Annotated in this window: 191 protein-coding genes, 2 tRNA genes and 1 other RNA gene (1 of these 194 running past the window's edge); 96 read left to right on the top strand and 98 right to left on the bottom strand. The window is 59.9% G+C overall.

What is annotated here, in order from left to right; all coding sequences use genetic code 11:
* Positions 1-655, top strand: the 3' portion of a protein-coding gene (locus E8M77_RS07560; RefSeq protein ID WP_137130023.1) for a transcriptional regulator NanR. It extends 62 nt beyond the left edge of the window; 655 of the gene's 717 nt are visible here — the last part of the coding sequence; its start codon lies off the left edge, out of view; its stop codon occupies positions 653-655.
* Between the two features lie 7 nt (positions 656-662).
* On the opposite strand, the gene E8M77_RS07565 is transcribed toward E8M77_RS07560, so the two are convergent.
* From E8M77_RS07565 to E8M77_RS07605, 9 genes are all read right to left on the bottom strand, one after another.
* On the bottom strand, positions 663-2,621 hold the full coding sequence (locus tag E8M77_RS07565) for a hypothetical protein (RefSeq protein WP_137130024.1): 1,959 nt from the start codon (positions 2,619-2,621) through the stop codon (positions 663-665).
* Positions 2,618-3,652, bottom strand: coding sequence for a Gfo/Idh/MocA family oxidoreductase (locus tag E8M77_RS07570; protein WP_137130025.1), 1,035 nt, complete (start codon positions 3,650-3,652; stop codon positions 2,618-2,620). Before E8M77_RS07570 ends, E8M77_RS07565 begins: the two co-directional genes overlap by 4 nt.
* A gap of 5 nt (positions 3,653-3,657) precedes the next feature.
* Positions 3,658-4,722, bottom strand: a complete 1,065-nt coding sequence (locus E8M77_RS07575; protein WP_137130026.1) for an ABC transporter permease — start codon at positions 4,720-4,722, stop codon at positions 3,658-3,660.
* Positions 4,719-6,266 carry a sugar ABC transporter ATP-binding protein gene (locus tag E8M77_RS07580; protein WP_137130027.1) on the bottom strand — a complete coding sequence of 516 codons (1,548 nt, stop codon included), beginning with the start codon at positions 6,264-6,266 and terminating at the stop codon, positions 4,719-4,721. The genes E8M77_RS07575 and E8M77_RS07580 overlap by 4 nt, the downstream gene beginning before the upstream one ends.
* Positions 6,267-6,268: 2 nt before the next feature.
* On the bottom strand, positions 6,269-6,904 hold the full coding sequence (locus E8M77_RS07585) for a DUF2291 domain-containing protein (protein WP_137130028.1): 636 nt from the start codon (positions 6,902-6,904) through the stop codon (positions 6,269-6,271).
* Positions 6,905-6,972: 68 nt separating this feature from the next.
* On the bottom strand, positions 6,973-7,914 hold the full coding sequence (locus E8M77_RS07590; protein ID WP_137130029.1) for a D-ribose ABC transporter substrate-binding protein: 942 nt from the start codon (positions 7,912-7,914) through the stop codon (positions 6,973-6,975).
* A gap of 84 nt (positions 7,915-7,998) precedes the next feature.
* Complete coding sequence (locus tag E8M77_RS07595) at positions 7,999-8,826, bottom strand: phosphogluconate dehydrogenase C-terminal domain-containing protein (protein ID WP_137130030.1); 828 nt, start codon at positions 8,824-8,826, stop codon at positions 7,999-8,001.
* Positions 8,827-9,079: 253 nt separating this feature from the next.
* Positions 9,080-9,463, bottom strand: a complete 384-nt coding sequence (locus E8M77_RS07600; protein WP_137130031.1) for a branched-chain amino acid ABC transporter permease — start codon at positions 9,461-9,463, stop codon at positions 9,080-9,082.
* Positions 9,464-9,786: 323 nt separating this feature from the next.
* Positions 9,787-10,467: a 4'-phosphopantetheinyl transferase superfamily protein gene (locus tag E8M77_RS07605; protein WP_246659188.1), complete on the bottom strand. Its 681-nt coding sequence runs from the start codon at positions 10,465-10,467 to the stop codon at positions 9,787-9,789.
* A 292-nt stretch (positions 10,468-10,759) separates the two neighbouring features.
* On the opposite strand from E8M77_RS07605, the gene E8M77_RS07610 reads away from it, so the two are divergent.
* Positions 10,760-11,248, top strand: coding sequence for an Rrf2 family transcriptional regulator (locus tag E8M77_RS07610; protein ID WP_137130033.1), 489 nt, complete (start codon positions 10,760-10,762; stop codon positions 11,246-11,248).
* A gap of 83 nt (positions 11,249-11,331) precedes the next feature.
* Here the strand turns inward: E8M77_RS07610 and E8M77_RS07615 are convergent, their stop codons facing one another.
* The 6 genes from E8M77_RS07615 to E8M77_RS07640 form a co-directional block, all read right to left on the bottom strand.
* Complete coding sequence (locus E8M77_RS07615) at positions 11,332-11,859, bottom strand: Rrf2 family transcriptional regulator (protein ID WP_137130034.1); 528 nt, start codon at positions 11,857-11,859, stop codon at positions 11,332-11,334.
* Between the two features lie 133 nt (positions 11,860-11,992).
* Positions 11,993-13,345 (bottom strand): MATE family efflux transporter, encoded by a 1,353-nt coding sequence (locus E8M77_RS07620; RefSeq protein WP_137130035.1) that lies wholly within the window; start codon positions 13,343-13,345, stop codon positions 11,993-11,995.
* A 31-nt stretch (positions 13,346-13,376) separates the two neighbouring features.
* Positions 13,377-16,763 (bottom strand): non-ribosomal peptide synthetase, encoded by a 3,387-nt coding sequence (locus E8M77_RS07625; RefSeq protein WP_137130036.1) that lies wholly within the window; start codon positions 16,761-16,763, stop codon positions 13,377-13,379.
* A 10-nt stretch (positions 16,764-16,773) separates the two neighbouring features.
* Positions 16,774-17,841: an LLM class flavin-dependent oxidoreductase gene (locus E8M77_RS07630; RefSeq protein WP_137130037.1), complete on the bottom strand. Its 1,068-nt coding sequence runs from the start codon at positions 17,839-17,841 to the stop codon at positions 16,774-16,776.
* Between the two features lie 39 nt (positions 17,842-17,880).
* Positions 17,881-22,443 carry a type I polyketide synthase gene (locus E8M77_RS07635; protein WP_137130038.1) on the bottom strand — a complete coding sequence of 1,521 codons (4,563 nt, stop codon included), beginning with the start codon at positions 22,441-22,443 and terminating at the stop codon, positions 17,881-17,883.
* A gap of 41 nt (positions 22,444-22,484) precedes the next feature.
* Positions 22,485-24,764: an AMP-binding protein gene (locus tag E8M77_RS07640; RefSeq protein ID WP_246659168.1), complete on the bottom strand. Its 2,280-nt coding sequence runs from the start codon at positions 24,762-24,764 to the stop codon at positions 22,485-22,487.
* Between the two features lie 295 nt (positions 24,765-25,059).
* Here E8M77_RS07640 and E8M77_RS07650 point away from each other — a divergent pair, with 295 nt between their 5' ends.
* The 19 genes from E8M77_RS07650 (at position 25,060) to E8M77_RS07740 (ending at position 64,339) form a co-directional block, all read left to right on the top strand.
* Positions 25,060-29,628: a non-ribosomal peptide synthetase gene (locus E8M77_RS07650; protein ID WP_137130041.1), complete on the top strand. Its 4,569-nt coding sequence runs from the start codon at positions 25,060-25,062 to the stop codon at positions 29,626-29,628.
* Complete coding sequence (locus tag E8M77_RS07655) at positions 29,625-30,521, top strand: class I SAM-dependent methyltransferase (protein WP_137130042.1); 897 nt, start codon at positions 29,625-29,627, stop codon at positions 30,519-30,521. Before E8M77_RS07650 ends, E8M77_RS07655 begins: the two co-directional genes overlap by 4 nt.
* Positions 30,518-31,981, top strand: a complete 1,464-nt coding sequence (locus E8M77_RS07660; protein WP_137130043.1) for an aspartate aminotransferase family protein — start codon at positions 30,518-30,520, stop codon at positions 31,979-31,981. The genes E8M77_RS07655 and E8M77_RS07660 overlap by 4 nt, the downstream gene beginning before the upstream one ends.
* Positions 31,982-31,995: 14 nt before the next feature.
* A complete protein-coding gene (locus E8M77_RS07665; RefSeq protein ID WP_137130044.1) occupies positions 31,996-32,235 on the top strand; it encodes an MbtH family protein in 240 nt (79 codons plus the stop codon).
* Between the two features lie 11 nt (positions 32,236-32,246).
* Positions 32,247-32,765, top strand: coding sequence for a siderophore biosynthesis protein (locus E8M77_RS07670; protein WP_137130045.1), 519 nt, complete (start codon positions 32,247-32,249; stop codon positions 32,763-32,765).
* Entirely contained in the window at positions 32,762-33,325 is a 564-nt protein-coding gene (locus E8M77_RS07675) for a siderophore biosynthesis protein (RefSeq protein ID WP_137130046.1), read from the top strand. Before E8M77_RS07670 ends, E8M77_RS07675 begins: the two co-directional genes overlap by 4 nt.
* A 37-nt stretch (positions 33,326-33,362) precedes the next feature.
* On the top strand, positions 33,363-37,793 hold the full coding sequence (locus tag E8M77_RS07680) for a type I polyketide synthase (RefSeq protein ID WP_137130047.1): 4,431 nt from the start codon (positions 33,363-33,365) through the stop codon (positions 37,791-37,793).
* Positions 37,790-44,989 carry a non-ribosomal peptide synthetase gene (locus tag E8M77_RS07685; protein ID WP_137130048.1) on the top strand — a complete coding sequence of 2,400 codons (7,200 nt, stop codon included), beginning with the start codon at positions 37,790-37,792 and terminating at the stop codon, positions 44,987-44,989. Before E8M77_RS07680 ends, E8M77_RS07685 begins: the two co-directional genes overlap by 4 nt.
* 11 nt (positions 44,990-45,000) lie before the next feature.
* Positions 45,001-52,704: a non-ribosomal peptide synthetase gene (locus E8M77_RS07690; protein ID WP_137130458.1), complete on the top strand. Its 7,704-nt coding sequence runs from the start codon at positions 45,001-45,003 to the stop codon at positions 52,702-52,704.
* A 4-nt stretch (positions 52,705-52,708) separates the two neighbouring features.
* Entirely contained in the window at positions 52,709-54,388 is a 1,680-nt protein-coding gene (locus E8M77_RS07695; RefSeq protein WP_137130049.1) for a condensation domain-containing protein, read from the top strand.
* A gap of 14 nt (positions 54,389-54,402) precedes the next feature.
* Complete coding sequence (locus E8M77_RS07700) at positions 54,403-55,137, top strand: thioesterase domain-containing protein (protein ID WP_137130050.1); 735 nt, start codon at positions 54,403-54,405, stop codon at positions 55,135-55,137.
* A gap of 99 nt (positions 55,138-55,236) precedes the next feature.
* Positions 55,237-56,061, top strand: a complete 825-nt coding sequence (locus E8M77_RS07705; RefSeq protein ID WP_246659169.1) for a ferric iron reductase — start codon at positions 55,237-55,239, stop codon at positions 56,059-56,061.
* Positions 56,062-56,250: 189 nt separating this feature from the next.
* On the top strand, positions 56,251-58,629 hold the full coding sequence (locus E8M77_RS07710; RefSeq protein WP_246659170.1) for a TonB-dependent receptor: 2,379 nt from the start codon (positions 56,251-56,253) through the stop codon (positions 58,627-58,629).
* 54 nt (positions 58,630-58,683) lie between these two features.
* Complete coding sequence (locus tag E8M77_RS07715) at positions 58,684-59,604, top strand: iron-siderophore ABC transporter substrate-binding protein (RefSeq protein ID WP_137130052.1); 921 nt, start codon at positions 58,684-58,686, stop codon at positions 59,602-59,604.
* Positions 59,601-60,653, top strand: coding sequence for an iron ABC transporter permease (locus tag E8M77_RS07720; RefSeq protein WP_137130053.1), 1,053 nt, complete (start codon positions 59,601-59,603; stop codon positions 60,651-60,653). Before E8M77_RS07715 ends, E8M77_RS07720 begins: the two co-directional genes overlap by 4 nt.
* Positions 60,650-61,624 carry an iron ABC transporter permease gene (locus tag E8M77_RS07725; protein WP_137130054.1) on the top strand — a complete coding sequence of 325 codons (975 nt, stop codon included), beginning with the start codon at positions 60,650-60,652 and terminating at the stop codon, positions 61,622-61,624. Before E8M77_RS07720 ends, E8M77_RS07725 begins: the two co-directional genes overlap by 4 nt.
* Positions 61,617-62,411: an ABC transporter ATP-binding protein gene (locus E8M77_RS07730; protein WP_137130055.1), complete on the top strand. Its 795-nt coding sequence runs from the start codon at positions 61,617-61,619 to the stop codon at positions 62,409-62,411. Before E8M77_RS07725 ends, E8M77_RS07730 begins: the two co-directional genes overlap by 8 nt.
* 366 nt (positions 62,412-62,777) lie before the next feature.
* Positions 62,778-63,320 carry a sigma-70 family RNA polymerase sigma factor gene (locus tag E8M77_RS07735; RefSeq protein ID WP_137130056.1) on the top strand — a complete coding sequence of 181 codons (543 nt, stop codon included), beginning with the start codon at positions 62,778-62,780 and terminating at the stop codon, positions 63,318-63,320.
* Between the two features lie 59 nt (positions 63,321-63,379).
* Positions 63,380-64,339 (top strand): FecR family protein, encoded by a 960-nt coding sequence (locus E8M77_RS07740; RefSeq protein WP_137130057.1) that lies wholly within the window; start codon positions 63,380-63,382, stop codon positions 64,337-64,339.
* 79 nt (positions 64,340-64,418) lie between these two features.
* Here the strand turns inward: E8M77_RS07740 and E8M77_RS07745 are convergent, their stop codons facing one another.
* The 7 genes from E8M77_RS07745 to E8M77_RS07775 form a co-directional block, all read right to left on the bottom strand.
* Positions 64,419-65,195 (bottom strand): SDR family oxidoreductase, encoded by a 777-nt coding sequence (locus tag E8M77_RS07745; RefSeq protein ID WP_137130058.1) that lies wholly within the window; start codon positions 65,193-65,195, stop codon positions 64,419-64,421.
* 18 nt (positions 65,196-65,213) lie between these two features.
* A complete protein-coding gene (dgoD, locus tag E8M77_RS07750; protein ID WP_281408184.1) occupies positions 65,214-66,377 on the bottom strand; it encodes a galactonate dehydratase in 1,164 nt (387 codons plus the stop codon).
* 51 nt (positions 66,378-66,428) lie between these two features.
* The gene (locus tag E8M77_RS07755) at positions 66,429-68,057 is read right to left on the bottom strand and encodes a GMC family oxidoreductase N-terminal domain-containing protein (protein WP_137130060.1); all 1,629 of its coding nucleotides are present in this window, start codon (positions 68,055-68,057) and stop codon (positions 66,429-66,431) included.
* Between the two features lie 3 nt (positions 68,058-68,060).
* On the bottom strand, positions 68,061-68,999 hold the full coding sequence (locus E8M77_RS07760) for an aldose 1-epimerase (protein ID WP_137130061.1): 939 nt from the start codon (positions 68,997-68,999) through the stop codon (positions 68,061-68,063).
* Positions 69,000-69,004: 5 nt separating this feature from the next.
* On the bottom strand, positions 69,005-70,006 hold the full coding sequence (locus E8M77_RS07765) for an ABC transporter permease (RefSeq protein WP_137130062.1): 1,002 nt from the start codon (positions 70,004-70,006) through the stop codon (positions 69,005-69,007).
* Between the two features lie 12 nt (positions 70,007-70,018).
* Positions 70,019-71,545 (bottom strand): sugar ABC transporter ATP-binding protein, encoded by a 1,527-nt coding sequence (locus tag E8M77_RS07770; protein ID WP_137130063.1) that lies wholly within the window; start codon positions 71,543-71,545, stop codon positions 70,019-70,021.
* A gap of 126 nt (positions 71,546-71,671) precedes the next feature.
* Positions 71,672-72,655, bottom strand: coding sequence for a substrate-binding domain-containing protein (locus tag E8M77_RS07775; protein ID WP_137130064.1), 984 nt, complete (start codon positions 72,653-72,655; stop codon positions 71,672-71,674).
* Positions 72,656-73,028: 373 nt separating this feature from the next.
* Between E8M77_RS07775 and E8M77_RS07780 the strand changes: the two genes are divergently transcribed.
* The 6 genes from E8M77_RS07780 (at position 73,029) to E8M77_RS07805 (ending at position 79,257) form a co-directional block, all read left to right on the top strand.
* Positions 73,029-73,793: a FadR/GntR family transcriptional regulator gene (locus tag E8M77_RS07780; RefSeq protein WP_137130065.1), complete on the top strand. Its 765-nt coding sequence runs from the start codon at positions 73,029-73,031 to the stop codon at positions 73,791-73,793.
* A 431-nt stretch (positions 73,794-74,224) separates the two neighbouring features.
* Positions 74,225-75,061: a metallophosphoesterase gene (locus E8M77_RS07785; protein ID WP_137130066.1), complete on the top strand. Its 837-nt coding sequence runs from the start codon at positions 74,225-74,227 to the stop codon at positions 75,059-75,061.
* The gene (locus tag E8M77_RS07790) at positions 75,058-76,221 is read left to right on the top strand and encodes an ABC transporter ATP-binding protein (protein ID WP_137130067.1); all 1,164 of its coding nucleotides are present in this window, start codon (positions 75,058-75,060) and stop codon (positions 76,219-76,221) included. Before E8M77_RS07785 ends, E8M77_RS07790 begins: the two co-directional genes overlap by 4 nt.
* On the top strand, positions 76,214-77,131 hold the full coding sequence (locus E8M77_RS07795) for a sugar ABC transporter permease (RefSeq protein ID WP_137130068.1): 918 nt from the start codon (positions 76,214-76,216) through the stop codon (positions 77,129-77,131). The genes E8M77_RS07790 and E8M77_RS07795 overlap by 8 nt, the downstream gene beginning before the upstream one ends.
* Entirely contained in the window at positions 77,128-77,964 is an 837-nt protein-coding gene (locus tag E8M77_RS07800) for a carbohydrate ABC transporter permease (protein WP_137130069.1), read from the top strand. Before E8M77_RS07795 ends, E8M77_RS07800 begins: the two co-directional genes overlap by 4 nt.
* Positions 77,965-77,991: 27 nt before the next feature.
* Entirely contained in the window at positions 77,992-79,257 is a 1,266-nt protein-coding gene (locus E8M77_RS07805; protein WP_137130070.1) for an ABC transporter substrate-binding protein, read from the top strand.
* A 74-nt stretch (positions 79,258-79,331) separates the two neighbouring features.
* On the opposite strand, the gene E8M77_RS07810 is transcribed toward E8M77_RS07805, so the two are convergent.
* Entirely contained in the window at positions 79,332-80,315 is a 984-nt protein-coding gene (locus E8M77_RS07810) for a substrate-binding domain-containing protein (protein ID WP_137130071.1), read from the bottom strand.
* A 267-nt stretch (positions 80,316-80,582) separates the two neighbouring features.
* A complete protein-coding gene (locus E8M77_RS07815) occupies positions 80,583-81,317 on the bottom strand; it encodes a TetR/AcrR family transcriptional regulator (protein WP_170975784.1) in 735 nt (244 codons plus the stop codon).
* A gap of 88 nt (positions 81,318-81,405) precedes the next feature.
* Here E8M77_RS07815 and E8M77_RS07820 point away from each other — a divergent pair, with 88 nt between their 5' ends.
* The 3 genes from E8M77_RS07820 to E8M77_RS07830 are packed head-to-tail and all read left to right on the top strand — an operon-like array spanning position 81,406 to position 86,605.
* Positions 81,406-82,458 carry an efflux RND transporter periplasmic adaptor subunit gene (locus E8M77_RS07820; RefSeq protein ID WP_170975785.1) on the top strand — a complete coding sequence of 351 codons (1,053 nt, stop codon included), beginning with the start codon at positions 81,406-81,408 and terminating at the stop codon, positions 82,456-82,458.
* Positions 82,455-83,531 carry an efflux RND transporter periplasmic adaptor subunit gene (locus E8M77_RS07825; protein ID WP_137130074.1) on the top strand — a complete coding sequence of 359 codons (1,077 nt, stop codon included), beginning with the start codon at positions 82,455-82,457 and terminating at the stop codon, positions 83,529-83,531. The genes E8M77_RS07820 and E8M77_RS07825 overlap by 4 nt, the downstream gene beginning before the upstream one ends.
* Positions 83,528-86,605, top strand: coding sequence for an efflux RND transporter permease subunit (locus E8M77_RS07830; protein ID WP_137130075.1), 3,078 nt, complete (start codon positions 83,528-83,530; stop codon positions 86,603-86,605). The genes E8M77_RS07825 and E8M77_RS07830 overlap by 4 nt, the downstream gene beginning before the upstream one ends.
* Positions 86,606-86,787: 182 nt before the next feature.
* Here the strand turns inward: E8M77_RS07830 and E8M77_RS07835 are convergent, their stop codons facing one another.
* The 7 genes from E8M77_RS07835 to urtA form a co-directional block, all read right to left on the bottom strand.
* Positions 86,788-87,123 carry a zinc ribbon domain-containing protein gene (locus E8M77_RS07835; RefSeq protein ID WP_137130076.1) on the bottom strand — a complete coding sequence of 112 codons (336 nt, stop codon included), beginning with the start codon at positions 87,121-87,123 and terminating at the stop codon, positions 86,788-86,790.
* Between the two features lie 72 nt (positions 87,124-87,195).
* Entirely contained in the window at positions 87,196-88,428 is a 1,233-nt protein-coding gene (fmdA, locus tag E8M77_RS07840) for a formamidase (RefSeq protein WP_137130077.1), read from the bottom strand.
* A 48-nt stretch (positions 88,429-88,476) separates the two neighbouring features.
* Complete coding sequence (urtE, locus tag E8M77_RS07845) at positions 88,477-89,166, bottom strand: urea ABC transporter ATP-binding subunit UrtE (RefSeq protein WP_137130078.1); 690 nt, start codon at positions 89,164-89,166, stop codon at positions 88,477-88,479.
* Positions 89,167-89,175: 9 nt separating this feature from the next.
* Entirely contained in the window at positions 89,176-89,934 is a 759-nt protein-coding gene (gene urtD, locus E8M77_RS07850; protein ID WP_246659171.1) for an urea ABC transporter ATP-binding protein UrtD, read from the bottom strand.
* A gap of 11 nt (positions 89,935-89,945) precedes the next feature.
* Positions 89,946-91,073: an urea ABC transporter permease subunit UrtC gene (gene urtC, locus E8M77_RS07855; protein WP_137130079.1), complete on the bottom strand. Its 1,128-nt coding sequence runs from the start codon at positions 91,071-91,073 to the stop codon at positions 89,946-89,948.
* Between the two features lie 11 nt (positions 91,074-91,084).
* On the bottom strand, positions 91,085-92,011 hold the full coding sequence (urtB, locus tag E8M77_RS07860) for an urea ABC transporter permease subunit UrtB (RefSeq protein ID WP_137130080.1): 927 nt from the start codon (positions 92,009-92,011) through the stop codon (positions 91,085-91,087).
* Between the two features lie 77 nt (positions 92,012-92,088).
* On the bottom strand, positions 92,089-93,351 hold the full coding sequence (gene urtA / locus E8M77_RS07865) for an urea ABC transporter substrate-binding protein (protein WP_137130081.1): 1,263 nt from the start codon (positions 93,349-93,351) through the stop codon (positions 92,089-92,091).
* Between the two features lie 333 nt (positions 93,352-93,684).
* On the opposite strand from urtA, the gene E8M77_RS07870 reads away from it, so the two are divergent.
* Together E8M77_RS07870 and E8M77_RS07875 are read left to right on the top strand one after the other, a co-directional pair.
* On the top strand, positions 93,685-97,062 hold the full coding sequence (locus E8M77_RS07870; protein ID WP_137130082.1) for an ATP-binding protein: 3,378 nt from the start codon (positions 93,685-93,687) through the stop codon (positions 97,060-97,062).
* Positions 97,055-97,975, top strand: coding sequence for a DNA-binding response regulator (locus tag E8M77_RS07875; RefSeq protein WP_137130083.1), 921 nt, complete (start codon positions 97,055-97,057; stop codon positions 97,973-97,975). Before E8M77_RS07870 ends, E8M77_RS07875 begins: the two co-directional genes overlap by 8 nt.
* Before the next feature lie 13 nt (positions 97,976-97,988).
* Here the strand turns inward: E8M77_RS07875 and hydA are convergent, their stop codons facing one another.
* From hydA to E8M77_RS07900, 5 genes are all read right to left on the bottom strand, one after another.
* Complete coding sequence (gene hydA / locus E8M77_RS07880; RefSeq protein WP_137130084.1) at positions 97,989-99,395, bottom strand: dihydropyrimidinase; 1,407 nt, start codon at positions 99,393-99,395, stop codon at positions 97,989-97,991.
* Between the two features lie 18 nt (positions 99,396-99,413).
* Complete coding sequence (locus E8M77_RS07885) at positions 99,414-100,679, bottom strand: cysteine desulfurase-like protein (protein ID WP_137130085.1); 1,266 nt, start codon at positions 100,677-100,679, stop codon at positions 99,414-99,416.
* Positions 100,680-100,708: 29 nt separating this feature from the next.
* A complete protein-coding gene (locus E8M77_RS07890; protein WP_137130086.1) occupies positions 100,709-101,458 on the bottom strand; it encodes an amino acid ABC transporter ATP-binding protein in 750 nt (249 codons plus the stop codon).
* Positions 101,458-102,129 (bottom strand): amino acid ABC transporter permease, encoded by a 672-nt coding sequence (locus E8M77_RS07895; protein ID WP_137130087.1) that lies wholly within the window; start codon positions 102,127-102,129, stop codon positions 101,458-101,460. The genes E8M77_RS07890 and E8M77_RS07895 overlap by 1 nt, the downstream gene beginning before the upstream one ends.
* A 63-nt stretch (positions 102,130-102,192) precedes the next feature.
* Positions 102,193-102,990, bottom strand: coding sequence for an ABC transporter substrate-binding protein (locus E8M77_RS07900; protein ID WP_137130088.1), 798 nt, complete (start codon positions 102,988-102,990; stop codon positions 102,193-102,195).
* Between the two features lie 153 nt (positions 102,991-103,143).
* Here E8M77_RS07900 and E8M77_RS07905 point away from each other — a divergent pair, with 153 nt between their 5' ends.
* Positions 103,144-103,842, top strand: coding sequence for a FadR/GntR family transcriptional regulator (locus E8M77_RS07905; protein WP_137130089.1), 699 nt, complete (start codon positions 103,144-103,146; stop codon positions 103,840-103,842).
* 66 nt (positions 103,843-103,908) lie between these two features.
* Here the strand turns inward: E8M77_RS07905 and phnF are convergent, their stop codons facing one another.
* Positions 103,909-104,652, bottom strand: a complete 744-nt coding sequence (phnF, locus tag E8M77_RS07910; RefSeq protein ID WP_137130090.1) for a phosphonate metabolism transcriptional regulator PhnF — start codon at positions 104,650-104,652, stop codon at positions 103,909-103,911.
* Positions 104,653-104,727: 75 nt separating this feature from the next.
* On the opposite strand from phnF, the gene phnG reads away from it, so the two are divergent.
* The 22 genes from phnG to E8M77_RS08015 all read left to right on the top strand — a co-directional run bounded on the left by phnG (position 104,728) and on the right by E8M77_RS08015 (position 125,972).
* On the top strand, positions 104,728-105,198 hold the full coding sequence (gene phnG, locus E8M77_RS07915; RefSeq protein WP_137130091.1) for a phosphonate C-P lyase system protein PhnG: 471 nt from the start codon (positions 104,728-104,730) through the stop codon (positions 105,196-105,198).
* Entirely contained in the window at positions 105,198-105,806 is a 609-nt protein-coding gene (phnH, locus tag E8M77_RS07920; RefSeq protein WP_137130092.1) for a phosphonate C-P lyase system protein PhnH, read from the top strand. Before phnG ends, phnH begins: the two co-directional genes overlap by 1 nt.
* 4 nt (positions 105,807-105,810) lie before the next feature.
* Positions 105,811-106,917 (top strand): carbon-phosphorus lyase complex subunit PhnI, encoded by a 1,107-nt coding sequence (locus tag E8M77_RS07925; RefSeq protein ID WP_137130093.1) that lies wholly within the window; start codon positions 105,811-105,813, stop codon positions 106,915-106,917.
* Positions 106,914-107,807, top strand: a complete 894-nt coding sequence (locus E8M77_RS07930; protein ID WP_137130094.1) for an alpha-D-ribose 1-methylphosphonate 5-phosphate C-P-lyase PhnJ — start codon at positions 106,914-106,916, stop codon at positions 107,805-107,807. Before E8M77_RS07925 ends, E8M77_RS07930 begins: the two co-directional genes overlap by 4 nt.
* Complete coding sequence (phnK, locus tag E8M77_RS07935; protein ID WP_137130095.1) at positions 107,804-108,580, top strand: phosphonate C-P lyase system protein PhnK; 777 nt, start codon at positions 107,804-107,806, stop codon at positions 108,578-108,580. The genes E8M77_RS07930 and phnK overlap by 4 nt, the downstream gene beginning before the upstream one ends.
* Positions 108,581-108,590: 10 nt before the next feature.
* Positions 108,591-109,298: a phosphonate C-P lyase system protein PhnL gene (phnL, locus tag E8M77_RS07940; protein WP_137130096.1), complete on the top strand. Its 708-nt coding sequence runs from the start codon at positions 108,591-108,593 to the stop codon at positions 109,296-109,298.
* Positions 109,295-109,909, top strand: a complete 615-nt coding sequence (locus E8M77_RS07945) for a DapH/DapD/GlmU-related protein (RefSeq protein ID WP_137130097.1) — start codon at positions 109,295-109,297, stop codon at positions 109,907-109,909. Before phnL ends, E8M77_RS07945 begins: the two co-directional genes overlap by 4 nt.
* Before the next feature lie 145 nt (positions 109,910-110,054).
* On the top strand, positions 110,055-110,912 hold the full coding sequence (gene phnC, locus E8M77_RS07950; RefSeq protein ID WP_137130461.1) for a phosphonate ABC transporter ATP-binding protein: 858 nt from the start codon (positions 110,055-110,057) through the stop codon (positions 110,910-110,912).
* Positions 110,913-110,997: 85 nt separating this feature from the next.
* Positions 110,998-111,906, top strand: a complete 909-nt coding sequence (phnD, locus tag E8M77_RS07955; protein WP_137130098.1) for a phosphonate ABC transporter substrate-binding protein — start codon at positions 110,998-111,000, stop codon at positions 111,904-111,906.
* A gap of 108 nt (positions 111,907-112,014) precedes the next feature.
* Positions 112,015-112,977 (top strand): phosphonate ABC transporter, permease protein PhnE, encoded by a 963-nt coding sequence (gene phnE, locus E8M77_RS07960; RefSeq protein ID WP_137130099.1) that lies wholly within the window; start codon positions 112,015-112,017, stop codon positions 112,975-112,977.
* A 10-nt stretch (positions 112,978-112,987) separates the two neighbouring features.
* On the top strand, positions 112,988-114,484 hold the full coding sequence (gene phnE, locus E8M77_RS07965; protein ID WP_137130100.1) for a phosphonate ABC transporter, permease protein PhnE: 1,497 nt from the start codon (positions 112,988-112,990) through the stop codon (positions 114,482-114,484).
* A 50-nt stretch (positions 114,485-114,534) separates the two neighbouring features.
* Positions 114,535-115,671, top strand: a complete 1,137-nt coding sequence (locus E8M77_RS07970; RefSeq protein WP_137130101.1) for an alpha-D-ribose 1-methylphosphonate 5-triphosphate diphosphatase — start codon at positions 114,535-114,537, stop codon at positions 115,669-115,671.
* Positions 115,671-116,279: a phosphonate metabolism protein/1,5-bisphosphokinase (PRPP-forming) PhnN gene (gene phnN / locus E8M77_RS07975; RefSeq protein ID WP_246659172.1), complete on the top strand. Its 609-nt coding sequence runs from the start codon at positions 115,671-115,673 to the stop codon at positions 116,277-116,279. Before E8M77_RS07970 ends, phnN begins: the two co-directional genes overlap by 1 nt.
* Positions 116,280-116,540: 261 nt before the next feature.
* On the top strand, positions 116,541-118,370 hold the full coding sequence (locus E8M77_RS07980) for an iron ABC transporter permease (RefSeq protein WP_205910465.1): 1,830 nt from the start codon (positions 116,541-116,543) through the stop codon (positions 118,368-118,370).
* Position 118,371: 1 nt separating this feature from the next.
* A complete protein-coding gene (locus E8M77_RS07985) occupies positions 118,372-119,487 on the top strand; it encodes an ABC transporter ATP-binding protein (RefSeq protein ID WP_137130102.1) in 1,116 nt (371 codons plus the stop codon).
* Positions 119,488-119,576: 89 nt separating this feature from the next.
* Positions 119,577-120,689, top strand: coding sequence for an ABC transporter substrate-binding protein (locus E8M77_RS07990; protein ID WP_137130103.1), 1,113 nt, complete (start codon positions 119,577-119,579; stop codon positions 120,687-120,689).
* Between the two features lie 73 nt (positions 120,690-120,762).
* Positions 120,763-121,572, top strand: coding sequence for an inositol monophosphatase (locus E8M77_RS24020; RefSeq protein ID WP_205910467.1), 810 nt, complete (start codon positions 120,763-120,765; stop codon positions 121,570-121,572).
* A gap of 12 nt (positions 121,573-121,584) precedes the next feature.
* Positions 121,585-122,220 (top strand): dual specificity protein phosphatase, encoded by a 636-nt coding sequence (locus tag E8M77_RS24025; protein WP_205910468.1) that lies wholly within the window; start codon positions 121,585-121,587, stop codon positions 122,218-122,220.
* Positions 122,217-123,242, top strand: a complete 1,026-nt coding sequence (locus E8M77_RS08000; RefSeq protein WP_137130104.1) for a substrate-binding domain-containing protein — start codon at positions 122,217-122,219, stop codon at positions 123,240-123,242. The genes E8M77_RS24025 and E8M77_RS08000 overlap by 4 nt, the downstream gene beginning before the upstream one ends.
* Positions 123,243-123,401: 159 nt before the next feature.
* Positions 123,402-124,094, top strand: a complete 693-nt coding sequence (locus E8M77_RS08005; protein ID WP_137130105.1) for a fumarylacetoacetate hydrolase family protein — start codon at positions 123,402-123,404, stop codon at positions 124,092-124,094.
* Between the two features lie 29 nt (positions 124,095-124,123).
* Positions 124,124-124,657, top strand: a complete 534-nt coding sequence (locus E8M77_RS08010) for a gamma carbonic anhydrase family protein (RefSeq protein ID WP_137130106.1) — start codon at positions 124,124-124,126, stop codon at positions 124,655-124,657.
* 202 nt (positions 124,658-124,859) lie between these two features.
* Positions 124,860-125,972 (top strand): GGDEF domain-containing protein, encoded by a 1,113-nt coding sequence (locus tag E8M77_RS08015; protein ID WP_170975786.1) that lies wholly within the window; start codon positions 124,860-124,862, stop codon positions 125,970-125,972.
* A gap of 40 nt (positions 125,973-126,012) precedes the next feature.
* Here the strand turns inward: E8M77_RS08015 and E8M77_RS08020 are convergent, their stop codons facing one another.
* From E8M77_RS08020 to E8M77_RS08030, 3 genes are read right to left on the bottom strand one after another with little or no spacing between them, the layout of a single operon-like run.
* Positions 126,013-126,414, bottom strand: coding sequence for a Fur family transcriptional regulator (locus tag E8M77_RS08020; protein ID WP_137130108.1), 402 nt, complete (start codon positions 126,412-126,414; stop codon positions 126,013-126,015).
* Entirely contained in the window at positions 126,411-127,238 is an 828-nt protein-coding gene (locus E8M77_RS08025; protein ID WP_137130464.1) for an iron chelate uptake ABC transporter family permease subunit, read from the bottom strand. The genes E8M77_RS08020 and E8M77_RS08025 overlap by 4 nt, the downstream gene beginning before the upstream one ends.
* Positions 127,231-128,133: a metal ABC transporter ATP-binding protein gene (locus E8M77_RS08030; RefSeq protein WP_246659173.1), complete on the bottom strand. Its 903-nt coding sequence runs from the start codon at positions 128,131-128,133 to the stop codon at positions 127,231-127,233. The genes E8M77_RS08025 and E8M77_RS08030 overlap by 8 nt, the downstream gene beginning before the upstream one ends.
* A gap of 99 nt (positions 128,134-128,232) precedes the next feature.
* Between E8M77_RS08030 and znuA the strand changes: the two genes are divergently transcribed.
* Together znuA and zigA are read left to right on the top strand one after the other, a co-directional pair.
* Positions 128,233-129,267: a zinc ABC transporter substrate-binding protein ZnuA gene (gene znuA, locus E8M77_RS08035; RefSeq protein ID WP_137130110.1), complete on the top strand. Its 1,035-nt coding sequence runs from the start codon at positions 128,233-128,235 to the stop codon at positions 129,265-129,267.
* An 89-nt stretch (positions 129,268-129,356) separates the two neighbouring features.
* Positions 129,357-130,562 (top strand): zinc metallochaperone GTPase ZigA, encoded by a 1,206-nt coding sequence (zigA, locus tag E8M77_RS08040; RefSeq protein ID WP_137130111.1) that lies wholly within the window; start codon positions 129,357-129,359, stop codon positions 130,560-130,562.
* 71 nt (positions 130,563-130,633) lie between these two features.
* Here zigA and E8M77_RS08045 read toward each other — a convergent pair whose 3' ends face one another.
* The 10 genes from E8M77_RS08045 to E8M77_RS08090 form a co-directional block, all read right to left on the bottom strand.
* Entirely contained in the window at positions 130,634-130,966 is a 333-nt protein-coding gene (locus E8M77_RS08045; RefSeq protein ID WP_137130112.1) for an RcnB family protein, read from the bottom strand.
* Positions 130,967-131,175: 209 nt separating this feature from the next.
* A complete protein-coding gene (gene mgrA, locus E8M77_RS08050) occupies positions 131,176-132,219 on the bottom strand; it encodes an L-glyceraldehyde 3-phosphate reductase (RefSeq protein WP_137130113.1) in 1,044 nt (347 codons plus the stop codon).
* 135 nt (positions 132,220-132,354) lie between these two features.
* The gene (gene gndA, locus E8M77_RS08055) at positions 132,355-133,785 is read right to left on the bottom strand and encodes an NADP-dependent phosphogluconate dehydrogenase (RefSeq protein WP_137130114.1); all 1,431 of its coding nucleotides are present in this window, start codon (positions 133,783-133,785) and stop codon (positions 132,355-132,357) included.
* A gap of 156 nt (positions 133,786-133,941) precedes the next feature.
* Positions 133,942-134,871 carry a lipid A biosynthesis lauroyl acyltransferase gene (locus E8M77_RS08060; protein ID WP_137130115.1) on the bottom strand — a complete coding sequence of 310 codons (930 nt, stop codon included), beginning with the start codon at positions 134,869-134,871 and terminating at the stop codon, positions 133,942-133,944.
* A gap of 4 nt (positions 134,872-134,875) precedes the next feature.
* Complete coding sequence (locus E8M77_RS08065; protein ID WP_137130116.1) at positions 134,876-135,904, bottom strand: zinc-binding dehydrogenase; 1,029 nt, start codon at positions 135,902-135,904, stop codon at positions 134,876-134,878.
* Positions 135,905-135,971: 67 nt separating this feature from the next.
* Positions 135,972-137,261: a beta-ketoacyl-ACP synthase gene (locus E8M77_RS08070; protein WP_137130117.1), complete on the bottom strand. Its 1,290-nt coding sequence runs from the start codon at positions 137,259-137,261 to the stop codon at positions 135,972-135,974.
* 10 nt (positions 137,262-137,271) lie between these two features.
* The gene (locus E8M77_RS08075; RefSeq protein WP_137130118.1) at positions 137,272-138,477 is read right to left on the bottom strand and encodes a beta-ketoacyl-ACP synthase; all 1,206 of its coding nucleotides are present in this window, start codon (positions 138,475-138,477) and stop codon (positions 137,272-137,274) included.
* Positions 138,478-138,539: 62 nt separating this feature from the next.
* A complete protein-coding gene (locus E8M77_RS08080; RefSeq protein WP_137130119.1) occupies positions 138,540-139,010 on the bottom strand; it encodes a 3-hydroxyacyl-ACP dehydratase FabZ family protein in 471 nt (156 codons plus the stop codon).
* A gap of 190 nt (positions 139,011-139,200) precedes the next feature.
* Positions 139,201-139,485, bottom strand: coding sequence for an acyl carrier protein (locus E8M77_RS08085; RefSeq protein ID WP_137130120.1), 285 nt, complete (start codon positions 139,483-139,485; stop codon positions 139,201-139,203).
* A gap of 135 nt (positions 139,486-139,620) precedes the next feature.
* Positions 139,621-140,580: a nucleoside hydrolase gene (locus tag E8M77_RS08090; RefSeq protein ID WP_137130121.1), complete on the bottom strand. Its 960-nt coding sequence runs from the start codon at positions 140,578-140,580 to the stop codon at positions 139,621-139,623.
* Positions 140,581-140,762: 182 nt separating this feature from the next.
* On the opposite strand from E8M77_RS08090, the gene E8M77_RS08095 reads away from it, so the two are divergent.
* Entirely contained in the window at positions 140,763-141,548 is a 786-nt protein-coding gene (locus E8M77_RS08095) for a TSUP family transporter (protein ID WP_137130122.1), read from the top strand.
* Positions 141,549-141,556: 8 nt separating this feature from the next.
* On the opposite strand, the gene cobU is transcribed toward E8M77_RS08095, so the two are convergent.
* Positions 141,557-142,084, bottom strand: a complete 528-nt coding sequence (gene cobU / locus E8M77_RS08100) for a bifunctional adenosylcobinamide kinase/adenosylcobinamide-phosphate guanylyltransferase (protein WP_137130123.1) — start codon at positions 142,082-142,084, stop codon at positions 141,557-141,559.
* 972 nt (positions 142,085-143,056) lie between these two features.
* Between cobU and E8M77_RS08105 the strand changes: the two genes are divergently transcribed.
* The 5 genes from E8M77_RS08105 to E8M77_RS08125 all read left to right on the top strand — a co-directional run bounded on the left by E8M77_RS08105 (position 143,057) and on the right by E8M77_RS08125 (position 147,610).
* Complete coding sequence (locus tag E8M77_RS08105; protein ID WP_137130124.1) at positions 143,057-144,055, top strand: ABC transporter substrate-binding protein; 999 nt, start codon at positions 143,057-143,059, stop codon at positions 144,053-144,055.
* A 115-nt stretch (positions 144,056-144,170) separates the two neighbouring features.
* Complete coding sequence (locus E8M77_RS08110; protein ID WP_137130125.1) at positions 144,171-145,079, top strand: proline/glycine betaine ABC transporter permease; 909 nt, start codon at positions 144,171-144,173, stop codon at positions 145,077-145,079.
* Entirely contained in the window at positions 145,072-146,139 is a 1,068-nt protein-coding gene (locus E8M77_RS08115) for a glycine betaine/L-proline ABC transporter ATP-binding protein (RefSeq protein WP_137130126.1), read from the top strand. The genes E8M77_RS08110 and E8M77_RS08115 overlap by 8 nt, the downstream gene beginning before the upstream one ends.
* 94 nt (positions 146,140-146,233) lie before the next feature.
* Positions 146,234-147,247, top strand: a complete 1,014-nt coding sequence (bmt, locus tag E8M77_RS08120) for a betaine--homocysteine S-methyltransferase (RefSeq protein ID WP_137130127.1) — start codon at positions 146,234-146,236, stop codon at positions 147,245-147,247.
* Between the two features lie 12 nt (positions 147,248-147,259).
* Positions 147,260-147,610 (top strand): hypothetical protein, encoded by a 351-nt coding sequence (locus tag E8M77_RS08125; RefSeq protein ID WP_137130128.1) that lies wholly within the window; start codon positions 147,260-147,262, stop codon positions 147,608-147,610.
* Positions 147,611-147,785: 175 nt separating this feature from the next.
* Here E8M77_RS08125 and E8M77_RS08130 read toward each other — a convergent pair whose 3' ends face one another.
* Complete coding sequence (locus E8M77_RS08130; protein WP_137130129.1) at positions 147,786-149,357, bottom strand: trimethylamine methyltransferase family protein; 1,572 nt, start codon at positions 149,355-149,357, stop codon at positions 147,786-147,788.
* Between the two features lie 272 nt (positions 149,358-149,629).
* On the opposite strand from E8M77_RS08130, the gene E8M77_RS08135 reads away from it, so the two are divergent.
* Positions 149,630-150,328, top strand: coding sequence for a B12-binding domain-containing protein (locus E8M77_RS08135; protein WP_137130130.1), 699 nt, complete (start codon positions 149,630-149,632; stop codon positions 150,326-150,328).
* A 57-nt stretch (positions 150,329-150,385) separates the two neighbouring features.
* Here E8M77_RS08135 and E8M77_RS08140 read toward each other — a convergent pair whose 3' ends face one another.
* On the bottom strand, positions 150,386-150,499 hold the full coding sequence (locus tag E8M77_RS08140) for an entericidin (protein WP_246659191.1): 114 nt from the start codon (positions 150,497-150,499) through the stop codon (positions 150,386-150,388).
* Positions 150,500-150,562: 63 nt separating this feature from the next.
* Between E8M77_RS08140 and E8M77_RS08145 the strand changes: the two genes are divergently transcribed.
* From E8M77_RS08145 to E8M77_RS08175, 7 genes are all read left to right on the top strand, one after another.
* Positions 150,563-151,201 carry a DUF1638 domain-containing protein gene (locus E8M77_RS08145; RefSeq protein WP_137130132.1) on the top strand — a complete coding sequence of 213 codons (639 nt, stop codon included), beginning with the start codon at positions 150,563-150,565 and terminating at the stop codon, positions 151,199-151,201.
* Positions 151,202-151,260: 59 nt separating this feature from the next.
* Positions 151,261-152,037, top strand: coding sequence for a formyl transferase (locus E8M77_RS08150; RefSeq protein WP_137130133.1), 777 nt, complete (start codon positions 151,261-151,263; stop codon positions 152,035-152,037).
* A gap of 109 nt (positions 152,038-152,146) precedes the next feature.
* The gene (locus E8M77_RS08155) at positions 152,147-152,449 is read left to right on the top strand and encodes a virulence factor (RefSeq protein WP_137130134.1); all 303 of its coding nucleotides are present in this window, start codon (positions 152,147-152,149) and stop codon (positions 152,447-152,449) included.
* A complete protein-coding gene (locus E8M77_RS08160) occupies positions 152,442-153,032 on the top strand; it encodes a methylenetetrahydrofolate reductase C-terminal domain-containing protein (protein ID WP_137130135.1) in 591 nt (196 codons plus the stop codon). The genes E8M77_RS08155 and E8M77_RS08160 overlap by 8 nt, the downstream gene beginning before the upstream one ends.
* A 4-nt stretch (positions 153,033-153,036) precedes the next feature.
* Positions 153,037-154,167, top strand: coding sequence for a methylenetetrahydrofolate reductase (locus E8M77_RS08165; protein ID WP_137130136.1), 1,131 nt, complete (start codon positions 153,037-153,039; stop codon positions 154,165-154,167).
* A 95-nt stretch (positions 154,168-154,262) separates the two neighbouring features.
* Positions 154,263-155,225 (top strand): methyltetrahydrofolate cobalamin methyltransferase, encoded by a 963-nt coding sequence (locus E8M77_RS08170; RefSeq protein WP_137130137.1) that lies wholly within the window; start codon positions 154,263-154,265, stop codon positions 155,223-155,225.
* A 356-nt stretch (positions 155,226-155,581) separates the two neighbouring features.
* Entirely contained in the window at positions 155,582-157,612 is a 2,031-nt protein-coding gene (locus E8M77_RS08175) for an ASKHA domain-containing protein (protein ID WP_137130138.1), read from the top strand.
* A 27-nt stretch (positions 157,613-157,639) separates the two neighbouring features.
* On the opposite strand, the gene E8M77_RS08180 is transcribed toward E8M77_RS08175, so the two are convergent.
* On the bottom strand, positions 157,640-158,551 hold the full coding sequence (locus tag E8M77_RS08180; protein ID WP_137130139.1) for a LysR family transcriptional regulator: 912 nt from the start codon (positions 158,549-158,551) through the stop codon (positions 157,640-157,642).
* 202 nt (positions 158,552-158,753) lie between these two features.
* Between E8M77_RS08180 and E8M77_RS08185 the strand changes: the two genes are divergently transcribed.
* Together E8M77_RS08185 and E8M77_RS08190 are read left to right on the top strand one after the other, a co-directional pair.
* Positions 158,754-158,978, top strand: coding sequence for a hypothetical protein (locus tag E8M77_RS08185; RefSeq protein WP_137130140.1), 225 nt, complete (start codon positions 158,754-158,756; stop codon positions 158,976-158,978).
* A 269-nt stretch (positions 158,979-159,247) separates the two neighbouring features.
* Positions 159,248-160,267, top strand: a complete 1,020-nt coding sequence (locus E8M77_RS08190) for a GlxA family transcriptional regulator (protein ID WP_137130141.1) — start codon at positions 159,248-159,250, stop codon at positions 160,265-160,267.
* A gap of 8 nt (positions 160,268-160,275) precedes the next feature.
* On the opposite strand, the gene E8M77_RS08195 is transcribed toward E8M77_RS08190, so the two are convergent.
* The 4 genes from E8M77_RS08195 to E8M77_RS08210 all read right to left on the bottom strand — a co-directional run bounded on the left by E8M77_RS08195 (position 160,276) and on the right by E8M77_RS08210 (position 167,917).
* Positions 160,276-161,673 (bottom strand): diguanylate cyclase, encoded by a 1,398-nt coding sequence (locus E8M77_RS08195; protein ID WP_137130142.1) that lies wholly within the window; start codon positions 161,671-161,673, stop codon positions 160,276-160,278.
* Between the two features lie 18 nt (positions 161,674-161,691).
* The gene (locus E8M77_RS08200; RefSeq protein ID WP_137130143.1) at positions 161,692-162,549 is read right to left on the bottom strand and encodes a response regulator; all 858 of its coding nucleotides are present in this window, start codon (positions 162,547-162,549) and stop codon (positions 161,692-161,694) included.
* A gap of 145 nt (positions 162,550-162,694) precedes the next feature.
* On the bottom strand, positions 162,695-165,208 hold the full coding sequence (locus tag E8M77_RS08205) for an FAD-dependent oxidoreductase (protein ID WP_137130144.1): 2,514 nt from the start codon (positions 165,206-165,208) through the stop codon (positions 162,695-162,697).
* Between the two features lie 177 nt (positions 165,209-165,385).
* Positions 165,386-167,917, bottom strand: a complete 2,532-nt coding sequence (locus E8M77_RS08210) for a mechanosensitive ion channel family protein (protein WP_170975787.1) — start codon at positions 167,915-167,917, stop codon at positions 165,386-165,388.
* A gap of 197 nt (positions 167,918-168,114) precedes the next feature.
* Between E8M77_RS08210 and E8M77_RS08215 the strand changes: the two genes are divergently transcribed.
* Entirely contained in the window at positions 168,115-168,366 is a 252-nt protein-coding gene (locus E8M77_RS08215) for a GlsB/YeaQ/YmgE family stress response membrane protein (protein WP_137130146.1), read from the top strand.
* A 69-nt stretch (positions 168,367-168,435) separates the two neighbouring features.
* Here E8M77_RS08215 and E8M77_RS08220 read toward each other — a convergent pair whose 3' ends face one another.
* Positions 168,436-168,927 (bottom strand): heme-degrading domain-containing protein, encoded by a 492-nt coding sequence (locus E8M77_RS08220; protein ID WP_137130147.1) that lies wholly within the window; start codon positions 168,925-168,927, stop codon positions 168,436-168,438.
* 246 nt (positions 168,928-169,173) lie between these two features.
* Between E8M77_RS08220 and E8M77_RS08225 the strand changes: the two genes are divergently transcribed.
* A tRNA-Lys gene (locus tag E8M77_RS08225) sits at positions 169,174-169,249 on the top strand.
* 226 nt (positions 169,250-169,475) lie between these two features.
* Here the strand turns inward: E8M77_RS08225 and E8M77_RS08230 are convergent.
* Positions 169,476-169,742 (bottom strand): DUF6074 family protein, encoded by a 267-nt coding sequence (locus tag E8M77_RS08230; RefSeq protein ID WP_137130148.1) that lies wholly within the window; start codon positions 169,740-169,742, stop codon positions 169,476-169,478.
* A 131-nt stretch (positions 169,743-169,873) separates the two neighbouring features.
* Positions 169,874-170,554 (bottom strand): hypothetical protein, encoded by a 681-nt coding sequence (locus E8M77_RS08235; protein ID WP_137130149.1) that lies wholly within the window; start codon positions 170,552-170,554, stop codon positions 169,874-169,876.
* Positions 170,555-170,740: 186 nt separating this feature from the next.
* Between E8M77_RS08235 and E8M77_RS08240 the strand changes: the two genes are divergently transcribed.
* From E8M77_RS08240 to E8M77_RS08250, 3 genes are all read left to right on the top strand, one after another.
* A complete protein-coding gene (locus E8M77_RS08240) occupies positions 170,741-172,645 on the top strand; it encodes a diguanylate cyclase (RefSeq protein ID WP_137130150.1) in 1,905 nt (634 codons plus the stop codon).
* Positions 172,646-173,111: 466 nt separating this feature from the next.
* A complete protein-coding gene (gene glgB / locus E8M77_RS08245; RefSeq protein WP_137130151.1) occupies positions 173,112-175,322 on the top strand; it encodes a 1,4-alpha-glucan branching protein GlgB in 2,211 nt (736 codons plus the stop codon).
* A 233-nt stretch (positions 175,323-175,555) separates the two neighbouring features.
* Entirely contained in the window at positions 175,556-175,807 is a 252-nt protein-coding gene (locus E8M77_RS08250; RefSeq protein WP_137130152.1) for a hypothetical protein, read from the top strand.
* A gap of 426 nt (positions 175,808-176,233) precedes the next feature.
* Here the strand turns inward: E8M77_RS08250 and tig are convergent, their stop codons facing one another.
* Both tig and E8M77_RS08260 read right to left on the bottom strand, forming a co-directional pair.
* On the bottom strand, positions 176,234-177,715 hold the full coding sequence (gene tig, locus E8M77_RS08255; protein WP_137130465.1) for a trigger factor: 1,482 nt from the start codon (positions 177,713-177,715) through the stop codon (positions 176,234-176,236).
* 162 nt (positions 177,716-177,877) lie between these two features.
* Positions 177,878-177,962: transfer RNA gene (locus E8M77_RS08260), tRNA-Leu, on the bottom strand.
* A 674-nt stretch (positions 177,963-178,636) separates the two neighbouring features.
* Here E8M77_RS08260 and E8M77_RS08265 point away from each other — a divergent pair.
* Positions 178,637-178,783 carry a DUF1127 domain-containing protein gene (locus E8M77_RS08265; protein ID WP_137130153.1) on the top strand — a complete coding sequence of 49 codons (147 nt, stop codon included), beginning with the start codon at positions 178,637-178,639 and terminating at the stop codon, positions 178,781-178,783.
* Positions 178,784-179,051: 268 nt separating this feature from the next.
* The gene (locus tag E8M77_RS08270) at positions 179,052-179,195 is read left to right on the top strand and encodes a DUF1127 domain-containing protein (RefSeq protein WP_137130154.1); all 144 of its coding nucleotides are present in this window, start codon (positions 179,052-179,054) and stop codon (positions 179,193-179,195) included.
* 188 nt (positions 179,196-179,383) lie between these two features.
* On the opposite strand, the gene E8M77_RS08275 is transcribed toward E8M77_RS08270, so the two are convergent.
* From E8M77_RS08275 to E8M77_RS08315, 9 genes are all read right to left on the bottom strand, one after another.
* On the bottom strand, positions 179,384-179,611 hold the full coding sequence (locus E8M77_RS08275) for a hypothetical protein (RefSeq protein WP_137130155.1): 228 nt from the start codon (positions 179,609-179,611) through the stop codon (positions 179,384-179,386).
* 272 nt (positions 179,612-179,883) lie between these two features.
* Entirely contained in the window at positions 179,884-180,825 is a 942-nt protein-coding gene (locus tag E8M77_RS08280; protein ID WP_137130156.1) for a nitronate monooxygenase family protein, read from the bottom strand.
* Positions 180,826-180,992: 167 nt separating this feature from the next.
* Complete coding sequence (locus tag E8M77_RS08285) at positions 180,993-181,211, bottom strand: hypothetical protein (RefSeq protein ID WP_137130157.1); 219 nt, start codon at positions 181,209-181,211, stop codon at positions 180,993-180,995.
* Between the two features lie 381 nt (positions 181,212-181,592).
* Positions 181,593-182,510, bottom strand: a complete 918-nt coding sequence (locus tag E8M77_RS08290) for a PhzF family phenazine biosynthesis protein (RefSeq protein WP_137130158.1) — start codon at positions 182,508-182,510, stop codon at positions 181,593-181,595.
* A 166-nt stretch (positions 182,511-182,676) separates the two neighbouring features.
* On the bottom strand, positions 182,677-183,708 hold the full coding sequence (locus tag E8M77_RS08295) for an ABC transporter ATP-binding protein (RefSeq protein ID WP_137130159.1): 1,032 nt from the start codon (positions 183,706-183,708) through the stop codon (positions 182,677-182,679).
* Complete coding sequence (locus E8M77_RS08300; protein ID WP_137130160.1) at positions 183,696-185,390, bottom strand: iron ABC transporter permease; 1,695 nt, start codon at positions 185,388-185,390, stop codon at positions 183,696-183,698. Before E8M77_RS08300 ends, E8M77_RS08295 begins: the two co-directional genes overlap by 13 nt.
* A 12-nt stretch (positions 185,391-185,402) precedes the next feature.
* Positions 185,403-186,386, bottom strand: a complete 984-nt coding sequence (locus E8M77_RS08305; protein WP_137130161.1) for an ABC transporter substrate-binding protein — start codon at positions 186,384-186,386, stop codon at positions 185,403-185,405.
* A 105-nt stretch (positions 186,387-186,491) separates the two neighbouring features.
* Positions 186,492-187,394 carry an SHOCT domain-containing protein gene (locus E8M77_RS08310; RefSeq protein WP_246659174.1) on the bottom strand — a complete coding sequence of 301 codons (903 nt, stop codon included), beginning with the start codon at positions 187,392-187,394 and terminating at the stop codon, positions 186,492-186,494.
* 69 nt (positions 187,395-187,463) lie between these two features.
* On the bottom strand, positions 187,464-188,690 hold the full coding sequence (locus tag E8M77_RS08315; RefSeq protein WP_137130162.1) for a PLP-dependent aminotransferase family protein: 1,227 nt from the start codon (positions 188,688-188,690) through the stop codon (positions 187,464-187,466).
* Between the two features lie 281 nt (positions 188,691-188,971).
* Here E8M77_RS08315 and E8M77_RS08320 point away from each other — a divergent pair, with 281 nt between their 5' ends.
* The gene (locus tag E8M77_RS08320; protein WP_137130163.1) at positions 188,972-190,189 is read left to right on the top strand and encodes a GGDEF domain-containing protein; all 1,218 of its coding nucleotides are present in this window, start codon (positions 188,972-188,974) and stop codon (positions 190,187-190,189) included.
* 30 nt (positions 190,190-190,219) lie between these two features.
* On the opposite strand, the gene E8M77_RS08325 is transcribed toward E8M77_RS08320, so the two are convergent.
* From E8M77_RS08325 to E8M77_RS08355, 7 genes are all read right to left on the bottom strand, one after another.
* Positions 190,220-190,957: an amino acid ABC transporter ATP-binding protein gene (locus E8M77_RS08325; protein ID WP_137130164.1), complete on the bottom strand. Its 738-nt coding sequence runs from the start codon at positions 190,955-190,957 to the stop codon at positions 190,220-190,222.
* Positions 190,935-191,594 (bottom strand): amino acid ABC transporter permease, encoded by a 660-nt coding sequence (locus tag E8M77_RS08330; protein ID WP_137130165.1) that lies wholly within the window; start codon positions 191,592-191,594, stop codon positions 190,935-190,937. The genes E8M77_RS08325 and E8M77_RS08330 overlap by 23 nt, the downstream gene beginning before the upstream one ends.
* Positions 191,591-192,262, bottom strand: a complete 672-nt coding sequence (locus tag E8M77_RS08335) for an amino acid ABC transporter permease (protein WP_137130166.1) — start codon at positions 192,260-192,262, stop codon at positions 191,591-191,593. Before E8M77_RS08335 ends, E8M77_RS08330 begins: the two co-directional genes overlap by 4 nt.
* 347 nt (positions 192,263-192,609) lie before the next feature.
* On the bottom strand, positions 192,610-193,395 hold the full coding sequence (locus E8M77_RS08340) for a transporter substrate-binding domain-containing protein (protein ID WP_137130167.1): 786 nt from the start codon (positions 193,393-193,395) through the stop codon (positions 192,610-192,612).
* A 31-nt stretch (positions 193,396-193,426) separates the two neighbouring features.
* Positions 193,427-194,155, bottom strand: coding sequence for a GntR family transcriptional regulator (locus tag E8M77_RS08345; RefSeq protein ID WP_137130168.1), 729 nt, complete (start codon positions 194,153-194,155; stop codon positions 193,427-193,429).
* Positions 194,156-194,485: 330 nt separating this feature from the next.
* Positions 194,486-195,505, bottom strand: a complete 1,020-nt coding sequence (gene ilvC / locus E8M77_RS08350) for a ketol-acid reductoisomerase (protein WP_137130169.1) — start codon at positions 195,503-195,505, stop codon at positions 194,486-194,488.
* Between the two features lie 62 nt (positions 195,506-195,567).
* Positions 195,568-196,185 (bottom strand): TetR/AcrR family transcriptional regulator C-terminal domain-containing protein, encoded by a 618-nt coding sequence (locus E8M77_RS08355; RefSeq protein WP_137130467.1) that lies wholly within the window; start codon positions 196,183-196,185, stop codon positions 195,568-195,570.
* Between the two features lie 195 nt (positions 196,186-196,380).
* Between E8M77_RS08355 and E8M77_RS08360 the strand changes: the two genes are divergently transcribed.
* Positions 196,381-196,728: a DUF4087 domain-containing protein gene (locus tag E8M77_RS08360; protein ID WP_137130468.1), complete on the top strand. Its 348-nt coding sequence runs from the start codon at positions 196,381-196,383 to the stop codon at positions 196,726-196,728.
* A 17-nt stretch (positions 196,729-196,745) separates the two neighbouring features.
* On the opposite strand, the gene E8M77_RS08365 is transcribed toward E8M77_RS08360, so the two are convergent.
* Entirely contained in the window at positions 196,746-197,108 is a 363-nt protein-coding gene (locus tag E8M77_RS08365; protein ID WP_137130469.1) for a helix-turn-helix domain-containing protein, read from the bottom strand.
* A 183-nt stretch (positions 197,109-197,291) separates the two neighbouring features.
* On the opposite strand from E8M77_RS08365, the gene E8M77_RS08370 reads away from it, so the two are divergent.
* Together E8M77_RS08370 and E8M77_RS23865 are read left to right on the top strand one after the other, a co-directional pair.
* Positions 197,292-198,173 carry an SDR family oxidoreductase gene (locus E8M77_RS08370; RefSeq protein WP_137130170.1) on the top strand — a complete coding sequence of 294 codons (882 nt, stop codon included), beginning with the start codon at positions 197,292-197,294 and terminating at the stop codon, positions 198,171-198,173.
* A 120-nt stretch (positions 198,174-198,293) separates the two neighbouring features.
* Positions 198,294-198,431, top strand: a complete 138-nt coding sequence (locus E8M77_RS23865) for a hypothetical protein (protein WP_170975789.1) — start codon at positions 198,294-198,296, stop codon at positions 198,429-198,431.
* Positions 198,432-198,528: 97 nt separating this feature from the next.
* On the opposite strand, the gene E8M77_RS08375 is transcribed toward E8M77_RS23865, so the two are convergent.
* Positions 198,529-199,281: a pyridoxine 5'-phosphate synthase gene (locus E8M77_RS08375; RefSeq protein WP_137130171.1), complete on the bottom strand. Its 753-nt coding sequence runs from the start codon at positions 199,279-199,281 to the stop codon at positions 198,529-198,531.
* A gap of 261 nt (positions 199,282-199,542) precedes the next feature.
* Between E8M77_RS08375 and E8M77_RS08380 the strand changes: the two genes are divergently transcribed.
* Positions 199,543-200,223 carry a MerR family transcriptional regulator gene (locus E8M77_RS08380; RefSeq protein ID WP_137130172.1) on the top strand — a complete coding sequence of 227 codons (681 nt, stop codon included), beginning with the start codon at positions 199,543-199,545 and terminating at the stop codon, positions 200,221-200,223.
* A gap of 13 nt (positions 200,224-200,236) precedes the next feature.
* On the opposite strand, the gene E8M77_RS08385 is transcribed toward E8M77_RS08380, so the two are convergent.
* The 5 genes from E8M77_RS08385 to E8M77_RS08405 all read right to left on the bottom strand — a co-directional run bounded on the left by E8M77_RS08385 (position 200,237) and on the right by E8M77_RS08405 (position 203,705).
* Entirely contained in the window at positions 200,237-201,361 is a 1,125-nt protein-coding gene (locus E8M77_RS08385) for an ATP-dependent RecD-like DNA helicase (RefSeq protein WP_137130173.1), read from the bottom strand.
* A gap of 68 nt (positions 201,362-201,429) precedes the next feature.
* Entirely contained in the window at positions 201,430-201,801 is a 372-nt protein-coding gene (locus E8M77_RS08390) for a nitrile hydratase accessory protein (RefSeq protein WP_137130174.1), read from the bottom strand.
* Positions 201,788-202,447 carry a nitrile hydratase subunit beta gene (gene nthB / locus E8M77_RS08395; protein WP_137130175.1) on the bottom strand — a complete coding sequence of 220 codons (660 nt, stop codon included), beginning with the start codon at positions 202,445-202,447 and terminating at the stop codon, positions 201,788-201,790. The genes E8M77_RS08390 and nthB overlap by 14 nt, the downstream gene beginning before the upstream one ends.
* The gene (nthA, locus tag E8M77_RS08400; RefSeq protein ID WP_137130176.1) at positions 202,444-203,115 is read right to left on the bottom strand and encodes a nitrile hydratase subunit alpha; all 672 of its coding nucleotides are present in this window, start codon (positions 203,113-203,115) and stop codon (positions 202,444-202,446) included. The genes nthB and nthA overlap by 4 nt, the downstream gene beginning before the upstream one ends.
* Positions 203,112-203,705 carry a LysE family translocator gene (locus E8M77_RS08405; protein ID WP_137130470.1) on the bottom strand — a complete coding sequence of 198 codons (594 nt, stop codon included), beginning with the start codon at positions 203,703-203,705 and terminating at the stop codon, positions 203,112-203,114. The genes nthA and E8M77_RS08405 overlap by 4 nt, the downstream gene beginning before the upstream one ends.
* Before the next feature lie 196 nt (positions 203,706-203,901).
* On the opposite strand from E8M77_RS08405, the gene E8M77_RS08410 reads away from it, so the two are divergent.
* The 3 genes from E8M77_RS08410 to E8M77_RS08420 all read left to right on the top strand — a co-directional run bounded on the left by E8M77_RS08410 (position 203,902) and on the right by E8M77_RS08420 (position 205,390).
* Positions 203,902-204,153, top strand: coding sequence for a type II toxin-antitoxin system Phd/YefM family antitoxin (locus E8M77_RS08410; RefSeq protein WP_137130177.1), 252 nt, complete (start codon positions 203,902-203,904; stop codon positions 204,151-204,153).
* A gap of 1 nt (position 204,154) precedes the next feature.
* On the top strand, positions 204,155-204,427 hold the full coding sequence (locus tag E8M77_RS08415) for a Txe/YoeB family addiction module toxin (protein ID WP_137130178.1): 273 nt from the start codon (positions 204,155-204,157) through the stop codon (positions 204,425-204,427).
* Between the two features lie 117 nt (positions 204,428-204,544).
* Positions 204,545-205,390, top strand: a complete 846-nt coding sequence (locus E8M77_RS08420; protein ID WP_137130179.1) for an aldo/keto reductase — start codon at positions 204,545-204,547, stop codon at positions 205,388-205,390.
* 107 nt (positions 205,391-205,497) lie between these two features.
* On the opposite strand, the gene ilvN is transcribed toward E8M77_RS08420, so the two are convergent.
* Positions 205,498-206,070, bottom strand: coding sequence for an acetolactate synthase small subunit (gene ilvN, locus E8M77_RS08425; protein ID WP_137130180.1), 573 nt, complete (start codon positions 206,068-206,070; stop codon positions 205,498-205,500).
* A gap of 37 nt (positions 206,071-206,107) precedes the next feature.
* Complete coding sequence (locus E8M77_RS08430; RefSeq protein WP_137130181.1) at positions 206,108-207,886, bottom strand: acetolactate synthase 3 large subunit; 1,779 nt, start codon at positions 207,884-207,886, stop codon at positions 206,108-206,110.
* Positions 207,887-208,304: 418 nt separating this feature from the next.
* On the opposite strand from E8M77_RS08430, the gene E8M77_RS08435 reads away from it, so the two are divergent.
* Positions 208,305-210,350, top strand: coding sequence for an ATP-binding protein (locus E8M77_RS08435; protein ID WP_137130182.1), 2,046 nt, complete (start codon positions 208,305-208,307; stop codon positions 210,348-210,350).
* An 11-nt stretch (positions 210,351-210,361) separates the two neighbouring features.
* Here the strand turns inward: E8M77_RS08435 and miaA are convergent, their stop codons facing one another.
* Complete coding sequence (miaA, locus tag E8M77_RS08440; protein ID WP_137130183.1) at positions 210,362-211,273, bottom strand: tRNA (adenosine(37)-N6)-dimethylallyltransferase MiaA; 912 nt, start codon at positions 211,271-211,273, stop codon at positions 210,362-210,364.
* 1 nt (position 211,274) lies between these two features.
* Between miaA and serB the strand changes: the two genes are divergently transcribed.
* Positions 211,275-212,165 (top strand): phosphoserine phosphatase SerB, encoded by an 891-nt coding sequence (serB, locus tag E8M77_RS08445; RefSeq protein WP_137130184.1) that lies wholly within the window; start codon positions 211,275-211,277, stop codon positions 212,163-212,165.
* The gene (locus tag E8M77_RS08450; RefSeq protein ID WP_246659175.1) at positions 212,162-212,740 is read left to right on the top strand and encodes a GNAT family N-acetyltransferase; all 579 of its coding nucleotides are present in this window, start codon (positions 212,162-212,164) and stop codon (positions 212,738-212,740) included. The genes serB and E8M77_RS08450 overlap by 4 nt, the downstream gene beginning before the upstream one ends.
* A 9-nt stretch (positions 212,741-212,749) precedes the next feature.
* On the opposite strand, the gene E8M77_RS08455 is transcribed toward E8M77_RS08450, so the two are convergent.
* The 5 genes from E8M77_RS08455 to E8M77_RS08475 form a co-directional block, all read right to left on the bottom strand.
* Complete coding sequence (locus tag E8M77_RS08455) at positions 212,750-214,279, bottom strand: DegQ family serine endoprotease (RefSeq protein ID WP_137130185.1); 1,530 nt, start codon at positions 214,277-214,279, stop codon at positions 212,750-212,752.
* A gap of 188 nt (positions 214,280-214,467) precedes the next feature.
* Complete coding sequence (locus E8M77_RS08460; protein WP_137130186.1) at positions 214,468-215,424, bottom strand: protease modulator HflC; 957 nt, start codon at positions 215,422-215,424, stop codon at positions 214,468-214,470.
* Complete coding sequence (hflK, locus tag E8M77_RS08465) at positions 215,421-216,551, bottom strand: FtsH protease activity modulator HflK (RefSeq protein ID WP_137130187.1); 1,131 nt, start codon at positions 216,549-216,551, stop codon at positions 215,421-215,423. The genes E8M77_RS08460 and hflK overlap by 4 nt, the downstream gene beginning before the upstream one ends.
* A gap of 144 nt (positions 216,552-216,695) precedes the next feature.
* Positions 216,696-217,232: a dihydrofolate reductase gene (locus tag E8M77_RS08470; RefSeq protein WP_137130188.1), complete on the bottom strand. Its 537-nt coding sequence runs from the start codon at positions 217,230-217,232 to the stop codon at positions 216,696-216,698.
* Positions 217,229-218,023 (bottom strand): thymidylate synthase, encoded by a 795-nt coding sequence (locus E8M77_RS08475; RefSeq protein ID WP_137130189.1) that lies wholly within the window; start codon positions 218,021-218,023, stop codon positions 217,229-217,231. Before E8M77_RS08475 ends, E8M77_RS08470 begins: the two co-directional genes overlap by 4 nt.
* A gap of 136 nt (positions 218,024-218,159) precedes the next feature.
* Here E8M77_RS08475 and ssrA point away from each other — a divergent pair.
* The 4 genes from ssrA to E8M77_RS08495 all read left to right on the top strand — a co-directional run bounded on the left by ssrA (position 218,160) and on the right by E8M77_RS08495 (position 219,702).
* Positions 218,160-218,536, top strand: a transfer-messenger RNA (tmRNA) gene (gene ssrA / locus E8M77_RS08480).
* A 135-nt stretch (positions 218,537-218,671) separates the two neighbouring features.
* Entirely contained in the window at positions 218,672-219,178 is a 507-nt protein-coding gene (locus E8M77_RS08485) for an SspB family protein (RefSeq protein ID WP_137130190.1), read from the top strand.
* Positions 219,179-219,200: 22 nt separating this feature from the next.
* Positions 219,201-219,395: a DUF4169 family protein gene (locus tag E8M77_RS08490; RefSeq protein WP_137130191.1), complete on the top strand. Its 195-nt coding sequence runs from the start codon at positions 219,201-219,203 to the stop codon at positions 219,393-219,395.
* Positions 219,396-219,477: 82 nt separating this feature from the next.
* Positions 219,478-219,702, top strand: a complete 225-nt coding sequence (locus E8M77_RS08495; protein WP_137130192.1) for a ribbon-helix-helix domain-containing protein — start codon at positions 219,478-219,480, stop codon at positions 219,700-219,702.
* A 265-nt stretch (positions 219,703-219,967) separates the two neighbouring features.
* Here the strand turns inward: E8M77_RS08495 and E8M77_RS08500 are convergent, their stop codons facing one another.
* Both E8M77_RS08500 and E8M77_RS08505 read right to left on the bottom strand, forming a co-directional pair.
* The gene (locus E8M77_RS08500) at positions 219,968-223,615 is read right to left on the bottom strand and encodes an AsmA family protein (protein WP_246659176.1); all 3,648 of its coding nucleotides are present in this window, start codon (positions 223,613-223,615) and stop codon (positions 219,968-219,970) included.
* Positions 223,616-223,704: 89 nt separating this feature from the next.
* Positions 223,705-225,120 carry an FAD-linked oxidase C-terminal domain-containing protein gene (locus E8M77_RS08505; RefSeq protein WP_137130194.1) on the bottom strand — a complete coding sequence of 472 codons (1,416 nt, stop codon included), beginning with the start codon at positions 225,118-225,120 and terminating at the stop codon, positions 223,705-223,707.
* A 439-nt stretch (positions 225,121-225,559) separates the two neighbouring features.
* On the opposite strand from E8M77_RS08505, the gene E8M77_RS08510 reads away from it, so the two are divergent.
* Positions 225,560-226,126 (top strand): hypothetical protein, encoded by a 567-nt coding sequence (locus E8M77_RS08510; RefSeq protein WP_137130195.1) that lies wholly within the window; start codon positions 225,560-225,562, stop codon positions 226,124-226,126.
* A gap of 103 nt (positions 226,127-226,229) precedes the next feature.
* On the opposite strand, the gene E8M77_RS08515 is transcribed toward E8M77_RS08510, so the two are convergent.
* The gene (locus tag E8M77_RS08515) at positions 226,230-229,385 is read right to left on the bottom strand and encodes an efflux RND transporter permease subunit (protein ID WP_137130196.1); all 3,156 of its coding nucleotides are present in this window, start codon (positions 229,383-229,385) and stop codon (positions 226,230-226,232) included.
* A complete protein-coding gene (locus tag E8M77_RS08520) occupies positions 229,382-230,605 on the bottom strand; it encodes an efflux RND transporter periplasmic adaptor subunit (RefSeq protein ID WP_137130197.1) in 1,224 nt (407 codons plus the stop codon). Before E8M77_RS08520 ends, E8M77_RS08515 begins: the two co-directional genes overlap by 4 nt.
* Positions 230,606-230,686 lie beyond the last annotated feature (81 nt).

Here is a 230,686-nt window from a genome sequence, read left to right on the forward strand (position 1 = left end):
CAAATTTCTGATCGAAAGTGGCGAGTTGCGCGCCGGCGATGAAATGCCGTCCGAGCGTGAGTTGATGGAACGCTATGGCGTCGGTCGTCCGGCGATCCGCGAGGCCATGCAGGCGCTGGCCAGCAAGGGCCTGGTGGAAATCTCCCAAGGAGAACGCGCCAAGGTGCTGCGCATCACTGCCGAATCCATCATCCGCCAGGTCGATCTTCCGGCAAAGCTGATGCTTTCGGGTTCTGCCGATACGCTGGAACACCTGAAGAGCGCGCGGATCTTCTTTGAACGCGGCATGATCCGCGAAGCCGCCGTGAAGGCAACCCCGGACCATATCGCCGAACTGGAAGCGCTACTTCAGCGCCAGGTGCAGAATCTCGGCGATGCCGATGCCTTCATCGAAGCCGATATGGAATTCCACCAATGCATTGCCAGGATCTCCGGCAATCCGATCTTTGTTGCCGTCAGCGGCGCCATGCTCGGCTGGCTAAAGGCCTATCATTCGGAAATGCTGATCTGGACGGGCCGCGAGAACTTCACCCTCACCGAGCACGAGGAAATCATCCGGGCGATTGAATCGCGCGATGCCGATGTTGCCGAACAGGCGATGATCAAGCATCTGGAACGCTCGCGCGCACTCTATGCCCTGAAGAACCGCAAATAGCCGCAGTTTACGCCGCCTCCCAGACGATCTTCACCACGGCATAGGGCATCAGCGAAAGCTGCGAGGCCGGAACATTGCGCTCCTCAAGGCCATGGGATGCAGCCGCAACCATGCTGGCCTCATCCAGCATCACCATGCTTGCCATGTCGGTGATGCCAAGATCTTGGCAATCGACCTTCAGCGTAGATCCCGTGACGTTGACCAGCATGAGAGCGCAGCGGCCATCATCGCACCGCCCACCAAAGGCCAGAAGATCGCGCGATGAGCCGGCCCTGACCGCGCGCGCCTTCCAGCCGGCCATAGAGGCGAGCAGTTCGATACTGCGCCCGATCGGCCGGATGGTTCCCTCCGGCACCGGTTCTTGCGGTCCGGCAAAGAGACCGAAGGGGCCGGTCAGCGCAGCAAGCGTCAACTGCTCCAGCCCTGCGCCAACAAAAGCGGCCGCAGACCCCACGGCGAAGGCTGCGCCGAACAGGCCATTGTGGCGCGGATCGCGGCTGGCCATGGCAATTCTCTCGCCGTTTGGATTGTCCATCGTGCGGCTGCCATAGGGGTTCTGGCGCATGGCAATGGTAGACGGCCCCATACGATAGGGCTTTTGCCCATAGATGGCCCTCACCGACGCTCCGATGAACGGCAGCGCCTCCAGCGTCTGCATGACGCTTGTGTCATCGGCGGCGTGCACGATAGGGTTGGTGGCATGGCTGATGAAATCGAGTGGCTCGGCGGGAACGCGCTTGCGGTTGATTTCCGTGAAATAGCTCAGCATACCGCCGCCCAGTTGAACGTCCGGAAAGGCGGCTCTTGCCGCCGCATAAACAGCCTCGAGCGCCGGGCAATCCGGCCAGCGACTGCCGGGCGGCGTCGATTGCCGATCAACAGAAGGCGACACCATGACCGCATCGAGCCGCAGACCGGCATCGGCCACAAAACGGGCGATTTCGCCGAGTTCCTCGGCAAGCGGACGTTGGCAGGGGAGCGCAATCTCCAGGCTGGTGGTGCTGGAAAATGACGCGGCAAGCGTTGCAAACGCCTGTATATCCGAGAAGCCATGGCCCGCTTCCGGGTCGAAATGCAAAAGCAGGCCTGTCGCGCCAAAAGCGCCGTAGGCCGCTAATGCCGCGCACGCTGACTTCGCCTCTTCTGGCGTTACCACAAGCCCAATTTCCGGCAAGCGTCCCAGATCCTCGCCCCAAGTGAGGTGAATGGGCTGGTCCGCATGGCTCTCAGCCGGCGGCACCTCTCCTCGCGTGTCGGTGACCGTCAAGGTAACGGCCTGCAAGACGGTCTGCCCCACGGCAATCTCATAGGGCCACGGCAAAGCCAGTGGTCTCACATAGGTCTTGTAGGAGGCATCCGACCAGTTTCTCTGGTCCTCCATCTCGAACGTGTCGCCCTCCATCCGGCATTGCGCGTCAACGCCTGGCATCACCTGATGGGTGAGCGCGCGAATGTCCTGAAACGGCTGCCATGGCTCGATCAGGAATGGCAGATCGGCATTTTGCAGCCGGCCATCGACGTGCTCGACGATGACCGGCGAACCCGCGAGACCGAGGATCGGATGCAACACGCAAAAGCCGCAGCGATTGGTTTCAAAGCCGGTCGGCGTCTCGGCCTCGGCGCGAAAGGTAAGGCCGCCATGTGCCGCAAGCGCAATCGAAACGCTGATCGACAGCAGGGTGGATTCTGGGCCGTGGCAGAGCGCGCGGTAGGAGACGCAGGTTATCTGCGCACCCTCTTCAATCGTCAGATCCGTGATCGCCGGACTGTAGGTGCCCCAGTCGCGGTCGCGCACCACAAAGGCGATGGCGCGCAACACCTCTATGCCGTCATAGGCAATCTTCCGAAGCCCACCGCCGACCAATTGCACGCTCATCCGCCCGGCGCCAAGCACCTGGACCTGTGGTTCCGCAACCCTTGTCCCGAAAAGCCTGAAGGCGCGATCTGTTGCAGGGTCATGGCTCATGCGAGCAACGTCCCGATCTCCACCACCTGGCCGGATGCCGCACTTTGATAGGCCGCTTCCACCAGCGCGAATGTCTTCAGGTTATCGGCACCGGATGTCGACGTCTCGGTTCCTGCCTTCAGTGCATCCACCCAGTGCTGCTGGATGAGGAGCACGCTTTCCTGGATATTGTGCCAAGGCCGTGAGGCGAAGGGCAAAAGTGCCGGCGATACATCGGTCGTGACCGTGCCATTGCCATTCGTAACCGTCAGGCCGTAGCCTTGCGTCAGGCGCAGAGTTCCCTCACTGCCATCCAGCTCGATCAGCGTTTCAGGAAAGGGCTCCGTCTGCAGGTGCGTGGCATAGCTCACATCGACGATGGAGGTCGCGCCGCTATCATGATCGAGAAGAATGGTTGCCACATCCTCGCCCTTGATCTTCGGGTTGATCCGCCTTGTCCGCGCCGTCAAAGATTGCACATCGCCGAGGATATAGCGGGCAATATCCAATGTATGGATGCCGAGATCCTCGATGATGAAGCGTGGTGCTTCGCCAAGATAGGGTTGGGCGGCAAACACATCGAAGCCGGAGCGGAAGGAAAACCGCCCCCAGAACGGCGTGCCGATAGCGCCGCCGTCCAGCACCTTGCGCACCGCCTGGATCGGCGTCTGCCAGCGGAAGTTCTCGTGGATCATCAGGGCAATGCCGGCCGCCTTTGTCACGGCCACCATGGCCTTGGCATCGACAAGGCTTGGCGCAAAGGGTTTCTGGCAAATGGCCGGAACCTTGTGGGCCGCCGCCATCTCCACCAGCGCGCGGTGGCTCTGCACGGTCGTTGCAATATCGACGAAATCAAAGCCGCCATCGGCAAACATCGCGGCTGCATCCGTGTAGCGGCGCGCAATGCCGAACTGGTCGCCCACGATCGCCAGGCGTTGCGGATCGCGATCACAGATGGCGACAATATCGGCGCCCTGCACATGCGCCCAGCAATGCATCTGGTTGACGGCGAAAAATCCGCACCCGATCAGGGCTCCAAGAAGCTCTGCCATACCGCTTATCCCTGTTTTGCCATCTGCATCAATGTCACGCGGGCCTGCAGCTTGCGCTGCGCCTGGTCAACCACCACGGCGATGATGATGACAAGCCCCTTGATGACCATTTGCCAGAAGGAAGACACGCCCATCATCACCAGCCCATCCGACAGAATACCGATAACAAAGGCGCCGACGATGGTTCCGCCGATTGTGCCGCGCCCGCCGGACATGGACGTACCGCCCAGAACCGCTGCAGCAATGGCGTTCAGCTCCAGGTTGGTGCCGGTTGCCGGATGGGCAGCCATCAGTTCGGACGAAATGACGAGCCCGACCAGTGCGGCACAAAAGCCCGAGAACATGTAGACGAACATCTTCACCCGATCGACGCGGATACCCGACATGCGCGATGCCCGCTCATTGCCGCCCACGGCAAAGATATGCCGCCCCAGCGGCACGAAGCGGGCGAAATAGGCAGCGCCCAGCGCCACGACCACCAGCATCCAGATCGAAACGGGAATGCCAAGTAAGGTACCGGACCCGAAAATGGCATAGCCGGTATTGCCAAGCTCCGGTTTGCCGGCAAGGTTCGGCAGGGTCTGGCCATCGGAAAACAAAAGGGCGGCACCGCGCGCCACGTAAAGCATGCCAAGCGTTGCGATGAAGGGAGCCACATTGAGGCGCGTGATCAGCAGCCCATTCAGGGCACCGATGGCAATGCCGACCACGGTGACCATAATGGCCACTTCCAGAATGTTGAAATATACGGTGTAGCCCATCGGCAGGTCGATACCGTTGAGGATGAGCCCGCCGGCAATCATGCCGCACAATCCAACGATCGACCCAACGGAAAGATCGATGCCGCCGGTGACGATGACAAAGGTCATGCCGATGGCCAGAAACGCGTTTTGCGTCGCGTGTTTCGACATCAGGATCATGTTGGCCGTGGACAGGAAGTTCGGCGCAAAGATCGAGAAGAAGATGATCACCGCGATCAGCGCGATAAAGGTTCGCAGTTTCATCACGGTCAGCAGCAGCGAGCCGCTGCTGGACGGCAAAGCCGTTGCCATGGGGGTCGCCGTCGTCATCTCGCATGCATCCTTTTGGTCTTGTGTCCCTCACTCGAGGCTTTCACGATAATGTCTTCGCTGGCATCCGCACGATCCATGACGCAGACGAGACGCCCGCTGCTCATCACCGCGATGCGGTCGGACAGGGCCATAACCTCATCGAGATCCGAGGTCGAAAACAGGATCGCCAGCCCCTCGCCGGCAAGCTTGCGCATGGTGCGGAAAACATCGGCCTTGGCGCCAACGTCGATACCCCGACTCGGCTCGTCCATCAGCAGCACTTTCGGCCCGGTCATCAGTGCCTTGCCGATCACCACTTTCTGCTGGTTTCCGCCCGACATCGAGGTCACCTCGAAAGCCGGGTTGCGTGCCTTGATCGACAGGCTGCGGATGGCATTGGCAATGGCCTCGCCTTCCAGTGCCCGGTCGATATGGAAGCCGAAACGCACGAACTGGCCAAGGCTTGCCAGCGACAGGTTTTCGGCAATCGACAGGCATTGCACCAGGCCTTCCCGCTGCCGGTCCTCGGGGATCAGTGCAATGCCATGGGCGATGCGCCCGGTCGGGTCGCGGGCCAGAAGTTCCTTGCTATCGATATAGATCCGGCCCTTCGAATGGCTGTGGCGGCCGATGATGCATTCAAACAGCTCGCTGCGCCCGGCGCCCATCAGGCCGTAGATCCCGAGGATTTCTCCCTTGCGCACCGACAGCGACACATGATCCACGGCAAGCCCGCCGCTTGCCCGTGCCAGGCTGATATCCTCAAGGCGGATGACCTCATCACCCAGCGTATGGCTGACATCCTTTGCAAAATCCTTGGCATCCGAGCCAATCATCGAACGCACGATCCAGGCGGTATCAACGTCCCTGACCTTGGCATTGCCGGTGATCTGTCCGTCCTTCAGCACGGTAATGTAATCACCGATGCGCATCAGCTCTTCCAGACGGTGCGAGATGTAGACGATGGCAACCCCTTGCGCCTTCAATTCCGCAATGACGCGAAACAGCACGTCCACTTCGGCAGCACTCAGCGCCGAAGTCGGTTCGTCAAGGATCAGGATGCGGGTATCGAGCGAGACGGCGCGGGCGATTTCCACCAGCTGCTGCTGGCCGATCGGCAGGTCTTCCACCAACGTATCGGCGGCAATGCCCGCTTCCAGCCGATCGAGAAACTCATTGGCTTTCGTCACCTGCGCTTTATGATCAATGCCGAACAGGCCGCGTGTCAGCTCGCGGGTGGCAAAAATGTTTTCGGCAACAGTCAGGTTGCCGAACAGGTTCAGCTCCTGAAACACGATACCGATACCATGGCGCACTGCATCAGTTGGTGAGGCAAGCTGGATACGCTGACCATCCATCCAGATTTCGCCCAGCGTCGGGCGCTCGACGCCGGCAATGATGCGCATCATAGTGGATTTTCCGGCGCCGTTTTCACCGACAAGCACATTGACCGCGCCGCGCCTCAGCTTCAGATCGGCTTTTTTCAGGGCGACAATGCCCGAATAGGCCTTCGTCACATCGCGCAGTTCCAGAATGATATCGTCGTTTTCGGTTTGGCCCATTATCAGCCCCCAACCGTGATCGTGACCGGCACGAATTGCGGCAGTTCGCCGGAAGACGGCTGCGGGAAGGCACCGAGCGCGTCAAGTCGCTTGCCGACCAGGCCATCGCGCGGCAGCCTTTCCAGCACGTTTGCGTTCACATAGGTGTTGAAGGATTTGCCATATTGCGCCCAGTCGATCTGGTTCTTGAATTCATTGAAATTGACGAAGCCGAGACTGTCGCGCAAGGCGGTTCCGCGAATAGCCGGACCGATTGCCACGCGCAGGTCCGGCTTGCCGTCGCCATTGATGTCTACCTCGACATAAGCGGCTCGCGATTGCGTCTCCGCCGTAACGATCCTGCCCTTCACCGTCGCCGCATAGGTCCAGGGAGCAGTACCGCCCCTTTCCTTGTGGCCGAATTTCTGGGCGGCAGCATCCGGATTGGAGGCAATCAGCGCCGTGACCTCCTCAAACGAGCCGGCGCGCTCCTTGAGGTATGGCAGCACCTTGCTCTCCCAGGAGCCGGAGACCAGCCGGTCGGGATCAAAGGCTTGGGCGGCGGCCTGCGCCTGCTGGTCAGCCGTCTTGACGAATTTGCAGCCGGTCATCGCCGCGCAAAGCGCAAAGAAGACGGCGGCAGCACGCATCTGCAACATGAATTATCCTCGCTCCATGACCAGAAAGCCCGGGACCGCTAACGGCCCCGCGCCTGTTCTATGAAGGCTCACTGGCTGAGCGCGAAGGTCTCAAGCTTCTTGGCATTGGCGGCATTGATCAGAATACAATCCATCAGCCGCTTCTCATCGGCCGGCTTCTTGCCGGTGGTGATGAATGCATGTGCCTGTTCGACGGCCAACTGCGCCTGCGCATAGGCGGGCTGCATTACGGTTGCCTTGATGCCACCGGAGAGGATGGAATCGCGCACGTCGTTCGATCCATCAAAGCCCACCACGATGACATCCTTGCGGCCTGCAGCCTGAAGTGCGGCAATCGCGCCCATGGCCATCGTATCATTGCCGGCAATCACACCCTGAATATTCGGATTTGCCTGAAGGATGGTCTCCATCTTGGAATAGCCTTCCGTTTGGCTCCAGTTGGCCGATTGCTGGGAGACCATTTTCATCTGCGGATAGTCATCGATGACGTCATGATAACCCTTGGAGCGAATGCCCGCGTTGAGATCGGCTTCGCGGCCAAGAAGCTCGACGTAATTGCCTTTCTCGCCCATCAGCTTGACGAATTCTTCAGCGCCGAGCTGGGCACCCTGGTAATTGTTGGAGACGATCTGCGACACGGCAACGCCGGTCGCATTGATCTCGCGGTCGATGAGGAATGAGGGAACGCCGGCATCCTTGGCCTTCTGCACAGCGGCGATCGACACTTCCGAGCCTGCATTGTCGAGGATGATGGCCTTCGCACCGCGACCGATCGCGGTATCGATCAGCTGCGACTGCTTGTTGCCGTCATCATCATGCACCAGAACCAGGGTCTCATAGCCCAGTTCCTTGGCCTTCTTTTCGGCGCCGACAGCTTCCGCCTTGAAGAAGGGGTTGTCGTGTGATGGCGTGATGATGGCAATGAGATTGGCGGCAAAGGCCGGCATTGCGGTCGTTGCCGCAAGGGCTGCGCCGAAAGCAACCAAAGTGAGCCTGCGTGTGAGTTTCATGTTATCCTCCCAATGAAACGTTACCCCGCTCCCCGCGAGGTCATGCACCGGCCGGAAAGGCATGACCCCCGGCCGAAATCGAGATCAGGTGATGCGGCGAATGCTGTCGGCAATTTCCTGCGGTTCGAAAACCGTCTTCCAGTCGTCGCGCATCAGGGCCGGAATGCCGAATTCGATCGCCTTGTTGCAGGCATCGGAAAACACGCCGGGCGTTTCCTCGAAAATCACGGCACCCAGAACATTCATATGACCCAGAAGAAAATCGCGCGCCGCCTCCTTTGGCACGCCGCGGGCCACGCATTCATCCATCGCCTGGCGCATCACCACCAGAAGCGAGGCGCAGACCGTTTCGGAAAGGCCCGGCTCCAGCAGGGCCATCTGTTCCACGGTAACCCGGTGCGAACGCATGACCGGTGACCAGATCACCTTGGCAATCTCCTCACCCAGCGCATAGGCCTCCTCCGGCCCCTGCATCAGGGCAGACACAATGTGCTGCTTGGCAAACAGACCGCCGAAATGATCCTTCTTGGCCTGCATTTCCGTCTCATCATTGAAGATCGGCGGATGGCAGGGATGCGTGACGAAATAGGTCAGATCCGGTCGCTCAGGAAAATGGCCGGCAAACGGAGCAGCGGCATCCAGCGCCATCACCATCATGCCCGGCATTAGTCGGTCGGCAATCGAGGCTGCCACCTTGCCAATGGCCGTATCCGGCACCGCCAGAATGACCACATCGGCACCTGCAAGCGCCATGTCGGCGGATACGCAGTCAAGTTCAAGTTCGGCTTTCAGACGCGCTTTGCCCGCCTCGCCAACCTCGACATGGCGCACGTCAAACCGTGACCCTTTGAGGTTCTTGGCAAGCCGGTAGCCCATTTTGCCCCCAGCCCCGAACAAGGCAATTGCAGTCATCGGTTATCCCTCCTCAAGGCAGCAGACTGTCGGCCAAGGCTCCTGTCCCCGACGCTGGCGCAATTTCGAATAACTGGTATGATATGTCAATAGTCACTCAACATGATAAGATAATTAACACATGACCGACACTCTCTCCGACGGATCATCCTCGTTCACTGACCATCGGTCTGCCGGGTACTCGCGAAGCTGTCATGAGCCATTTTCGCCCTTTCATCGCGGCGAATGTCCTGACAGGCCCCATATCCGACAGCTATTCGCGCAGCAGGACGTAGACGAACGCGCCGGTGATCGGGCCTTCGATTGTGCCAAGGCCGCCGATAATGACGATGAAGATCACCATGGCCGTCCAGTTCACGGAGAAGGCGCAGGCCGGGGAGATATACATGCTTGAAATGTAATGGGCGGCGCCAGCGCAGCCTGTAATCAAGGTTGCAATCGCCAACGTAGTGTAACGCACGCAGGCAACATTTACCCCCACGGCCTCTACCGCATGCTCGCCGTCGCGCACGGTCCTGAGCGCCAGACCGAAGCGGGAGCGCATCAGGATCAGGCAGACGATCACCGCCACCATCAGAACGGCTGCGGCGGCAGAATAGTTGAACGTTATCCGCCAGGAGCGATCAACCTGCCGCATGACGCTCAGGTTCAAGCATCATGTTTAGCCCCGAAATCCGCAGCTGAGATCGCGGCGAAATCAACGCCTCTCATGGCCCCGCGTGAGCCGTTGCCCTGGCTGCGGGCTTCGTATTCCAACTGACCAGGAATGCAGAAACACTTGGCACCGGCAGATTGGAGAGCTACAATGCTCTCTTCTCTTTATGAATATCGGCAGCCGGCATTGGTGCACGGGCGCTGTTTGTCACAGGACGGCGACTTTTGATAGGCGCCCAGCGCGGCAGCGACTTGGAGATGATCGTAGCGTTCGGGCTTTTGAGTGCGTAGTTCATGATAAAAAAATCAAGACAGATCCAAAATGCGCTTTAAGATGCTGACGCTGTTACAGACACAAATCTCTACCATATTTCCGTCGGTTACCGTAGCCAGAACATGTGCCGCATCGAGCTGGCGCCAGGTTCCCGACAAACGCTCGGTCGGAAGGGCCGCAACAAAGGTCTCTGAATCTGTCGTATCGATGACAACCTCGGTAAGTGGAATGGCTAGACCCGCCCCATTGGCCTTGATTGCGGCCTCCTTTGCCGTCCACCTTTTCAAGAATCCGATGTTCTTCACGTCCATCGGCGCCATGATCGCCGAGGAGATTTCCTGCCAGAAATCGTCCTCTCTCTCAGATTCGACATCAACACCTATACGGCCGGTCCACGAAAGCGCGACGGCAACCCAGTCCCCCCCATGCGACAGATTGAAATCCAACGGGCCGGCGTTTAACAGGAAAGGCTTGCCGCCTGCTGCGCGCGCAAAATGCAGGTCTGCGGTTGCCTTTCCGACAACTGCACCGATCAGTATGCGCTTGAGCACATGCGCCGCCTGGAAGCGGAGACTATCCTCCAACTGATGGAAGCGTTGCGCCTGGGCCTGCTCCGCTTCATTGAGAAACGCTGCCGGATCGTAGACGGCAAGAATGTCCAAGACAGGAATTGCGACAACAATATCGGCTCCGGCCTCGCATTTGTTGAACATTTTCAAGTTTCGCTCACACCATCAAACTCATGGCAAAATCTCTCTTGGAAAAAAAGCTCTTGAGCTGCCATTTCACAGCAGACAGTGCCGGCCGTCATTCTTCTCACCTCTCACGACAACAATCGTCGCGGTTTCTGTGGCAGCGATAGTGAACCTTCAACACCAGATTCCCGAACCCGGTGTCCATCACAATATTTTTTCACGGCAAAGTCCCAAAGAACCGAGCCTGCTCGTCTAAACCAAAAAGAGGCAATTCGAATGCTTCCTTTCTCGGTTTGAGGAGACCCATCTGATGTATCTGACAAGGGAATCAGAGATCGCCATCGGCATCCTTACGAGCTTTGTCCATGAAGCAGAAGAAGCTCATACGACCAGAAAACTGGCGCATCGGCTGGGGATCACGAAAGAACATGCTGCCAGAGTGATCGCCCTTCTCGTGAGAAACGGTCTGCTACAGAGCAGGCGCGGGCGGACCGGCGGAATTGTTCTCAATGTGGACCCGGAAAGTCTTTCCGTCGGAGCGATCCTGCGGGCAACGCAGCCAGCTATCGTCAGAGGGCCGCGCACACGCAATGCCAATCCTTCCGGAACGTCAGGCATTTTCCACATGCTCGCGGAAGCAACATCCGAATATTTCATTGAACTTGCAGACACCTGCAAGATTACGGATGTCACCCCGACAAAGCTCAGCACTTCAAAGTGTCATAGCCAAGGACTGGCGCCACGTAAGCCTTCAGAGGCAGAGATCGAACGAAACGTCGCGCCTTCGACTTCTCTTTAGAACCCCTGCTCAATAGGCAAAATGCCGATGCGGAAGACGAGAGCGGCGCAGATCCAGCCATTGCTTGAAGGAATGCGCCGGTCCTAGAGAGGGTTTCGATAGGCAGGCTGTCTGGCGATCGATGGTATCGGCTGATCGTCATCTGTCATGGACATCGCAGCCTGATGGCGGGATGCCAGCAGGCCGCAATCCAGACAACTGACATGGACATTGCTCTCTGGCGCAATCAAGTCGGCAATCGTGAAGCGATCAAGAAGGCGGGCAAAGAAAGACGATGTTGTTGAGACGATGCGACCAAGAAATGCTTCGGCCTCCGACTGATGCAATGAGAGATTGCCTTCACCTTCCCCAAGCAATTCGGGCTGCATCAGCCGCAGCACCTCGGTCAGCTTCACCGTTTCCGGTTTCCTTGCCAGTTTCAGGCCGCCTCCAGGGCCTCGTTCGCTCACCAGCAGACGATTGCGCGTCAGCAAAGCGACAACCTGATAGGTGTGATCTTTCGTAGAGCCAATTTCCTGCGAGACCTTTTGAACCGATACGATTTCAGTCCCCTGTCTCGCGCATACGGCCAATATGCCAAAGGCGATTTCAGTCTGCCGTTTCAGATGCATCGTTTATGAAAGTCCTCATGACGAGTGTTGGGGTCGCCAGTCCGACACTTACACCAGGGTTTTGCATAGCTCCATTCAATTGTTGCAGAGCTATAGAGCAGGCCTCCGGCATCCGGGATGGATTATCCTGCCTTTATTCCCTTGCCTCGCGGGAGAGCCAGCGATGGAGGAACAGGCATCCCTTTAAGGTTTCCTCGATAATCAGCGACCACCATACGCCCGTCACTCCAAGATTCAAAAAACTGCAGAAGAACCACGCCATGGGAAGGCCGAGGCCCCATGTCACAGTCAGGCTGACGACGACCGGCCAACGAACATCTCCCACGGCCCGCAGCGATTGAAACAGGATCGTATTGAATGACAGTCCGGGCTGAATGAAGATCGTCAGGAACAGCAGGCTGCCGCACAATCCAACAATCGCCGGATTATCGGTAAACAACCGGGCATAAGGAACCGATGCGAGCCAGATCAGTGTGGCGAGCCCGGTTGTCACGATCGCTGCCAGGCTCGCTGACCGAAGAGCCTGACTGGTCGCCGCTTGAAGCTTCCCTTCCCCGAACCGGTAGCCGATCAGAACCTCGTTTCCCTGACTGATGGCCATAACGACAACGATCAGAAACGACATGGCGAGCATCGTATAGGTGCGCCCCAGCACGGCCTCGACGCCGAATCCGGCAACCAGTCCCAGCAGGATGATCTGGTAAAAGCTGTAAGCAATGTAATCGGTCACGCTTGGCAGAGCGATTGCGATCATCCGACGGGCCGTGGCCAGACGCGCAATCGTATCGGCAAGCGAAAAGCGCAAGCCGAGTTTACGCACAAGAACCGGCGTCAGAACGGACGCCGTCAGCAGGCGAACGCTCAAGGTGCCGATTGCCGCCCCAGTCACGCCCATGCCTGGCAGAGGACCGGCTCCCAGAACGAGAACCCATTCGGCAAGCAGATAAAAGGCCGACACTCCGACCCCGAAGGCCAGGATCAACCGGCTGTGGCCGAATGCACGCAGACAGGCCAGACCGGCAGCAATGAAACCATTGAACACCATGCCAACCGCGACAATGTTCAGGTAGAGGCCTGCTTCATCATTCAGAGAAGTCGATCCCGCCAGCAGTTCAAGCACGAAGGGACCCGCAACGATCAGTGACAGACCAAGCGCCACGCCGACAAGCGTGTTTGTCAAGAGCGCCACCGCCACCACCTGCCGCGCCGCCTGCACCTCTCCCCGACCGAGATGCCGGGAAATGACGATGACTGCACCAATACCGATCAGCCCAGACAATTCAAACGCGATCACCAGAACCTGTTTGGCAACCGCGACGGCGGCGGCCGCTTCAGCCGAATAGGCGCTTATGATTGCCGTATCAGCCAGATTGACGAAGAAGCTCAGCAGCGAATGAAGCAGGAGCGGAAAACTCAGTTGGAATAGGGTGGGCTTTCCGTGCGTGTTGATATCTTCTGTGCCGGCGGTTGCGGCGCCCTGTTCCATGGTTGTTGTCCTGATCATGTTCATGGACAGGTCAGGCGAAATTGCCTGACCTGATGCGCCGCTGCAATTGCCGTTCACGCCCCTGCACTCTGGTATCGCTTCGCCCACGCGCACTCTCCGATGGCGCGGCTTTGCCCTGCTGTAGATCCATGATGTGGCCAGCCAGCGTTTGCAATGTCGGGAAACGGAAGAAATCCGTGACGTCCAGCTCGACGCCAAGAGCATCGCGCACCCTGGCAGGCATGGCGACGATCAGAAGGGAATCGCCTCCCAGCTCGAAAAAATTGTCGCTGACGCCAATATCCTCGCGCTTCAGCATCTTTTTCCAGATGTCGTGCAATGCCTGCTCGACCCGGTTTCCCGGAGAGCTGATTTCAGAAGCCGCCCTCTCGGAGCGATCCGGCAGCGGCAAACGCTTGCGATCCACTTTGCCATTCGCATTCATCGGAAACTCTTCCAAAAGGATGAAATGCGAAGGCACCATATAACGCGGCAAGCGTGCCGAGAGCGCCCTGCTGAGCCTTATGCCCATGGCACCCTTGTCGATCTTGCCGGATCGATCTTCAAGCAGAACGTAGGCCAGAAGCTGCTCCTTGTTCGCATCGAGCAGAACGAGGACCTGGTCGACACCATCTTCTTCCTGAAGCAGACTTTCGATTTCTCCAACCTCGATGCGATAACCGCGCAGCTTGATCTGGAAGTCGGTTCGTCCGACGAATTCCAGAGTGCCGTCCGGCCGGCGTACGACGAGGTCACCCGTCTTGTAAAGCCGGGAGCCCGGCGTGACTGTGCGGTCATAGGGATCGGGAACGAATTTTTCGGCCGCAAGCGCCGGCCGGTTCCAGTAGCCTCGGCTCAGGCTTATGCCACCAATGTGCAGCTCTCCCGGCACGCCGTCGGGAACAGGATCCATATAGGCGTCGAGGACGAGGAACGAAGTGTTATCCAGACGGCCGCCAATCGGCACTTTGCCGCTTCTGGAATGCACTTCATCCACCAGCAATGCACCCGCCCAGATCGTTGTTTCGGTCGGGCCATAGACATTCCAGAGGGAACCGATCTTTTGAATAAGCCGGCCGGCGAGTTGCGCATCGAGGGCCTCGCCACCGCAGAGCCCAGTGAGAGAATTTTTTCCCTCCCAGCCACTGTCCAGCAGCATTCGCCACGTAGCAGGGGTCGCCTGAAAATGCGAAATATCATACTCGCCTAGCGTCCTTCCCAGCTTATCGGGCTGAAGCAAGAGATCCGGTTCGCGCATGACGCCTGTGGCGCCGACGCTGAGTGGCCAGAGCATCTCCAGAACGGAGATGTCGAATGCCGGCGTCGTCACCGAAAGCATTCGGTCTCCAGCCCCTATACCGGGGTGGCGCGCCATTGACTGGAATTGATTGAGCAGGCCCCGATGTGTAATCGGCACTCCCTTGGGCCGCCCGGTGCTGCCGCTCGTATAAAGGATATAGATGTCACTATTATCCGGCATTGCCGGAAGCTCGGCATCAGGCTGGTTCTCAAGGAAATGAACAGGATCAATGCAGGCAATACCGGGAAAAAGTCCCGCATCATTCGTCAGAACCAGAGCCGCTGCGGCATCCTCCAGCACGTAACCGATCCTGTCTGCGGGGTGACGCGGATCGATCGGAACATAAACCGCACCGGCCTTTATGATCGCAAGGAAAGATAGGATGCCGCTCGCCTGCCCCGGCAATGAAACGGCCACTCGCATTCCCGGCTTAACCGGCCGGTCGAGCGTCAAAAGCGCCCTTGCGAGATTATCCGATGCCTCTTCGATTTGACTGTAAGTCCAGCTCCTATCCGCGCACTCAATAGCAATCTTCTCGGGATGAAGACGTGCCGCGCTGCTTATAAGGTCATGCACACAATTGACCGGCAGAGGCCGTGCCACGAGCGCGCCCGACGACAGCAGTCCTTCGCGCTCTCCGGCGGAGATGTAATCAAAGGTGGGCAGAAGCGCATCAGGGGAAGCAAGGACCGACCGCAGCAGGTTTTCAAAATGCTCCAGCAGCCGCTCCATTCGCACCGCCTCGAACCGACCAGACCGGTACTCGACGGTGACAAGCGCACCCGATGCGCGTTCCATGATCATCCAGCTCATGTCGAGCTTTGCTTCCGCAACAGGTACGGCTTCCTGCACTACCCGCAGGCTGGAATTGCCCAGATCGAAGCCCTGCGCATTCTGCTGCCTGTAGCCCTGGGTCTGGACCTGAAAGGAGATCTGGAAGGGCGAATTCTCCACCCCTTCGCGATTGCTGCCCAGCACATCCATCAGTTCCGCAAAGGGGTAGTCCTGATGTTCCAGGGCATTGGCGAAGTCGTCCTGTACACGTCTCGTCCAGTCCCGAAAGGACAGGGCGGGGCTGAGATCGTTGCGCAACACGATCGTATTGGTGAACAGGCCAATCAGCCCTGCCATATCGGGATCGGTGCGACCGGCAACGGGCACGCACACTGCAAGGTCCCTGCGACCGGTATAGCGGTGGTGCAAAAGCTGGAAAACGGCGGCAAACACCACAAAGGTCGTCGTGCCGAGTTTGGCGGCCAGACCCGACACGTCCGCCATCAGATCCTGCGAAATCTCCTTGACCAGCGTCTCGCTGGCCATGTCCGCCGTTTCATGGCGGGGATAGTCTGCCGGAAACTCCTGCGGCTCAAGGCTTTGCAGCCGGTTGACCCAGTATTGCTTTTGCCGCTCATAATCCTTCGTGCCGGACCATTTTTGCCTGGCGCGGACAAAGTCGCTATAGGATCGCGGCAAGGGATCAAGGACCGGTTCCCGACCGTTCGCCACAGCAGCGTAACACAACGAAAATTCGCGCATCAGAATGCCGCGGGACCATCCGTCGGCGACCGTGTGATGCAAGACGAATACGAGAATATGCTCGTTTTCTCCAAGCTGCAGAAGATGGGTACGCATCAGCGGCGCTTTGGAGAGATCGAAAGGTGTGCGGGCGATCCGGCCTATCGCATCGTCGCAATCGAAAGCAGACATGTTCCGGCAATCGGAAATGACGAGTTCGGGCGCCATATTGCCGTGAACCTGCTGCCAGGGCCTTGCCTCTTCAAGCGGAAATGCCGTTCGCAGCGGTTCATGCCGCGCGACAAGAATTTGAAGCGTGCGGATGACGGCGTCGTGGTTCAACGGGCCTTCAATATGCCACCGGAACGGAATGACATAGGCCGAACTTTCCGGGAAGATCTTCTGCTGGAGCCAGAAATGCATCTGCGCTGGCGTCAACGGCAACCGCCCGGCAACACTGCCGACATCGCCATCATCCTGCGCAATTTCGTGCCAGGACATGCCGCGCGCTTCCAGCTGCGAACGCAGCCGTGCCCGCTGCTCGGGGTCAAGATTTGCGATGCGGGTACGCAATAGGGCAATTGTCTCGGCATTCGACATCATCGCAAATCCTTCAGACCGCTATGGCAATGCGCATCGGCGGACGGTTCGCTTCCACGAGTTTCAGCAGAAATGGCAGGCTGCCCATGACGAGGTCATAATCCTGGACGAAATCGATCAGGCAGGCGATTTCATCGACCCCCATCTCCGCCAATGTTTCGACCGTCGACTGGCAGCTTTCTGGCGTGCCGATCAGAGACCTGCCTTTCATGAAGCCCTCAATGCCGAATTCGATCAGGCTGTCGAGGTCGTCATCGCTGAAATTATCAAGCGTTATGTCAACGCCCATGCTCCGCCCCAGACCTTCGAGCAGATGATAATGTGTGCGAAGATAGTCTCCGAAAGGTTTGGTAACATTTGATTTTACTTTTCCGGCATCGTCGCCCAGAAACGTGTGAACCATCATACTGACGGTTCCCGCCGCCGGATCGTGCCCATGCTTTTCCCGCGATTTGCGGTAGGCCTCGATCTTCGGCGCAAGCGATTGTGTCGTCTCACCGAGCAGGGCCGTCAGAACATTGAGACCGCGGCGGCCTGCCTCGATGAACGTTTCCGTAGACTGGCATGCAACCCAGAAGGGGATGCACGACTGCACGGGCCGCGGCAGGGTTCTTGCCTCAACGATGTTGCCGTCCGCATCCTCGAATGCGACCGCCTCGCCGGCCAGAAGCCGGGTGATCTGTTCATAGGAGCGCCACATGGTGCTGCGGCGGTTCCCGTGCGGCTCCTTCGAAAAGACGAATTCATCTTTCGTCCAGCCGGCCGCAATCGCGATGCCTGCCCTGCCGCCGGAGAGATTGTCAACGACCGCCCATTCCTCCGCCACGCGCGCGGGATGATGCAGGGCGGCAACGACGCTACCGGCTCTCAATTGCACCTTGCGCGTGACCATCGCCAGCGCGGCACTCACGATCGAGGGATTGGGGTAAAGACCACCAAATGCGTGAAAATGCCGTTCCGGCACCCATAGGGCTTCGAGGTCATTTGCATCCGCAAACTGAGCGCTGTCCATCAACAGACGATAGTTTTCCTGACCCGGACGCGATCCGTCACCGTCAAAGTAAAAAAGGCTGAATTTCATCAGAATGATCCCGATTGTGTATGAGCGTTATCGGCGTCTTCACCGACCGGCCTCGACCTCATCAAGCATCAAGGCAAGGATATCCGCCTCTTGGCTGCGGGCGTCGAGACCCTCCTGAATGACCCTGGCAAGGCCGGCGGCCGTCGGTGCATCGAAAAGCAGGGCTCGCATTGGAATTTCAACGTCGAAGCGCTTTCGAAGCCTGGCGACGACCTGGATGGCGAGCAGCGAATGCCCCCCGAGTTCGAAGAAATTATCGGCGACGCCGATGCCATTTATCCCCAGAAGCTCCGCCATGATGGCCACGACCTCTTCCTCAAGCGGTCCCTGCGGCGCGGCATAGGCGGCCGATACACCGCTTCGGGCGGATTTATGGCTGTTGTCCGTGGCGCCATCGGTCCCCTGAACATCCGCTGCCGGACGGTTTTCGAGATCATAGGGCGTCACCACGATTGACGCCGGAGAAGCCTCAGAAAGGACCAGCGCCGTGACCTGCCAGACCTCTTCCGGGGTTATTTCCCTGTGGGCCGTCTGGCCAGCCTCCGTCGCATGGACCGACGCGCAGGCATCCCAGTTGACGGATTTCCAGACCGGGCCGGATCCCGGTCGTTTCGCGGAGACGAAGGCATCCAGATAGGCGTTTTCAGCGGCGTAATGACCAAGCCCCGTGCCGCCAACGATCGATGAGAGCGACGACTGGACGAGCACGAAAATGCCGCTGCGCTGCCCCAGAACGCGATCAAGAGCGTCAATGGTGCCGGATTTTACGGCTTGAAGGCTTTTGGTGTCGAAGTTTTCACTGCTTAGCAGTCCGAAATACTGGTCACCCATCGCGGCTGCGTGGAAAACACCCTTCACCGCGCCGAGACTTGTCTCCGCTTCCTCCAGCGAGGACCGAAGCCATTGCGCATCGCTGATATCACCGGAAAAGAGAAGGAAGTCCTTTCCAGGTGTCCCGAGCGACCGGAGCGTCTGGATGAAAAGGCTGACCGGATGGCGGGGGCTGTGGGATGCAAGCCAGCGCTCCCAGTCCGGCACAAGCGGAATTCCCGCGCGACCTGCCAAAATGACTTTCGCCCCCGACTTGAGAAGGGCGCGGGCATAGACGAGCGCCAGCCCTCCCAGAAGTTCGCCTAGGACCAGATAGGTTTCGCCGGGCTTTGCAACAGCACCGTCTGCCGCACCGCTGAGTTCGACCCGCTCATGGGAGAGCGCAAACAAAATGCCGTCGCGAAGCGCATAAATGTGTTCGCCTTCGACAAAGGGGGAGCATATGACGTGCCGCAGGGATTTTGCGTCATCTGCGTTCGGCAGTCCCTGAAGATCAATGCTGCGGCATGACAATCCGGGCAGTTCTTGCCCCAGCATGCGCGTGAGCCCGTTGATCCTGGCCTTGGCCGGTTCGACACCATCGGCGGCAAAAATCCCGTGCATGGACCTGCCGATGAATGTCACGTCCGGGCGTTGGCTGCCACCGGCAAGCGTTCGCGCAAGAGCAAGCGCAAACTTCCAGGCAGCGTCCGGCAGGTCCGCATCCGCCAAGCCAAAACCACTGATGATCTGATCCGGCGTCCAATTCCTTTTGGCGAGATCATCGAACACAGCACGGAGATGCTCGGCGCTCGCCGGATCAATTGTATAAGCTTTCTCCAAAGCACTGAATGCCGCTCCCTCACGCACAAGAACCGCATCGATGCCGTCTGGAATGTCGAAAAGAGCCTGCGCACCGAAAACGAGCCAGCGGCCTCGCGCGCTGGACGCAGCCCCGATCTTGAGCGGTCGTGTCTTCCACATGGCCTGATGGAACCATTCGGCCATCGGCCTGTGACTCGCAGGAACAGCCACATCCTGCCGATGTGTGGGCGGCGCGATCCAGCATGATTGCCGCTCAAAGTGATAGCCGGGCAAACCGACACGGCGACGCGGCGATCCGTCGTAAAGCGCCTCCCACTGGATATCTATGCCCGCCAACCAGAGCTGTCCGAACGCCAGCAGCGCGTGGTCGGCCGCGTCAGACGTTGCGGCAAGATCCGGCAATGACGTCACGATGCGGCAATCTTCATTCGCTTGCTGACGCGCTAGCCTTGAAAGCGTGGAGCCTGGCCCGACCTCCAGCAGAACGGGCGACGGAAGCTCGAGAATATGTTTGATACCCTCGCTGAAATTGACCGCCCTGCGAAGATGTTCGGCCCAATAGGCGGGATCTCGAGCCTCGTCCGCCCGCAGCCATTTGCCCGATAGATTGGACATCACATCGATTGCCGGCGCAGAGAGATCGATGCCCTCGATCAGGCCTGTAAACTCCTCAAGAATGGGCTCCATAGCCGCGCTGTGAAACGCATGGGATGTTCTGAGTGGCCGGCACCCAACACCGTCTTTCTCCAGGCGTTCGGCAAAACTCTGCAGAAGCTGAGTATCGCCAGCGACAACGCAATTGCCCGGCCCGTTCACCGCGGCGATTTCCAGCCGCTCGTCCAGCCTGGCACGGAGATCGGCCTCAGGCAGCATGACAGACAACATTCCGCCAGGCGTGCAAGCCTGCATCAACCGCCCCCGCGCCAGCACGAGGAACATGGCATCCTTCAGGGAGAAAACACCAGCGAGGCAGGCGGCGACATATTCGCCAACGCTGTGGCCAATCATGGCCCGCGGCTGCAAACCCTTTTGCATCCACATTCTGGCCAGCGCATATTCAACAGCAAAGAGCGCAGGCTGGGCACGGTCGGTGCGGTCCAGTCCCGCATCAGAGGCATCCGCCGCTGCAAGAAGCAAAGCCCGCAGTCCAAGATCGTCCGGTATCAATGACAGGCATTCATCCAGCGCAACCCGAAAGTGTTCTTCCCGCTCATAGAGCGAGCGGGCCATTCCGACATGCTGGCTGCCTTGGCCTGGGAACATGAAGACCAGACTTGGATCATGCGGCGGGATCTGGCCTGTGGCGAAACCGGGTCCGGAGGCGGCTTTCAGTCTCTCGGAAGCGTCGGATAGCGACGCCGCAACCATGATGGAACGATGACTGAAGGTCTCGCGACCCGTCTGCAGCGTATAGGCCACATCGGCAAGCGATACACCTTCATTGTCTCCAATTTTCGCGAGCGCATCCGAAAGGGATGATTGCATTGCCGCGAGCGATGCGGTCGAACGCGCCGAGAGCGGCAGCAGAACTGCCCGTGCATCACCCTCTGCCGGTTCCTGTCGCTCAGGTGCTTCCTCTATGATCACATGGGCATTGCTGCCCCCCATGCCGAAAGCGCTGATGGCGGCACGGCGCGGCCTGCCGGCATCGGCTCTCCAGTCGGACTTGCCTGCCACCACCCGAAAGGGACCGCTTTCAAAATCGCAGGCGCTGCTGGGCGTCGTAAAGTTGCCACTTGCGGGCAGGCATTCATGCCGCAAGGCAAGGACAGTCTTGATGAGCCCGCCAATACCGGCTGCGGCATCCATATGCCCGACATTTCCCTTGAGCGAGCCGATAAGGCAAGTCCGGCCTTCCGCACGAAGCGACGGCCCGTAAATACGGTTCAGAGCAGTCAGTTCAATCGGATCGCCGATCGCGGTTGCGGTTGCGTGTGCTTCAACATAATCCACCGCAGAAGGAGCGATGCCCGCATTGGCCAGCGCTTTTTTGAGAACCGAAGCCTGACCTTTGACGCTCGGAGCCGTCAATCCGACCTTGGATCTGCCGTCATTTCCGATCGCCGACCCGGCAATGACGGCATAGATCGTATCGCCGGCCGCCTTCGCATCGCCAAGACGCTTCAGGATCACCACACCAACGCCATTGGTAAATATGGTGCCGTTCGCGCACGCATCGAATGGCCGGCATTGGCCATCGGGAGCACCTATGCCACCCGCCTCATAAAGATAACCGGCAGGTTTGGGCTGGCCGACCGAGACCGCGCCGGCCACCGCCATCTCGCACTCACCCGAAAGCAATGCCTGAGCGGCAAGATGCACCGACACCAGGCCGGTGGCGCAGGTTGCCTGAACGCCCACACTCGGACCATCAAGATCAAGATGGTAAGCAACACGCGATGCGATCATGCCGGAAACATTGCCGAGCCCCGCCTGCAGCGGCGCCACGCTGTCGCGCAGGGACGGGTCGGAATGGATATGGGTGAAATGATAATTCAGCGAACCGCCGGCATAGACACCCGTGCGGCCCCGGCTCTTTCCGCTCCCATAACCGGCATGTTCGAGCGCATTCCAGGCGCACTCCAGAAACACCCGCTGCTGAGGGTCGAGCAATTGTGCTTCTCTTGGAGCATATCCGAAAAAACCGGCATCAAAAGCGGTCGGATCGCTGAAGCCGCCCCAGACCCTGACATAGTCAGGCTGTCCCGACAATTGCGGGTCGACACCGGCACTTTCGAGATCGGCATCCGTTACCGCCGTCAATCCCGAGCCGCCATCGGCAAGCAACCGCCACAAACCGTCAATGTCATCGGCACCGGGGAAACGACCTGCGAGCCCGATAATCGCGACGCGCTCATCCTGACGTTTCTGGAAAGTCTCCAGACGCTGGCGAGCATCCCGCAATATAGCGAACAATGCCGCCTGATCGGGCTGACTGCCGACCCCAGCCTGTTGGTTTACGTTCATCGGCGATGGCTCCGATCATCGATTGCATGAAAAGCGTGAGATTAGTGGCGGCCTGTTCCGGCCTGCAGAAGTGACGAAAGGGCAGCCAGTTCGGACGACAGGTCGCTTTCGTCCAGTGGTTCGTCCGGCGGGCAATTCTGCGCCGGCTTTTCCTGCACTTGCGCCGTCACGTCGCCGTGGAGGAGATCGCTGCACACATGCTCCACCAGAGCATCAATCGTCGCATGCTCGAAAAACAGCGTCGGATGCGTTCTTGCACCCAGTTGACGCTCCAGCGTTCCGGCAAGGCCGACAAGCGCCACAGAATCCAGTCCCAGATCAAAAAAACCGGCATTTGCAGCAGGCAGGGTTCCGGCGGGAAGACGCGAGAGCCATGCGACTTCCTCCCTGATCCATTGCCGAAGCAGGATCGGATAACGGGAGCGGTCCACCTGAGCCAGTTGTTGCGCCCAGTCTGCCACCGCATCTGGCTCGGCAACCGGCGTGAAACTCGCCTGCGGTGCAGCCTCCCACCGCTCGACAACCTTGAGATTGCCGTTCAGCAGATCCTGGCGGCAGGCAAAACGCCGCACCTTGCCGCTTGGCGTGCGCGGCAGGCTGCCTGGGCGGATGAGGACGATGAGGGCAAGCTTGAGCTTGTGAACACGGGAAATGGAGCCGCGAATGGCTTGCAGCACGGCTTCGGCGTCCAGATTGCGCAAGCCGTCACGCGTGAGTTCACAGACGAGACCGACCTGCTCCTCTCCATCCACATCAAGCGCGAAAGCGCCAGCCCGCCCCTGTGCGAGTGCAGCATGAGAAGAGAAGGCCGTCTGCTCAATATCCTCCGGGTGATGGTTCTGCCCGCGAATGATAATGAGATCCTTAAGGCGGCCCGTAATGAAATATTGCCCCTCATGGCGAAAGCCGAGATCGCCCGTCCGGCGCCAGCCACCCTCACCTGCTATGTTCTGGTCGAAGCTTTCCGCACTTGCTTTCGCTCTCGCCCAGTAACCGGGAGTGACATTCGGGCCGCGGACCCACAATTCGCCGACCTGCCCATCGTCCAGCAACCGGCCCTCCTCGGGCTGCATGACAGTAATCTCGATATCGGCTCCAGGACGACCGCAGGCCGCCAGTTCGATTGCATCATGCTCGGCCGCAGCAGCGGCAAGAGGCAGCGCACGTCCCTGTTTCGCCAGCGTTTCACGCTCGAAACACCGCAAATATGGCGGATCGGACGGAGCATTTCCGGTTAGGAAAAGCGTGGCTTCCGCCTGGCCATAGCAGCAGTAGAAGGCTTCATGCCGGAAGCCATGGCCTGCAAACAGGGCACTGAAGCGCCTCAGCGTTTGCGGGCGCACGGGCTCAGCACCATTATAGGCGATCCGTATCGTGGAGAGATCAAGCTGCGCGGCGCCTTCTGCACTGTAGCGATCGGCGCAATGCTCATAGGCGAAATTCGGCCCGCCGATGATGGTCGCCCTGTTTTGCGTCGCAAGCTCAAGGAACCGCAGTGGCCGCCTGAGAAAGCTGGCAGGCGCCATGATCGACACCGGAAATCCGTTGAAGATCGGCGACAGGATGCCGTCGATCAGCCCCATATCGTGATAGTGAGGCAACCACGTCGCAGACCGATCCTCGGGGCCATAGTGAAATGCAAGGCTGATCTGCCGCAGGTTGGCCATCAGGTTGGCATGGGTGACCATGACGCCTTTCGGATCGCTGGTCGAACCGGATGTATATTGCAGAAATGCAATCCGGCTTCCGTCGAGAACGGCAGGTACGCCTGTTGAAGGCGTTAGATCGTGCAGCGGCACGGTGGGATCGGCGCCTGACGGCGCAAGGCAAAATCCGTGGCCGACAGCCCTTTGCAGCGGCTCAAGAAGCTCTTTCAATTCAGCAGCGCAAACAATTCCCGAGATGCCGGCGTCTTTAGCAATATGCAACCATCGGTGTATTCCTTCATTTCTCCGCGGCGCCGGGACAGGAACCGGAACAGCACCGGCATGCAGACATCCGAGAAAGGCCGCGATGAAGGCGAGACCAGGAGGATACACGATAAGGACCCGGCCGCCCTGCCCGAAGAGACCCGTCCTGGAAACCTCAGCAGAAACAATCTTAACGCGAGAATTCAACTCACCCCATGACCAGCCATCACTTCGGCATTCACCAATTGCCCCTGGGTCATCTGGATAAAAACGGAAAGCCTCATCCGTCGGCCGGGCGGCGGCCATATCCTCAAGCCTATGTATTATAGTTATAAAATCCCGTCCTCCAGATGGCCTTCGAGCGAACATAGGTATGATCTGCATCAGAAAAAACTCCTGGCGTCGAGCCATCAACACTCGCGATGTGCAATCATAGAATGGCACCCATCCTGACTACCAACACTCACTCGCCAGCAGCAGGCCTCGCTGCCCGCTGCGTCTCGATGACAACAATTACCTCTTGCATATAATTCTTGATTCCCTTAGTCAAGAATAAGAAATTGAAATTGACGACCGGCTTCAGGCAGCTGAAAATGCAATTATTAGTTGTTTCATCCATGAGAAATCTGCTGCGCACGGACGGCCAGGAAAGGCAAGCCGCTCGCTCTCCGGATCGCGTGAAGCTGACACTGGCAAGGGGCGGCCTATGAATTACATCGAGCCTGTCGAAACCTTCATAACCCGGCTTCATCAGAACAATATCCGTGTCTGGATCGAGGCCGGGAGCCTGAAATGCTCAGACCCCGATATGCGCCTGACCGATGCGGTGATGAGCGAAATCCGGACCAGAAAAAACGACATTCTGGCGTTTCTCACCATGGCGCACGCGGATTCCGACGCACCCGACCGGAATGAAATCCCTGCCCGCCACGAGATCTGCCCGCCGCTGTCATTTGCCCAGGAAAGACTATGGCTGATTGACCAGATCTATCCGGGCGCGCCATTGCACCATATCTGCATTGCGCTCGAAGTCCGAGGCGCTCTCGACCTTGATGCGTTGAGGGCAGCACTCACTGGCGTCATGAACCGCCACGCTGTTCTTCGCGCCCGCATATACAACGACAAGGGTGTTCCGAGACAGATCATATCCGCACATTGTAACGCGCCTTTTGCCGTACTGGAGGTTTCACCCGCCGATACGGCTATGGAAGATGTCATTCATGCGGAAACAAGCAGGCCCTTCGATCTTGCCGCCGAGCCGCCCATTCGCCTGCTCGTCGTCAAATGCGACAACGACCGCCATGTCCTTGTTTTTACGCTGCATCACATAGGCGCCGACGGCTGGTCTACGGAAATACTGCTGAGAGATCTCGGCATGTTTTACAGTGCGGAAGTGTCCGGCAGCCCGGCAACGGACGCAGCGTTGCCGATACAGTATGGCGACTTTGCCGCATGGCAGCGCGAGCGACTGACTACGGAAACGGCAAAAGCGCTTGAAGCATTCTGGAAGCAGCACCTTTCTCAGCCTTTGCAGACAGCGCAGCTGTTGACGGACATGGCGCGCAGCGCGGGCCACGGCCATGCGGGTGAACTGCATGAATTCTCGATCGAAAGAGAAACAGTCGATGCGCTGCACAAGATTGCCGGCGCGCATGGCACGACGCTGTTCACGGCACTCTTTGCCGCCTTCAACCTGTTGATCCACCGCTATACCGCACAGACCGATCTGGTGATCGGAACGCCCGTCGCCAGCCGCCCCCATGTGGAAACGGAGGATCTGGTCGGGCTGTTCGTCAATCCTCTTCCCGTCAGATCACTGATCGATCCCTTCGGCAATTTTGAAAAGGCCCTGCGGCAAACACATGCCACCCTGCAGCAGGTGATCAGCCATCAGGACATGCCGTTCGAGCGCATTGTCGAGATGGTCGGCGCAGAACGCGATCCCGATAGTCACCCGTTGTTTCAGATAAAATTCCAGCTTGACGCGGCGCCGCGCGAGGGCATCCAACTCCCCGGTCTCAAAATGCGCCGACTGGCCCGCCAGGACAAGATTTCACGGCTCGACCTGTCGCTGGACCTGCGGGAGACGGAAGGCGGGCTTGCCGGCACGGTCGAATACAAGAGCGCGCTGTTTCGCGCCGACACGATCGATCGGTTCGCCCGTCACTTCCACCAATTGCTGAAATCGATCATTGCCGACCCTTCGCTGCCGGTCGCTACCCTGACCCTTCTGACGCAGGAAGAACAGCAGCAGCGGATTTGCGACTTCAACAGCACGGCGCAGGAAAATGCTGGCCCGCAATATTTTCATGAACTGTTCGAAGCGCATGCGGCGCGTGCGCCGGAGGCTGTGGCACTACTGATGCCCGGCACAGAAGCCGATGAGGTTCTGACATATGGCCAGCTCAATGCCCGCGCAAACAGGCTCGCTCGCCTCCTCCGCCGCAAAGGCGTTACCGCAGAAACCGTTGTCGGTATCTCACTGCCGCGCAGTTTCGACATGATCGTTGCCTGGCTGGCGGTCTGGAAAGCGGGCGGCGCCTATCTGCCGCTCGATCCGGACTACCCCGCAGAGCGCATCGGCACCATGCTGTCGGACGCAGGTGCCCGGCTCGTGATCAGCCACAGCTCGATCGATCTTCCAGAGACAGCCGCCCGGCTCAATCTGGATGCAAGCTTCCCCGACGACGAACGCGCCGACAACCTTGCAACGGTCACTCGCGCGTCACAGCTGGCTTATGTGATCTACACGTCAGGCTCGACAGGCAAGGCAAAGGGCGTCCTTGTCGATCATAGTGGACTGATCAACCTGACCAGGGACAAAATCCGCACCTGCGATGTCACGCCCGACGATTGTGTGCTGCAATTCTTCAGCTTCAGTTTTGATGCATCCATTCCCGAACTCGTCATGAGCCTCGGCGCCGGTGCCAGACTTCTGCTTCTGCCCGGATACGCGACCCTTCCGGGCGCCGCACTGGCCGACATCCTGCGCGCGCGACATGTGACGCACCTGACCATGACGCCATCGGCCCTGCTCGCCCTGCCGGTCGATGACCTGCCGTCCCTGCGCACCGTTCTGGTCGGAGGAGAGGTTCCCATGCCCGAACTCATAGAAAGATGGGGAAAGAACCGTCGTTTCATCAACGCCTACGGCCCCACCGAAACCACGGTCAATGCCAGCATGGTCGATATGGGAGGTGGGCGCGCCGGCCTGCCTGTGCTCCGGCCTGCGGCAAACAAGCAGCTCTATGTGCTGGACGACAATCTCGAACTATTGCCCTTCGGCGTGCCGGGAGAACTTCACATTGGCGGCTGCGGCATTGCCCGCGGTTATCACGACCGGGCGGCACTGACCGCCGAACGTTTCGTTCCCGATCCATTTGCCACAAACGGGCGCGCAGGCGTGCTCTACCGCACCGGCGATCGCGCCACATTGCTTCCCGATGGCCGGATTCACGTATCAGGACGGCTGGACAGCCAGGTCAAGATCCGTGGCTACCGGATCGAGCCAGGGGAAATAGAGGCAGGCCTGCTGGCCCATCCGGCCATCGTTTCGGCGACGGTGGCGGTACGTGACGACGGGCGCGGCGGCAAAAGGCTTGCCGCCTACGCGGTTCCTCAACACGATCAGCACGCGGCAGTCAGGCCCGCGCCATCAGAGATCCGCGCATGGCTAGCGAACCGCCTGCCGAAATTCCTTGTGCCCGACACGTTCGACTGGCTCGAGGCACTGCCGCTCACCGTGAACGGCAAGATCGATCCAGCAAAGCTTCCAGCGCCGCAGGTCGAAACAAACCCCGACGGCCGGGCACCTGAAGGCGAAATGGAAACCCGGATAGCCAGCGCATTCGGGCATGTTCTGAACATTGATCAGGTTGCCGCAACCGATGATTTCTTCACGCTTGGCGGCCACTCACTGCTGGCCACACGTTTCTGCGCCGTCGCAAAGGAAAAGTTCGGAATCGATATCGGCGTTCTCGATCTTTTCAACGCCTCCACGGTGGAAGCGCTGGCAAACCGCCTGCGGACGAGAGACGCCGGCGACAGCGGCAGCGGCGATGAAAACCATCTGCTGAAGCGCGATATAAAACTGGATGACGCAATCCGCCCGAGCGCGACGGCAAGAGCCACAGGCGGCGCAACCCACGTCTTCCTGACGGGCGCCACGGGCTTTCTCGGCACCTATCTGCTCCAAGAGCTGCTTCGCGACCCGGCAAGAAAAGTCACCTGCCTGGTGCGCGGCGACGATGGAATGAGCCGCCTACGGCGGGCCTTCCAGCAGTATGACCTGCCACAAGCCGAGCTAACAGAACGCGTGGCGATATTGGCGGGCGAACTTTCCGAACCAAACCTCGGACTGGCAGACCCAGACTACAACGCTCTTGTCCAGAACGCCGATTGCATTGTCCATAATGGCGCGGAAGTGCACCACCTGCATCGATATGAGCGACTGCGCCAGACCAATGTGCTTGGAACCCGCGAAATTCTGAAACTCGCCTGCGCCGGAGCGAGCCGGCACATTCACTACATCTCCACACTCAGTGCGCTGACGCCGCGCCGCGGTTCTGACGGTGATGTCCGGCCTGTCTGCGAGTTGGAGAGCGTGGACGGGTTTGCGCCACCCGCCGGCGGCTACAACCGGAGCAAATGGGTTGCGGAGCATCTGGTGAACGAAGCCGCCAAGCGGGGATTGCCGGTAACGATCTACCGGCCGGGAGCCATATCAGGCGACAGCCTCACCGGCGCCTTCAACGGCTCGGACATATTGTGCCGCCTGGTGCAGGCCTATCTTTACACGGGGAAAGCGCCGGAAGGCGACAGGCTGCTCGATATGCTGCCGGTCGACCATGTGGCTCGGGCAATTGTCCATCTCTCCGGCAAACCGGCTTCCGCAGGACAGGTCTTCCATCTCATTCATTCGGCCCCCGTTTCAAGCGCTCGCCTCTTCGAGGCCTGCGAACTGGAGGGGATCAAGCTGAAACGCGTTTCGCAGCGGGAATGGCAGGACATGCTGGACGATGTGGCACGCGGAACGGCCGACCACCCGCTCTATCCGTTGCTGGGACTGCTGCGCTCCCCTTCCACCGCCGGCAAGAGCGACGAAAAACAGACACGCAACTTCGATTGCCACCTCACACAGGCGGCACTGTCGGACGCGCCATTCCACGAACCGGCCCTGACATTCGAACTCTTGCGAACATATCTGCGCGCATTTGCCAAGGCCAACTTTCTGAACGCGACGTCCGATGACGCGCGAAAGCAGGGTGAACGATGAGCACAGTAATATCAAGCGAAGCCAGCAATTACGACCATTGGGCCTGGCTCTATAACCACACGCTTGGCCCGCGCTATAGCGAGCAGAAGATCGGCCCGCTGGCGCGGGCGGTTCTTTCACAAATGCCCGACGGCGCTTCGGTTCTCGATCTTTGCTGTGGAACGGGTCATCTTGCAAAGCTAATGGCTGCGCGCGGATACACCGTCACCGGGCTGGATGGTTCGCAGGACATGATAAACCATGCCCGTAGCAACGCGCCCGATCTTGAATTCGTTCTTGGCGACGCAAGGAATTTCACCTTTGAACAGCCGTTTAACGGCGTGGTCTGCACCAGCGCATCGCTGAACCACATCCAGAATACCGAAGATCTGCGGAAGGTCTTTTCCAGCGTCCGCCGCTGCCTGAAGGATGACGGAATTTTCGCTTTCGACATCAATCATCCCGGCCAGATGGCACGCTACTGGCGCGACCTGCCGGCCGAGGGCGAACTCACCGACGATTATGCCTGGCTGATCACGCCTCGATATAATTCACGGTCGAATGAGGGATCCTTCACGGTTGAAATCCACACGAGGTCAAAGGCGGCGCGCTTCTCCGTGGCGGAGGCGGCATATAGGCAGGCGGCCCGGCTGCTTTCCAATCGCCGGCGGCTTGCTCTCATTGCCCGCTTCGGCATTCCCGGACAGAACTGGCAGCGCCACTGCGTGACCAACCCTGTCTGGGGGCACAATCTGGACACCGTGACGGAGCTTCTCCGGGCATCGGGCTTTTCGGTGAAAATGCGAAGCACCGATGGCGGCCCAGTAACCGATGAGAGAGCGGTCTACTTCCTCTGCACAAAGATTGCTGGCGACCGCGCGGGCAAGGACCTCACACAGGAGGCCGTCGAATGAATATTCACAATAATTCCGGAAGGGCGACCGACCCTATCACAGCCATCGTTACAGGCTTCAATCTCCGGACGCCGGGTTCGAAGCGCGCTGCCGCTTTCAACCGGGGTTTCCTTTCGGACAAAAGCTCGATCGGCCTTCCCTTCACGATGCAGACCAAAGAGGCCCTGTATCCCATCGTGGCCAGCCATGCCGAAGGCGCCTATCTGCAGGACGTCGACAACAACCGGTATGTCGATATTCTTATGGGCCTCGGCACTAATCTCTTCGGCCACAATCCATCCTTCATCCGCACGGCAATCGAAGCGCAGCTGGCCAAGGGCTTTGCGCTCGGACCGCAATCCGATCTGGCCGGCGAGACCGCCGAACTGTTTTGCCGGATCACCGGCAAAGACCGCGTCACATTCAGCAACACCGGAACCGAAGCCGTGCAGACGGCCATGCGGATAGCCCGTGCCGCGACGGGGCGCGACAAGATCGTCCTGTTTACAGGCTCGTATCATGGCCATTCCGACCCTGCCCTGCACAAGGCCACCAAACTGGAATATATCCGCAGAGGCGCCTTGCTCCGGTCTCATCCGGCATGGCTTGTGGCCCTGAAGCCGCTCCTGAAACGCATGGTGCTGACAAAAGCGGTTCCCGGTTTTTCAGGCGTGGCCCCCTCCTCTGCCCGCGATATTGTGCTGCTGGAATACGGCAATCCCCGCTCGATCGATTATATCAAGCGTCACGGCACAAGCCTTGCGGGCGTGCTCGTCGAACCGGTTCAGAGCCGGAACCCGGAACTGCAGCCTCGCGAATTTCTCCATGAGTTGCGTAGCGTGACCGAAAAGACCGGCAGCGCGCTGATATTCGACGAGATGATTACCGGCTTCCGCGTTGCACCCGGCGGCGCACAGGCCTATTTCGGCATAGATGCTGACATTGCCACCTATGGCAAAATCGCCGGCGGGGGATTGCCGCTGTCGCTCATCGCCGGCAAAGGCCGGTTCATGGACCTCGTCGATGGCGGAGCCTGGGCTTACGGCGATAGTTCCTTCCCGAAAGTGGCCTCGACATTTTTTGCCGGAACCTATTGCCGCCATCCGCTGGCGCTCGCAGCCGCCAAGGCGGTCGCGACACGATTGCTGGAAGACGGACCGGCCCTGCAAGACGGCCTCAACGCCAGGACCCTGGCATTCGTCGAACGGCTGAACGGCGCGCTTATGGATGCGGGGTTGCCCGTGTCGTTCATGAGCTTCGGTTCGTTCTTCGCCATATCCGCTGTCCGCAGCCGCATCTCGCCGCAGGCTGTCACAATGCTTTCCTTTCTTCTTTTGACCTCCGGCGTTCACCTTCGAGCCGGAGATCGCGGCGGTTTTCTCTCTACCGCCCACAGCGATGACGACATCGCCTTTGTTCACGACGCTGTTCTGCAAAGCCTGACGGCTCTGGCGGACCACCGTCTTATCGACAAACATTGATCGGAGCGACCACCATGAGTGCCCAGACACCGGCTGAAGACCTGAACTACAACGTCGTGATCAGCGACGAGGAACGATACTCGATATGGCCGGTTTACAAGGCGGTCCCGGCAGGGTGGCGACCAAGCGGCTTTTCCGGATCGAAGCAGGCGTGCCTCGATCACATCGAGGTTGTGTGGACCGACATGCGCCCCTTGAGTTTGCGGCGACTGATGGATGGCCAAGCAGCAAGCACAACCAGCGTGCAAGAATAGGACGTGACCCCATGGACGACCAACCATGGCCAAGCCCGGTGCCCCGCGAGGACACCGGACCGGACAGGGACTGGCTTGCGCAGGATGCCGTTCTCGATCTGCTCCTGCCGGAGGCGCTTGCACCAGTGATATCACCGGAAGAACCCGACATGGCCCACCTGCAGCACATTATCTGCGAGGCCCTTGAGGCGTTCACGCTGCATTATCCCGAATGCCGCGCGCGCATCGCCACCCTTCTGGGCAGCATGGAAAAGCCGATATCCGATCCTGGCTTCGTGGATACCAGCGGCCTTCCGCTGACGTCGTTTCACGCCAATGACTATGACCGGTATTTCCGCGTGAACCGCATTGCCACAGCCCAGCCCGCCTATGTTCTGCTGCGCAGCTTCCTGCAGGTCGCGCTCTCCGTTACCGATCTTTTCTGCCGTGCACCCCACCTGTCGGAAAAGGCCGCGAAAGCCCAGTTTGAAGGTTTCGAGGTTCATGCGAGGCTTCTTGCAAGGTGCTTCGGGGTGGAGTGTGCACGATGACAATTGCTCATCCGTCGCCATCTCGAATCTGGCGCGAATTCCACTGGGCGTTTTTCATGAACGTGCAGGGGCTGGTTCTGTGCCTGCGACGTTTCAACATGCAGGTGCATGAGCGCAACCATGCCGAAGCGGATAGGGAATTGCGGGCAGCAGCGGTGCTTCTGCGCACATCTGCCAGCTCCATGGACCTCGCCGCAAGCTTCAGCAAGGCGGATTATGAAAATACCATCCGCGTATCCATGACGCCGCCTTCTGTGGAATCCGATGATTTCAGCGGGCTGATGTCGTTCGATCATGCCGTGCTCATTCAGGTCTGGCGTGAAATGAAGGACGTGTTCGCCACGCTCCCGGTCGAACTCCATGACGCCCATGCCCAATTCGTTGCAGCCTACAAATATCTGGCGGAAGGGCATGTCGGCGTCTGCTCACGTTTCGTCGGCTCTGACGCCGGAAGCCTGCGATACGGCGACCGCAAGGCGATCGATACCCTGCAGCGCTTTGAACGCGGTCGCCTCAGCATGATCGATCCTCCCAAAAAAGGCTGCCCGTTCCACAAGTAACGTGCGTGTTCAATTTCTAATCCAGCGAGAACTGCATATGTCCGACTATACCAGCGCTTCAAACCAGGATCGGAACGCCTTTCGGGTCGCCGTCATCGGTATGGCAGGCCGCTTTCCAGGAGCCCCGGATATCGAGAGCTTCTGGGATAATCTGGTTCATGGCAGGGAGTCAGTCAAACAATGGACCGACGAGGAACTCATCGCGCTGGGTGTCCCGGTCGAGCAGCTTGCGGACCCCGATTTCGTGCGGGCTTCGGCACCGCTGGAGGGAGCCGACACGTTCGACGCCGAATTTTTCGGCTACAGCCCCAGCGAGGCAGAAATTCTCGATCCGCAACAGCGCCTGTTTCTCGAATGCGCCTGGGCGGCGCTGGAGCGCGCCGGATATCATGGAGACAGCTTCGACGGTTCCATCGGCGTCTATGCCTCGAGCGGCTTCAACACCTATCTTCTGAACCTGCACGCCAATGCAGCGGTGCGTCAATCGATCAGCCCCTTTGAACTATTCGTCGCCAACGACAAGGATTTTCTGGCGACGCGCACGGCGTATAAACTCAATCTGCGCGGCCCGGCCATGACGGTGCAGACGGCCTGCTCCTCATCGCTGGTTTCCGTTCATGTCGCAGCGCAGAGCCTGATTGCGGGCGAATGCGATATTGCGCTGGCGGGCGGCGTAACGGTTTCTCGTTCGCATGGATATATTGCACGCGAAGGCGGAATACTGTCTCCGGACGGTCATTGCCGGGCGTTCGATGCGGATGCTGCCGGAACCGTTCCCGGAAGCGGCGTTGGCGTCGTCGTCCTCAAGCGTCTTGACGATGCGCTTGCAGACGGCGACACGATCGATGCCGTCATTATCGGTTCGGCCATCAACAATGACGGCGCACTAAAGGCCAGCTTTACCGCGCCGCAAGTGGACAGCCAGGCCATGGTCATAAGTGAGGCCCATGCCGCTGCGGGAATTTCGGCCGATTCCATCGGGTATATCGAGGCGCATGGCACGGGAACATCGCTGGGAGACCCCATCGAGATCGCAGCGTTGACGCAGGCCTTTCGCAAGACGACGCCACGCAGCGGATATTGCGCCATCGGCTCGGTGAAAACCAATATCGGCCACCTTGATACGGCCGCAGGCATTGCAGGTTTCATCAAGACCGTACTTTGCCTCAAGCACGGTAGGATTCCCGCAAGCCTTCACTTCAAACAGGCAAACGCGAAGATCGATTTCCCGACGAGCCCCTTTAAGGTAAATACGGCATTGCGGGACTGGGCTGCTGTGGAAAGCCCCCGGAGAGCCGGCATCAGTTCACTGGGCATCGGCGGAACGAATGCGCATGTGGTGCTGGAAGAGGCGCCAACGAACGCGGGCGCGCGCGTCAAGACGCAATCGGCATCCCCCCAGCTTCTGGTCTTTTCGGCACGCAATGAAGCAGCGCTCTCGGCACTGCTCTCGGCACAGGCGAAAGCATTTGAGGCGGACCCGAAACTTGCGATCAAGGACGTTGCCTTCACGCTAAGTCATGGTCGGAAAGCCTTCAGCCACCGTCAGTCGCTGGTTGCCGATGATGTGGCGTCGGCCGCTACGGCACTGCACCGCCTTGCCGGGGAAAAACCATCCCGTGCCGGCAGCACGCACTCACCGGTTTTCCTGTTTCCCGGACAGGGGAGCCAATATGCCGGAATGGGCAAGGATCTCTACGCGCGGCTGGAACATTTCCGCGCACCTTTCGATGCCTGCGCGGATCGTCTTTCCAAGATCATGCATCGTGATTTCCGCGCTGATCTCTTCGCCGGACATGAAGATATCCAAAATACGGAATTTGCCCAGCCGGCACTGTTTGCCGTGGAATATGCCCTTGCAAATGCATGGATGGCGCAGGGTGTGGTACCGCAGGCACTCCATGGCCACAGCATCGGCGAATATGTGGCAGCCTGCCTGGCGGGCGTCTTCGATCTCGAGACGGCACTTTCGCTTGTGGTGGCGCGCGGCCGGTTGATGCAACAGGCCGCACCCGGCGCAATGCTTGCGGTCGTTCATCCCGATGCACCGATCGACCGCTGGCTTGGCGCAGACATTGCCCTGGCGGCCAGCAATGCGCCGGGCCTCAGTGTCGTTTCAGGCAGCATGGACGCCATAGCAAGGCTCGAAGCGGAGCTCAAACAGGCCCGCTCCGTGACCCGGCGGCTGAAGACCAAACATGCGTTTCATTCGCCCATGATGGCGCAGGCCGCAGCGCGCTATCTGGACGAGTTGCGAAATGCGAGGCTTTCCCCGCCATCCATTGCGATGATCTCCAATGTGACGGGCACCTGGTTGAGCGCCGCGCAGGCGACGGATCCGAATTACTGGGCCGCACATCTGGAACAGACCGTGCGTTTCGACGAGGGGATGCGAACGCTTTTCGGCATAGACAATGCCGTGTTCATCGAGGTAGGACCGGGATCGGCACTCTCAGGCCTCATCCGCGAACACACCATCACGGAAGGCAGGATCATAACCTGCCTTGGCCGTGCCAGACCGGAAAACGAGACCGGCCAGGTCCTTGCCGCAGTGGGACAATACTGGCAGACCGGTGGGCATCTCGACTGGCAGGCCGCATCGCCCGAAGGCAGCCGCGTGCCGCTCGCCACCTATCCGTTTCAGGGGCAGCGCTACTGGATTTCCGCCCAGACGGCAGAAAACCAGGCGCCCATCTCCACCCCCGGCGACCGCGCCAGAATCTATCGTCCGACATGGCAGCGCCTGCCGCCGGCGACCCCGGTGGATTGCAGAAATCGCCGTGTTCTGATCCTTGATGAAGGACACATCGGCAAAGCGCTCGCCGCACGGCTGGAAGGCGCCGGTGCTCAGGTCTATCGCGCCGTTTCAGGCGAGCGGTTCGATGAGTGCGATTTCCGTTGCTTCAGCCTTGCCGGACATTCCGCAGCGGATTTTGCCCAGTTGCTCGACACATTGGGCGAGCGTGGAGCCCTGCCACAAGATATCCTTTATCTATGGCCTCTGAAGCCCGGCCCGCGGGACGAGGTTTCGGCCTTGCTCGATCTCGTGCGGGCGCTGACCGTACAGGGGCATAAAAGCAATCTGACACTGGTGACCAATGGCGCAGCGGATGTCACCGGTCTGGAAAGCCTCGACGACCTGCAGTCCCGGCTGCCGGGGATTCTGAAGGTTGCCAGTCAGGAATATGAAGACCTGACATGCAGGCACATCGATATCATGCTCGCGCAGGACATGACGGATCAGACGATCGCGGATCGCCTCGTGGCGGAATTCGACGGAACCAGCCCGGTGGTCGCCATAAGAGGGCCGCACCGGTGGGCGCATGGATTTGCGCCCCTCTACCTGCCTGAACCAAAGGCGTCAGCACGGCTGAAGAAAAACGGTGTCTATGTCGTGATCGGCAATATTGCCGAAGGTGTGGGCACCGTCTGGCTGGATCATCTGGCGAGAATCTCCGGCACACGCCTGTCCGTGCTGCAATCCGTCCAGGAGGCGGTGACTGCCTCTCCTTCGGATGCACCTATCGATACGCGCCGGATCGACTGCAATGATCCGGCAGCCATCGGCAATGCACTTGACGAAGTAGTAGCGGTAAACGGTCGGATCGACGGCATTTTTCTGAGCATGCCGCAGGCGAACCGGCAGGCGGCAGCGCCGCTTTCAATGATGGACGATACGCATCTGAACTACAACGAAACGGTTCGCATCGCACCGTTGCGAGCGCTCATAAAGGCGATGGAGCAAAGGCGGGCAGGCTTCTGCTGCATCCAGTCATCGCTTGCAACCGTCATCGGCGGCGTCGGGCTCGCCGCCTACACATCGGGATACCAAGCGGTCGAGCTGCTTGTTGCTGACCAGTCGCGCAGTGCAAGAATGCCCTGGTTCGCCATTGGCTATCCGCTCGTTGATGTCCTGGCCGCCGGCAAGCGCTCCTCGCTCGACACCAACGCCTATGCGGTCGCCTCGCAGGATGCCTGGGACCTGACGAGAAAGATCATCGAGAACGGCACTATCGGCACAACGATGCTTTCGCGCAGCGACATCACCGTCGCCCCCCGCACCGGAAGGAAAGCACAATCACCGAAGGCGCCAGTTTCGGATCGTGCAAGGCCGGCCATGTCCACACCCTTCATTGCCCCACGCAGCCCCATCGAAACCACGGTCGCAGGCATTTTCGAAGAGCTGATCGGCGTCAGCGGGATCGGCGTCGATGACGGGTTTTATGAGCTGGGCGGCCACTCGCTTCTGGCCATCCGCGTTGTCGCCAAACTGAGGGAAACATTCCCAGTCAAAATCGAAATGCGTGAACTCCTCTTCGAGAACCCGACGGTCGCCCGCGTGGCGAGCATGATTACAGCCCATATGCCGGATGAAGGCGACCTGGACGAGATGGCGGCGCTGTTGATGGAAATCGAAGGCCTTTCCGACAGTGAGGTCCAGAGCGCGCTTGGAGGAGAAACACGATGAACGAATTCTATACCAAACTCGCGAACCTTTCGCCCGAGCGCCGTCGCCTCATAGAGCAGCGTCTTGCCGAGCGGGGATATCAGTCGGCTCTCGACTCCGTCATTCCGGGACGTGAGGAAGGCGATGGTGAGAGGCCCCTGTCCTTTGCGCAGCAGCGTCTGTGGTTCATGCAGCAGCTTGAACCGGACAACACGGCTTACAACATGCGCAGCATCCTGCGCTTTCGCGGGGAGCTCGTCAGGCCGGCGCTGGAAGAGGCGCTGGCAAATGTCGTGAAACGGCATGAGCCACTGCGAACGCGCTTCATTCCCGGTGCAGACGGCTCTCCGGAACAGGAAATTCTACTCTCCGGCGACACGCAGATCGAATTCCTCGACCTCGGGCAGGACACAGATGCGCAAGCCACAGCCCGTGAACATATCCTGCAGCGACTGTCCGCACCTTATGACCTGAGCCAGACGCAATTGCGCGCGGTGCTGGTTCGCCTTTCCGCCAACGATCATCTGCTGGCGGTCGGACTGCATCATATCGCAGGCGACCGGTGGTCCATGACCGTACTCGCCCGCGATCTGGCAGGATTCTACAAGAAGGCGACGGGCCAGTCGCACCATCTGCCAGACATTCGCGTTCAATATGCCGACTGGGCTATCTGGCAGGGAAAGATGCTGCGCGGCCCGGTGCTCGAAAACCAGCTTGCATACTGGACGAAGGCGCTCGGCACGGACCTTCCGGTGCTGGACCTTCCATTCGACCGGCCGCGGCCGGCCATCGCAAGCTTCCTCGGCGCGCAATTTGCCGTTTCCGTCGATCCGGCACTTTCAGGCAAGCTGAGGGCGCTGGCACGGGCACATAATGTCAGCCTATACGTCCTGCTTCTCTCCGCCTTCAAACTGGTGCTGCATCTCTATTGCGACAGCGACGACATCGTGGTCGGCAGTGAAGTTGCAAACCGCGACAGGCCGGAAACCCAGGCGATGATCGGCCCACTGGTCAATACGCTGGTGCTGCGTACCGATCTTGCGGGCAATCCGGATTTTTCGGGCCTGCTGCAACGCGTCAGCGAAACAGTCCGCACCGGCTTGGCGAACCAGGACGTGCCATTCGAGCGGATCGTCGAGGCGCTCAACCCGAAACGCTCCCTTTCCGAGATGACACCGCTGTTTCAGGCGAAATTCGATCTCCAGCACAATCTGGCACGGTTGCCCGAACTCGACGGTCTTACCATCGAAACCGTGCGCCTGCCCGATGGTGCTGCGAAAAACGAAATTCGCTTCAACCTTGAGGACAATGACCCGGATATCGGTGGCAAGATCGAATATGCAACAGATCTTTTCGATGAAGAGACGGTCGCCACGATCTGGCAGCGTTTCGAACATGTATTGCGGACGATCGCCGAAAATCCCGCCCGCAGGTTGTCGGAATTTACTCTTCTTGGCGATGACGAACAGCAGGAGCAGATCCGTCGATCCGCCGGTCAGTCGCTGACACCCAACGGGCTTGGCCTGCACGCGATGCTGACGGCGCAGGCGGCACGCACACCGGAAAGAGTGGCAGTTGCAAGCGAACATGGCAAACTCACCTACCGCGCGCTCGACCAGCGAAGTGACGCAATTGCCGCCGCGCTCGTTGCTGGCGGGTATGGCCGCGGCGCCATCGTCGGCGTCTGCATGCAGCGCACGCCAGATCTCATCGCAGCCCTGTTCGGCGTCTTGAAAGCAGGCGCTGCCTATGTTCCGCTCGATCCGGACTACCCGTCCGAGAGATTGGCCTTCATTGCTCAGGATGCGGCCATCCGGGTCGTCCTCACGGACAGCGCCCGGCTGGCATTTGACGCCACCGAGGATCTGGCGCTTATCGAGGTCGGCAAACTTCCCAATACGGTCTTTTCTGCCACCCATACCGTCGATTCCGCCGATCCTGCCTATATCATCTATACATCCGGCTCGACGGGGCGACCGAAGGGTGTGGCAATCACGCATGGCAATGCAGCCGCCCGCATGCAGTGGACAGGTAGCAACTTTACCGGTGACGAGCTTTCAGGCGTATTGGCATCGACCTCGGTTTGCTTCGATCTCTCCATATTCGAGATTTTCGGCACCCTATCCTGCGGTGGTCAGGTGGTTCTGGCCAATACGCTCTTCGATCTGCCGCGTTTGCAGGATGTTGCCAGCGTCAGCCTGATCAACACCGTTCCGAGTTTGCTGCGCGAATATCTGCGCCACGACACGCTTCCGAAATCCGTTCTGGCCATCAACCTTGCCGGGGAGCCCCTGCCGCCGGTCCTGCTCGAAGAGCTGGCGAAAAAGGCACCGCAGGCGCGTATACACAATCTTTATGGGCCTTCGGAGGATACAACCTATTCAACGGGAGCGACGGTTTGCGCCGCCGGTGGGGAAAAAACGGTTCCCATAGGCACTCCCCTGCCGGGCACGGAAGCTTACGTCCTCGACCGGGCCGGACGTCTCCGGCCTGACGGCCTTGCGGGTGAACTTTATCTCGGTGGAGCCGGCGTCACGCGCGGATATCTGCGGCGTCCGGGCCAGACGGCGGAGCGTTTCGCTCCGGATGCTTTCTCCGGCCGGTCATCCGCCTATCTCTACCGTACCGGCGACCGGGTCAGGCGGCGCGCGGATGGCACGCTGGAATTCCATGGCCGTCTCGACAATCAGGTCAAGATCAGGGGCCTGCGGATCGAGACCGGCGAGATCGAGCACCAGTTGGAAGATATTGATGGGGTCAACGAGGCGGTCGTCGCAGTCATCGGCGAGGATGCAAGCCCGGACCGCCAGCTGGCCGCCTATATTTCGCTTGATGCAGGCCGAAAACTGACAGTGGACGAGATCCGCGCCGCACTTGCAAAGCAGCTTCCCTCCCATCTCGTACCAGCCCTCTGGACCATTCTGTCGGCCATGCCGCATCTGCCGAACGGCAAGATCGACCGGAGCGCCCTGCGCGCGCTTGAAATCAAGACGCCGGACGGCAGTGGAACCGCACCGCGAAATCCTGTCGAGCAACGGCTGGCCGCCATATGGCAGGACGTCCTCCAGACAAACATGATCGATGTCGAGCGCAGCTTCTTCGAAATGGGTGGACATTCGCTCCTCGCCATCCGGATCATTGCCCGCATAAAGGCCGAGTTCGGGGTTTCATTACCGCTGAAGGCTATCTTCGAGACACCGACAATCGCCGAGCTGGCAAACCGGCTTAAGAGTGAAACGCAGGAAGGCCCCAGTGCGGATGGCCATGCGGTCATCCATAATGCCGCAGACCGCCATGAGCCGTTTCCGCTTACGGATATCCAGCATGCCTACTGGATCGGCCGCAACCAGGGCTTTGAACTCGGCAGCGTCGGGTCCCACGGCTATCGGGAATTCGATATCGACAATCTCGATACCCATGCGCTCGAAAGCGCCATAAACAGTCTTGTCGCGCGCCACGACATGCTGCGCGCCATCGTCGATCCCGACGGACGGCAGCGTGTGCTCGGGCATGTTCCCCACTATGGACTGCCGGTGATGGATCTGCGTGATGCAGCCGATCGCGCCACCTGCCTGATGGACATCAGAAACAGGCTGTCGCACAATGTTTTCAAGGCGGATCGCTGGCCGCTGTTTCACATCGAAGCCGCCCGGCTCGATGAGAAGACGACGAGGTTGTTCGTCAGTTTCGATGTTCTCATCGGTGACGCTTGGTCGCTGAAACTGATGGGCACCGAGCTCGCAGCGCTCATGCAGAAACGTGCGCTTCCCGAAATCGGACTGACATTCCGCGATTATGTTCTCTTCGAAAAATCCGCGCACAACAGTGCATCCTATGAGCGGGCACGGCAGCACTGGTCTGCCCGCATAGCCAGTTTGCCAGCCTCCCCGGATCTGCCGCTGGCATGCAATCCATCGCAAATCGAGCATCCGCGCTTCACACGCCGCCGGGGCCGCCTTATCGCGAAAGACTGGTCACGCTTCAAGGAACTGGCCCAGAGTGCCGGACTGACCCCAACCGCCGCGATCATGACGATCTTTGCAGAGGTTCTGGCACGCTGGAGCAGGCGACAGGATTTCACCCTCAATCTGACCGTCTTCAATCGCGAACCAGTTCATCAGGACGTGGAAAAGATCGTCGGCGATTTCACGGCGTCACTCCTGCTCGGACTCGATTTTTCGGCCCGCGCCGACTTCACTACGCGTGCTCGTCAGGTTCAACTTCGCCTGATGGAAGATCTTGAACACAGGCTTTTCAGCGGCGTTTCCGTGCTTCGCGAACTGGCCAAACAGAACGGGCGCTCCGGCGGCGCCCTTATGCCCGTGGTTTTCACCAGCGTTCTGGGCCAGACATCGAGAGACGACAAGGCACCGCGTCTCGATACACGCCTGGTGGACAGCGTCAGCCAGACACCACAGGTCTATCTCGACCATCAGGTTTCAGAAGATCAGGGTGATCTGGTCTATAACTGGGATGCGGTCGAGGAACTGTTCCCGCCCTCCATGCTGGACATGATGTTTGCCGCCTATGAGACATTGCTGCAAGCGCTGGCCGGCGACGACGCTGCATGGCAGACCGAGGCGGATATCGTTGATGGCCAGGCGTTCGAAACGCTCAATGACCGGGCGAAGATCGCGCTTCCTGACGACACGCCGCTCCTGCATGAAGCGTTTTTCCACAGAGCCACGCAAAGCCCTGACAAGATCGCCGTCTGCGCTGGCGGTATCGAACTGACTTACGGACAGGTGGCCGAACGCGCGCTGGCGCTGGCGGCCAATCTGCAGAAGGCCGGTGCTGGCCCGAACGATCGGGTTGCCGTTTCTCTGTCGAAGGGTGCAGGCCAGGTGATCGCCTGCCTCGGCATTCTGGCAAGCGGTGCGGCCTATGTACCGGTTGACCCAGATTTGCCCGAGGAGCGGCGTTTCGAACTTGTGGAAGACACAGCGGCCGATCTCGTCGTCGCCGAAGGGGGTAACTGGCCGCAGCGGGTGACGGTGCTTGCGGTTCCCGAGAATGGCGGAGCGAGGCCTTCGCCGGTTGCAACCAAGCCCACGGATCTCGCCTATATCATCTTCACCTCGGGTTCGACCGGCAAACCGAAAGGCGTGATGATCGATCATCGAGGCGCGCTGAATACGATCCTCGATATCAATCGCCGCTTTGGCATTTCGGATGAAGACCGGGTTTTCGCGCTCTCGTCTCTGAGCTTCGACCTTTCGGTCTACGATCTATTCGGTCCGCTTGCGGTTGGCGGTGCCATCGTCATTCCCGTGCGCGAGGAAATATCGGACAATGCCCGCTGGATGAAGCTTCTGCTGCACCATCGAGTGACGGTCTGGAATTCGGTGCCGGCCCTTGTTCAGTTGCTGCTGGCCGAGCTGCCGACGCTGCGGGAAAAACCGCCCCTGCGCCTGATCATGATGAGCGGTGATTGGATCCCCGTCAGCCTGCCTCCCGCCTTGAAAGCCCAGTTGCCGAATGCCGATCTCATCAGCCTTGGCGGGGCCACCGAAGCTTCCATCTGGTCGATTTTCCACCCTATTGGAGAAACCCTCCGGGACTGGACGAGCATCCCCTATGGCCAGCCATTGGCGAACCAGCGGTGGTATGTCCTCGATGATCAGGGGCGCCCCTGCCCGCCATGGGTTACGGGTCGGCTGTTTATTGGCGGCATCGGTGTTGCGCGCGGTTACTGGGGACGACCGCAGCTGACTGCCGAACGTTTCATCCCCGACAGTTTCGCGGACGAAGTAGAAGCCGAAAAAGGAGCACTTCTGCTTTACGACACCGGCGATCTTGGGCGGCTACGGCCCGAGGGATTACTGGAGTTTCTGGGGCGCGAAGATTTCCAGGTCAAGGTCAACGGCTTCAGGATAGAGCTCGGAGAAATCGAGACTGCGCTGCTGCAAAATGAAAATGTCGCCGAAGCCGTTGTGACGACGACGGGCCAGCCACCTGCCCTTGTCGCCTATATCGTTCCGGATACCAAAGGCAGCCTGATCGGCAAACTGGAAGCAAAGGCTAGCCGGTCAGGCGATGGCGGATTGCGCGATGCGGGAAGGACCGTCGATTTGTCCACGCCGGACGGCCTGTTTCACGAAGCGATTGCCCGGCAAAGTCATCGCCGGTTTCTGAACGCTCCGGCGGAGCTTCAGAAAATCGGCCATCTGCTGGCAAGCATACGGGCCTTCGATGTCGCCGGAACACCGCTGAAGAAGGCACTCTACCCGTCTGCCGGCGGACTCTACCCCGTTCAGACCCACATCCTGGTCCGTGACGGCCGGATCGAGGGATTGTCCGCTGGCTTGTATCGTCATCATCCGGCCGAACACCGGTTGGAATTTCTTGCCGCCGTTTCACAGGAACAGATCAAGACAATCGCCGGCAAAAGCGACGATATCGTCGGGCCATGCGCTTTCCTCGTGGTTTTCACCGGCCACATGGCAGCCATGGCGCGCAGCTATAAGGAAAGGGCCAGAGACTTCTGCCTGCTGGAAGCCGGCCACATGGCGCAGGCCATGATGCTGCATGCGCCACGCCTCGATATCGGCCTATGTGCGGCCGGCGGTGTCGATCTCGCCGCCCTGGCATCGGCAATGGCAACGGAAGAAGACGAAGAGCCCCTTTACGTGCTGGCCGGCGGCCCCATCGATCCCGCATGCAGCAGGCAATGGCAGGCATCCATTCAAAGGGGGGGTGAAAACCTTTCCGAGAGGCTGCGCGCATTTCTTGCCGGAAAACTTCCCGCCTATATGGTCCCCCGCGAATTCGTCATTATGGAGCGGCTGCCTCTCAGCGCCAATGGCAAGGTTGATCGCAAAGCCCTCCCCGCGCCGGGCACAAGGGCACGCGACACCGTTGCCCCGACAACCGAGAACGAGACCGCACTGCTGGCGATCTGGCACGAACTCCTCTCCAGTGACGACGCCGGCGTGGAGGACAACTTCTTCGAAGCAGGCGGAGATTCCCTGACGATCATGCAGCTTCTGTCGCGCATTAGGCAGGAGTTCTCAGTTCACCTGACGCTCGCTCAGCTCTTTGGTGCGACCACCGTCAAAGCACAATCCGACTTGCTCAGCTCACTGTCACCACACCTTACGGACGCAGTGGAAATCGGTATTTCCCCGATCGTGACCGAGACATCCGTAGACGACCTTTCCGAGATTGACGTCGATAAAATGCTGGAGCGACTGCTCTCCAGCCAAAAGGACCAGTAGACGTGAACAGTATGGATATTTCCCGACTGAGCCCGGATGAAAAGCGCCAGCTTCTGCAACGCCTGATGGCCGCACAGCAGACATCCGAAAGGACGAAATTTCGACTGAGCCACGCTCAGGAACGCATCTGGTTTGTCGAGCAGATGCAGCCAGGAGCAGGTGCATATTCGATACCCCTGGCCATCAGGCTCAACGGTCCACTCGACCGCGACAGGCTGAAGACCTGCTTCGATATCGTCGTCCAGCGCCATGAAAGCCTGCGGACGGTTTTCGAGGTTGTGGACGGAGAGCCCTTCCAGGTCATCGCCTCTCGATCAACCTCGGACTTCAGTTTTCACGAACTGGCCGGCGACGAGCTCCCGCGCGATGCCGCCGTAAGCCGCTTCGCGCGGGAGCCGTTCGAGCTTTCACAAGGTCCGCTGTTTCGCGTCGGCCTGTTCTCCATTGCACCTGACGAGCATATCCTTGTCATGGTGATACATCACATCATTTCCGACTACGCCTCGTTGCAGATCCTCATCGACGAGGTCTACAGACTCTACAGCGCTTCCGAATCTCCATCTGTAGGCCAGTTGCCGGCACTCGCTATCCAGTATCGAGACTATGCCGAATGGCAGCGCAACGGCACTGCGGCGCTGTCAGGCCAGGTCGATTACTGGCGTGAACAGCTTCGTGACGCACCGCTGCTGCTTCAACTTCCGTTCGATTTCGCCCGGCCGGTCACGCAGGCGTTTCGCGGCGCCCGGCACACATTCCACCTTGGGCCAGAGCTGTCCGCTGCCATCAAGGATTTGGCGAAAAGCCGGCAACTGACGACATTCATGGTGCTGCTAGCGTCCTATCAAATTCTGCTCGCCCGTCTTTCGAGGTCGGACGACATCTGCATCGGCACGACGGCCTCGAACCGGAACAGAGCAGAGACCCGCAATCTCATAGGACTGTTCGTCAACAATCTCGTCATGCGGACCCGCCTGCAGGCGAATGACAGCTTCGATGCGCTGCTCGCAAGAGTTCGCGATACGGCGCTGGAAGCCCTTTCCAACCAGGATGTTCCCTTTGAGCAGGTGGTGGATGCGCTGAATGTCGAGCGCGACATGGGCCATAACGCCCTGTTTCAGTCGACTTTCGTCCTTCACAACGCGCCTGGTGCAGCTTTCGACCTCGGTGATATCAAGGTCACGCCGATCGCGCTCGATTCAGGCGCTTCGCGTTTCGATCTCAGCCTCGACATGCACGATGGACGGGGAATCGAAGGTTTCAGTGGCGTCTTTGAGTTCAATACGGAACTCTTCCTGCCTGAAACGGTTAGGCGTTTTTCCGATTATTTCCTGAGACTGCTCCGCGGGCTCCTATCGAATCCCGGTGGCCGCATCGCCGAAATCGACCTGCTGAACGAGACAGAGCATGCCGCCATGGCGGCTGCGAACCAGACAAGCGCCGCCTTTCCATTGAGAGATGTCGCATCGCTGCTGGAAGAGACCGCACAGGCGCGCAGCTCGTTTGCGGCCGTGCGCTGCGGCACCCGGCAGTATTCCCATGGCGACCTGAACGACGCCGCCAACCGCGTGGCATCCGGATTGCGTGACCGCATCGGCCACGGGGCATCTCATCCCCGTATCGCCATTTGCCTGCCGCGTTCCGAAAACCTTGTCATCGCCATTCTCGCGGTGCTGAAACTGGGGGGGCATTATGTGCCCCTAGATCCGGGACACCCGGCGGAGCGGCGCGCGCTCATTCTCGAAGATTGCAGGCCCGACATCATTCTCGTCAGCGAGGCTGACGATGAGGCTGCGAACTCGGCATATCCATGCGATTACGCCGCGATTGAACCCTTGCTGCTTGCAACCGGCTCCTTCAGCAATCCGCACCGTAAGACGTCACCGGACGATCTGGCCTATATCATCTACACCTCCGGTTCGACGGGAAGGCCAAAAGGCGTGCCCATCAGGCAGAAAAGCCTGGTCAATCTGCTCACAAGCATGGCGAGACGACCGGGCATGTCCGCTGACGATCGATTCCTCGCCGTCACGACACCAGCCTTTGATATCGCCACCCTCGAGTTGCTGATGCCGCTGCTGGTCGGCGGCCTGCTGATTATCGCCGAAGCCGATGACGTCTATGACGACATGGCACTTTCGGAGCTTATCCGGAAACACGGCGCGACAATGATGCAGGCGACACCCGCCACATGGAGACTGATGGCCGATGCAGACTGGAAGGCGCCGGCTGCTTTCAAGATGCTTTGCGGCGGCGAAGCGCTCGAGCCGGGCCTTGCCCGCCGCCTGCTGGCAGCCGGAGGCGAATTGTGGAACCTCTACGGCCCGACCGAGACAACCATCTGGTCCACCTGCACACGCATAGACCCCGAACATCTGGAGCTTTCTGCCCTGCCGATCGGCGAGCCGATCGCCAACACGCAGCTCCATTTGCTCGATGACGCGCTGATGCCAGTACCGGCAGGCGTTGTCGGAGATCTGTATATCGGCGGCGAAGGTCTGAGCCCCGGCTATTTCAACCGCGAAGATCTGACGGCGCGCGCATTCGTCGAAGGGCCAGCCGCCGGTTCGAACGGTCGGCCTGAAACATCTCGGCTCTATCGCACCGGCGACCTCATGCGGCGGACCGCTGCCGGACATCTTCTTTATGTCGGCCGCGCCGACTTTCAGGTCAAGCTTCGCGGTTTCCGTATCGAACTCAGCGAGATCGAGGCGATCCTCGCCGCGCAGCCATCAATCGAGCAGGCCGTTGTTGCCCTTTGGCAGGATGAGGAAGGGTCGGGCACCCTCGTCGCCTATTGCCGCAGTGGGACAGGTCCGGCGGACGAGGACGCAATCCGCGCAGCGCTCGCTTTACAACTCCCCTCCTACATGCTTCCCGCCGCCTATGTATGGATGGACAACTTTCCCTTAAACGCCAATGGCAAGATCGATCGCAAGCGACTTGAACGGCCGACACAGATAGTCTCGTCAGCCGCCTACGCTGCTCCGCGCGAAGGCACCGAGCAAATAGTCGCCGCCATTTGGCGTGAACTGCTCCGCGCCGAAAAGGTCGGGCGCGATGACAATTTTTTCACGGTTGGCGGCCATTCCCTGCTGGCGACCCGGATGCTCGCGCGTTTGCGGAGATCATTCGCCGTTGAACTGCCTCTGCGCAGCATTTTTGAGAAACCGAGACTTGCGGAATTTGCCAGTGCCATCGATGCCCTTTTGCCAATGACCGGACGCAGGCCGCAAGCGGATGCGTCCGGACTGGCAAGGCGGGACCATGCCGGACGAGCGCCGCTGTCGCATGCACAGAACAGACAATGGGCGCTTGCGCAGCTTGAACCGGACAGCCCGCTTTACAATATCCCGTTTGCCTTGAAGATCAGGGGACCGCTCGATCTCGAAATCCTGTCGCATGCGCTGAAGCTGACAGCGCAACGACAGGATATCCTGCGCAGCCGGTTCGTCTCGATCGATGGCAGGCCCTTCATCGAGACCGACCCTGAGATGATATTCCCAATCGTGCCGGAAGAGATCGGCGATGCGGATCTCGAGGCTGCCCTGCTCGATTGCGCGCGCCGACCATTCGACCTTGCCGTTGCGCCCCTCTTCCGCATTCACGCCTTCCGCACCGGTCCGCAGGACCATGTTCTGCTTTTCATATTGCACCACATTATCGGCGACGCCCTTTCAGCGGAGATTCTGCTGAACGAGGTCGCTGAGTTTTATGCGTCTCTCTCCAAGAAAACCGAACCGTCACACACGGTGCTGCCGCTGCAATATGCGGATTTTGCGGTCTGGCAGCAGGAGCAGGATACGAAGGACCAGGTCGATTACTGGTGCAGGACGCTTGCGGGCGCGCCACCGCTGCTGGAACTGCCCACGGACTTTGTGCGGCCCGCCATACAGGGCTTCGCCGGTGACAGTATCCGCTTCTCACTTAACGCGGTTTTACTCGCAAGATTGCGCAAACTCTGCGACCAGCAAGGCGCGACCCTTTTCATGGGAATGCTGGCAGCGTTCTCGACGCTGCTCCAACGTGTAAGCGGCATGCGCGATATCGTCATCGGAACACCGGTATCCGAACGCTTCCACCCCGATCTGGAAAACCTCATCGGCATGTTCGTCAATACGCTGGCGATCCGGTTGCAGACACAGGGCGGTGAGACCTTCAACGAAGCACTGAAGGTAACCCGTGACACGACCTTGGGGGCTTTCGCCAACCAGGCCGCGCCATTTGAGAAGGTGGTCGATACACTTTCGCTTCCCCGGACATGGAGCCATAACCCGCTGTTCCAGGCCATGCTCGTTTCGACCGTCGAAACCCGGCGCAGACCTATCTCGCTGGCGGACATGGATTGGGAACGACTGCTGCTTCCTGACACGTCGTCGCGCGTGGACCTGACATTGTTCATCCATGAAACGGCAGAGGAACTTTCGTGCCGCCTCGAATATCGTAGCGATCTTTTCCGCCGCGCAACCATAGAATCTCTAGGCGATGCGTTGGTCGCCCTGATTGAAAACATTGTCGAACGCCCCAACGTGCCACTCGACAGGCTGTCACTGCTATCCGGCAGCCAACAGAAAAGGCTGCGACACTGGAACGAGACGGATACGGCATTTCGGCCGCGGCGGCGCTGCCTGCACGACTTCGTGAAAGCGAGTGCCGAAGCCAATCCGCAGGCGACAGCCGTTACCGATCAGGATGGGAGCCTGTCCTATGCCGAGCTTGACCGAAAGGCCGACAGGCTCGCAAGCGGGTTGGCCGCAGCCGGAATAGGTCGGGGAAAACGGGTCGGCATCCGCCTTGAAAGACGCGTGGGGCTGGTGGTTGCCATACTGGCGGTTCTTCGCACCGGCGCCGCCTATGTGCCGCTGGACCCGCGTTACCCCGCCGACCGGATAGAATTCATCGCCGCAGACGCTGATCTGGCGCTCATTCTGGTCACGACAGAGGATGACATTTCAACTGTCGGACAGAATTTCCGATGCATGACGCCGGGCATGGTGGACAATCTGGCAAACGGGGTCGTTCCAGCGCAGGTGGCATCCGGATCCGATCTTGCCTATATCATCTACACGTCCGGTTCTACCGGCAGACCGAAGGGCGTGGCCATCGAACATCGCAACGCGGTTGCTTTCGTGCAATGGTGCCTGCACAGCTTCACCGGCGATCAGCTGTCCGGCGTACTCGCCTCCACGTCGATCTGCTTTGATCTTTCGATCTTCGAAATATTTGCGACGCTTGCAGCGGGCGGGCGAATCTTCTTGGTGGACGATCTCTTCGCCTTACCGAACGCACCATTTGTGAACGACGTGACGCTGGTGAACACCGTTCCGACACCGATGTCCGAACTGCTCAAACTCGGCCCCCTGCCACAGAGCGTGAAAACGGTTTGCCTGGCGGGGGAGCCGCTTCCGCGCGAACTTGTGGCGCGGATTTACGCCAACGACAGGGTCGAAAACCTCTATAATCTGTACGGCCCCTCGGAGGACACAACCTATTCGACGGTGGCACCGGTGCCTAAATCGGGAGAGTGGTTCGGCATCGGTGTACCGATTGCCAATACCCGCACCTATGTGCTCGACGGCGAGATGAACGAGGTGCCAGTTGGGGTGCCCGGCGAACTTTTCCTGTCAGGCAGCGGATTGGCGCGTGGATACTGGAACCGGCCGGGTCAGACCGCCGAGCGCTTTCTGCCCAATCCCTTTGCCGACTGCAGCGAGCATCGCGTCATGTATCAGACCGGCGATATCGTGCGCAGGCGCGATGATGGCGGCCTCGACTACATGGGTCGCGGTGACCGGCAGCTCAAGCTGAACGGCTTCCGTATCGAACCGGGTGAAATCGAGGCCGTATTATTGCAGCAGGAAGGGGTGCACGAGGCCGTTGTCGGGCTCTGGCGCGACGCCTCAAGTCATCCGCGCCTGGCAATGTGGATTGCCGGCGACCACACAGTTGAGATCGCCAAACTTGTTACAACACTCAGACAACGCTTGCCCGAGCATTTCATTCCCGTCCTTGCAACCAAGCTCGAAGCGCTTCCACGCTTGCCGAACGGCAAGCTGGACAGATCCGCTCTGCCCGATCCCTCAGCCCATGGCGAACGCTCCCGTGAAACCGCACGTCCAATCAATGATCAGGAAAAAGCACTGGCGCAGCTATGGCAAGCCTTGCTCGGCTGCGGAGACATCCGGCGAAACGACAATTTCTTCTCGCTCGGCGGCGATTCAATCCTTGCCATACAGCTGGTTTCACAGGCCCGTCAGAAGGGGTTGAAGATGACCCCACGCGATGTATTCCTGCATCCCACGCTCGCATCTCTTGCAGAAGCGACGCAGGCAGGCGGCGCTTTGACAGCCGCAACCGGTCATGTCGATGATGAATCCACGCTCTCGGCGATACAGCACTGGCTGCTGGATCAGGACCTGCCCGACCTTGCCCATTGGAACCAGGGATTGATCTTGAAGCCCACCCGCTCTCTTGATCCCGACCGGCTCGAAAAAGCGATTTCCAGGCTTCTCGACGAGCATCAGTCGCTTCGCGCCAGATTTTTGCGCGAAAATGGGCAATGGCATCAGGAATTCCTCCCCATTTCGGCAATGCCGCCCATGCAGCGACTGGCCGCCGCAGATGAGAATGACGTCACGGAATTTGCCAAAGAGCTTCATGCTGGCTTCGATCTCGGTGCCGGGCCTCTCTTCGGTGCAATCCTTGCGACATTGCCGGATGGCTCCGGGCGCCTGATCCTCGCGGCCCATCATCTCATTGTCGATGGTGTGTCTTGGCGAGTGATCGTTGCCGACATCCAGCGGCATTATCTGGAGAACAGCAGTGTTCGTTCCGGCGCAGTCGCGTCAGACAAGTGGAATAGCCGGCTGTCACGGTCGGAGCTCTTCGACGCAGAGGAAGACTATTGGCGCAGCATCTGCGAGGAAGATGTAAGGGCGCTGCCTCTCGACAATGAGAAGGGAGGCAATCGTCAGTCCGATGCAGTGACATATCGGCAGACGATTGATGCCGAGACAACGCGGCAACTGCTCCGAGATGTGCCGGAGTGCTTCAGCATCGCCTCGTACGAGGTTCTCGTCGCAGCCCTCTATCTGACGCTGCGGCAATGGAGCAGTGAGCCACGTCTGCGCATAGAAATGGAAAGCCACGGCAGACCGCATCTGTTCGAGGATATTGATGTTTCCGAAACCGTGGGATGGCACACCGCCCTTTATCCCGTGTTGCTTGACACGCCCGAAGAGGCGACACCGGACCGCCTGCTGCTCGACGTCAAAGATACTTTGCGGCGAACTCCAAACAATGGTGTGGGTTTCGGCGTTCTGAAATACCTTCGCAACAAGGGTGAGCATTTGGACTACGGCAAACCGCAAGTCCGCTTCAACTATCTCGGCCAGATAGATGCGATGTTTGGGGCCGATGGTCTGTTTGCACCGTCCGGCATCACATCCGGTCCGATGTACGGCCCGGGCAATCCGCGTGATGCGATCCTCGAGATCAATGCCATGGTCGTGCGAGGCGAATTGCAATTGCAGTGGATCTATGGCGCGCAACTGCATTTCGAACACACTATCACGACGCTGACCGGCCATTTACGGGAAAATCTTCAAACGCTGATCCAGCATTGCCTGAAGGGTTCAGGCACAGGTTTCAGCCCTTCGGATTTCCCGCTGATGAATCTCGGTCAGGACGAACTCGACAATCTGCTAAAGAGCTTGTGACACAATGGACAATCGCCCTCTTGAAAGCCGCCGACGCTCGGCTATCGAAAACATCTATCCACTGTCACCGATGCAGGAAGGACTGCTGTTTCACTCCATCGCCACGCCAGACGAGGGTGTCTACGTCCCGCAAATCGTCCTTCAACTGAGGGGCACCGTCGATCCGCAAATCATGCATGATTGCTGGAGCGAGATGGTGTCACGCCATGCGGTGCTGCGCACCACGTTTCACTGGGAAGAACGAGACGAGCCCTTTCAGGTGGTCCACAGTGATGCCAGCCTCGCCTGGTCGCAACTGGATTGGTCCGGCATCGAGGCGCAAGAGCAGCAAAGACGCCTCGAAACACTTCTGTCCATCAATCGTCGGCAGGCTTTCGATCTGAAAGCCGCACCGCTCATCCGCCTGCAATGGATCGATTATGGCGCGGATAATTCCCGGCTTGTGCTCCAGTATCACCATATCGTTCTCGACGGTTGGTCGGCGGGCCGCGTCATCGATGACGCATTCAGGACCTATCAGAGACGCTGTGGTTCATCACGTCCAGCACTGCCCCCACCGCGACCCTATGTGGATTATATTGCCTGGCTGAAAAGCCGACCTCACGAGGCGACGCGTGCGTTCTGGATGGACTACACGGCGAAGATCGACGGGCCATGCAGGATTGCCCGTGACGCCACCGGTGGCGAGGCCGATTTCGCCCGTCATCAACTCACCTGCGATCCCATGGTTTCCGCACAGGCGACAAAGCTGTGCAGGGACATTGGCATTACGCCCAACACCCTGCTGCAGGCAGCACTGGCCATCGTCATCGCCCGAAAGACCGGTGGCAGACATGTGGCTTTCGGCGCGACGACAGCCGGGCGCCCCCCAGAGCTACGGGGTGTGGAAAACATGGTGGGGCTGTTCATCAACACGCTGCCGGTCTGCATCGACGTTGAAAGCGGCAGTCTTTCCCCGTGGCTGCAAACAGTGCAGAAGCGCCAGTCTGCCTGTGCCGAGCATGACCATCTTCCATTGCGCGAGATACAGGCAGGGCGAGGCGATCTTTTCGACTGCCTGCTGGTCTTTGAAAACTATCCCGTGCCACGAGATATTTCGGCCAATGCGACATTCGCCTTGACCGGCGTCGAAGTTGACGAATGGACCCACTATCCCCTCACCCTGTTTGCCACCGCCAATGCCACGAAAATCTCGGTTTCCGCGCGATACGACAGGCGGACTATGACTGAGCTGGAGATGGAGACATTTCTGAACGAGCTTTGCGCGACCATCGGCGAGATGGCAGGGGGCACTTCCATGGTTCCGCATGGATCCAGTGAGGCCCCAGGCGAAGCGAATGTGGATCAACCTGCGCTGCCTTGGGTGGCACGAACACAGCATGAACAGACCCTATCCTCCGCCCTCTCGGCCACCGCCTGGACGGAAACGGAAGAAAGAATTGCCCGAATCTGGGCAGAGATCCTGAAAGTGGAAGCACAACGCAAAAGCGATAATTTCTTCGATCTCGGCGGCCATTCGCTTCTGGCCGCCAGAGTCGTAAACCGGGTGCGCAGAGAATTTGCAATCAATTTTCCCGTAAAAATCCTGTTCGACCGTCCGGTCCTTGCGGCATTTGCGGCCTTCATCGACGCGCTGAAAGCAACCGCCCCACCGGTGGGCGAACACAATGCGATTGAAATATGATACAAGGAAAATCGATGACAGTTCATCCCCGGTTGATCTGCCTTCCGCCCGCTGGCGCCGGCCCGAGCCTGTTCCGGTCATGGGTTCGTTCCCAGAGCGTCTTTGACGTGACCCCGGTTGCCCTGCCAGGTCGCGAAGCGCATTTCACCAAGCCTCTGCCGCGCGACATACAGAGCCTTGCCGACCACGTGGGAAGCGAAATCTGTGGCCTGCTTCACGCTCCCTATGCCCTGTTCGGCTATTCCATGGGCGCTGTACTGGCCTATGAACTGATCCGCCATCTTTCCATCCGGGGCCTGCAACTGCCGGAAGCACTCTACATTCTGGGCTCGAACGCGCCCGACCGTGTTCTTGAAGGGCGTGAACCTATTCACAGTATGACGAGCGAAGCTTTCCATCAATCATTGGTCGACATAGGTGGCACGCCGGACGAGTTATTGCGCGACAGGGAGGCCATGGCTCTGTTCGAGCCGGTTCTGCGCAACGATTTTCGCATTTGCGAGACCTATGAATTTTCGCCCTTGCCTCTTCCTGTCAGGTTTCCGGTGCATGTCTTCGTCGCGGAAGGCGACCATCTCGTCAGTTGGAAGGCAGCAAGCGCCTGGGAAAGATGTATCGGCCAACAAATAACGATGCACCGGATAGAGGGACCGCACATGCTGTCGCCGCAGGCCTTCGCACATTTCATTGGCAAGCTGGAACAGTTGTGGCAAACCGATGCAGCGCAACTATCCACTAGAACCGCCTGACCCTGATTTGTAATGCAAGCCTGACGAATGCGACGGATAATGAGACATCATGAGATTGCCGGCGTCTCGGCCGCCGACGCTATTCTAGCGGAAGCCGCTATGCTCCAGCAGTCCATGTGGCCTGAAGTGCCCTGCAGCACAGGTCCAATGCTTCCTGACTGGATAACGTCTGCCGAGTTGTTCTCCAGCCCCACGGAACTCCAAGAGTTCCTCGACTATGAAGGAACCTTCGATCCCAGCGTGGACCTTAAAAGTCGCGCTGCATTCCTGATGAGCGACTACTGCTATATTTTCTTCATGGCCACCGTGCCCCTGCTGGTTGGCAGGGGTATCGTGCCGGATCTGTCGCCGGAGAATGTCTCATTGCAGTTCTACACCCATCATGGCGAGCATGACGGAGAACCGATGACAGTACGGCGGGCCCGTTTCAGGCTGCTGTCCGCACAAATATTTGCAGATCGGGATGCAGGGCCACTTTCGACGATGACAGACCTCGCGGGCCTTCGCGAGAGGTTCCGTATGCAGGTCGAGCAACATTTCCATCCGCTGGTGGACGCAATGGCAAAGATGACCGGTTTCTCGAAGAATGCGCAATGGCGGCTTGTTGGCGATGCGATAGCCGGCCGCTTTCTCGATGTGGGAAGACGGTTCGATTGTCTCACCGATGCGATGGCCTCGGCAATGGCGATCGTCAAGGTATCGGGATCGCCGCTGAATAACCGCCAACTGGGTTATTTTGACCTTACCCTGCATCACAGCGCATTGAAGGAGCCCTTCACCTACACATTCCGCGCGCGAGGCGGGTGCTGCAGGTATTATACCGTCAAGGGAGCGGAAAAGTGCTCGACCTGCGTGCTGAAGTCGAAAGCTGAGCGCGACGCCTGTCTGCTGCAGGAAATGCGCGCCCATTTCCGCCTCTTATAGAAATCTAATTTCCTCCAAAAATTATTTTATCTTGAGAGTCCCATCTCACAGCCTCTGATCGTCTTGACCATGAATGGGGTGGTTATGTGCCGCCTTTTGTCCAGATCGCGTATCGGAGCGGGGGCTTCAATGGAATGCAACGGAATTAATAGTGGGACAGCTCGAACCGGACTGTCCGGATGGATAGCGGTGCTGCTTGCGACATCAGTATCTACTCTGGCCTTGCACGTGCCGGCCGCAGCGCAGGGCGCCAGTCAGATCACCAGTTCGCCGCGCCAGGTTTCAGTTGCAGCAGGGCCGCTGACCGCAGCACTCAATCAGCTTGCCGGGCAAACCGGATTGCAGATCCTCTTTGACGGCGCGGTTGCCAATGGCAAGATCTCTCGCGGCGCCAACGGCACTATGACGCCTTCCCAGGCGCTTGACGCCGTGCTTTCCGGCACCGGTGTCCAGTCGCGTTTCGCCGGTCAGAGCCAGATCGTGCTGAGTATGGCGGAAACCTCCAGCAATGGCGCAGAAGTCGATGCCAATGGCGCAATCTTGCTGGATCGGATCACCATCTACGGCGCGCGCAATGCAACGACACTTGCCAGCACATCCGCAAGTGTTGGTATCGCTACCGCAAAGCAGATCAACGACAGCCAGCTCAGCAGTTTTCGCGACAGCTTCAGACGTATGGCAAACGTCATGGACGCCGACTGGGTGGATGCAGGCTTTGTTATTCGCGGCGTCAACTCTGAAGGACTTGTTCCCGGTGGCGCTCCGCTTGCAACCCTGTATGTCGATGGCGTTCAGCAGACCGTGCGCGGTGCGCGACGCGGCCCACGGGGCGTGTTCGACGTCGAGCAGGTCGAAGTCTATCGCGGTCCGCAATCGACCTTGTCAGGCCGCGCTGCCATGGCGGGTGCCATCTACGTAAAAACCAAGGATCCAGTCTTCGAGAAGGAAGCCGAGGTATCGGCGACGATTGGAACTGGAAATCTTTACGGCACGGCATTCATGGTCAACACACCGCTGGTGGATGACCAAATCGCTGTCCGTATTGCCGGTGAAATCCAGCGAAGCAAGAACGACATCAAATATCCGACTTTCACCGGCTACGACCGCTATAATGAGTTTACACACGACCTCTACTACCAGATGCGCGGCAAGGTTCTCTTCGAACCGGCAGAAATGCCGGAACTACGGGCGCTGCTAAGCTATTCCTTCTCGCATGACGATCCCTATATCCGGGACATCGGCGGCCCGGCAGGTTCCATGGGCTTCAGCTTTGATGACAAGCGCGGTGACTACCAGATCCCGGCCTATATAGAATACCGGCCAACCGAGGTGCACAATGTTGGGCTGGACGTAACATATGACCTTTCCGACGAGTTGAAGCTGACCTCACTTTCAGCCTTCAGCTACTCTGACACGGACCGTTTCTCGCCCAATTACGGGACTGCCGGCGAAATCAACACCTACCATGGATATTACAAGGAGTGGATCGCGTCCCAGGAGTTGCGCCTGAATTATGAGGGCGACAAATGGGACTGGGTTGCCGGTGTCTATTTTGCCTATGAAGACGAGAAGAACTTCTACGATCGCACTATTCCGCTGACCGCCACGATCAATCGCAACCAGGTGCAGAATAATACGCAGAAATCGTTCAATGCTGCCCTGTTCGGGGAAGCGACATACGAATTCGTCCCAACGTGGAAGGTCACCCTTGGCGGACGCCTCGACTACACGGACCAGGATATAACTCAGCACCTCGTGCGCACCCAACCGCTCGGCGGCACGACGACCGTCCTGACGGACTACGGTGCATCGTTCGACGAGGTCAATTTCGTACCGAAGATTGGCCTTTCGAAGGAACTGACGGACACCCAGACTGTCGGCGTTACCTATACCCAAGGCTTCCGGACGGGTGGTGCCAGCTATGATTCGTTCAATCGCACCGCCTATTCCTACGACCCCGAAAAAGCCTCGACCTATGAGATTTTCTACAAAGGAACATTCCTCGACGACCGCCTGACACTGAATTCCAACGTCTTCTACACAAAGTATTCGGACCAGCAGGTCCAGATGCAGCTTGATCCGTTGGATTCGACAACCCGCCGCATCATCAATGCCGCCTCATCGGAAGCGTGGGGTTTTGAGTTCGAGCCGTCGTTGAAAGTCACGGACAACCTCGAGACTTTCGCATCCCTCGGCTATGTCCACACCGAGTTCAAGGACTTCAACGACCTGACCTACGGCAATCTGTCCGGCTTGCCCTTCCCCGAAGCACCCGAATGGTCTCTGGGCCTTGGCGCTCGCTACACGTTCGACAATGGGGTCTATGTCGGTGCCGATGCGAAATACACCTCAAGCTATCTGGCGCGCCTGGGCAGCCTGCCTCATGACTATATGGACGCCCGATGGATCGTGAACATGCAGGCCGGCTACAAGACCGAACGGTGGGAACTAAACGTCTTCGCCCAGAACCTCCTCGACGAGAAATATTTTGTCTACAACGACAATGATATCGCAGCAACGCTCGGCGAACGGCGCAGCGTTGGCCTGAACCTCAAGGTCAAATTCTGATCCTTGTCCTGCGCGGTTTCCATGCCGCGCAGGTTTACATTTCTGGAGTAGAGAATGATCCTGCGATCGTTTGCCATCTTGCTGATCTGGCTTCTTGCCACCGGCGCTTCGGCGCAATGTCCTGGCCGGTCAGTCACGTCCGGAATTCATGAGGCCCCCCTCTGTGTTCCGGAAGTACCACGCAGGATCGTCGCACTAGATCCCTTTTACAATCTGGGAATGGCGCTTGAATTGGGCTTGCCACTGGTCGGCGCACCGCTTCTGACCGTGCAGGACCGCGATCTGAAGAAAAAGGCCGAGGAGGCATCCGTTTCCGATATAGGCGATGCGCGTCAGCCGAGTCTGGAACGGATCGTGGCCCTCAAACCCGACCTCATTATCGGCGATGCAACGCTGCACGGACAATCCTATGCGAACTTCGCAAAGATCGCGCCGACGGCACTGATCGACGCAAAGGACTGGAAGCAACATTTCAGCACATTGGCACTGATTACCGGTAAAAGCGACGAAGCGACACGCATGCTGGCGGACTACGAAAAACGCGTTTCCTCCATCAGAAGCAAAGCCTTGTCCCGCACCATGTCAGTTCTGCGGGTCACGCCGAGCGGTTTTCATGTCTATCTCGAAGGCCCTGCCGCCTATGCGCCCTATGCAGTTCTGCGCGATGCTGGCGTCAAGCGCAGCGCTTACGAAACAACGCAGGACAATACAGTCTTCAAGCGGCCCGAATGGGAAGATCTCGCCCTCCTCGACGGCGAAATCCTCCTCTACGTCGTTGCCGCCGGATATGACGCGAACCAGGACGACGCGCTTGCCGCGCGAACGACCAGCAATCCGTTCTGGCAAATGCTGCCGGCGGTCGCGTCTGGAAACGCCCATCGCGTCACGCGCGAAACATGGATGGGCTTCAACGGCATCGGCTCTGCAAACAGGGTTCTCGATGATATCGAGCAATATCTGTCGGGCAGACCGTGACATCGTTTCGCAGACCGCCAGCAACAGAAGGACAGTTCCATTCCCGCCGGGCAGAGTTTTCCCGTGCGGCCCTGCTTGTTCTCGCAATCGCCGGACTGCTGGTTTCTGCAATCCTCGCCATAATGGCCGGGCAAAATCCCATATCGCCGTCGACGGTGCTCTCTGCAATCTTCCAGTTTGACGGCTCCCGCGATCATCTCGTCGTGACACTGTTGCGCCTGCCACGTATTGCCGCTGCGATGATCGCGGGAGCCGGGCTCGCCGTTTCAGGCGCAATCATGCAGGCGGTGACAAGAAACCCTCTGGCGTCGCCGGGTCTTCTGGGCATCAATGCCGGTGCAGCTTTCGCAGTCGTCGCCAGCCTGACGCTCTTTGGTGCATCGGTCGGCAATGCGCAGGTCTGGTATGCATTCGCCGGCGCGGCGCTGGCAGCAACCTGCGTTTTCTTCATCGGGTCGGTCGGCCGCATCGGCGCGACCCCGCTGGTGATGGTACTGGCCGGCGCGGTGGTTGCGACATTTCTTACATCACTCACCACGGCCATTCTGATCTTCGACCAGACAACGCTCGATGCGGTGCGCTTGTGGACCGTCGGTTCCTTGAGCGGCCGGACGATGGAACAGGTCTTGGCTGTTGCGCCGTATACGCTCGCAGGATTGGCGGGATCACTGATGCTAGCCCGTCATCTGACGACACTCAGCCTCGGGACCGATGTCGCAACGGCGCTCGGCCAGAACGCGGCCTTTTGGCGCGGACTATCAGTCGTGATCGTCATTCTCCTGTCCGGCAGCGCCGTCGCACTTGTCGGGCCTGTCGGCTTCGTCGGACTTGTCGTGCCGCACATCATTCGCCTCACCATCAGCGTTGATTACCGCTGGATCATTCCCTTCAGTGCCGTCATCGGCGCGTTCATGGTGGTCGTCGCCGATCTCGCCGGACGGATCATCCTCGCCAACCAGAGTTTCCCTGTTGGCGTCACGATGGCGCTGATTGGAGCACCATTTTTCCTCTGGTTGGCGCGTTATCGCACGGGAGCAGACAAGTCGTGACACGAGCGATACCTGTTCTGATCATTTTCAACCTTATGGCCGTCATTGCCGCAATGATGTGGGGTGATCAGTCGATTGCCTGGAGTGACCTTGCCAATGCGGTCATCGGCAAGGCGTCACCCGAACTGCAGATGATCGTCATCGAATTCCGGCTGTCGAGAGCTATTCTGGCTCTGCTTGCGGGCGCAGGCCTCGCGGTTGCGGGTACGATTTCGCAAACCGTCATGCGCAATCCCTTGGCGGAGCCTGGCGTTCTGGGTATCAATGCCGGCGCAGCACTTGTCGCAAGCGTGGTGATCATCGCATTTTCTGGAGTTTCACCAGCCGTTCTGCCTTGGGCGGGCTTTGCAGGGGCCGTCGCAATGGCGGCAGCCGTCTATGCTCTGTCCTGGAAACGGGGAACCTCCTCCATTCGAATCATCCTTGTCGGCATCGGTTTGAGCGCATTCGCTGGTGCCGGAACCAGCTTTCTGACCGCTTTTGGCAATGTCGTGGACGTTCAGCGCGCAATGATCTGGCTTTCGGGCAGCGTCTATGGCGCCGACTGGAGCAAGGTCCACGGTCTCCTCATCTGGCTCGCCGCCCCGTTAGCCTTGAGTTGGTTCTGTAGCCGGCAACTGGACCTCATCCGTTTCGGCGACGATGTGGCAGCGGGCCTTGGACAGAACGTCAATATGATGCGGGCATTTCTGATACTGCTCTGCACATTGATATCTGGAGCAACCGTTGCCACGGTGGGACTGGTGGGCTTTGTCGGGTTGATCGCTCCGCATATCGCAAGCCGGATCGCAGGGCCTAGCCATAGGGCCCTCATTCCCGTCGCCGGGCTGACAGGCAGTCTTTTGTTGTTGATCGCCGATATTGTCGGCCGCACGGTCATCGCCCCGGCGCAACTGCCGGCCGGTATCGTCACAGCCCTGCTCGGCGCACCTTTTTTTGCCTATCTTCTGAAGGGCCGTAGACATGTCTGAACACTACCGCCTCGCAACACGAGATCTTTCCCTGGGTTACAACGGCATTGTCATTGTCGACGACCTGAGCCTGAAAATTCCAACCGGGCGCTTCACCGTTCTCGTGGGGCAAAACGGATGCGGAAAATCCACCATTCTGCGCGCCCTTGCAGGACTTCTCGCCCCGATGAAGGGAGAGATATTTCTCGACGGCAGGCCGACGCGAAAACTGCCGTCGCGGGAACGCGCAAAACAGATCGGCGTCCTCACACAGGGGGCCCAGGCGCCGGACGGATTGACAGTCGCCGAATTGGTCCGGCAGGGGCGTTATCCGCATCGCAACTTTTTTGAACGATGGTCAAGCCGTGATGAGGATGCATGCGCCCATGCTCTCGATCTGACCAATATGACATCACTTTCCGGCCGACAGGTGGAATCACTGTCAGGCGGCCAGCGGCAGCGCGCATGGATCGCGATGGCGCTCGCCCAGGAAACGGACATTCTTCTGCTGGATGAACCAACGACGTTCCTCGATCTCGCCCACCAGATCGAGATATTGGATCTGATTCGACAGCTTGTTCATGATCGGGGTCGCACCGTGGTCGCGGTCCTCCACGACCTCAACCAGGCGGCCCGTTACGCCGATGAAATCGTTTTCATTCGAGACGGCAAGATATTTGATGCAGGCGTGCCAGGCGCCGTGATGACAGACAGAAATATTCTCGATGTCTTCGGCGTCAACGCCATTGTCATGCCGGATCCACTTTCTGGAACACCCATGTGTATCCCCGTCCCCTCACGGCACTGAACGGAAGCGCGGCCTGTGGCTGCCTCGCAACATTCGCTACGTTTTTCGTTGATTGTAATCCAGCCTCACGCATCTCTGCAATTTCGCCCTCAGGCCAAAAGATGTAATGAATCCAGACATAAACATGAGAAAATTTATCCTCTTTTGTGCGGCAAAGGATTTTTTTCTCAACACAAACCGTAAATCATTGCACTTGCATCGCTTTTTACCCGCCACTAGAAATTCCTCGACGGCATTGATGGGGCGACACTCTGGTGCCGGATGATGACAAGGCTCGGAAGAAAGCCATGGAGAGCTCCCGGTTTGCGCTCCGCTTCCGTCCCTTAAGTTGTCGCTGATTGCAGCTTGCGGAGGACGAGGAAAGCGATGCGGACATCGACGGCCAGCCTCAATGAAAGTGACGGAACCGATCTGCTGAACAGGGCAATCGTCGAGCACTACGGTGACATCATCAAGGCGGTCGGTGGACGAAGCCGGTCGGACGGGGCTGCGCGGGAAATCGTCCACGATCTTTACGTAAAACTCGCATTGCAACCGGATGCGCTCACCGGCAAACGGTCGATAAAAGCTTTTCTGTGCCGCGCCGCTTCCAACATGCGGATCGACCGGATCAGACGCGAGCAATTTGAATCTCGACTTTTTTCAGGCTCGGACGAAGATGCAAGAGCCTTGGTCGCGACGGATAGCGCTCCGGACCATGGGCTGGCTGTCGAGGCACGACTGGCGATCCTGAAACAGGCTATTGCCGATCTGCCTGAAAAACGGCGGACTGTATTCGTGCTGCACCGGCTATACCATATGTCGCCGGACAAGATTGCCTCGAAGCTAAAAATTTCGCGCAATATGGTCGACCGGCACCTCAGACGCGCGCTCAGCCATTGCCTCGACCGCCTTTTCGAAATGGAGTAAGCATCCCAAACAACGCAGTTCATTCGTCTACACATGGGAGAGCATAGTGGGAGCGTTCCGTGCAAAGTAGACGTCTGACGCGAGATCAGCGCAAGCGAAACAGAGATGCAGCCGACTGGGTCTTTCGCAACCGCGACCCCGATCAGCCAGAAACCGAAAGGGCGGAGTTCCGCCGCTGGATGGAACTGGATCCGGAGAACTGTCGGGCCTACACGGCTGCGAGGCGCATTCTCGGCGAAGCGAGAACTGCGATCCGTGCCGATGCCGCGTTGCGCGATATGCCGATAGAAACCGCACCGCGCGGGCGCAAGGTGGTCATTTCCTCGATCATAGCGATCATTTCGGCTGGATCTCTCTTCATTGCCCAGGATGGCCCCATGCGCATGCGTGCGGATGTCATGTCCGGCACCAATGAAATGCCTGAAGTCACATTGGAAGATGGTTCCCGTGTCCAATTGAACGCATCATCTGCGATCGCGCTTGAATTCACCAAGGACAGAAGAACGGTTAGGCTTCTGCGCGGCCAAGCCTTCTTCCAGGTGACCCCGGATGAGAAGCGCCCGTTCTCCGTCAGCACTGAAGATGCCAGGATTACCGCCCTCGGCACGGCCTTTGATGTCCGTCAAAGTGCCACAGACACACGCGTTGCCGTCACGGAACATTCCGTCAGGATAGAGTTCAATGCGCACGGAATTCTCCCACTAAAACTCGGGGAAGGCGAAGAAATGCTTCACTCCAATGAGGCAGGGACAAGCACGATCCGAAAAACGGATGCCGCGACAGCTCTCGCCTGGCGCCGGGGCCAGCTCACGGTGGACAACATGCCCCTCTCCTATGTTATCGAGGAAATACAGCGGCATTTTCAGGGGCGTATCATCATCGGAAACGAAGCGACCGCGAAACGGATCGTGAGCGGCACGTTCTTCGTTAAGGATACGCTGAGCGCACTGGATTTCCTGCACACCGCGCTTAACCTTCGAACATACAAGATTGGCCCCATCATCGTCGTAACGTCCTGATTAGCAAATGGCCTGGGTGCAAAATGCGCTCAAGCCGCAGCTTTTGTCATGTTGCCATTTTCGAGCATAAAGAGAACCACTAGCCATGCTGCTGGACGCTCAAGCCGCCATCGATGGTGAGACAAGTGGCGTTCATGAACGGACACTCATCAGAAATCATGAACACGGCCGCCAGTGCAACCTCTTCCGGCGTTGCGATACGCCCGCCCGGATGCAATTTCATGGTCTCGGCCTTCGCAGCCGCCGGATCGGGAAAACTGTTCCAGTAGTCGATGACTTTCTGCGTCGAAACATAGCCCGGCGCCAGCGCATTCACCCGCACGCCCTTGGCGGCATATTCCAGCCCGAGCGATTTCGTCATACCAAGCAGAGCATGCTTTGCCAGCGGATAGGGAAATGTCTTCGGGATGATCGTGAAGGCATGCGTCGAGGCAATGTTGAGGATGGCACCACCACCCGCTGAAATGAGACCGGGAAGAACCGCCTTGGTGCAGTTCCACGCCCCTTTCAGGTTGATATCGAAGCAGCGCTGCCACTCCTCGTCGCTGGTTTCTAGCGGATCATGGAAAACATTGATGCCGGCATTGTTGATCAGCGCATTGATCTGGCCGATGTCCGCCGCCGCCTGTTCCACAGCTGCCGAGATTTGCGCGGCATCGGCAATATTGGCTGCGGCAAAGCCAAGCCTTGCGCCGCCCTTCTGCAATGCCTGCGCTTCCGTTGCCAGAAGTGCGGCATCCAGATCGATGAGAAACAGGCTGGCACCTTCTGCGGCGCAGGCTCTGGCAATTGCCAGGCCAATGCCCTGCGCGGCTCCCGTGATCATGATCCGCTTGTTCTTCAACCGGTCTGTCATCGTCTCAATTCCTCTGCTTCACCACTCGGCAAGGCTGCCGTCTTCATGGCGCCAGATGGGGTTACGCCAGCGATGGCCTTCCTTGGCCCGCTCGATCACATAGGCTTCGTCCACTTCGATGCCGAGGCCCGGCCCCTGCGGAATGGACACGAAGCCGTCGGCATAGTGAAAGACATCCTTGTTGGCGATGTAATCGAGAATGTCATTGCTCTTGTTATAATGGATGCCGAGGCTCTGTTCCTGGATGAAGGCATTGTAGCTCACGGCATCGATCTGCAGGCAGGCGGCAAGCGCAATTGGCCCCAGCGGACAATGGGGGGCGAGCGCCACATCATAGGCCTCCGCCATGGACGCGATCTTTCGGCATTCGGTGATGCCGCCGGCATGCGAGAGGTCCGGCTGGATGATATCGACGAAGCCGTCGGACAGAACCTGCTTGAAGTCCCAGCGCGAATACAGTCTCTCGCCAAGCGCGATCGGGATCGATGTGTGATTGACGATGTCGCGCAGCGCCTCCTTGTTTTCCGAGAGTACCGGCTCCTCGATGAACAACAGCTTGTAGGGATCAAGCTCCTTGGCCAGCACTTTGGCCATTGGCTTGTGGACACGACCATGAAAATCGACGCCGATGCCGATATAGGGGCCAACCGCCTCGCGGATCGCTGCGACGCTCTGAACCGCCTTCTCCACCTTGTCATAGCTGTCGACGATCTGCATTTCCTCGCAACCGTTCATCTTGATGGCCTTGAAGCCACGCGCAACCACTTCACGGGCATTGTTGGCAAGATCGGCTGGCCGGTCGCCCCCGACCCAGGAATAGACCTTGATCTTGTCGCGCACCTGGCCGCCCAGCAGCGAGTGGATGGACTGGCCAAGCGCCTTGCCCTTGATATCCCAAAGCGCCTGGTCGATGCCGGAAATCGCGCTCATGTGCACGGCACCGCCGCGGTAAAAGCCGCCGCGATACATGACGTTCCAATGATCCTCGATGAGGAACGGGTCATTGCCGATCAGATAATCTTCCAGTTCATGGACTGCCGCCTGTACTGTCAGCGCACGCCCTTCGACCACCGGTTCGCCCCAGCCGACAATGCCCTCATCCGTCTCGACTTTCAGAAAGAGCCAGCGCGGCGGAACGATGTATGTGGTGAGTTTGGTAATTTTCATCGGTTCATGCCTTATTGCTGGATGCAGACTGAAACGGTCTGGACAGATGCGCGCATCGTCCGGCCATTATGAGAGAAGGAGGTCGGCGGCCTTGGCGGCGGCGCCGAGAACGGCGGCATTGGTATTGCCGCTGACAATGGTGGGCATGATCGACGCATCGATGACCCGCAGGCTATCGACGCCGCGCACCTTCAGGTCCGGCGTCAGGACGGCATCCTCATCCTGGTCATGACCCATTTTGCAGGTTCCGACCGGATGATACCCGGTCTTGACCGTGCGCCGGCAATGATCGGCGATCGCCTCGTCACTGGTCACATCCGTGCCGGGGAAGATCTCCTTGTCGATCAGCTCGCGCATCGGTGAGGCGGCAAGCACCGTGCGGGCAAACCGGAAGCTGGCGATCGTCAGGCGCAGATCGTCCGGATGGGTGAAGATCTGCGTATCGACCACCGGATTGGCCAAGGGATCGGCGGAGGCGAGCGTGACGCTGCCGCGTGCTTTCGGCCGCAACAGCAGCGAATTGATGGTGACGCCATCGCCCGGATCCGTGCCCATCACGTCGCGGTCGAGATAGACAGTCGGAACACAGAACATCTGGATCGTCGGCTCGGTATGATTGCCGTCCGGATCATAGAAGGCGCAGGTTTCAACACCTGTCGTTGTCACCGGACCGGTCTTGAACAGCAGATATTGCAGCCCCGCCTTGATCATCTGCCAACCGCGATCGGCACCGTAATAGCCGAAGGAGCCTTTCGTGGTTGCCACGACCGGGCATTCATAGTGATCCTGCAGATTGCGACCGACGCCCGGCAGGAAAACCTCCGTATTGATCCCGTGGCGGGCAAGCTCGTCTTCTGGTCCGATCCCCGACAGCATCAGCAGTTTCGGCGTCTGGTAGGCGCCGGCTGCAAGAATGACCTCAGCACCGGCAAGCGCCTGCCTCTTCGAGCCATTCTGAAGATAGTCAACACCGACCGCCTTGCCGTTTTCCATCCGGATGCGCGTTACGACCGCCTCCGTCTCGATGGTCAGTAGCGGATCGTTCATCACAGGCGCCAGAAAGGCATCGACTGCGCTGCAACGGCGGCGGGTTTCCCAGTCTATCGTGTGCTGCATGAAGCCAACGCCGAACTGTTCAGCACCGTTGAAATCCGGATTGTAGGGAATGCCCATGGACTGCAGGGTCTTGATATAGGTGCGGGTCATCGGGCTGGTGTGACCGAGATCGGAAATCTTCAGCGCGCCACCAACGCCGTGAAATTCGCCCCCGAGATGATCATTGTCTTCCTGCGCCTTGAAATAGCGAAGAAGATCCCGATAGGACCAGGCCCCTGTATTCACCGATCCCGGCAGGGTCACAGCCTCGTTCCAGCGATCATAATCGGCGGCCTGGCCGCGCATGTAGACCATGGCATTGACGGTGCTGCCGCCGCCCAGAACCTTACCCTGCGGCACGATCGGACCACGACCGTTCAACTGCTCCTGCGGCTTGGTCTGATGCATGGACAAATAGGTGTCCTTGGCCAGAAACTTCATGTAGCCGGCCGGAAAATGCATGATCGGATTGGCCTTGCGCGGACCACGCTCCAGGATCAGCACGCGCGCTCTGCCCCTTGCCACCAGCTCGGCAGCCACGACGCAGGCGGAACTGCCGCCGCCGACAATGATATAGTCGTAAGTCGTTCCTGCGGCCATGTCTCAGTCTCCGGGCAGCGCAATGGCGGCGCTGTATTTATTCAATAAAAGCGGAACGGCTTTGAGGCGGATGCCGCCTTCAAGCGTCTCGCCCGGCGACAGCACTTTCAGGTCGCCGAGGTCAGGTAGCCGATGGCCGTTTGCCAGATGCGACATCGGCTCGAAACAGAAATAGTCCCGCTCGAAAGCCGGGTCGAAGCTTGTGTCGGACACGAAGACGAAAGCATGGCGAAACAGCGGATCAGCCGTGAGGGAAAGCTTGACGCCACGCTCGGGCCAGGTGACTTCGGCTTCGCCGCACCAGTCCTCAAAGCCGTTATTCACCCAGCGATGCGGCAAACCCATCGGCTCGCTGAAATCGACATCCCCTGGAATTGCTGTCGCTTCGCCGGGAAGCCAGTCCTCCACTTCCGTCCAGTATTTGCGCGCCGGTGCAAACAGCGTGGTCATCGGTGTCATCGGGAAATAGGGATGCCAGCCAAGGCCAAAGGGCAGCGCCTCCTCGCCCCTATTGGTGACAGACAAGCTGAGCGTAAGGGCATCATCCTCCTGCAGGGTGAAGCACTGCACTGCCGAATAACTGTAGGGCGTCGTGGCACTGGCCTTGTGGTCAAAGGCAAGTGCTACGGAACGCGCATCCTGCCTTTCGATGCGCCATTCTTCCTGCCAGCCATCGCCATGAAGATAATGTCTGTCCCAGTCCGTATTCGGCTCGAAGCGATAGTCGCGCCCATCAAAACGAAATTGGTTGTCCTTCACCCGGTTACCGAACGGCACGAGCGGATAGCAACCCGCCTGCAACGGTCCCGCATCGTCGCCCGGCGCTTCCCGCAGGAGCGGAACGCGCCGACCGGTGCGTTCCCACCAGAGACCAAGAACAATGCCGCCACTGGTAGAGATACGCGCTGACATGGAGCCGGTGTTCAGATCGACCACAGACATGGCCTTCACCCCTTGTTGCGCATGGCGCTGCGCTTGATCGCCTGGATATTGGCGAGCACCGCGACGACGATGATGAGACCGCGCACAACCTGCTGGAAGAAGGGATTGATGCCCAAAAGCACGAGGCCGTTACCGATCAGCGTGATGACAAGCACGCCCAGCAGGGTACCCAGCATGGAGCCGCGACCACCGGACAGCGCCGTGCCGCCAACGACAACCGCAGCGATGACATCGAATTCGAGACCACTGGCTGCCGTTGCATTGCCCGATCCCAGCCGCGACAGAAGGAGGATGCCGGAAACGGCCGCCATGGCGCCGGCAATGGCAAACAGGGCGACGCGGATGCGCGCGACATTGATACCGCTGAGGAATGCCGCATGCGGATTGCCGCCGATGGCAAATACCGAGCGGCCAAATGCAGTCTTGCGGCTGACAAAGGCGAAGACGGCAAATAGCACCAGCATGATGATGGCCGCCGGCGGAACACCGAGGATCGGACGATCCAGCATGTCGACGATATCGTTTCGGCCAATCGACACCGGCAGGGCATCGGTGACAAACAGTGCCGTGCCGCGCAAGGCACTCCAGAGGCCCAGCGTACCGACAAAGGTGGGAACATCAAAATAGGCTCGCAGGATGCCGGCAATCGAGGCCAGCGCCGCACCTATGGCGATCGCCAAAACGAAGGCAATCGGCGTAGGCACGCCCCATTGCAGCAGATAGGCGAGAGCGACCGAGATGAAGGCCACCATCGGGCCGACGCTCACGTCGATTTCGCCGGAAATGATGATCAGAGTTGCCGCCCAGGCTGCAATACCGATCGTTGCGGCGTCGCGCAGGATGTTGATCTGGTTGTTGAAGGTCATGAAGCCGCCGGCCGTCGCCGTAAAGACGATGTAGAGCAAGGCAATCGCGACGAAGAGGCTCACTTCGTTCATGTGCTGCGCAAAACCACCGCGTCGCCGCTGTGCGGATGGAGGCGTCGTAGCTGCCTTTTCGAGGGACATTCGTATTCTCCGTCAATGACCGGCGATGCAGGCGGCCATGACGGCGTCCTGATCGATATCGGGCGATATAAACTCTTCCTTCAGAGTACCTTCGCGCAGGACGACGACACGGTCGCAGACGAGCGGCAGCTCTTCGATCTCGCTGGAGACGAAGATGATGCTGCGCCCTTCGGCGGCAAGCTGGCGGATGATGGCGTAGATCTGGGCCTTGGCCTCGACATCGACGCCACGCGTCGGCTCGTCGAGGAGAAGGATGCGGCTGTCGGCATGAACCCAGCGTCCGATGACAATTTTCTGCTGGTTGCCGCCAGACAAAGTGCCGATCGGCGTATCGGTCTGCGCCGTTTTCACGTGCAGACGCTGAATGACCTTGCGTGTCGCATTGGCCATGCGCCGCGCCGACAGCACGCCATAGCGGCTGACAGAAGAGAAATCCGTGGATACCGTATTCTCATCGACTCCCAGAAGCGGAACAATGCCCTCTTCCTTGCGGCTTTCCGGCGTATAGCCGAAACCGGCATCCAGCATCTGACGGTAATTCGGGCGCCTGGCAGGCTTGCCATCCACCATGACTGTGCCGGCATCAAAGCTGCGAACACCGATGATAGACTGCAGGAGTTCCGTGCGCCCCGAGCCCAGCAATCCGGCAATGCCCAGAACCTCGCCCTCCTGCAGTTTAAAGGAGATCGATGAAAGCTTGGGCTGCAGAGCGAGATTGGAGACTTCCAGAACGACGTTCTTGCGTGTCCTTGTTTCAAGAGCTGCGACCTGCCCGGCCTCCGAACCCAGCATCAGCCGGACGATGTCGCGGGTATCTGCTCCGGCGACATCCATGGTATCGACAATGCGCCCGTCGCGCATGACCGTTGCCGACCGTGCGATCTGACGGATCTCATTCATCCGGTGACTGACATAGATGACAGCGATGCCTTCGCTGGCGATCCGCTTGACGGCGGTCATGACCTTTTCGGCCTCGGCGGCAGCCAACGAACTGGTGGGCTCATCGAGAATGACGAGTTTCGGCTTGCCAAGCAGCACGCGGGCGATTTCGAGCAATTGGCGTTCGGCGGGGCTGAGACCGGCCACAAGCCTTGAAGGCGGCAGGTCGAGACCGAGCCTTGCCATGGCCTCCGCTGCCTGTGCTTGCATGTCGGCATAGTTGAGAACCCCGGCCTTGCCCGGCCAACGCCCGAGAAACAGGTTTTCGGCAAGCGACATGCCGGGCACGAGGCTGAGTTCCTGATAGACAACGCGCACACCGAGCGCGAAGGATTCCTGCGCTCGCGCGGACCCCGACTGGGTAAGTGGCTCGCCGCCGATATGGACGGTGCCTGCGTCTGGAACGTCGGCACCCGTCAGCATGCGGATCAGGGTCGATTTTCCTGCGCCGTTTTTGCCGAGAAGTGCGCGCACCTCGCCGGCCGCAATGTCGAAACTGGCATTATCAAGCGCCAGAACGCCAGGATAGCGCTTGGTACAGCCGGCAATCGAGGCGATGATTGTCCGGGTGGGGCTCTGGCTGGCCGCAGATTCTATCATGACGAAGCCTGTTCAGGAATGGATGCGCCTTTGTGACCAGGCGAGGCGTGGTCTGGCCAGATGGACTGGACATCCATCTGGCCAGACAGGTCAAGTGCGCCACCAGCAAGGATGGCGCCTGGGAGATCAGGGGATACCGTCGGCATGGGCGGCAAGCCAGGCCTTGCCCGATTCCGCCGTGCGGTAGAGATCGATATCGTAGGGCACCTTGATATCGGCGGGCGCCTTGCCGTCGATTGCCTTGATGGCCTGCACCAGCGCCAGCTTGCCGAGGCCCTGCCCGGAGATATCGACAACAGCCTTTATGACCGTGAAATCGACCAGTTCCTGTGCGATTTCCGTCGTCATGTCGCCGCCGAAGACGACGGTCTTGCCAACGCGACCCTGGCTCCTCACGGCACGCGCCGCGCCAAGAGTTGCGCCACCGGCCTCACCGAAGAAGGCGTCGAGATCCGGATTGGAAGACAGCATGGTGCTGGCAACGGAGACGGCCTTGTCAAGCGTCGCGCCTTCCTGGTTGGCCACGATCTGCGCGCCCGGAACCTTGGCCATCAGCGCCTTTTCAAAGCCCTTGCGACGGGTGACGCAGACTTCGACGAATTCGCAGTTGAGAACCGCAATCTTGGGCGCAGCCTTCTTTTCGGCAAGGAAATAATCGCCAGCGGCATCGCCCAGCTTGAAGCCGAAATCGAAGGGGTCGCCGACGGCATAGGCCGAGACAAATTCCTTCATATCCTTTTCGCCAAGGCAGGTATTGTAGCAGACGACGGGAATGCCGGCTTCATGGGCGCGCCGGATGGCCCGATAGGAACCGTCCGCCGAAACCGGCGATGTGATGATGGCCTGGACACCGGCGGAAATCAGCGAGTCGATGAAGGATGATTCCTTGCTCACGTCGCCCTGCGCATTCGTCTCGATGATGTTGAGCTTACGGCCTGCATCCGCAGCCCCGGTCTGAATGCCTTTGCGCACACCGGCATAGAAGCCTTGCGCATCCATATAGATCGCGCCGACTTTCAGGTCTTTCTCCTGCGCCCAAACGGGCCCGGCAACCAGCCCAACGGCCCAGAGCGTCATTGCCGTCAAAGTGGCAGTTTTCATGAGCTTCATGTGCTCCTCCCAATGAAATCGAATTTCAAGATGCGCAACCGGGACCGGTGGCAATCCCGCGCCTCAAGCGGAATGCATTGAAGATATCGTTCATATGATCATTGTCAACATAGATAGTATTTATTTTCACACGGCGGGAGGGTGGCCGCTATCGTGTGTGGAATGCCGCTTGACGATCAGTATGAAATTTCCGATTAAACGCTATGTTTCAATTATTTGGATGACTGAGCCCCAGCTGGAAATCCACCAGAGTGCCATCAAAACCGCTTGATATAAATAGCATTTATTTTAGAATGCCCGCTGTTGTACTGCCAGATGCGTCGATGGACGGACCTTTTGTGGATCGATCACCTGACCAATAGAGGATAAATGAATGACAGTGGCACGAACGGCGGGGATGGTGTCGGCCAGCGGCTTTCCCATTGCCGACAGCGGCAAGCGAAGCGTTCGCGAAGCTCTGCTCCAGCAGCTTGTGGACATGATCGTCTCAGGTGAGATGGCTGAAGGATCGATCCTGCCCAATGAGGCGGAACTGACTGAAAAATTTAATGTCAGCCGGACGACATTGCGGGAAGCCATGCAATATCTGTCGGCGCTGGGCATTGTCCGTTCGCGCACCCGCGCAGGCACGACAATCCTGCCAAGAGAAAACTGGAACTATCTCGATCCGCTGGTGCTGGATGCAACGTTGAAGTTCGGGGCAGACGAGCATTTCTATCTGTCTCTGGTCGAAGCACGCCAATTGCTGGAGCCCGCTGCAGCCGCGCAGGCAGCCGCCAATGCCACGGCACGTCAACTGTTCCAGATCTCCAAGGCCTTTGAGGAAATGGTCGAGGCGAATGCGCGCGACACCGAAGAATGGAGCCGCGCCGATCTCGACTTTCATACCGCCATTATCAATGCGAGTGGAAACTGGGTCTACCGGCAGTTTGGAACCGCCATACGCGCCGCCTTGCTGGCCAGCTTCCGATTGACCAACCGCGCCAGCCAATCGCATGAACAGGCCATCATCAAGCATCAAGATGTGCTTGAGGCCATCAGGATGCGCCAGCCGGACGTTGCCCGCCACGCAATGGAGCAGTTGATCGGCGTTGCGCGCAGCGAAATCGCAGAGGCTTTGCGCGGCAAGCGTGCATGACGTTCTGCAGTGAAAATGCACCCAGCGTCGACCAAGCTGGCAATCATTACATTCGCCTGTTTCGGAAAAAGCGTTTCCGATACAGTTTCACAATAAGCGACTGTGGTGTCGAAGCACCAGTGCGATTGTCAAAAGCGGTTCAGCTTTAGGAGCGAAACCGCCGGTGAATCCGATATCCATCCGGGTTTCGCGACGAGCCGGAGCATGACGCATGTGCATTCAGTGCCCTTTGCGAAATACGCCGGACGCGCATTCAAGCACCAGACCTTGCCCGGTTTGTCACGGCAATCGGACCATTCCTAAAGCTTATGCGACAAAGCTGAAAAACATCTGAAAACCCCGTCAAGCGACTGACATGTACGCGCTCTACTGAGAGCACGACACAGCACGCGTGACCCCGCGGGCGCCATCACAAGGCCGGAGCCGCTCCCATGAAGATCATTCAGATCACCGATACCCATCTCAGCCCCGGCAAAATCCATTTCAACGGCAATTGGGAGCCGCTGGCCGCCTGGGTCAACGCGCAGCAGCCGGATCTCGTCATTCACACCGGTGATCTGAGCGTGGACGGTGCCGATCTTGAAGAAGACCTGACTTTCTGCATGGAGCTGATGGGCGCCGTGGAGGCGCCGATGCTGATCGTTCCCGGCAATCACGACATCGGGCATCTGCCCGGATCTCACCAGCCGGTGGACGCTTTGAGATTGGAGCGCTGGCGGCGCCTGGTCGGCGCCGATCGCTGGGCAAAGCAGAGTGATGGCTGGCTGTTCATTGGTCTGAACGCCCTGGTGCTCGGCTTCGACGACGCCGAGGAAGAGGCGCAGTTTGCCTGGCTGGAACAGGTTCTGGCCGAGCGCGACGGCAGGCGCGTGGCGATCTTCACCCACAAACCATTGTTCGTCGATGATCCGAACGAAGGCGACACCGGCTATTGGAGCATCCGGCCCGCACCACGCCAGCGCCTTTACGATCTCATCGCCGCCCATGATGTCGCGCTCTTTGCCAGCGGCCACCTCCACTGGGCCTGGAAGGGCCAGTTCAACACGACAGCGCTGGTCTGGGGCCCGTCCTCGGCATTCATCATCGACACAATGGAGCGGGAAATGCCCGGCGAACGGTTGGTCGGTGCTGTCATCCACACCTTTGGCGAGGACGTCGCAAGCGAGATTGTGAAGCTGCCAGAGCTGACCCCCTTCGTGATCGACGGGATCATCCACGAGGTCTATCCGCAGGCGGTGCGCAAGCAGAACCCCGAGGCGGCGGAATGAGCATGTTCTCGCTGCGTGATATCACCAAGTCCTTTTCCGGCAATGCCATCCTCAAGGGCGTGTCTCTGGAGGCCGGAGACGGTGAATTCATCGCCATGGTCGGACCGTCCGGCTGCGGCAAGAGCACGCTTTTGCGCATCGTCGCCGGCCTCGATCACGCAGACGCAGGCGCCATTCGCATCAATGGCGCCGAAGTCTCGCATCTGCCGGCAGCCGACCGCAATATCGCCATGGTATTCCAGTCCTACGCGCTTTATCCGCACCTGACCGCAGGACAGAACATCGCCGTCCCGCTGGCAATGCGCAATCTCTCCGGCAGCCAGCGCCTGCCGCTGATCGGCCGCTTCATGCCCGGCCAGCGCCGGATCTGCGCCGATATCCAAAGGCAGGTCCAAGCCATGGCCGCCTCGCTGAAAATCGACCACCTGCTGGATCGAAAGCCCGGCCAGATGTCGGGCGGTCAGCGGCAACGTGTGGCGCTGGCCCGCGCCATGGTGCGCAATCCAAGCGTTTTCCTGATGGACGAGCCGCTCTCCAACCTCGACGCCAATCTGCGCGTCCATGCGCGTGGTGAAATCGTCGATCTGCACCGGCGCGCGGGCGTGCCGACCCTCTATGTGACCCACGACCAGTCGGAGGCCTTGTCGATGGCCGACCGTGTTGCGGTGATGATCGGCGGCAACCTGCTTCAGCTGGCATCCCCGCAGGCCATCTATGACGATCCAGACCATATCGAGGTCGCCCGTTTCGTCGGCCAGCCGCGCATCAACCTTTTGGCCAGCCAGCGCGATGCCGATGGTACCGTCAGTTTCGGCAATCTGCGTCTGACTTCCGCTTCAGACACGATCGGCGATCCGCGCGTCACGCTCGGCGTGCGACCGGAATTCGTGCGCTTGCGCGCCGAGGGCGAAGGCGCGTTGGCAACTCGGATCGAGCGGCTCGAATTCCTAGGCTCCGAGGTCATCGTCTTTACCAAACTTTCAGCGATCGGCGAAACCGTGCTTGCCAAGATATCACCGGCCGAGGCCCGTGGCCTTGCCGCAGGCCAGCCGATCGGCCTGGATATGGACCCATCGCATGTCATGCTGTTTGCCGAGGACGGTCGCCGTCTTGCCGCAGCCCCGCTCAAGGCTGTGCTTCGGGAGATGGTCCATGGCTGATCTGGCCATTTCGGGCTATTCCCCGATCGAAACAGCGGCGCGGCGCGAGGCGCGCACCGCTCTGCTGCTGGCATCCCCTGCCCTGGTTCTGATGCTGGTGTTCATCATCCTGCCGACTGTGGCGGTGATTGTTCTCGGCTTTACAGATTTCGAACTCGGCTATGCCAGTTTCCGCTTCGTCGGCTTTGAAAATTATGCAGAGCTGCTCAATAGCCGCACCTTCCGCAAATCCCTTTGGAACACTGCGGTCTATACGGCGATCGTCACGCCCGTCTCGATCGCGCTCGGCCTCGGCGTGGCGCTGCTGATCGAATCCGAACCGCGTGGCCGCAGCTTTTTCCGCACCGTGTATTTCCTGCCCGTGGCCTCGCTGCTGGTCGCCATGGCCACCGTCTGGCAATACCTGTTTCACCCGAGCATCGGCCCGCTGAATGCGCTCCTCGCCCAGTTTGGCATACCCGGCCCGAACTGGCTCGGCGCCTCCAGCACGGTGATCTACGGCCTGTCGGTCATCGGCATCTGGCAATCCATCGGCTTCAACATGGTGCTGTTCCTCGCCGGCCTCACCGCCATCCCGCGTGATCTTTATGCCGCTGCCGAGGTGGACGGGGCAAAATCCGCGTTGGATCGTTTCCGCCTGGTCACCTGGCCAATGCTGGGACCGACCACACTCTTCGTCACCACCATCAGCGTCATCAACTCGGTCAAGGTGTTCGAGACGGTGAAGACACTGACCGAGGGTGGGCCGAACAAGGCTTCCGAAGTGCTGCTGTTCACCATCTATCAGGAAGGATTCGTGTTCCTGCGGGTCGGCTATGCCTCGGCGATGACGGTGGTGTTTCTCGCCATACTCGTCGTGCTGATGGTGCTGCAATATCGCTTTCTCGACCGCCAGGTTCACTACTCATGACCACACAAACCATGACAATCGGTCGGCTCGCCCGCCTGGCGCTTCTCTCCCTCGGCGCTCTGCTTGTTCTTGCCCCTTACATTTTCATGCTCTCGACCGCCGGCAAGACCCAGAGCGAGATTTTCGCCTCCTCGCTGTCGCTGATCCCCCACACATGGAACTACCTCGCCAATTTCACCAAGGCATTTACGCGCGTGTCTATGCCTATGCTGCTCTGGAACGGCGTCGTTGTCTGCGGCATGATCCTGGTGCTGCAGGTCCTGGTGGCCGTACCCTGCGCCTATGCCATGGCCAAGATGAAATTCCGCGCCGCGCGTGTGATGATGGCGCTGGTAATGCTCGGTCTCCTGGTGCCGATCCATGCGACGGCCCTGCCGCTTTATGTCGCCTTCGACCGGCTCTCGATCCTGAACAGCTATCTGGCGCTGGTGGCGCCGTTCTCGATCTCTGTCTTTGCCATCTTCCTGTTCCTACAGTTCTTTCGCGCCATGCCGGACGACCTGATCCATGCCGCCCGTCTCGATGGCATGTCGGAATTGGGAATCGTTGCCCGCGTGATTGTGCCCAACGCCTGGCCGGCGGTCACCGCCTTTGCGATTTTCTCGGTGGTTGCCCACTGGAACGATCTGTTCTGGCCGCTGATCGTCGTCACCAACCAGGCCTATGCGACGCCACCGCTCGGGCTCCTGTTCTTCCGCGCCGCTGAAGCCGGCGACGATTACGGCGCGCTGATGGCCGCCACGCTCATCATCACCCTTCCCCTCGTCCTCGTCTTTCTGCTCGCGCAGAAAAGCTTTGTCGAAGGCATCACCATGACCGGTCTCAAAGGCTGATCGGTCGCAACTCCAGGAGACCATGCCATGAAGCATATCAAAAAGGCGCTTGCTGCCGCCGCGATGTCGATGGTGCTGTCGATGCCGGCACATGCCGAAACGACGCTGACCGTCCACTACCCCATGCCGGGCTTCTTCAAGGACGTGATGGACACGATCTCGAAGAAATTCATGGAGGAAAATCCCGACATCAAGATCCAGTTCGCCAATCCATCGGCGACCTACGAGGAAGGCATCCAGACGATCATGCGCCAGGCCGGCACGGCCGAAATGCCTGACGTCACGTTCATCGGCCTCAACCGTCTGCGCATGCTCAACGAGCGTGACATCCCGGTTGACCTGACGCCGCTGGTGGCCGCAGAGGGCGACATGGCGGCCAAGGGCTTTTCCGACAACATCCTGAAACTCGCCCAGGTCAAGGGCAAGCAGGTCGGCCTGGCTTTCGCCACGTCAAACCCGATCATGTACTACAACGCCGATCTGGTGCGCAAAGCCGGCGGCAACCCGGACGTACCACCCGCAACCTGGGATGAAGTCATTGCGCTCGGCGGCAAAATCAAGGCGCTCGGTGACGGCAATGAAGGCATCGATTTCCGCTGGCAGGGCGATGACTGGATGTTCTCCGGCCTGCTGTTCGGCGCTGGTGGCAAAATGCTCAGCGACGACGAGACCAAGGTTGCCTTCAATGGCCCCGAAGGCCAGAAGGCCGTGGAAGTGCTCGACCGCATGGTCAAGCAGGGTGGCCTTCCCGTTCTGACCAAGCAGGCCGGCGAGCAGGCCTTTACGGCCGGCAAGGTCGGCTTTGCCTTCCAGACGACCGGCGCGCTGCGCAATACCATCAAGAATGTCGGCGACAAGTTCGATCTGCGCACTGCCCACATCCCGCTGATCGATCCGGTCAACGGCCGTCTGCCGACCGGCGGTAATGCAGTCGTCATTCTGACCAAGGATGCCGACAGGCAGGCAGCCGCCTGGAAATTCGCCAAGTTCGCCGCCGGCCCCTATGGTGCCTCGGTCGTGGTACCGGGCACCGGCTATGTGCCGAACAACGAACTGGCCGCCAAGTCTCCTGACTATCTCGGCAATTTCTACAAGGAGAACCCGCTGTTCCGCGCCGGTCTCGAGCAGATGCCGCTGATGCAGCCCTGGTACGCTTTCCCCGGCAGCAACGGTGTCAAGGTGACCCAGGCGATCGTCGAGAACCTGTCGCGCATCGTTGAACAGACGGCAACGCCAAAGGAAGCGTTGGACGATGCCGCCGCCGAAGTGAAAGGTCTGCTGCCACGCAGCTAAGTTACATCGTTTGACTGACGAAGCGGCCGCTTTCGAAAGAATGCGGCCGCTGTTGTATTTGGCGCGTGTGACCTTCAGCGAATATCCTGCACCGTGCCACCGGGCCGCAACCGGTATGCCACCTGCAAATGCCGGGGTGCGGCGGCATTCTCCGCCATGTCGAGCAATAATGAGGCCGCCGCCGCCCCCATGGAGACATCCGGCATTTCCACTGTCGTCAGAACCGGATAGGTTAATCGGCCGATGGCAATCCCATCAAATCCCGCCACCGACACGTCCTGCGGCACCGCCAGCCCCTCGCGCCGCAAGGCTGCGATGACCCCAAGCGCCAGAAGATCATTCGACGCGATGATAGCGGACGGCTGCAGGCGAGCCATGACATCGGAAAGATCAAGGCCGTCATAGCCATCGATGAAAGGGATTTCGAACGGCGCCAATGGTGCCGTGCCCATCGCTTCCAATGCGTCACAATAGCCCAGATAGCGCAATTTCGCCCGATCCGACGCTCCGAAATGCCCGGACACGAACAGGATGCGCCGGTGTCCGAAACTGTGAAGATAGGCTGTTATCTCGCGCCCAGCGCCGCGGTTATCGACAGTGATGGCAGCCGGAAACCTGGCAGTCGGCAGATTGCTGAGCAGCACCGTGGGCGGAAGTGCCGCCGACAAAGCCGCACTGGTCTCGGCGTCGCAAACGGTCAAGATCAACCCGGTCGGCTGTTCGTTGAGCAGCGATGCGACGGCATCCGCCTCGCGTGCGGGATCGTAGTCGGATTGGGCGATCAGAACACTATGGCCCGCCACCAGCATGCGGTTCTGGATCGTGGAGAGCGACGAGGCAAAGACCGGATTGGTGATGCTGGGAATAAGCACGCCGATCACCGGGCGGCGCCGGGCCATGCCCGAAACACCGCCGGCCGCCCGGTAGCCCAGTTCCGCCGCGGCGCGGCGCACCTTCCTCACCATTTCATCGCTGACCGGCCCCGTGTGGTTGAGGACGCGCGACACCGTGGCAAGAGAGCAACCGGCGCGAAAGGCGACCTGCTGAAGGGTGATCATTGCGATGGTCCATCTTTGGGCGGCCATAGATCCAAGACCAGGACGGGATCAAACTTGAGAGATGGCCTCCAACGCCCCATTCTATCAATCAGATAAGCTTCCGGATCCAATCCAATACTCATTATTTCATCATTTACCATTACGAAATATAATATAAAATCGACACCTAACGCTGGATAACTGCATTTAAGCTTAGCTGCTACGCTTGTCACCGAGTCCAGCCTGGTATGGCTGAACGCATCATTCGCCAAACCGAAAGACGCTCCGTCAACCAATCATTCGCATCAGAAGGTCTTCAAGCTCAAGCGAAAACTGCGCCGATGGAAGCGGTTCGCCGCTGAGCTTGGACAGGAAGTCGCGTGTCGTGATCGCAAAGCCGATTGTCGGCATAGCAAGCAGCAATGACAGTTCCAAATTCAGTCCAGTCTTCGTGTCCACGGTCCCTCTCACCTGCCTGATATAGGCGGAAATCCGCATCGATACGGGCCGCGCTATGAGTTCCGCAATCAGATCCTTCCGCTCGTTTTCGCCGCCAAGCATCAATTCATTCGTCAGGATATGCGCAAAGAGAGGACGTCTTTCGATGAGCTTGATCAAGTCGCGACACAGCTGGCGGACCTTCTCATTCGGAGTCAACAAAGCATGTTCCTGCGGCCATGCCTCGATCAGTGCCAGCCCCTCCGCAGCAACCGTATCGACCACCGCCGTCCACAAGCCCAGCTTCGACCCATACCGGTACGAGATCAGCGCCACATCGACGCCCGCCCGTTCCGCGATCATCCGGAGCGAGGCCTTGTCAAAGCCGTTTTCGGCAAAACAGGTAATTGCAGCATTGAGCATGGCGTCCATATCGAACTCCTGCCCCTTCTTCGGCCTGCCACGGCTTCTGCCAAACGTCTCTACCACGTTCATCATATCCTCCGTTTCGCTCTTGACAGGAATAGCCTGGATCGCGATTATATTCAACAACCGATGAAATAATAACGCCACTTCAATTCCCACTCTGGAAACATCCATGTCCAAGAGCGCAATCAGACTGAATAAAATACTAGACAGACCCAGATTACACCGCGCGCCCCACCTTCTCGCCATGATGTCACTGATTCTGCTCGCGTCCTGCGACGCGGAAAATGATGGTCGTTCACCCTATGTGACGCATGTCCGTGTCGTGACCGCCGAAATGGCTGCCGATCTCGTGCGCGCATCCGGAACGGGCGAAATCAAGGCGCGCGTCGAAAGCGACCTGTCATTCAAGGTCAGCGGCAAGGTGGTCTCCCGCACTGTCGGTGTTGGCGACCACGTCAAGGCCGGACAGATCCTGGCAACGCTCGACCCGGCCGAACAGCGAGCAGACATCGAATCGGCCAGGGCTTCGGTCGCTGCACAGGAGGCAACGCTGCGCATGGCGAGTTCGGTGCTGAGCCGCCGCAAGGCCCTTACCCAGACCGGCGCGCTCTCGCAGCAGGAACTCGACAGCGCGCAGCAGGAATATCAGTCGGCCCAAAACGACCTGGAAGCGGCACGCGCCAGGCTTGAAACGGCCAATGAAGCGCTGGTGCAGACGGAATTGCGCACGGATGCGGATGGCACGATCACCGCGCGCAATGTTGAGGTCGGACAGGTCGTCCAGCCCTCCACCGCGGTGTTCACCGTCGCCCATGATGGCGCGCGCGACGCTGTGTTCAATGTGCAGGAATCGGCGCTGTCCGGCACCAGCACGCCGCTATCAATGGAGGTGACCCTTCTTTCCCGCCAGGATGTGAAGGCGGCGGCACGCATCCGCGAAATCAGCCCCACGCTCGATCGCTCGCTCGGCACGGTGAGTGTGAAGCTGGCCATCGACAACCCGCCTGCGCAGATGACACTCGGTTCGGCCATCGTCGCCGATGTGGTCATGGATCGCACGGACCGCATTTCGCTGCCCTGGCAGTCGATGTTCTCCAAGGCGGGCAAGCCCGCCGTCTGGGTCGTCGATCCGAAGACATCCACAGTGATCCTGCGGCCCATAGAGATCGAACGCTATGATGCGACCATGGTAGTGCTCCGCTCAGGCGTCGTGCCGGGAGAACAGGTTGTCGTAGACGGCGGACAGTTCCTCAGAGACCAGCAGAAAGTTTCGATCTCGGAAGAGGCGACCCAATGAAATATCCGATCATTCTTCCGCTCGTCTTCATCGCAGCGGGCCTCAGCGCATGTTCTGAGGATAAACACGATACAGAACAGCAGATTCGGCCCGTCCTCTTCAGGGTTGCGGAACCGCGTGAAACCGTTGCCATGGGCTTTACGGGCACGGTCGAAGCCAAGTTTTCGGCCGATCTAGGCTTTCAGGTGCTGGGGCGCATCACCTCGCGCCACGTGAGTGTCGGCGATCTGGTCAAGAAGGACGATGTCCTGGCCAATATCGACGCGACAGCGCTACAGCTTGCCGTCAACCAGGCTTCGGCGGACCTTGCATCGTCCGTCGCCAAGCTGGATCTCGCCAAGGTCAACGAGCAGCGTCAAATCACGCTGGTCGCCTCTGCCGCAAGCACGAAGGAACAACTGGAAACGGCCATTCAGTCCCGCGAGGCCGCCGAGGCGACCGTCAAACAATTGCAGGCAAGCCTTACCAAGGCCAAGGAGCAATTGGGATATGCGGATCTGAAGGCCGATACCGATGGTGTCGTCTCTACGGTGTCGGCCGAAGTCGGCCAGGTGGTCTCGGCGGGCCAGACGGTGATGACCATTGCCCGATTGGAAGCCCGCGATGCCGTAGTCGATATTCCCGACAGCTTCGACAAGCTGTCAAGGATCGGCACCCCTTTCGAGGTGACGCTTCAGGCCAATCCGGTGATCAGGGTGACCGGAACCGTGCGTGAAACAGCGCCCCAATCGGATGCATCCACCCGCACGCGCCGCACAAAGATCGCGCTCGACTCGCCGCCGGACACGTTCCGCCTCGGCAGCACGGTGACCGCCATGCCGGCTGCCCCCAGCGAGGGCTATCTGTGGCTTCCGACAAGCGCCATTGGCGGCGCGCAAGATCAGCAGTTCGTCTGGGTCATCGATAAAGCGAGCAAGACCGTATCGCGCAGGAATGTGACAGTCAGGCCATCCGCGGCAGGCGGTGTCGATATCCTGAGCGGTCTCAATAAAGGCGAACATGTCGTCACGGCCGGTGTGAATACACTTACCGACAATCAAACCGTCAAAATTCCAGATGAGATGCCCCTATGAACATGACATTCAACCTTTCCGACTGGGCACTCAGGCACAAGTCGCTTGTCTGGTATTTCATGATTATTGCCAGCGTTGCTGGCATCCTGTCCTATTTCAACCTGGGCCGAGAGGAAGATCCCGACTTCACCATCAAGACCATGCTGATCCAGGCCTCGTGGCCGGGAGCCTCGGTCGATGAAATGACCAGCCAGGTGACGGATCGCATCGAGAAGAAGCTCCAGGAACTGGAATCCCTCGACTATACAAAGAGCATCAATACGCCCGGCCAGACGACGATCTACATCAACCTGCTGGAGAATACCAAGGCGGCTGATGTGAAGCCGACCTGGACCAAGATCCGCAACATGATCAATGACATCGCGCCGAACCTGCCGCAGGGGGTCCAGGGGCCTTTCTTCATCGACAGCTTCGGTGACGTCTATGGCAATATCTATGCCTTTACCGCAGACGGGCTTTCCCAGCGCCAGCTGAGGGACTATCTGGAAGCGGCACGCCAGCAGATCCTTTCCGTGCCGAATGTTGGCAAGGTCGACCTGATGGGCGCGCAGGATGAGGTCGTCTACCTCGATTTCTCCACCCGGCAGATGGCCACGCTCGGCATCAGCCAGAGCCAGATCCTCGAGACCTTGCAGAACCAGAATGCCGTCGTGGCATCCGGCACCCTGCGCACGGGTCCTGAAAGCATCAACCTGCGCGTCTCGGGACAGTTCGCAACGGATGATGCCCTGCGCAACATCAACCTGCGCGTCAATGACCGTTTCTTCCGCCTCAGCGATGTGGCAACCATCACGCGCGGCTATGCCGACCCGCAACAGCCGTTGTTCCGCGTCAATGGCAAACCCGCCATCGGCCTTGCCATTGGCATGAAGCCGGGCGCCAATCTGCTGCATTTCGGCGAGGCGCTGTCGGCCAAGATGGATCAGATCACCGCCGATCTACCGGTCGGCATCGGCATCCATCACGTGGCAGACCAGGCCTTGGTCGTCGAGGAAGCCGTCGGCGGCTTCACGAAAGCGCTTGCCGAAGCAATCGCCATCGTTCTCGTGGTGAGCTTCATCAGTCTGGGCGCGCGTGCCGGCCTTGTCGTGACACTCTCCATCCCGCTCGTGCTCGCCATAACATTCGTGTTCATGGAACATCTCGGCATCTCGCTGCAGCGGATCTCGCTCGGTGCGCTGATCATCGCACTTGGCCTCTTGGTGGATGATGCGATGATCGCCATCGAGATGATGGTGTCCAAGCTTGAGGAAGGTCAACCGATCACCAAGGCTGCAACCGCGGTCTGGACCACCACGGCCTTTCCAATGCTGACCGGCACTTTTGTCACGGTCGCCAGCTTCATTCCCGTGGGGCTCAATGACAGCGCCGCCGGCGAATTCACCTTCTCGCTCTTCGTCGTCATCGGGATTTCCCTGGTGGTCTCCTGGATCGTCGCTGTCTTGTTTGCGCCGCTTCTGGGCGTGCTGATCCTGCCCAAGACGATGAAGAAGCATCACGAGCACAAGGGCATATTCACCCGTGCATTTTCAAGCATACTCAGCTTCTGCATGCATTGGCCCAAGGTGACCATCCTGTTCACGGCCATTCTTTTCGGCAGCTCGATCTATGGCATGGGCTTTGTTCAGCAACAGTTCTTCCCAGCATCAGACCGACCGGAATTGATTGTCGACTGGACGGCACGCCAGAACTACACGATTGCCCAGACCAAGGCAGACATGGACAAGTTCGAAGCAGACCATCTCGTCAACAATGCCGATATCAAGCATTGGACATCCTATGTGGGCCAGGGTGCCAAGCGCTTCGTGCTCGCTTTCGATGTCCAGCCGTCCACGAACAATTTCGGACAAATGGTCATCGTGGCCAAGGATATTGAAGCGCGCGATCGCCTGATGGCACAGCTGAACGAGGCTGCAGCCAAGGACTTCCCAGGCACCGATGTCTATATCAAACAGATGGAACTCGGGCCACCGGTCGGGCGTCCGGTCCAGTATCGCATGTCTGGCCCGGACCCGCAGAAGGTGCGCACCTATGCCAGTGAGGTTGCTGCAATCATGGCAGCCGATACACGCCTCAGCCGCGTCGTGGCCGACTGGAACGAACCTGCACGTGTCGTGAAGGTGGACGTCCTGCAAGACAAGGCGCGCCAGCTGGGCGTATCCTCTTCGGACATTTCGACAGCGCTGAACAACATTACCGGCAGTTCGACGATTACCCAGATCCGCGACAGCATCTACCTCATCAACGTGGTGGGACGCGCCAACAAGGACGAACGGGAATCGATCGAGACTCTGCGCAACCTGCAACTGCCCACCAGCAACGGGAAATCGGTGCCGCTCGCCTCGATCGCCAGCTTCCACTATGAGTTGGAACAGCCGATTGTCTGGCGGCGCGATCGCGTGCCGACGATCACGCTGAAGGCGGCCATCGTCGACTCCACGCAGCCGGCCACCGTGGACGCAGCCCTGAAGCCAGCGATCGATGCCTATGCGGCAAAACTGCCGGCCGGCTATACGATCAAGGCAGGCGGCACCGCAGAGAGCAGCGCCAAGAGCCAGGCACCCATCGCAGCCGTCGTGCCGATGATGCTGCTGGTCATGGCGACGATCCTGATGTTCCAGTTGCAGAGCTTCCAGCGCCTGTTCATGGTCGTCGTTGTCGCGCCGCTTGGTCTCATCGGTGTGGTCGGCGCCCTTCTGCCGAGCGGAGCGCCCCTCGGCTTCGTCGCCATTCTCGGCGTCCTGGCACTGATCGGCATCCTGATCCGCAACTCGGTCATCCTGGTGGTGGAAATCGATAGCCTGCGAAAGAACGGCAAGCATGCCTGGAACGCCGTGAAGGAGGCCGCAGAACACCGTATGCGTCCGATCATGCTGACGGCTGCAGCAGCCAGTCTCGCGCTTATTCCGATCTCGCGCGAAATTTTCTGGGGACCGATGGCCTATGCCATGATGGGCGGCATCATCGTGGGCACGGTGCTTACCCTCCTGTTCCTGCCGGCGCTCTACATCGTCTGGTTCCGCATCAAGCAACCCCACGACCATGCGGAACCGGAAGAGGCTGCGGCCCACTGAGGCCTCAGCCAAAGGAGACGCCCGGAGCGACAGGTCCGGGCGTCTCATCTCACCAACAATTTCAGCCTGCGCTTGCCCAAACACTGAATATCGATCGATCCTAGCCTTCGACGCTCTATCTAGTGGTTTTCAAGCAATTTCGCAGGCAGACCGTTGAAATGCGTGGTGGCAATGGATGACTGTCAGTGGCTGATCATCCAGGGGCGGGCCGAGGGAAATGTCTTGGCCCCATCGGCACGAAACACCGTCTTCGATGCCTTTGGCTGGCCGCTGCAGCAACTGCAACCCGCGCCATGCCCGAGCGACTTGGACGTCTTTGGTGCATGCGAGGCGCGTTCATTGGTTCCGATCGCCGTGCGCGTGGCATTGTCCATCAGCGCAAAGAAGGGCGTGGTGAAGAAGGCGCGCGGCGAGGCCGTTCCGCATTCGGGACAGGCGCAGGGCTCGCCCGACTGGGACATCGGCCGGTTTTCGGTAAAGCCACCGCATTCAGGGCAGTTGAAATCATAATTCGGCATGGCGTTTCATCCTTGGCAAAGGGCTTAGGCATCGATGGAAGGACGGGCAGAACCCGCCCTCCCCGCGCCTCCTCAAAGGTCATGCGCAAGCGGCACGTCGATCTTTCCATCGAGGAACTTCTTTGGTCCATCCGCCCCCGGCTTCATGTCGAATTCGAAGATATCGAGCGGCAGCCAGAGCGTGGCACAGGCATTGGGAATATCGACAACACCGGAAATATGGCCCTGTACGGGAGCGGTGCCGAGGATGGCATAGGCCTGCGCCCGCGTGTAGCCGAACTTCGTCATATATTCGATGGCATTGAGGCAGGCCTGGCGGTAGGCGATATGCACGTCGAGATAATGCTGCTTTCCGCCTTCATCGACGGAAATGCCTTCGAAGATCAGGTAGTCGTCATATTTCGGCGTGATCGGCGACGGGCGGAAGATCGGGTTCTTGATCCCGTATTTCGCCATGCCGTCCTTGATCAGCGTCACCTTGATATGCAGCCAGCCGGCCATTTCGATGGCACCGCAGAAGGTGATCTCGCCATCGCCCTGGCTGAAATGCAGATCGCCCATGGAGAGACCGGCCCCATCGACATAGACGGGGAAATAGATCTTGGAGCCGCGTGACAGATCCTTGATATCGCAATTGCCGCCATGTTCGCGCGGCGGCACCGTGCGCGCGCCGCTGGCGGCCGCTGTATCGCGCGCCTCACCCTTCAGGGCGCCCATATGCGCAGTCGGCCCGCCATCGGGCAGTGCGGCGAGAGCCGGCACACGGCCGGGATCTGTATCGAACAGCGCCTTTTCGCGGCTGTTCCACATCTCCAGCATCTTGTGATCCGGCAGGCAGCCGATCAGGCCGGGATGAATGAGACCGGCATATTTGACGCCGGGCACATGGCGCGATGAGGTGAACATGCCGTGGAAATCCCAGATCGATTTCTGCGCTTCGGGGAAATGCTCGGTCAGAAAACCGCCGCCATTCTTTTTGGAAAAGAAGCCGTTGAAGCCCCAGAGACTGTTGTCGAAGGCGCCGATATCGAGAATGTCGACAACCAGCAGGTCGCCGGGCTGGGCACCCTTGACGCCGATCGGGCCGGAGAGGAAATGCACCTGGCTGAGATCCACATCGCGCACGTCCGCCGCATCGTCATCGTTCTTGATCTGGCCGCCGGTCCAGTCATAGGTTTCGATGCGAAAATCATCGCCAGGCTCCACCCAGCAGGCCATCGGAATATCGGGATGCCAGCGATTGTGGATCTTTTCGTTCGTATAGGGCGATTGGCTGAGATCGACCTTGATCAATGTGTCAGGCATGTCTTGGCTCCTTCCTGGATTGAAAAGCTTGAAACGGTGAGGCTCGGGTCAGACGGAGAGGAAGCTTGCGACGCGGGCTTCATCAATGCCGGCGCGCGGCGCATCGTGGACGATCTCGCCCTTTTCGATCACCAGAACCCGATCGGCCATGTCGAGGGCAAAGCTCAGCACCTGTTCCGACACGACGATGGACAGGCCCATCTCGTCGCGGATACGGCACAGCGTGCGCGCCATTTCCTTGATGATCGAAGGCTGGATGCCTTCGGTGGGCTCGTCGAGCAGAAGCACTTTCGGTTTTGACGCAAGCGCTCGGGCAATGGCCAATTGCTGCTGCTGGCCGCCTGACAGGTTACCGCCGCGCCGACCCTTCATCTCCAGAAGCACCGGAAAAAGCTCATAGATATGGCCGGGGACTGTCTTCTCGCCGGTCACAGTCAGACCCGTCTCGATGTTTTCCTGCACGGTGAGCGTCGAAAAGATCATCCGGCCCTGCGGTACATAGGCCAGGCCCTTGCCGACCCGCTCGAAGCTTTCCAGCCCGCTGACGGCCTGATCACCGATGCGGATCATTCCCTCTGTCGTGGGAATGACGCCGATCAGCGATTTCATGAGCGTCGTCTTGCCCATACCGTTCCGGCCCATGATGGCGACGATCTCGGCGGGCTTCACGTCAAAGGACAGACCGTGAATGACTTCGCTCTGGCCGTAGCTGACCCTCAGTTTTTCAACAGACAGCATGGCAACCCCCTAATGACCGAGATAGACTTCCACGACCCTTGGATCGTGCTTGACGCGTTCCATGCTGCCTTCGGACAGAACCTTGCCCTGGTGCAGAACCGTCACCCGATGGGCGATGTCCTCGACGAATTTCATGTCGTGCTCGATGACGATGACCGACTGGTTGCGGGTAATGGTGTTGAGGAGTTCGGCGGTCTTGATGCGCTCGGCGACACTCATGCCCGCCACGGGCTCATCGAGCATGAGCAGCCGGGGCTTCTGGATCAGCAGCATGCCAATCTCCAGCCATTGCTTCTGGCCATGGCTGAGGATGGCCGCATCGGTATGCAGGTGATCCTTCAGGAAGATCATCTCCGCCACCTCTTCGACCCGCTCGATCACCTCCCGGTCGCGGCGGAAGGTGAGTGCACCAAACACCGAGCGTCCCTTTGGAAAGGACAGTTCCAGGTTCTCGAACACCGTCAGATCCTCGTAGATGGACGGGTTCTGGAACTTGCGCCCCACGCCGGCATGCACGATTTCATGTTCGCGCATCTTGGTCAGTTCCAGCCCATCGAAGCGGATGGAGCCGGATGTCGCCTTGGTACGACCGCAGATCAGGTCCAGAACCGTCGTCTTACCCGCACCATTCGGGCCGATGATCACCCGGATCTCGTTCTCATCGACATAGAGCGACAGGTCGTTGACTGCCTTGAACCCGTCGAAGGAGACCGTGAGGGAATCGATGCTGAGGATGAAGTCCTTGGACAATTGCTCGTTGACTTGCATGATGCTCTCCATCATTCGGCCGCCTGCGGCTGGGGTTCGGGGCTCGGTTTTGAAAACCGTGCCAGCGCTTTGGCGAAGAAGGGTTCGACATGGTCCTTCACCACACCGGCCAGACCGAAGGGAAAGGCCATGACCACGGCGATGAACAGCCCGCCCATGGCAAACAGCCAGAGTTCTGGAAAGCTTTCGGAAAACGTCGTCTTGGCGGCATTGACCAGCAGCGCGCCATAGATCGCGCCAAACAGCGACAGGCGGCCGCCGACAGCCGCGAAGATGACCATCTCGATCGACGGTACAATTCCGACGAAGGAGGGCGACATGAAGCCGACTTGCAGTGTGAACATGGCGCCACCGATGGCTGAAATGGCCGCCGCCAGGCAGAAGATGAAGATCTTGAAATTGGCCACGTCATAGCCGGAGAAGCGCACGCGATCCTCCCGGTCACGCATGGCGATCAGCAGGCGTCCGAATTTCGAAATGCGCACCGATTGGGCAAGCAGCAACACGCCGATCAGGAGCAGCGCATTGACGAAATAGAGGATCAGTTTGGCACTATCGGTGCGGATATCCCATCCATGCAGCGTGCGAAGATCGGTAATACCGTTGACGCCGCCGGTATAGCCCTGCTGGCCGATGATGAGAATGGTGAGAATGGCGGCCACCGCCTGGGTAATGATGGCGAAATAGACCCCGCCGACCCGCCGCTTGAACATGGCCGCACCGATGACGAAGGCGAAGAACGAGGGCACCAGAATGATGGCGACAATCGTGAACGTGAGCGAATAGAAGGGTTGCCACCAGCTCGGCAGCGCCGTGATCTGGTTCCAGTCCATGAAATCGGGAATGCCCGGTGTCGACTGGATCTTCGTGGCCGCTGGCGTCGAGGCCTCCAGCTTGAGGAACATCGCCATGCAATATCCGCCAAGGCCGAAGAAAATGCCTTGGCCAAGGCTGAGAATTCCGCCACCGCCCCACAACAGCACAAGGCCGATGGCGACGAAGGCATAGGTCAGATATTTGCCGATCAGGTTGAGCCGGAACACATCGACGGCGAGCGGCATGACGACAAGCAGGAGGGCGGCCAGAATGGTAAAGTAAAGCCATTCCTTCTTGGAAAACAGGAAGCCGGCAGCAGGCATGGAAGATCTCCTTAGCGGCGGATATTGAGGGAAAACAGGCCTTGCGGGCGCAGCATCAGGATGCCGACGACGGTGAGCAGGGTGAGCACCTTCGCCATCGAGCCGCTGAGGAAGAATTCCATGGTCGACTGCGCCTGCGAGATGGTGAAGGCCGATGCAATCGTCCCGATCAGGCTTCCGGCACCGCCGAACACGACCACAAGGAATGTATCGACGATATAGAGCTGGCCGGCCGTTGGACCGGTCGAGCCGATCATGGTGAAGGCCGATCCGGCGATGCCCGCGATGCCGCAGCCGAGCCCGAAAGTCATCCGGTCCACCATCTTGGTATTGATGCCGACGGCACCGGCCATAACCCGGTTCTGCACCACGGCGCGCACCCGCTTGCCCCAGGAGGAGCGGTACATGATGAAATAGACACCAAGCGCAATGATCATGGTCAGTGCCATGACGAAAAGCCCGTTGAGCGGCACTTCGATCGTCTCGCTGACGGAAACGGAGCCCATCATCCAGTCCGGCAGGGTGACGCCCACTTCGCGCGCCCCAAATACCGAGCGGTAGAATTGCTGCAGGACGAGCGAAAGTCCCCAGGTAGCCAGCAGCGTATCCAACGGACGCCGGTAGAGATGGCGGATCAGCACCCACTCCACCAGTACGCCGAGTGAAAACGAGGCGACAAAGGCAAGCGCCATGGCCAGGAAAAAGTAATAAGGAAAGAAGGCCGGCAGATAGGTCGTCACCAGTGTCGAGCACAGATAGGTGACATAGGCGCCGAGGATCATGAATTCGCCATGGGCCATGTTGATGACACCCATCTGGCCGAAGATGATGGCAAGACCCAGCGCCATCAGCACGAAGACGGAAAACAGGATCAGGCCCGCAAATCCCTGCATCGCCAAAATCGAAAAGAACTCGCTATAGGTATAATCGCCGATCATCGTGTCACCTCGCACGCCCTTGGAAAAAGCTCAGGACAAGGGCCGGCATGACCGGCCCCTGCGGAAGCGATCGAGGCTTACTGGTAGCCTTCCGGGAAAGGGTTCGGCTCCATCAGGTCCTTCGTCTCGTAGACGAGGTCATACTGGCCATCGGCACGGGCATGGCCGATGCGGGTCTTCGACCAGAGATGATGGTTTTCGTGGATCTTCACATAGCCTTCCGGCGCCGTGGTCAGCTCGATACCGGGTGATGCGGTGCGAACCTTGTCAATATCGAAGGAGCCGGCCTTTTCGACCGCTGCCTTCCACAGCCAGGGGCCGAGATAGGCCGCCTGGGTAACATCGCCGATGACGATATTGTCGCCCCACATCTTCTTGAACGCCGCGACGAAGGCCTTGTTATTGTCATTGGGCAGGCTCTGGAAATACTTCATGGAGGCATAGGCGCCGACCATGTTTTCCCCGCCAATGCCCAGAATTTCGTCTTCCGTCACCGAAATCGTCAGGAGCAGCGGCTTTTCCTTGGTCATGTCGATGCCGGCTGCCTTCAACTGCTTGTAGAAGGCAACATTCGAGCCGCCGACGATGATCGCATAGATCACATCGGGCTTCTTCAGCTTGATCTTGTTGATGACCGAATTGAACTGGGTGTGGCCAAGCGGGTAATATTCCTCGCCGACGACCTCAAGACCCTTCTTTTCGATGTGCTTACGGGCAATCTTATTGGAGGTGCGCGGCCAGATATAATCGGAACCAAGCAGGTAGAAGCTTTTTGCGCCCTTCTCCTTCACCACCCAGTCAATGCCGGCAAGGATCTGCTGGGTGGCTTCCTGGCCGGTGTAGATAACGTTGGGGCTCTCCTCCAGGCCTTCATAGAAGGTCGGGTAATAGAGCATGCCGTTATACTGCTCGAAAACCGGCAGGACGGCCTTGCGCGAGGCAGAGGTCCAGCAGCCGAAGACCGAGGCGACCTTGTCCTCGACCAGCAGTTTCTTGGCCTTTTCGGCAAAGGTCGGCCAGTCGGAACCACCATCCTCCTGAATGACCTCGATCTTGCGGCCCAGAATGCCGCCTGTGGCATTGATCTGTTCGATGGCAAGCTTTTCGGCCTGGACGGAGCCGGTTTCGGAAATCGCCATCGTGCCGGTCACGGAGTGAAGAATGCCAACCTTGACGGTGGTGTCCGTCACCGCAAGCCCCGTCGTATTGACGACGGCGGTCGGCAAGCCCTGGGCGCTTGCAACGGAGTTGAAGGCCGCAAGCAGCGGGATCGATGCCGCGCCTGCAAGCAGGCTTCGGCGACTGATATTCATCGAAGACGATGGTGTTTCGTCAGACATGGCGGTACCTCTTCAGTGTTGGAAAGGGGTGGCGTGGCTGGCAGTGGTGTCCCGGACAACTGACGCTAACCTCGTCGCTAATTGTGCGACGCAACAATGGAGCATTTGACGTATATCCAGTCGGGTCTTTGTCCCGTAATGTTTGCCCAGAGACCGAAAGATCAGCAAAGAAACCAAGCGGCACCAATAACTTGCAGGATCAGGCCATTTGCCCTGCAGGATCGAAACGTCGCCGAAATAACATGCTGGAAATGACTGGTACGGAATTTGCTTCGCCCTCGTCGAGGGTCGCCAGCAATGCCGTTTGCGCGACGGGGAAACGAGGGGGATATCTTGAACCAGGCCGAGCGGATTCCCAGAATTCGGCGGACCTATAATCGCTGGGTCGCCAACCAGACTTTGGAGGATTACGCGCTCCGCTTCACGGCCCATGAGGTGCGCCGTTTTTCGCCGGGGCGCATCGCCAATACGGCCATCGGCGCGATTTCCTTCCTGGCGCTGGAGGCGATCGGCGGCGCCATCACGCTGAACTACGGCTTCACCAATGCAGCGCTCGCCATCTTCAGTGCCTGCGCGATCATGCTGGTGATCGGGGTGCCGATTGCCTATAACGCAGCCCGTTACGGGGTGGATATAGATCTCCTGACGCGCGGCGCCGGCTTCGGCTATCTCGGCTCCACCGTCACCTCGCTGATCTATGCGAGCTTCACCTTCCTGTTCTTTGCCATCGAGGCCGCGATTATCGCCAAGGCGCTGGAGTTGATCACCGGCCTGCCGCTGACATTCGGCTACATCATCAGCGCCTTGGCCATCATCCCGCTTGTCACGCATGGCGTCACGTTCATCAGCCGTTTCCAGGCCTGGACGCAGCCCTTCTGGATCGTCCTGCAGCTGGCACCCTTCATCTTCATCGCTGCGCAGGGGCTGGAACCGGTGCAGCGCTGGACGGGCTATACCGGCCTGCTCGGCCCCGTGGACCATAGCTTCGACATCCATCTCTTCGGTCTCTGCTCGGCGGTGGTCTTTTCACTGGCAGCCCAGATCGGCGAACAGGTCGACTACCTGCGCTTCCTGCCGCGAAAGACGCGCGAAAACCGCGTCAAATGGTGGTTTGCGCTATTGAGCTCCGGTCCTGGCTGGGTGGTGATCGGCGGTCTCAAGATCCTGGCCGGATCATTTCTCGCCTTCTACGCGTTTCGCCATGGCGTGGCCTTCGAAGACGCCTCCGACCCCACGCAGATGTATCTCACTGTGTTCAGCCAGATGCTGGCATCGCCGGAGCTTGCGCTTGGGGTGACAGGCGTGTTCGTCGTCATCTGCCAGGTGAAGATCAATGTCACCAATACCTATGCCGGCTCGATCGCCTGGTCGAATTTCTTCTCACGCCTCACCCACAGCCATCCCGGCCGCGTCGTCTGGCTGGTTTTCAATGTGCTGATCGGCCTGCTTCTGATGGAATTCGGCATCTACAAGGCGCTGGAGACGGTGCTCGGCCTCTATTCGATCGTGGCCGTCGCCTGGACCGCCTCGATTGCCGCCGACCTGCTGATCGCCAAACCGCTGGGTCTGTCACCACCGATCATCGAGTTCAAGCGCGCCCATCTTTACGACATCAACCCTGTCGGCTTCGGCTCCATGACAGTGGCGGTGATTACCGCCTTTTCGGCCTATGGCGGGCTGATGGGCGAATTGTTGAGCAAGATCTATGTCTATCTCGCCCTCGCCCTGCCCTTCATCCTTGTGCCTCTCATCGCCAAGGCCACAGAGGGCCGCTACTACATTGCCCGCACAAGCAGCGTGCACAGCGATGCCAAGGGCCATAGCGGATGCTCGATCTGCGAGCTGAACTTCGACCGGGAGGACATGGCGCATTGCCCGGTCTATTCCGGCCCCATATGTTCGCTGTGCTGCTCGCTCGATGCGCGTTGCCATGACATGTGCAAGACGGATGCGCGCCTCAGCCAGCAGGTCCGCTCGCTTGCCGATGGCTGGCTTCCGCCAAGGCTGGCCGAAGCCCTGCATGGCAGCGTGATGCGCTATATTGCGCTATTTACGGTCGTCAATGCCTTCATGGGCAGCGTTTTCCTGCTCATCCATTTCCAGAGCACGATCGAGCACCCGGCAACCTCGCAGCTGATCGGTTTCGAGCTTTGGAAACTCTACATCATCCTGTTCATCCTCGCCGGTATTGTCACCTGGCTGTTCGTCCTTGCCCAGGAAAGCCGGGATTTCGCCGAGGAAGAGGCCCGCCGTCATACACGCCTACTGCTCGATGAAATCACCGCGCATGAAGAAACGGATCGGCAGCTGCAAAAGGCAAAGGAAGCCGCCGAATCCGCCAATCTTGCCAAGAGCAAATATGTGGTGGGTCTCAGCCATGAATTGCGCACGCCGCTCACAGCCATCCTTGGCTATGCCCAGGTGCTGGAGCGTCAGCAGGGCATGCCGAATTTCGTGCACAATGCCGCCCGCACCATCAAGCGCAGCGGCGAGCATCTGGCGGACATGATCGAGGGCCTGCTGGACATTTCGAAGATCGAGGCCGGCAAGTTTGAAATCTTCAGGCACAAGATCGCGCTTGGACCCTTTCTCGACCAGATCGTTGACATGTTCAGCCTGCAGGCCCAGGCGAAAGGCATCGGTTTCGAATTTCGCGCCACCTCTGCCCTTCCCGACTACGTTTTCACCGACGAGAAGCGCCTGCGCCAGGTGCTCATCAATCTCCTGTCGAATGCCATCAAATTTACCCAGCGCGGCCATGTCTGCTTCACACTGTCCTATCGCGGACAGGTGGCCAGATTCGATATCGAGGACACAGGCGTCGGCATCAGAAAACAGGATCTTGAGCGGATTTTCCTGCCCTTCGAGCGCGCCGAACAACCGAGCGACCAGATGCAGCCGCCGGGCACCGGGCTCGGGCTGACGATAACAAGGCTTCTCGTCGAGATCATGGGCGGTGAATTGAAGCTCTCCAGCACCTATGGCAAGGGCACGCATTTTTCCCTTCGCCTGATGCTGTCGGAAGCACAACGCCCGGAGGACATGGCGGCACCGGCCCTTGCTGTTGCCGGCTATGAGGGGCGGCGGCGCACCATTCTGGTCGCCGATGACGATGCCACGCAGCGCGCCCTGATGGAGGAAGTGCTGACCCCGCTCGGCTTTGCGGTGGTCACGGTCAATGATGGCTCAGCCTGTCTTTCGACACTTGCCCTCAACCGGCCGGACATCGTCATTCTCGATCTCGGCATGCCCCATATGTCAGGCTGGGAAGTGGCAAAGCGCATCCGCCAGCGCCATGGCCGCGACCTGCCCATCCTCATCCTCTCAGCCGATGCCGGCAATGAACGGACCAAACCCGAATATGCCCAGCTTTTCGATGCCTATCTGATCAAGCCCTTTGGCTTTGAAGACCTCTTCGAGCGTCTGGCAACGCTGATCCCAATCACCTGGATTGTCGATGACGGGGTGCATGTGGACGCGCAGCCGCAGCCGGTCTTCCTGCCGAGCCAGATGCCGGATCCGCAAAAGCTGCGCCAGTTGCGCACATTGGGTGCCACGGGCTTCGTGCGCTCCATCGAGGCGATGCTGAACGATCTGGAGATTTCGGCACCGCATACGGAGCCGTTCTGCAAGCATATGCGTCATCTCGCCACCAATTATCGCCTGCGCGAGTTTCTCGCCATTATCGAAGGTGCCAAAAGCCATGTCTGATCGCTTCGAGGGTAACAGCGTGCTGATTGTGGACGATTCCAACGAGGCACTGCTGATGCTGGCCGATGCACTCAGTCTGGAAGGATTGCAGGTGCAGACATCCACCAGCGGACGTCATGCCATTTCCATGGCCAATTCCAAGGCCCCCGATATCGTGCTGATGGACGCTATGATGCCGGGGCTCGACGGTTTCGACACCTGCAAGATCCTCAAGGCCGCGCGCGGATTCGAGGATCTGCCGGTGATCTTCATGACCGGCTATAATGAGAACGAACATGTCGTCAAAGCGCTGGCCGCCGGCGGTGTCGATTTCGTCAGCAAGCCGATACGCCTCGACCAGCTGTTTGCCCGCATGCGGGTGCATCTGAGCAATGCACGGCGTGCCCGCTCGGCCCGCTTCGCGCTGGATTCGACCGGCCGCTGGATGGTCGCCTGCGATGCCAATGGTCTGATTGCCTGGTCGACGCCGCAGGCCGCCGACCTGTTGATGAAAGTCGGCATCCGCTCCGATACCAACAGCTATCTGCCGCTGGAGATCCTGTCCTGGCTGAGTGAAACCGCCGTGACCGACCAGGGCGGCAATGCGAATGTGTTTCACTATGCAAGGCTTGGCCATGACATCGAGTTCCGCCGTCTTTCCGACGGACAGAATGACGAGATCCTGCTGCGGCTGATCGACCGCCATCGCGGCGCCGATGAGGAGCAGCTGGCGCGGGCCTTCGGCCTGACACTACGCGAGGCCGAAGTGCTTTTATGGGTGGCGCATGGCAAATCCAACAAGGAGATCGCCGATATTCTGGAAATGTCGCCCCGCACGGTGAACAAGCATATGGAGCAGATCTTCAACAAGCTCGCCGTCGAAAAACGCACCTCGGCGGCCACGCTTGCGGTGCGGGTTCTCTGGCGAGAGTGAAACCCGCTACGCCTCAACGAACCAGAGAGGATTTCTCCCGCGGGACATAGCCACCCTGCCTGTCACCGCCAGGCAGCAGATCACCGTTTTCAACAATGGTTTTTCCACGCAGCAGAAGCCGTACCGGCCAGCCCGTCACGGCAAGGCCTTCATAGGGCGTATAGTCGGCGCCATGCTGCAGCATATCGTTGGTGAGGGTCACCTTAAGGCCCGCATCCCACAGGGCGATATCGGCATCCGAGCCAATGGCAATCGTGCCCTTGCGCGGATAGAGGCCATAGAGCTTGGCATGATTGGTCGAGGTGAGCGCGACGAAACGGTTGATATCGATCCGGCCCTTCATCACCCCTTCGGAAAACAGGATCGGCAGACGGGTGGCAACGCCTGGAATGCCGTTTGGTATCCAGCGAAAATGCCGCTTGCCCTTGTCATTCAGCTTGCCCTCAACGTCATCGAAGCGGAACGGGCAGTGATCGGATGAAAAGAGATCGAACACGCCCTGTTCCAGCCCCTCCCAGCAGGCCTCCTGGCTTGCCTTGTCGCGCGGCGGCGGCGAGCAGACAAACTTGGCGCCCTCCATCTCGGTCTGGTCGAGATCCTCTGCCGTCAGCATCAGATATTGCGGACAGGTCTCGCCGGCGACCGTCTGGCCTCGCTGGCGCGCCCGACGGATTTCCTCCATGGCTTCACGGTTGGAGACATGCACTATGACGATCGGCACATCGACGATTTCCGCCAGAGACAGCGCCCGATGGGTCGCCTCGCGCTCGGCCGCGATGGGCCGGGTCGTGGCGTGAAATTTGGGCGCAAGCCTGCCCTCTTCCTCATGCCGTCCGATCAGGTAGCGGATCGCATCCTCGTTTTCGCAATGAACCATGACCAGCGCGCCGGTGCGGCGTGCCGTATCGAGCGTTGCCAGGATCTCGTCATCGCGCAGGCGAAGCCCTTCATAGGTCATGAAGACCTTGAGCGAAGTATAGCCGTCCTCCACCAGCGCCGGCAATTCCTGGCCCAGCACGTCAGGGGTCGGGTCGGTGATCACCAGATGGAACGACACATCCACATGGCATTTGCCCTCGGCCTTGGCGTGATAGACGTTTAGCGCCTGGCGCAGCGACTGGCCTTTCTCCTGCATGCAGAAGGCAAGAACCGTGCTATTGCCGCCGACAGCGGCCGAGCGCGTGCCGCTGTCGAAATCATCGGCCATGACGATGCCGTCACCGGAGGGCTGGTCGAGATGCACATGGCTGTCGATACCGCCCGGCAGAACGAAAAGCCCGGTTGCATCGATGATCTCGTCGGCGTCTGTCAGATCGGCGGCCAGCGCCACGATGCGACCGTCCCTGATGCCGACATCACAGATGAAACTATCGCTTGCCGTGACAACCGTGCCGTTTCTGATGATCGTATCGAAGCGCATATCCTGTTGTCCCCTGTCTCAGCTTGCTTTGGAAAGGCCGGTATCCGTCGAGAGGATTGTGTCCAGCGCCTGGGTGAAACGGTCCACTTCCTCAAGCGTATTGTAGTGAACCATCGAGACCCGCAGCATGCCGCCATGGTCTGTCAGTTCCAGATATTCGGCAAGCCGGCGTGAATGGAAGTCGCCAAACCGCATGGCGATCTTTTCGCCATCCATTGCCTTGCAGATGTCTCCTGCCTCGCGGCCATCGAAACGAAAGGCGATGGTCGGCACCCGCGAGCCATTGCGGTTCACCGATTGGCCGATAATCCGGCAATCGTTGCGAGACCGTAGATAGGCCAGCAAACGCTCGGCCAAGAGGTTCTCCTGGATGGTGATCGCGCCATAGGCGGCCTCGATCTTCTGGCGCACCGTGCCGGTTTCGCCCGCCCTTTCGCCAAGCGCCACCAGGTAATCGACAATGCCGCAGGTCGAATAGGCCAGCTCGTAGTTCGGATTGCCCGGCTCCAGCTTGCCCGGCACTTTGTCCTTGCCGTAAAAGTAGTGATAGAGCGTATCGAGCTCCAGCAGCAGATCATATTTGCCATACATCAGGGCATAGTGCGGCCCATAGGTCTTGTAGAGACTGAAGACGTAATAATCGGCATCGAAAGCCTGCACATCGACGGCGCGATGCGGCGCATAGGCGACGGCATCGACGCAGATTTTTGCGCCACGCGCATGCACGAAATCGGCAATCTCGCGGATCGGATGGATCGAGCCAAGGATGTTGGAGGAATGCGTGACGCAGACAAGCCGGGTGCGATCGCTCATCAGCGGCTCGAGATCGGCAAGGTCCAGCGTCAATGTTTGCGTGTTGAGCGGCCAGACGTTCACGACAATGCCGCGCTCCTGCAAACGGTCCCAAGGACCGATATTGGATTCATGGTCGGCAATGGTGATGATGATCTCGTCTCCCGGCGACAGCTGGCTGTGCATGGCGCGCGCCAGGTTCTGCAACAGCTGCGTCGTGGAATTGCCGAAGACGATTTCCTCCGGTCGCGCCGCATTGACCAGATGCATGGCGGCCGTTCGGGCTTCCAGAAGCGCGCGCGCGGCATCCTGCGAAACCTCGTAGCTGCCGCCGATCTGTACGTTCTTTTCAATGAGGAACGTGTTGATGCGATCAAGCGCACCCTGGAGGATCTGCGATCCGCCGGCATTGTCGAAATAGGTCCAGCCGCGAGCAAGGCCCGGAAACTGGCTGCGCACGAAATCGAGATCCAGCGGCAAAGTGGTGGCCATCCTTGTGGTCCTCCGAGTGTTTTTTATGATCAATGATTGAGCACGGCGCGCAGGAAGCCGCGCGTTCGCTCTTCTTTCGGATTGTCGAAAATCTCTTCCGGCGTGCCCTCTTCGACCAGGCGCCCGCCATCCATGAAGATCACCCGGTCGGCGACCTGTCGGGCAAAGCCCATTTCATGGGTAACGACCACCATGGTAACGCCAGTGCCGGCAAGCTTGCGCATGACGTCCAGCACTTCGCCCACCATTTCAGGGTCGAGCGATGAGGTCGGCTCATCGAACAGTAAGACCTTGGGCTGCATGGCAAGCGCGCGTGCAATGGCGACACGCTGCTGCTGCCCGCCGGACAGCTGGCCCGGATATTTCTCCGCCTGTTCGGCAATGCCGACGCGTGCGAGCAGTTCGCGCGCCTTGCGTTCAGCCTCGACCACGGGCGTCTTTCGCACTCGCAGCGGCGCCAGCATGATATTGCGCAGCACCGTCATGTGCGGAAAAAGGTTGAAGGACTGGAACACCATACCGACCTCGGCCCGCACTTTCGCAAGCGCCGATCCGGGGCCAACCGCAATGCCGTCCACCGTGATCGTGCTGTCGCGGGAAAAGGCCTCCAGATGGTTGATGCAGCGGATCAGCGTCGATTTTCCAGACCCCGACGGTCCGATGACGCAGACAACCTCGCCCTCGGCAATATCGAGATCGATGCCGTGCAGCACAGTGAAATCGCCATAGGCCTTGGTCAGGCTACGGATGGAAATGAGGGTGGAACCGAGCCTGTCCATCAGCGCTTGCCCTTGCTGAAATGCTTTTCGAGCCGCGCGACGATGGCAACCATGGGCCAGAGCAGGAGCACATAGATGAGTGCAGCACCAATCAGCGGCGTGGGATTGGCGGCAAGTGCCTGCGCCTGGGTTGCCTGCTTCAAGAGGTCGGGCATGGCGACCACCGAGGCAAGCGCTGTGTCCTTCAGCACATTGATGCAATTGTTGGTGAGCGGCGGAATGACGATGCGCACCGCCTGCGGCAGGATGACATCCACCATCGTATGCCGGTTGGATAGGCCAAGTGCAGCGGAGGCCTCGAATTGCCCCTGCGGAATGGCCTCGATGCCGGCCCGGAAAATCTCGGCCGTATAGGCCGCAGAGACGAGCGAAAGCGCCGTGACCGCCGAAACGAAGGGTGAGAGGCGAATGCCGACAAAGGGCAGCGCGTAATAGACGAGGATCAGCAGGACCAGGAGCGGAATGGAGCGGAAAATATCGATATAGAAGCGGATCAGCAGTCTGACGATAGACGGCGCATAGAGCCGCGCGATGGCCAGAAACAGACCACCGGCCAGACCGGCAATAATGCTGGCAATGCCGATCTGAAGCGTGACGACCAGCCCGCGCAGCAGCTGCGGCAGGCTGTCGATCAGCACCTGCATGTTGAAGAATGTATTGATCAGATTCATGCCGCAATGGCTCCTTTCGCAATCCGGCGGGATTTCTCACCCCACCGGTTGCTGTGTAAGCCTTCACTTTGCCTTGGGCATATCGAGGACGGCAACCGTGGACGTCGTGTCCTCGGCCTTGGCGCCGAACCAGGTCTCATGCAGCTTGGCGATGAAACCTTCCTTTTTCAGCGTGGTGATGACGCCATTGACCTCGGTGGCCAGCGGATCGCCCTTGTTGAACATGATCGAGTATTTCTCGCCCGTCGGGATGCGCTCGACGACCTTCAGCTCCGGCTTGCCCTTCACATAATAGAGGAGTGCTGGAATATCGGAAATGTAGCCATCGATGCGGCCGGCGACCAGATCGAGCATGGCCGGCTGCAGGCCCTCGAACTTGCGGATTTCGCCGAGCTTGTATTCGCCCTTATGGGCGTCCGCCCACATGTCGCCGGTGGAACCCGTATCGACGCCGACCGGTTTGCTGCCCATGTCCTTCAGGCCGGCAATACCGGATTTCGCCGTGACGGTGAGCGACTGGTCGCTATCATAATAGGGCTGCGCGAAGGAGACGGATTCCAGGCGTTTCTGGGTGATGGTGATGGACGAGACCGCCATGTTGATGCGGCCGGACTGGACGGCCGGAAACAGGCCGGCAAACGGCGTATTGACGAACTCGACCGTCTTGCCGAGGCGCTTGGCGATTTCGGTGACGAGATCGACCTCGAAACCCACCGTCTTGCCGCTGGCGTCCTGGAACTCCCAGGGCACATTGCCGATATTGGCCCCCACCGTAAGGTCGGCAGCATGCGAGCCTGTGGCGCCAATGGCGGCAAGGAAGGCGGTTAACACTGCTGTTTTGAAACTGGATGCGCGCGTCATGAGGTTCCCCTTGTTTTTTGAACGTCACTCGATCAGTATCGGTCTAACTGGTCAGACCAGTCAGGCCCAAAAAGCACGGCGCTTTCTGCTTGGCAAGGTGCTATGCGAAAAATAGATTTGGCATGCCGAACTGTTAAGGCCAAAGAGGATTTGATGCTCAACAAGACGCTCCTTCCGCAATCGGTGGCCCGCGAGATCCAGACCATGATCCAGACAGGCACGCTGAAAGCGGGTGAGAAAATACCGTCGCAACGGGACTTCGCACAGAAATTCGGCATCAGCCGGGCCTCCCTGCGAGAAGCACTGCTGACCCTTGAAACTCTTGGTCTGATCAAGACGGAAGCCGGTCGCGGCACCTATATTTCGGCTCCATCCGCTGGCAACGAAGGCCATTCGGGCCATATGGCACCCTGGCGCTATTCCGACAGCTATTCGGTCTTTGACGTGTTCCAGACGCGCATTCTGCTGGAAGGCGAGATCGCGCGGCTCTCAGCCGGTCGCCTAACCCAGTTGCAATTGGAGAAAATGGAAAGGGCGACGCAGACGATGGCAGACTGCTGGGAGCGCCAGGACCTGCTTGCCAATGTCGAGGCCGATCTGGAGTTTCACGCCATCATCGTCTCGGCCTGTTCCAACTCGATGCTGAAGGCTCTTTACCAGACCGTTCGGGATCAGGTGACGGAAACCCAGCGCCAGCCCATTCCGATCACCGACCCCAAGCGCATGGGCGAATCGATTGCCGAGCACCGCCGCATCATCGCGGCCTTGAGCGCAAATGATGCCAATGCTGCACGCCGCGAAATGGAAAACCATATTCGCAACACTGCGCGCTGCGCCGGGCTTTCCCCGTAAGGTAATGGTTGTTTAGGCAAGCGCCGGATACAGGATGCAGGATGAACATCCCTCAGTCTTGATATCCTAACCGTTGCGGATGCTGAACTGCACCCGGTCTGCCGGAAAGCGGGTGATGGCGAACTGGATTGGCACTCCTTCGGGATCGATATTCAGGGCCTTTGTCACCAGCACGATGGCGCCGGGCGAAAGGGCGAGCTGCGCCACGTCATCCGGCTCGGCATGTACGGCAGACACTTCCGTCACCTCGCGCAGATAGTCAGGCACGCCACAGGCGGAAAGCGCCCTGGTAATCGATTCCGTCTGGCGAAAGGCCTCCTCTATGCCCTCGAACCTTGCTGACGGGAACCACATGGTCGAGCGCGACACGGCCCGCCCGTCTGCCTTGCGCAGCGCATCGAGACGCCGGACCGGCGCGCCGATGTCAAGCTTCAGCCAGCGTGCGGTTTCGGCCGTCGCCGTCTCGGCTTCGGCAGACAGGAGGACGCCTTTCAGGTCCCGCGCCTGGTCGCCTATGCCTTGCGTGAAGCGCGTGCGAAGGCCGATCGGGAAATCGAACTTGTCGCGGCGCTCGATCCACGTGCCCTTGCCCTGCTCGGCGCGCACAATGCCTTCCTGGGCAAGGGCGGCCAGCGCGGCACGCACCGTGTGGCGGTTCACGCCAAAGCTTTCCGCAAGCACCATCTCGGTCGGCACCCGGCCTGTCGCATCATAATCGCCCGCAGCGATACTGGCGCGGATCCTGTCGGCGATCTGCCGCCAAAGGGCAACGCCCTTCTGCCGCTGCATCATTTCTGTCTCTCCTGTCATCGTCATGTCATGGCCCGACGGTAAATATACACTAGATTGTATGGTTGTCTATATTAATAGACATTAGAGGTTCAAATGTCCGCCGCTTTTGCACATGACTCAAACACGCATGACCCGCGCAAACGGGTAATCGATCTTCTGGCGCGCTGCAGCCGTGACGAGCTGGAAGCAGCGATGGTGACACTCGAACAGATACCCTCCTATCTGCGCCTGCGCGGTCCCGAAACCGGCCTGGTCATTGTCAAGGGCCGCATCGGTGGCGGCGGTTCACCGTTCAACCTCGGCGAAACGACCGTCAGCCGCGCCGCGATCCATCTGGAAGACGGTCGGGTTGGCCATGGATTTCGGCTTGGCACGGATCGGCGTGCAGCAGAACTGAGCGCCGTCTTCGATGCGCTCTGGCAGGCCGAGACAGAGCGGTCCTTCGTTGAACAAACGCTGCTGCTTCCCGCCGAGCGCAAGCAGGCTCTTGAGACGGATGCGCTCGCACGCGAGACGGCAGCAACGAAGGTCGATTTCTTCACCATGGTTCGCGGAGAGGACTGATGCACAGCAAGACCGAAAGCCTCATCGGCGGCTTCCCTGATGCCGTCCTCAACAGCCAGACGGTATTCCGCGCCCTGATGGATTGCCTGGCCCATCCCGGCAGTACCGGCAGCGTTCTGCCCGCCATCGTGCCGCCGGCACCGCTGAGCATCGCCGCCGGCGCCATCATGCTGACGCTCTGCGACCACGATACGCCCGTCTGGCTTTCGCCGGCGATGGCGCAGTCCGATGTCTCGGCCTGGCTCTCTTTCCATTGCGGCGCGCCCCTAACGCGCGAGAAGAGCGACGCCCGCTTTGCCTTTCTGGATAAGGGTGCCGCCCTGCCGCCGTTCGGCCTGTTTGCCGCAGGCACGCAGGATTATCCTGATCGCTCCACGACACTGGTGATCGAACTCGATGCGCTGGATGGCGGGCGCGCCCTGACCCTTTCCGGCCCCGGCATCCGGGATGTCACGCAGATTGCACCTTTGGGCCTGCCGGACAGTTTCCTGCATCAATGGACCGGCAACCGGGCTTTGTTTCCGCGTGGCATCGATGTGGTGCTTGTGGCCGGACGCCAGATCATCGGCCTGCCGCGCACCACCAAAATCAGCGGCCTGGAGGCGTAATCGCATGTATGTAGCCGTCAAGGGCGGAGAAACCGCCATTGCCAATGCCCATCGACTGCTGGCCGACCGCCGCCGCGGTGACCGCACGCTTCCCGGCCTTGCCATAGAGCAGATCATCGCGCAGCTCGGACTTGCCGTGGATCGGGTGATGGCCGAAGCCTCGCTTTACGACCGGTCGCTGGCGGCACTTGCCGTCAAGCAATCGCGTGGCGACATGATAGAGGCGATCTTCCTGCTGCGCGCCTATCGCACGACGCTTCCCCGCTTCGGGTCCTCCGTGCCGATCGAAACCGGCGCGATGCGCGTCGAGCGGCGCGTGTCTGCCACCTACAAGGATCTACCGGGCGGCCAGCTGCTCGGGCCGACCTTTGACTATACCCATCGCCTTCTCGATCCGTCGCTGCTCGACGATGGCGCCATCGATGCCCCCGCCACGCGGGACGATGCCGGCGAGGCGGTCATGCGCGTCTCCGATATTCTGGATGGCGAAGGACTGATCGAGCCGGACGGGCAGATGCCGCAGGACCATGTGCCCGGCGACATCACCCGCGAGCCGATGGAATTTCCGATGCCGCGCGATCTGCGTCTTCAGGCACTGGCGCGTGGCGACGAGGGTTTTCTGCTGGCTCTCGGCTATTCCACGCAGCGCGGCTATGGCCGCACACATCCCTTTGTCGGCGAAATCCGCATGGGACTGGTGAGCGTGGAGTTCGATGTGGCCGAACTCGGCTTTTCCGTCTCGCTGGGAGAAATCCGGGTGACGGAATGCCAGATGGTCAACCAGTTCAAGGGATCGGCCAAGGCCCCGCCGCAATTTACCCGCGGCTATGGGCTCGTCTTCGGCCAGAGCGAGCGCAAGGCCATGGCGATGTCGCTGGTCGATCGCGCCCTGCGTACAGAGGAATTCGGCGAGGATGTGGTTGCGCCTGCCCAGGACGAGGAATTCGTCATCTCCCATTGCGACAATGTCCAGGCGACCGGCTTCGTCGAACACCTGAAACTTCCCCACTATGTCGATTTCCAGGCCGAACTTGATCTGGTGCGGCGCATGCGCGCCAAGCATGCAGAGGGTAGAACCGCAGAAAGCGACCATCAGGAGGCCGCCGAATGAGCACGCCAGCAACCGAGCTTGCCAGCTATAATTTTGCCTATCTGGACGAACAGACGAAGCGGATGATCCGCCGCGCAATCCTGAAGGCCATCGCCATTCCCGGCTATCAGGTGCCGTTTGCCTCGCGCGAAATGCCGATGCCCTATGGCTGGGGAACCGGCGGCGTGCAGGTGACCGCCGCCATTCTCGGTCCCGATGATGTGCTGAAGGTGATCGACCAGGGCGCCGACGACACGACGAATGCGGTTTCCATCCGCGCCTTCTTCCAGAAGGTCGCCAATGTCGCGGTCACCACCCGCACATCCGAGGCAAGCATCATCCAGACCCGCCACCGCATACCGGAGGCGAAACTCACCACGGGCCAGATCCTCGTCTACCAGGTACCGATCCCGGAACCTCTGCGCTTTCTCGAACCGCGCGAGACGGAAACGAGGCAGATGCATGCGCTGGAGGATTACGGCCTCATGCATGTGAAGCTCTATGAGGACATCGCCCGTCATGGCCGTATCGCCACCACCTATGCCTATCCGGTGAAAGTTGCCGGACGCTATGTGATGGATCCCTCCCCGACGCCGAAATTCGACAATCCGAAAATGCACCGGTCCGAGGCGCTTCAGCTGTTCGGCGCCGGTCGCGAAAAGCGCATCTATGCAGTGCCCCCCTTCACCGATGTCGTCAGTCTCGATTTCGACGATCACCCCTTCGAAGTGCAGAGCTTCGACAAGCCCTGCGCGCTCTGCGGTGCGCAGCACGTCTATCTCGATGAGGTCGTGCTCGATGACAAGGGAGGCCGCATGTTCGTCTGTTCCGATACCGACCATTGCGAAACACGGCGGGCAGAGGGCCATACCGGCGACCAGACCGACATGCAGAAGGAGGCAGCGGAATGAGCGACCAGCCACTGTTTAAAGTTCGCGATGTCTCGAAATTCTACGGAAGCCGCATCGGCTGCCAGGCCGTCTCCTTCGATCTCTGGCCGGGCGAAGTGCTGGCGATTGTCGGCGAATCGGGCTCGGGCAAGACGACACTGCTCAACTGCCTGTCGACGCGGTTGATGCCGACGGATGGCAGCGTCGAATACCGGATGCGCGACGGCAGCTACAGCAATCTCTACGCGATGAGCGAGGCCGAGCGCCGCTTCCTGATGCGCACCGATTGGGGTTTCGTGCACCAGAACCCGGCAGACGGATTGCGCATGACGGTCTCTGCCGGCGCCAATGTCGGCGAGAGGCTGATGGCGGTCGGTGACCGGCACTATGGCCGCATCCGCCAGACAGCAACCGAATGGCTGGGCCGCGTCGAAATCGCGAGCGACCGCATCGACGACCAGCCACGCTCCTTTTCCGGCGGGATGCGCCAGCGCCTGCAGATCGCCCGCAATCTGGTCACCTCACCGCGCCTCGTCTTCATGGATGAACCGACCGGCGGTCTCGATGTGTCGGTGCAGGCCCGCCTGCTGGATCTGGTGCGCGGTCTTGTCAACGATCTGGGGCTGGCGGCCATCGTCGTCACCCATGATCTGGCTGTCGCCCGTCTCCTGTCGCATCGGATGATGGTGATGAAGGATGGCCATGTCATCGAACAGGGCCTGACCGACCGGGTGCTGGACGATCCACGCCAGCCCTATACCCAGCTTCTCGTCTCTTCGATCCTGCAAGTGTGAGGCAACCGCAATGACCACTCCCCTCACAGTCTCCGACGTCTCCAAGAGTTTCACCATGCACCTGCGCGGTGGCCTCAAGCTGCCGGTAGTCTCGAATGTCGCCTTCGGCGTCACCAAGGGCGAATGCGTCGTGCTTGGTGGACCGTCCGGGATCGGCAAAAGCTCGATCCTCAAGATGCTCTACGGCAATTATGCCGTCGACAGTGGGCAGATCCTCATCGATCACGACGGCGAGATTGTCGATATCGCCTCGGCCGATCCGCGCATCGTGTTGCAGGTTCGCCGCAAGAGCCTTGGCTATGTCAGCCAGTTTTTACGCACCGTGCCGCGCGTTTCGGCGCTCGACGTGGTGGCAGAACCGCTATTTGCCCGCGGCGTAGCGCCGGATGAGGCGCGCGAACGGGCCGAGGTTATGCTGTCGCGCCTTAACCTGCCGAAAGACCTCTGGTCTTTGCCGCCCGCGACCTTTTCCGGTGGCGAACAGCAGCGCGTCAACATCGCCCGCGGTTTCATCACCAATCACATCATCCTTCTGCTCGACGAGCCGACCGCATCGCTGGATGCCGCCAATCGCAAGGTGGTGGTCGAGATGATCGAGGCGAAAAAGGCGGCAGGCGTAGCACTGCTCGGCATTTTCCATGACGAGGAAGTGCGCCAGGCCGTGGCCGACCGCATCCTCGATGTCAGCGCATTTTCACCGCGAAAGGTCGCCGCATGATGAAGAAGCTTGGGCTTGAGCCTCTTATTCACCCGGATGCGCGCGTCGGCAATTCAACGCTTGGGCGCTATACGGAAGTGGCCGAGCGCTGCCGTCTCGACGAGGTGGAGATGGGAGACTATTCCTACATCATGCAGGATGGAGCCGTCTGGTGCGCCACCATTGGCAAATTCGCCAATATCGCCGCTGCCGTGCGCATCAATGCCACCAACCATCCAACATGGCGGCCAACGCTGCATCACTTCACCTATCGCGCTGGAGATTACTTCGAAGGCGCTGAAAACGATCATGATTTCTTCGCCTGGCGGCGCGAGAACCGCGTTACCATCGGCCATGACGTGTGGATCGGTCACGGCGCAACGGTGCTGCCCGGCGTGACTGTCGGCAATGGCGCGGTGATCGGCGCCGGCGCCGTCGTGTCCAAGGATGTCGCACCCTACACGATTGTCGGCGGCGTGCCGGCAAAGCTTATCCGCGAGCGCTTTCCAGAAGAAATAGCAAGCGGCATGCAAGGGTTGAAGTGGTGGGATTGGCCACATGAGCAACTTTTCGCTGCATTGCATGATTTCCGCGACCTTGATGCTATAGAATTTCTTCAAAAATACGCCTGACGACTTCGGAAAATCTCAAAATATCCATGAGATTCAGATGGATATGCGGATTTTACATTTCTGACGCAAAACAGACATGCAAGCTTTACATGGACGTTCTAGGGCTAGGTCCCGGCGTCAATGACTGATGGCAAAAGGGACGGCGATGAACCTCAATCTGACAAATCTTACCCGGCAGTTTGGCAGCAACAAGGCCGTGGACAGCGTCACGATCGAGATCCCCTCCGGCCAGATGGTCGGCGTGATTGGCCGATCCGGCGCAGGCAAATCGACGCTGCTGCGCATGATCAACAGACTGGCCGATCCAACCTCCGGCAACATCCTGTTCGGCGACCTCGACATTGCCAAACTGCATGGCAAGGCGCTGCGCGACTGGCAGTCGCAATGCGCAATGATCTTCCAGCAGTTCAATCTCGTGCCGCGCCTGGATGTCCTGACCAATGTGCTTCTGGGCCGCCTCAACCACCGTTCGACAACGCTCAGCCTTCTCAACATCTTCACCCGCGAGGAGCGCCTGATGGCGATCGCGGCGCTGGAGCGCCTCGGCATCGAGCAGACGGCACTGCAAGCGGCCGGCACGCTGTCTGGCGGCCAGCAGCAGCGCGTGGCCATTGCCCGTGCCCTGATGCAGTCGCCGAAGATGATCCTTGCCGATGAACCGATTGCCTCGCTCGACCCGCTGAACGCCAAGATCGTCATGGATGCCCTGCGCGATATCAACGAGCGTGAAGGCATTACCGTCATCACCAACCTGCACACGCTGGATACGGCGCGCAATTATTGCGAACGCATCATCGGCATGGCGCGCGGCCGCGTGGCGTTTGACGGCCCGCCGTCGCAGCTGACGGCGGCTGCCGTGCAGGAAATCTACGGCTCCGACAGAGATGGCGCCGGCATTGACGAGAGCATGACCTCGACCAGCATCAATATTCCAGTTGCAGCGCCGGGCGCCGCAGCCATGACATCCCCGGATTATAGGCCGCTCGCCACAGCCGGCGCCTAGGTCCGTACCGATCGCCAGCCCGCGTTAAGGGCAAGACGTTCCCGAAAGCCTCTTTAAGCATTCCGCTCTCACAGGAGATAACCTCATGTTGAAGAAGACCCTTCTTGCCGCCGTAGCACTTCTGTCGCTCGCCGGCGCTTCCCATGCCCAGGACGTCAAGGAATTCCGCATCGGCCTGATCGGCGGCGAAAATGAAGCCGACCGCCTGCGCAACAACCAGTGCCTCGTCGATCACCTGAAGAAGGAATTCGGCTTCGAAAAGGTATCGCTGTTCCCGGCCGCCGATTATGACGGCGTCATCCAGGGCCTGCTCGGCGGCACGCTGGACTATGCTGAACTCGGCGCTTCCGGCTATGCAAAGGCCTATCTGTCGAACCCCAAGGCTGTCGAGCCGATCCTGACCACCGTCCAGACCGACGGTTCGATGGGCTATTACTCGATCATGGTGGCCCGCAAGGATTCCGGCATGACCAAGGTCACCGACATCAAGGGCAAGAAACTCGGCTTTGCCGATCCGGACTCCACCTCCGGCTACCTGATCCCTTCCGTGACGCTGCCAGCAGCCCTCGGCGGCAAGCCGGTGAAGGAATATGTCGCCTCGACCGGTTTCGGCGGCGGCCATGAAAACCTCGTTCTCGAAGTCTTGAAGGGCACATTCGATGCCGGCACGACCTTCGGTTCGGGCGTTGGCAATTTCAAGGATGGCTACACCTCCGGCAACCTGAAGAAGATGGCCGACAAGGGCATCCTCAACATGGACGACCTGGTCGAGCTGTGGAAGTCGCCGCTCATCCCGAATGGCCCGATCGTCGTGCGCTCGTCGCTGTCCACCGACATGAAGAAGAAGCTGACCGCATTCATGATGGCGCTGCCGAAGACCGACGCGAAGTGCTTCGCGGCCATCGAAGGTGGTGAGTTCAAGGGCTTCGCCGAAGTCAACGAGAGCTTCTACAAGCCGATCATCGACGCCCGCAAGGCCACCATCGGCGGCTGATCCCAGCCTCTTTCGCAAGAACTATCGACGGCCGCCGCAGCCGGATCTGCGGCGGCCGGTTTTTCCGGCGCGACATTCGCATTTTTCCTTCACACGACGGTAGCCCCCATGCGCACCAGCCTTTCCCATGCCCCGCTCGGTGAACGGGGTGCCCAGATCGAGGCACACTGGCAGGTGCTGGCCCGCAGTCGCCGCTTCTATACGATCCTCAGCCTCGGCATTCTGTTTGTCGCGCTCTCCGGTTCGCTATGGTTTGCCAATGACAGCAATTCCGGAAAATTCTTCGACCGCCTGCCGCATGTGTTCGATTTCGTCGAGGATCTGGTGCCGCGCGACGCAACCGAGATCTGGCGGGCAATGTTTAACCTGCCCTCCCCCTACTACGATGGCAGTCTCAAATATGAATATGTCGAGGGGCGCCACTACGTCACCGAGAGCCTCTATATCCCTGAATATTTCTACAAGATGGCCGAGACGCTGAATATTGCGCTGGCTTCTACCATTATCGGATTTTTCTTCGGCGCCATCCTGTCTTTCCTCGCCGCCCGCAACATGGTGAAGAGCCCCTGGCTGCGCGGGCCTGTGCGCCGGTTCATGGAGGTCCTGCGCGCCTTTCCGGAAGTCGTACTGGCCGGCTTCTTTCTGGCCATCCTGTCGCTCGGGCCGATCCCGGCAATGATCGCCGTTTCGATCCACACGATCGGGGCGCTCGGCAAGCTGTTCTTCGAGGTGATCGAAAACGCCGACATGCGCCCCGACGAAGGCCTGAAGGCGGTCGGCGCCAGCTGGATCGAGCGCGTCTGGTTTGCCATCGTGCCGCAGGTCATGCCGAATTTCGTCAGCTATTTCCTGTTGCGGCTGGAGATCAATGTCCGCGCCTCCACCATTATCGGCGCGGTCGGCGGTGGCGGTATCGGCGAACAGTTGCGCCTTTCGATCAGCCGCGGCCACGAGGCAAAGACACTCGCCATCGTGTTGCTGTTGCTCATCACCATCATCGCCGTCGATCAGTTTTCCGCCTGGCTGCGTCGAAAGCTGGTGGGTGACCAGGCCTTCCAGGCTGTTGTTTGAGGATTTGACCATGCAGAGCCTGACAGCCGCCGACTTCGACGCCATCGCCGCCCGCCATCCGCATCTCTTGCAACCCTCCTTCTGGAGCCGATTTACAGCGCCAATCATCCTCGCATCAGCCATTCTCTATCTTGTCTTCTGCTCCTGGCTGTTTTCCGTCGGCACGGTGATGTCGAGCGCAAACTGGGGCATTGCCGGAAGCTATCTGGCCGAATGGGTGTCCTATGAGGAACGCCCGACCATAGCGATCCGCGACGATGGCACGATGAAGGTTGATTTCCCGCGCTTCGACCCGATTGGCCCCAATCCCAATCCCGACTGGTTGCAGGCAAAGCGCGAAACGGTAACCCGCACGATCACCACGCCGGCAACGACAGCGCAGCCGGATGCAGCACCCGCCTCCAGCTTTTCCTTCATGGCGCCGGCAGATCCAACATCGGCAACGGCCGCCACCGCAGCCAGCACGCAGACGGTAACCGAGGACGTGCTGACACATGCTCTGGTGCAGATGAACCCTGAGGCGTCGATCGAAATCGCACCGCCCAGCGTCACTGTTGTCCACGGCGACGAAACATTGTCGATTTCGCTGGGTGCCGATAGTGTGAAGGCTGGATCTGCTTTGCCTACCTGGGCAACGCAGCGGGCACCGGGTGAAAAGATCGTGCTTTCCTTCGGCTTTTCCGGCTGGGCGGAGGTGCGCAGTGACGCGGTCATCGTTCACAAGCGCTATCTCGGCTGGGCCGGCTTTTTCTTCGATATCGACTCGCCCTTTTTCGGCAAGTCCTGGTCGCAGATCGCCTCCCTCTTGTGGTCGGGCGAGCGGCTTGATCCGGCGCAGAGCAATCTGTCGCTCGCCATCGACAACATTCTCTATAACCCGTCCTGGCAGCATCTGGATGTGTGGACAAAACTGTTCCAGACCATCGTCATGGCCTTTGTAGGCACACTGTTTGCCATGATTGTCGCCTTCCCTTTGTCCTTCATCGCAGCGCGCAACATCACGCAGAACCGGCCAATCAACCAGCTGACAAAGCGCTTCTTCGATTTCCTGCGCTCGGTAGACATGTTGATCTGGGCACTGTTCTTCACCCGCGCCTTCGGGCCCGGACCGCTGGCCGGCATTTCGGCGATCTTCTTCACCGACACCGGTACGCTCGGCAAACTTTATGCCGAGGCGCTGGAAAACATCGATGACAAGCAGCGCGAGGGGGTTAAATCAGTCGGCGCGCCGCCCATGGCCGTGCAGAGATTTGGCGTCCTGCCACAGGTGCTGCCGGTATTTGCCTCCCAGGCGCTCTATTTCTGGGAAAGCAATACCCGCTCGGCCACCATTATCGGCGCCGTGGGTGCAGGCGGCATCGGCCTCAAGCTGTGGGAGGCGATGCGCACCCACACCAACTGGGAAAACGTCGCCTATATGGTGCTCCTCCTTCTCATCGTGGTGTTCATTTTCGACGCCATCTCGAACGCCCTGCGCTCGCGCCTTATCGGCAAGCGCGGCCATTGATATCCCGGCAAGCCACCGGCTTGTGCCTTCATACTGATCTGGAAAACACCATGCCCGAGACCATTTTATCCAACGCCCGCATCGTCCTTGAAGACCGCATCATCGAGGGCAGCATCAAGATCGTCGATGGTCTGATTGCCGATATCAGCGAGGGGCAAAGCCAGCTGGGCGAGGATTTCGCCGGCGATTATCTCATCGCCGGTCTCGTCGAGCTTCACACCGACCATCTGGAAACTCATTACTCGCCGCGTCCCGGCGTGCGCTGGGATGCGATTTCCGCCATCCAGGCGCATGACGCGCAGGTGGCAACGTCCGGCATTACCACCGTGTTCGACTGCCTGCGCATGGGCTCCGACGAGGATGGCGGCTTTGACCATGGCGAAATGCGCCAGATGGCCGATGCCATCGAGCAGGCGCAGGCGCAGGACCGCCTGCGTGCCCAGCACCTGCTGCACCTGCGCTGCGAGGTCTCGTCCGCAGACGTGATGCAGCATTTTGCCGATTTCGAGAGCGATCCGCATGTCCGGCTGGTATCGCTGATGGACCATGCCCCCGGCCAGCGGCAGTTCCAGACGATGGAGCATTATACGCTCTACTACAAAACCAAGCGCGGTCTTTCGGACGAAGCCTTTGCACGCTTTGTTGCCCGCAGGCAGGAGGCCTCGGCCCTCTATGCCACCCCCCATCGCGATGCGCTTGCCACTCTGTGCCGTGAGCGCGGCATCACCATTGCAAGCCATGACGATGCAACACTCGACCATGTGGACGAGGCCGTGGCGCATGGCGTGCGGCTGGCCGAATTCCCGACAAGCCTGGATGCCGCCGACGCCTCTCACAAAGCCGGTATGAGCGTTTTGATGGGAGCACCGAATGTGGTGCGCGGCAAATCGCATTCCGGCAATATTGCCGCGCGCGACCTCGCCAAACGCGGTGTGCTGGATGTGCTGTCGTCGGATTATGTGCCGCTCAGCCTTTTGCACGCGCCCTTCGTTCTGGCCGAAGATATCGATGGCCTGTCGCTGCCGCAGGCGCTGGCCATGGTAACATCGACACCGGCCCGCACCGTTGGGCTTGACGATCGCGGCCGCATCGCAACCGGGCTGAGGGCTGACCTGGTGCGCGTTGAGCGCTCTGAAGGCGTGCCCGTTGTGCGTTCCGTCTGGCGCGAAGGCCGGCGGGTTGCCTGATGATGGAAAATGCCGAGCGCAAACCCCACGACATGGTCGGCACCATGGTGGTGATTGTCGGCCCAAGCGGGGCCGGCAAGGATAGCCTGATCAACTATATTCGCCCCCACTTGGCGGATCGCGACACGGTGAATTTCGTCCGGCGGGTGATTACCCGCCCGTCAGATGCCGGTGGCGAGGATCACCAGCCCGCCAGCATGACAGACTTCGAAATGCTGCGGCAAAGAGGGGAATTTGCCATCCACTGGCAGGCGCATGGCCTGAGCTATGGCATTCCGGCCAGTGTCGGCCATGTGCTGGCAAACGGTCACACGGCCATTGCCAATGGCTCGCGCTCGGCGCTCGACCGGTTTGCCAGCGCCTTTCCAAACCTTCTGGTCGTCAATGTGATCGCCACGCCGGACGTTCTGGCAAGCCGCCTGCAATCGCGCGGGCGCGAAAGCCGCCAGGACATTGAAGCACGGCTGCGCCGCAGCAATGCCTTTTCTGTTCCCGCTGACTATCGCTCAGTTACCATAGACAACAGTGGCGCGCTGCACGAGGCCGGCGAGCGCCTGCTGGAGGTCATCACCGGCCTGGATTTATCCGGCAGCGCAGCCACCGGCTGACGTTGCGGCAACCCCGCCAGCCTATTCGTTTCGACAAGCCTTCCCCATTCAGCCATGTCAGCGCACTCAGATTGCACACAGTTGCAAACATTCTTCGAAACCCTGATTTGCCGGTGCAAAAGACCTACAACAAGTCCGGGAAACCGCAGGTAATATGCGGCACAACACCGTAAAATTTGCTGCACCTATGTGCATTGCGTCATCTGGCTGTCATGCAAACCGCTTAACCCTCTCGTCATATCGTAACGAGAGGACGAAGACATGGCCATGGTGCCAAGCGCGAACCTTCTTGCGCCGCCCAATGTCTGGCGTCGCATGCGCCATCGACTGGCCGTCGTTCGGCATGAGCCGGCACTGCTGATCGTCGCCATCCTGACGCTGTTCTTTCTTTACCTGATCGTCGGCCCTGTCCTGTCGATCCTTGGCGATGCCTTCGTGGTGCAATCGGGGGATTCCGCTCGCCTGCATCAGGATGAGGGAAGCCTGACCGCCTATTATCTGGCGCGTGTGTTTGCCTCCAAGATGTCGTCCATCCTGATCTGGACGCCGCTTGTCCATACGCTGTCGATTGCGGTGGCGACCGTGACATTGGCGCTGACGCTCGGGGTAACGCTTGCCTGGCTGATCAACCGCACGGATGTCTTTGGCAGGCGCTGGTTTGCAACGGCGCTCGTCGTGCCCTTCATGCTGCCGACCTGGACCTTTGCGCTCGCCTGGACGACGATTTTCAAGAATGGCACGGTCGGTGGCCAGCCCGGCTGGCTGCAGGCAATGGGCTTTGCGACACCGGACTGGCTGGCCTATGGCTATCTGCCAACCGTTTTCATCCTGACGCTGCACTATACGCCGCTGGTCTTCCTGATCGTCGGCAATGCGCTGAGACGGCTGGACGTGCAGATGGAGGAATGCGCCCGCATTCTGGGCGCCGGTACCCGAACCATCACCTTTTCGATCGTGCTGCCTCTGGTGCGCCCGGCTCTGCTGTCCGCCGCCCTGTTGATTTTTGCAGACTGCATCGGCGAATTCGCCGTGCCCTATCTTCTCGGCCTGCCGATCAACTATGACACGCTATCGACTGGCCTGTACCGAGCGCTGTCTTCGCGCCAGAACGGCGTTGCCGCCGTTCTGGCGGTCGCCATCATGACGATGGGCGTCATCACCCTTCTCATTGACATTCGCATGATGCGCGAAGCCCGCCGCTTCGTGACGGTGGGCGGACGCGGTGCCATGGAGCGGCGCCAGCCGCTGGGCTCCATGCGCCATCTCGCCGCCTCGCTGCCCGTTCTCTGCGTTCTCATCGGTGTTGTCCTTCCGCTGCTCACGCTTTTCCTGTCGACGGTGATGATCCTGCCGGGCCGCTTCACGCCCGACAATTTCACCCTCGCCTACTGGATCGGAAGCGACCTGCACACCATTGCCATGCGCAACGGTATTCTCGTGGCGCCGGATTTCTGGATCGCCGCCTGGAACACGGTGCGCATTGTCGGCATAGCCTCGGTCATTTCGGGCTGCCTCGGGCTTCTGGTCGGCTATGGCGTGCTGCGCAGCCCCGTCAGCCTTCTGGGCAATATCCTGCGCCAGATCACCTTCCTGCCCTATCTCGTGCCGGGCATCGCCTTTGCCGCCGCCTTCCTGTCGCTGTTTGCCGTTGCCCGCGGCCCGATCCCCGCCCTCTACGGCACGCCCTTCATCCTGATGCTGGCGCTGATTGCCGAAAACATGCCCTTTGCCAGCCGCGCCGGCATTGCCGCCATGACCCAGCTTGGCCGCGAACCGGAAGACGCCGCCCGCGTCGCCGGCGCCGGCTTCCTCACCCGCATGCGCCGGATCATCATTCCGATCCAGGCGGCACCGCTGGCAACCGCCATCCTGCTTCCCTTCATTTCGGGCATCAAGGGTGTCAGCCTCTTCGTCATCCTGGCCGTGCCCGCCACCGATGTCCTCACCACCTATTCGCTGCGCCTGCTCGATTACAATTACGACCAGGCTGCCAATGCCGTTGTCCTCATGATTGCCCTCGTCGCCTGGCTTGGAACCGTGTTGATCCAAAGGATCTCCGGCGCCGGCCTGTCGCGCGGACTGGAGAGCTGAAATGCCCGAGATTTCGCTGCACAACCTTGTCAAAGCCTATGGGAAATCCGCAAAGCCTGCGGTGGATGGCGTCAATCTCACCGTCGCAGACGGCGAATTCATGTGCCTGCTGGGGCCTTCCGGCTGCGGCAAGACAACCATTTTGCGCATGATCGCCGGTATCGAACATGCCAGCGGCGGAACGATCGCCATTGACGGCAGGCCGGTCGATTGCGTCGAACGCGGCCAGTTCGTGCCGCCGGAAAAGCGCCATGTCGGCCTGGTCTTCCAGAATTACGCGCTCTGGCCGCATATGACGGTGGCGCGCAATGTCGATTTCGGCCTGCGCCTGCAGCATGTGGATGCATCCGAGCGCGAAGCGCGCTGCCGCGACGTGATGACCAAGCTGCGCATCATCGATTATGCCGATCGCTACCCGTCGCAACTGTCCGGCGGCCAGCAACAACGCGTGGCGCTGGCCCGCATGCTTGCCGTCAATCCCGGCGTGCTTCTGCTCGATGAGCCTTTGTCCAATCTCGATGCTGCACTTCGCCTGGAAATGCGGGCAGAACTGCGCCGTCTGCACGAGACATTCGGCACGACCATCGTCTTCGTCAGCCACGACCAGTGGGAAGCGATGACGCTGGCCGATACGATAGCCGTGATGGAGGGCGGACATCTGCAGCAGGTGGGCACGCCGGACGAGATCTATGCCCGCCCGGCCAATCGTTTCGTCGCCGAATTCATCGGCAATCCGCGCATCAACATGATCCCATCGCGCGACCGCAAGGGCCAGGAAACCGATACCGCATCGCTGGGCCTGAAACTCACCGAACGGCTGCCGCGGGATGTGCCGATCGATGTCTGCGGCATTCGCCCGGAAGATATCCGCCTCTGCGAGACGCCGGCGGATGGGGCGCTGCCCTTTACCGTCGAAAGCATCATGCCCACCGGCGGCAGCTGGGTGATCGAACTCGCGCATGGCGAGGACCGCCTGTTTCATTCCACCCAGTCGCGGCCGCGCGTTCGCCCGAAAGACCAGATCGGCTGCCTGCTGCCGGACGAGGCTCTGCATCTTTTCGATGGGAGCGGCCGGCGCATGTCCATTCCAGGCTACGGCATGTCCGCCGCCGCCTGATGCAAGACGTGCAGCGGAAATGCCGCTGCACCAGACCCCATTGGCCCCTTCATTGAAGGGCGCCGGCTCTCACACACAGGAAGATGACCATGACCCTTTGCGTAAAGACAAGCCTTCTTTCGATCGCCGCCTCCCTCTTCAGCCTGTCAGCCGCATGTGCCGCTGAGCCCTTCGATCTCGACGCCCTGATTGCTGCGGCCAAGAAGGAAGCGCCCATCCACGTCTACGATTCGACCGGCAAGATTGTCGAGCAGGCCAAGGCCTTTTCCGCCAAATATGGCGTGCAAGCGATCGGCACCAAGGCCAAGGCACCCGACATTCTGGAAATCGTCAGCCGTGAAGCCAAGGCCGGCAATGTACAGGCGGATGTCGCCATCATTTCCGATGCGCCGGCTGCCCAGGAACAGCTGCTGGCCAAGAACTATGTGATCAGCTGGGTGCCGGGCGATCTCGCCGCCGACATTCCCGCCGCCTACCAGAACCCGCTGACGGCGCTTCTCGCCCCCAATGTCTGGACCTATAACACGGCGCTCAACAAATCCTGCCCGGTCAAGAACATCTGGGAACTGACGGAACCCAAGTGGAAGGGCAAGGTCTCGATGCAGGACCCGGTCGGCAAGCCTTCCTATACCGACTGGTTCAACCAGCTCGAGACGCATCATGACAAGGCGGTGGCCGATGCCTACCAGGCCCATTTCGGCAAGCCGCTGGTCACGAAGGAAGAAAGTGCCACGGCAGCCTTCGTCAAGGCGCTGGCCGGCAATGGTCCGCTGCTGACTGATTCCGATGGCGCCGCAGCCGATGCCGTCGGTGCTCCTGACGTCAAGGATACGTTTGTCGGCCTCGTCAGCACGGCGAAATACCGCGAGAACGAGAATGGCATGAAGCTTGGCATCTGCGCCGGCCTCGCACCCTTTGCCGGCTGGAGCTATCCCTCGCTCGGCCTGATTGCCGCCGGCAGCAAGAGCCCCAATGCCGCCAAGCTGTTCATTCGCTACATGATGACCGCCGAAGGTATTGCACCGCAGTCGCAGGACGGCAAAATGTCGACGAATACCAAGATTTCCCTTCCGGCAGACGAGCCGTCGGGCATTGCCAAGATCAAGGACCAGATCATGGGCTATGAGGCAGCCACCGCATCGTCGGACTGGCAGCACCGTCAGGACTGGCAGGACCTCTGGAGCCTGAACTACAAGAAGTAAACACAAAAGTACGCGATTCTAAGCCAAGACCGGTCGGTGACCCGCCCCGGTCTTGTGCCCTCCATAGAAAGACATGACATTGAGCACCACGCAATTGGACAGGCGGGAAGCCGCCCTTCACCAAATCATCAAGGGCGCAGGCGCGCTTGCACTGGAATGCTACCGCAAGCGGCGCGCCGGCGAGTTCAGCCTGAAGGGCCGTCAGGATTTTCTGACCGAAGCAGACGGGCTGGTCGAGGCCCATATCCGCCACGAACTCGCCCAGCAGTTTCCGGAGGATGGACTTCTGGGCGAAGAGACCGGCGGCACGACGGATGCGCCATCGCTCTGGGTCGTGGATCCGATCGACGGCACGGCCAATTTTGCCCGTGGCATCGACCATTTCTGCGTCGCCATCGCCTTCGTCGAAAAGGGCGTCGTCGAGCTTGGCGCAACGTTCAATCCGGTCAGCGGTGAATTCTATACCGCCCGCAAGGGTCGCGGCGCCATGAAGAACGGCGTCGCCCTTCGCACGGCATTCACTTCAGCCATGGAAAGCGCCTCGATCGAACTCGGCTGGTCGCCGCGCGCACCCGATGACACCTATATGCAGATGTTCTCGTCGATCCTGAAGAGCGGCGCCAATATCCGCCGCGGCGCGTCGGGCGCTCTGGCGTTGGCCTGGGTTGCTGAAGGCCGCACCGATGGCTATGTCGAATACCACATGAATGCCTGGGATTGCCTGGGCGGCCTGCTGATGGTGCGCGAAGCCGGCGGCAGAACCGGGCTCTATCCGGCCAATGCAGCCGCGATTGCCGACGGTGGCCAGATCATCGCCGCAGCGCCAGCCCTTGCCGAGGTTCTGGCAAAGGCGGTCCAGATGCCCCTTTCGAGCATAGAATGAAGCGATAGCACAATGTCTCTTGCCGAAAAGACCTTCCATTATCCCCGCGCCACAATCAGCCTCATTGAGAGCAATCTCCCCGGCTGGGATGTCGATCTTTATGTCGGCGGTTCCGATGCCGCAGCCGATATGGACCTCCTGCATGCACGCAACATCAAGGCCGTGCTAAATTGCGCGGTCAATCTCGATATCAATCTGGTCAAGCACCCGAAGACGGAAGTCGGTGCGCATCTAGTCCCGCACGGGTCCGGCCATGTGCGCTATTACAAGCTCGGGCTGATCGACGGGCCGGGAAATCCCGAGATGATGATGCTGGCCGGCTATCACCTGCTGCGCTCCATGCTTGACCAGGAACTGCCGGACAAGCCCTCCTATCCCTTGCGGGAAAAGGGCCATATCCTGGTCAACTGCCGGGGTGGACGAAGCCGCTCGGTGGCATTGGTCTCGCTGTTCCTGCATCTGGAATTGCCGTTCCGCTATCCCACGCTTCAGGCAGCGATTGCCCATGTGCGCGAAAAACGCGGGCTGCATCCGGATGAATGGTTCGAAACACCGAAACCCGATCTCGTCCACATCGCAGAGCGTGCAGGCGCCATGGCAAAACTGCTGACGGCGGCAGGTTATGGCAAGGCAGCGGTGCTGAAATGACGAGACATCCGCCAAAGACACTTGCCAGTGCAGCCGAGGTGGCGCGGCTTGCCGGCGTGTCCCGATCCGCCGTGTCACGCACCTTCACGCAAGGGGCAAGCGTCTCGGATGAGACGCGCGAGAAGGTCCTCTCCGCCGCCCGCCAGCTGAACTATCACGTCAACCATCTGGCGCGCGGCCTATCCCAGGAGAAGAGTAGGCCCGTCTGCATCCTGGGTGCTGACCTCAACGCGCCCTATCAGGCAAGCCTTCTCGATGCCATCACCCAGCGCCTGCAGATGGCCGGGCGCGCGGTAATGGTCATCAACACCGCTGGCGGCGAGGCCAATGCCGACAAGGCACTGCGCCAGACACTGCATTATAGGGCGTCCGCCACCATCGTTCTATCCGGCACACCACCGGCAAGCCTGGTGGAGACCTGCCTTGACAGCGGCCAGCACGTCATCCTCATCAACCGGGCCGGCCAGTTCGAGGGCGCCGACCATATCTCGATCGACCACGAAACCGCCATGGCCGATGCCCATCACATGCTGGCGCGAGCCGGCTGCCGGACGATGGCCGTGGTATCCTCGACAATTGCCTCGGCAAGCCTAACGGCCCGCGAGCAGATGTTCATGGCGGCCGCCGAAGCGGCCGGTCATCATTGCACGTTGCTGCGGGCCGGGCCGACCAATTATGCGACCGGCGCCGAAGCTGCACGCCGCCTGCTGGCCGCCCGCGACCGGCCGGAGGCCGTGTTCTGCGTGACCGACCTGATTGCCTGCGGCTTCATGGATACCGCACGCCAGGAATTCGGCATTCGCATCCCGGACGATCTCTGCGTCGTCGGCTTCGACAATATCGAGCAGGCCGGTTGGCTGAGCTACCAGCTGACCACCTTTGCCCAGCCGCTGGACGAGATGGCCGGCGCCATTACCCGACTGCTGGAACAGAGCGCGGAGGGGAAATCGCAGCGGGCAAACCTCGTCTACGAGGCGCCGCCGGTCTGGCGCAACACGGTGCGCGCGCGGTCCAACGGCTAACCGGAAAGGGCGCGTCAGACGCGCATGATCCATGGCCTCTCGCCCGAGCGCTTTGACGTTTGGCAGATCGATGAAACGAAAGGCCAAGACAAACGCCCTCACCTGTTTTACGACTGGCGCTCACGCTCAAAGACGCCGTCACACAGGGAGAAAAACACCATGCGCGAAACCCAGACCGTCATCCCGGCGCCCGCCCCGGTGTTCTTGCCTGTCGCCGGATCGGAAGCCGTATTTCCGGTGCGCCGTGTCTATTGCGTCGGGCGCAATTATGCCGACCACGCCATCGAAATGGGGCATGATCCGTCGCGCGAGCCGCCCTTCTTCTTCCAGAAGAACCCGCAGAACCTGGTCATAAACGGGCAATTCCCCTATCCGTCCCTATCCTCCAATGTGCATTTCGAGGTGGAACTGGTGATGGCGCTGAAGGCTGGCGGGCAGGATATACCGCTGGAAGAGGCGCTGTCTTGCGTCTGGGGCTATGGCGTCGGCGTGGATTTCACCCGCCGCGACCTGCAGGACGCCATCAAGAAGGCTGGGCGCCCCTGGGAAGCGGCCAAGGCATTTGAGGCATCAGCACCCATCTCGCCACTGGTGCCGGCCGACCAAATCGGCCATCCGCAACAGGGGGAGATCTTTCTCGACGTGAATGGCGTGCGCAAGCAGACCGGCGATCTGGCGCAGATGATCTGGAAACTGCCGGAGATCGTCACCGAACTCTCAAAACTCTTTACGCTTGCGCCGGGCGATATCATCATGACCGGCACGCCGGCGGGTGTCGGACCGGTCGTGCGGGGCGACCGCATTGCCTGCGGCGTCACCGGCGTGGCAATGCTCGACGTTACCGTCATCTAACGCAAAAGACCTTTCGAGGAGGAACCACGATGCCGCTTTATTCCCTGGGCGAGTTTTCACCCAAAGTGCCGGCGCCCGGCAGCTTCTGGGTCGCACCTGGCGCGCATGTCATCGGCAAGGTGGAGATCGGCGAGGATGTCGGCATCTGGTTCGGCGTCACCATCCGTGGCGATAATGAATGGATCACCATAGGCGCTATGACCAATATCCAGGAAAACACCGTGATCCATACCGATTGGGGCTTTCCAGCCATAATCGGAACCGGCTGCACCATCGGCCATGGCGCAATCATCCACGGCTGCACGATCGGCGACAATTCCTTGATCGGCATGGGCGCCACAGTGCTGAACGGCGCAAGGATCGGCAAAAATTGCCTTGTCGGCGCCAACGCGCTGGTGACGGAGGGGCGCGAATTTGCCGATAATTCCCTGATCGTCGGCTCGCCTGCCAAGGCCATCCGCACCCTGGATGTTCAGGCCGTGGAGCGCTTGAAAGCCTCCGCCGCAAATTACGCCGCCAACTGGAAGCGCTTTGCCTCAGAGCTTGGTGCGCCGATCGCCTGACGTAAGGTTAGGAACAGCCCGACGTTAGGTAAGCCGGAAGGTAAAAATTTACATTTAATGTCTAATCTGCCGCCAAGCATGCACCTGCGGCTGCTTCGGAAGGTTTGGATCGATGACCGGTTGCTCGCAAACGCAATCTTCTGACAGGGACGTACTTCGCCAGCAGGTCGCTCAAGCGCTGTCTTCGCGGCGTCGCTCGCGCGTGTTCAGTCAGCCGCTGGAGGCCGACTATCAGATCTATTCAGCCGGGCACAAATCTCGGCATGCGATCCCCGCCACCGTGATATGCCTTGCCATCTTCAATCTCGGCCTCATCGTGGATTATATGTTCCGGCCGGAGCTTTTCTGGCTATTCTTCTTCCTGCGCTCGGTTGCTGCAACGCTGCCCTGCTTTCTTCTGATCTGGCTGTCAGGCCGCCTGCCGGTCTATTGGCTGCGTGACTGGATGGCCGCCGCCGGCCTTGCCTGGATCGGCGTGGGCGTCAATGTTCTCATCACCCTGCGAGATGCGCCCGCGGCGCAGCTTGCCTTCAGCATCGGCATGCTGATCATCGTTACCAATATCGTCTTTAACCTGCGCACCAGGGTTGCCGTCAGCACCTCCACATTGATCTGCGTGGTGACCGGTGCATTCCTGTGGCCGCGCCTTGCAACGTTTGAGCAGTCCGACGTCCTCGCTCTTGCCTTTCTTGTCGCAACATCGATCATGACCCTGGTGGCAAATTCCCGGCTGGAAGGCACGCTGCGCCATCTTTATCTGCTCATCATGCGTGAGCAGATGCGCACCGATGCCATGGAACGCGAGAATGTGGCGCTGAGCACGATTTCCTTCACCGATGCCCTGACCGGCATCGCCAATCGCCGGCGGTTCGAGCAGGAATTCGAACGGATCTGCCGGATGGCCGTGGAGACCGGGAAAAGGCTTGCCCTCCTCATCGTCGATGTCGATCACTTCAAGCGCTACAACGATACCTATGGGCATCCCGCCGGCGATGAATGCCTGAAGCATGTGGCAGATGTTCTGGCGCACCAGGTCCGCCACGACAGCGATCTGACCTGCCGGCTGGGCGGCGAAGAGTTTGCCGTGCTGATGCAGGATGCCGACGAAGACGGCGCATACCAGGTGGCCAACCGCGTGCACACAGCGCTACTGTCCGGCTGGCCGGAGGGTCTGGCGCCGGTCACGGTCAGCATCGGGCTCGCCATCCTGCCGGGTGCGGCACCGGCGCAGATTATGGCGCTCGCGGACAAGGCGCTTTACCAGGCGAAACAGCAGGGTCGCAATCAAACAGTCCTGACGGCGCAGGCAGCCTGAGTTGCCAGCTCGGCGTTCGTCATAGTGCCTCTGTGCTTACTTAGGCTGCACAGGCACTGCAAAGGCCGCGTAGCTCAATCGTCGTCTTTTCCGCCTTGAAGCCCTTCAACCGCGCCCATTCGTTCAGCCGGTCATCGATGGCGTGATCATGGAACTCGCTCACCTGGCCGCAGCTTTCGCAGATGGCAAAGGCCACTGTTCCATGATGGGTGCAGCAGGAGTGTTCCTGGTGCGAACAGGCGACAAAGGAATTGAGGCTCTCCAGCCGATGCACAAGGCCAAGGCCGAGCAGCTTTTCCAAGGCGCGGTAGACCTGGAGCGGCGCACGAAACCCATTGTCCCGCAGCTTATCGAGGATCGTATAGGCGCTCATCGGCTGATCGGCACGGGTCAGCACATCCAGAACCAAAGTCTGGTTTTTCGTGAGGTTCGGCGCGCTCATGGGCGGTCTCCCGTTGCAGTGCGGATGCTGGCAAGGTGGCGACCGGCGTTGGGCAGGAAGCTTGCCAGGAAAAGAATGAGGGCAGCGACCACGATCGACGGGCCAGAGGGGCTGTCGCCGTAAAGCGAGCCGAACAGGCCACCAACCACGGCAAGCGCCCCGATGACAGAGGCAAGCACCGCCATGGCTTCCGGGCTTGCCGAAAAGCGGCGTGCCGTGGCGGCCGGAATGATCAACAGCGCGGTAATCAGCATGATGCCAACGATCTTCATGGCAATGGCAATGACGAGCGCCATCAGCAGCATGAAGAAAAACCGCGCGCGCTCAGGCTTCAGCCCCTCGGCCTCGGCCAGTTCATGGCTGACGGTGGAGGCTATCAGCGGGCGCCACAGAAAGACGAGGCAGACGAGCACGAAGGCGCCGCCCAACCAGATCAGCCAGATATCCTGGGGCGTGACGGCGAGGATATCGCCAAACAGGAAAGCGATGAGATCGATGCGCACCCAGGACATGAAGGCGACCATGACCAGGCCAATCGCCAGCGTCGAGTGCGACAGGATGCCAAGCAGGGAATCCGCTGACAGCGCCTGACGACGCTGCAACAAAAGCAGAAGCAGCGACACGCCGACGGCCACGGCAAACACGCTGACCAGAAGATTGATCTCGAAGAACAGCGACAGCGCCACGCCGAGAAGTGCGGAATGCGCCATCGTATCGCCGAAATAGGCCATGCGCCGCCACACGACCAGGCAACCGAGAGGCCCGGTCGTCAGCGCCAGCCCGATGCCGGCTAGAAGCGCGCGCAGGAAGAAATCGTCAAACATGGCGATGATGCTCCCCGGCCGCATCGGCATGATCGTGTGCATGGTTATGGTGATCGTCATGCGCATGATCATGGCTATGGCCGTGATCGTGGCCATGATGCCCGTCGCCCGGATGGCAGTGATCGGTAATGCTGCCATCGCCATGCTGTACGCGCCCGTCCGGCAGATGTGTATGGTCATGGCGGTGATCGTAAAAGGCAAGCCCGCGGGCCGCCGCACCAAACAGACGGCGATAATCCTCGCTCTGGCTGACAACGGCTGGCGTTCCGCGGCAGCAGATATGGCCGTTGAGGCAGATCACCGTATCGGTACCGGCCATCACCATATGCAGATCATGGGAAATCATCAGGATGCCGCAGCCTTTCGTATCGCGAATGCGGCCAATCAATTCGTAAAGCGCGGTTTCGCCGGCAAAATCCACCCCCTGCACCGGCTCGTCCAGCACCAGGAGATCGGGATTTCGGGCAATGGCACGGGCAAGCAGCGCACGCTGGAACTCGCCGCCCGACAGATGCTGGACTTCAGCCTTGAGGAGATGTGCAATGCCGACGGATTGAAGCGCCTCGTCAAGCGCTACAGGCGCAAGCCTGCCCGTCAGATGCATCAGACGCTCGACAGTCAGCGGCATCGTCCAGTCGACCGACAGCTTTTGCGGCACATAGCCAACCTTGAGGTTTTCAGCGCGCGTGACGCTGCCCTCATCGGCCCGTAGGACGCCGATTGCCATCTTGGCGGTCGTGGATTTTCCAGCGCCGTTCGGGCCAATCAGCGTGACGATTTCACCCCGACGCAGCATCAGATCCACACCACGCACCAGCCAGCGGCCCTGGCGCCGGATACCGGCATTGGCCAGCGATACGAGCTTCTCCTCGCGAGGCTTCGATTGCATCAACATCAAAAATCCTGTGCGGCTGTTGCTCTCCGCTATCGCACGCGTTATAGCATAACACAACCAATGTAATAACATAACATACACTTTCAAGGAGTAACCCCGATGACGAAACTGTCCGCCGCGCTTCTCGCCTCGGCCTCGCTCTTCATCGCGGCAAATGCCATGGCCGCGCCGGAGGTGGTCGTCTCGATCAAGCCGATCCATTCGCTGGTGGCTGGCGTGATGCAGGGCCTTGGCGAGCCGAAGCTGATCGTCGACGGTGCTGCCTCGCCGCACACTTATTCCATGAAGCCTTCCAACGCCCGCGCCATTGAAAACGCCGATCTGGTGTTCTGGATCGGACCCAATATGGAAGCCTTCCTCGACAAGCCGCTCGATGCGCTGGGCAAATCGGCAAACATCGTTGCCCTGGGAGAGGCGCCGGGCCTTGAAAAGCTGCCCTTCCGCGAAGGCGGCGCTTTCGAGGCGCATGAAGATGAAGACGGGCATGATGACCACGCCCACGCAGCGGAAAAGCCGGCGACCGGTCATGACCACGCCCATGCGCATGGCGATGATCACAAGCCCGGCGAAAAGGACGTGCATGCCGATGCGCATGACGACCATGATCACGAAGGTTTCGACACGCATCTCTGGCTCGACCCGAACAATGCGAAAGCCATGGTGAAAGAAATCGAGGCAAAGCTGATTGCCGCCGATCCCGGCAATATCGCCATCTACAACAAGAATACGCTGGCGCTGATCGCCCGCATCGATGCCATGGATGGTGAGATCGCCAAGACAGTGGAGCCGGTGAAGAGCAAGCCCTTCGTCGTCTTCCATGATGCCTATCAGTATTTTGAGCATCACTATGAGGTGAAGGTTGCCGGCTCCATTACGGTCAGCCCCGAAACGGCACCCGGCGCCGAACGCCTGAGCCAGATCCACCAGAAGCTCGGCGAGCTTGGCGCAACCTGCGTTTTTGCTGAGCCGCAGTTCACGCCGAAGCTGATCAAGGTGGTGACGGAAGGAACCAAGGCCCGCGCCGGCGTGCTTGATCCGGAAGGCGCAACGCTCACCGCCGGCCCGAACCTCTATTTCGAGCTGATGACCAATCTTGCGACCTCGCTGAAGGACTGCCTTGCCAAGGACGCCTGACCGGCAGGCCATAGAAACAGACCAGAAAAGGCGGATATCCGCCTTTTCTTAGCACTATCAATGTAATGTTATAACAAATGGAGTTCGAGATGGATGAAAGATTGCCCGTCACGGTTCTGTCCGGCTTTCTCGGTGCCGGCAAGACGACGCTGCTCAACCATATTCTCGCCAACCGCGATGGGCTTCGGGTTGCGGTCATCGTCAACGATATGAGCGAGGTCAATATCGACGCGGCCCTGGTGCGTGATGGCGGCGCCGACCTGTCGCGCACGCAAGAGCAACTGGTCGAGATGACCAATGGCTGCATCTGCTGCACGCTGCGCGATGACCTGCTGAAGGAAGTGCGCCAACTGGCCGAACAGAAACGCTTCGATTACCTGCTGATCGAATCCACCGGCATTGCCGAGCCCTTGCCGGTGGCCGCCACCTTCGAGTTTCGTGACGAAAACGGCCAGAGCCTGTCGGATATCGCCCGGCTCGACACGATGGTGACCGTGGTGGATGCCGCCCATCTGTTGAAGGATTACGGATCCTCCGATTTCCTCGCAGACCGTGGCGAAACAGCCGGTGAAGGCGATAACCGCACGCTGGTCGATCTTCTGGTCGAGCAGATCGAGTTTGCCGATGTCGTGGTGCTGAACAAAATCTCCAGCGCCAGTGCCGACGAGCTTGCCGCCGCCCGCGCCATCATTGCCGGTCTCAATCCCGACGCACAGATCATCGAGGCCGATTTCGGCCATGTGCCGGCCCGCTCACTTCTGGGAACCGGGCTTTTTGATTTCGGCAAGGCCGAAACCCATCCACTGTGGTTCAAGGAATTGCACGGTTTTGGCGATCATGTGCCGGAAACCGAGGAATATGGCATTCATTCCTTCGTCTACCGGGCGCGGCGCCCCTTCGATCCGGAAAAGCTGCATCACTTCATCAACCAGTCCTGGCCCGGCGTCATCCGCGCCAAGGGATTTTTCTGGCTGGCGACCAGGCCCTATCATGTGGGTGAAATTTCGCAGGCCGGCGCCCTGATCCGCACCCAGAAGCTTGGCCTCTGGTGGGCGGCGGTGCCGCGCGAACAGTGGCCGCAGGATGAAAGTTTCCGCAGCGGCCTTGCGCACTATCTCGATCCGGTCTGGGGCGACCGTCGCCAGGAAATCGTCTTCATCGGCGCCCAGCCCATGGATGAACACTGGATCCGCAACCAGCTGGATGTCTGTCTGCTGCCGGACGGAGAATTCAAGCCCGACCGCTGGAGAGACATGCCTGATCCCTTCGTCAGTTGGAGCCAGCGCGCCGCCTGAGTGCAATGGTAGATGAGACAAGGCCGCCGATGTCCCCGACGGCCTTGTCTTGTTGCTCTGTTTCCCGTGCTTCAGCGGCCGGTTACGATGCTGGAAATCATGCCGCTGGCAGTGCCGATCAGCAGGAATTGATTGTCGACGCGCACCCACTGGTAGCCACGCGGCGGGGCCTGCAGACGATAGCGCTTGTAATCGCGCACTTCGGCAAGACGCGCACGTTCAGCGCGCGTCAGCTTGTGGCCCTTGTTCCAGCCCTGCTTCTTGACGACCGTCTTCTTCTCGATCGTCACCGTGCGTTCAACGCTGCGATTGCGGTCCTGATCATTACCGCGATGTTCCTGCGCCTGCGCCATCGGCGCAGCAAGAATGGTGGCAGCCATCATCATGGAAACGAATATTTTCATCGGGTGTGTCCTCGTGTTTTTATATGACACTTGAACACTTATGGCTTGAACAGTGAATGCAGGATGAACCGCTCCATTACCATTTCGCAATGAAATGAGGCGATTGGCACAAGGAGTTCAGACGTCGATATAATCTCTTCCCGCAGCGTGAACGGCAAAAGCCCGACACATGGCCGGGCTCCTGTATGATCAATGCAATCGAAATGCGCTTAGCGAGAGGGACCTTCGCGCTCGGCCGATTGAGCCCAGAGATTGATATCGGCATCCTTGGCAAAGACTTCGATGTCCGCCAATTCTGCAGGAGTGAAATCCGGGCGGTCCAAGGCAGCCACGCAATCCACCACCTGTTCGGGGCGGCTTGCGCCGATCAGAGCGGAAGTGACGCGACCACCGCGCAGCACCCAGGCAATCGCCATCTGCGCCAGCGTCTGGCCACGCTTTTCAGCAATGGCGTTGAGGCCGCGCAGGTTTTCCACATTGCGCTCGTTGAGGAAGGCAGGACGCAGCGACTTGCCCTGTGCCGCACGGCTATCATCTGGAATGCCACCGAGATATTTCGAGGTGAGCATGCCCTGGGCCAGCGGCGAAAACACGATGGAGCCCATGCCGACATCGTCGAGCGTATCGAGAAGGCCGTCCTCTTCCACCCAGCGATTGATGATCGAATAGCTGGGCTGGTGGATGACGAGCGGCGTGCCGAGATCCTTCATGATGGCTACGGCCTCACGCGTGCGCTTGGCATTGTAAGACGAGATGCCGACATAGAGCGCGCGACCGGAGCGCACGATATGGTCCAGCGCACCGCAGGTCTCTTCCAGCGGCGTATCGGGATCGAAACGGTGCGAATAGAAGATATCGACATAGTCGAGACCCATGCGCTTCAGGCTCTGATCGCAGGATGCGATCAGATATTTGCGGCTGCCCCATTCGCCGTAAGGGCCCGGCCACATATTGTAGCCGGCCTTGGATGAAATGATCATCTCGTCGCGGTAGCCGGCAAAATCACTCTTCAGAATTTCGCCGAAAGCGGTTTCGGCGCTGCCGGGCGGCGGGCCGTAATTGTTGGCGAGATCGAAATGGGTAATGCCGAGATCAAACGCCGTGCGGCAGATGGCGCGCTTGCGCTGGTGTTCGGTGTCTTCTCCGAAATTGTGCCAGAAGCCGAGCGAAATCGCCGGAAGCTTCAGTCCGGTGCGGCCACAGCGGTTATAGGTCATCTTGGAATAACGGTCGTCAGAAGGCTGCCAGGCCATACGTCTCTCCTCCGTGTCTGTGGCAGGTTTCCGTCTCTCATCTCAGACGGAAAAAGCCGTGCGCAATTTTTCGCGCACGGCAGATCTAGGTGCGGGAACAGGAAAAACCACCCTGCCCGAGCAAAGCTTTTATTCTCAGGCGTTCAGCCCGCTGCCCCAGGGGCCGTGCGGCTTGTCCACGCCGTCGATACGCTCGAAACCATGCGCACCGAAGAAATCGCGCTGCGCCTGGATGAGGTTGGCCGTGCCACGCCCACGACGATAGCTGTCGAAATAGGCCAGCGCCGAAGACAAAGCCGGAACCGGCAGGCCCGACATCACGGCGGTGGAGACGACGCGGCGAAGCGCGCTATCGGTTTCCTTGACCATAGCGGCAAAGGCCGGCGTGACGATCAGGTTGGCGATATCCGGGTCCTTGGTGAAGGCCGAGGTGATCTCGTCGAGGAATTCCGAACGGATGATGCAGCCGGCGCGCCAGATCTTGGCAATCACCGGCATTGGAAGGTTCCAGCCATACTCCTTGGAGGCAGCCGCCATCACGGCAAAGCCTTGCGCATAGGCGCCGATCTTGGCGGCAAGCAGCGCATTCTCCAGATCATCGAGGAAAGCCATGCCGTCAATGCCGGGCATGGCAACCGTCTGCGGCAGACCAAGGATCTGTTCGGCAGCAACGCGCTCCACCTTCTGCGAAGACAGAATGCGACCGGCAACAGCCGCCTCAATGCCGGTTGCGGCAATGCCCAGATTCTGCGCCTCGATAACCGACCATTTGCCGGTGCCCTTCTGGCCGGCACGGTCGACGATTACATCCACCATCGGCTGACCCGTGATCGGATCGGTGGCAGCGAGAACCTTTTCGGTGATCTCGATCAGGTAGGAATTCAGCCGGCCCTTGTTCCATCGCCCAAACACCTGGGAGATTTCCGAGGCCGACAGCTTCATTCCGTCGCGCAGGATGCCGTAGATTTCGGCGATCATCTGCATGTCGGCATATTCGATACCGTTGTGAATGGTCTTGACGAAATGGCCGGCGCCGTCATTGCCGAGCCAGGCAACGCAGGGCTCATCGTGATACTTGGCGGAGATGGAGGTCAGCACGCTTTCGACGCGCTTCCAGCTGTCTTCCGTACCGCCGACCATGATGGAGGGACCGTGACGGGCACCCTCTTCGCCGCCCGATACGCCCATGCCGATAAAGGTCAGCGGGCTGTCCTTCAGCGTGTCGAAACGGCGCATCGTGTCGCGGAAATTGGCATTGCCGGCATCGATCATGATATCGCCAGCCGACAGATAGGGCTTCAGCAGTTCCATCTGCTGATCGACCGGCTCACCGGCCTTGATCATGATGATGATCGGGCGTGGCGGGCGGATAGCGGCGACGAAGTCTTCCAGCGTCTCGCAGGGAATGATCTGGCTTTGCAGGCTGCCGGCTTCGGCGAAGAATTTGCGGGTTGCCTCGGGGCTGCGATTGAAAACGGCAATCTTGTTGCCTTTTTCCGCTATGTTCAACGCGAGGTTGGACCCCATGACGCCAAGACCGATGAGGCCGATTTCTGCCTGTTCCACGGAACTATCTCCACTACGATTGGGAGGCTGTTTTGGCATTCAACGTGACGGACGGCAAGGCCAAGGCCTCGTAAACCGATTAAATTTATCTCATGTCAGCAAGTTATGATGCTAATATAATCAGCAGGATGCATATACAGAGCAGGCAGGCAAAGGCTAGAGATAGCGCTTAATGTGCCAGCGGTCGTGATACCAGAGCCATTGCTCGGGGTTCTCGCGCACCCAGCTCTCCACCTTGTCGTTCAGAAGCTGGCCCGTCGCCTGCACATCGACAGCGCCCTTTTCATTGCGCGGAATGTCGATCTTCGGTTCGATCTCCAGCCGATAACGGTTATCGGGCAGACGGATGCAGCGCGCCGGATAGACTTCGCAGTCGAACTGGCGCACGAGCTTGGCGAGCAGCGGATTGGTCTGCACCGGATTGCCGAAGAAATTCGTGGAAAGCCCCTTGCGGAACTTCTGGTCGACCAGCACGCCGATGCCCTGCCCTGCCTCCAGCTGCCGTGCCAGCGCAATGGAAGACCCTGCATGCGAGGGCACAAGCTTGCCCATGCGCGCGGCGCGGAAGGAGAACACCTTTTCGGCAATATAGGGATTGTTCGGCGGGCGAAACATCACTGTGACATTGAGGCCAAAGGCATTGCCGGCCACCGGCAGCAGTTCGAAATTGCCCGTATGGGCGGTAAACACGATGAAGGGACGCGGATTGTCACGCAGGTCGAGAAAGATCGGAATGCCGGAGACTTCGATACGGCCCGGCGTCTCGCGCTGCGGGTCGAAATCGAACAGCTGGTCGAGAAACACATATTCCGCCGCAAGCCGGCCCATATGGCCCCAACTGGCCATGGCAATGGCTTCTCGCTCGGCCTCGGATTTTTCCGGATAGGCGTTTTTCAGATTGACGAGCATCAGCCTGTGCCGGCCAAGCCGCGGGCCGATCTGACGCATTAGCCAATCGGCAAAGCGGATGGCGGGATCTGCGGGAAACAGCTTCAGAAGATTGAGGAAGGAAAAGGCAAGCTGCGCCACCAGCCATTGCTGGAACTGGCGCGCCTTCAGGACAATCCTCGTCAACAGCATCTTCAAGGGATCAATCCATCTTCAGGATGATCTTGCCGAAGATCTGCCGGCTCTCCATGCGCTCCAGCGCCTTGTCGATCTCACCGAAGGACACTTGCGTATCGATGACCGGATGCACGATGCCACGCGCCATCTTCTGCATGGCATTGGCCATGTTTTCCATGCGACAGCCAAAGGAACCGAGCAGTTTCAGCTGCTGCTGGAACAGCATCATCAGGTTGACATCCGTAGAAACACCCGAGGTCGAGCCGCAGGTGACCAGACGCCCGCCACGCTTCAGGCAGAACATCGAGGCGGCAAACGTATCCTTGCCGACATGTTCGAAGACGACATCGACGCCCTTCTTCTTGGTCAGCTTGCGCACCACGCCTTCGAAACGGTCGGTGCGGTAATTGATGACATGATCGGCGCCGAGCGCCTTGGCCTTCTCGATCTTGTCGTCGGAGCCGACGGTGGTGATCACCGTGCAGCCCATCTTCTTGGCCAGCTGGATGGCAGCCGAGCCGATACCGGAGCCGCCGGCATGCACGAGAATGGTCTCGCCGGGCTCAAGCTTGGCATTGTCAAACAGCATATGTTCCACGGTGCCGAAGGTGACCGGCGCAAGCGCCGCCGCCACCGCATCGACACCGGGTGGAGCCGGTACGAGCTGGCGGGCGGGAATGTTGATCTTTTCCTGGGCAAAGCCGTCCAGATGGAAGCCATGCACACCGGCGACATTTTCGCACAGGTTATCACGGCCCTCGCGGCAGGCCTTGCAGAGGCCGCAGGTGCGCGCTCCATAGACGGAGACCAATTGGCCGGGCAGAACATTGGAGACGCCCGCACCGATGGCTTCCACGACGCCAGAGGCTTCCGCACCGATGGTGAGCGGCATCTTGCGCTTGGCAAAGGCCATGCCGCGCCAGCCCCAGACATCAATATGGTTGAGGGCCACGGCCTTGACGCGCAGCGTCACTTCACCGGGTGCCGGCGCATCCGGTTCCGGAACATCGACCGCTTCGAGCCGGCGATCATCGATGAGTTGCAAAGCGCGCATGAGACTATTCCTCCGCCCGAGGGCGTCAAAAGATCGTGGTGTGGTAGAACGGATGTGGAGCCGGCTTTTAGGCCGGCTCGACCGTCATGACAAGACTGGCATTCTGGCCGCCGAAGCCAAAGGAATTGGACAGCACGGCCGAAACCTGCTGGTCGCGCTTCACATGCGGCACAACATCTAGCACGATGGCCGGGTCCGGGTTGACGTAGTTGATCGTCGGCGGCAGCGTGCCGGTCCGCATGGTCTGGATCGAGAACACCGCTTCGACGGCGCCGGCCGCCGTTAGCGTATGACCGATCATCGACTTGTTGGACGAGCAGGGAATGCCGTCCTTCAACCGATCGCCAAAGACAGACAGCATGGCGCCATATTCCATCTTGTCATTTTCCGGCGTCGAGGTGCCATGCGCATTGATATAGCCGATCTGGCCTTCATCAAGGCCGGCATCTTCGAGTGCAGCGCGGATCGTGGCAATCGCCGGGCCACCATCCGGCGAGGAGCGCGTGCGGTGGAAGTGATCGGCCTTTTCGCCGCAGCCCTTAAGGATGCCGAGCACTTTTGCGCCACGCGCAACAGCCGATTCAAGCGATTCCAGCACCAGAGTTGCCGCACCTTCGGCAATCACGAAGCCGTCTCGTTCCTTGCTGAAGGGCTTGGAGGCTTTTTCCGGCGGGTCATTCTGGGTGGACAGTGCCGAGAGCAACGAGAAGCGGATCAGCGCTTCGGCCGAAACGGAACCGTCGGTCGCAACCGTCAGCGCACGGTCTGTGCGTCCCTGACGGATCGCCTCGACGCCGAGCTGAATGGCAGTAGCACCCGAAGCGCAGGCTGTCGACAGCGTCACGGGTAGACCACGCGTGCCGAACATGTCGGACAGGCGCTCGGAAATGGAACCGAACTGTGCCGCTTCCAGGAAGACCGGATCGGGACGTTCGCGCATGGCGGCGAGGAACCGGTCATAGGCATCGCCCTCAACCTTGGCTGGAGGCGCACGATCGGCAAGCTCGAATCGGGCGCTCCATTCAGGCTCGACGGGTGGGGCGGCCAGAAACAGCGGGCCGGCGAAATCGCCGGAAAGACCGGCCTGCGCCAGTGCCTCGCGCGTCGTTTCGCGCGCAAAGGCAAAGGAACGCTCGACGGAATTGGGATGCGGAACCGAGATGAAATCCACCGTGCCGCAAATGCGAGTGGAAAGCCCATCGGTCGGAAAGCGGGTGATCTTGTGGATGCCCGAGATGCCGGATGTGAGCGCTGCCCAGTTATCGGCAAGCCCCTGGCCCAGCGAGGTGAGGACACCCATGCCGGTGACGGCGACGATCGGGCGACCCAGATGATCTTTGAAAGCTTTACTGTTCATGATGCTCTCCTCAGCCGTTTGCCGACAGGACGGCGAGACCTTCGCCGCGCAGATAGCCGACCGTCGTCACGACCGCATGCGTCACGCCATGGGTCATGGGCTTTTCGTGTTCGGCATCGAAGGCCGGCACATGCGCCTGGGCGTCAAGGGCAAGCGCTGCAAGCGCCAGACCGAGCGGAAACTGTGCTTCCATCGCATGGCCCGTCACGCCGCCATAACCGCGGATGGCAGCGCCTGGAAACTCAACCTCGAGCGCTGCCCTTTCGCGGGCTGCCAGATCGACGACGCCGCTAGAGCCAGAAAACACCACCAGATCGCCAGGCGAAACTTCGGATGCAAGGTTCGACATGCGGCCAAGCCGCGTCTCGAGTCCACGATCCTCGCGGCTGCCGCGATCGCCCTCGATCGCGCCGATCGTTGCATAGATATGCGCGCCACGCGCTTCGGCATGGGTGCGGCTCTCCATGACGAGGAAGGCGCCGACAGAGCCCATCATCATGCCGCCACCGTTTTCGATGGCGCGCGACCAGAGAGGATGCCAGTCACCCGTGGCATGGGCACGGATGCCCTCGACCAAAAGGATGATATCGGCGCGTTCCGCGACAAAGGCGCCGCCAACCAGCGAATGGCTGGACTGCCCAGCCTTGATGCGGTGATAGGCGGTCTCGACGGCGGAAATGCCGGCCGCTTCCTCGCCCATGAACGTGCGCGAGGAGCCCGTGACCTTGTGCACGATGGAAATATTGCCGGCCATCAGATTGGAAAGCTGTGCGAGAAACAGCGTCGGGCGCAGCTCGGTCGTCAGCTTTTCATTGAGCAGCTGTTCGCGGTCATTGCGCTTCAGTGCTTCATCGACGATCAACGAATCAACCTTGATATCGCGCTCGCCGCCACCGGCCGCAACGATCATGTCCATGCTGCCGCAGGCTTCGGCATCGTCCTTCAGACCCGCATCGTCCAGCGCAAGGCCGGCGGCAAACACGCCCAGACGCTGCCAGTTTTCCATCTGGCGCTGGTCGCCACGCTTGGCGATCTGCTGTGACCAGTCGATTTCCGGCATGGGGTGAACGGGATAGGGCTGGAAGCGGGTGGTCTCGACCGGCGGCTTGCCCACGTCCGCGCCCGTCAGAAGCGCGATATGCGGCTCTTTGCCGACGCCCTGGCACGTGACGATACCGACACCGGTAATCACGACATCATTGTCTGAACTGCTCATCGTGAGGTCAATCCTTCTTGCACGCCAGCACTCTTGCATGCCGGCCGACCTGCCTGCCGGTGTCAACGGGCGGCAAGCGCATCCATAAGCCCAACTTCTTCGGCGCGCTTGCGCACAATATCGGCCAGCGGCACCTGATCGAACGGCATGGTGCGCAATTTCAGCTGCGCATCACATACCTTCTTGCCCGCACAGGTGATCTTGGCCTTTGTCACCGCATAGCCCGATCCCTCATGCTCCAGAAACGCCTCGATGTCGAGAACTGCATCGGGCTCGACGAAGGTACGCATCTTGGCGCCATCCACCGACATCAAAAACGGCATGGCGGCAAACTTGCTGGCGGCCAGCACCAGAAAGCCGCTCGCCTGCGCCATCGTCTCAATCAGAAGCACACCCGGCACCAATGGCATTCCGGGAAAATGCCCTTCGAAGACAGGGCTTTTCGAGGGCACGACGGAGCGCGCGGTGAGCGTCCGGGCGTCAAGATCCACCGCCTCGACGCGATCGATCATCTGGAAATATTCAAGAAGCATCCGGGTCAGACCCACTCTCAACTGAAAAAGGCATAGCGCTTGGAATGGAGGAGAGCTGCGCAACGGCTTTGCCCGACCTAGCCGCTGAAACGCAAAGTGGAGCTTCAGCTCCACTTTGGTTACAACACGTCATCCTGGACAAGGGTCCGGGACGGCCGGACTGAAAGGCAAAGAACCCGATCGGAAACGATCAGGCCTTGGCTGCGCGCAGCTCGTCGATCTTAGAGCAGAGGTTCTTCAGCACGAAATATTCTTCCGTGGAAACCTTGCCTTCGTTGACTTCCTGCGTCCACTGCTCGAGCGGGATCTTGATGCCGAACTCCTTGTCGATCGCAAAAACGATGTCGAGGAAGTCGAGGCTGTCGATTCCCAGATCGTCGATCGTGTGGCTTTCCGGGGTGATGGTGGCGCGATCGATTTCGCTGGTTTCAGCGATGATGTCGGCGACTTTGTCGAAGGTAGCGGTCACGCTCATGTCCTCTGAATTCTTGTAGTGTGGGTCCCACATAGGGAAAACGGGCTGCGATGCCAATGGGCTGCGAAGCTCGGGATCGAATTTTGCAGGCGAACTGTTGCCGAAACAGCAACTAATAGACCTATGGGACGGCAATCAGGCAGCCTTGCCCTCAACGAGCGCAGCCCGGATCACCGAGAGCACGCCGTCGGATTTCACCGCCGTGGTGATCAACTGGCTCGGATGTCCGTCCCAATGGCCGGGCGGGAAGCCGCGACCATCCGGCTTCTGGATGGTCTGTCCATCGGCAATGCCACCGCAAACGACGCGGATCGGGCCGCTGCGGGTCTCGAAAAGATCGGGCCGCACCAGATAGACGCAGGCGCAGCTGTCATGCACGACCATGCCATCGCCGACGCGCTGCTTGTAGAATTCGATGTAGAGTTGCGAGATATCCGACAACAGCTTCACCTCGTCGGGTCCAGCCGCGACCATGTCCGCCAGGAAGCCGCTGGTCATCACCGTCTGCATCGTCACATCAAGGCCGACGACCGTGACGCGCCAGGGGGCGGTGAAGACGAAATCCGCCGCTTCCGGATCGCCATGGATATTGGCTTCGGCGGCCGGCGACACATTGCCGTTCATATCAAAGGCGCCGCCCATGATGATGACATCCTTCACCAGGGCCGCCACATCCGGATCATGCTTCAGCACCAGCGCCAGATTGGTCATGCGACCTACGGCAATGAGCGTTATTTCACCGGGATGCGCGCGCACCATATCGATGATGAACTGGTAGGCAGGGCGCGCATCGGCCGTGCGGCTGATCACGTCCGGCACGGCCACATCGCCAATGCCGTTCTCGCCATGGATCGTGGTCGGCCAGTAGCTGCCGCCGCGCGAGGGATCAAAGGTTTCGCCGGCACCGCGGGCAACGGGTGCTGGAATATTCCAGGCCTCGCCGAGGTAAAGCGCATTACGGGTGGTGAGTTCGATGGGCGCATTGCCGAACACGGTTGTCACGCCCATAAGATCGATCTGCGGATGCTTGTGGAGAAACAGAAGCGCCATCGCATCATCGATGCCCGGATCCGTGTCGAAAATCACCTTGTGCATGAACTTGTCCTGAGTGGTGGAGAGGCGCGGCACCATAGCGCCGGCCTGCAAAGACGCAAGGCCACAGCTTTTCTTTCAAGGACAAGACCGTGCAGGCCTGCCCTGCGCTTGCCCAAAGGCCTGACGAGTGCCAGAAGCCGTGGGCATTTCTCTCGCATCCCTTATGTCCAGGTCTCCATCCCGTGTCCGAACTTGCGCCACACATTCTGCTGTTCCTGTTTTTTGCCGCGATGATTGCCGGCTTTGTTGATTCGATTGCCGGTGGAGGCGGCCTGATCACCGTGCCCTGCATGTTGCTGGTCGGTATTCCGCCGCTCGAATCGATTGCGACGAACAAGGTGCAAGGCCCCTTCGGTGCAGCATCGGCAACCGTGGCCTATGCGCGGCGCGGCCATGTGGACCTGAAAAAGCAATTGCCCATGGCGCTGATTGCAGCGCTTGGCGGCGCGATCGGTGCGCTGATTGCCTCGCATATCCCAGGACGCGTTCTGGGTGCCGCCATCCCCTTCCTGCTGATCGGCATCGCGCTGTTCTTTGCGCTGAAACCCAATCTCTCGGACAAAGACAGCACGCGGCGGTTTTCGCCAGCCCTGTTTGCCGTCACCGCCGTTCCCTTCGTCGCCCTTTACGATGGCATATTCGGCCCCGGTGCCGGCTCATTCTATATGCTGGGCTTCGTGCTTCTGGCCGGCTTCGGGCTCTTGAAAGCCACGGCGCATACAAAGCTCATCAATCTTGGCTCCAATCTCGGATCGCTCGCCGTCTTTGCGGCAAACGGCGCAATCCTGTGGAAGGTTGGGCTATTGATGGGTGCTGGTCAATTGATCGGCGCGCAGATCGGGTCAAGGCTTGCCATGCGCGGCGGTGCCAAACTGATCAAGCCCTTGCTGGTGATTGTCTGCCTGGCCATGGCCGGCAAGCTCGTCTCCGATCCGGCCCATCCAATCCGTCTGTGGCTCGGCATATAGGGCGGGCTTCAGCCCTTCAGCGTCAGCGGCAGGCCGGCGGCAATGAAATAGACACGGTCGGCACTGGCGGCCAGGTTCTGGTGCAACCGTCCGGCATGGTCACGGAAGGTGCGCGCCATCTTGTTGTCCGGTACGATGCCGAGCCCGACTTCGTTCGAAACGAAAATCACCTGCGCCTTGCAGATAGATAGCGATGCGACGAGATCAGCGCACGCATCGGCCACATCTCGCTCGGCCATCATCAGATTGGTGACCCAGAGCGTCAGGCAATCGACCAGCACCACGCGGTCGGGACGATCGATTGCCGCAAGTGTACCAACCAGATCGACCGGCTCCTCATGCGTCACCCAGCCCTCGCCGCGCTGGGTTCGATGCAGGGCGATGCGATCCGCCATTTCAGTGTCCCATATCTGGCCGGTCGCGACATAGTGGCGTTCAAGACCGGTTTCCAGGCAGAGGTTTTCCGAAAAGCGCGACTTGCCGGACCGCGCGCCGCCCAAAACGAAGGTCACTGTGCCGGGCCGTGAGGATGTCATGCGATCTGCCATGCGAAGGAGGATGAAGAGGGACGGACCGGCCATCCGGTCTGTCAGGCATGAAAGAGCGGCGAATTCGTAGTGAAGGAGGTCGCCCGCCCTGGCCGATCATGACTGACTGACCTGAAACCTCGGTTGCCACCGCACGCGGATCCGGCTGCACCATGCAGCCCGCCAACCCCTCGCCCGATCGCACACATCATGACGATACGCCCGATTTGGTCCGTCCCGCATCCGGATCAAAATCCGGGCTGCGAGCGCCAATCGTGCGACAGCAGACGCCCCCTGTCAACGGACAGTCTGCCGCAGGACTTGCGCATGATCTGAAATAAGGGATTTGCGATTGATCGGCACCGGGTGATCAGGGTGCGGCGGGAAAACGCCGCCCGGTCCGCCTGTTTCAGACAAGACCATGCATGGATAGCGAGACAGGCTCCGGTACGCACTACCAACCCGGAACCGTCGCGGCCTCGCCACACATCCTGAATAGCGGGTCATTCCTTACCGAGGCGTTAGCTCCAGCAAAAAGAGTTCAGATTTTTTTCTGCCCGGTGCACATTTTTTGAAACAGGCTCCGCGCCGCTAATCGGACATGATCTGTCAAAGTTGAGGCGTGACATTTGCCGGATCAACGGTACCGACCGGTCGCGATCCGCATAAACGGTCAGATTCCGGGCAGGAAGGGCGGTTTGCGGGCAAATCCGGCCATCTGGCAGCCCTCTTTGCCGATGACCGGCCTGCTGCCAAAGGTTGATTTTCCCATCGGAACCCGTAGGCTGAAGGTCAAGAGCACAAAAAAACACCGGGAACATGCCTGCCGCGACAAGGCCGCCTTTGGCCGGGTTTCAACGACAGGACCAAGCAGGAACTCTGCTGCATCTGCATGGCTGCGGCAATTCATACAATCTCAGGTTAAATTCACTTTTTATGCCGTAGCTCATCAAACCCCACAAGACTGGGAGGTCTTAAGAGATGAACAAGCTTCTCGCTTCCACTGCCATTGCTGCCGGGCTTTTTGCTATGGCAGGCTCTGCCCAGGCGGCAGACTGCGGCGAGGTTTCCATCGCCGAAATGAACTGGGCGTCGGCTGGCGTTGCCGCTCAGGTCGATAAGATCATCCTGCAGGAAGGTTATGGCTGCAAGGTCACGCTGGTGACTGGCGACACAATGCCGACCTTCACCTCGATGAATGAAAAATCGCAGCCGGACATTGCCCCCGAATTGTGGGTCAATGCCGTGCGCACCCCGCTGGATGCGGCGGTTGCCGAAGGCCGCCTGATCATCGCGGCAGAAATCCTGGCGGACGGTGCCGTCGAAGGCTGGTGGATCCCGAAATTCCTCGCCGATGCCCATCCCGAGATCAAGACCGTTCAGGATGCCTTGAAGCGCCCCGATCTTTTCCCGGCACCGGAAGACGCCTCGAAGGGCGCCGTGCACAATTGTCCGTCCGGCTGGAACTGCCAAGTCTCCACCGCCAATCTCTACCGGGCAATGGATGCCAAGAGCAAGGGCTTCGATCTCGTGGACACGGGCTCGGCTGCCGGCCTTGACGGCTCGATCGCCAACTCGTTTGAAAAGAAGGTCGGCTGGATCGGCTACTACTGGGCGCCGACGGCCATTCTCGGCAAATACGAGATGGCAAAGCTTTCCTTCAACGTGCCGCATGACAAAGCAAGCTGGGATGCCTGCACCGCCGTACCGGATTGCCCGGACCCCAAGATCAATTCCTATCCCACCTCGCAGGCCTTTACCGTCGTAACGAAGGCCTTTGCCCAAAAGGCAGGCGTGGCGCTCGACTATGTGAAGGCGCGCAAATGGGGCAATGCCATGGTCAACGGCATTCTGGCCTGGCAGGACGAGAACCAGGGGACCAACGAGGATGCAGCGCGCTATTTCCTCAAGAACAATCCCGATGTCTGGACGAAATGGGTAAACCCGGACGCCGCGGCAAAGGTGAAGGCAGCGCTTTGACTTAAGGTCGGGATAGACTGTCGGCGCTAGGCGCCGGCAGTCGATACCCGGCGTGCAGATTGAAGACCAAAGATGGCTGGTCTGCGCGTCATCGGCCCGAGCAATGGAGGAAAAGATGGCAACCTGTTCCATCCTGCCGGATGTTCTGTGCAATTTTCCGGCAATCAGCGACACCTATATTCGCCAGGCGCGCAAGCTGATCGATGACAGCTTCAAGGGTCTCGTTCGCGAATATTCCACCGCGATCGACACGATGATCGAGCCCTTGCAATGGTTCCTGAACTTCCTCGAGCGGCTGTTCGTGACGTCGCCCTGGGTGCTGGTACTCGCCGTTCTCCTCACCATCGTCTATCTGGCCAGCCGCAGCATGGCGATTACGCTCGGTACCGCCATCGGCATGCTGCTGATCGGCATCGTCGGCCTCTGGCAGGATACGATGGTGACGCTTGCCATCGTCACGGTCTCGACGCTGATCGCCATCCTGATCGGCCTGCCGATCGGCATCCTCATGGCGCGATCCGACCGAGTGCAGGGGATCGTCAATCCCGTGCTTGACGTGATGCAGACCATGCCAAGCTTCGTCTACCTCATTCCCGTCGTGGTGATTTTCGGCATAGGCAAGGTTCCGGGCCTGATAGCGGTGGTCATCTATGCTGTGCCGCCGATGATCAGGCTGACCAATCTCGGCATCAGGCTGGTGGATCGCGACGTGCTGGAAGCGGCAGACGCCTTCGGCTCCTCACCCCGCCAAAAACTGATGAATGTGCAGATCCCGCTCGCTCTTCCCACGATCATGGCCGGCATCAACCAGACGATCATGATGTCGCTGGCCATGGTGGTGGTGGCCTCGATGGTAGGTGTCGGCGGCTTGGGCAAGAATACGCTACAGGCGATCAACAACCAGTTCTTCACCTTCGGCTTCCTCAACGGCTTTGCGCTGGTGGCCATCGCCATCATCTTCGATCGCACCAGCCAGGCCTTTGGCAAGCGCCTGCAGAAACATTCGGAGGTGGTGCATGGCTAGCCACGGCATCGAGATCCGCGGCCTCTACAAGATTTTCGGCCCGCATGGAGAACGCCATGTGCAGGCGGTGAAGAACGGCATGTCCAAGGCCGAGCTGAACGAGAGCCACGGCCATGTTCTGGGCCTGAAGGATATCACCATATCCATGCCGGCCGGCTGTATCACGGTAGTCATGGGCCTGTCCGGTTCCGGCAAGTCCACCCTCATCCGCCATATCAACCGGCTGATCGAGCCGACGGCAGGCGAGGTTGTCTATGATGGCCAGGACATCTGCCGCATGAGTACCGAGGAATTGCGGACTTTCCGCCGGCAAAGAACGGCAATGGTCTTCCAGAAATTCGCCCTTCTGCCGCACAGGACCGTTCTGGAAAACACCGTCTACGGCCTCGACATCCAGGGCGTGCCGCGCAGCGAGAGCCTGAAGACCGGGCGCCGCTGGATCGAGCGCGTCGGCCTGTCGGGTTTCGAGAGCCATTACCCCAACCAACTGTCCGGCGGCATGCAGCAGCGTGTCGGGCTTGCGCGGGCGCTGAGCAATGATGCCGATATCCTGTTGATGGACGAGGCCTATTCGGCCCTCGATCCGCTGATCCGCGTCGATATGCAGACCGTGCTGCTGGATCTGCAGGCGGAGTTGAAGAAAACGGTCGTGTTCATCACCCATGATCTCGACGAGGCGCTGCGGCTCGGCGACAAGATCGCCATCCTGCGCGATGGTCAGGTCATCCAGCAGGGATCGGGCCAGGAGATCGTGCTAAAGCCCGCCGACGATTACATAGCCTCCTTCGTGCGCGAGGTGAACCGCGCCCGCGTGATCGAGGTGCAGACGGTGATGCAGCCACCGGGAGAGGTGACAGGCATCACTGCGGGCGGATTGACGATCGCCTTCGGAACCACGCTCGAAGATGCGGCAAAGCGCATGACGGGTGCCGGTGCGGCAATGGCGCAAATCGTCTCCGGCGCTGGCGAGCCACTGGGGTATCTGGATCTGCCCACGCTGGTTGCAGCCATGGTGACCCCTGCCGCCCATGAAGAGAGACAGAAGCTGGCGGCCGAGTAAGGCCGCATGCAACCGGCAAGGCTGACACAAGAGTGTTTGCCGATTACAACTGCAGGCAGGTCGGCGACGAATCGGCAGCCCGGAGGAGACACCCATGCGCATGCCCAATCCGCTTGGCGATCTGATCGCTGAAAAGGGAATTCTGCTGGCCGATGGCGCGACAGGCACAAACCTGTTTGCCATGGGCCTGGAAGCCGGCGAAGCCCCGGAACTCTGGAATGAAAGCCATCCGGAGCGCATCGACAAGCTGCATCAGGATTTCGTCGATGCCGGCGCCGATATCATTCTCACCAATTCCTTTGGCGGCACGCGGCAGCGGCTGAAGCTGCACCAAGCGCAGGATCGGGTATTTGCCCTTAACAAACGCGCCGCTGAAATTGCCCGCAGCGTTGCCGATCGCGCGCCCCGCAAGGTCATCGTCGCAGGCTCCGTTGGCCCGACCGGTGAACTGCTCGTGCCGCTTGGCGCCATGACCTATGAGGAAGCCGTCGCAGCCTTTGTCGAGCAGATGGAAGGTCTCAAGGCCGGCGGAGCGGATGTGGCCTGGATCGAGACCATGTCGGCAGGCGATGAAATCCGCGCAGCAGCAGAGGCGGCCGTCAAGACCGGCATGCCCTATACCTATACCGCTTCCTTCGATACGGCCGGCAAGACCATGATGGGGCTTGCGCCGCGCGATCTGCCCGACGTGGCCCGCAGCATCGGCGATGGACCGCTCGCAGTCGGTGCCAATTGCGGCGTCGGCGCCTCCGATATCCTCTCAAGCCTTCTCGACATGACGGAGGCAGATCCGCAGGCAACCGTGATCGTCAAGGGCAATTGCGGCATTCCGGAATTTCGCGGTACGCAGATTTTCTATTCCGGCACGCCGCCGCTGATGGCCGACTATGCGCGGCTTGCGCGCGATGCCGGCGCCAAGATCATCGGCGGCTGCTGCGGCACGTCCTGCGATCATCTGGCGGCCATGCGCGCCGCACTGGACGATTACACACCCGGCCCCCGCCCGACGATTGAGACAATTGTCGAACGGATCGGCCCCTTGCGCAACAAATCCGCGGCCGAACCCGGCAGTGAACCGGGGCGCGAACGGCGCCGCCGCAGAAGCTAGAAGAAACCACGCATGAACAGCAATTCCACGACTGCTACCCGCGAAACCGTCGCTGACGCCCTGAACGGCCTGTCAGGCGATCATCAATCATGGCTGTGCTTGATGATGGAAAACCCGGTGAGCGACGATGCGCTTTTGAACGGGCTGCATCTTTATCTCGACCGCGCTTCGGCCGCACCGTTTCTCAATTCGCTGAAACTGCAGAAATGCGGCGACTGGCTGGGCAACGCGGCCCCTGCCCGTCTGCAGATCCGGCTGATGGAAGCCGCCAAATCCAGCCAGCATCCGGCCTATGCCGCCTTCCGTGATGGATATCTGCGCTCGGGCGGTTTCGAACGGGCCTATCCGAAAGCGCCGGTGTGATCTGAAGATCGGTTGAGCGAGGATCTCCGGTCTGAACCGGAGATCCTTGTCTTACGAACGGGACCTCGGCTTACCGTGGCCCCTGGTAGCGGTAGTGGGGACGCCAGACTTCCGCCTGGATCATGTCCGCCACGCGCGCCGCACCGCCTTGCTCCCTGGCGGGATCGGGCTCTCTTCAGGTGAAAGCGTCGGGCATGCTCTCCTTGCGCCGGGCGATGAAGGCCAGAAGAGCCTCGTCGATGGCAGGATCAAGCGGCGGCGCTTCGTAACTGTCGAGCCAGGAGCGGCAAAGGGCATTGGCGCGCTGTTCGATGCGCTTTTCGCCCTCGATTTCCCATTGCTCGAAGGAATTGTTGTCGGCAAGCGCCGAGCGATAGAAGGCCGTCTGGAAATGCGCCTGGGTATGGGCGCAGCCGAGATAATGCGCGCCGGGGCCAACCTCGCGGATGGCATCCATGGCCTGCCCCTCTTCGGAAAGATCGATTCCCGCCGCCATCTTCTGCATCATGCCGAGCTGATCCTGGTCGATCATGAATTTCTCATAGGAGGAGACAAGCCCCCCCTCCAGCCAGCCGGCGGCATGCAGTACGAAATTCGTGCCGGCCAGAAGCGTCGTATTCAGCGTATTGGCGCTTTCATGCGCCGCCTGCGCATCCGGCACCTTGGAGGCGCAGAGAGAGCCGCCGGTTCGAAACGGCAGGCCGAGACGGCGCGCCAGCTGAGCCGCTCCATAGGAGACAAGCGAGGGTTCTGGCGTGCCGAAGGTCGGTGCGCCAGACTGCATGGAGATGGAAGCGGCAAACGTGCCGAACAGAACCGGCGCACCCGGTCGGATCAGCTGGGTGAAGGCGGCTCCAGCCAGCACTTCGGCGAGGATCTGCGTCAGCGTTCCGGCGACCGTGACCGGGCTCATGGCCCCCGACAGGATGAAGGGCGACAGCACGCAGGCCTGGTTGTGGCGGGCATAGACCTTGGCGGCACCCAACATCGTCTCATCGAAGACCATCGGCGAATTGGCATTGATGAGGTTGAGCATGACCGTGTTGTTCTCGACGAAATCATCGCCGAACAGGATCTTGCACATGGCAACCGAATCTTCGGCGCGCTCCGGCGCCGTCACCGACCCCATGAAGGGCTTGTCGGAATATTTGATGTGGGAATAGACCATGTCGAGATGCCGCTTGTTGACCGGCACATCGACCGGCTCACACAGCGTTCCCCCCGAATGGTGCATGGAGGGCGCCATATAGGCAAGCTTCACGAAATTGCGGAAATCCTCGATCGTCGCATAGCGGCGGTTGCCATCCAGATCGCGCACGAAGGGAGGACCGTAAACGGGCGCAAACACGGTGGCATTGCCGCCGATCTGCACGCTGCGCGCCGGGTTTCGGGCATGCTGGGTAAACACCTGCGGCGCCGTCTTCAAAAGCGCGCGGCAGAGGCCCTTGGGGAAATGCACCCGCTCACCCTTCACATCGGCGCCCGCCTGGCGCCAGAGTTCGAGCGCTTCGGCATCGTCACGGAACTCGATGCCGATCTCCTCCAGGATCGTATCGGCATTGTGCTCGATGATCTGCAGGCCTTCCTCGTCCAGCACATCATAGACGGCGATCCTGCGCGAAATGTAGGGAAGCGACAGGCCCGGCCCGCCACCGGCACGCGAAGCGCGGCGTGCGGCCGCCCCGCGCTCTCCCCGTCCGCGACGGCTGCCTGCGGTGGTATCGGCTGGCTGGTTGATCTCGTCCATGATGTTTCCTCGCTCCCGTGCCGTTTCGCCCATGCCCACTCTGGCACATGCCTCACTTTGCCATGCTAGGCCAAGTTTTCGCAAATATCTGCCCGTCTGCGCCACGGCCTTGCGAAAGACGGACATGGACCATTGCAAATGCGTCGCGAATGGTCACCCACTCGTCGCATTCGTGCTGAAAATCGGAAACAGTTTGCAGTTAGACTGGGATCGGGCAAGCTGGAGGAGCAAGCCCACGCCTCATCGCGATTCTCCCACCCAAGGAGCTGACCATGTCCGACGATGATATCATTCTGGCCGAACTGTCCGACGAGGAACTTGTGCAGCAGATGCACGATGATCTCTATGATGGAATGAAGGAGGAGATCGAGGAGGCGACACATATCCTTCTCGAGCGCGGCTGGACGCCCTATGACATCCTGACCCAGGCGCTGGTCGAAGGTATGCGCATTGTCGGGATCGATTTCCGCGATGGCATTCTGTTTGTGCCGGAAGTTCTGCTGTCGGCCAATGCCATGAAGGCCGGCATGACCATATTGCGGCCGCTGCTGATTGCCACCGGCGCGCCAAAGCTCGGCAAGATGGTGATCGGCACCGTCAAGGGCGACATTCACGACATCGGCAAGAACCTGGTGGGCATGATGATGGAGGGCGCCGGCTTCGACGTCGTCGATCTCGGCATCAACAATCCGGTCGAAAACTATCTCGATGCGCTGGAGCGGGAAAAGCCGGATATTCTCGGCATGTCGGCACTTTTGACGACGACCATGCCCTATATGAAGGTTGTCATCGATACGATGAAGGAAAAAGGCCTGCGCGATGACTATATCGTGCTGGTGGGCGGTGCGCCGCTGAATGAGGAATTCGGCAGGGCTGTCGGCGCGGATGCCTATTGTCGCGATGCCGCAGTGGCTGTGGAAACCGCCAAGGACTATATCCGCCGCAAGCATAACAGTCTGGCGGCTGGCTGAGGCGGAAAAGGCCGGCCCTTCGAGGGGACCGGCCTTCCATCCGGCCATGCCTGATGTTTAGCGAGCAGCGCGTTCTACGCTGCGGCCGGCATCCTGCGTGGCATTGACGGTATTTGCCGTATCGCGGCCAACGCCACGGATCGTATTGCCGCAGGAAGAGAGCGTAACCATCGTTGCGCAAAGAGCCGCAATTACGGTGAATGTCTTGGCCGTCATAGTGTTTACTCCGGTGGAATGGGTCAAAAAATCGTGTCGGAATGTTTGGTTCCGCCTGTGGAACGTTCGAAACGCGAAAAGGTTCACGTGATTGCGTGCGGCGCGCTTGCCCGCGAGATTCTTGCCGTCTGTTCGCAGCACGGGCTCGACCATATCGACCTGCATTGTCTGCCGGCGATCTGGCATGCTTATCCGCAAAAGATCGTTCCGGGGCTTGAGGCAGCCCTCGTTGCGGCGCGGGCAACAGGCTTTAAGACGATCTTCTTTGCCTATGCCGATTGCGGCACCGGCGGCGACATCGACAGGCTGTGTGCCCGCGAAGGCATCCGCCGCATTGAAGGACCGCACTGTTATTCCTTCTTTTCCGGCAATGCCGCCTTCGAGGCCCGTGCCGACGAGGATGTGACGTCCTTCTTTCTCACCGATTTCCTTGCCCGCCAGTTCGAGGCCTTCGTGATCGAACCGCTGGGCCTTAACCGGCACCCGGAGTTGAAGGACATGTATTTCGGCAATTACAAAAAGCTCGTCTACCTGGCGCAGGAGGAAGACGAGGCACTTGTGGCCAAGGCGCGCGATGCAGCGGCCTATCTCGGCCTCGCTTACGAATACCGCCTCACCGGCTATGGCGACCTGCCGGACGCATTATCAACAGTTTAACCCTTTCTTGGCCGGCCTATCGCTAAGGATAGCGCCAAACTGAAAAGGTGGGCGAAACCATGCACGAAAAGCATCCGGCAAGACTAGTGGTGATGACGGCCGGCGGAGCAAACCCGCAAGCCATGATCAACCTGCTGTCGCAGCATTTTGCCCATCTGCATGTGATCGAGGAGGCTTACGAGACGAAGGGCGAATTGCTCAAGCGTCGTGCCGCCAAGCTCGGTTGGCCTGTGGCGCTCGGCCAATTGGGCACGATGATCGTCTCGCGGCTTGGCAAGAGGGCGGCTGCCGCCCGAGCAAGGGAGATCCTGGACGAATATGATCTCTCGGCAATGCAGGACCCTACCGTGGCGCTCACATCCGTTGCCTCGCTCAATGATGCAGAGACGCTGTCTGCCCTGCAAAGACTGAAACCCGATCTGGTCTTCACCATTTCCTGCCGGCTTTTGACGCGCGCCACACTTACCGCCATTCCCTGCCCGATCGTCAATTTCCATGCCGGCATAAACCCCATCTATCGCGGCCAGATGGGCGGCTATTGGGCGCGCATCGAAGATGACGAACAGAATTTCGGGGCAACGCTGCATCTGGTCGATGCGGGCACCGATACCGGCGCGACACTGGCGGAAGTGCGCGTCAAACCCGACCGGCGCGACACGATCTCCACCTATCCGCTGCTGCTGACGGCCGCCGGTGCGCAGATGACAGCGCGGGTGCTGAAAGACGTGGCAGACGGCAAGGCCATCCCCTACAAGCAGATGGGTCGGTCTGCCCTGCGCTTTCCACCAACGATCTGGACCTATCTCTATCACGGGGTCCGACGCGGCATCTGGTGAGCCCTGGCTTTCCTGCGTCCTCACTTCGTAATTGCGGCATCCGGCGTCGTGCGCGGTGTAGTCAAGCCGGGTTTTGACGTGCATTCTGCACATCAACGGGAGGCATGTCATGGCGGATCGCATCGTCGTTTTCTGGCGAGACATTCCAGCGCAGGTCATCATCAAAAAGGGTCGCCAGACCGCCAAGCGCGAGCTGTCGCTGCGCTTCACCGAGGCGATCGACATGGCTGCCATGCGCACCGGCGCCGCTGAAACCGACGATTACCTCGCCGAATGGCGCAAGGCCGATCCGATCCCCGTATCCGATGATCTGGAAGCCGAAGCAGACCGGGCGGCGGATGAACTGGAGACGGCCTATGACAAGGCCCGGCTTGTGGCGCTGGTGAAAGCCGGAGGCCGGGACAATGGCTGATGGCAAACTGCAGGTCGGCAATGCCGCGCCCCGCGCCAAGGCGGCAACCGGCGACTATATGCCCGCCGACGTCTCGCCCAACCGGCGCGTCCAGCGACGCTATTCGATCCGCCTCTGGTCAGTGCGCCATGCGCGCCTGCTCGAATGGTTCTATGCCCGCTTTGCCAAGGCCTTCCTGCTGCTGCATCCGCTGTGGAAGGCGCTCGGCTATCAGCGGGTCGAGGCGCCGGTCACCTTTGTCGAAAAGCATGTGAAAGGCCTGCTGTTTGACTGTCGCATGTGCGGCCAATGCGTGCTGTCATCGACAGGCATGTCGTGCCCGATGAACTGTCCGAAACAGTTGCGCAACGGGCCCTGCGGCGGCGTGCGTGCCAATGGCAATTGCGAGGTGGAACCGGACATGCCCTGCGTCTGGATGAAGGCCTGGGAAGGGTCACGCAGCATGATGGCCGGCGATGCGATCATGGCGGTGCAGAAGCCCGTCAACCAGTCGCTGCGCGAGACCTCGTCCTGGCTGCGGGTCACGGCGCAGGCGGCAAGCGAAGCCGATGCCGATCGCGCCACAAAAAGCCAAGGGACCTGATGCGATGACAGACGGTGCGCGCCATCCTGACGAAAATCCCCAGGGCGTGCATCTACCGCTCGATCCCCTGCCCGGCCATTCCTCGCAAGGCCGACTGGAGCGGGTGCTGCGACGCGGCGAATTTGCCGTGACCGCCGAGCTTAATCCACCCGACAGCGCAGACCCTGAAGATGTCTATGCCCGCGCCAAGGTGTTTGACGGCTGGGTGGACGGCATCAATGCGGTGGATGCCTCAGGCGCAAATTGCCACATGTCCTCGGTCGGCATCTGCGCCCTTCTGACGCGCATGGGCTATACGCCGATCATGCAGATCGCCTGCCGCGACAGGAACCGCATCGCCATTCAGGGTGACGTGCTGGGAGCGGCAGCCATGGGCGTTGCCAATATCCTGTGCCTGACGGGCGATGGCGTGCAGGCGGGCGACCAGCCGGGCGCAAAGCCGGTGTTTGATCTCGATTGCATGTCGCTTCTGGAAACCATCCGCACCATGCGCGATGAAAGCCGCTTTCTTTCCGGCCGCAAGCTTTCAACGCCACCGCGCGTGTTTCTCGGCGCCGCCATCAATCCCTTTGCACCACCTTACGATTTCCGCCCCTACCGGCTTGCAAAGAAGATCGTCGCCGGCGCCCAGTTCGTGCAGAGCCAGTACTGTTTCGATGTGCCGATGTTTCGCACCTACATGGACAAGGTGCGCGAGCTTGGCCTGCACGAGCATTGCCATATCCTTGTCGGCGTCGGCCCGCTCGCATCCGCCAAAACCGCCCGCTGGATCCGCGCCAATGTGCCGGGCATCCATATTCCCGATGCCATCATTGCCCGTCTGGAAGGTGCTGCCGACCAGAAGCGCGAAGGCAAGCAGCTCTGCATCGACATCATCAACGAGGTCAAGGAAATCAAGGGCGTCTCGGGCATTCACGTGATGGCCTATAGGCAGGAGGAGTTTGTCGCCGAGATCGTCCATGAAAGCGGCGTGCTTAAGGGCCGCAAACCCTGGACGCGCGAACCGGCACAGGATGTGCGCAAGGTCGCCGATCGCTTGACCGACATCATGGACCGGCCCGTGGAGCACCAGCAGGATATGGCCGGTCGTGCCGCCGCTGCGCCGGGTTCCCCAATGGAATCAGCCGGCCAGTAGCCTGAGAATTTTTGAACGAACGACGCGACAGGACCAGAAGCACACATGAAAAATACCGGCGCATGCTGCCGGATCAACCGGAGGGAATGCCTGCCATGACACGCACCATCGTCGCATCCGCCACCCGTGAAATCGTCATCGGCTTCGATCAGCCCTTCTGCGTCATCGGCGAGCGGATCAACCCGACCGGCCGCAAGAAGCTTGCGGCAGAAATGATCGAGGGCAATTTCGACACGGTGATCAAGGACGCGCTGGAGCAGGTCGCAGCAGGCGCCACCATGCTCGATGTCAATGCCGGCGTCACCTCCGTCAACCCGAACGAGACCGAGCCGGCGCTGCTCATCAAGACACTGGAGATCGTGCAGAACCTCGTCGATGTGCCGCTCTCCATCGACAGTTCCGTGACTGCGGCCATCGAGGCGGCGCTGAAGGTCGCCAAGGGGCGGCCGCTGGTCAATTCCGTGACCGGCGAGGAGGAAAAGCTCGAGGCCATCCTGCCGCTTTGTGCCAAATACAATGTGCCGGTGGTGGCGATTTCCAATGACGAGACCGGGATTTCGATGGACCCTGACGTGCGCTTTGCGGTGGCCAAGAAAATCGTCGAGCGCGCCATGGACTACGGCATCAAACCCTATGACGTGGTGGTCGATCCGCTGGTCATGCCGATCGGTGCGCTAGGCGATGCAGGCCGGCAGGTCTTTGCGCTGTTGCGCCGCCTGCGCGAGGAGTTGAAGGTCAACACCACCTGCGGCCTTTCCAATGTCTCCTTCGGCCTGCCGCACCGCCATGGCATCAATGCCGGTTTCATCCCGATGGTCATCGGTGCCGGCATGACATCGGCGATCATGAACCCCTGCCGGCCGCAGGAAATGGAGGCGGTGCGCGCCGCCAATGTGCTGAACGGCACCGATGCCAATTGCGCCCAGTGGATCATGACCTATCGCGACTACAAGCCCGCAGAAGGCGGAGCAGCATCCCTCGCCTCTCCTGCCGGTGGTGGCGGCGGGCGCCGTGGCGGACGGGCTGCCCGTGCCGGGGCCGGCGCGGCGACGGAGTGAGTGCCATGTCGAGACGATATACGCGCATCGCGACTCCAGCTACGGTCCGGCTTCAACTGCTAATAGACGAAAAGGCGGAATGCCAATCTGCCTGCGTCACCAGCCCGTTCATGAGGAGCTGGGTTTCGGCGACAGAAAGGCCGCAAGATGCAGTATGACTGGAGCGGGAGCGATTACCGCCGTCGCATGTTTGTTCGCCTCGGCTTTGTAATCGCGTCAGCCACGGCCCTATTGGCCGTTACTCTTGTGAAATTGATCTAAGCGTTCGTCTGGGTCCCACCGCCGGTCACGACGTGACTGGCTGTGGGGCCTGAGACCACCCAAGAACCGCGTTCCTCGATCGTTAAGCGTAAGCCATGACCGAAACCGATCCCCTTGTATTGTTCATGCCCTCCGGCAAGAGAGGCCGCTTTCCCGTGGGCACGACAGTGCTGGATGCCGCGCGCCAGCTCGGCGTCTATGTCGAAAGTGTCTGCGGCGGACGCGCCACCTGCGGCCGTTGCCAGATCGAGGTGCAGGAGGGCCACTTCGCCAAGCATGGCATCACCTCGGCAGAGGAGCACATCTCGCCGCTTGGGGCCAAGGAGCGGCGCTATGCAGAGGTTAGAACCCTGCCGGCGGGTCGCAGGCTTTCCTGTTCCGCCACCATCAAAGGCGATCTCGTTGTCGACGTGCCACCCGATACGGTGGTCAATGCGCAGGTGATCCGTAAGGCAACCAGCGACCGGCTGATCGAGCGCAACCCGGCCATCCAGCTCTGCTATGTCGAAGTGGACGAGCCGGACATGCACAAGCCGCTCGGCGATCTCGACCGGCTGAACGTGATGCTGGAACGCGACTGGGGATTTCGCGATCTCCTGGTCGCCTCACATCTCCTGCCGAAGGTGCAGGGCATCCTGCGCAAGGGAAACTGGGCGGTGACGGCTGCCATCCACCGCGATGTCGAGACGGATCGCCCGCATCTCGTGGCGCTCTGGCCCGGCCTGCACAACGAAGCCTATGGCATTGCCTGCGATATCGGCTCGACGACCATTGCGCTGCATCTGGTTTCGCTACTGTCGGGCCGAGTAATTGCCTCTTCCGGCAGTGCCAATCCGCAGATCCGCTTCGGCGAAGACCTGATGAGCCGCGTCTCCTATGTGATGATGAACCCGGACGGTCGCGAAGCGATGACGCGCGCCGTGCGCCAGGCGATCAACGAGCTGATCGAGAAGGCCTGCATTGAGGGCGGCATTGATCGGCAATCGATCCTCAACGCGACCTTCGTCGCCAATCCCATCATGCATCACCTGTTTCTCGGCATCGACCCGACAGAGCTTGGCCAGGCGCCCTTTGCGCTCGCCGTCTCCGGCGCTCTCGACATCTGGGCGCGTGACGTCGATCTTAGCCTCAATCCCGGCGCCCGCGTCTATATGCTGCCCTGTATTGCCGGCCATGTCGGGGCCGATGCCGCGGCCGCCACGCTTGCCGAAGGGCCGCATCGTCAGGACCGGATGATGCTGCTTGTCGATGTCGGCACCAATGCGGAAATCGTGCTGGGCAATAGACACCGGATGGTCGCGGCATCCTCGCCCACCGGCCCGGCCTTTGAAGGCGCCGAAATTTCCGGCGGCCAGCGCGCTGCCCCCGGCGCCATCGAGCGGGTGCGCATTGACCCGGCAACGCTTGAGCCGCGCTTTCGCGTCATCGGCGTGGAACCCTGGTCAGACGAGGAAGGCTTTGCTGAAGCGTCTGAGACAACCGGCGTGACCGGCATTTGCGGCTCGGCGATCATCGAAGTGGTGGCGGAAATGTATCTAACCGGCATCATCACCGAAGATGGCGTGGTCGATGGCACGATGGCCGCCAGAAGCCCGCGCATCCTCGAGACCGGCCGGACGTTTTCCTACCTGCTGCATCAGGGCGCGCAGACCATCACCGTCACCCAGAACGACGTGCGGGCGATCCAGCTTGCCAAGGCGGCCCTTTATGCCGGCATCAAGCTGCTGATGGAAAAGCTTGGTGTGGATAGTGTCGATACCATCCGCTTTGCCGGCGCCTTCGGTTCCTTCATCGATCCGAAATATGCGATGGTTCTCGGCCTCATTCCCGATTGCGACCTCGCAGAAGTCAAGGCCGTCGGCAATGCCGCCGGCACCGGCGCGCTGATGGCGCTGCTCAACCGCAACCACCGCCGCGAGGTGGAGGAGACGGTGCGCACAATCGAAAAGATCGAGACGGCGCTGGAGCCGAGGTTCCAGGAACTGTTCGTCAATGCCATGGCGCTGCCAAACAAGGTGGATGGTTTTCCCAATCTCGCCGCAGCCGTGACCCTGCCGGAGCGTCGCGGCGGCGGTAGTGACACAGGCGACGGGGGTGGCCGGCGCCGGCGCCGCAATCGCGAGTGACCCGTTTACGCGGCTTGATCGACAAGGTCAGGCAGCGACGCGCTGCATCTCCAGATAGGATTCGCGGATGCTTTCGGCCACCGCCTTGGCGGGAATAGAGAGTTGCGAGGCCGACAATAGCCGGACATCGAAGGTCATCAGTTCCGGCAGGCCCTCCTTCTGTCCCAGCAGCACCATGTCATCGGTGATGTAAGAGCGCGGGAACGGCGCAATCGCCAGATCCGAGACGACAGCGGCACGCTGCGCCATGGTATTGGCGCTGAGATAGGCGATGCGATAGGGCCGCTTCATCTGTTCCAGACCATCGACAGCCACTTGGCGCCAGATGCAGCCATCCTCCCAGATGGAAATCGGCAACGGGTCGCGCAGATGCGCACTCCCGCACTTGGCACCGGCCCAGACCAGCTTGTCGCGATAGACGACCTCGCCGGGAGCAAGATCGCTGCGGGCGGAATAGTTGACAAGCGCCAGATCGAGCCGCTGTTCGTCCATGCGTCGGCGCAGCTTCATACTCATATCCACCGTCACATCCACCATGATGCCCGGAAACTTGCCGGCGAAATCCTTGAGAATGCTGGGTAGAAGGCGCTCGGCAATATCATCGGCAGCCCCCACCCGCACCACACCCGACAATTCCGGCATGATGAAACGCGACACCGCCTCATTCGACAGCGCGATCATCCGCCGTGCATAGGTGAGCAGCATTTCACCATGCGGCGTGAGAGACACCGAGCGCGCATCGCGCAGGAACAGTGTCGTGCGCAGCTGTTCTTCCAGCTTCTTGATCTGCATGGAGACAGCCGAGGGCGTGCGCAGAACAGCTTCCGCCGCCGTAGAAAAATTGCCGGTATCGGCAATCGCCACAAAGGTGCGTAGCACGTCATTGTCGAGCAGCGGCAGCGAGGAGCGGAATGGTCCGGGATGAAAGGGCGCGTTCATGCTCTCAACCTTCAATTAAACTGAACATAAAGACCATATCATTGCGTTTGATTGATCGTCAATCCGCATGCATGGTTCTCTCCATCAGCAAACGAACATCACGAAATATCATCACAGATATTCAGCGTATTCGATTGATTGATGAATGACAGCGGCGCACATCTGCGCAGTCAGAAACCGAAGCAAGCAAAGGAACATCGCAATGACAATGATCATCGACCACAGGCCCACCTCTCGAAAGCTTACCCTCGGCCCCGCTTTACAGGGAATGCAGACCGCGCTCACCTATCTGGGCAACCGCCTGGCGCAGGCCCGAATGGCCCATCTCCGCCGCCGCACGGCATGGCAGATGGAAGCCCTGTCTTTTGATCTGCGCAAGGATCTCGGCTGGCCTGCCGACGACGCCAACAGCCGGGGTTCGCGCTGAATGCCAAATTGCGACATCCCCTCGTCATCCGTGTCCTGCCCCAACAGACACGGGTGGCGAATTTTTGCTGGTTCTACTAAAGCTTAAGCCGAAGCGGCGCTTTGCGTGCAGATGATCAGAAAAGCGGCACAGCATGTCGCAAAGAATCCACCGACCTGACAATCTATTGTTGTTCACGACGCAAATCCCGATCTTGATGTCGTATATGAGACATTGAACGACCATAGTTTCACGCGAGGAATGGCAAGCCGCCACGGAGCCCCTCGCCGATGAACAAGACCCAGGTCAAGAAGCGCACGCTCGTCTTCTTCCTCGTGCCCCATTTTACCATGTTGCCCTTTGCGGCAGCGGTCGAAACCCTGCGCATCGCCAATCGCATGCTCGGCTATCCAGCCTATGACTGGCGTCTCACCTCGGTCGATGGCCAGAAAGTCTATTCCTCAAGCGGCATCGGGCTTGAGGTGAATTCCTCGCTGGCCGAGGAACGCCGGGCACTCGGCGGCGAGCACCGCCCCAGCATGGTGCTGATCTGTTCGGGCATCTATGTGGAGGAATTCAACAACAAATCGGTGAATGCCTTTCTGCGCGAGACCTATAATCGCGGCGTCGCCGTCGGCAGCCTCTGTACGGGCGCCCATATCCTGGCCCAGGCGGGCCTGCTGAACGGCAAACGCTGCGCCATTCACTGGGAGAACCTGCCGGGCTTTGCCGAAGCCTTTCCGCAGGCGGAAGTCTATGCAGATCTCTACGAAGTCGACAGCAACCTCTATACCTGCGCCGGCGGCACGGCCTCGCTCGACATGATGCTGAACCTGATCGGTCAGGATTTTGGCGAGGCGCTGGTCAACCGCGTCTGCGAACAGCAGTTGACCGACCGGGTGCGCAGCCCGCATGATCGCCAGCGCCTGCCTTTGCGCGCCCGTCTCGGCGTTCAGAATGGCAAGGTTCTGCAGATCATCGAACTGATGGAAAGCCATCTGGCCGAGCCTTTGTCGCTCGTGGAAATCGCCGATGACGCCGGTCTGTCACGCCGGCAGATCGAACGGCTGTTTCGCCAGGAAATGGGACGGTCGCCGGCCCGCTACTATCTGGAGATCAGGCTTGACCGTGCCCGTCACCTGTTGGTGCAATCCTCCATGCCGGTGGTCGAGGTGGCGGTTGCCTGCGGCTTCGTGTCCGCCTCGCACTTCTCCAAGTGTTATCGCGAGGTCTACAATCGCTCACCGCAGCAGGAACGGGCCGAGCGCAAGCTCACGGTCTCCACCGCACGCACTGGCGTCGTGGTATAGTCCGATATTCAGGCCGTGAGATAAAGAACGTCGCCGGTCGCACTGGCATCAAAAACCGGCGACTGGCGCAAGGGGGCTGATGCCGCCTCGCCCAGAACGCTCATCCAGTGGTCAGAAAACACCCGGTCACGACCGCCCTGCTTGGCCATATAGAGAAACTGGTCGGCAGCGTTCAGATAGTTGTCAAAGGTCTCTCGCGCCTGCACCTCCGCCACCCCGATCGACACGGTAACGGAAATATCCTTGTCGCCCGCCACGAAGTGGATCTTGGCCATTTCCTGGCGCAACCGCTCGCAGAAGATCGAGGCGCGCGCGCCATCCATCTGGGTCAGAAGAAGACCGAACTCCTCGCCCCCGAGGCGACAGAGCAGATGCCCCTCGCCCTGCAGCAGATGCGCAAGTCGGGCCGCCAGACCAATCATCACCGTATCGCCCATATCGTGACCATAGGTCTCGTTCACTCGGCGAAAATGGTCAATGTCGATGATGGCAACAGTGCTGGCCATGCCTGTGTCGAGACCCTTCTCGATCAGTTCCGGGCCTTTCAGGTAAAAGTGCCGTCGATTGTAGAGACCGGTCAGCGAATCGCTCGCGGCTGCCTGCCGCAATTGCTTGATCTGGGTCAGCGTATCGATGCTGTGCGCCACGCGGCACTGCACCTCTTCCGGCAAGAGCGGCTGATAGACCACGTCGCTGGCACCCGCCTTCAGGAAGCCGACGGACAAGAAGCGGTCGTCCGTTGCCAGCACTCCGATGATGCGCAGGCGATCCGGCCCATATTTGCGGCGGATGCGGCGGACCAGTTGCAGGCCGTCCATATCCGGCAGGTTCTGCTTGGTCACCACCAGTTCGACATCCGGATGGCGCTCGACAAGGATCAGCGCATCGGCACCGGAGACAGCCTGCTCGACGACCAGCAATTGCGCGCCAAGCATGGCGACAAGCCGCCCGCGGGTCTCTTCGTCGTCATCGACGACCAGAACGCGGATATCCCGGTTGGCCAGCGCCCGGCGCACCGATTCGACAATCGTATCGCAGGCGCGCTCATTGTCCTTGACAACATAATCCACGACCCGCCGGTCGAGTATGCGTTCGCGCACGGACAGATCGAAGCTGCCGGTAAAGACAACCACCGGAATTCCATGCGCCACCACCAGATCCAGCACCTCGCCGTAGGGCGAACCGGGAAGATTAAGATCAACGACCGCAATCGGATAGTTTTCGCGCCGCTCCGCCAAGGTCTTTTCCAAGGCCGGCATGCTGGCGCAATGCACCACATTGCGCCCGAGTTCCTCACGGAAACGATAGGAGAGGATGGATGCGAATGTCCGCGAATCCTCGATGAGGAGGACAGGTCCATCATGTCGATCGCGTTTCAACGCGACGTCTTGCTGGACATAGGGCATTCGCTTTCCTTTGCGGACTTAAGCCGAGACAGCCGTCTTGACAGCGGCATCGCGGCGCTGCGCCGCCTGGTTCGACCTAATCTGCACCAGGGTATCGAGGTTCTGGTTAACGCGGCAATAGAACTCTTCATCGATGAAGGGTCGCAGCATGAAATCATTGCCGCCTGCTTTCAGGAAGCGCGCAGACAAGAGCCGGTCGGTGGAAGAGGAGACGCCGATGACGCGAAGCTCGTGCGAGCCGCGCACCGAGCGAATGCGGCGCGTCAATTCAAAGCCGTCGATGTCGGGCATGTTGTAGTCGGTAACGACGAGACCGATATCGGCATTCTTCTTCAGAAGATCGATGGCCTTTGCACCATTTTCGGCAACGCTCACACGGAAATTGTAGCGCTTCAGACGGGTGGACAGAAGCGCACGCGCCGTCGGGCTGTCATCGACGATGAGCACATGGTGGCGATGGTTGGTCAGAAAGCGGCAGACCGATTCCACCAGCATTTCCACGGCAAACACATTGTCCTTCAGGATATAGTCGACGATGTCCTTAGCCAGAAGCTTTTCGCGGGTATGTTCCTGGAACGTACCAGTAAACACGATCGTCGGGATATTGAGATCGACCAGATATTCCAGCGCCTCGCCGTTTTCGGCACCCGGAAGATTGATATTGGAAATCGCCAGCGTCACCGGATCGTCGGACAACTCATTGGCCATCATCAGATCTTCATAGGTGCGGCAGATCTCAACATCGATATCGAATATTTCCTTCAGCCTCTGACGAATCATCGATGTGAATACGTTCGAATCTTCGGCAAGAATGATCCGGACATCCGGAAACTGCTCACCAGAATACTGCATCCCGGAAATACCCAGATAAGTCATAGCCAACCTTCTACTCTTGCGGATAGCCCTTTATAAACATCGGCAATTGCTGAAACATTAAGTCTGCGAAAGACTTGTTCCAGAATACAATAAAAAAGGCGGCCCATGGCGGCCGCCTTCTCAATATGGTCAATCAATTCCTAGCTCAGGCGCGGATAGCGGCATTGTCGGCGTCAAACGGGCTTTCCGGCACCACCGTTGCCTCAAATAGCGAACCGAGAATCTTGATCTTCAGCTTCGTGCCAATGACGCTATAGGCCGGCGCCACCATGGCAAGTGCCAGGGATTTCCCGATGCGCCAGCCATATCCACCACCCGTGGCACGCCCCACCAGTGCGCCCGCCTCGTTGTAGATCGCTTCGGAGCCGCGTGCATCGACATCCGTATTGCCTTCGACAATCAGCGTGACGAAATGGTAGCGCAGGCCCTTTTCCTTGGCAGCCACCATGGCATCACGACCGATGAACGGTTTTTCCGGCTTGATGAAGCGCTCGAGGCCAGATTCATAGGCGTTGTATTCGATGGAGAGTTCGCGGCCCATGTTGCGGTAGGACTTTTCGACCGCCATCGACACCATGGCGCGGATACCAAAGGGCTTGATGCCGAATTCGGCACCGGCTTCCATCAGCTGGTCGAAGATAGTGGCCTGCATTTCGATCGGGTGATGCAGTTCCCAACCCAGTTCGCCGATGAAGTTGACGCGCAGTGCGTGGGCTGTCGCAACGCCGACGGCGATCTTCTTGCCCGTCAGCCAGGGGAAATCCTTATTCTCCAGGCTGGTGCGGGTGAGCTTCTTCAACAGCTGACGCGATTTGGGACCAGCCAGCACCAGCACGCCGTACTTCTGCGTGATCGGCTGGAGCGTAACAGAGCCATCCTTCGGGGCAAGCTTCTGCAACAGATCATGGTCATGAGCTTCGAGGAAACCGGCCGAGACCATGTAGAAACGGTCCGGTGCCCATTCATAGACGGTGAACTCCGCCTTCACGCCACCGGCCGGTGTCGGCAGATGGCAGAGCGCGATGCGACCGCGCTTCTTCGGGATGACATTGGCGAAGATCGATTCGAGGAAAGCGCGTGCGCCTGGGCCGGACACTTCCATCTTGGCAAAGGCCGACATGTCGAGCACGCCGACATTCTCATGGACGTTTTTCACCTCATTGCCGACATGCTCGAAATAGTTCGAGCGGCGGAACGACCATTTTTCCACGATGCGACCGTCTTCGGTCGGCGGCGCATGATTATGGCTGGTGATGACATCGGCACCGACGCCGAGCTGATCGGCGGGTACTTCATAACCTTCCGGCGCAAACCAGTTGGCGCGTTCCCAGCCGTAGACTGAGCCGAATACGCCGCCCAGTTTCTTCAGACGGTCATAGACCGGCGTCACTTTCAGCGGACGGGCAGCTGAACGTTCCTCGTCCGGATAGTGCATGGTAAAGACGTTCGAATAGGCTTCCTCGTTCTTGGCAATCAGATAGCCTTCGGTTGCGTAAGGGCCGAAGCGGCGCGGATCGACTCCCATCAGATCGACGGTCGGCTCGCCATCGACGATCCATTCCGCCAGCTGCCAGCCGGCGCCGCCGGCTGCCGTAATGCCGAAGGAGTGGCCCTCGTTCAGCCAGAAATTCTTCAAACCCGGCGCCGGTCCGACAATCGGATTGCCATCCGGTGTATAGGCAATCGCGCCGTTATAAACCTTCTTGATGCCCACTTCGGCAAAGGCCGGCACGCGGGCAATCGCCGTCTCGATATGCGGCATCAAACGGTCGAGGTCTTCCTGGAACAGTTCGTATTCGCTCTCTGACGAGGGACCATCGACATAACAGACTGGCGCGCCCACTTCATAGGGGCCGAGGATGAGGCCGCCAGCTTCCTCGCGCATATACCAGGCACTGTCGGATTCGCGCAAAACCCCCATTTCCGGCAGGCCCTGGCGACGACGCTCCTGGATCGCCGGATGCGGTTCGGTGACGATATACTGGTGCTCGACGGGAATGACCGGCACATCGAGACCGACCATTTCGCCGGTCTTGCGGGCAAAATTGCCGGTACAGGAAATGATGTGCTCGGCAGTGATCTCGCCCTTGTCGGTCGTGACCTTCCAGAGACCGTCCGCCTGCTGGGAAATCGCCGTGACAGTGGTGTTGCGATAGATCGTGGCACCCAGATCGCGTGCGCCCTTGGCCAGCGCCTGAGTGAGGTCAGCCGGCTGGATATAACCATCGTCGGGATGCTGGATGGCGCCCAGAATGCCGTCCGTTTCGCAGAGCGGCCAGATCTCCTTCACCTGTTCCGGCGTCAGGATATTGACCGTGACACCGATCGTCTCGGCAATGCCGGCATAGTACATATACTCGTCCCAGCGGTCCTTGGTACGGGCCAGGCGAATATTGGAGACCTTCGAGAAGCCGACATTCATGCCGGTTTCTTCCTGCAATTCCTGGTAAAAGCGCACCGAATATTTGTGCAGCTGCCCCACCGAATAGGACAGGTTGAAGAGCGGCAGCAGGCCTGCGGCATGCCAGGTGGAGCCGGATGTCAGCTCCTTGCGCTCGATCAGAACGACATCGTTCCAACCCTTCTTCGCCAGATGATAGAGCGTCGAGACCCCGACCACTCCGCCGCCGATCACAACTGCCCGTGCATGTGTTTTCATCTGAGCTAACCCCTCTGAACAAACCGGGTGCCCGATGAGCGGCGCCCGCGCGCATAGATTTCGCGCCGACTATGCAATTCCGGTTCGCCGGCCAAACGCCTGTTTACGACATGGGACAAACTTGCCGCGACGAGGGTGAATTTGACAAGCGACAAAAGCACAAAGGTTTGGAAGCCGTCAGGCCTTGGCGCCTTCCTCCGGCAGCACGCGGTCCGGCTGGTCCGTCTGCGACGTGGCTCTTTCCGTCTTTGCTTTTGGCATTTCCGGCCGGGTGGTCACGGTACCGATGATCTTTACATCCTGGTGCGGATAGGGGATCTCGATCCCCTCTTCCCGGAAGCGCTTGAGGATGGCGGTGCGCACAGCCGCCCGGATGGCAATGCCATCGCCCATATCGGCCATATGGAAGCGCAGCTCAAAATCCAGCGAAGACGGACCAAAGGCGATGAAATCCACATGCGGCTCGGGGTTCTGCAACACGTTCGGTTGCGAGGAAGCGATATCCATCAGGACCGCGATCACCTTTTGCGGATCGGAATCATAGCTGACGCCGACGAGGATCTCGGCGCGCTGCATGCGGTTGCGGTGCGTCCAGTTGCCGACCGAGGCATTGATCAGGTCGGAATTGGGCACGATGATCGACTGCTTGCGGAAGGTCTCGATCTCCGTGGCGCGCACCGAAATGCGCTTGACGATGCCTTCCGTCGTCCCCGTCACGATATGGTCTCCGACCTTGAAGGGGCGCTCGACCAGAAGAATGAGGCCTGAGACGAAATTGGAAACAATGTTCTGCAGGCCAAAACCGATGCCGACGGAGAGCGCACTTGCCACCAGGGCAAGGCTCGACAGATCAAAGCCGGCGGCCGACACGCCAACCACGGCTGCAACCCCGATGCCGAGATAGCCGATACCGGTCTTCACCGAATTGCGCACGCCCGCATCAACCTGGCTGCGCGCCATGACATTGCGGTCGATCCAGTGCTGCACTCCACGGGTGCCGAGATAGAAGAGCATGAACAGCAATACGCCGACCAGAATACCGACCAGCGAGATATTGATGTTTCCAATCGAGATCTGCGTGAACAGACGATAGGCGCCGGCCTGGATATCCTGGATCTGGAAACCCCAGGTGAGCAAGATCACCGGCACGCCAAACATCAGCGCCACGGCATAGATGCTAAGGCCGGCCCCAAGACCGATCTGGTCCTGCGTCACTTCGCCCAGCTTGTAGCGAGCAGACAGATAGCGGCCGACGGCGGTATGGCCGAACGCGCCTTGCTTGCCGACCGCCTTGCCGGATAGAATGCCGATATACATGGCCACAAGCACGGCGCCTGTCAGAACGATCTGCGTGGCCGCAAAGCGTGCAAGGCCGATATAGCCGGTGAGAACCGCAAGGATGAGCCCCAGCCCCGCAGCCCTGAACAGAAGCGGCAGGCCACGCGGCCAGGGCTTGCCGGCAGCGGCCGGATTTCGATCCTCGCCCAGAACCGGCTTCATGAAGGACATCAGAATCAGGATCAAGCCGATCAGCACCGTGCTGGTCAGACTCTTGACGATGGTCAGTACCAGCGGGGAATTCAAAACCTCGCTAATCGTGGCCAGCAGGTAATCGAGACCATTGATGATCGCCATCAGGGCGACGAAGGCCGACAGGCGGCGCGCACCGCGATCGGTCAGGCGCACCAGCCGCCATTTCGGATGCTTGGGCGCAAAAACGAGATAGCTCAGCCGGGCAATGAAGAAGACCACCCAGACCAGGCCGAAGAAGGAGGAGATAATCGGCGCGATATCCGGGCGCAGCACGTTGAAGCTCGCCAGAAACACATAGGTCGCCATCAGAAAGGCGGCCAGGGACAGCGACTGCACCATCAGCGACCAGAAGGCAAAGGACAGCCGGGTGATGTATGGAGGGTTGTCCAGCGCGGGGTTGCGGGTGATCATGCGCCCGAACAGCCGGTAACCGCCAGCGAGAAACAGGAAGGCCGCAGCGCCGGACAGGGCCAGTGCTGCCAGAAGCGACAGGCGCTTGGCTTTCCAGGCGAAGCTCAGCCAGCTTGCAATCCTATCCTTGAGAGTGGCAAATTCCGTCACCAGTGCGCCGCCGGCATCCACGAAAATTCCGGGGCTCATGTCCGTGTGCCGCAGCAACGCCTCACCAAACATGCGCCGGCGCTTTTCGGTGATCGCATTCGACAGGTCCGAGACGGCCTTGGTGACGGCCGAGGCCTCGCCGGTCAGGGCGTTCAATTCGGCGCGCTCGGCAAGCAACCCCTTGCGTTCCTCCGTGACAACGGCCGATTCCGGCGGCTGCCCCGCCGCCGGCGGCTCGCCCAGGGCCGTGATGCGCCCTTCGATCTGGGCCAGGCGCTCGGTGATCTCGGAGGAGGACTTCGACAATTGCGCATGCAGGTCGTCAACCTGCACCTTGAGATCGGCCAGGAAAGCATCATCGACATCGGCGCTGTCGAATTTTCCCTTCAGCTTGTCATAGCTTGCGCGGCCCTGCTGGAAGACTGCCATCAGCGATTCCGTGCGTGAATCCGGGTTGCTGGAGGACTTGATAGCAGGTGTCTGCTGCGCCAGACCGGCTGCCGGCTGCGCCATGGACAGGCCAGACTGTGCCGCCAGCAAGGCGCTGGCCACAAAGCACTGCAGCAGAATGGAACGCAACCGCGCCGGACGACCTTCGAGAAGAGATTTCAACAAGTCCGCAGACCTCATGACGACAAGAGTTATGCCCGGATAAAATCAGGCCCGACCGAAAGAAAGCGACAGATAGCGCGATTCGCAGCCGCAGATCTTCAACCATCGCTCCGTGGTGAAACCAAGACAAAGCCTGTCACCGGAACCTTGCAAGCGCCTCGGCGTTGATGGGCCATAGTACAAAACGAGAGGGTAAGGTTATGGAAAACGCAGGTATCGGCTGGATCGCAGCCATTCTGATCGGTGGTATTGCCGGCTGGCTCGCAGAGCAGTTCATGAAGAGCAATATGGGCCTTCTGATGAATATTCTGCTGGGCATTGTTGGCGCCATCGTGGCCAATGCCATCCTCGGCGTATTCGGGGTCGTGATGGGTGGCTGGATCGGCTATCTGATTGCCGGCTTCATCGGCGCCTGCATCCTGATTGCGGTTGCGCGCATGATCAGGCGATAGGTCGAGACACATCGACATTGTCGATAAAAAACTGGGTCGCTCAGGCGGCCCGGTTTTTTTCATGCCCGCTCACGCCAGCGCAAGGCTTGCTGGATCGATCCCCTTTAGGCTTGAGAGCGCCTCAACGACCAGCCGGTGATCGTCGCGCTGCGGTAGACCGGATACGGTTACCGCCCCGATGCAGCCGACGCCGCGCACGAGAATGGGAAAGGACCCCCCATGCGCGGCATAATCGGCCGTTGCCAACCCCCATTTGGCTTCGAGCGTGGTTTCCTGGCGCGCCAGATCCAGCCCGATGCCATAGCTCGAGCGCAGGAACCGCAGAACCATATTGCGCTTGCGGCGGATCCAGTATTCGAAATCCGGCTTGGCGCCGACCGTTGCGGCAAAGAAGGCCCGCATGCCGTTCATCTCGATATCGACCGCAAGCACATGGCCACGTGCAGCAGACAGTGCGTGGAGTTCTGCCCCAAGCGCCCAAGCGGCATCGAGATCGAAACGGTCAAATTGCAGCACCCGTTCCTGTTCGGCGATCATTGCAAGGTCTGCTTCCAGCGACATGGTCCATCCTCCCGTTACGATGGGCGGCAAGATGATGGCGCGCACCGAACCTGTAAAGAGCGGGCTTGGCCAGACATTTTTCTTTGTCGCTCAAAAGCCCGGCAAATCGGGCGTTTGACGGGTACTGGCCGCCCCCTATTGAAAAGAAACGAAAGTTTTTTTGAAGAGGCGCTGGACAAGCCCGAACTTCCTCTTTATACGCCCCTTCACACCAGCGGCGCCGCTGAAAAGCAGGGCCGCACGGATGGGTGATTAGCTCAGTTGGTAGAGCAGCTGACTCTTAATCAGCGGGTCGTAGGTTCGAGCCCTACATCACCCACCATTCTTCCTTTGGAAGATATGGACACGCTGGAAAAGTAAAAAACAATATAAATTTCAAAGACATCAAGACGGCGAGAAGTGAGCCGTGGCCTGATTGCGGGCGAATCTTGCAAGCCATGCCGGCCCATGAGACATGAAAAAGGCTGCGGCCCTTTTCAGGGCGGCAACCTTGCTGTCCGTCTTGTGTGGGACGGCGGTAAAAACCGCAGCCCGCATTGCGCCTGAAATCAGGCGCGGGCATCCATGGCTTCCGCCTCTTCGATTTCAGCGGCAAACAGATGCTGAAGCTCGATCTGCACAGCATTCATGAAGAGCGCCGCCTGATGGGCTATTTCTTCCGGCGAAGCGCCCTGTGCGCTCAGAGTTGCGGCGATCTGGGCCATTTCGCTGCGCCAGTAGCGATTGGCCTCCTCACCATGAACATGGATCAGCGCCTGCGCACAACGGCGGATATCTGCTGTTCGTCTATCGGCCGGAAAATGTGCAACTCGCATGACGTCTCCTGATACGCACTCGTTCGAATCAACTCTTTGTCTCTGCACAATCGCTGGAAGTGGTTCCCAAATCCTAAACAGCGCAGCAACAAGTTTACGGGGTCCCGGCCCGGCACAGGCAGGAGACCGGCTCAGCACCAGGGTCTGGCGGGCTTTCCAGCGGCATGAACCAGCCCCTCGCCTGCCATCTGGCTACCCAGCGACTGGCCATTGCGCATCACGACACGCAGCTTGCGACCACGGCCGTCCTCGTTCTGGTTCGGCCAGTCCACCAGTTCGAAACTGCCGGCATTCAAGAGGTCGCGCAGCCGCACCTTGGCGGCAAAGCCCTTTTCGCGCTCGGTCGGGCAGCGGGCATCCTCGGTGGCGGGCGCCGCGATATCGGCAATGCGGATCGCCTGTTTCTTGAACCAGAAGAGGTCTCCGCCCGACACGCAATTGTCGAGGCCGGACGTGCCGCAGAAATAGAATGTGCCACTATAGCCCTTGCCGATCAGCCCCTCCTCTCCCACCTTGGCAAGCGGCAAGGGTGGCGTCAGCGCTGGTATTGATGGCTTTTGCAAAGGGTGGGCGGGCGCGGCAACCGGTTCGGGCGGCTTTTGCGGCTTGGCGGATGTTGCAAGCCGTTGCTGGATGGCAGCCACCGAACCGCTGCCAGACAGCCATCGACGCAGAAGATCCGAATTTTCATAGGCCAGGATCGCCCCGGCTGTTCCGACAAGCGCAAGGACCCAGGGCCATGTGGCGCTCGATGCCTTTGCCGAAGCTCGCCTGCGGCGGCGGCGCCCTTTCGTGGCAGTCGCATTGGCCATGCGTGAACCCTCATTTGACACCGGTCGCATCCGGAACAGATCGGAACATAACGGAACAGGTCTCACGACTTGGTTAAAAGCTGATTTACTCTGGTCGAGGGACGGGAGGGCCGATCAACCTCATCAGCACTTCCTAAACTATTGACTGCCAGAATTGTCGGATCAACAGTTGCGAGACGTAAGCCGATGGACCAGAAGATGAAGCGTGCCGCAAACACTTTTGCCGCGCTTCTCGCCGGACTTGGTGGGGTCGTGGCCCTTGCCGTCTGGAGCGAAAACGCCAATCGGCAGGCCCATATCTCACAACTCGATCAATCTCTGCGCCAATCGACGATTGCCATCGGCCAGCACATAACAGACGGCATAGAGATGGCGGAACTGGGCATTGTCGCGCTCAAATCGGAAATCGAACGCAATCGAACGGCACCTGATCTTAAAGAGCGCACCAGCCAGTTCATCGCGCATCTGACAGAACATACGCCGCACCTGACCAACCTTATTTACATCGACAGGCATGGCAATCTGGTTGCCACCAATGTGGATGCGGTGACGCTGAAGGGTGCCGATCCGGTCTTTACCGATCGTGACTATTTCAAATATCACCTGTCTGATGCCTCCGAAGAAACCTATATCGGCACCCCTGTTCTGAGCCGACTGACAGACAGCATGATCGTGCCCATCAGCCAGCGGCTGGAGGATGCCAGCGGCCAGTTCGATGGCATCGTGGCTGCAGATATCCCCATCACCCACATCAACGCCATGATCGACAACATGATCGTGACGGAGGATGCCTCGGTGCTGATCGCCCGAGAGGACGGCACCGTGATTGTCCGGTGGCCGGAAACCAACCCGGAACTGGCTAATCTATGGACGGTGCGAAACCTCGCCTTCTCCGCACTGGTGGATGATGCAACCCGAGGGATCGTCGTGAAGGCATGGCCGACGGATGGCCTGTCACGCCACAACGCCGCCTTCAGCAATCACCATCCCGGCATTACCGTGCTTGTCGGCGCGCGCGAAACAGCCGTGCTCTGGCAATGGGTGAATGCATCCAAAATCCGCTGGATCCTCAGCGGCATCCTCATTCTCATGGCCCTGATCCTGATCCTGCGCTGGCGCTACCAGACGCTGGCCAACATCCGCAACAACAGCATGTTGCAACGGCGCGAAGCCGAATTCGAGCTTCTGGCCGAAGCGTCTGCCGATCTGATCGAGCGGCTGACACCGGACGGCATCCGGGAATACGCCTCCCCCGCCTCCCGTCAGATCCTCGGTCTGGCACCCGAAACGTTGATTGGCCGCAGCGTGCTGGACTTCGTACCCCCGCAAGAAAAAGCGCTTGCCAAGACATCGCTGGAGCGGCTGCAGGAAGGTGCAACTCTACAGCGGGTGCTGATCCGCTACGATCACCCGGAAGGGCGCGAAACCTGGCTGGAAACGACACTGAGCCGCCTCAACACCCGCAAGCTTGGTCCCTCGGCCATTGTCTCGATCACCCGAGATGTGACTCCCCAGAAGCAGCGGTATGACGAGTTGAATACATTGGCCAGCACCGATCCGCTGACCGGTCTTGCCAATCGCCGTTCCTTCGATAGGCGGTTGGACGAACTGGTGGCAGACGCCCACCTCAACGCCGCCGGTTTCTCGCTGTTGATCGTCGATGCAGACCGCTTCAAGCTCTACAACGACACCTATGGCCATGCGAGCGGCGACGCCTGCCTGAAGGCAATCGCGGCAGGCATCGCCCAGTCGGTTCGCCGGGCTGACCTTGCAGCACGCTATGGCGGTGAAGAATTCGCCGTTCTGATGCCAATGACGGATGTTGCAGGCGCAAAGCTGGTGGCCGAAAAAATCCGCCAGAAGATTGCAAGCCTTCGCCTTCCGCACGAGCGCAACCAACCCTATGGCATAGCAACGGTCAGTATCGGCGTCGCCAGCTGGCAGCCGTCGGCGCCTGAAGCAGATGGAAACGCCCTGTTTTCGCGGGCTGACGCCGCTCTCTATGAGGCAAAGAACATCGGACGCAATCGCGTGGTGCTCTCCTCTGCCTCCGAGGAAACAAGCCGGGTCGGCACCGTCATCAGCGCCTGAGCCCATCACGCTGCTGACGCGGTGCAACGTCAGCCCCCCTTTCCATCAAAGACAACAGTCGTCGCCCCCACGCGACGGCTTCCGGGAACCGACGCTGCCGGCTGGCGTTAGCCCCGCGAGCTGTTTTGCCGTGAGGAGCCTATGAACCCTGTTCAGCTGAAACCATCCCCCAGTGCCGCAAGCCGCGTCGCGCCCCGCATCTATTATGTCCAGCCGCTCCTCCTGCGCAGGCCAGATGCCTGGAGCAATCTGTTTCAGCCTGCGGGGGATCTTGGCTTTGGCACGGTGATGACGGCGCCGCAGGGCAAGCGCGCCCGGTCCGCCAGCGTTTTCGTGACCGACGATCCCGACCGGCTGGAAAAGCCTGCCTATGAAATCAGCCAGAGGCGCGCAATCACCCGAAATGGCTGCCCATTCCGCTCAATGGCTTTGCCGCCATCGTCGACAGGCTTGCGGAGAAGAGAGCATGAACATGGAACGATCCGAACTGCTGGCCGGCATCGACCCCACGGCCCTGACCAATCTGGTGGAGGGCCGGCATGGCGACCCCTTTGCCATCCTCGGGCCGCACCCGCTTCACGATGTGACTGTGGTGCGGGCATTCCTGCCCGGTGCACAAGGCGTAGAAATTCTATCAACCGGCAACGGTGCCGCGAGCGCCAAGATGCATGTGGTGCATGAGGCCGGCGTGTTTGCAGCCGCAGTTGACAGCGGCAAGCAGTATCGCCTGCGCATCACCTGGCCGGGCGACGAGCAAGAGACAGAAGATCCCTATTCCTTCGGCCTGCTGCTCGGGGATCTCGATCTGCATCTGATCGGTCAGGGAACCCATTACAATCTTGGCCGCACACTGGGTGCACAGGCCATGGACGTGGAAGGCGTCTCCGGCGTGCGCTTTGCCGTCTGGGCACCCAATGCCCGCCGCGTCTCCGTGGTTGGCGATTTCAACGCATGGGATGGCAGGCGCCACCCGATGCGTCTTCGCCCGCAGGCGGGTGTCTGGGAGCTTTTCGTGCCCCGTCTTGGCCCCGGCGACCGCTACAAATTCGAGATTGTCGATACAAGCGGCGCAGTGCTGGCCCAGAAGGCCGATCCGGTGGCGCGCGCCAGTGAAGCAGCACCGGCCACCGCCTCCATCGTTGCCTCCAGCCTGCCCTTTCGCTGGACGGATGACGCGTGGATGAAACAGGGCGCCGATGCCCGCTCCGGCGAGACGGCGATATCCGTCTATGAAGTGCATCCAGGTTCCTGGCTGCGGATTGCCGAGGAGGACAACCGCTCGCTCGGCTGGGTCGAACTCAGCCAGCGCCTGGTGCCCTATGTCGAAAAGCTTGGCTTTACCCATATCGAACTGATGCCGATCATGGAATATCCCTTCGGCGGCTCCTGGGGCTATCAGCCGCTCGGCCTGTTTGCACCCACCGGCCGCTACGGCACGCCGGAGGATTTTGCCCATTTCATCGACCGCTGCCACGCAGCCGGTATCGGCGTGATCCTCGACTGGGTGCCGGCGCATTTCCCAACCGATGTCTGGGGCCTTGCCCGCTTCGACGGGACAGCCCTGTACGAGCATGAAGATCCGCGCGAAGGCTTCCACAAGGACTGGAACACGCTGATCTACAATCTCGGCCGCAACGAGGTGAAGGGCTTCCTGATTGCCTCTGCGCTGGAATGGCTGGAGCATTTCCATATCGACGCGCTGCGCGTCGATGCGGTGGCCTCCATGCTCTACCGCGATTATTCCCGCAATGCCGGCGAATGGATCCCCAACAAGGATGGTGGGCGCGAAAACCTCGAATCGGTCGAGTTCTTCAAGCATTTAAACAGCATCATCCACCAGCGCTGCACCCATGCCTTTACCGTGGCCGAAGAATCGACCGCCTGGCCGGGCGTGACCGAAACGGTCGAAAACGGCGGCCTCGGCTTCGATTTCAAATGGAACATGGGCTGGATGAACGACACGCTGCACTACATGGAAGAAGAGCCGATCCACCGCAAATACCACCATGGCATGATGACCTTCGGCATGGTCTATGCCTATACCGAGCGCTTCATGCTGACGCTGTCGCATGACGAAGTGGTGCATGGCAAAGGCTCTCTGGTTGGCAAAATGCCCGGCGATGACTGGCAGAAGCTTGCCAGCCTGCGTGCCTATTTCGGCTTCATGTGGGCCCATCCCGGCAAGAAGCTCATCTTCATGGGCGACGAGATCGGCCAGAAGAGCGAGTGGAACCACGATGGTTCGATCCACTGGCACCTGCTCGATCAGCCGGGCCATGCCGGCCTGCAACGTCTGGTCGGAGACCTCAACCGGCTCTATGCGGCCGAGCCTGCCCTCACCTATGGCGATATCCATCCGGACGGCTTCGAATGGGTGATCGGCGACGACGCGGAAAATTCCGTCCTTGGCTTTCTGCGCAAGTCGGCGGATGGAGAAGGCCTCATTCTTGCCATCTCCAACATGACGCCACTGCCGCGCACCGGCTACCGTGCCGGGGTGCCACGCCACGGCCGCTGGACCGTGATCATGAATTCGGATGCCGCGGCCTATGGCGGCTCCAATCTCGGCAATGTGGAGGCCGCGAGCGAGCCGCAGACGTCCCATGGCCGGGACCACTCGATCGTGCTGACGCTGCCGCCACTTTCGACGATCTACCTGAAATGGATGTCCGAGTAACAGCCAGCATCAGACGCCGAGCAACATTTCATTTACCAAACCCTGCGATTCACGGCCCGATTGCAGCCGCTCCGGCCTGCGCGTCTGCCTTTATAAGGCCAATCGAAAGCAATTGGTTGTTCAATGCTTTGGCAGAAGAACATCGTTAAAAAAATATGAGTCTGTATCGCCCGCCGACACTTGATAGCCATCAAGCCTGCGCCTAAGAGCGCGTGCTCTGAAAGGGTCAGTACATGAATTTTGAGTCGCTATTGGAATGTCAGGAACGCGGCGCGAAAGCGCGCATTCTCGGCTCGCCCATCACCGAAAACCCCTATGACTGTCCCGCCGGGCGTGGTCTGGACGAGGACACGCGCGCACAGTTGCAGGATGCCTGGACCTATGGCTGGACGATCGAGGACGCAATGCGCCAAAATGATACAGGCATTTACGCATTCTTAAGAGCGGAAACAGCTTTAGCGGCCGGAAACAACACGCACTCTTGAGCCCTGACGAAGACGAAGGCTATCTGAACGCAGCTGGCATGATGCCGGTTAGGGGCTCGCGGACCCCCTACTCTCGTGAGAGTTGGTGAGCCCCGCCTTCAATTCCAGGCTGGCCGCGGAACAAGCTGCTATCGATCGCCCAGAAGTGGCGGCGCCCCAGAAGGCAATAGCCTTCCAGACCAGGACAAGCTTCAAGCCCTCATCGAGGGCACCTTTCTCCATCATCCCAGACCCACCGCAGGCACACTGCCCCATTTCGGGACAGCTGCACCGCGGGCAATCATAGCTCCGCATCTCCTGCATGCGCATCATAATGAGACGCATCCGCATGTCCTGCGTGCGCTCCTTCTAGGCCCTTCATGGCAAAAGACCCCCGGCACTCTCGCGCCAGGGGTCTTTGTCATCTTGCAGCAGAAGATAGAATGCTTATTCAGCGTCGCCTTCGGCGGCCTTCTTCTTCGGTGCAGCCTTCTTCTTCGGTGCTGCGGCTTCTTCGCCTTCAGCAGCCTCAGCGGCCTTTTTCTTGCCAGCCGACTTCTTCTTGTCAGCCTTTTCAGCGTCTTCCGAGCCGTCTTCGTCGTCAGCCAGCAGTTCTTCCTTCGTCACGGTCTTGTCCGTCACGTCGATCTGCGTCAGCAGCTGGTCCACGACCTTCTCTTCGAAGATCGGGGCGCGAAGCGAAGCGGAAGCGCCGGGCGTGTTGCGGAAGAAATCAAGGATTTCCTTCTGCTGGCCGGGGAACTGTTGCAACTGGGCATACAGAGCGCGCTGCATTTCTTCTTCGGTCACTTCGACGCCGGCCTTTTCGCCGATTTCGGAGAGAACCAGGCCGAGGCGGACGCGACGTTCGGCAAGCTTGCGATATTCGTCGCGTGCTTCTTCTTCGGTCGTGTCTTCGTCAGCAAAGGTCTTGCCCGACTGCTGCAGGTCGGTGTTGATCTGGCGCCAGATATTGTCGAATTCGGCGTTGACCAGGCCTTCCGGCGTGTCGAACTTGTACATGGCGTCCAGCTGGTCGAGGATCTGGCGCTTCAGCTTCTGGCGCGTCACGTTGCCATACTGGCCTTCGATCTGGCCGCGAACGATTTCCTTCAGCTTCTCGAGCGATTCGAGGCCAAGCTTTTCAGCCAGCGCATCGTTCAGCTCTGTCACGGCAGGCGCTGCGACTTCCTTGACGGTGATGTCGAATGTGGCTTCCTTGCCGGCCAGGTTTGCAGCCGGGTATTCCGACGGGAAGGTGACCGAGATGACCTTCTCTTCGCCAGCCTTCAGGCCGGTCAGCTGGTCTTCAAAGCCCGGAATGAAGCGGTTGGAACCGATGACCAGTTCTGCATCTTCTGCAGCGCCGCCATCGAAGGCAACGCCATCGACCTTGCCGAGATAGTTCATGGTGACGCGATCGCCCGATTCGGCGGCGCCGTCCTTGGCTTCAAACGTGCGGGCGCTTTCGGCGATCTTGAGGATCTGCTCGTTGACTTCGTCTTCCGGTACGTCAACGACTTCCCGCACGACCTTGATGCCGTCCGTCGGCAGCAATTCGATGGCCGGGATAACTTCATAGGCGACGGAGAATTCGAAATCGATCTCTGCATTGAGGATCTTTTCGGCTTCAGCTTCGTCTTCGGTCATCTTGATGGCCGGCTGGGTTGCCGACTTCTCGCCGCGCTCCGACAGGATCGCAGCAGGACGGTCACGAACGATCTCGTTGACGAGTTCCGCCATGATCGACTTGCCATACATCTTCTTCAGATGCGCAAAAGGCACCTTGCCAGGACGGAAACCATTGATGCGCACCTTGTCCTTGGCATCGGCCAGGCGCTCGTTCATGCGCTGTTCCATATCCTTGGCCGGGATAACGACCTTGATTTCGCGCTTCAGCCCTTCAGCGAGCGTTTCGATAACCTGCATTGTCATACCTTCATATCATGCGGCGGTGCTCAGACAGCCGTGGTTTCTGTGAGCACGACGCCGGAACTTGTTGCCGGTCGTTGCCTCGATGCAATCTCGTTTGCGCTGGGGTCTCATGCGGCCGCCAACCGTTACCGGCCTTCGCCAACAGACTCCGCGAACTGGTGCGGGTAGAGAGACTTGAACTCCCACGCCTTGCGGCACCAGAACCTAAATCTGGCGTGTCTACCAATTTCACCATACCCGCGCCCCAAAACCGCGTAGAAAATCCTCTCGCAGAGGCCTTCCGGAGCGCGCGTCTCTATAACAACCGTTTTTTCCCCACGCAAAGGAAAAATGACAGAATGCTCGGCATTGGCCCTGCTTCTTTCAAACAGATCGGTACAATGCCTGCGGCGGCGGCGGCGCATTATTCACGGTTTACTAATAAAAGGCCGTTAGAATGTTTGAATAGAGCCGGAAAGCCATGCGCGAGACGAATGGCTTGCATGCTGATATTGCACTGCACAAATCCGGCAGATTGCGTATAGTCAAATCAGGAGAGCACGAAATGCTCTCATCTCAATTCGGAGATCGCACTCCTCCTCCCAGCGATCACCGATGGACCGGCGGATCTCCTCCTCCCAAATGTCGCCGGTCGAGACCCATGACGCCCACCGGACCTCCTCCCCCGGTGGGCGTTGTCTTTTCCAAACTCCCCCAGACCTCAACATTCGCGCGCCGCACCGCCAAAGGTGCACGTTTGACCAATCCGCTCATTTATTAAACATTCGTTACGGCTTCCCAGGTGAGCAATGCGCCCATCGCATGGGTGACATACCTAACGGGCGCTGTTCATCGGTGCAGTGCAGCATATACTGCATTCAATCGATTGAGAGACGAACCGCACGGTCGTCGGCCACACCCAAAAGGATGAAGACCATGAACATCGCACGCTCGCTCACCAACTGGCGCAAGTATCGTCAGACGATTACCGAACTTGGCCGCATGTCGGACCGCGAACTGAATGACCTCGGCATCGGCCGCTCGGATATCCGTCGCGTCGCTCGCAACGCCCTCGGCATCTGATTTAGACAGATCACGCGGCTCCCAGAGCCCCGTCGCAAAACGCCTCCCAACTCGGGGGGCGTTTTTTTGTGCTTTCCGTCAGGTTGCCCCCTGAATACGGCGCCTAAATTTTATCGTTAGGCGCTTATTTCGGCAGCATACTGCACAAACGCATAGCAGTCGCCGAGTTTTTGCACTGCAGAACCTTATTATGCAGGTGTATAAGGTGCTCATCGCAAACGACGGAGGTCGTCGGGAGCGCACAAAGATGAACCTTGAGGAAAACCCCATGAACCCGATTCGCCTCGCAAAGAGCTGGATCAGCTACCGCCGTACGATGAACGAACTTGGCAGCCTGTCGAACCAGACGCTGAGCGACATCGGCCTGACCCGCTACGACATCCGCACGATCGCATCGCGTTCGTTCCGCTAAGTCGTCACAAGGGCCGCGGAGGCTAGACCCTACGGTTTAAGCCGGCACCGCGCCAAAAAAACAGTTTGCATGGCCCCCAAGCCTCGCTCGGGGGCTTTTTGCTGTCTGCTGTTTTCCGCAAATGGCAGGCAACAAAAAACCCGCCGGGTTGCGGCGGGTTCGTCCAGTCGCGATATTCAATTTACCGGTTACTGTCCGGCGACCGCGTTTCGGCTGACCAGGGTCAGCGTATGATCGGGCGTCACCCGGTAGGTATCGCTGAAACGCTGGCCATTCGCTTCGGTGAGCTGCGTCACCGTGCTGCCAACCGAATTGATGCTGAGGCGGCCTTCACTGGCGTGATGAAGCTCCTCGGCAAAGGCAAGCGTGCTGGCACCCAGGAGAGCTGCGGTGCAGGCGATGAGAATTGTCTTCATGGCTTTTATCCTTTTCGCGCAGCGTTCCGGCGGATTGAGCCTGTCGGCCCCGTCTGAACGCGATCCACGTCTGTTCGCTGACGCAGGATCAAATTGGGCAGCGATTGTGGCGACAACAATGCCAAATGGGACATGCCCAGCCGATTTGCGGTCCATGCTCTGCGCAGGCCATGGCACGAAGAAAATTTACGAATACAGATCAGATACTTAAGTTCAGAACGTGCGGGTATCACGGATTGTCCCGCACGCTCACAAGTCGTTGATTAAACATGTCAGCGACCGATGAAGGGATCGCTTGCCGCTGCATGCATGGCGGCGAGATATTCGGCCTGCAAGCGGTCGCACAGTTCTGCCGCAGACGGAATGTCATCGATGGCAGACACGCCCTGCCCGGCCGACCAGACATTTTTCCAGGCCTTGGCCTCACTCGCCATATCCATAGGCCCATGCGAGACGAGGTTGGCGGGATCAAGCCCGGCCGCCACGATGCTCTGGCGCAGGAAATTGGCATTCACGCCGGATACGGCATCCGTATAGATAATGTCGCCGGCCCTCGCCTCCATCGTCATACGCTTCTGGTCTTCGCCCACCATGGATTCCCTGGTCACGAGAAAGCGCGTGCCGAGATAGGCAAGATCGGCGCCCATCAGACGTGCCGCTGCGATCTGCGCGCCGGTGCTGATGGCGCCGGAGAGAAGGATCGTGCCAGAAAAGAAGGAGCGCACTTCCGGGATGAGCGCAAACGGGCTGATCGTGCCGGCATGGCCGCCGGCGCCCGCACAGACGGCGATAATGCCATCGACACCGGCTTCCGCCGCTTTTTCCGCATGCCTGCGGCTGATGATGTCGTGAAACACCAGTCCGCCATAGGAATGTACGGCTTTCACCACGTCCGGCACGGCCCCAAGCGAGGTGATGACGAGCGGCACCTTGTTGTCCACGACCGCGCGCAGATCGGCTTCCAGGCGCGGATTGGAGCGATGCACGATCAGATTGACACCAAACGGGGCAGCGTTCGGAAAAGGGCTCAAACGCTGGCGGATCTCGGCCAGCCAGTCGACAAAGCCCTGCGTCGTGCGCTGGTTGAGCGCCGGAAAGGTGCCGACGATACCCGAGCGGCAGGTTTCCACCACAAGATCCGGGCCGGATGCCAAAAACATCGGCGCAGCAACAGCCGGCAGAACAAGGTTCTTGAATTGTGATGGTATCGGCATGGATCCTCCCCAGGACAGAATGAGCGCAGAACGATGCGTGAATGACGGCGCATCCATGCCACAGATATAAAGTGCCGTTTACGTAAAGGGAAGATAGCAGTTCGCCACCCGAATCAAAAAGGCGCAGCCTTGCAGCCGCGCCTCCTGATTCTTTCCGCAACGCAGGTTCAGCGACCGCGGGCCGCCGCCACCATGTCGCGCAACTGGTCTTCGCCTCGCACACCCTGCCGATAGAGTTCGATGGTGATCGCCGCCAGGCGATTGGTCTCTTCCTGGTCATCATTCGGGCAGATTTCCGCCCTGAGCCTTTCGAAAACCTGCTGGCACTTGGCCAGATCCTCAGAGTTCAGCGGCTCGTCGCTCGGCCGTTTCTCGCTCCTGATCATGGGTACTCCTGGTCATTCTATGCTGAATCGGCACATGTCCGATTCGAAGTCACTATGGGCCTCAGCAACATGGCGACACTCTGATGGGGATGAGGAAAGGTCTGCCGGGCGTTTCAGCCTGCGGCAGGAAGGGATGGCCCGGCTCTTTCCAATCTCATGGGGAAGCGCGCCTTGAAACGGTCAAGGCAAGGGCATTCGAGCGTAAATCGCTGGCGTGGCACAGGAGTGCCAAGTCTCATACGGCCTTGTCCGTGAGATTCCGTATCCGATCGGGTATGCATGTCCTCCCGCTCCCATTCGGCCCCTATAACGGCAGGAAAGCCAAAAGGTTCCCGACAGGCGTCACCTATCTGCAAAATTCGGTGGCGGCTGGAATCAGGATCAGAGAAAAAGTTCGCCCTCGGCCAGTTTCACCGCCTGTCCGCCAATGCGGGCGCGGGCAATCGCCTGCTCCTTCACGTCTATATGCAGGTGAATGAAGGATGGCCGCCCCATTTCAACGCCCTGCTCGATCAGGCAGGGGTGATGGCCGTCCGGCAGCGCGTCGAAATGATGGATGGCGCCGGCCAGGGCCGCCGCTGCCGCTCCCGTTGCCGGATCTTCGGCAATGCCCATATCGGGCGAAAACATGCGCGTGTGAAACCGCGCCGCATGATGCACGCCGCCCCGGCAATAGACATAGGCCGAGGCAAGCCGTCCCTCGACCAAAGGCGCTGCCCGCTCCCAGAGCGTTTGGTCGAATTCGACCGATTGCACTGCCGCCAGATTATGCACCGGCAGCAGCAGAAACGGCACGCCGGCGCTCCAGATGGCCGGCACGTGGTTTTCAAAACCGAGATCGCCAAGCTTGAGACCCAGTGCATCGGCAAGGCCCTGACGGTCGAGGTTCATCTCGATGCGGTTCGGATTGCGCGGCAGGTCGAACTCGGCAAAGCTTGCCTCGCCCTCGGAAAGCTTCACGGCACAGCGCACAGGGCCGACATTTTCCTCCAGCACGCAGACGATATCGAAATCCGGACGTTCGGCGCCGTGATTGCGTTCGCAAAGCGCAATGGCCGCTCCCACCGTCGGGTGGCCGGCAAAGGGCAGTTCCCGCGTCGGCGTGAAGATGCGCAGGCGCGCCACATGGGCGGGATTTTCGGCGCTGTGGACAAACACGGTTTCAGACAGGTTCAGCTCGCGCGCCAGAGCCTGCATCACGGCATCGGTTAGACCATCGGTATCAAACACCACAGCCAAAGGATTGCCGGCCAGCCGGGTATCGGTGAACACGTCGTAGATGGCGTATCGCAGACCCAAAGAAACCTCCTGCCAGTTCCATGTTGATGGTGCTCATCGAACATGGGCGTCAAACTGCCGTAGACAATGGCGCGCTTCAACCCGCATGCACAACCTCTCCCCCGAAAATGAGGAAAAGGGTGAAGGGACATATTTGTGGAAGACAGGAATTAACGTGGACCCGTCTCTAAAGCTTCCAGCCCGAGCGGATGACGACACGCACAGGATCACCAACTTTCACCGGCTTTCGGCTGAAGGCGCGCAATATCTGGCCATCGCTCAGTGTCAGCCGCAGCGCATGGCGCTCGCCCTCAAACACGGCTGCGTCCACCCTGGCATCCAGCCCTTCGTCGGAGAGGACCACATCCTGCGGCCGCACCAGAACATCGACCAGCAGTTCGCCGGGTGCCGGCCGTGCGGCAAGCCTGTCGCGCAGCAGCAGCCAGTCGGCTTCACGCGAGACACTGTCCGGCCATGCCATAGACAGGATGGCGCCCTGCCCGATCAGCCCACCCACCAGCCGGCCTTCCGGGCGCGCATAGATCTCCTGCGGTGGCGCCAGTTGCAGCAGGCGCCCCTCGGACATCACGGCCACATCGGTGGCCAGCGCCATGGCTTCCGCCTGATCATGCGTCACATAGATCATCGTGGCGCCGGAACGGGCGTGGAATTCGCGAAACGTCTCTTCCATCTCCTGGCGTAGATGCCGGTCGAGATTGGCCAGCGGCTCATCAAGCAGCACGACATCGGGTTCGGTGACCAGGCAGCGGGCGAGCGCCACGCGCTGGCGCTGGCCGCCGGAAAGATCGGCGGGACGGCGATCGGCAAAGCTTTCCAAGCGCACAGCCGCCAATGCCTCGCGGATCTTGGCGTCACGGGGCTGGCGCGCCACGCCCCGCACCTTCAGCGGATAGCCGACATTTTCGGCAACCGTCATATGCGGCCACAGCGCATAGGACTGGAAGACCATGGCCATGTTGCGCTTTTCTGGCGCTACCATACGGTCCACATCGGCGAGCAGCCATTCGCCAAGCATGATGGCACCGTCGCTCGGCTGTTCGAAGCCGGCGATCATGCGCAGCACCGTCGTCTTGCCGCAGCCGGACGGGCCAAGCAGCGCAAGGAAGCCGCCTTCGCGGATCTTCAGCGAGACCCCGGACACGGCTGGTTTGCCGGTTCCGAAATCCTTGCCGAGATGGTTGAGAATCAGCTGCGCCACGGAACCACTCCTTTGGGCAATCGGCTGGCCAGAAGCTCGAGCAGGCCCATCATGGCAATCACCAGAAGGACAACGAGCACGGAAAGCGCCGAGGCCAGATTGAAACTGCCGCTGTCATCGAGATTGTAGATGGCAACGCCCAGCGTCTGCGTGCCGGCAGACCAGAGAAGCGCCGAAACCGTCAGCTCGTTGCAGGCAATCAGAAAGACGAGGATGACCGCCGCACCGGCTGCCGGCGCAATCAGCGGCGCCAGGATATCGCACATGCGCCGGCCAAAACCGGCACCGGCCAGCCGTGCGGCCTCTTCCAGCGACGGATCGAGCTGGTGAAAGGCACTGGCGATCGGCCGGAGGCTGACGGCGAGGAAGCTGGAGAAATAGGCAAACAGCAGGATCCAGATCGTGCCGTAGATGGAGACGCCCAGCAGCGGCAAGGGTGCGGCAAACAGAAGGATGCAGGCAACAGCCAGCACGATGCCCGGCAGCGCATAGGGAATATCGGCCAGCGCACCGACAAGCGCTGCAACACGCCTTGAACTGCGGGCCACCACATAGCCCATCAGCACGGTCACAAGCAGCAGGCCGAAGGCCGTGGTCAGCGACAGCGTCATCGAATTCTGGAAGGCGGTACGGGTGATCGACTGGCGCAGCAGCACTTCTTCGTAAGCATAGAGGCTGGCACTTTTCAGTGTCAGCGGCACGCCATAGGCCGGCGCCAGCGAACTGGCGACCAGTGCGGCAAAGGGCAAAACGAGAATGAGCACCAGCACCAGCCAGAGGCAAAGCTCCACCGTCCCCCGCCAGCCCTTCAGCTCAAACAGCGCAGTGCGGCCCGAAAGCCCGATGATTCGGTAGTCGCGGCCCTTCAGCACACGCTCCTCGACCAGCAGGCCGGCGAGAGACAGAAGCGCGATAAGGCCGGAGAGAAGCGAGATATCGGCAAATGTGCTGGCCCCGAAACTCGCAAATTTCGCATAGATCAGCGTCGGCAGCGTGTAGATCGAGGCGGGAATGCCCAGAATGGCCGGAATGCCGAAATTGCCGACATTGGAAACGAAGGCCATGGCAGCGCCTGCGGCAAAGCCGGGCAGCGCCAGCGGCAGAATGATATCCTTCAGCACCTGGAAGGCGGAAGCGCCCGAAAGCCGTGCGGCCTCTATACCGTCACGCGGCAGCGCCAGAAGCCCGGCCCGCAGCGCCAGATAGACGAGCGGCGCGTTTTGTACGCCCAGCAGAAGCGCAATGCCGCCGATCGAATAGAGCGGCTGCGGACTGCCGAGCGGCGGCGCCATGCCGATTGCCTTCAACAGCGTGCTCGACGGTCCGGTCAACCCGACCCAGGAGAGCGCCGTCACCTGCGGCGGGATCATCATCGGCAGCATAAAGAGAAAGCCGAGCGCAGTCTTTGCCCGCACATCATAGAGCGTCAAAAGCAGCGCAAAAGCACCACCGATGACGACGGCCACCAGCATGCCGAGAAACGAGGTGGTGAGCGTGTTCCACAGCGCCTGCCAGAGGGCGGGATCGGAGACAAGGCCATCACCGCCACCGCGCAGCAGCGACAGAATGCCGGTCACCGCCAGCCGGCCAAGCGGCAGCACGCTGAGCAGAAACAAGACGGTCAGCACAAAAGGAAACAGCCAGCGCGGCTGGCTGTTTCCGGAACGGGCGTGAATGCGCATCAGGTTGATCGATCAGCCATTGCCGCCGAAAATATCGGAAAAGGTCTTCAGGTCCTTGTCCGTATTGCCAAGCGCCTCGGATGCCTTGAGCGGCATGACCTTGATCGTTTCGCGCGCCGGAAAGCCGGCTGGAACAGGCATGCCATTGCGCGCCGGGATATAGCCAAGCTTCAGGAAACCGTCCTGGCCCTTTTCGGAGAGGACATAATCGACAAACTTCTTGGCGGCATCCGCATGCTTGGTGCCGGCCATGATGGCAACCGGCTCGGTGACGGCGGAAACGCCTTCAGCGGGAAAGACGAACTCGATCGGCGCACCCTTGGCCTTTTCGCGGATCGGCATGTAATCGACCACGACGCCATAGGCCTTTTCACCGGTCGCGACCGATTTCAGCACGGCACCATTGCCGCCAGCCGCCGCCGCGCCATTGTCCTTCAGCGCCCGGTAATAATCCCAGCCAAGCGCAGGATTGCCGGTCAGCGTCTGCGCATGGATGAGAGCGGCACCGGAGGTCAGCGGGCTCGGCATGGCGACCAGCCCCTTGGCTTCCGGCTTTGCCAGATCCTTCCAGCTCGTCGGCTTCATCGAAGCCTGCGTGTTATACATGATGCCGGTGGTGATGAGCTTGGTCGAATAGTAGAAGCCGTCGGCATCATAGAGCGTGGGGTCATAGGCGCTCGCTTCCGGCGACTTGTAGGCCATCAGGCGCTTGTCAGCCTTCAGGCGCTCCAGCGTCACGGTGTCGGCAATCAGCAGCACGTCGGCCACCGGGTTGCCGGCCTCGATCTCGGCCATCAGCTTGGCCATGATCTTCGTCGTGCCATCGCGGACCCATTCGACATCCACACCCGGATTGGCGGCCTTGAAGCCATCGACGGTGGCCTGGGCATCTTCGTTCGGCTGGCTCGTATAGATGACGAGATCGGCAGCGCTGGCAGAGACCGTCAAGGCGCTGAAAGCAACCAGTGCGGTAAAGGCGGACAGAAGCGTCTTCATCGGGGCAATCCTTCCTGTGGAGATTGCCCCCGGCTAAATCATGCCAGCCTAACAGAGGTGTGACAAAGATGAGGATCATTGGCAGGAATAGAGGAAACCGTCATGTCAGAGACGGGCGAGAAGCTCCGTCTTCTTTGCGGCAAATTCCTCTTCGGTCAGAATGCCGGCTTCCCGAAGCGATGCAAGCTTTTCGATAAGGCCGATGATCTGGCTGCTATCGGCGCCCACAGCAACGGGGGCGGCCGGAGACGATGGAGAGACGGGCTGAACCGACACTGGCTGCGGCGCGGCGGCCAAGGGTAGAGGAAAGGCGGGTGCTGCCAAAGCCTGTTCTGCGACAGCGGGCGCCGCATAGGCCGGCGGCACAACCGGATCCGGATCAAGGGGCGCAGATTGCGGCACCGTCTGATCAACGCGGTGCAGACTGGACACGGCAAAGGAACCATACTGACTGGAAAATGTCAGCGCCGTATTGGAGCCCTGCTGCTGGCCGACGCCGGAAATGAAATGATCCGCCGTATCATAGAGTACAACACCGCCGGTATCCTTGATCGCCAGACGTCGATGGGCGGGAAACACCGCATAGGCGCTATCGTTCTGCGCGCCGGTGCTGGAGGGAGACCCAAGCCATTGCGGCCACCAGGAGCGGCCGGCACCAGTTTCGCCGGGCAGATCGATACGGCCCGTGGCAAGCGCCTGAGATAGTGTATTGCACAGCCCATCCACGGTGTTCTTCAGGCCATAGTTGAACATGTCGCCCACCATGGTCATGCCGCCCTGCATCCACTGGCCGTTGCCGCCCAGTTCGCCGATGTTGAACTGCGCCATGCTGCCATGGCCACGCTTGATGGCCATCAGCATGGCGAGAACCGCATCCTCGCTGATGCCATATTGGCGCGCCAGATCGCCCATCACGCGGCGCGTTTCATCGGTAAGGCCCTGCATCCGTTCATACTCCTGAAACCGCGCCATCACAGTATCGCGCCCGGCAACCGCATGGCCTGTCATGGCACAGCGGCGCCGGGAAAGCGATGAGAATCAGGAGAGGACGCTCGCCACTGCGGGCGTCAGATCCGCTCAGGCAGCCTTTGCCTGTGCATTGGCAATCAGGCGGCCGAGGCGCTGGATGCCCTCCTCGATCATCACCTCGTTGGCGCAGGAGAAGGACAGCCGCAGCGTGTTGGTGCCGGAGCGATCGGCAAAGAAAGCCTGGCCGGGCACGAAGGCCACCTTTTCCGTCTCGATGGAGCGCGCCAGAAGCTCGGCACCGTCCAGACCCGATGGCAACGTCACCCAGACGAACATGCCGCCCTCGGGCTTCGTCCAACTGGTGCCGGCGGGCATGTATTTTTCAAGCGCCGCCAGCATGGCATCGCGGCGGGCGCTATAGGCAGCGCCGATCTTGGCCACCTGTTGATCGAAGATGCGCTCGGCGACCGTTGCAATGGCGATCTGGTTGATCGTCGAGGAATGGAGGTCAGCCGCCTGCTTCATCAGCACCAACTTGCGGATGACCGACATGTTGGCGACAACGAAACCAACGCGAAGTCCCGGTGCCAAAGTCTTGGAAAAGCTGCCGGAATAGATGGTGCGTGTGTTTTCGATACCGCCCTTGGCGGCAATATCCAGCGCAAGGATCGGCGGGATGGGATCGCCATTGTAGCGGAGCGACTGGTAGGCGCCGTCCTCGATGACGGCGATATCCAGCTCGTCGGCTAGCTCCAGAATCTTCTGGCGGCCCTGCAGATCCACCGTCTCGCCGGTCGGGTTGGAGAAATCGGCCGAAAGATAGGCAAACTTTACCGCGCCGCCATTCTTGGCCGCCATCTCACGATAGGCCTCTGGCGTGCGATTGCCGTTCGGCGTCAGCTGGTCGTAATTCGGCTCATAGGCATTGAAGGCCTGCAGCGCACCGAGATAGGTCGGCCAGGTGACGAGCGCGGTATCCTTGGGCGACAGGAACAGCTTGCCGAGATAATCGAGCGCCTGCTGCGAGCCCGACGTGATGAAGACATTATCGACCGTGCAGTCGATGCCGATCTTCTGCATTTCGACAACCAGCCATTCGCGCAGCGGCTTGTAGCCTTCGCTGACGGAATATTGCAGCGCGGCATTCACCTGCGGCCCGGAAAAAATCTCCGCATAGGCATCCTTGAAAGCCACATCCGGAAACAGCGCCGGATCGGGAATGCCGCCGGCAAAGGAGATGATGTCCGGTCGTTCCAGAAGCTTCAGCAGTTCGCGAATTTCAGAGGCGCGCATGCGGGTGGAGCGCGTCGCAAAAATATGATTCCAATCGAGCACGGAGGTTTCCTCTTATTTCAATTTTTCTGCCCTACGCTTTACACAATATCCGACAGGTCAGCAATACTGACCTATCGGATAATTTTCACAAGCGCGCTTAACCGAGGTGCAGCAGCAAGGCGCGCTGGCCGCTCCACACGTTCAGTGCAGGACATAGATCGATAAACTAGCCGATTTGACGTCAACCGGAAAAGAGGTCGAGGCATTTTCTATCAGAGCAGTACTTTCTTCAGAAATTCTACTTTAACATTTACACAAATAAAGTCAGCACAAAGAGACCTATGCATATACCACTACATCAAATCTGGCAGTCCAATCTCCTGGAAGAATACGGCTCCGACAAGCATGTCTGGCAGGCACTCGACGAACTGTTCGAAATCTGGCCGCATATCACCGCATGGGCGGCCATCATCCTGTGTGCCGTCTATGCCATGGCGACCGGGGGCGGCCAGTATGCAGTCGAAGCGATCATTGTCGCTATCGCCCACCTCGCCATTCGTGCCCTCAGCAATCTTCTGTACCGGCGACGGGCACCGGGTGATAGCATCTGCCGCTGGATACGTATTTTCTCTGCCTGCGCACTGACCTCCGGCCTGGGCTGGGGCCTGACGCTTGCACTGCTGCTCGTGCATGCGCCGATCGACAGCCGCTACCTGATCCTGACGGTGGCCGCCGTGATCATGCAGTCAGCCAATTCGCGCGCTCATATGGCGCCGAGACCGCTGATCATCCAGACTGCGTTGCTGCTGACCTGCATCTGTGTGGCCAGCATCATCAATGGTGACTGGATCCTACTTCCGGCAACGCTACTGTTCTTCGTTTTCCAGATTGGCCACATGCGCAACCTCATTCGCCTGCGACTGAGGCAATTGCGCGCCGAGATCGGTCAGGAACAGGCACTGGCACAGCTAGAACTGTCAAATACCGAACTGCTGAACGCCAACGAAACCCTGCGCCAGTATGCGCTGACCGATGGCCTGACGGGATTGCCGAACCGGCGGGCCTTCGACATGCATTTTGCCGCCCGGCACAAGGAGCACCAACAGCACGCAGCACCCCTTTCGCTCATTCTATTCGATATCGACCATTTCAAGCACTTCAACGATAGCTTCGGCCATCAGGCGGGCGATGCCTGCCTGGCAAGCGTGGGCGAGACCCTGCGCGCCCTGCCCCTTTCGCAAGACCGGATGATTGCCCGCTATGGCGGCGAGGAATTCGTGATGGTGCTACCGAAGACGGACGAGGCCAGCGCTGTCGAAATGGCGGAAATCCTGCGGCGGGCGATTGCTAGCCTGCGCCTGAAAGGTGCGCAGGCAAACACCGGCATTACCGTCAGCCTTGGTGTCGTGACGCTTGCGCCCCGCGATCAAGCCCGCGAAGGAGAACTGATCGACAGAGCCGATCAGGCCCTCTATCTGGCCAAGCAGAAAGGGCGCAACCGCATAGAAATCTTCCGCGATTGCGCAGATCGGAAGGCCTTGGACATGCAGCACCCGTGAAGTTGCCGGCACTGCCGCCGCCTGAAACCGTCAGACAGTCTCGTCGACCATGCCGATGAACTGGCGCAGCTCCGGCGTCTTCGGATTGGCAAACACCTCCTCGGGCGGGCCAATTTCATGCACGCGACCCTGGTGCATGAAGACGACACGCGAGCAGACGTCGCGAGCAAACTTCATCTCATGCGTCACCATCAGCAGCGTCATGCCTTCGCGTGCCAGTTCACGCACCACGGCCAGCACTTCCGCAACCAGTTCCGGATCGAGCGCCGATGTGATTTCATCGCATAGAAGCGCAATCGGCTGCATGGCCAGCGCACGGGCAATCGCCACACGCTGCTGCTGACCGCCGGACAACTCGTCCGGAAAGGCGTCGAACTTGTGGGCAAGCCCCACCCGCTCCAGCATCTTGCGCGCCATCACCTCGGCATCGGCCTTGGCCACTTTCTTCACCACCATCTGCGACAGCATGACATTGCCGCCGGCCGTCAGGTGCGGGAAAAGGTTGAACTGCTGGAAGATCATGCCGACCTTCAGCCTGAGCGCCTTCAGGTGTAGCTCGTCATCCAGCAATTGCGCTCCGGCAACCTGGATCGAGCCGCTGGTGATGCTTTCCAGCCCGTTGATGCAACGCAGCAGCGTTGACTTGCCCGAGCCGCTTTTGCCGATGATGGCGATGACCTCGCCCGGTTCGACATCGAGGTTGATGCCCTTCAGCACCTCGTTGTCGCCAAAGCTCTTGCGGACTTCAGTGATTTCGATGAGCGACATTGAGCTTCCTTTCTAGGATCTGGCTCGACTTCGACAGCGGCCAGCAGAGGGCGAAATAGAGGAGCGCCACCAGACCGTAGACCGTAAAGGGCAGGAAGGTGGCATTGGTGACGACGGAGCCGGCCTTGGAAAGCTCGACAAAGCCGATGATGGAGGTGAGTGAAGTGCCCTTGATAACCTGCACCGAGAAACCGACGGTCGGCGGCAGGGCAATCTTCAGCGCCTGCGGCAGGATGACATAGCGCATCTGTTGCAGGCGACCCATTCCAAGGCTCGCCGAGGCTTCCCACTGGCCCTTGGCGATCGCCTCGACGCAGCCGCGCCAGATTTCCGCCAGAAAGGCCGCACTCCACAGGATAAGCGCCACGCCGGCGGCAAGCCAGGCCGGCACGTCAATGCCGAACAGGCCAAGGCCGAAGAAGGCGATGAACAATTGCATCAGGAGCGGCGTGCCCTGGAACAGTTCAATATAGCCGCGCGCCAGCCAGTTGAGCCATGTCTTGGGGCTGATGCGCAGGAAGAGAATGAGCAGGCCGACAAGCCCGCCGCCGACAAAAGAGACGAGTGACAGGACGATCGTCCAGCGCGCCGCCAGCAGCAGATTGCGCAGAATATCCCAGAGGGTGAATTCGATCATCGCGCAGCCCTTTTCGGAAAGAGGATGGTCCCGATGCCGCGCATGGCCTGACGCAGCAGAATGGCCAGCGCCAGATAGATGAGCGTCGAGACAATATAGGCCTCGAAAGCTCGGAAGGTGCGCGACTGGATGAAGTTGGCGGCAAAGGTCAGATCCTCCACCGCAATCTGCGACACGACCGCCGAGCCCAGCATGACAATGACAACCTGCGAGGAAAGCGCCGGCCAGATGCGCTGCAGCGAAGGCACCAGCACCACATGGCGAAACGTCTCAAAGGGCGTCATGGCAAGGCTGGCGCCTGCCTCGAATTGCCCCTTTGGTGTTGCCTGGATGCCGGCCCGGATGATCTCGCAGCTATAGGCGCCCAGATTGATGACCATGGCGATATTGGCCGCCGTCAACTCGTTCATCTGCACGCCAAGCGATGGCAGCCCGAAGAAGATGAAGAACAGCTGGATGAGAAACGGCGTGTTGCGGATGAGTTCAACGTAAGTTGCAACGACCGGCTTCAGCCAGGAAGGCCCCAGTGCACGCGACCAGGCGCAGGCCGTGCCAAGCGCCACGCCGAGCAGACCGCCGACAACGGTCAGCTCGACGGTGATCATGATGCCCTTGGCGATCTGCGGCGCATATTGCGACGCCCAGGCAAAATCGAATTGGTAGCTCAAGGATCGTCCCCCTATACCAAGTGTCGATGATAGAAACCGATTGCGCCGGAGCGATTTTGGTTTCCGGCTAGGAGAAAACCACAGTCGGACCTCTCGGTCCGGCGAGGATTTGCGACAACGTCCGGGAGGCAAAAGCGCCCGGTCCTTCGGATGGGCAGGATTTCGTTCACCGGCAGCGTCGCAATCCTCGACCGATACAAGAGCATCGCTCTCCGGTATGCTCCTTGCCGGATGAACGTCTCCGGTCCCACGCAATAGGTTCCTATCATCGACACTTGGTATTACCCCATCTGGAAGGTTGCATCACCCCGCGCAGGCGGGATGATGCCGGTTACATGATGAAGGGATCAGAGACCCTGCGGCAGGTCGGCGCCCAGCCACTTCTTGGCAATGGCGTTCAGCGATCCATCGGCCTTGGCATCGGCCACAATGCCGTTAACCTTGGCCAGAAGCGCTGCCTCGTTCTTGTTGAGGCCGATATAGCAAGGCGAATTCTTGATGAGGAACTTCATCTCAGGGCGCTTCGGCGGGTTCTTGGCAAGAATGGCAGCAGCCACGACATTGCCGGTTGCCACGACTTCAACCTGACCGGAGAGGAAGGCCGAGATCGTGCCATTATTGTCTTCATAGCGCTTGACGGTGGCGGTTGCCGGGGCAACCTTCGTCAGTTCCAGATCTTCAACCGAACCGCGCGTCACAGCGACCGTCTTGCCGGCCAGATCCTCTGCCTTTTCGACCTTCAGGTCAGCCGGGCCGAAGACGCCGTTGAAGAAAGGCGCATAGGCCGCCGTGAAATCGATGACGGCTTCGCGCTCGGCATTCTTGCCAAGGCTGGAGATGACCAGATCGACCTTGTTGGTCTGCAGGTAGGGAATTCGGTTGGCGCTGGTAACCGGCACGAGTTCAACCTTCACGCCCAGCTTGCTCGCAATCAGCTTTGCCATGTCGATGTCATAGCCCTGCGAGGTCATGTCTGTGCCGACGCTGCCAAAGGGCGGGAAATCCTGCGGCACGGCCACGCGCAGCGTGCCGCGTGCGGTGATGTCGGACAGGGCATCGGCATGCGACACACCGGCAAAGCCGATGCTGGCGGCAAGCGCGGCAGCGGCAACGAACAGTCTTCTGGTAAACATGGGCGGTTCTCCTTGGTTTGGCTTGAAATGCTCAGGTGAAGGCGGAAGGGCTACGCGGCGAGGTGCCGGGTTCCCGATTGGGTTGCAGGGTTTCACGCAGATCGGCGAGCGGATCGGGCTGGCGCGTCAGGTCGAGCCCATCCTCCACCTCGTCGAGATGCTGGACGGCCAGCGCTGCGGCACGTTCGGCATCGCCCGCTTCCAGCGCCTCGACGATCTGGCAGTGCCCCTCATGCGACTGCACGGCATGAAACTCGGACTGGTAGAGCAGCGAGATCAGAATGGTGCGGGCAGTCAGATCGCGCAGGATTTCGATCAGCACCGGATTGGCGGCCAGCTGCGCGATGCGAATGTGGAAATCGCCCATCAGGCAGGTCAGGCGCTGGCGGTCACCGGCAGCGATGGCCGCCCGCTCAAGTTCCAGATGCTGATGAAGGGCAGCGCGTCCCGCCGCATCAAGCGGCCCCATGGAGCGCAAGAGACCGGCCTCGATCATCCGGCGCGCGCCGTAGATATAACGCGCTTCGTCGGCCGAGGGCTCCACGACGAACCAGCCGCGGCGCGGGCTGACCCTGACGATGCAGCGCGCCTCAAGACGCATCATCGCCTCGCGCACGCGGGTGCGCGACACGCCGTAAAGGCTCGCCAACTGGTTTTCATTCAGCCGCGCACCCGGCCTGATGCGCGCCGACAGGATCGCCTCGACAATGGCGGAATCGATCGACTGGAAGAGCGGCAATTCGGTGGACAAATCTTGCATACAAGACTGGAAAGCAATCCGCGTGCCAGAATAGAAAGTTTCGTAAAATCAGGAATGGTCAATATTTCTAATGATGAATGTGCAACGCAGGCGAGCATTAACGACACAAAATTCAGGCAGGCAGCAAACGAAAGAGGCCGGACATATGACTGTCCGGCCTCTTTGAGGGATATAGTCGATCACAAGGCTGCGAGAGCATGCTCAGACTTAAATGGCGGCCTCTTGGAGGCAGAAAAATCAGTTGATGGCCTTGTCGAGCAGTCTGTTCTTGCCGATCCCCGCTGAGCCGAAGGCGAAGCATACGGGATGACCGGGATCGGCAAGCAGTGATTAGTTGACGGCCTTGTCGACCAGCTTGTTCTTGCCGATCCAGGGCATCATGGCGCGCAGCTTGGTGCCGACTTCTTCGATCTGGTGGTTGTCGTTCAGGCGACGGATGCCCTTGAAGCGGGCGCCGCCGGCGCGGTATTCCTGCATCCAGTCCGAGGTGAACTTGCCGGTCTGGATGTCGGCGAGAACGCGCTTCATTTCGGCCTTGGTTTCTGCCGTGATGATGCGCGGGCCGGTGACATATTCGCCCCATTCTGCCGTGTTGGAGATCGAGTAGTTCATGTTGGCGATGCCGCCTTCATAGATCAGGTCGACGATCAGCTTCACTTCGTGCAGGCATTCGAAATAGGCCATTTCCGGCGCATAGCCGCCTTCAACCAGCGTTTCGAAGCCGGCGCGGATCAGTTCGACGAGACCGCCGCACAGAACGACCTGTTCGCCGAAGAGATCGGTTTCGCACTCTTCCTTGAAGTTGGTCTCAATGATGCCCGAACGACCGCCGCCAACGCCGCAGGCGTAGGAAAGCGCCAGTTCCAGCGCATTGCCGGAAGCATTCTTTTCAACGGCCACGAGGCAAGGAACGCCGCCGCCCTTCTGGTATTCGCCACGCACCGTATGGCCGGGACCCTTCGGTGCGATCATCACGACGTCGAGCGTGTCCTTCGGCTCGATGAGGCCGAAATGAACGTTGAGGCCGTGGGCAAAAGCAATCGCTGCGCCATCACGGATATTGCCGGCAATTTCGGCCTTGTAGATGTCGGCCTGCAACTCGTCCGGGGTCGCCATCATCAGAAGATCGGCCCAGGCAGCAGCTTGCGCAACCGTCATGACCTTGAAGCCATCGGCTTCAGCCTTCTTGATCGTCGGCGAACCGGCCTTCAATGCAATCACGACATTGGTGGCGCCCGAATCCTTCAGGTTCAGCGCATGCGCGCGACCCTGGGAGCCGTAGCCGACAATAACGACGTTCTTCGACTTGATGAGGTTGAGATCAGCATCCCGATCGTAATAGACGCGCATTGTTCTAGTCCTTCCCTAAAGGTGTGTTGTTCTAGCGGTTGTCATGCATCCGAGAGCGCGCTTTACACGCTCTCGGTATCCTGCGCCACGCCGTAAAGCTGCAGGAAAGCGTCAACCGCCTTCGCCGCCTGGCGTGCATTGTCCTTGAGGCCCGGCTCTCCCAGCAGCATGCGCACATGCAGATCGGAGACCACGAGACCATAAAGTGTGTGATAGGCGCCATCAGCATCCGGAAAGCGCAACAGCCCGGCGCGGCGTCCCGCCTCCATCAGGCCATTGGCGCGCCGGTCGATCTGGCGGCGACCGTGTTCGATCAGCAGACGGCCAAGCTTGGAGCCCTCGCGGCTTGCCTGGCCAACAGCCAGGCGGTTGAGCGCCAGCGATACTTCGCCCGACAGAACCTCCAGCAGGTCCCGTCCGAAGGTTTCCAGATGTTCGCGCAGGAGATCGGCTGTCAGCCGCCCTGCTCCGCGCTCGAAGGTGCGCACCTTGCTCGCCTGATAGGCGATCATCGCGGCCAGCAGGCCATCGCGATCGCCGAACCACTTGTAAAGGCTTTCCTTGGAGCAATTGGCAGCGCGGGCAAGCCCCGACGTGGTGAGCGCCTTTTCACCGCCATCCACCAGAAGTTTCAACGCCTGCTCCAGAACAGCGTTCTGGCGCGGCGAAAACTCCGGCATTTCGGGCAGTTCAGAAGACACGTGGCTCACCCCTCTTGCGTACCGTACCGTACGGTTCCTCCCGTTTAAGCAGGACGCGCACCAACGTCAAGAGGCTTCTGGCCCGAATCGATGCCGCACCGTAATTCTATGGCAAGGCGCTGAAGCAGCAGCGCCGGGAGGAGAGGAGAACCACCCGTGAAACCCGCATTTCTGATGGGCCTTGTTGCCACGATCCTGATGGCATCACCAGCGCTTTCGGCGGAAAACCGCTGCGGCTGGGTGGAAAATCCGACGCCGGGAAATTACTGGCTGACCGACCGCGCCGGATCTTGGACAATCCTGACGCAAGGATCGGATGTTGAACCGAAGGGCGTGGACCTGTTGCCGGACTTTTCAGCCGGCGAATTCGTCAAGACGAATGGGAGTTACGGCAATGCCTGCGCCTGTATGTCCGTCGTGGTCGACAGGCAGGAAAAGCGGATCACGCAGATCCTATCCGTCAAACAGCTTGCACTGTCCAAGTGCCGCAACGACAGGAAACTGCCAAAGCCGGCCATGTGACAGCCGGCTGTCGTCACTCAGCAGGCAAGATCGGACGTGTCGAATTTCTCGCGCGCCGCCTTCACCAGGGTGTGGTTTGCCTCCGCCCATTGCAGCACGCGTGACAGGGGCGCAAACAGCGACTGGCCAAGCGGCGTCATGCTATATTCGACGCTCGGCGGCTTGGTCGGATGCACCGTGCGGTCGATATAACCATCGCGCTGAAGATCACGCAGCGTCTGCGTCAGCATGCGCTGCGAGATATCCGGCACCAGCCGGCGCAACTCACCGAAACGGTAGGAACGCTCGGACAAGGCATGCAAGAGCAGGATCGACCATTTGCCGGCGATCTGGCTCATCACATCGCGAATGGGACAATTGCCTGCATCCCATTCGCTCATGACGCAGGACGCAATGCTTCGCAGGAAGGTATGAGCACGCTGATCCAAGGCAGTTCCCTTTCAGTAACGATCTACCCAAAAACTGCCTTCTTTACAGCAGGCCGTCAATTCCTATTTTAGCGCTACTCTCAAAAAGAGAGCAGTATTTCAGGCCGCTCTCGGCCCATCAGGAAGGAAACGCAGATGACCAAGATTCTCGTGACAGGTGCCTCTGGCCAGCTCGGCAGCGCCGTCGTCTCCCATCTTCTTGCCAATGGCAAAGTGGCGGCATCCGATATCGTCGCCGCCAGCCGCAACCCCGCAAAGCTTGCCGACATCGCCGCCAAGGGCGTTGAAACACGCGCTGCCGATTTTGACGATCAGGCCAGCCTCGAAGCCGCATTTGCCGGCATCGACCGCGTTCTGCTCATCTCGACGGATGAACTCGCCGTTCCCGGCAAGCGCCTCGTTCAGCACAAGGCTGCCGTGGCCGCCGCCGCCAAGGCCGGCGTCAAGCACATCCTCTACACATCCATGCCCAACCCTGACAAATCTCTCATCAGCTTTGCTCCCGATCATCTGGGCACGGAAGAAGCAATCAAAGCCAGCGGCCTCGGCTACACCATCATCCGCAATTCCTGGTACATCGACAACTACTTCATGGGCATGCCGCACAACCTGCAGATCGGCCAGTGGTACACGTCGACCGGTGATGGCCGCATCGCCAACATTTCGCGCGAAGACTGCGCAGCCGCCGCTGCGGCAGCACTGGCCAATACACCCACGGGCAACAGCATCGTGACCCTGACCGGTGCGGAATCGCTGAACGCCGACCAGATCGCCAAGGCCGTTTCGGACGCCGCCGGCAAGCCGCTTCAGGTAGTACAGGTAACAGACGAACAGCTGGCCGCTGGCGTGCGCGGTGCAGGCATGCCGGAATTGGTCGTGGAACTCGTTGTGTCTGCCGACGCGAACATCCGCGAAGGCAATTTCGACATCGTCACCGACACGTTTGAGACGCTGACGGGCCGCAAGCCCCAGTCGGTTGCCGACTTCTTCGTACAGCATAAGGCAGCGTTGGGCTGATCGACGCCTCGATCAGCCTCGACACCGGCGGCGGCATGCCCACTGTTGCCGCCGGTTCATTGGTTTAGTTGCCTGCATCAAATAAAATGCCGGACTTAATCCTCAATTGAGGATTTGGCCATGACCGATCTTTTCGGCACGATCCGCGATTTCAACCGCTTCTATACGCACCAGCTTGGCATACTCGGCCGCGATTATCTGGGCGCCGGCTATACGCTGGCCGAAGCGCGCGTCCAGGCATTGCCGCAAGCGTTCTGACACGCGACCTGTCGCTTGACCCCGCCCATCTCAGCCGCACTCTCGAAAGCTTTCGAGCCAACGGTCAGACATGGGTGCTCGATCTCTGAAGCGGATTTCAGATGGTCTCGCCACAGGCGCGGCGATAGCGGCGTACTGTTTCCGCCATACCATATTCCAGGGCGTCGGCCGTCAGGCCATGACCAATCGAGACTTCGGCAAGACGCGGGATGCGCTTGACAAGGGCCGGCAGGTTGGCAACCGTCAGGTCATGGCCTGCATTGACGCCGAGCCCGAGTGCCTCGGCCGCATCGGCCGTGCGCCCCAGAAGCTCCAGCATGTCTTTGGCCTTTGCCGGGGCATCGAAACAGCCGCCATAGGGGCCGGTATAGAGTTCGATGCGGTCGGCACCAGTTGCCTTGGCAAGCTGGACTGCCTCCTCATCGCCATCGCCATCGGCAAACAGCGAAACGCGCATGCCGCCACGCTTGAGGCGGGCAATGATCGGCCTCAGCATCTCGCTCTGAGTCCTGAAGTCAAACCCGTGATCGGACGTAGCCTGGGCAGGATCATCGGGCACCAGCGTCACCTGTTCAGGCTGCGTACGTTCGCACAGCGCCAGGAAATCCTCGCTCGGATAGCCTTCGATATTGAACTCGGCACTCGGGAATTCGTCATCGATGAGCGCACGCAGATCCGGCAGGTCGGAAAAGCGGATGTGTCTTTGGTCAGGCCGCGGATGAACCGTCAGACCATAGGCACCGGCCTGAAGCGCCACGCGGCCCAGATGCATGACGCTTGGCCATGGCAGGTCACGGCGGTTGCGCAACATGGCGACGGCATTCAGGTTGACGGAAAGCTTGGCGGGCATCGGCTTCGTCCTTCGCGAATATCGACCGATGTCTAGTGCATGGACTTGTGACAGAGCAATGACTTTCCACCCCTCAAAGCCCGCAATTTGCTGACCAACCTATGAATTCTTGTGATGGTAGAATCGCAGTTCCATTTATATCAATAGTTGCTAATTTTATAATTAATCAAAAGTGCGCAACAGACAACTGCGCATAGGGAGGGAATGGCCAGAACGGACACCATTGATGGTTTCCGACGGCATTGATGGGGAGGAGTACCCATGCAATCAGATTTCTTCAATATGGACCGTAGCGACAGTTGGCGTGGCAAGCCGACGCCGCCGGCAATCCTGCCTCGCATCGCCCGGCTGGATCCGTCCGTTCAGGCACCGCTTCCGATAGCGGAAATGGCCGACCTCTTCGGCGTGACACACCGGACCTTGCATTTTTACGAGGAAAAACGGCTGATCACGGCTGAACGCCTTGGCACGATGCGGGTCTATGATGCCAACAATATCCGCCGAATGGCGGTGATCGGCGCATGCCGCGAGGTTGGCATCTCGCTCTCGGCAATCCAGGAGTTAATGGAGGAACTCTCGGACGTACGCTCGCAGCAGGAAGCCGATGCACTCTTCAGCCGGACCCTCGACAACCGCAGGCGGGAACTGGCATCCGACATCTCATCGATCCACCGGCAGATCCAGCAGATCCGCACTATGACTGATGGCTGTATCGGCCTTACTCCCATTTCGGAACAGCAGCGGCCACCCGTATCCGAACTGGAGCATCGCTGCCTTGCCCTGATGACGGAAGGCTTCAAGGGTGCCGAACTCGCCGAACGGCTGGGAATAGACACCGAAGCGCTGGCAGACATGGAGAGCGAACTGATCCGCAAGCTCGGCGTCTCCAACCGGTTCCAGGCCGCCGCCAAGGCGATCATCCTGGGCATTCTGCCGCATTAGCGGAAGAGATGCCTCAGCGCACGATGGTCAGCGTTTCGGCGGCGCGGGTGACAGCTGTATAGAGCCAGCGTTCGCGCGTATCGCGGAACGCCCAGCTTTCGTCGAACAGCACGACCTTGTTCCACTGTGAGCCCTGCGCCTTGTGGACAGTCAGAGCATAGCCGAAGTCGAACTCGTCATAGCGTTTGCGGGTGGTCCAGGGGATTTCCCCTTCCTCCTCGAAAGCCTGCTTCAAGAGTTTGATCTTGGAGGCACCGCGGTTCATGTCGTCGTCTTCTGGCCGGATCATCAGGTTGATGCCGGGTTTGACGGTTTCGCGTGACGAACTCATCACCTGCCAGAGCGAGCCGTTCAGCAAGCCCTTGGCCGGATCATTGCGCAGACAGACAAGCTTGTCGCCCGATTGAGGATAGGGCTGATTGAAGCCTTTCAGCTCACGCAGCCGCTGGTTATAGCGTCGGCGTGTCTTATTGGTGCCGACCAGCACCTGATCGGCCTCCAAAACCAGTTCCTGGTTGACCTCGTTGCGCGAGATGACCTGCGCTGTGCCATAATCGCCATTCATGATCTCGCGACCCTCACGGATCTGCATGGCAAGCTGAATGATAGGATTGTCGCGCGCCTGGCGATGAATATCGGTCAGCAGGTAATCCGGCTGCTGCTCGGTAAAGAAACCACCGCCGGAGACGGGCGGCAACTGGCCCGGATCACCGAGCACGAGGATCGGCGTGCCGAAACTCATCAGGTCCTTGCCAAGCTGCTCATCCACCATCGAGCATTCGTCGATGACGATCAGCGCCGCCTTGGCAAGCGGGCTCTGGCGGTTGATGGAAAACATAGGCGACACCGAGGTCTTGCCGGTTTCTTCGTTCTCCACGGCCTCCTCGCCGCGCGGACGATAGATCAGCGAATGGATGGTGCGGGCATTGGTGGCGCCGCGCGAACGCAGCACCTGGGCCGCCTTGCCGGTAAAGGCGGCAAACAGCACTTCGCCATCGACATTCTCGGCAAAATGCTTGGCAAGCGTGGTTTTGCCCGTGCCAGCATAGCCGAACAGGCGAAAGACCTGGGTGCGGCCGTCTTTCAGCCACTTCGAAACGGCCTTGAGGGCCTCGTCCTGTTGCGGTGCAAATTGCATTCCTCTTCCTTCACGGATTCGGAACAGAATAGCAACCTGAAACAGGTACTCGATGCCTTCTTCAGCCGTTATCGCAGCGGATCATTGTCCAGTGAAATCTGGCTGCCATGCGGCGTCGCCTCGGCGGCCCGCTGCCAGCTGTGTTGAAGCGTCAGGACCGCAGCCTCGTCAGCCACGCCCTTTTCCGCAAGCAGATGCGTCAGTGCCGCCACCCAGGCATCGAAATAGTCGGAACCGTCATCGGCCCGCTCGCTCCGGTGGACCTCGTGTGACAGATGCGCGGCCCATTCGCTCCAGGAAAACACGTTTTGCGCATGCAGATGCACGGTCAGCGCAAAGGCCTGCGCCTGCCAGGGTTCGGCAAATACCGGCGCCCCTTCCGGCGATTGGGGAAGACCCGGCGAATTCATCAGTGGAGACGGGGTTTCACACTGGCTCAAGATAGCTCTCCCAGGCATCGATCGAGACGGAAAGCGACGGATCGCTCCCCTCGCCCCAGATCTCCGGGCCGTCAAACACCACCGTATAAACCCATTGCGGGTTTTCGCCGCGCCCATGCGCATTGTCGTCGGGATAGACAAAGCCGCCCTGTACAGCCTCGATCACGCCGGTCTTTGCCCGCGCATAGCGCGGCAATCTCGTATGCTCCACCGGATTGATGTTTTTCGTGCGCACCATTTGGCCAATGACAAAGCGGGGTTCTGCCTCAACCATACGGTCGCATGGCGCGCCACCGGCAAGCACGCCTGCCACCATATCGGCCTTCAAGATACGCTTCGGCACCGATCCCGCCGTCAGGCTCTTGGCAGAAGCAATCTCCTCACCCGTCACAAAGCCATGCCGTTCCAGCAGAACCTCCAGGGCGCGGATCCAGATTTCATAATAGCTGGCCGCAAGGTAATTGGCCGGCGGAATGTTTTCGCGCGCATGCCGGCTTTCGTCGATCGTCCAGGCGCCGAAGGCACCGCAGGAAAGCGTCAAGCCCAGCGCCCGCTTTTCCCAATCGCCATGAAAATAGGGCTCATCCTTTTCCGGCGCGACCGGGCCAAACCCCATCTGGCCGCCAAGATCGTGCGGGCCGTTCATGCCACCACCTCGCCTGCTTCACGGGCAAGCCCGGTGCCGATCATGCTGTCGCGCGTGACAAGCGCGGCCAGTTGCGCCTCGCTCCAACCGTCAGTGCCCGATGGACGTTGCGGCACGACGAGATAACGCAGTTCGGCGGTTGAATCCCAGACTCGGATCTTCTTCCCTTCCGGCAATGTCACGCCGAATTCCGCCAGCACGCCGCGCGGGTCGATGACCGCCTTGGCGCGGTAGGCCGGCGCCTTGTACCAGACCGGCGGCAGGCCGAGCACCGCCCAAGGGTAACAGGAGCACAGCGTGCAGACGACGAGATTGTGCGTTTCATCGCTATTGAACACGGCGCGCATATGCTCGCCTTGCCGGCCGGTAAAGCCGAGGCTGGCAATCGCCGCCGTTGCATCTGCCATGAGCCAGGCGGCGAAATCCGGGTCAGTCCAGGCCTTGGCGACGACGGCTGCACCGTTTCGCGGGCCGATCTTCGTCTCATATGTTTCAACGATCACATCCAGTGCTGCCGGATCGACGAGACCTTTCTCGGTCAACAGCGTTTCAAGCGCCCGCACCCGCGCCTGCATGTCTGTATAGCGGTTGTCGTGATGGTGATCATGGTGATGATCGTCGTGGTGATGGTGATCGCCGGCCACAGGGCTCTCCTCGTGATATGTCATCGCATCATCGGCCAGAGGCTGAACACCAGCAAGACGCCCATGGTGATATTGAACCATTTCAGCCGCACCGGCACCGACAGCCAGTTGCGCAAAGCCGAACCGAAGCCTGCCCAGGTAGAGACACTGGGCAGGTTGACTGCGGCAAACACCAAGCCGATCAGGAGGACGCTGTGCAGATAATCAACCTCATCGGCATAGACCGCCATGCCGGTAACTGCCATGACCCAGGCCTTCGGATTGACCCATTGGAACGCGGCAGCCCCCGCAAAGCTCATCGGTTGGCCGGCCGTTTTGCCTTCGCCAAGCGTTCGCGACATGCCGATCTTCCAGGCGATCGTCAGCAGATATAGGCCGCCGGCAATCTTCAGGGCGAGAAACAGCGGCGGATAGGCATGTAGCACGGCACCGAGCCCCAGCCCGACCCCGATCAGCAGCGTGAAGAACCCTGCCCCGATGCCCAGCATATGCGGAATGGTGCGGCGAAAGCCGAAATTCACGCCGGATGCAAACAGCATCATATTGTTCGGCCCCGGCGTGATCGAGGTCGTGAAGGCAAACAGGATGAGGGCAAGCAGCGTGTCGAATGTCATGGGGTCTCTGGCGTCTCCGGTCTCGCCACCATAGGGAAGCGACAGGGCCATGACCAATCGTCGCTTTTGATATGGACCGCATTTGATTTGATGGATGGGGACAGATGTTCAGAAGAACGGACTTTTTAAGCGGAATTGACTTCATCAGAAATCTGTACGCATATACGTACATTGAAGCCATGCAGGGAGAATGCAGATGGCCCATATCCGGTTGACGGAATTTCGGCAGAACATCGCGACACATTTCGATCAGGTCCTGTCGTCGCGCGCGCCCCTGCTGGTGACCCGACAGGGCACGGAAGGGCTCGTCGTGCTGGCGGAAGGGGAATATGAAAGCATGCAGGAAACACTGCATCTGCTGTCGACGCCGGCCAATTCGCAGCGGCTGCGCGAAAGCATCGATCAGCTTGGCAAGGGTCAGATGATTGACGCCGATCCGACAGCCTGACATGAAGCTTCTCTGGACCGCGAATGCCTGGGAAGACTATCTGTTCTGGCAGAACAATGACGCGAAAATGGTCGAGAAGATCAACGAGCTCATCAAAGACACCAAGAGAGCTCCATTCCATGGCCTGGGTAAGCCTGAGCCCCTGAAGGGCGATCTTGCCGGTTTCTGGTCACGACGCATCCTTGGCGAGCACCGTCTTGTCTATCGTGTGGGCGGTAAAGGTGATGACCAGCAACTGGCAATCATTCAGTGCCGCTTTCACTACGAAAAATGAATCACCTGAAGGCGTGAAGCCGCGCGGTATGTTGATCTTCCAGGCGCCATGATCTTGGCCCTCCAGACATTGCGACTATATCATTGGCTCTGACCCGCAGCAATCAAGGAGCCCGCCATGCATGATGACATGCCGACTGTGACCCTGCCCTCCGGCCTGCAGGTGCCAGCCCTTGGCATCGGCACCTGGAAGATGGGCGAGGTTTCGAAGGACCGATCAAGCGAGATTGACGCCCTGAAGACTGCCATTGACCTCGGCATGACGCTGATCGACACGGCGGAAATGTATGGCGAAGGTGCCTCCGAGACGTTGGTGGGTGAGGCAATTGCCGGCAGGCGCGACGAAGTCTTCCTCGTCAGCAAGGTTTATCCGTGGAATGCCAGCCGCGACGGCGTACGGGCTGCCTGCGAGCGAAGCCTCAAAAGGCTGAAAACGGACAGGCTCGATCTCTATCTGCTGCACTGGCGTGGACAATATCCGCTGTCGGAAACGGTTGACGGTCTGGAAGACCTGCGCAAGGAGGGGCGGATCCGCGCCTGGGGGGTGTCGAATTTTGACGTCGATGACATGCAGGAACTGATGCAGGTTCCGGGCGGCAAGAACTGCGCGGCAAACCAGGTGCTCTATAATCTGTCGAGACGCGGCATTGAATATGATCTCCTGCCCTGGTGCCAGGAGCGCGGCATTGCCGTGATGGCCTATTCGCCCATCGAACAGGGAGAATTGCTGCATCACCCCGAGATCATCCGCATCGCCAAGGCCTGTCAGGCAACGCCGGCCCAGGTGGCACTTGCCTTCGTGCTGGAGCGGGACGGCGTGATTGCCATTCCCAAGACAGGCAAAGTTGTACGCGTCGAGGAAAACCGCGATGCAATCGATCTCGATATCAGTGACGAAGATTGGGCCGAACTCGACCGGAGCTTTCCGCCTCCAGTGACCAAGCAGCCGCTGGAAATGCTATGAATCAATCTGTGAAGACGCGGATTCAAACCGGTAGAAAACCCCACCAAGCCTTTGGATAGACTGGTGATCATCGGGCGGATACGTGCCGCCCGGTGATCGCTTCAATCCTACATGCCCTGCGGGCCGCGGTTCATCGCGGCAATGCCGGTGCGGCAGATCTCAGTGAGGCCAAGCGGCTTCATGACGGCAACGAACTGGTCGATCTTGGAGGATTTGCCGGTGATCTCGAAGATGAAGTGCTCGACGGTCGCATCGACCACCTTGGCCTGGAAGGCATCGGCCAGCCGCAGCGTCTCCGCACGGCCCTCGCCGGAACCGGCAACCTTGACCAGCGCCACTTCGCGCTCGATCGGGCGTTCCTGGCCAAGCTGGCTGGCGCGTACCGTCAGATCCACGACGCGGTGTACCGGCACGATGCGGTCAAGCTGCGCCTTGATCTGTTCCAGAACACCGGGCGTGCCATTGGTGACAATGGTAATGCGCGATAGATGCGCCTCGTGCTCCGTCTCCGATACCGTCAGGCTTTCGATATTGTAGCCGCGGCCGGAGAAGAGGCCGATGACGCGGGCAAGCACGCCGGGCTCGTTGGTGACCAGCACTGACAGCGTGTGGCGTTCCTGCTTGGAAGTTTCCGGTGAGATGAAATAGGCCGAACCGGTGGGCTGTAGATGTGCATTCATGATCTAGCGTTCCTTGTGAGGGTTCCGGTGGCAGCTCTCAAACGAGCTGCCGGCCTTTCGCGTCGATTGCCGAGGCAACCGCCTCGTCCGTTGCCTCATCCGGCAGCAGCATCTCGTTATGCGCCTTGCCCGACGGGATCATCGGGAAGCAGTTGGCGAGATTAGCCACGCGGCAATCGAAGATGACCGGGCGATTCACGGCAATCATCTCGGCGATCTTGTCATCCAGTTCCTTCGGATCATCGCAATACATGCCAACCGCGCCATAGGCTTCCGCCAGCTTGACGAAATCGGGCATGGCTTCCGTATAGGAATTGGACAGGCGGTTGCCATGCAGCAATTGCTGCCACTGGCGCACCATGCCCATATACTGGTTATTGAGGATGAAGATCTTCACCGGCAGGCCATACTGGATGGCGCAGGACATTTCCTGGATGCACATCTGGATCGACGCATCGCCGGCAATGTCGATGACGAGCGCTTCCGGATGCGCCACCTGCGCACCGATGGCAGCCGGCAGACCATAGCCCATCGTGCCAAGGCCACCGGAGGTCAGCCAGCGGTTGGGCGCCTCGAAACCGAAGAACTGCGCCGCCCACATCTGGTGCTGGCCAACTTCGGTGGTGATGATGGTCTCGCGTCCCTTGGATGCCTCGTAGAGCCGCTGGATCGCATATTGCGGCATGATGACATCACTGGAATTCTTGTAGGCGAAGGAATTGCGGCCGCGCCAGCGATCGACCTGCTGGTGCCAGTCTGCCGTCTGCGCCTTTTCCGGCTTCTTCGCCTGGGCGCGCCACAGGCGAACCATATCCTCCAGAACGCGACCGACATCGCCGACGATCGGAATATCGACGCGGACATTCTTGTTGATCGAGGACGGATCGATATCGATATGGATCTTGCGCGAATTCGGCGAAAAGGCGTTGAGACGACCGGTGATGCGGTCATCAAAGCGCGCGCCGATGCAGACCATGACGTCGCAATCATGCATCGCCATATTGGCTTCGTAGGAGCCGTGCATGCCCAGCATGCCGAGCCAGTTCTTGCCCGAGGCCGGATAGGCACCCAGTCCCATCAAGGTCGAGGTGATCGGAAAATCGGTGAGTTCAACCAGTTCGCGCAGCAGCCTGGAGGCTTCCGGACCGGAATTGACGACGCCACCGCCCGTATAGAGAACCGGCCTGCGTGCCGATGCCATCAGCTCGATGGCCGCCTTGACGGCATTCGGATCGGCCTCGATCTTCGGCTTGTAGCTCTTTTGCGGAACGTGATCGGTGCGCGGCGTATAGGTGCCGGTGGCAAACTGGATATCCTTCGGGATATCGACGACGACGGGGCCGGGACGACCGGTCTGGGCAATTCGGAAAGCCTCGTGAATGGTCGCCGCCAGTTCATTGACGTCCTTGACCAGCCAGTTGTGCTTGGTGCACGGGCGCGTGATGCCGACGGTATCACATTCCTGGAAGGCATCCGAACCGATCAGCGACGTCGGAACCTGGCCGGTCAGGCAGACAAGCGGAATACTGTCCATCAGCGCATCCTGAAGCGGGGTCACCGCATTCGTGGCGCCGGGGCCGGAGGTGACCAGCATGACGCCGACCTTGCCGGTAGAGCGGGCATAGCCTTCGGCCGCATGGCCAGCGCCCTGTTCGTGGCGCACGAGAATGTGCTGGATGTCGTCCTGCTGGAAAATCTCGTCATAGATCGGAAGAACCGCGCCGCCGGGATATCCGAAGATATGCTCGACGCCGTTATCCTTCAGCGCTTTCAGAACGATTTCCGCTCCTGTCATCCGATTGTCTGTACCCGTCATGTCCTGGTCCGTTTTCTTCTGATTGAAACGAGGCCTTGGGGCCTGAATTGAAGGCATAAAAAAAGGCCCCTTGAGGAGCCTTTGGTAGCGCATGGGAGCTTCCGCCGGGTGGTTACACCACCCTGCCCATGCGCTTTCCCACCACGATAAGTGCGTTCGATACGATCATGGGCAGACTGTTAGCCAGAAAATGTCGTCACGTCAACGCAAATGCGCAATAAAACGTCACATCCTGCCTTTTCCAATTGCAGGTCCAAGTGTCTGAGGCAGCATCATTTAGGGCTAAAAACAGCACTTGCCGACAAACACTCGGAAAGAAGTTGTTAAGCCGCAGGCTCTATGGTCGTCTTCAATATGGCCGCAATTTTAAAAGGCGGCCAAGTGCCTTGGCTCAGGCCCGATGACAGGGGCGTTGTTTTTGCGTAATCACGAGCTTCACCAATCGGTCACGGCGGGCGAACAGGACAGGCGTGACGGCATGCATCCGCGCAACCGCCTGCTCGGCCGGGTGGTCGCCTGCAGCGGAGCGCGTGCCACCATTTCCGCCGTATCGGAAAAGGGTTCGACGGAGCTTTCGGAACTCTGGTCGGTCGGCCGGCTGATTTCGATCAGCGTCGGCGATAACCGCGTCGTGGCACTGACCTGCTCGATGACGACCGGCGCACCAGACTGGTCGGAAGCCCGCGACAACGAATTCCATATCGAAGTCGAGCTGTTGGGCGAAGTGCGCGTCGGGCCGGATGGCCGCGAGGAATTCACCGGTGGCATTTCCCGCTATCCCTATCTCGGCGCCATTGCCCACCGCATCCGTGCGGCAGACCTGATGCGCATTTACGATCCCGGCAAGGCCGATACCTGCGTCATTGGCAAGCTGACACAGGATGAGAGCATCGATGCCACGATCCACATCCCTTCCATGCTGTCGAAGCATTTCGCCATTGTCGGCTCCACCGGCGTCGGAAAATCGACGGCCGTTTCCCTGCTCCTCCACAAGGCCATAGAGGCCGACCCGAAACTGCGGGTGCTGATCCTTGATCCGCACAATGAATTTGCCGCCGCCTTTCCCGACAAGGCCGTGGTCATCGACACCGACACGCTCGACCTGCCCTTCTGGCTGATGCGGCTGGAGGAATTTGCCGAAGTCGTGTTCCGCGGGCGCCCGCCGGTGCCGGAGGAACTCGACGTCCTGCGCGACGTGATCCCGGAGGCCAAGCGTGCCTTTCGCGGTCATGACTCTGGCCTGATGCGCCGGGCAAGCGAGAAAAGCTCGGTGACCGCCGATACACCGGTACCCTATCGCATGGCCGACCTGTTGGCGCTGATCGATGAGCGCATCGGCCGGTTGGAGGGTCGCTCGGAAAAGCCTGCCCTGCGCTCGCTGAAGGTCCGCATCATTTCGGCCATCAATGATCCGCGCTACCACTTCATGTTCTCCAACAATACGATCAACGACACGATCATGGAGACGATTGCCCATATCTTCCGCATTCCCGGCGGCGACCGGCCGATTTCCACCTTCCAGCTTGCCGGCATCCCGTCCGAAGTGGTGAATTCCGTCGCCTCGATCCTCTGCCGCATGTCGTTTGAACTGGCGCTGTGGAGCGAAGGCGCCATCCATATGCTGGTCGTCTGCGAAGAGGCGCATCGCTATGTCCCGGCAGACCGCGAACTCGGCTTTTTCCCAACCCGCCAGGCGATTTCCCGTATCGCCAAGGAAGGCCGCAAATATGGCGTCTCGCTTGGCGTCATCACCCAGCGCCCCGGAGAACTCGACCAGACCATCCTGTCGCAGTGCTCCACCGTGTTTGCCATGCGGCTGGCCAATGATCGCGACCAGGACATTATCCGCTCGGCCATTCCCAATTCCTCCATGTCAACCACCGGCTTTTTGTCCTCGATCGGCAATGGCGAGGCGATTGCCTTCGGCGAAGCGATCACCGTTCCGATGCGCATGATGTTTTCGCGCGTCGACAAGGATCTTTTGCCCATGGCACATGGCGTGTCCGACAAGGGCAGCGAAGTGACGCCAGATAATGTCGATCTGCGCGCCGTGATCGCCCGCATGCGCTCTGTCTCAAGCCCAGATATTTCGCTCTTCCAGAAAAGCGTCACCATCTCCGACGAGCGCGACACAGGCGCCTATGACAACACGGCGAGCGCTGCTGAACTTGACCGCTGGGCGCGTGAACTGCGCGATGTCGACCAATCCGCGATACCATCACGCGCCAGAGAAAGCCGGCTTGAACCCTATCGGCCAGACATGCTGCCCGGCGCACGGCTGGATGGGCATATGCCCGATCAGCGGGTGATCCGCCGCGAACCACAGCCGGATCTGCCGCCTGCGCGCCACTATGCTTCGCCAGAAGACACGGGTGCCGCGCGCGCGCAGCTTTTGCGGCGGGAAGGCTCCTTGCGCGACAGCATCCTGCGCAAGCCGCTCAGCAGCCTTTACGACAAGGACTGACCCTGCCCACTTCAGGATGAGGCGGCGGCAAACGGGTCAAACCGCTGCCAGGTCTCGTCCATCTGGTTGCGGAACCAGGTCATCTGCCGTTTTGCATATTGCCGCGTCAGCGCCGAGCCGCGCTCGATCACCCGGTCGCGGCTGATGTCGCCCGCCAGCATGGCGGCGATTTCCGACACACCGATGGCCTTCATCACCGGTGCATCGGCTGCCGGAGACTTTGCCAGCAGTGCGCGCACCTCATCGATAGCCCCCGTTTCCAGCATAGTTCCGAAACGCTGGTCTATCCTTGCATGCAACCGCTTGCGCTCCGGCAGGACGACGATCTTTTCCGCCCGATCCGGATCAATCAGCATCGGACCGCGCTTTTCCTGAAATACCGCAATCGACTGGCCGGTCGCCTGAAACACTTCCAGCGCCCGCACAATCCGCTGACCATCGCTGGCATTGAGGCGTTCGGCCATCTGCCGATCAACCGCAGCCAGGGCCGCGTGCAAAACCTCCGGCCCTTCCGCCACCAGCCGCGCACGCAAGCGCTGGCGAATATCATCGGCGATAACCGGCATATCGGAAAGCCCGCCGGTCAGCGCCTTGAAATAGAGGCCGGTGCCGCCGACAAATACCGGCAGGCTTCCCTCACCACGCAGTTGCGCAAGCAGCGCCTCGACATCCCGCAGCCAGTCACCGGTGGAATAGGCGCTGCCGGCCGGCACATGGCCGTAAAGATGATGCGGCACGCCACCCATCTCCTCCTCGGATGGCCGGGCCGTCAGCACCCGCAGCGTGTCATAGACCTGCATACTGTCGGCATTGATCACCACGCCGCCATGGCGGCGTGCAAGATCAAGCGCCAGCGCCGACTTGCCGCCCGCCGTCGGCCCGGTTATCAGGATGGCTTCGCAATTGTCCCGAAGGTTTGTCATCATGGCTCTCGTTGCCACGCTCATCGCCCATCCGTCAAACCCCGTTCTCGATGGAAAGCTCGGAGAAAGGGCGGCGCAAGCCGTCAATGCCTCCGGTCTCTACTGGCTGGCTGACGGGATCGCCTGCGATGTGGCGCTGCGCAACGAAGCGGAAGCCGCCGCCTCCGAGGCCGGTCTTCGCGCCGCCATTGGCGATCTGCCGATTGATGTCGTGGTGCAGGATGTGGAAACCCGCCGCAAGAAACTGCTGATCGCCGATATGGATTCCACCATGATTGGCCAGGAATGCATTGACGAACTTGCCGATGTGGTGGGCTTGAAAGAGAAAGTCTCGGCCATCACCGCGCGTGCCATGAATGGCGAGATTGCCTTTGAGCCGGCGCTTCGCGAACGCGTCGCACTGTTGAAGGGCCTGCCGATCGGCGTCGTGGACGAAGTCATCGAAAAGCGTATCACGCTGACCTCCGGCGGCCCGACGCTGATTGCCACGATGCGGGCCAAGGGCTTCCACACAGCACTCGTCTCCGGCGGTTTCACCGTGTTCACCAGCCGAATCGCCGCCATGCTGGGCTTTCACGAGGACCGCGCCAATATCCTGCTCGAACAGGACGGCGTGCTGACCGGCGACGTGGCAGAACCTATTCTCGGCAAACAGGCCAAGGTGGATGCGCTGCTAGACATCGCCGCCCTGCTCGGCATCAGCCCGCAAGACGCCATGGCAGTCGGCGATGGAGCCAATGATCTGGGCATGATCGGCATTGCCGGCGCAGGCGTTGCCCTGCATGCAAAGCCCTCCGTGGCGGCGCAGGCAAAGATTCGCATCGACCATGCCGACCTCACCGCCCTTCTCTATATCCAGGGCTATCGCAAGACGGATTTCGTCACACCGTGATCGATCTGCGGGAACCGCGGCTCATTCTGGAAACGGACCGGCTGCGCCTGCGCAGCTGGCTGGAGCGTGACCGCAACCTGTTTCGCGAGATCAATGCCGATCCGAAGGTGATGGAATTCTTTCCCTTCCGGCGCAGCCATGACGAGGCGGACCTGCTGTTTGAGCGGGTCAACATGATGATTCTTGAGGAAGGTCTAGGCTTTTACGCCGTGGAGGTGAAAGACAGCGGTGAAACGATCGGCTTCTGTGGTCTGGCGCCCGCCAATATGCCGGGCATTTTCCCGCGCGAAACCATTGAAATCGGCTGGCGGCTCGCCACCCGCTTCTGGGGCCATGGCTATATCACCGAGGCTGCCCGCGCGCTGCTGACCCAAGGGCTTCAGCAAAACGGGCTTCCCGCCATCGTTTCCTTTGCCGTGGCCGATAATCAGCGCTCGACAGCGGTCATGCAGCGCATCGGCATGCGGCGCTGCCCGGACCTCGATTTCGACCACCCGCGTGTTCCAGATACCCATCCGCACCTGAAACGCCATGTGACCTATGCGGCGGTTCGGGCGGACCGGACGACAGCCTGACCGCTCACCTCACTCCAAAGGCAGGGCGACGAAGCGCAGCTCACCGTTGGAACCGGCAATCATCAGATGCGCATTGCGACGCCCCTCGCCTTTCAGCTCATCGAGCCGGCTTGAGACATCCGCCGGCGTTGCGACGAAATCCTGGCCAACCTCGACAATCACTTCACCGGGCTTCAACCCCTTTTCCGCCGAGACAGATCCCGGCTCGACAGCGGTGATCACCACGCCCTCGACGCTATCGGCAATGCCGAAGCTCTTATGCTTTTCATCGTCAAGCACGGCAATCGTCATGCCGAACAGCTGGGCGGGCTCGGACGCCTGCGCCTGGTCCTGATCAGGCTCGGCCTTCTTGTCATCGCCTTCGGCCAGCGCCGGATCGTCGGACCCGGTCTCCGCATCGGCACTGTCTTCCAGCCGCCCGAGTGTAACCTTTACCGTCTGCTCCTTGCCGTCACGCAAGACCACGACATCGACTTCCTTGCCGACCGGGCTTTCGGCAACGGCGAGCGGCAGGTCGCGCATTTCCTTCACCGGCTTGCCGTCGAAGGAGAGGATGACATCGCCGGCCTTGATCACACCATTGTCCACCGGACCACCCTTGATGACGCCCGAGACAAGCGCGCCGCGCGCGCTATCAAGGCCAAGGCTTGCGGAAATATCGTCGGTCACCGGCTGGATGCGCACACCAAGCCAGCCGCGGCGGGTTTCGCCAAATTCAATCAGCTGCTGCACAATGTTTTGCGCCAGTTCCGTCGGCACGGCAAAGCCGATGCCGATCGAACCGCCGCTTGGCGAAATGATCGCCGTATTGATGCCAATCACATCACCGGCCATGTTGAACAGCGGGCCGCCGGAATTACCCTTGTTGATCGCCGCATCGGTCTGGATGAAATTATCGTAAGGGCCGGCATTGATATTGCGGCCGCGCGCCGAAATGATGCCGACGGTGACGGAGCCACCGAGCCCGAAGGGATTGCCGATCGCCATCACCCAGTCGCCGATGCGCATGCGCCTTGAATCACCGAACTTCACGGATTTGAGCGGCGCCTTCGGCTCCACCTTCAGAACCGAAAGATCGGTCTTGGTATCGGTGCCGACGAGCTTTGCCTTCAGCTTGTTGCCATTGGGAAAGATCACTTCGATATCGTCGGCGCCTTCGATGACGTGATTGTTCGTCACCACATAGCCCGCCGGATCGATGACAAAGCCGGAGCCCAGCGAATTCACCTTTCGGTTGCCATCCTGCTTGCCCTGGCCATCAAAGAAATCGTCGAAAAATTCCTGAAAGGGCGAACCATCCGGCACCACCGGTTGTGGCCCGGCGCCGCTGCCCTTGACGCTCTGCGAGGTGGAAATATTGACCACCGCATCCAGCAGCCCCTCGGCAAGATCCGCCACCGAAGACGGTCCGGAGGCCATGGTTGACGGAACGACCAGCGCTGATTGCGCAAAGGACGGCACGGCGGTGCCGGCCACCAGCGTCAGCGCCAGTGCAGTCGTGAGTGAGTTTCGCAAGGACAGTCGAAGGGAGTTCACCATCAGGCATCCTCGGCTTTCTAAAAATCGGCACCTGATGACAAGCATAAGGCGGAATGAAGACGGTGGAAATTACCTTTTCGTGAGACCCCCAGAAGATAATAAGGGGCGCGACCTGTCGGCAAAGGGTGATCCGGCAGCCCGAATGAAAAGGGGCGGCTGGTGGCCGCCCCCTCTCGATTGGTTTTGGATCAGGGCTGGGTCGCAGCCGGTGCGGCAGGCACTGCCGGGGCAGCAGGTGCGGCACCAGCGACTGGCGGCCGCAGCGGTCCTTCGCTCTGGTTGAAGAAGCGGAAGAACTGCGTGTCGGGGCTCAGCACCATGGTCGTGCTCTTGTCCGACAGCGCCGCAACATAGGCGCGCATCGAGCGATAGAACTCGAAGAAGCCCGGATCGCGCGAGAAAGCCTCGCCGAAGATGCGGTTGCGCTCGGCATCGCCCTGGCCTCGCAGGATTTCCGAATCACGCTGCGCTTCCGAAACCAGTTCGACAACCTGGCGGTCGGCGATGGCGCGGCGGCGCTGGCCCTGCTCGTTACCACGGGCGCGGATCAGTTCGGCTTCGGCCAGACGTTCTGCCTTCATGCGCTGATAGGTCTGCTGAGAGACTTCGCGCGTCAGATCGGTACGACGGATACGCACGTCACGAACGTCGAGACCGAGCGATTCGGCTGCACTCTGCAGATCGGCGCGCACTTCCTGCATCATCGATGCGCGCTCGTTGGAAAGAGCGGAATCGAAGTTGCGAAGACCATAGACCCGGCGAAGGGCGGCATCGAGACGGGTGCGCAGGCGCGATTCGGCCGAATCACGATCGCCGGACACGGCTTCGCGGAAACGACGCGGATCGGCGATGCGATAGACGACGAAGGCGTCAACTTCATAGAAGGCACCGCCGCGAACCTGGACGCGGATATTGTCGAGGTCGAATCGCAGGGCACGGTTCTCGAGATACTGGACGCGGTCGGCATCCATGAAGGCGAAGGGCAGCTTGAAATAGATACCCGGTTCGGACTTCACATCCTGGATCTGACCGAAGCGCACGACGATGGCCTGCTCGCGTTCGTTGACCACGAAGACCGACGAATAGACGAGAAACAGGATCAGGCCGAGGCCAATGATAATGGCTGGGAGACGATTGGAATTCACGGATTGCCCCCCCGATTGGCATTGACGGCGGCCGGGTTGGCCTGGCGCATCATTTCATTGAGCGGCAGATAGGGCACGACACCCTGCTGGCCTTCAACGATGATCTTGTTGGAGTTCTTGAGAACGGTCTCCATGGTTTCCAGGAAGATACGGTCGCGGGTCACTTCCGGCGCGTTCACATATTCATTGTAGATGGACACGAAACGCTGGGCTTCACCGGTCGCCTCGTTGACGACGCGATCCTTGTAGGCGGACGCTTCTTCGCGAACCTGAGCTGCCTGACCGCGTGCCTGACCGAGCTTCTGGTTGGCATACTGGTTGGCTTCCTCGACGAAACGATCTTCGTCCTGCTCGGCGCGCTGCACTTCTTCGAAGGCATCGGCCACTTCACGCGGCGGAGCTGCATCCTCGATCGGCACGGCATTGATGGCCACGCCGGCGCCATAGGTATCCATTGTGCCCTGAATGATATCGCGCACCTGCGTGGAGATTTCCTCGCGGTTGTCACGGAAGACGTCCTGGGCCGGACGACGGCCGACGACTTCGCGCATGGCGCTTTCGGCCACCTGCTGCAGCGTCGCGTTCGGGCTTTCCAGATTGAACAGGTAGGCGCGCGGATCGGTGACGGTGAACAGGATGGAGAACTGTACGTTGACGATGTTCTGGTCGCCAGACAGCATCAGGCCTTCGGTGGAATTGGCCACGCCACGCCCGCCGATATTCTGCTGCTGTTCGGTGACCTTGACGATCTCAACGGTTTCCAGCGGCCAGAGGTGAAAATGCAGGCCGGGGCCGGCGATTTCTTCCTTCGGCTTGCCGAAGCGCAGCTCGACGCCGCGTTCATCCGGCTGAACCGTATAGACGGACTGAAAGGCAGCGAATGCCGCGATGATCAGGAAAACGATGACGAGTGCGCCACCGTTGAACCCGCCCGGCACCAGGTTGCGCAAACGGTCCTGGCTGCGGCGGATCATGTCCTCCAGGTCCGGCGGACCACCATTGCCGCCGTTACCACCGCCCCCGCCATTGCGGGGCCGGTTGGGACCTTGGCCCCACGGCCCTTGATTGTTATTGCCGCCGCCGCCGCCCCCCCAGGGGCCGCCGCCATTCTGATTGCTCCAGGGCATCAAAACCTCTTTGTTCGTGTCACTCCCACCCCGCAAGATCCGCGCTAGTCTGCGGCAGTCGGGTCATGACCCCGTTATAGGTATCGCAGGGGCTGCTTTCAACGCGTGGCAGGCTCACTTCCGGGTGTAGGGTAACGAAATGTTTCAGTTTGCCGCAGTCCGGCGGCGATAGACGACAAAGCGCGTGGGAAAACTGTCCTTTTCACCTGCCGGCACAGCCGTTTCGGAGACCTGTTCAAAAACCCGCGGATCGATCAGCGGAAAGAAAGTATCGCCATCCTCGACCACGGTTTCCACATGGGTGAGGTAGAGATGATCAGCCTCGACCATCGCCTGGGCATAGATTTCGCCGCCGCCGATCACACAGATCTCCAAGGCACCGCTTTCTGCCGCAATCTGCCGGGCAAGCGTCAGCGCCTCTTCCACTGAGGAAGCCGTGGAGCAGCCGTCGATGGCAAGGGTGGCATTGCGCGTGACCACTACATGCGGACGTCCCAGCAGAGGCTTTCCGCCAAAGCTTTCCAGCGTCTTGCGACCGACGATCACCGGTTTGCCAAGCGTCATCTGCTTGAAGCGCTTCAGATCCGTCGACAACTTCCATGGCATGTCGCCATCGCGACCAATGACATTGTTTTGCGAGACGGCGGCTATCAGGACGGTGGCGATCTTGTCTGCGCTCATACCGCCACCGGCGCCTTGATATGCGCATCCGCCTCATAGCCGACGAGGTTGAAGTCCTCGAAGCGGAAACCGAAGATATCGCTCACATCCGGATTGATCTCCATCTTCGGCAGGGCTTTCGGCTGGCGCTGCATCTGGGTCTCGGCCTGCTCGAAATGGTTGGAATAGATATGCGTATCGCCGAGCGTGTGAACGAAATCGCCGGGCTTCAGGCCCACCACCTGCGCCACCATCATCGTCAGGAGCGCATAGGACGCGATATTGAAGGGAACACCTAGGAAGATATCGGCAGACCGCTGGTAGAGCTGGCAGGAGAGTTTCCCATCTGCGACGTAGAACTGGAACAGGCAATGGCAGGGCGGCAGCGCCATGTCATCAACTTGCGCCGGATTCCAGGCCGAAACAATATGACGACGGGAATTCGGGTTGCGCTTCAAACCCTCGATCAGATTGGCGATCTGGTCCACATGCCCGCCATCGGGAGACGGCCAGGAGCGCCACTGATAGCCATAGACAGGACCCAGTTCACCCTTCTCGTCGGCCCATTCGTCCCAGATCGAAACGCCATTCTGCTTCAGATAGGCAGTGTTCGTGTCGCCCTTCAGGAACCACAAAAGCTCGTGGATGATCGAGCGCAGATGCAGCTTCTTCGTGGTGAGAACGGGAAACCCTTCTTCAAGGTCGAAGCGCATCTGGTAGCCGAAGACGGAACGCGTGCCGGTGCCGGTGCGGTCACCGCGGTCAGTGCCATTGTCCATCACGTGGCGCAGAAGATCGAGATATTGTTTCATGGCGTGGTCCTGCCTGTTCCGTTAGCCTGTTTATAAATCCGGAGCCATCGCACGCGATAGCCTCAGCCGCCTTTTTTTCCTGGGATTTCACGCGTCAACATTGCGATACGCGCAATCAAAGACAAAGCTCGGCCGACCCCTTTTCATCCACCGGATAAACGCCTATATCACTCTTGCCGGGGCTTGCTCCGGCTATGGCAATAAACTGTCGGTGTAATAAACCTATTGGACCCGGGGGCGGTACCCGGCGCCTCCACCAAAAACCGGTCGGACATTCCACATGGATGGACCGGCTTTTGATGGGGGCGAAATAGGATCGACAAGGGCGTAAAGATCGAACTTTTGCTCGGCATGATACCGCCGTTATCGGGTCACAAGTGTAGTTGCAAATGACAACAACGCTAAGGGTTATGCTCTCGCTGCCTAATGGCGGTGCGGGAAATCCGAACTAAGTCCTCTAGGTTAGCCCCTTGAGGCGGGGTCCGAAGGCACCTGGCAACAGAAGCCTTCACCTTCTCGTTTCACCGGATTTTCGTTATGATACTGAGACTCGACACGGCGGGGGCTTCCGCAGTGCGCGCACCTGTCTTATAACGACCTTGGCACATCGCCGGTTTAAGAACGATATTCGATTGGAAGAAAGCACCTATGGCGCAGGACCACATCCGTTACGACATTCTGGCGCAGGACGCTCTGCGCGGCGTCATCCGTAAGGTTCTGACCGAGGTGGCCGCCACGGGCCGGCTTCCCGGTGACCACCACTTCTTCATCACCTTTCTCACCGGCGCGCCGGGCGTGCGCATTTCCCAGCACCTGAAGAGCAAATATGCCGAACAGATGACCATCGTCATCCAGCATCAGTTCTGGGACCTGAAGATCACCGACACGCTGTTTGAAATCGGCCTGTCCTTTTCCGATACACCGGAGCGTCTGGTGATTCCGTTCAATGCCATCCGCGGCTTCTATGATCCGTCGGTGAATTTCGAACTGGAATTCGAAGTGCCGCTCGTTGAGGAAGAGGAAGTCTCGGCGGAAATCACCGCCTATCCGATCGACAACGTGGCAAAGCCTACGGATGGCGACGAGGCGAAATCCGACGAAGAGAAGAAGCCCGGCTCCGTCGTCTCGCTCGATTCGTTCCGCAAGAAGCAGTAAGGCCGAAACCTCCGAGGGTCAGATGGCTGCCGAGATCGTCAATCTTCGTCTGGCCCGCAAGGCCAAGGCGCGCTCCGAGAAAGAGCGCGTCGCCGAGCAGAACCGCATCAGCTTCGGGCGCAGCAAGCCGGAAAAGGCCCTGACGCGGGCACTGAACGAGAAGGCGGCCAAGGCACTCGATCAGGGTCGGCTGGACAAAACCACAGAAGACGACTGAAAGTTCAAGCCGCATCAAGGACATGAGCCGGCTTTCGGATTCAGAATGATAGCGGCTTGAATCAATGTGTGAGGCCAGCTGAATGATTCGCAAACATTCCGCCACACTGCACGGCCACCGCACCAGCTTTTCGCTGGAGGATGCGTTCTGGGACGAATTGCGCGCCATTGCGGCAGCCCGCGCCATCAGTGTCGCCGCCCTGATTGCCGAAATCGACGACAACCGCCCGCCAGAGAGCAATCTGTCGTCTGCGCTGCGCATCCATGTCCTGGTAACGCTAAAACAAAGGGCAGAAGGCCGTCCGTAATGACTATGGCAGCCCCCCATCCGGCTGCCGCCACCTTCTCCCCGCCAGGCGGGGAGAAGGAGACCACCGCGACGTCATCGCATCTCCATCACAGTGTTGAGTCCGAACAAAAAACGCGCGAAGCGCTCCCCTCTCCCCGCCTGGTGGGGAGAGGGCCAGGGTGAGGGGCATTCCACCACGCTTTCTTACCGAGAGGCGGCAGAAAAGCCTGACGCAAGGTCAGCCGGATTCCGGAACAGAACCCAGCCAACCGTGAGTCATGTAGTCAATTGCCGTTCACACCCGGCAGGCCGCCATTGCCACGGAACATGTCGTCAGTGGGCGGCACCGTCAGCTGCGGACTGTCCTGCGGCGGCTGTTGCAACTGTTGCAGGCGTTCGCGCTCCAGCGCCTGCGCCCGCTGGCGTGCCTCTTCCACCTCGCGGGCCCGCGCCTCAACCGCTGCCTTTTCCGCAGCTATCCTCCGCTCATTGCCCTCGAACACATAGAGCGAGACTTCACGACGCAGGCGCTGCTTTTCCAGCACGCTGGCCTGAAGCGTCTCCACCCGCCGCCGCTCCTTCTCGAAGGCGCGCAGCGACAGGTAGCTGCTCATGGCCGCAACATTGATGGTTTCCACCGGTGCGGCAAGCGGACCGGAATAGGCAAGTGTGAGCGCCGGATCACCGCCCGGCAAAGCTTCGTCACCGGCGTCATAGGTCAGGCTCAGCGCCGCATCGATCGCATCCTCGACCAGATCAAGGCGCAGCTGGCCTGAAAGCGTCACCCCCGGCGCCTTGGCCGTAATATTCTGCGCCCTCACCTCGCCGCCTGTCATGGTGAAAGGCATATCGACAGCACCAATCTCGACCGGGCCGGCATGGATGAGAGATCGGATAATAGGCAGAACCTTGGCTTCCGTCACCTCGCCCTCGATCGCATCGGCACGCGCCAGAAGAGCCGGCATCAGGCCGGCATGCACACGCGGCAGTGACAGGGACGACAGATACAGCGTGCCGGAACCGCTGGCAGCCGCCAGAAGGCCTGCCGGCGTCTTGGCCGTCGCCTCGGCCACCAGATCAAGCCCTAGGCGTCCGCGTGCCACTGGCTGGCCCTCGAACGGCCAGAGAAGCGGCGCAAGATCCGCATTCTCGACCTTCATGCGCGTCTGGAAGAGCCCGACACCCTCCGTATTGGACAGCGACAGGCGCCCGGCCATGCGACCACCCAGCCATGCGCCGGTCGCATCATCAATCAGCATGGCGCCACCACGGCTGGTTAGCCGCCCGGCAAAATCCGTCACGTCCGGCAGGTCGAGACCGCGCATAGTCCGAGCCTTGAGATCGAGCGTCACATCGCTGCCGGCAAACATCGGCAGGGCAAAATCCTTATTTGCCACCATGCCGGTTTCAGGCTCTGTGAGCGGACCATAGACCGCCTCGCCAAGCCAGCCCATATCCACCAGATCCAGCGTCAGCGACCCCTTGGCGGTTGGCAGAGAGGAATTTCGATCAAGGACCAGTGACGCGGTGAGGCCGTTACCGCCGATATTTCCCGCCAGATCGGAGAGCGCAATCGTCTTGGGCTCGACGGCAATCTTCGCCGAAAGCTCAGCGGGCAAACCGATACCGAATTGCGGCAGGCCGATGCCGATGGTCAGCAGTGTAGGTTCCAGATCCGAACTGGCAAGCCTGGCGTCAAAATGTCCTTCTCCGAAAGTCTGCGCCTCAAGCGCCACCTCGCCGGTCACGTCAAGCGTGGTGCGATCTGTGCGATAGGACAGCATGCCCTTGGCCGGCGCATCGCCGCTGCGCTGCATCTCGACTGAAAGGCTTGCATTGCTATCGCCCTCAAACGGCAGAGCGTTGAAGCCCATTTGGCCGGCAATTGTGCCGGCCATGGCATTGGTCAGCGTGGCCTTAAGGTCGAGCGTCGTTTCGGCCGTCAGATCCAGCACATTGGCAGCCACGATTTCACCGGTGATCTCGGTGCCGTTCGAGTGTCCGCGAATCGAGGCCGCCGCTCCATTGCCCAGCGCCACTTCAGCCGACAGATTGGTATCGGCATACCAGGCGGCGCTGTCTGCCAGACGCTTCAGCAGAGGGTGCCGTGGCAGTTTCTCCTCCAGCATGGTCAAGAAAGGGCCTGGATCAAAGGCGCTGAAGGTCAGCGAACCATTGCCCTGGTAATCGAGGAAGGAACCTTCCGCCTTGCCGCGCGCCGTCAGCTGCGCGCCGGCCAGATTGCCGATCGTCAGCCGTTCCAGCGACAGCGCCCCATCACCCAGCTCGAACATGGTTTCCACCTGCTGGGCCACCACACCGAAGGCCATCAGCCGGTCGGCCTTCAGACGCGCCGCCAGACGATGATCGAGAACATCATTGCCGGCATCGCTGCCGGTCATCAGCGAGGCAAGCGCGCGCAACGCATCCAGATCAATCTCGTCGCCTGCAAGGTCCATGGACAGGGTCGGCGTCTGTTCGGCAAGCGACTGGCGCTCGACGCGTCCCTTCAGCGTTGCGGGTCCCACGGCCAGTTCCAACGAATCAAAGCGTTGCAGGCCGGGCGTCAGGTTGACACTGGCGGAAAAGCCGGCGGATTTCAGCTGGCGAATGGCCGGATCGACCTTGCCCGTCAGCCAGTCAGACAGGCCCGAAGGCTGGTTGGAGGCCAGCAGCATGCGCCCGACGAAGGACGCACCGCCCTGCAGCATCAGGGAGCCCTGCGCCTCCACTTGCGTGCGGCCCGGCAGGATGGCCACGGCATTTTCCACAGTCCAGCCGCGCTTAGCGGGGCGCAGATCAAGCCGCACATCACGGATCGTCGTGCCATCGGCCACCACGGCCGGCAGGCGGATGCTCGCCTTGCCCGGCACCTGCGGAATAGGAATCCGCGCCGCCATTTCTGTCAGCGCCGTCAGACGCTGATGCGCCGAGATATGCGGATTGCGGGCCGTCTTGCCGGTCATCAGTTCGGCCGTCAGCCGGTTTACATCGACCTGCTGGCCATCGGCTGTCAGCAGAAATTCAGGCTTGTCGCCGGTATCCAGCGTCGCCTCGCCGGTAATCACATAGGGATTGTCGAGCGCTCCGACCTCGACACGATATTCGGGCACGCGGATGCGGTCATTGGTCAGTGCGAACTTGCCCTTGGCGCGCGGCGGTGGCGGCGGCTTCACGCCCTGCGGCAAAACGGGATTGATCGGCTGGTCCATGAAGGCAAGGGCAAAATCGCCCTGATATTCCGGCTTGCCCTCATGCAGGCCAAGCGCCCCATCCAGCTGCAGCTCGATCGGCTGCACATCCGGCCAGATCTTCAGGCGTAGCGGCACCTTGCCGGCTGCGGCATCCGGCTCGCCGCTTGCCAGCGAAAACTTCGCCTCATAGCCATCCAGCGTCCCATTGCCCTCGGCCCGCCAAGGACCAGTCACCGAGCTTGCCGACATCTGCGCCGTCAGCCCCGTCACCCTGCGCGTGCGCCCGGTCGCCTCGTCGATGAATTCGATCTCGGCTCCGGACAGATAGACATCTTCCAGTACGACATTGCGCGCCGGCATATCCGGCCGGCTGCCGCGCATCCAGTCGAGCCGGCCATCCTTCAACACACGAATGCGCACCTTCGGCTTTTCAAGCCGCATGTCGAATATGCGGGCTTCGCCGGACAGGAAAGGCGCAAGCTCCATACCCATGGAAAACTGCTCGATCTGCACCAGCGGCGTGCCATCGACATCCTGACCGACGCGCACGTCGCGCATGGACACTGAGGGAAATGGCAGGATGCGGGCATCGACCGTGCCATGCACGGTGACCTTCTTGCCCAGGATGCGGCTTGCCTGCGTTTCGAAATCCTGCCGGAAATTCGACCAGTCGACGAAGAACGGCGCCAGCAGCGCCGTAAACAGTGCCACGACCACAAGGCCGCCTAGCAACAGCATTATCCGTCCGAGCACGCGCACCTACTCCCTGGTTACATACCCCGTTATTTGCACATCGACCGGTAACAAGCCATCACAGTGTCAGCTTATCAGCTGCCAGACCGCAGAATCTTGCCGGGATTGAAGATATCCAGCGGATCGATGCCCTGCTTGATCGCGCGCATGAGATTGAGTGCCGGTCCGGCCTCCTGTTCGAGAAAGGTCATCTTGCCCTGGCCAATGCCGTGTTCGCCCGTGCAGGTGCCGCCGGCTGCCAGCGCCCGCCGGTTGAGACGCTCGACGAAAGCCTCGGCGCGGGCAATATCGTCCGGGTCCTTGTCATCGAACAGGATCAGCACATGAAAGTTTCCATCGCCCGCATGGCCGACGATCGGCGCCAGAAATCCGTTTTCAACAATATCGGCATGCGTATCGGCCACGCAGTCGGCAAGCTTCGAAATCGGCACGCAGACATCGGTCGATAAACCGTTCAGATGCGGCGCCAGCGCCCGTGATGCCCAATAGGCATCATGGCGGGCCTTCCACAGCTTGGCCCGCTGCTGGGCATCGCCGGTCCACTGGAACCCCTCGCCGCCGCATTCCTCGGCAATCATGGCAAACTGTTCCGATTGCAGCCGCACCGTTTCCTCGGTGCCGTGGAATTCGAGAAACAGCGTCGGCTTTTCCTCGTAAGTCAGGCCGGAATAGGCATTGCAGGCCTTCATTTGCGTTTCGTCGAGCAGTTCGATGCGCGCCACCGGAATGCCCATCTGGATGGTCATGATCACCGCATCGCAGGCGGCCTTCACGGTCTGAAAGGCGCAGACGCCGCCGCCGATTTTTTCCGGAATACCCTGCAGCTTCAGCGTGATGGACGTGATGACGCCAAGCGTGCCTTCCGACCCGACAAACAGCCGCGTCAGATCATAGCCGGCCGAGGACTTGCGAGCCCGCGTGCCCGTCGAGATTTCCTCGCCATCGGCCGTCACCACGGTCAGAGACAGGACATTGTCCTTCATCGTGCCATAGCGCACCGCATTGGTGCCCGAGGCGCGGGTCGCCGTCATGCCACCGATCGAGGCATTGGCGCCGGGATCGATGGGGAAGAACAGGCCCGTATCACGCAGATAGGTGTTGAGCGCCTCACGCGTCACGCCGGGCTCCACCGTGACATCCAGATCTTCGGCAGAAACCCGCAGCACCTTGTCCATGCGTGTCATGTCGAGCGAAATGCCGCCGGACGGCGCATTCACCTGTCCTTCGAGCGAGGAACCGGTGCCAAAGGCAATGACGGGCACGTGATGGGCAGCGCAGGTTTTTACCACCAGCTTCACATCCTCGACCGTCTCGGCAAAGACGACGCCGTCTGGAAGCTGGCGCGGCAGATAGGTGGTGGTATGGGCATGCTGCTCGCGAAAGGCCTGCCCCGTCTGCAAACGATCACCGAGCGCCCCACGCAAAATCTCGAGAACAGCTGCAATGCCCTCCTCGTTGCGTCGACCAGCCTGCACGTCTCTCAATACCATTGCCATGTCTCCAGATACGGTCGCTGATGACCGACCGTCTTTGCCATGTTTGGTATGCGAGACATCGCAGGTTGTCCATATCGGCGGCGATGATCGCTAAAGCCTACGCGGCCAACGCTGTGCACCATGCAGAATTGCGACTATGTGCCAGATCCGGCAAGTAACATCTCGACCGAGGTCATGCTTCAAAACGAAGCACATGACCAGACGTTGTTTACGTCGATCTCAGCACAGCCATTCGCTGCATTGCTCAGCCCAAAATTGATAGTTAGTTGTCTTTTCGCTTTCGACGGTTCCGATCATGACCCGGCCATCCTGTGCGGATGACAGCGCAAGGCTGTTCAAAGCATCACCTGCCCCCATAGCCCCCTCTTTGCGCCCGTCGTCTCACAGCCCGTCAGCTTGGCTACAGCGACAGGGCCAGTCTCAGGATCAGCCCATGCACGTCAGAACAATCGCCCTCGCCCTTAGCCTGCTGTCCCTCGCCGGATGCCAGACGGTTGACGCCAACTCGCCGGAGGCATTGAAGAAAGCTGAAATTCAGCGCCTCAAGTACGAGACAAACAGGGCGAACTGCAAGTTGGTCGTGGAGCTCAATCGCCAGAGGACGGCGCAGAAGAAGGAACAAGCGAAGGACAACAACTGCGCCGCGATCCTGATGAACAGTTCTTCGGTCAACATCCATCCGGTCGCCTTCGTCCCAGATTTCAACATCAACGGCATTCCGCTGCCGATCGGCGCGCTGATGAAACTTGCGGTCGTCATGGAACGCAACGATCGGGAGAACAAGGCAGTGGAAGCCAAACTGCCGGCCTGGGCAACCAAGACCGAAGGCGCCGACATGACCTACCGTATTCTGCTGTCTCTGACTTTCACGCAAGATGAGATCGCCACGCTCAAAACAAGCTCTGACTTTGCCGATGCAGCACAGAAGAGCGATGCTATACTGCGCTTCCTCAAGGCCAACCCGCAAATGGCCAAGGAATATGCCCGAGGTGACATTTAATCGGCCCCACACCTGGCCGTAATAATGCAGAGAATTGACCGCGTCTCACCAGCGATGCGGTCAGTTCGGCCCGTGCTCTGCCGGAGGCTCAAGACTGTGCCCCCTATTCCGCCGCCATCAGCGGTGGCTTCTTTTCCTCGTTGGCGGCGCGGTGCGAGACCAGTTCAAGCTCGTCATGCAGGCGCTGTTCCTCATGGGCATGCGGCTTGGCAAAGCGCGCAAGCAGAAGATAGGCGACCGGCGTGATGAACAGCGTCACCAGCGTGGCAAGCCCGAGCCCGCCGACGATGACCCAGCCAAGCGCAATACGGGCTTCTGCACCCGCCCCTTGCGCAAAGACCAGCGGCACGCCGCCAAGAATGGTGGCGATCATGGTCATCATCACCGGGCGCAGGCGAAGGCTGCAGGCCTTTTCGATGGACTCGCGTACGGCTGTTCCCTGATCGCGCAGCTGGTTGGCGAATTCGACAATGAGAATGCCGTTCTTCGCCATGACCCCAACAAGCAGCACGAGCCCGATCTGGCTGTAGACATTGAGCGAAGAGCCGGTCAGCACCAGCGCAAAGACCGCGCAGGCCAGACCCAGCGGCACCGTCGTCATGATGATGATCGAGGACAGCACGCTTTCAAACTGCGCCGCCAGCACCAGGAAGATGATGGCAATGGCAAAGCCGAAGGTGATCGCCATACCATTGGCGTTTTCGCCCAAGGTTTTTGCCTCGGCAAGCGGCATCAGGCGCGACCCATTCGGCAGAAGCGGTGCGGCCAGCGCCTGAACCTCCTGAAGCGCCTGGCCGAGCGACACGCCATCGCGCAGGCCCGCAGACAGCGAGACCGAGGCCAACTGCTCCTCGCGGGTCAGGCGCGGCGAAACGGCACCCTCTTTGAGGCTGGCGATCGTCGACATAGGCACGACCTTGCCGTCATTGGTGCGCAGGAAGATGTTTTCGAGATCCGTCGGATCGTTGATCGGCTGCATCATCGAGGTAATCTTGACGGGAATGGCTTCCCCCTCGACGAAAACATCGACGACGGAGCGGCCCTCAAGCAGAGCCTGCATGGAGGCTGACAGGCCGCCGATATCGATCCCGAGATCGGATGCCCGCTCGCGGTCGATGGAAACAGAGAGCTGCGCCTGCGTCGGCTCGTTGTCGAGACGCGGCGTCTCGAACGAACCGCTTTTCTCCATGGCCTGAACCAGTTGGATTGCTGCCTGGGTGAGCGCGGCGTGCTCATTGCCGACAAGCGCCACCTGAAGACCACTGCCGGCGCCACGAATGCGCAGACTGTTGGACTGGATGGCAAAGCCGCGCACTGCCGGCACGCGCATGGCGGCAGCATTGATATCATTGACAATCTCGTTCTGGCCCCGTTGCCGTTCCGCCCAGGGCGCCAGTGTCATCACCATGAAACCGCTGTTGACGGAGCCACCATTGCCGGACACCGAGAAGATGTTGCGGATCTCGCCGCTATCGAGAAGCGGCTGCAGGTTTTCCTCCACGCGCTTCAGCTGATCCTCGGTATATTCGAGGCTGACGCCCTGCGGCGCCGTGAGCCGCATCATTACGGCGGAGCGGTCCTCGCGCGGTGTCAACTCGCTTGTCACCTGCCCGAAGGCGACGAAGGCGGCAAAACCGAACAGAAGCGAGCCGGCAATCACCACCAGCGGCGCGTTGAGACAAAAGCGCAGGCAGCGGGCGTAAGTGCTTGCAAACAGGTTGCCGAAACCGGCAAGCAGGCCCTTGGGCTCGGTCATCGGCCGCGTCAGCATGCGCGAAGCAAGCATTGGGCAAAGCGTGAGTGCCGTCACCGAAGACAGCGCCACGGCAAAGGCCAGCACGAAACCGAATTCGCGGAACAATCCGCCGAGTTGTCCGGGCAGGAAGGAGAGCGGAATGAACACGGCGGCAAGCGTCGCCGTCGTTGCCAGAACCGCAAAGAACACTTCCTTGGTGCCGAGCACGGCGGCCGCCCGCGGCCCCATGCCTTCGGTGCGTCGGCGCACGATATTTTCCAGAACGACGATCGCATCGTCCACCACAAGCCCGGTCGCCAGAACAATGGCCAAGAGCGTCAGGATGTTGATGGAGAAGCCGACGAGATAGATGGCGGTCAGCGTGCCGATCAGCGCCACGGGCATGGTGAGTGCCGGGATAAGCGTGGCGCGCCAGTCGCGCAGGAAGAGATAGAGCACGATAACGACGATCAGTGCCGAAAGGCCGAGCGCAAGTTCCACCTCATGCAGCGCGCCGCGGATGAACACGGCATCGTCGCTGGTAATCACGATGCGTGTGCCTTCCGGCAGGGTGGCCTGCATGGCATCGACAGCGGCGGCAACGCCGCTGGAAATATTCAGCGTATTGGATTGCGCCTGGCGGATAATGCCGAGACCAACGCCCTGCACGCCATTCGAGCGCAGCGTGGTGGTGCCGTCATCGGGACCGAGCGTCACGCTTGCCACATCCCGCAGCCGGATATTGTCCTTCACCAGCACGCTTTCAAACGCTTGCGGCGTAGAAAGGTTTGCGGTGGCGCGCACCACGATATCCTGCGTGCGCGAGGTCAGCGAACCGGCTGGCACGTCAAGCGCTGCACTGGAAAGCGCGCTGGTCACATCCGCCACCGTCAACCCGCGGCTGGCGAGCGCCGCCTGGTTCACATCGACACGAAAAATCTTCTCCTGGTCGCCGTAAAGCTCGACATCCGCCACGCCTTCGACAGCGGCCAGACGATCGGTAATCTCATTGTCGACCAGTTGCGTCAGGTCTTCCATCGACAGCTTGGTCGAGGTGACGGCCAGACGCATGATCGGCTGCGAATCGGAATCCGCCTTGATGATGCGCGGCTCGTCGGTATCGTCCGGCAGTTGATTGGCGACGCGACCGATAGCATCGCGCACATCGTTTGCCGCAACCGAAAGATCGACGCTGTCATTGAATTCCATCGTCACCCGGCTGGAGCCGAACTGCGATTCGGACGAGAGCGCCTTCAGGCCGCTGACGCGGGCGACCGCGCCTTCGATCACCTGGGTCAGTTCCTGGTCGATGGTTTGCGGCGAGGCACCCTCATATTCGGTGCGCACGGTAATGACCGGCTGATCGACATCGGGGAGTTCGCGGACTTCAACGCCGACAAAGGCCGCAAGACCGGCCACCACCAAAAGCGTGTTGATGACGGCAGCCAGGATAGGCCGGCGCACGAACATCGCAGTGAAATCGGATTTCGCCTTCTCCGTCGTACGCTTCTTATCTTCGCTCATGGACGCGCCGCCTCCGCCACCTTCTGTTCCGCACCCTGAATGCGCACCGGCTGGCCTTCGCGCACGCGCTGCAGACCTTCCGTCACCACCATGTCATCTGCCTTCAGATCGGCCTTCACCAGCACCTTGTCGGGATTGCGCTGGATGATGCTGACGCGGGTCTTGCGCGCCTTGCCATCGGCCACCTGCCAGACATAGGAGCCATCGGCATCCCATTGCACCGACAGCGGATCAACCGCCGGGAATGCTTCGCCGGGAAAGCGCATGGAGACGCTGAACGACATGCCGGCTCGCAAGACGTCACTTCCATTGTCGATGCGCGCCCTCACCCGGATCGTACGGCTCGCCGCATCGACGCGGTTATCGATGGAATCCACCTTGCCGGCAAAGGTCTCGCCCGGTCGGCTGATGGATGTCGCATCCATCGGCATTCCCGGCTTGAGCACGGCAACGAAGCGTTCCGGCGCATAGAAATCGACGAGGATTTCGGAACGGTCATCCAGCGTGACAATGCTGGTCTGGGTGGTGACATTGTCACCGATATTGATCGCGACAATGCCCGCCACGCCATCGATCGGCGCAACGATATCACGACGCTTGAGGTTGAGGGTGGCTGTGCTCACCGCAAGCTTTGCCGATTCCTCGGCAATCTGCGCATCGAGCACGTCAAGGCGGGCCACAGACTGGAGATTGCGGTAGGAGCTCGATTTTTCAACGGCGCTGCGCAGCGAGACCTGCGCCTTGTCGCGCTCGATCAACTGCTCGTCATCATCAAGACGCGCCAGCACATCGCCCTTTTTCACCTTATTGCCGGATGCAACCAGGATATGTGTGATCGTGCCGCTGGCCTGCGGCATCACGACGACGGACTGGATCGCCTCGCCATTGCCGATGGCATTCAGCCGGTCGTTGACGGTGCCGATGGTCACGGCTCTTGCGGCAATCAGCGTGCCACGCTGAGCGCCTCCCTGCCCTCCAGCAGCGCCTGCACCTTGACCACCGCCCTGCCCCGAACGCTGTCCGCCGGGGGAAGCAGCGCCTGTGCCGCCACCAGGCACTCCAGGCTGAGAAGCGTCCGGCGCGCGAACCAGGGAAACAACCTCAAGAGGCACGCCCATCTTGACCAGCGCTGGGCCGGCCGCCGGGCTGACGAACAGCCACAGACAGAGACCGGCCAGCAGCACGGCCAGACTGAGGAGCAATTGCTTCCAGATGCGCATCAAGACACTCCGATGGGAAAATACGACTATGAGGTGAATTATCGTGACATACAGTCGCTTAGGCAATGCCGGATCACCAAC

This window comes from Rhizobium sp. FY34, from assembly GCF_005222845.1.
GTDB lineage: Bacteria > Pseudomonadota > Alphaproteobacteria > Rhizobiales > Rhizobiaceae > Neorhizobium.

Bases quoted from the DNA above. Each gene is read 5' to 3' on its own strand.
- E8M77_RS08495 (WP_137130192.1), top strand. From the start codon at position 219,478: ATGATTCGCAAACATTCCGCCACACTGCACGGCCACCGCACCAGCTTT.
- hydA (WP_137130084.1), bottom strand. From the start codon at position 99,395: ATGCGCTTCGATACGATCATCAGAAACGGCACGGTTGTCACGGCAAGC.
- urtD (WP_246659171.1), bottom strand. From the start codon at position 89,934: ATGCAAGTCAACGAGCAATTGTCCAAGGACTTCATCCTCAGCATCGAT.
- E8M77_RS08300 (WP_137130160.1), bottom strand. From the start codon at position 185,390: ATGCGCATTCACGCCCGTTCCGGAAACAGCCAGCCGCGCTGGCTGTTT.
- E8M77_RS08005 (WP_137130105.1), top strand. From the start codon at position 123,402: ATGCGCGAAACCCAGACCGTCATCCCGGCGCCCGCCCCGGTGTTCTTG.
- E8M77_RS07780 (WP_137130065.1), top strand. From the start codon at position 73,029: ATGACAGTGGCACGAACGGCGGGGATGGTGTCGGCCAGCGGCTTTCCC.
- E8M77_RS07810 (WP_137130071.1), bottom strand. From the start codon at position 80,315: ATGATCACCCTTCAGCAGGTCGCCTTTCGCGCCGGTTGCTCTCTTGCC.
- E8M77_RS07620 (WP_137130035.1), bottom strand. From the start codon at position 13,345: ATGGAACAGGGCGCCGCAACCGCCGGCACAGAAGATATCAACACGCAC.
- E8M77_RS08250 (WP_137130152.1), top strand. From the start codon at position 175,556: ATGAATTTTGAGTCGCTATTGGAATGTCAGGAACGCGGCGCGAAAGCG.
- E8M77_RS07905 (WP_137130089.1), top strand. From the start codon at position 103,144: ATGCTCAACAAGACGCTCCTTCCGCAATCGGTGGCCCGCGAGATCCAG.
- phnH (WP_137130092.1), top strand. From the start codon at position 105,198: ATGCACAGCAAGACCGAAAGCCTCATCGGCGGCTTCCCTGATGCCGTC.
- E8M77_RS08070 (WP_137130117.1), bottom strand. From the start codon at position 137,261: ATGAACAGTAAAGCTTTCAAAGATCATCTGGGTCGCCCGATCGTCGCC.
- E8M77_RS07785 (WP_137130066.1), top strand. From the start codon at position 74,225: ATGAAGATCATTCAGATCACCGATACCCATCTCAGCCCCGGCAAAATC.
- E8M77_RS07600 (WP_137130031.1), bottom strand. From the start codon at position 9,463: ATGCGGCAGGTTGATCGCTCCTGGCGGATAACGTTCAACTATTCTGCC.
- E8M77_RS07985 (WP_137130102.1), top strand. From the start codon at position 118,372: ATGCCCGAGATTTCGCTGCACAACCTTGTCAAAGCCTATGGGAAATCC.
- miaA (WP_137130183.1), bottom strand. From the start codon at position 211,273: ATGACAAACCTTCGGGACAATTGCGAAGCCATCCTGATAACCGGGCCG.
- ilvC (WP_137130169.1), bottom strand. From the start codon at position 195,505: ATGCGCGTCTATTACGATCGGGATGCTGATCTCAACCTCATCAAGTCG.
- E8M77_RS07890 (WP_137130086.1), bottom strand. From the start codon at position 101,458: ATGGACAGGCTCGGTTCCACCCTCATTTCCATCCGTAGCCTGACCAAG.
- E8M77_RS07795 (WP_137130068.1), top strand. From the start codon at position 76,214: ATGGCTGATCTGGCCATTTCGGGCTATTCCCCGATCGAAACAGCGGCG.
- E8M77_RS08130 (WP_137130129.1), bottom strand. From the start codon at position 149,357: ATGGACGAGATCAACCAGCCAGCCGATACCACCGCAGGCAGCCGTCGC.
- E8M77_RS07900 (WP_137130088.1), bottom strand. From the start codon at position 102,990: ATGACGCGCGCATCCAGTTTCAAAACAGCAGTGTTAACCGCCTTCCTT.
- E8M77_RS08275 (WP_137130155.1), bottom strand. From the start codon at position 179,611: ATGAAGACAATTCTCATCGCCTGCACCGCAGCTCTCCTGGGTGCCAGC.
- E8M77_RS08430 (WP_137130181.1), bottom strand. From the start codon at position 207,886: ATGACGGGTACAGACAATCGGATGACAGGAGCGGAAATCGTTCTGAAA.
- E8M77_RS07755 (WP_137130060.1), bottom strand. From the start codon at position 68,057: ATGGCCGCAGGAACGACTTACGACTATATCATTGTCGGCGGCGGCAGT.
- E8M77_RS07830 (WP_137130075.1), top strand. From the start codon at position 83,528: ATGAACATGACATTCAACCTTTCCGACTGGGCACTCAGGCACAAGTCG.
- E8M77_RS07765 (WP_137130062.1), bottom strand. From the start codon at position 70,006: ATGTCCCTCGAAAAGGCAGCTACGACGCCTCCATCCGCACAGCGGCGA.
- E8M77_RS07625 (WP_137130036.1), bottom strand. From the start codon at position 16,763: ATGATGTCGAATGCCGAGACAATTGCCCTATTGCGTACCCGCATCGCA.
- E8M77_RS07675 (WP_137130046.1), top strand. From the start codon at position 32,762: ATGACAATTGCTCATCCGTCGCCATCTCGAATCTGGCGCGAATTCCAC.
- E8M77_RS07705 (WP_246659169.1), top strand. From the start codon at position 55,237: ATGCTCCAGCAGTCCATGTGGCCTGAAGTGCCCTGCAGCACAGGTCCA.
- E8M77_RS07635 (WP_137130038.1), bottom strand. From the start codon at position 22,443: ATGAACGTAAACCAACAGGCTGGGGTCGGCAGTCAGCCCGATCAGGCG.
- E8M77_RS07655 (WP_137130042.1), top strand. From the start codon at position 29,625: ATGAGCACAGTAATATCAAGCGAAGCCAGCAATTACGACCATTGGGCC.
- E8M77_RS08520 (WP_137130197.1), bottom strand. From the start codon at position 230,605: ATGCGCATCTGGAAGCAATTGCTCCTCAGTCTGGCCGTGCTGCTGGCC.
- E8M77_RS08515 (WP_137130196.1), bottom strand. From the start codon at position 229,385: ATGAGCGAAGATAAGAAGCGTACGACGGAGAAGGCGAAATCCGATTTC.
- E8M77_RS07735 (WP_137130056.1), top strand. From the start codon at position 62,778: ATGCGGACATCGACGGCCAGCCTCAATGAAAGTGACGGAACCGATCTG.
- E8M77_RS08470 (WP_137130188.1), bottom strand. From the start codon at position 217,232: ATGAGCGCAGACAAGATCGCCACCGTCCTGATAGCCGCCGTCTCGCAA.
- E8M77_RS08230 (WP_137130148.1), bottom strand. From the start codon at position 169,742: ATGCGAGTTGCACATTTTCCGGCCGATAGACGAACAGCAGATATCCGC.
- E8M77_RS08125 (WP_137130128.1), top strand. From the start codon at position 147,260: ATGAACAGCAATTCCACGACTGCTACCCGCGAAACCGTCGCTGACGCC.
- E8M77_RS07825 (WP_137130074.1), top strand. From the start codon at position 82,455: ATGAAATATCCGATCATTCTTCCGCTCGTCTTCATCGCAGCGGGCCTC.
- E8M77_RS24025 (WP_205910468.1), top strand. From the start codon at position 121,585: ATGTCTCTTGCCGAAAAGACCTTCCATTATCCCCGCGCCACAATCAGC.
- E8M77_RS08195 (WP_137130142.1), bottom strand. From the start codon at position 161,673: ATGCCCTATGTCCAGCAAGACGTCGCGTTGAAACGCGATCGACATGAT.
- E8M77_RS08365 (WP_137130469.1), bottom strand. From the start codon at position 197,108: ATGAGCGAATGGGATGCAGGCAATTGTCCCATTCGCGATGTGATGAGC.
- E8M77_RS08165 (WP_137130136.1), top strand. From the start codon at position 153,037: ATGACAGACGGTGCGCGCCATCCTGACGAAAATCCCCAGGGCGTGCAT.
- ilvN (WP_137130180.1), bottom strand. From the start codon at position 206,070: ATGAATGCACATCTACAGCCCACCGGTTCGGCCTATTTCATCTCACCG.
- E8M77_RS07565 (WP_137130024.1), bottom strand. From the start codon at position 2,621: ATGAGCCATGACCCTGCAACAGATCGCGCCTTCAGGCTTTTCGGGACA.
- E8M77_RS07820 (WP_170975785.1), top strand. From the start codon at position 81,406: ATGATGTCACTGATTCTGCTCGCGTCCTGCGACGCGGAAAATGATGGT.
- E8M77_RS08090 (WP_137130121.1), bottom strand. From the start codon at position 140,580: ATGCACAAGGTGATTTTCGACACGGATCCGGGCATCGATGATGCGATG.
- E8M77_RS07680 (WP_137130047.1), top strand. From the start codon at position 33,363: ATGTCCGACTATACCAGCGCTTCAAACCAGGATCGGAACGCCTTTCGG.
- phnL (WP_137130096.1), top strand. From the start codon at position 108,591: ATGACCACTCCCCTCACAGTCTCCGACGTCTCCAAGAGTTTCACCATG.
- E8M77_RS08355 (WP_137130467.1), bottom strand. From the start codon at position 196,185: ATGCCGGAGTTTTCGCCGCGCCAGAACGCTGTTCTGGAGCAGGCGTTG.
- E8M77_RS07775 (WP_137130064.1), bottom strand. From the start codon at position 72,655: ATGAAGCTCATGAAAACTGCCACTTTGACGGCAATGACGCTCTGGGCC.
- E8M77_RS08305 (WP_137130161.1), bottom strand. From the start codon at position 186,386: ATGAAGACGCTTCTGTCCGCCTTTACCGCACTGGTTGCTTTCAGCGCC.
- E8M77_RS08105 (WP_137130124.1), top strand. From the start codon at position 143,057: ATGAACAAGCTTCTCGCTTCCACTGCCATTGCTGCCGGGCTTTTTGCT.
- E8M77_RS08320 (WP_137130163.1), top strand. From the start codon at position 188,972: ATGCATATACCACTACATCAAATCTGGCAGTCCAATCTCCTGGAAGAA.
- nthA (WP_137130176.1), bottom strand. From the start codon at position 203,115: ATGACATATCACGAGGAGAGCCCTGTGGCCGGCGATCACCATCACCAC.
- E8M77_RS08180 (WP_137130139.1), bottom strand. From the start codon at position 158,551: ATGAACGCGCCCTTTCATCCCGGACCATTCCGCTCCTCGCTGCCGCTG.
- nthB (WP_137130175.1), bottom strand. From the start codon at position 202,447: ATGAACGGCCCGCACGATCTTGGCGGCCAGATGGGGTTTGGCCCGGTC.
- fmdA (WP_137130077.1), bottom strand. From the start codon at position 88,428: ATGCCTGACACATTGATCAAGGTCGATCTCAGCCAATCGCCCTATACG.
- E8M77_RS08020 (WP_137130108.1), bottom strand. From the start codon at position 126,414: ATGAGCGCGCCGAACCTCACGAAAAACCAGACTTTGGTTCTGGATGTG.
- phnE (WP_137130100.1), top strand. From the start codon at position 112,988: ATGCAGAGCCTGACAGCCGCCGACTTCGACGCCATCGCCGCCCGCCAT.
- znuA (WP_137130110.1), top strand. From the start codon at position 128,233: ATGACGAAACTGTCCGCCGCGCTTCTCGCCTCGGCCTCGCTCTTCATC.
- E8M77_RS08280 (WP_137130156.1), bottom strand. From the start codon at position 180,825: ATGCCGATACCATCACAATTCAAGAACCTTGTTCTGCCGGCTGTTGCT.
- E8M77_RS08085 (WP_137130120.1), bottom strand. From the start codon at position 139,485: ATGAGCGTGACCGCTACCTTCGACAAAGTCGCCGACATCATCGCTGAA.
- E8M77_RS08155 (WP_137130134.1), top strand. From the start codon at position 152,147: ATGGCGGATCGCATCGTCGTTTTCTGGCGAGACATTCCAGCGCAGGTC.
- urtE (WP_137130078.1), bottom strand. From the start codon at position 89,166: ATGCTGTCTGTTGAAAAACTGAGGGTCAGCTACGGCCAGAGCGAAGTC.
- E8M77_RS08075 (WP_137130118.1), bottom strand. From the start codon at position 138,477: ATGAGCAGTTCAGACAATGATGTCGTGATTACCGGTGTCGGTATCGTC.
- E8M77_RS08200 (WP_137130143.1), bottom strand. From the start codon at position 162,549: ATGACTTATCTGGGTATTTCCGGGATGCAGTATTCTGGTGAGCAGTTT.
- tig (WP_137130465.1), bottom strand. From the start codon at position 177,715: ATGCAGGTTATCGAAACGCTCGCTGAAGGGCTGAAGCGCGAAATCAAG.
- E8M77_RS07970 (WP_137130101.1), top strand. From the start codon at position 114,535: ATGCCCGAGACCATTTTATCCAACGCCCGCATCGTCCTTGAAGACCGC.
- E8M77_RS07685 (WP_137130048.1), top strand. From the start codon at position 37,790: ATGAACGAATTCTATACCAAACTCGCGAACCTTTCGCCCGAGCGCCGT.
- E8M77_RS07885 (WP_137130085.1), bottom strand. From the start codon at position 100,679: ATGGCCACCACTTTGCCGCTGGATCTCGATTTCGTGCGCAGCCAGTTT.
- E8M77_RS08415 (WP_137130178.1), top strand. From the start codon at position 204,155: ATGAAGCTTCTCTGGACCGCGAATGCCTGGGAAGACTATCTGTTCTGG.
- E8M77_RS07945 (WP_137130097.1), top strand. From the start codon at position 109,295: ATGATGAAGAAGCTTGGGCTTGAGCCTCTTATTCACCCGGATGCGCGC.
- E8M77_RS08375 (WP_137130171.1), bottom strand. From the start codon at position 199,281: ATGCCCGCCAAGCTTTCCGTCAACCTGAATGCCGTCGCCATGTTGCGC.
- E8M77_RS08065 (WP_137130116.1), bottom strand. From the start codon at position 135,904: ATGCGCGCTTTGCAACTCATCGATGATCGCCGGCTCGAAGCGGTCGAT.
- E8M77_RS08340 (WP_137130167.1), bottom strand. From the start codon at position 193,395: ATGTTTACCAGAAGACTGTTCGTTGCCGCTGCCGCGCTTGCCGCCAGC.
- E8M77_RS07715 (WP_137130052.1), top strand. From the start codon at position 58,684: ATGATCCTGCGATCGTTTGCCATCTTGCTGATCTGGCTTCTTGCCACC.
- E8M77_RS08235 (WP_137130149.1), bottom strand. From the start codon at position 170,554: ATGGCCAATGCGACTGCCACGAAAGGGCGCCGCCGCCGCAGGCGAGCT.
- E8M77_RS08045 (WP_137130112.1), bottom strand. From the start codon at position 130,966: ATGAAAATATTCGTTTCCATGATGATGGCTGCCACCATTCTTGCTGCG.
- glgB (WP_137130151.1), top strand. From the start codon at position 173,112: ATGAACATGGAACGATCCGAACTGCTGGCCGGCATCGACCCCACGGCC.
- E8M77_RS08505 (WP_137130194.1), bottom strand. From the start codon at position 225,120: ATGGTATTGAGAGACGTGCAGGCTGGTCGACGCAACGAGGAGGGCATT.
- E8M77_RS07895 (WP_137130087.1), bottom strand. From the start codon at position 102,129: ATGAATCTGATCAATACATTCTTCAACATGCAGGTGCTGATCGACAGC.
- E8M77_RS08270 (WP_137130154.1), top strand. From the start codon at position 179,052: ATGAACCCGATTCGCCTCGCAAAGAGCTGGATCAGCTACCGCCGTACG.
- E8M77_RS08380 (WP_137130172.1), top strand. From the start codon at position 199,543: ATGCAATCAGATTTCTTCAATATGGACCGTAGCGACAGTTGGCGTGGC.
- phnE (WP_137130099.1), top strand. From the start codon at position 112,015: ATGCGCACCAGCCTTTCCCATGCCCCGCTCGGTGAACGGGGTGCCCAG.
- E8M77_RS07980 (WP_205910465.1), top strand. From the start codon at position 116,541: ATGGCCATGGTGCCAAGCGCGAACCTTCTTGCGCCGCCCAATGTCTGG.
- E8M77_RS07660 (WP_137130043.1), top strand. From the start codon at position 30,518: ATGAATATTCACAATAATTCCGGAAGGGCGACCGACCCTATCACAGCC.
- E8M77_RS08080 (WP_137130119.1), bottom strand. From the start codon at position 139,010: ATGCTTCTTGAATATTTCCAGATGATCGATCGCGTCGAGGCGGTGGAT.
- E8M77_RS08420 (WP_137130179.1), top strand. From the start codon at position 204,545: ATGCATGATGACATGCCGACTGTGACCCTGCCCTCCGGCCTGCAGGTG.
- E8M77_RS07615 (WP_137130034.1), bottom strand. From the start codon at position 11,859: ATGCATCTGAAACGGCAGACTGAAATCGCCTTTGGCATATTGGCCGTA.
- E8M77_RS08240 (WP_137130150.1), top strand. From the start codon at position 170,741: ATGGACCAGAAGATGAAGCGTGCCGCAAACACTTTTGCCGCGCTTCTC.
- E8M77_RS08185 (WP_137130140.1), top strand. From the start codon at position 158,754: ATGACAATGATCATCGACCACAGGCCCACCTCTCGAAAGCTTACCCTC.
- phnC (WP_137130461.1), top strand. From the start codon at position 110,055: ATGAACCTCAATCTGACAAATCTTACCCGGCAGTTTGGCAGCAACAAG.
- E8M77_RS08490 (WP_137130191.1), top strand. From the start codon at position 219,201: ATGGCTGCCGAGATCGTCAATCTTCGTCTGGCCCGCAAGGCCAAGGCG.
- E8M77_RS07590 (WP_137130029.1), bottom strand. From the start codon at position 7,914: ATGAAACTCACACGCAGGCTCACTTTGGTTGCTTTCGGCGCAGCCCTT.
- E8M77_RS07835 (WP_137130076.1), bottom strand. From the start codon at position 87,123: ATGCCGAATTATGATTTCAACTGCCCTGAATGCGGTGGCTTTACCGAA.
- mgrA (WP_137130113.1), bottom strand. From the start codon at position 132,219: ATGGCCTGGCAGCCTTCTGACGACCGTTATTCCAAGATGACCTATAAC.
- E8M77_RS08115 (WP_137130126.1), top strand. From the start codon at position 145,072: ATGGCTAGCCACGGCATCGAGATCCGCGGCCTCTACAAGATTTTCGGC.
- E8M77_RS08220 (WP_137130147.1), bottom strand. From the start codon at position 168,927: ATGTCGCTGGAAGCAGACCTTGCAATGATCGCCGAACAGGAACGGGTG.
- phnF (WP_137130090.1), bottom strand. From the start codon at position 104,652: ATGACAGGAGAGACAGAAATGATGCAGCGGCAGAAGGGCGTTGCCCTT.
- bmt (WP_137130127.1), top strand. From the start codon at position 146,234: ATGCGCATGCCCAATCCGCTTGGCGATCTGATCGCTGAAAAGGGAATT.
- E8M77_RS08485 (WP_137130190.1), top strand. From the start codon at position 218,672: ATGGCGCAGGACCACATCCGTTACGACATTCTGGCGCAGGACGCTCTG.
- hflK (WP_137130187.1), bottom strand. From the start codon at position 216,551: ATGCCCTGGAGCAATCAGAATGGCGGCGGCCCCTGGGGGGGCGGCGGC.
- E8M77_RS07665 (WP_137130044.1), top strand. From the start codon at position 31,996: ATGAGTGCCCAGACACCGGCTGAAGACCTGAACTACAACGTCGTGATC.
- E8M77_RS07925 (WP_137130093.1), top strand. From the start codon at position 105,811: ATGTATGTAGCCGTCAAGGGCGGAGAAACCGCCATTGCCAATGCCCAT.
- E8M77_RS08145 (WP_137130132.1), top strand. From the start codon at position 150,563: ATGGGTCAAAAAATCGTGTCGGAATGTTTGGTTCCGCCTGTGGAACGT.
- E8M77_RS07875 (WP_137130083.1), top strand. From the start codon at position 97,055: ATGTCTGATCGCTTCGAGGGTAACAGCGTGCTGATTGTGGACGATTCC.
- urtB (WP_137130080.1), bottom strand. From the start codon at position 92,011: ATGATCGGCGATTATACCTATAGCGAGTTCTTTTCGATTTTGGCGATG.
- E8M77_RS07630 (WP_137130037.1), bottom strand. From the start codon at position 17,841: ATGAAATTCAGCCTTTTTTACTTTGACGGTGACGGATCGCGTCCGGGT.
- E8M77_RS07570 (WP_137130025.1), bottom strand. From the start codon at position 3,652: ATGGCAGAGCTTCTTGGAGCCCTGATCGGGTGCGGATTTTTCGCCGTC.
- E8M77_RS08160 (WP_137130135.1), top strand. From the start codon at position 152,442: ATGGCTGATGGCAAACTGCAGGTCGGCAATGCCGCGCCCCGCGCCAAG.
- E8M77_RS07595 (WP_137130030.1), bottom strand. From the start codon at position 8,826: ATGACTGCAATTGCCTTGTTCGGGGCTGGGGGCAAAATGGGCTACCGG.
- E8M77_RS08110 (WP_137130125.1), top strand. From the start codon at position 144,171: ATGGCAACCTGTTCCATCCTGCCGGATGTTCTGTGCAATTTTCCGGCA.
- E8M77_RS07770 (WP_137130063.1), bottom strand. From the start codon at position 71,545: ATGATAGAATCTGCGGCCAGCCAGAGCCCCACCCGGACAATCATCGCC.
- E8M77_RS08265 (WP_137130153.1), top strand. From the start codon at position 178,637: ATGAACATCGCACGCTCGCTCACCAACTGGCGCAAGTATCGTCAGACG.
- phnK (WP_137130095.1), top strand. From the start codon at position 107,804: ATGAGCGACCAGCCACTGTTTAAAGTTCGCGATGTCTCGAAATTCTAC.
- E8M77_RS07990 (WP_137130103.1), top strand. From the start codon at position 119,577: ATGACCCTTTGCGTAAAGACAAGCCTTCTTTCGATCGCCGCCTCCCTC.
- E8M77_RS07690 (WP_137130458.1), top strand. From the start codon at position 45,001: ATGGATATTTCCCGACTGAGCCCGGATGAAAAGCGCCAGCTTCTGCAA.
- E8M77_RS08175 (WP_137130138.1), top strand. From the start codon at position 155,582: ATGACCGAAACCGATCCCCTTGTATTGTTCATGCCCTCCGGCAAGAGA.
- E8M77_RS07790 (WP_137130067.1), top strand. From the start codon at position 75,058: ATGAGCATGTTCTCGCTGCGTGATATCACCAAGTCCTTTTCCGGCAAT.
- E8M77_RS08500 (WP_246659176.1), bottom strand. From the start codon at position 223,615: ATGCTGTTGCTAGGCGGCCTTGTGGTCGTGGCACTGTTTACGGCGCTG.
- urtA (WP_137130081.1), bottom strand. From the start codon at position 93,351: ATGTCTGACGAAACACCATCGTCTTCGATGAATATCAGTCGCCGAAGC.
- E8M77_RS08455 (WP_137130185.1), bottom strand. From the start codon at position 214,279: ATGGTGAACTCCCTTCGACTGTCCTTGCGAAACTCACTCACGACTGCA.
- urtC (WP_137130079.1), bottom strand. From the start codon at position 91,073: ATGCCTGCTGCCGGCTTCCTGTTTTCCAAGAAGGAATGGCTTTACTTT.
- phnD (WP_137130098.1), top strand. From the start codon at position 110,998: ATGTTGAAGAAGACCCTTCTTGCCGCCGTAGCACTTCTGTCGCTCGCC.
- E8M77_RS08010 (WP_137130106.1), top strand. From the start codon at position 124,124: ATGCCGCTTTATTCCCTGGGCGAGTTTTCACCCAAAGTGCCGGCGCCC.
- E8M77_RS08310 (WP_246659174.1), bottom strand. From the start codon at position 187,394: ATGACAGGCCATGCGGTTGCCGGGCGCGATACTGTGATGGCGCGGTTT.
- phnN (WP_246659172.1), top strand. From the start codon at position 115,671: ATGATGGAAAATGCCGAGCGCAAACCCCACGACATGGTCGGCACCATG.
- E8M77_RS08215 (WP_137130146.1), top strand. From the start codon at position 168,115: ATGGAAAACGCAGGTATCGGCTGGATCGCAGCCATTCTGATCGGTGGT.
- E8M77_RS08330 (WP_137130165.1), bottom strand. From the start codon at position 191,594: ATGATCGAATTCACCCTCTGGGATATTCTGCGCAATCTGCTGCTGGCG.
- E8M77_RS08140 (WP_246659191.1), bottom strand. From the start codon at position 150,499: ATGGTTACGCTCTCTTCCTGCGGCAATACGATCCGTGGCGTTGGCCGC.
- E8M77_RS08510 (WP_137130195.1), top strand. From the start codon at position 225,560: ATGCACGTCAGAACAATCGCCCTCGCCCTTAGCCTGCTGTCCCTCGCC.
- E8M77_RS08025 (WP_137130464.1), bottom strand. From the start codon at position 127,238: ATGTTTGACGATTTCTTCCTGCGCGCGCTTCTAGCCGGCATCGGGCTG.
- E8M77_RS08360 (WP_137130468.1), top strand. From the start codon at position 196,381: ATGGGCCTTGTTGCCACGATCCTGATGGCATCACCAGCGCTTTCGGCG.
- E8M77_RS07730 (WP_137130055.1), top strand. From the start codon at position 61,617: ATGTCTGAACACTACCGCCTCGCAACACGAGATCTTTCCCTGGGTTAC.
- E8M77_RS07800 (WP_137130069.1), top strand. From the start codon at position 77,128: ATGACCACACAAACCATGACAATCGGTCGGCTCGCCCGCCTGGCGCTT.
- E8M77_RS07605 (WP_246659188.1), bottom strand. From the start codon at position 10,467: ATGTTCAACAAATGCGAGGCCGGAGCCGATATTGTTGTCGCAATTCCT.
- E8M77_RS23865 (WP_170975789.1), top strand. From the start codon at position 198,294: ATGACCGATCTTTTCGGCACGATCCGCGATTTCAACCGCTTCTATACG.
- E8M77_RS07640 (WP_246659168.1), bottom strand. From the start codon at position 24,764: ATGGCTCGACGCCAGGAGTTTTTTCTGATGCAGATCATACCTATGTTC.
- E8M77_RS07930 (WP_137130094.1), top strand. From the start codon at position 106,914: ATGAGCACGCCAGCAACCGAGCTTGCCAGCTATAATTTTGCCTATCTG.
- cobU (WP_137130123.1), bottom strand. From the start codon at position 142,084: ATGACATCCTCACGGCCCGGCACAGTGACCTTCGTTTTGGGCGGCGCG.
- E8M77_RS07610 (WP_137130033.1), top strand. From the start codon at position 10,760: ATGTATCTGACAAGGGAATCAGAGATCGCCATCGGCATCCTTACGAGC.
- E8M77_RS08030 (WP_246659173.1), bottom strand. From the start codon at position 128,133: ATGTTGATGCAATCGAAGCCTCGCGAGGAGAAGCTCGTATCGCTGGCC.
- E8M77_RS07585 (WP_137130028.1), bottom strand. From the start codon at position 6,904: ATGTTGCAGATGCGTGCTGCCGCCGTCTTCTTTGCGCTTTGCGCGGCG.
- E8M77_RS07650 (WP_137130041.1), top strand. From the start codon at position 25,060: ATGAATTACATCGAGCCTGTCGAAACCTTCATAACCCGGCTTCATCAG.
- E8M77_RS08410 (WP_137130177.1), top strand. From the start codon at position 203,902: ATGGCCCATATCCGGTTGACGGAATTTCGGCAGAACATCGCGACACAT.
- E8M77_RS24020 (WP_205910467.1), top strand. From the start codon at position 120,763: ATGACATTGAGCACCACGCAATTGGACAGGCGGGAAGCCGCCCTTCAC.
- E8M77_RS07580 (WP_137130027.1), bottom strand. From the start codon at position 6,266: ATGGGCCAAACCGAAAACGACGATATCATTCTGGAACTGCGCGATGTG.
- phnG (WP_137130091.1), top strand. From the start codon at position 104,728: ATGTCCGCCGCTTTTGCACATGACTCAAACACGCATGACCCGCGCAAA.
- E8M77_RS08285 (WP_137130157.1), bottom strand. From the start codon at position 181,211: ATGATCAGGAGCGAGAAACGGCCGAGCGACGAGCCGCTGAACTCTGAG.
- E8M77_RS08135 (WP_137130130.1), top strand. From the start codon at position 149,630: ATGTCCGACGATGATATCATTCTGGCCGAACTGTCCGACGAGGAACTT.
- E8M77_RS07760 (WP_137130061.1), bottom strand. From the start codon at position 68,999: ATGTCTGTGGTCGATCTGAACACCGGCTCCATGTCAGCGCGTATCTCT.
- E8M77_RS08205 (WP_137130144.1), bottom strand. From the start codon at position 165,208: ATGAAAACACATGCACGGGCAGTTGTGATCGGCGGCGGAGTGGTCGGG.
- E8M77_RS08370 (WP_137130170.1), top strand. From the start codon at position 197,292: ATGACCAAGATTCTCGTGACAGGTGCCTCTGGCCAGCTCGGCAGCGCC.
- E8M77_RS08325 (WP_137130164.1), bottom strand. From the start codon at position 190,957: ATGTCGCTCATCGAAATCACTGAAGTCCGCAAGAGCTTTGGCGACAAC.
- E8M77_RS07805 (WP_137130070.1), top strand. From the start codon at position 77,992: ATGAAGCATATCAAAAAGGCGCTTGCTGCCGCCGCGATGTCGATGGTG.
- E8M77_RS08345 (WP_137130168.1), bottom strand. From the start codon at position 194,155: ATGCAAGATTTGTCCACCGAATTGCCGCTCTTCCAGTCGATCGATTCC.
- E8M77_RS08000 (WP_137130104.1), top strand. From the start codon at position 122,217: ATGACGAGACATCCGCCAAAGACACTTGCCAGTGCAGCCGAGGTGGCG.
- E8M77_RS08405 (WP_137130470.1), bottom strand. From the start codon at position 203,705: ATGACATTCGACACGCTGCTTGCCCTCATCCTGTTTGCCTTCACGACC.
- E8M77_RS07575 (WP_137130026.1), bottom strand. From the start codon at position 4,722: ATGACGACGGCGACCCCCATGGCAACGGCTTTGCCGTCCAGCAGCGGC.
- E8M77_RS08475 (WP_137130189.1), bottom strand. From the start codon at position 218,023: ATGAAACAATATCTCGATCTTCTGCGCCACGTGATGGACAATGGCACT.
- E8M77_RS08170 (WP_137130137.1), top strand. From the start codon at position 154,263: ATGACACGCACCATCGTCGCATCCGCCACCCGTGAAATCGTCATCGGC.
- serB (WP_137130184.1), top strand. From the start codon at position 211,275: ATGGCTCTCGTTGCCACGCTCATCGCCCATCCGTCAAACCCCGTTCTC.
- E8M77_RS07700 (WP_137130050.1), top strand. From the start codon at position 54,403: ATGACAGTTCATCCCCGGTTGATCTGCCTTCCGCCCGCTGGCGCCGGC.
- E8M77_RS08190 (WP_137130141.1), top strand. From the start codon at position 159,248: ATGAACAAGACCCAGGTCAAGAAGCGCACGCTCGTCTTCTTCCTCGTG.
- E8M77_RS08150 (WP_137130133.1), top strand. From the start codon at position 151,261: ATGCACGAAAAGCATCCGGCAAGACTAGTGGTGATGACGGCCGGCGGA.
- E8M77_RS08385 (WP_137130173.1), bottom strand. From the start codon at position 201,361: ATGCAATTTGCACCGCAACAGGACGAGGCCCTCAAGGCCGTTTCGAAG.
- E8M77_RS07695 (WP_137130049.1), top strand. From the start codon at position 52,709: ATGGACAATCGCCCTCTTGAAAGCCGCCGACGCTCGGCTATCGAAAAC.
- zigA (WP_137130111.1), top strand. From the start codon at position 129,357: ATGGATGAAAGATTGCCCGTCACGGTTCTGTCCGGCTTTCTCGGTGCC.
- E8M77_RS07670 (WP_137130045.1), top strand. From the start codon at position 32,247: ATGGACGACCAACCATGGCCAAGCCCGGTGCCCCGCGAGGACACCGGA.
- E8M77_RS07745 (WP_137130058.1), bottom strand. From the start codon at position 65,195: ATGACAGACCGGTTGAAGAACAAGCGGATCATGATCACGGGAGCCGCG.